Consider the following 230686-nt stretch of genomic DNA (forward strand, 5'->3'; position numbering starts at 1 on the left):
CTCGCGCACGAGGGCCACGCCGTCGAGCGATAGCGCCCATAGGGCGCGCGCGCCGCTGGCTCCGAGCTGTCTTTCGATGATCTCGTCCTTGGCGAAGCCTGCCAGCATCTGCCCGCCGTTGCGCCCCGAAGCACCCCAGCCGGGCCGATGCGCTTCGAGCACGGCCACGCTCAAGCCGCGCGCGCGACACTCGAGCGCGACGGACAGGCCGGCGAATCCGGCACCGATCACGCAGACGTCGGCTTCGTGCGCGCCATCCAGTGTGGGATCGTCCTGGGGGGCACGGCCGACGCTCGCTTCGTAGTAGGACGCGCGGGCGAGCGCGTCGGCTTGGCGATCGAGCGTTCCGCGCTGTTCGGATCTTGCTTTCATGGAAAAAATGGATTTCCGGAGAAAAGTTGAAATCGATCTATTGATAACAGGCTTTATATTTCGAATGCGCTATATGCGAAAGCTGGTGTGAACTGAAAACTGAATCCCGCTTAACGTGGGCGACATTGTGCAGCGTCGGCATCGCACCGACGCTGTCGGCTTGCGTCATGTGCGCAAGCCTGAAACCTGAAGCCTAAAGCCAGTCCTTGAGCCGGTACCACGCCATCGCGAGCACGAGCGCGGGCGTGCGCAACCAGGCACCGCCCGGAAAGTCGCGGTGGGCGATCCGGGCGAACAAATCGAGGCGCTCCGCCTGCGCACCGATCGCCTCGGCAATCAGGCGCCCGGCGAGCGCCGTCGTGTTGACGCCGTGGCCCGAGAATCCCTGAGCGAAGTAGATGGACGGCTCGATCCGCCCGAAGTGCGGCGCGCGGTTCATCGTGATATCGACGAAGCCGCCCCAGGCGTATTCGATCCGTACATCGTCGAGCTGCGGGAACGTTTCGAGCATGTCGCGCCGCATTGCCTGTGCGAGATTGCGCGGCGCGAGCGTCGAGTAGCTGACCTTGCCGCCCCAGAGGAGGCGGCCGTCGGCCGAGGGCCGGAAGTAGTCGAGCACGAAGCGGCTGTCGCAGACGGCCGCGCGCGCAGGCATCAACGCTCGAGCGCGCGCGGTGCCGAGCGGCTCGGTGGCGACCACGTACGTTCCCACCGGCATGATCTTGCGCGAAAGCGCCGGTGCGAGCTTGCCGAGGTAGGCGTTGCAGGCGAGCACGAGATATGACGCGCGCACGCTGCCGCGCGCAGTCGCGGCGAGATGCCAGCCGCCCGCGCGGCCGAGCGAGCTCACGCAGCTGTCCTCGAAGATTCGCACGCCAGCGGCGCAGGCCGCCCGCGCGAGCCCGAGCGTGTAGTTGAGGGGATGCAGGTGGCCGCTGTCGGGGTCGAATAACCCACCGAGATAGCGAAACGATTGCACGAAGCGCGACAGCGAGTCGGCCTCCAGGTACTCGTAGCGCTCGTGGCCGAAGCGGGCGGACGCCTCGTCGCGCCAGCGGCGCAGTGCGTCGGCGTGGCGCGGCTTGTTTGCCACGGTGATGTAACCGGGCGTGTAGTCGCATGCGATGGCGTGCTTGTCGATTCGAGCCTTGACGAGCGAGAGCGTTTCCTGGCCCATTGCCCAGATGCGCTTCACGTCGTCGGGGCTCAGGTAGTCGCCGAACGTATCGATGTCGCAGGCGAAGCCGCCGATCAACTGCCCGCCGTTGCGCCCGCTTGCGGCCCAGCCGACCTTCGACGCCTCGAGCACGACGACGGACAAGCCGCGTTCGGCCAGCTCGAGCGCGGTGGACAAGCCGGTGAGACCGGCACCGATCACGCAGACGTCGGCATCGAGCGCGCCCTCGAGCGGCGGATGGCGCGTGCTGTCGTTGACGGTCGCCGCGTAATACGACGGCGCGTGCGGCTGGTTGGAAAATCGCTGCATGGATGGGAGCGTGGTCGGGCGCGGGCGGGTGCGTGCCGAGGCGACGCGTCCGCCCGCGCGGGTCGAATGGAAGATCAGAACGAGTAGATGAACTGCGTGGCGAGCAGGTCGTTCGACTTGCTATACGACCCGTCGTTGCGCAGGAACACCTTCTGGTTGGCCCAGTCGTGACGATACTCGACCTTCACCGTGATCTGCTGGGTCGGATAGAAGAGCAGGTCGAGCGCGACGTCCTGACGGTTGGCGCCCTTGCATTCGAAGCCGAGCCCGCCGCCGGCCTTCGAGTTGGCGAGGCAGTCGGCGCCGATTCCGAAGCCGTTGTACGGGTCCATGCCATTCGAGTTCAGTGCGATGCCGCCGCCGCCGCCGCCGTTCTTGCTGTTGACGAGCAGGTCGTAGCGCAGCGTCGCGCCCATGCGGCCGAGCAGCGGCAGGTTGAACTTGCGGTGGCCGAGCAGCGAAAGCCCATACCACTGCGCGGTCCCGCCGTTGAATGCGGCGTTTTTCTGCTGGCCGTAGTCGAGTTCGGCGTTGTACTGCACATCGGCCAGCATATAGGTGGCATCGAGTTCGGCGAAGAAGAACGTGCCGTAGCCGCTCGACGCCTGGCCGCCCACGCCATATACCGGCACCGTGTTGCCGCTCGCGTCGGTGGTCGTTCCCGAGGCGAGCGTCTGGCGGCCGATATTGAACGATCCGCCGATATCGAGCGCGCTCGACCACGTGTAATCGGCGCGCGCCGTAAACGTCGGAATCTTGTTGCTGCTCGTGATCGGGTCGCCGTTGGCGTTCGTGCCCGTCTGCGTCACCGCCCCGTAAGTGCGGTACTGCTCGTTGCCGAGGAAGAACTTCCACGCCCAGTTGCCCTTCGTATAGTTCGCCCCGACACCGATGTAGCTGCCCGGGTCCGAGAAGTCGTAAAGGAGGTTGTGCGTGAGCGTGAGCATCTGGTTCGACTGCTGGACCTCGTAGCCGCCGAAGCTCGGAATCAGACCGGCGACGAGTGTCGTCGAAGTCGTTAGCGGCACGTTGACGACGGCCGTATTGAGGATGTTGTTGCCGATCTGGCCATGCTCGTTTTGCAGCAGCGTAATCCCGTTGCCGCGATTCGGCATCAGCGTGATTTCGGCCGAGGGCGCCATCGGCCCCACGCCGAACGTCTTCTTGATGTCGAGGTAGATGTCGCCGAACGTGCTGTTGAAATAGTTGTAACTGCTCTCGTGGTTGGCGAAGAGGAACGACGACGTGCGCTGCGCCCGATTGAAGACGTAGGTCGGATCGATATAGCCCGTGACCGACAGCCCCGCGAGCGGCCCCGTATTGGCTGCATCCGTGAGCGCGTCGACCTTCATCTGCTGATTGGCGATCTGCTGTTTCATCGACGTAACCTCGTCGTTGCTCAGTTGCGCGGGCGCCTTGCCGTATTCGGGCGAGCTCGCGTCGACACTCGCGGTGCTCGAGGCCGAGGCGCCGGTCGCCGCGGCCTGCGTGGCTGCCGAGTGCGCCGTGACGCCAGCCTTCGCATTCGGTCCCGCGGCGGCAGCCGCCCCCGCGGCTGGCTGCGTGGCCGCCACTTGGGCGCGCAAGGCGCGAACTTCTTTTTGCAGAGCGTTCAACTGTGCCTGCAGCGCCTTGATCTGCTCGCTCGTGGCGTCGGCGAGAGCGACGCCGGGCAGCGTGCCGGCCACGAGCAAACTTATGAGCTTCAGTTTCATGCACGTTCTCCTTGTCGTCATATGGCAGAAATCGGTCAGGCGCGGGCGGTGTCGAGCGGTTGGTCCGCGGGGGCTTGCGCCGCGCCATCAGGCACGCTCGCGCGGGCGTGCGGTGGCGCGGCACTGCGAAAGGCGTCCCGCATTTCGCGCCGGCGCTTTCGCTCGCGTGCGTTGATGCCGTAGTTCACGGCCACGACGCCGACGGTAACGGCCGCAATGAAGAGCGTGGCGAGCGCATTCATCTCGGGATTGAGGCCCAGGCGCACGCGCGAGAAGACGACGAGCGGCAATGTGGTGGAGCCCGGCCCCGAGAGGAATGCCGAGAGCACGAGATCGTCGATCGACAGCGTGAACGACAGCAGCCAACCCGAGAGCAACGCCTGCGAGATCAGCGGCAGCGTGATGACGAAAAATACGGTGAGCGGTGTCGCGCCGAGATCGAGCGCGGCTTCCTCGAGCGATTTGTCGAGTTCCTTTACGCGCGATTGCACGATGATGGCGACGTAGGACACGCACAGCATCACGTGGCCGATCCAGATCGTGAGCATCCCGCGGCCTTTCGGCCAGCCGATCGTCTGCTCGAGCGCGACGAAGAGCAGCAGCAGCGAAATGCCTTGAATCACCTCGGGAATCACGAGCGGCGCGTTGATCATGCCGGCAAAGAAGGCGAAACCGCGAAACCGCCCGAATTGCGCAAGCACGAAGCCGGCCCAGGTACCGATCACCACGGAGGCGCAGGCCGTGAGGAAACCGATCTTCAGCGAGAGCCACGCGGCGTGAACGAGCTCGTCATCGGTCAGAAGCGCGCCGTACCACTTCAGCGAAAAGCCGGTCCAGACGGTGACGAGCTTCGATTCGTTGAACGAAAAGACGACGAGGCTCGCGATCGGCAGATAAAGAAACAGGAATCCGAGCGTGAGCACGCATGCGGCGAAGAGCGGGTTGCGTTTCATGATCGCCGGCCCTCCAGTTCCTTCACCTGGTAGTGCTGAAAGACGGCCATCGGCACGAGCAGCACGAGCACCATCGCGACCGTGACCGCGGAGGCCATCGGCCAGTCCATGTCGTTGAAGAACTCGTCCCACATCACACGCCCGATCATCAGCGTATCGGCACCGCCGAGCAGCTCCGGAATGACGTATTCGCCCACGGCCGGGATGAACACGAGCAGGCTGCCCGCGATGATGCCGCTCTTGGATAGCGGCAACGTAATGCGCACGAATGTGGTCCACGGCGTCGCGCCGAGGTCGTACGCCGCCTCGAGCAGCGTCGTGTCCATCTTCACGAGATGTGCATAGAGCGGCATGACCATGAAAGGCAGGTAGGAGTAGACCATGCCGATATAGACGCCGATATCGCTGTGATAGAGCTTCAGCGGCGTATGGACGAGACCCAGGGCTTCGAGTGCGTGATTGAGCAGCCCGTCGTCCTTGAGAATGCCGATCCACGCATAGACGCGAATCAGAAACGACGTCCAGAACGGCAGCATCACGCCCATCATCAGCAGGTTGCGTGTGGCGGGGTTCGATCGTGCGATGTGATACGCGATCGGATAACCGATCGCAAGGCAGGCGAGCGTGGAGACGAAGGCCATCTCGAGCGAGCTCAGGTAGGTCGAGACGTAGAGGTCGTCTTTCAGCAGGTACGCGTAGTGACCGAGCTGTAGCATGAAGTGCAGGGCGCCGTCTTGCAGCGTGACGAGCGGCGTATACGGCGGAATGCTCATGCGCAGGTCGGCGAAGCTGATTTTCAGCACGAGCGCGAATGGCAGCGCGAAAAATACCGCGAGCCATGCGAACGGCACGCCGATGACGACGGTACGCCCGCGCGGCAGCCAGCGCGCGAGCGGCGTGTGGGAAAGGAGGGAGGATGTTTTCATTGCGTGAGCACCACGCCGCTAGAGGGCGCCCAGGAGACGAACACGTCGTCGTTGTAGGCGGGCGCGCCATCGCTGGCGAGCAGCGCGCTCGGTACGTTCGAGATCACCGTCTTGCCGCTCGGCAGCCTCACGTGGTACAGCGAGTAACTGCCCATGTAGGCGACATCGCTGACGACGCCATGCGCCCAGTTGTGCGAAGACGCAGGCTTCTCGCGCGAGACGGCTACGCGCTCGGGCCGTACCGAGATGCCCACGGACATGCCGAGCGGCCCTGTCACGCCATGGCTGACGTAAAGCCGGGTTTGGAGCGAGTCGGATTCGACGTAGATGTGATCGGGCTCGTCTTCCACGACCACGCCTTCGAACAGGTTCGTCGTGCCGATGAATTCGGCCGAAAAGCGCGTGTTCGGGAACTCGTAGACCTCGGAGGGGGTGCCGATCTGCACGATGCGCCCTTCGCTCATCACGGCGAGGCGGCTTGCCATCGTCATCGCTTCCTCTTGATCGTGCGTGACCATGACGCACGTGACATCCACCTTGTCGATGATGTTGACGAGTTCGAGCTGCGTTTTCTGCCGGATTTTCTTGTCGAGCGCCGACATGGGCTCGTCGAGCAGCAGCAGTTTCGGCCGCTTGACGAGCGAGCGCGCGAGCGCCACGCGCTGCTGTTGGCCGCCCGAGAGCTGGTGGGGCTTGCGCTTCGCATAGGGGCTCATCTGCACGAGGGCAAGCGCATCGGTCACGCGTTCTCGAATTTCGTGCTTGGGTGTGCCTTCCTGCTTGAGCCCGAATGCGACGTTGGCTTCCACGGTCATATGCGGGAAGAGCGCATAGGACTGGAACATCATGTTGACGGGGCGGCGATAGGGCGGCAGCGATGCGAGGTCCTCGCCGTCGACGAAAATACGGCCCGAGGTGGCTGTTTCGAGGCCGGCGAGCATCCGCAGCAATGTGGACTTGCCGCATCCCGAGCTGCCGAGCAGCGCGAACAATTCGTTCTTCGCGATATGAAGCGAGACGTGATCGACGGCGGTGCTGTCGCCGAACTGCTTCACGACGTCGTCGATGCGCACGAACGCATCCGCGCTGTGAGCCGAAGGAGCGCTTTGGCGCGCGCCCCCTTCGGTCCCTGCTGTTTTCGTCGATTCCATGATGTAGTCGTTCCCAGGGTGACCGATCGCAGGCGCGAGCGGGCCCACACGCGTCGCAAAGGCGGCTCGCGCAAGATCTGGCTGCGGTCGGAAAATCGGTACTGCGAGGGCGGTGCAGCGCGCATCGGCGATGCGGCGCACCGGGGCGCGCAGGGGTCGAGCGACCCCTGCGTGCGGATCAATCAGACACGGATAAGAAAATCGAAATCGGCAAAATCGATGTCGCGATATCGCGTCGTCAATGGCCGGTCTTCAACTGCGCCCAAAGCCGGTTCTCGAGGCGCAGGATTTCGGTGGGCATCGGCTTCATCAACGTCATCTTTTTGATGACGTCTTCGCTCGGATATACCGTTTGATCCTGCGCCACCGCGGGCGTGACGAACTGGCGCGCCGCCTTGTTGGCCGTGGGATAGAAGACCTCGTTCGTGATCGCGGCGTTGACCTTCGCGTCCTGGATGTAGTTGATCCACTTCATGGCGGCTTCCGGGTGCGGCGCATCCTTTGGGATGACCATCACGTCGAACCAGATGAGCCCGCCTTCCTTCACGTTGGAAAACCTGATCTCGTAGCTGCGCTTGGCCTCCGTCGTGCGGCGGCGCGCGATACCGACGTCGCCCGACCAGCCGAGCACGACGCAGACATCGTTGTTCGCGAGATCGTTGATGTAACCGGAGGAGTTGAATTGCGTGACGTAGGGGCGGATTTTCTTCAGCATCTCGTAGGCGGCCTGGTAATCGGCCGGGTTCGTGCTGTTGGGATCCTTGCCCATGTACTGCAGGGCGGCGGGGAAGACGTCGGCGGCTTGATCGAGGATGGAAACCCCGCAGTGTTTCAGCTTCGATATGTTCGCCGGGTCGAAGACCAGTGCCCAACTGTCCACAGGGGCATTGTCGCCGAGTGCTTTTTTGACGGCCTGCACGTTATAGCCGATGCCATCGGTGCCGTATGCCCAGGGCACGCCATACTGATTGCCGGGGTCCGCATCGGCGATCTGCTTCATCAAGGCCGGATCGAGATTGGCAAGATTCGGCATTTTCGCTTTGTCGAGCTTCTGGTAAATGCCGGCCTGAATCTGCTTGGCCATGTAGTTCGAGGTCGGCACGACGATGTCGTAACCGGAGCTCCCGGCGAGCAGCTTCGCCTGCAGCGTGTCGTCGCTGTCGTAGTTGTCGTACTTGACGTGGATACCATACTGCTTTTCGAAGTTCGCGATGGTGTCCTTGGCGATGTAGTCCGACCAGTTGTAGACGTTGAGCTCGGCGTCGGCCGCCCGGACCGATACCGGGAGCGCCGAAAGACAGGCCGCCGCGGTGAAAAGCGCGGCCCCCGTGGCCGCACGACGAAGTTGACGAACACGCATAGTCGATTCCCTTGAAAAGAGGCCGGCCCGTTCTTCGACCGCAATGGGTGGGGCAGTGCGGGCGAAGAACGGACGCGAGCCGACTGCCGTTACGAAAGCCCCAATTGCTGTGCCGTGGCGTCGATGGCCTTTTTGGCCTTCGACACGAGTTCATCGATTTCCTGCCGCGTAATGACGAGCGGCGGCGAAAGCAGCATCCGGTCGCCTGTTGCGCGCATGACGAGGTTGCCGTTGAAGCAGAAGTCGCGGCACAGTGTGCCGACCTCGTCGCCATTGGCGAAACGGGTGCGCGTGGCGGGATCGCGCGCGAGCTGGATGCCGGCGACGAGCCCCGTGCCCGCGATTTCGCCGACGATCGGATGCCGGCCGAGCGCCTCGCGCAGCAGCGCCTGGAAGTAAGGGCCCGTATCTTCTTTCACGCGCTGGACGATGTGGCCGTCGCGCAGCAGCTTGAGGTTCGCGACGGCCACGGCGGCCGCCACGGGATGGCCCGAATAGGTGAGGCCATGATTGAATTCGCCGTTCTCGACGATCGGCTGTGCCACGCGCTCGTGCAGCGCGACGGCGCCCATCGGCACATAGCCGCTCGTCAGGCCCTTGGCGAGCGTCATCACGTCGGGTTCGATACCGAAGTGCTGATGTGCGAACCATTCGCCCGTGCGCCCGAAGCCGCCGATGACTTCGTCAGCCACGAGCAGGACGTCGTACTGGCGGCAGATGCGCTGGATTTCCGGCCAGTAGGTGGAGGGGGGGAAAATGACGCCGCCCGCGCCCTGGAACGGTTCGCCGATGAATGCGGCCACGTTCTCGGGCCCGAGCTCGAGGATCTTCGCCTCGAGTTGCCGTGCGCGGGCGAGCCCGAATTCCTCCGGCGTGAGGTTGCCTTCCGCTTCGCCGAAGAAATAGGGCTGATCGATATGCACGATGTGCTCGACTTTCGAAGGCATCTGCTCGTGCATGTAATCCATGCCGCCCAAGGTGGCGCCCGCTATCGTGGAGCCGTGGTAGCCGTTCTTGCGCGAGATCACGTATTTCTTGCCCGGGCGGCCCTGCGTGGCCCAATAGCGATAGACGACGCGCAGTACCGTATCGTTGCCTTCCGAGCCGCTGTTGCAGTAAAAGAAGTGCTTGAACGGAGCCGGCGTCAGCTCGGCCAGCAGTGCCGAAAGCTCGATGACGGGCGGGTGCGTCGTCTTGAAGAACGTGTTGTAGTACGGCAGTTCGAGCATCTGGCGATAGGCGACTTCCGCCAGCTCCTTGCGCCCATAGCCCACGTTCACGCACCAGAGCCCCGCCATGCCGTCGATGATCTGGTTGCCTTCGGAATCCCAGAGGTAGACGCCCTGCGCCTTCACGATCACGCGGCTGCCGACGCGGTTGAGCGCTCCCATGTCCGAGAACGGGTGCAGGTGATGCGCCGCGTCGAGTGCCCGGTACTCGGCCGTCGTGCGGGTGCCCGAGCTGTCGTTCGGCTGTTCGAATCGATGGTTCATATTGCCTCCATTTCGTTTTGCCGCTGCGGTTGAGCCTTCAGACGTGCAGCAGAAGATGCCTGCGTTCCCACGAGCTGATCACGCGGAAAAACGCGTCGTATTCGGTTTCCTTCAGCGCCAGGTATGCCTTCACGAAACGCTCGCCGAGAATGCCGCCGAGCGGCTCGCAGGCGCCCATCAACGTGAGGCCCTCTTCGAGGTTGCGCGGCAGTTGGTACGGCATGGCGTAGCCGTCGCTCGAAAGCGGCTCGGTGGCCTTGAGCTTTTGCGTCATGCCCAGATACCCGGCGACGAGCGTGGCCGCGATGGCCAGATATGGGTTGCAGTCCACGCCCGGAATGCGGTTTTCGATGCGCCGGGCCGCCGGCGCGGCATGCGGTATCCGGAACCCCACCGTGCGGTTGTCGTAGCCCCATTGCACGTTGATCGGCGCGGCCATGAAGCGCGAGAGGCGTCGATACGAGTTGATGTACGGCGCGAAAATGGGCATCAGCGCCGGCGTGTATTTCTGCAGCCCCGCGATGTAACTGTAGAAGAGCTCCGTCGGCTCGCCCTCGGCCCCCGTGAACAGATTTCGGCCGGTTTCGAGATCGACGATGCTCTGGTGCACGTGCATGGCCGAACCAGGCTCGCCTTCCATCGGCTTGGCCATGAACGTGGCGTACATGTGATGGCGCAGCGCCGCTTCACGCACCGTGCGTTTGAAGAGGAATACGCGGTCGGCGAGGTTCAGCGGATCGCCATGCAGGAAGTTGATCTCCATCTGCGCCGCGCCTACTTCGTGAATGAGCGTATCGACCTCGAGCTCCTGAATCTCGCAGTACTCGTAGATGTCCTCGAAAAGCGGATCGAACTCGTTGACGGCTTCGATCGAGTAGGCCTGCCTTCCTGTCTCGGCACGTCCCGTGCGCCCGACGGGCGGGCGCAACGGCAGGTCCGGATCCTTGTTCATCTCCACGAGATAGAACTCGAGTTCCGGCGCGACCACGGGCTTCCAGCCCTTCCTGGCATACTGGTCGAGCACACGCCGCAGGACCGAGCGAGGCGAGATCGCCACCGGCGTGCCGTCGAAATGCACGCAATCGTGGATCACCTGCGCGGTCGGGTCGACTGCCCAGGGGATGATGCGGATGGTCGATGCGTCGGGCACGCAGACCATGTCTGGATCGGTGACGCCGGTCAGGCTTCCGTCGTCGGGGTATTCACCCGTGACGGTCTGAATCATGACCGCCTGCGGCAGCCGCATCGATTCGCCGGATTCGAACTTGCTGCGCGGAATGATCTTGCCGCGCGCAATGCCGGCCATGTCCGGAATGATGGCTTCGATTTCGGTGATGTGATGCTTTCGGAGAAACTCGTCGATTTCTTGCATGATTGTTCTCTGTCTGTAATGGCGGTGTGTGTCTGGCAGGGGCGATCGCTCAGACACCGGGGGCCGCACGGCCCCTTTCCTGCATGCGCTTTCGACACGCTTCGCCGAAGGCGCGGAAGATCGCGCTCGATAGCGGATCGGCGGCGTGGCGCCATTCCGGGTGCCATTGCACACCGAGCGCGAATGCGCGCGCATGCTCTGCGCGCACCGCTTCGACGAGGCCGTCGCGCGCGAACGCCTCGGCAACGAGGCCCCTGCCGAGCCGCTCGATCCCTTGCGCGTGCAACGAGTTCACGGTGACCTCGGCGCGCGCGCCGGCGAGCCGCTCGAGCAGCCCGCCCGGCGCGAGGCGTACCGGATGAGATGGGCCGTACTGCGCGTCGAGCGTGTCGTCCTTGTTTTCGCGGTGGTCGTCGAGGCCGGGTACTTCGTGCACGTTCTGATGCAGCGTTCCGCCGAACACCACGTTCATTTCCTGCAGGCCGCGGCAAAGCGCCAGCACGGGTACGCCCGCCTCGATGGCCGCGCGCATCAGCGGCAGCGTCGTCGCGTCGCGCGCGGGATCGTGCAGCGTGCCTGGCGTGCTGGCCGCACCGCCGTAGCGGTGCGGCTCGACGTTCGAGTAGCTGCCCGTGAAGAGCAGGCCGTCGACGGCGTCGAGCACATCGGCGTTGGCCTGCCGTTCGCCGAGCGCGGGCACGACGAGCGCAAGCGCCCGGGCGCCGTCGATAACGGCGCTCAGATACTTTTCCCCGACGACATGCGACGGGTGTGGGCCGAGAGTCCTGGCGTCGGCCGTGACGCCGACAATGGGTTTGGTTCGCATGACTCGATGTTTCGTTGCGGTTCCTGGGCAAATCGTTCGTCGTACGGGTTCGCTGCGCCGGCGCTTGTCTGCACCGGCAAACCGTATGGACGACACGATCCGTTGGCGCCGCGCAAGGCGGCACCGTCACGAAAGCAATAAGGCGTTTTCACCGCATTGCGCCGCGCGTCGCGAAAAGCCGGACACACCGACAGCGCCTGAGCGTGCGCCTGCGCGTGCCGCGAGGCGAGCGCGCGCACTCGTACGGCGCCATGCCGGACGAAATCGGGCGTGCCGATGCAAGACGGCACCAGGCGCGCGAATGCGATCGGGCGTAACGGGTGTAACGGGTGTAATGGGCGGCGAAACGAGAAGAGTCGCTACGGCAGCAGCGAAGCGACGTCGTCGGTATCGACGGCGATGAACGCGCGTGCGGAGGTGGCGTTGTGACGCCGAACTGAACGGCGGGAAATGATCGCGAAGACGGACAGAAACCGGCGAAACGCAAGCCTGCCGGTGCTGCCGTCGGCTGTGGCGCAATCAGCGCGAAGACACCTCGCGGGCTGACTGCGGTCCCATCTAACCAAAGGGCCTCGGACTCTCACGATGACACTCGACTTGGGCGACGTTGATGGTTTGAAGCCACGAATCGTCAAACGCGCAGACGTTTAAAGAAACGGGGCAACGGTCCAGCCGACAACGACGTTTGCGGCGACCGGACATATTTCAACATGCCACGGACTGACCCGCAACGGCTAACAGGGGAGGACCTGTTCCTCAGCATATACGAGCCAAAAATGCCGTCAAATCCTTTTTATGCGACTGCGCTAGAGGGTTAACCCCAGCGATGAAGGCGCGGATTGCCGCATGGCGAGCACGCGGGGCGCACACCGCATTTTCCGGCCAGCAGCATGACAAAGTGATTAGAATATTCAACACCTTTCGCCTCGCGCGGCGTCGGCCGCGCGTTTTGGCGCAAACCGTCCACCATGGGCGGGATGCGCGTCGCAACATCCTTTGTTCCGAAGTTCCGAAAAAGAGCGCACCTCGCATGTCGATAGAAGTCGCGACCCGTCTCAAGCATATTCGCAAGCAGCATGGCCTTTCGCAGCGCGAGCTCGCCAAGCGAGCCGGCGTGACCAACGGCACCATTTCGCTGATCGAGCAAAACCGTGTGAGCCCGTCGGTGGGCTCGCTGAAAAAACTACTCGAATGCATACCGATGAGTCTCGCCGAATTCTTTACGTTCGAACTCGAGCCCGACGAGCGCATCGTGTCGCGGCGTGGCGAGATGCCGAACCTCGGCAACGAGGCGATCGCGTTTTTTCTCGCCGGATCGGGCATCCGCGATCGCAACATGGGCATCATGCGCGAGGTGTATCAGCCGCTTGCGGATACAGGCCCCGACATGCTCACGCACGTGGGGCACGAGGGCGGTTTCGTCGTGCGCGGGCGCATCGAGCTGACCGTCGAGGGCAAGACCTGGCTGCTCGAGCCGGGCGACAGCTATTACTTCGAAAGCCGGTTTCCGCACCGCTTTCGCAACCCAAGCGCGGATGAGATCTGCGAAGTCGTATCGGCCAATTCGCCGCCGACTTTCTGATGCCGCGTCAACACGTTCGAGCCTGGCGAGGCGGGTGGGGCCCCCGCGATGCGCGAACGCACCCGAGAAAGAGAGGAATCCGATGAGCAAGATGACATTGGCAGATTGGCAGCGTCGCGCTGCCGCGCTCGATATCGAAGGCCGCGCGTTCATCGACGGCCGGTATGTCGACGCGCACGGGCGTCGCACATTTGCCTGCGTGAGCCCCATCGACGGCAAGACGCTCGCGCAGATCGCCGCATGCGGCGAGGCTGACGTCGATGCGGCAGTCACCGCCGCGCGGCGTGCATTCGACGAAGGCGTATGGTGCGGGCTCAATCCGCGCGAGCGCAAGGCGATCCTGCTGCGCTTCGCGGCATCGATGCGTGCCCATGCGGACGAACTCGCGCTGCTGGAAACGCTCGACGCCGGCAAGCCGATTGGCGATACGACGACGGTGGACATCCCCGGCGCTGCCTATTGCGTCGAATGGTTCGCCGAGGCCATCGACAAGGTGGGCGGCGAAGTGGTGCCCGCCGATCATCATCTGGTCGGGCTCGTCACGCGCGAGCCCATTGGCGTCGTTGCCGCCGTGGTGCCATGGAATTTCCCGTTGCTCATGGCTTCCTGGAAGTTCGCGCCGGCGCTCGCCGCCGGCAACAGCGTGGTGTTGAAACCCTCGGAGAAGTCGCCGCTCACGGCGCTGCGCGTGGCCGCGCTCGCGCATGAAGCGGGCATTCCGCCGGGCGTATTCAACGTCGTGCCCGGAGGCGGCGAGCCGGGCAAGCTGCTCGCGCTTCATGGCGGCGTGGACTGCATTGCGTTCACGGGCTCGACGAACGTCGGCAAGCTCATCATGCAATATGCGGGGCAATCGAATCTGAAGCGCGTCTGGCTCGAACTCGGCGGCAAGTCGCCGAACATCGTGCTCGCCGATTGCCCCGATCTCGATCGCGCGGCGAAGGCCGCTGCCGGTGCCATCTTCTACAACATGGGCGAAATGTGCACGGCGGGCTCGAGGCTGCTCGTCGAGCGCAAGATCAAGGATGCCTTTCTCGACAAGCTGCTTGCCGCGGCGCGCGAGTATGCGCCGGGTCATCCGCTCGACCCGGGTACGACGATGGGGGCGATCGTCGACGAGACGCAGCTCGAACGCGTGCTGGGCTATATCGAATCGGGACGGCGGGATGCCGCGTTGCTTGCGGGCGGCTCGCGCGTGAACGTGCAAAGCGGCGGGTATTATGTGGAGCCGACCGTATTCGACGTCGCGCGACATGATGTGGCAATCGCGCGCGAGGAGATCTTCGGCCCGGTGCTGTCGGTCATTTCGTTCGATACGATCGACGAAGCCGTGGCCATCGCCAACGACAGCGAATATGGTCTGGCTGCAGCGATATGGACATCGAACCTCACGACGGCGCACGAAGTGTCACGCAGGCTTCGCGCGGGCACCGTCTGGGTCAACTGCTACGACGAGGGCGGCGATATGAATTTTCCGTTCGGCGGCTACCGCCAGTCGGGCAACGGCCGCGACAAGTCGCTGCATGCGTTGGAGAAGTACACCGAGCTCAAGTCGACGCTCGTGCGGCTGCGCTAAAGGATTCGCCGGCCCACGCGGCGGCACGTGCGATGCCCTTGCCGTGCCGCGGCGATTGAACGAATCTGTTGCCGGGGGGCGCGGCGAGCGGGCATTGCCCGCGCCGCCCCGCCGGCTTTTTGCCTGATCCCGACTCATGACCGACAAGCTCTTCGGCGACGGTGCGATTCGCCGCACCTCGCTTTACGGCTCTTCCATCGAAAACACCTATGCGGGCGTGCTTTCGTTCATGCGCAGGCGCTACACGCGCGAACTGGATGGCGCGGACGTCGTCGTCTCGGGCGTGCCGCTCGATCTCGCAACGACGTTTCGCTCGGGCGCCCGGCTCGGGCCTGCGGCCGTGCGGGCCGCGAGCGTGCAGCTCGCCGAACTCAAACCCTATCCCTGGGGCTTCGATCCGTTCGACGATCTGGCCGTGATCGATTACGGCGACTGCTGGTTCGATGCGCACAACCCGCTCACGATCAAGCCTTCGATCGTCGAGCATGCCGGCACCATTTTGCGTTCAGGCGCGAAGATGTTGACGCTGGGCGGCGATCACTACATCACCTATCCGCTGCTGGTCGCGCACGTGCGCAAGTATGGCGCGCCGCTCGCGCTGATTCACTTCGATGCGCATTGCGACACGTGGGCTGACGACAGTCCGGACAGTCTCAATCACGGCACCATGTTCTACAAGGCCGTGAAAGAAGGGCTCATCGATCCCGAGCATTCGGTGCAGATCGGTATTCGCACCTGGAACGACGATTTTCTGGGCATCGAGCGCCTCGATGCCGCGTGGGTGCACGACCATGGGGCGCGGGCGGCGATCGAACGGATCCGGACTATCGTGGGCGACCGGCGATCGTATCTGACCTTCGATATCGATTGCCTCGATCCGGCCTTCGCACCGGGTACCGGCACGCCGGTGCCGGGCGGGCTGTCGTCGGCGCAGGCGCTTTCGATCGTGCGGGGGCTCGAAGGGATCGAGATCGTCGGCGCCGACGTGGTGGAAGTGGCGCCTGCGTACGATCGGAGCGAGATCACGGCGCTGGCGGCCGCGCACGTCGCCTGCGATCTGCTGTGCTTGTGGCGGCAGGAGAAAGTGAGCAGGACGCAAAGCGGCTCGCCCGACGTCCGATCCCGATCGAAGCGGTAGGGAGCGGAGTAGCGCAGGATAGCCAGGATCGAAGCAGGCAAGCCGCGGCCGGTGCGTCAGCCCTTCTTGACCTGGAAAATACGTACGGCGTCGGCGAGCGTTTGCGACTGCTCCTGCAGCGAGCCCGCCGCGGCCGACGCCTGCTCGACGAGTGCGGCGTTTTGCTGCGTCACGTTGTCGATCTGCGCGATCTCGGCGTGGATCTGCTCGATGCCCTGGCGTTGCGCCGCCGTGGCGTTGCTGATTTCGCCCACCACCTGAGCCGCCTGCTTAACGCTCGTGACGATTTGCTGCATCGTGTTGCCGGCCACGTCGACAAGCTTGACCCCTGTTTCGATGCGCTCGACCGACCGGCTGATCAGTTCGTTGATTTCCTTCGCGGCCGTGGCGCTGCGTTGCGCAAGGGCACGCACTTCGGTGGCCACCACGGCGAAGCCGCGACCCTGCTCGCCCGCGCGTGCGGCTTCCACCGCCGCGTTCAGCGCGAGGATGTTGGTCTGGAACGCGATGCTGTCGATCACGCTGATGATGTCGCCGATCTTGGCCGCGCTCGAATTGATTTCGCTCATCGTGGCGACGACCGCGCTCATCGTCTGCCCGCCTTCCGTTGCAACGTGGCTCGCCTGCGCGACAAGCTCGTTCGCCTCTCTCGCATGTTCGGCGTTGTTCTTGACCGCATCGGTGAGTGCGGCAACGGAGTGCGCCGTACGCTGCAGGCTCAGCGCCTGCTGCTCGGTGCGCGAGCTCAGGTCGTTGTTGCCGGCCGCGATTTCGCAGGAAGCTTGCGCGACCGTCTCGGCCGATTGCCGGACCTCGGCGATCGTGGCCTGCAGTTTCTTGCGCATCATGTTGAGTTCGTAGTTGAGCCAGGAAATCTCGTCGCGCCCCGGCGATTCGATCTTCGTCAGGAGATCGCCGCTCGCGATGCGGCCCACGGTCGCGACCACGCGCTCGACCGGCACTCTTATGCTGCGGCGAATGCCGTAGCCGAGCGCCACGCCGGTTACGACGGCGAGCAGCGATGCCACGCAGACGATCGGCAGCAGCGCGCCTGAGCGCGCCGTGCTCGAGGCGGTCGAGGAAATCGCCCAGATCGTCGTGCCACAGGCAATGAGCACGAGCAGGATCATGACGGCAAAGCCTGCTGCAATGCGCGTGGTCAGGCGGTAGTTGGACAGTTTGATCATCGTCACCTCGGTGAGTCGTTTGGCGCATCGTGTCCGAAAAAGGGCGCGACAGCTGCGCCCGGGATCGGGCGAGCGGCAGCGCGGCCCCGTTCGTTGCGGCTCGCCGTTGTGCGTATTTACGGCGGCTCGGGCCGTAGTCCATCACGGGGGTTTACACGGGGGAAGCAACAGACTTGCTGCGCTTTTTGCGGCGATCGATAAGGGATCGTTTAGGGCACTGCATGGCGGGGCCGCTTCGCCCGCGGCGGCACAGACCGTCGGACCTTCGCGTTCGGAAGCCCGCCGATCGCCAATGGCGTCGCGCAAACGTTTGGTGTGGATTACGCAACACTTTCCAGGCAAACCCATGGAAATAAAATCGAAAGGCAAACGTAATTTTCAAATGGTGTTACGAAAGATTGAAGCTTTCAATCATCTGACGCGACGTAGAACAATCGCCTGACAAAAAGCCCCGCGCGTCCGCCGAAAGCCGGGTAAACCTCCGGTTCTTTCTCGTCTTACAGATAGTTACAAATTCGCCCCGAACATGCTCCGGTCGTCCTGATTCTTTCATTTTTGAAAGATTTCGGCCTCTCGTTGCTCCGGAATTTGTTTGATAGCATCCCGTCGTCTGTCCGGCGAAAGAATCACAATGTGAGATAAATGCGATGGATAGGCCGAAATAGGCAGTCTTTCCGATAACAAGCCTGATCGAGAGGCGGCGCGAACGAGCCGCTCGGGGCGCGAGAGAGTAGACCAATGTATTTCCGGGTGAACCGTGCGGGGCTCACGGTAAAAGCGGTCGGCACGCAACGGGGGTTGGTGTGGTGGGCCGCTCGATGTCTGGGCAGGGCGATGTTGTTGTCGATCATGGCAACAGCGGTGGCGCGTTCGGCCGGCGCGGCGGGCGTGGTTCCCGATGGCGGCACGGCCACGACCGTGACGACAGGCCCAAACGGCCGGCAAACCGTCTCGATCGCGCCCGCTGTCTATGGCGTGTCGAACAACTCGTACACGAGCTTCAACGTAGGCGCGGCTGGCGTCACGTTGAACAATTCCGGCATCAATGCGCGCACGATCGTCAATCAGGTGACCGGTACGAATCCGAGCCTGATTCAAGGCGACATTACCGTGAACGGGCCGCGCGCGAACGTCGTGCTCGCCAATCCGAACGGCATTACCGTCAACGGCGGTTCGTTCGTCAATACGGGCCACGTCGCGCTGACGACGGGCCAGGTGGGCTTTTCCGACGTGGCGCTCGCGTCGGGTCAATTCCAGCGGAACGTCGTGCTGAACACGCAGAGCGGCACGATCGTGATCGGCTCCGGCGGCCTGGCGGGCGCGCTGATCGGGCTCGAACTCATCGCCAAGCAGGTGCGGATCGAAGGGCCGGTCGCGAATACGTTCACGTCGGGTACGGCCTACGTGCGCGCGCTGGCCGGAACGACGCAGATCACGCTGAATACGGGCATTTCTCCCGACGACAACAATAACGACTGGGTGACGCTCGCCAATAGCCAGATATCGAATCCCAACGCGATCGCCATCGACGTGGAGGCTGCCGGCAGCATTACCGCGGGCAGCATTCGGTTGATCGCGAACGACCTCGGCGCAGGCGTGCGCAGCGCGGGCGCGCTCGTGGCCAATGCCGGGGACTTCACGTTGAGCTCGGCGGGCGACGTGCAACTGCTTTCGGGCAGCAGCGTGAGTGCGGCCGGCAACGTCACGGCGCAGGCGAGCGGCGCGATCTCGCTTACCGGTACGAGCGTGACGGCGAACGTCGGTGGCGTGGTGTTTTCGAGTAACGGATTTTCGTCGGCGAACGACGGCGCGGCCGAATCCACGATCGCCTCGGCGCAAAGCGGCGTGCTGATTCAGAGCAGCGGCGATATCGCCAACACGAGCAGCCTCATCCAGGGCGCGACGCGTATTTCAGGCAATGCGGCATCGAAGGGGGCCGTCACGCTGGCCGCCTCGGGCAGCGTCACGAACGACTCCGACACCGCGCAGCCCGGCACGCTCGGCGCCGTATTCGGCGCGAACGACGACGTGGCCGTGACGGCGGCCGGTAACGTCGTCAACCGTAATGCGCGAATCGAATCGAACAGCGGCGTGACGATAGTCGCGCAAGGCGATATCGACAACGTCATCGACCATACGCAAGGCGCGAACGGCGGGACGCTCACCAGCTGGTCCGATCACGGCCACCGTTGGTTGTTCTTCGCCGCGAACGACGATGGTTTTTCCGTCGACTACGGGGCGCTGCCGGCGCCGACGCAGATGGCGTATATCTTCGCGGACTCCGGCAACGTCACGCTCACGGGGCGAAACGTCAATAACCAGGGCGGCAGCGTCATCTCCAATGGCGGAAGCATTACGATCGCTGCCACTCAGCAGTTGCTCAACGAGGCGACGTTTACGGGGCAGGCGTCGTTTCGCCAGTCCTGTTTCATCGTTTGCCATCGCAGCGCTTCGAGCACGATTCAGTCGTTCGGAGGCCAGATTCAGGCGAACGGCGACATCGCGATCACAGCCGGCACGCAAGCGGTCAACATCGGCGGCAACGTCTATAGCCAAAACGGCGATCTGACCGTGACCGCGCCGATCGTACGTGCGCAGGGCGTACGCGGCTATACCGCCTATAACCGCACGAGTGGGCTCAAGGCGTGGTTCGGCAGCGATTGGGCCGCGATTTACGCGGCCGACGATGGCGGGCTCTTTTCGGCCGCCTCGGGCGAGGTGCGGCTCGTCGGCCAGGGCGTCGTGCAAGGCGGCGCGTTCTCGGGCGCAAAGGGCGTGACGGCTACGAACGGCATCGTCACGATCGCGCCGCCGTATCGCCAGCCGATGGGTATCGGCAATCACGTTGGGCTCGTGTCGTGGCTCGGCCTCTGAGCACGATGCTCGCGCGCACCGGCGCCGCGTGGGCTCTGGCCTGCGCGGCGCAATATGCGCTCGCGCAAACGCCGCCGCCCGGCTTGCCGCCGATGCAGCCGCCGCCGCTGCCGAGCGTGCAGGACCCGGGGCAGCGCCTGCTCGACGAGCAGCGCGCGCGCCAGCGGCAGCGCGAGCTCGATGCGCCGCCCGCGCAGATCCAGGCCGCGCCCGGCGCCTTGCCGACGATTGCGAACCTGCCGGAAGGCGCGGAAGTCGAGTCGTTGCCCGAGACGGGCCCGACGTTTCGTATCGACGAGATCGTGTTCTCGGGCGAAACCGTGCTGACGCGCAAGCAGCTCGATACGGTAACGCAGCCATTCATCGGCAGGCGCCTCGGGCGCAACCGGATCGACCTGCTGCTGCGGCGGCTGACCGAAGCCTACGTTGCGCACGGCTATGTCACGACGCGCGTTTATCTCGGCACACCGCAAAACCTCGCTTCGGGCACGTTGTCGATCACGGTGGTGCCCGGCCGCATTCAGGCCATGATGCTCAACGGCGCGGCGCTGCGGCCAGCTCCGCCGCTGCCGAAGGCCGGGTTGCCCGATACGAAGGGGGGCGGCTTGCTCACCGATGCCGGCACGGCATGGGCGTTTCCCGAAAGCGTGGGCGATGTGCTGCGTTTGCCCGATCTCGAGCAGGGTGTCGACCAGATCAACCGGCTGCGGCGCAATCAGGCGCAAATTCAGATCCTGCCGGGGCAGGCGAGCGGCGAGTCGATCATCGCGATCGACAACCGGTACGGAAAGCGTTTCGCCTACAACTTCGGCATCGACAACTACGGCTCGTCGCAAACCGGCACCTTGCGCTACCGCGCGTCGGCCGAAGCCGACAACGTGATCGGATTGCAGGAGTCGCTTGCGCTGTCCTACATCGGCACGAGCGACAGCAATGCGCTCGTGTTTTCCGCAGCCGTGCCGTACGGTTTTCATACGTTCAGCTATACCACCTCCGTATCCGAGTACCAGCAGGCAATCGGCGATTACGCGCTGCTGCTCGGGCGCACGTTCAGCCAGATTCTGGGCTGGAACTACGTGTTCTCCCGATCGGCACGATCGCGCTTCGCGGTCGATGCGACGCTGACCAAGCTCAGAGCGGAACGCGACATTAACGATATCGAACTGACGCCGCAGACGCTGACCGTCCTGCGCATCGGCGTGTCGGGGCTCTGGCATTTCACGTCGCACGACGCACCTGCGGCGCTCACGGCCGATGCCGGTGTCTCGCGCGGCGTGCCGTGGCTGGCGGCCACGCACGACATGCCCGGCATCACGCGCTCGGATGCGCATGCGCAGTTTACGAAGTTCGATTGGAGCGCCACGCTGCAATTGCCCCTGGGCCGCATCGGGCCGGCCGACTGGACCTACCGCGGCACTTTCACCGGGCAGTACAGCCACGATGCGCTTTTCGGCAACGAGCAGCTGTTTCTCGGCGGCACGGATACGGTGCGCGGTTTCACGCAAAGCAGCGTGAGTGGAGACAGCGGCTTTTATCTGCGCAACGAATGCGTGCTGACCAATGCGCCGGCGTGGCGCGACGGCCATTGGGAGCCTTATTTGTTTATCGATGGGGGCAAGACGCATCTCGTCGCGCAGGGCGGGTGGCCGACGCTCGCGGGTGCGGGCGTGGGTGTGCGCGCGCAATGGAAGGTGCGCTCGAATCTGCTGTCCGGCGAAATGATGGCGGGGCAGGCGCTGCTGCAGCCGGCAGCGCTGGGCCCGAAGGCGAGCGTGCTGCTTTTTACCCTGAATTGGGCGACGTAGTTCGCGAGATCGAGATCGCGCGCACTGCGCTCGTCAGCTGATCCCGAGAGGGAAGGACGATGCGATGAAGACGGACCTGAGAGTAACGATGACGAAGAAAGCGCAAGTGGCTGCGATGGCGGTCGCATTGACGTTGGCGGGCAGTGCCTATGCCGCGAAGAAGCCGACAGCGGCACCGGCGCAGGCGCAGGCGCCGGCTGCCGCGAGCGCGCCGATGCCGGCCGGCACGGTGGCCCGCGTGAACGGGGTGGCGATCACGCAGGCTGAAGTCGATACGGCGGTGCGTGCGAGCGGACAGCCCGATACGCCGGTGTTGCGTACGAACGTGAAGAACCAGCTGATCGCGCGCGAGCTGTTCCGTCAGGCCGCGCAGAAGCAGCACTACGACGCTCGCCCCGAGGTGCAGGCGATCGTCGAGCAGGCGAAGACGGCCGCGATGATGCAGGCGTATCTGAAGGATGCGGTAAAGCCTGTGCCCGTGACGGATGAGGAAGTGAAAGCGAAGTACGACGCGATCGTGGCGACGCTGGGCGAGAACGAATACAAGCCGAGCGCGATCGCGGTCAAGGACGAGGCCACTGCGAAGACGATTCTCGACCAGTTGAAGAAGGGCGGGGATTTCGCGCAGTTGGCCAAGCAATACAGCCAGGGGCCCAACGCCGCGCAAGGCGGCGCGCTCAACTGGGTGTCGTTCAAGACGCCGATTACGGCGGGCAATACGCAGAATTGGCCGCAGCCGCTCGCAGAAGCGCTCGTCAAGCTGCCGAAGGGGGCCGTTTCGAGTGCGCCCGTGCAGGTGGGGGATGCATTCTGGATTCTGCGTGCGGACGATCTGCGCAAGACGCAGATTCCGGCGTTCGATCAGGCGAAGGCCGGCCTGCGCAAGGAACTCGAGCAGGTGGCCGTGGCCAAGGCGACGACGCAGGTGGTCGGCGAGCTGGTGAAGGGGGCGCGGATCGAGCAGTGATTTGTTTGTCGTAAAGCTGGCAGTAGCAAGTAAAAGCGGTTTTTTAAAACTAGATTTGTCTACACGGGAAGGTCGGGGAAATGAAGATTGGTATCAAGCGGTCTTTGATTGTTTGTGCGCTTGGAGCGGCGACGATGCTGACGGGTTGCGTTACGCCATATCAGCACGTCGGCGTGACGGGTGGGTACATCGATAAACGGGTAGACGATCAGACCTACCACGTTCAGTTCTCCGGAAACGGCTATACGTCTCGGGAGATGGTGCACAAATACTTCATGTATCGGTGTGCCGAAGTGACACAGCAGCAGGGGTTCAAGTACTTCATGATCATTCCCCCATCGTTGACAGGCTCGTTGTCCACGGGCAAGAACCTGGTTGCCGGCACTGGATTTGATCGCCGGTTCATGCAAAAGACTCGCACGAGCGCTCCCGTGATCATTTATAGCGGTGGTGGTGGCGGCATTACCCGATGGATGAACTCGGGCGACATCCGGATGTTCAACGAGGACGCAGTATTCACGACGAAGATCGCCGGCTGGGACGCGTCTGAAGTTCTCGAACAGCTTGGACCGTATGTGCAGAGCGCGGGGAAGACCTCGGCGGAACTGCCGATGGCATGGGTCTTCGAACCAGGCCATCCGAAGGTACGCGCGCAGGATCTGTTGCCGACGGCGCCGAAGAAACCTGCAGGTTCCGGCACCTGAGTGAGAGAGGCGGCACCGGGTGCCGCCAAGCGCTCGCCGGTCGCGCTGCCCATTCGAAGTGACGCTGGGGGCGGCCGGCGGCGCGCTCGCCTTCGAGAGAATCACGAGCGAACGCATAAGAACGATTGACCCGGCGATAGCCGGGCATGGTTAGTACACAAGAACGATTAACCATAACGATTGAGAACAACGATGACCAGGGCAAAACGGGGCGATTGGCAGCGACTGGAACACGCGCAGGCGGCGCGTGACCAACTGCATTTGCGCGCGGTCACGGCGGAAGAAGACGCCGGTACGCGCCGCTATCGTGGCTGGCAACGCGCGCTGAGCGCGTTTGTCGCCGCAGCCCTGTTCGTCGGGCCGATTACCGTCACCGTGGAAAGCGGCCACCAGGCAGCCGGCGTGCTGGCTGCCGGCAGCCATCGAATCGACGACGATGCGTGGCAAGCGATTCAAGACATCGCCTCGCTGCGCTTTCGCTTCGCGATGAACGCGGTGCACGCGGCGCCAATCGTCGACCCGGCCGCGCCGCTCTCGTTTCAGCCGAAGATCACCCAGTCGACGGGCGCGGGCGGCGGCGTACCCGTCGTCAACATCACGGCACCGAATGCGGCCGGCATTTCGCTCAATCAGTATCAGAGCTTCAATATCGATGCGATCGGGCTGATTCTCAACAACAGCCTGCAAAGCGGCACGTCGCTGACGGGCGGCACCGTTGCGGCGAATCCGAACCTGAACGGTCGCACCGCGAGCGTGATTCTCAATCAGGTCACCTCTACCGGCGCCGGCTATGCGAGCGTGCTGGCCGGGCCGTTGGAGGTATTCGGCGCACCGGCCACGGTCATCATCGCCAATCCGAACGGCATCGCGGTTCGCGGGGCGGGCTTTACCAATACGATCGGCGTGACGTTGACCACGGGCACGCCTCAATTCCTGACCGGCAACGGTGGCACTGCCACGGATTTCGCCAACGCCACGGCGGTGGGCTACGACGTCCGGGGCGGCCATATTCAGATCGAGGGCAATGCGGGCGTAAACGGCCCCGGCTCCGGTATCGAAGGCACGGTCGGCACGATCGACATGATCGGCGAGACGGTGGGCATCAACGCACCGCTCTATGCGGGCACGCGTATCAACGTGATTGCGGGCGATCAGTTCGTCATGCCGGCGACGGTCGATTCCACCGGTACGACCTATTCGACGCAGCCAAACGGGAGTGCTAATGCGTCGGCGGCCGTTGGTGGCGGCAATCAAACCTTTGCCATCGACGCGACCGCGTTCGGCGCGATGACGGCCGGCCAGATTTCGATGGTCGGTACGACGGCGGGAATGGGCGTACGCGTCGATGGCGCGTTGGCTGCAACGGCCGGGAATCTGACGCTGTCGTCGAACGGCGATCTGACCGTGACGAGCCATACCGCGCAGCAGGACGTATCGATCACGAGTGCCGGCACGACGACGCTTACCGGTACCGGCGTTGCAGGGGGCAACTATCGCGTGAACGCGGCCGGAGACGTGGTTTCCGAAGGCACGGTTCAAGCGGGCGGCGATCTCTCGTTCGCGGCGGGCAACAATCTGACGGTATCGGGGCAAGCGACCGCGCAAAGCGACGTCACGTTGCAGGTGGGGCGCAACGTTGCATTGACGGGCTCGCTGGCAAGCGGCAAGGCGTTTGGCGCGAACGTATCGGGGGCGTTCGAGGTGGCGGGGTCGCTGTTGATCGGCACCGACGCGACACTCGCCAGCGGCTCGCTGAATGTGCCGGGTGTGGTGATCGTCCAGCAGAACGGGACGTTCAACGTGGCGGCCGATATCACCGGCAGCGGTTCGATCGCCTTCGGGCAAAGCGGCGCGCTGACGAGCGGGCACGATGTCCTTCTCACCGGAAAGCTGTTGTCGAACGACTTGCGAGTCGATGCGGCAAATAGCGCGGCGTTTGCGGATGTGCAAGCGGGCGGCGCGTTCGCGGCGACCGCGCGCGGTGGAGATGTCACGTTCAACGGCAACGCCGCAGCCGTGGGCAACACGGCCGTGCAGGCCGCAAACGACGTGGTCGTGAGCGGTGTGCTGGCCGGAGGCGCGGGCGTGGCGCTGAGTGCGCAACGTAACGTGACGGTGGCGGCGTCGGGCACCGTGCAGTCGGTGGGCGACCTGTCGATGAACGCCGTAAGCGGCGACGTCAGCGCGCTGGGCACGCTGACGAGTGCGGCAGCACTCGGCGCACATGCGGGGCACAACGTCGTACTCAACGGGGCGACGAGCGCGGTCGGCGATACGACGCTCGATGCAGTGAACGATGTGACGGTGGGCAGCACGCTCGCCGTACAAGGCAACGGCACGGTCACGGCCGGCCACGATATCGCGCTCGCAGGGACGAGCGGATTTGCGAAGGACGTGACGGCTACGGCTGGGCACGACCTGTCGGTTGCGGGTTCGCTGCAGGGCAACGGCGTGAAGCTCACTGCCGCCAACGCTGTCACGCTCAACGACGTGCAGGCCAATGGCGCGCTCTCGATCGCGTCTACGGGCAGCAACGGCGGTATCGTCGTCAACGGGACGGTGGCGTCGTTGTCCGACGGCACCGTCCATGCGGCCAATACGGTGGCAGTCAACGGCACGTTGAAGACTGCCGGCGCGCTCGACGTGACGGCAGGCGCCGATACGTCGATTGCGGGCAACGTGACGTCGAACGGTGACATGAATCTGCGCAATACGGTGGGCTCGTTGACGAGCACCGGGCAGATCCAGTCGGGCGGCAACCTCGCGGTGGATGCGGCGCAGACGATCGATTTGGGCACGGGGGCCACCTCCGCGCTCGGCGACATCGGGCTGACGGCGGGCCGTGACGTGATCGTGAACGGCACGCTCGTCGCTCAGGGCAACGGCACGATCAGCGCGGGCAACGCCATTGCCGGCAATGCCGCGCTGGCGTTCGGGCTGGCGGCCAATCTGCATTCGACGGGCGATACGGCGCTGACGGGCTCGTTGCGTGGCGCGACGATCCAGACGAACGCGGGGGGCTCGGGCTCGTTTGCCAACGTGCAGGCTGGCTCGACGATCGCCATGTCGGCCACCGGCGATTTGGCGCTCACCGGCACGCTTGTGGGCGGGGCTACGGCGAGCCTGACGGCTGGGCGCGACGTCAGCGTGGCGGGCACGTCCACCGTCACGCTCGATACGACGATCCAAGGCGGCCGCGATGTGAACGTGACCGGCACCGTGAACGGGCAGGGCAATGGTCTCGTCGTTGCGGGCCGCGATATCACGGGCAACGGCACGTTGGCGTTCGAGCAGGCGGCCGTGCTCAATGCCGGACGGAACGTGGTGCAAGGCGGCCTCGTTCAAGGCAATACAGTTCAGGTGACGGCCGGCAGCGACGTGGCCGTGAACAACGCGCAATCGGCGTCGGGCCTGACGCTGAGCGCAGGGACATCGGGTGCCGGCAATCTCACGGTGAACGGATCGGTATCGGCGGCGCAAGCGATTACGGCCACCGCGTTCGGCAACGTGGCCATCGGCAATGCGGGCAAGCTGGCGGCGGGGTCCACGCTGGGCGTGGGCGCGCTCAATGACATCGTGAATGCGGGTGTGCTGGAATCGACGGGTGACATGACGCTCAACGCTCGGCTCGGCAGCCTCGATGCAACAGGCGGAATCAACAGCGGGGGCTTGCTGACGATTACGACCGGCCTCGATCTGTCGCTGGGTGTCAGTACCACGTCGGTCGGCGCCATGACGCTCGCCGCAAGCCGCAACGTGGTGCTCAACGGCACGTTGGTGGGAGAAAGTTCGGGTTCGATCGGCGCGGGCCAGGACATTCTCGGCGCGGGAACGCAGTCGTTCGCCTCGGCGGCGCTGGTTAGCGCGCAACGTGACATTGCGTTGACGGGTTCGCTGCAGGCCAATGCGATACAGGCCAAGGCAGGTAATAGCGCGACGCTGCACGACGTGGTGTCTTCGACCACGCTCGATGTCACGGCCAACGGAAACGCCGCCGGCGGCGACGTTTCGATTACGGGCAATGCATCGGCTGCGGGCGCGGTTACGGTGAATGCTGCGCGCGATGTGCTCGTGCAAGGTTCGGTCGGCAGTAATTCGACGGTTGGATTGACTGCGACGCGCAACGTCACGGTGACAGGTGGGCTGCAATCGATAGGCGATCTGACGGTTACCGCGAGGCGCGGGAATGCGTTGTTGAACGGCACGGCGACGACTTCGGGTGCACTGAAGGTCGTCTCGGGTGCCGATACGCAACTGGGCGGCACGACGAACGCGGGCGGCAATATCGACGTGGAAGCGACCGGCAACATCGCGCTGACGGGTTCGCTCGCGGGGCAGGGCACGGGCGTGCTGTCGGCCGGAAACGACATCACGGGAGCGGGGGCCGCTGCGTTTGCGCAGGCAGCGACGGTCGTTGCCGCGCACGACACGGCGTTGACGGGATCGCTGCAAGGCGCGGCGGTGAAGGTCGTTGCGGGCAACAACGCCCGGCTGGGTACGGTGCAGGCAATGACCGGCAACATCGACGTCACCGCTTACGGGCTTGCCGGTGAAGGGGATCTGACGGTTGGCGGCACGGCAACCGCGTTCGGCGCGGTGTCGCTTGCTGCGGCGCGCGATGTCAACGTGGCGGGGGCGATCAACAGTCTCACGGCGACCACGATCGGTGCCGGGCGCAATCTGACGACGGGCAATATCACTGCCGGTAGCGACGTCGAACTCGACACGAGCAACGGGACGGTGATTGCCGGGGACGTCAAAACGAACGGCAATCTTTGGGTCGATGCGGGCGGCAGTGCGTCGCTCGGGAATGTGCAGGCGGCCGGCGTCGTGGCGATGGACTCGCTGGGGATCGACGGTGTTGGCGATATCGATGTGCGCGGTGGCTTGATCGCCGGAGGCGCGACGGTTATCGACGCGGCGCGCGATGCGCATGTCGCTGCGAATCTGACGACCGGCGGCGGATTGACGGTATCGGCGGGCCGGAATGTGAGCGCGGGCGGTGCGGTGGCCGCCAATGCCGATATGAATTTGACAGCGTCCAACGGCAATTTGTCCGTGGGCGGCATGGCTTCGACAGTCGGCAATCTGAACGCGAAGGCTGGCGGATCGCTTTCGATGGCGGGCTCGCTCGTCAACGGCAATACGACGCTGAGCTCGGGCGGTGCGATGACGCTGACGAATGGCCTTTTCGGCCTTGGCTCGGCGATGATTACCTCGGGCGGTGCGATTGCGGGTGGAGGCTCGCTGACGTTCGCAGGCGATATCGTGGTGAGTTCGGGCGCCGGAATTGCGCTCGGCGGCGTTCAAGGGGCGGGGCTCTTCAAGGCGAGCGCTGTCGGCGATATGTCGTTCGGTGCGACCACGGCGGTCGGCAATGTGACAGCCAAGTCGACCTCGGGCAGCGTCGCGTTCAATGGGCAGGTTCAGTCAGGCGGTGCCGTCGATATCGAGGCGGCGCGCAATGCTTCGGTGACGGGAGGGATTGCTTCGACGGGCAATGTGACCGTGAGCGGTGGGGCCGGCAATGTGAGTGTTGCCGGTGTTTCGGCAAACGGCGACGTCGCTATGACGGCGGGGCAGACGCTGACGTTGAGCGGCTCTAGCGTTGTTGCTGGTGAGGTGGTGCTCAACGGGGGCAATGTCACGTTGACGGGGTCGACGGCGGGCTCGAAGAATATTGCCGTCACGGCGAGCGGCAATGTCGATACGAGTCAGGCGTCGATCGTATCGACGAAGGATTTGCAGGTCAGCGGTGCCAACGTGACGTTGGGCAATGCCATTGTGGGCGGGGCATTGAATGCGCAGGCCACGAATCAACTGTCGCTGAAGGGGAGTGCGGTAGACGTGGTCGGTAATGCCACGTTCGTTTCGCAGAACGGGTTCTCTAACGCGGGCAGCGTGCTGGCGGGCGGTGCGTTGACCGTCTCGGCGGCTAACGTGACGAATGCGGCGAATGCGTCGCTGGCGTCGACTTCCACGACGACGATTACCGCGACGAATTTTACTAACGCTGGATTAGTCAACGGCAAGACCACGAAGGTGACGGTTGCCGGCGCGCTTTCGAATGTCGGCGGGGCGTTGATGGGCCTGGACGGCGTGACGATCAACACCGGTACGCTCGATAACCGGAACGGGCTGATCTTTGCCGGGGATCCGAATACGACGAATGCGCCTACCACTGGGGATGTCTCGCTGACGATCAATGGCGGGGGGAGTGCGTTCAACAATGCCAGCGGGCAGTTGTTGGCTCAACGGAATATGGGGCTGAGCGCCGTTAATGCGGCGCTCGATCCGTCGCTTGGGACGATTAGTCAGGGTGGGCAGCTTTCGATCACCGCAGGGCAGGTGAACGTGTCCGGTGCGTGGTATTACGGTGGGACGGGTGTTACGGTCAATGCGCTGTCGGGGATGACCAATAGTGGAACGATCGATGGGACCGCGCCGCTGGTTATTTCGACGGGAGGGACGTTTACCAATAGTGGGCAGGTGATTGGGCAGGATGTGACGTTCAATGGGACGCTCATCAACGCCGCCAACGCAGTCGTCCATGCAGGTAATGTACTTGCTCTTAACGGTAATATGACGAACCGTGGAACAGTCGAGGCAGCAACGGCAATCAACGTCTCTGGGGGCTCCTACGACAATCAAGCGGGGTTGACACAGTCGCAAGGAAATATCGGATTCAATCTTGGTGGCACGCTGCAGAACACTGGTGGGAATATTTTTGCGGGGAACGATATTTCGATCGCCGCTGCAGCAGTTGTTAACGACCAAACTGCTCCTACGTCCGTTGTTACTACGGCTGCAGTGCCGGTCGACGATCCATCTCTATTGATGTCGACCGTTGTCGGTCAAGAGACTTACTACGTTGGCTTCAGCTCGGAGAGCGGGCTCAACGTCGATCAATACGTCGTAACTGCCACATTAGGCGACTTGTTAGCGCCAACAGGAAATATTCAGTACTTCGATATAGGATATCCAAAGAGTCAGCCCGTAGCGACATCAGGGAACGTTTCGTTCGTTAAGACGGCGCAGATGTCGACGCTGAGTTCTAACACGCGGAATCCCACCTACGAGACTGTGTGGCTGCTCGATACGGGCGACGTTAACAGTAGCGCTCCGCGTCAGACATTGACTCTTCCGATGGTCTATCGGACGGTGTCCACGCAGCAACTGGGAACTTCCGGCGTAATCTCAGCTGGCGGAAACATATCGCTGTCGGCAGGTGCCTTGTCGAATCAAGGCGGGCAAATCAGCGCTGGAGGTAGTGTATCGCTGAATATTCAGTCGCTCGCGAACGGCGCCGTGGCACCAACACTGACATCGCAGGTGATCGAGCGTGTTGATCAAACGCAGCTCGACGCTTTCGTGTCAGCGTTGCGCGCGATGGAGAAAACCACGTTTCCTAGTGGCCTGATCGTTGCTTCGACGCTGAATTCATATCAGGACTCCATGGTGCCCTCGGCGACATTCAGTATTGCATCGTCCGTTGCTGCACCGATAGCGACCGGGACAACACTGACCTCGAGCCCGACGGGGATTATAGCCGCCTGTGGAAACATGACCATTGCCGGCGGTACCCTGACCAATGCTGGCCAGTTGTACGCGGGTAATAACCTGCTCGTTACAGCGCAGCAGTTGGTAAATCAGGGCGGCAATCAACAGCAATTCTCTTCGTCGGCCGGCTGTGTTGCGGGTGTGAGCAGTATTGCGTGCAACGAAACCACTTCACCTCGCGGAAATAATCCGACCACGACGACGTTTAGCTATACACAGAACAACGCAACGATCTTCGCGGGCAACGATCTCGTAATTGCTGCGGGACAAGTGGATAACACTTACGGCAATCTATTGGCCGGGCACGACATTGTGATCGGGGGCGTGGGCACTACTACGGGTTCGACTACGCCGGCGCAGAGCCTCAACAATACGTCGGGTAACATCGTCGCGGGCAACAACGTCACGCTGAACATTTCTGGCGCTGTCACTAACAAGTTGCCGTCGCCCGTCACCGTCCATCAGAGCTTCGGGTCAGTCGAACAATACTCCGGCTGTATGACCGCAGGCGGCTACAAGGAAAGCTACTGTGAGGGGTACGTCGACCAACAGTCTGGCAGTTCGTCGGTCATCAGCGCGGGGAACAATCTCCAGATTACGGCCGGCAGTCTGACCAATATTGGCAGCCTGATTGCAGCGGGCAACAACGCGACTATCGCCGTTGCGGGGCCCGTGATCAATGAGGCACAAACGCTGAACGCTTACTGGCACTCGCACTGGGTGCAGGAAACGGGCATGTTCAGCAGCGACAAGCGCCACGATATCTGGGCGTGCGGTTCGGCTGCTGAATGTACGGCGCTGTATGGCAGTGCATACACGAGCGTGGGTGGAACGATCGACCCGCCGCAGCCGATCGGGAATATTGCGGCAACGATCCAGGCGCCCAATCTGTCGATCTCGTCCAACGGTCAGATCCAAAACGTGGGCAACGTGCTGGGCACGTCGGTGTCGCTGACGGGCCAGAAGCTCATCAACGGCATTACAACGGCGAATACTTACACGCCGCGTGTGAACGCGCCGTCGCAGGTGATCTCGTTGAGTCCGCTGACGCTGCCGGGCTTGAATTTGTCGACGCCGAGAACGTCGGCGGCGGTGCTCACGAGCGTGGCGGGGCAAGCCTCCTATGTGGACACGCCGATCGGCGGGACGTCGCAGGGGCAATTTTCGCCGCAGGTGCTGCTCGACAATCTGCCGTCGACATTGCAGCCGAGTTCGACGTTGTTCTATTACAACCCGCAGGAAGAAGATCTGATGCTGCAGCAGGCGGCACTGCAGCAGACGGGTAAGGCGAGCTTCGTCGACGGACTGGCGTATGACAGCAAGACGAATCTGTCAGTGACGGAGCAGGAAAAGGCCTACCTGTACGGTAACGCGCTCGATTACGCGAAGCAGAACAACCTGCAGTTGGGACAAGCGCTGACGCAGGCGCAAGTGGGTGCACTCGACAAGCCGATGCTGTGGTATGTCGAGCAGACAGTGCCGGATCCGAGTTGTCAGGCCACCGGTGTTGCAAGCTGTCCGACGATTACGGCGTTGATGCCGCAGGTGTATCTGCCGTCGACGACGAGTGCGCTGTCGGCGGGCGGAAACATCATCGGTCAGGACGTGACGCTGAACTTCGAGGGGAGCGGGCAGGGCAGCATTCTCAACACGGGGAACATCTCGGCGTCGGGCACATTGACGGTGAACACGCCGACGCTGACGAATCAGGCCAACGAGGTGAACGTTGGCCAGATCTGGAGCAAGGTGAAGGGCGGGTACGTCGACACGACGGGCACGGTCGTGCAGCCGGGCGGGTTCATGAGCGCGGCGAACATGGATCTCAACGTACAGACGTTGAGCCAGATCGGCGGGGCGTTGCAGAAGCTGACTGCGGATGGTCAGATCGACGAAGCCGGCACGCAGCAACTGACGGCCGCACTGACGCAGCAATTGGGCGGCAACTTTACGCAGATGACGTTGGCCGATCATCTGCACACGGACTTCGTCAAAGAAGGTGGCTCCTTTGGGATGGAGCAACTGATCGGCATGGTCGCGGCGGTGGCGTTGTCGGTCATGATGGGTCCCGAGACGTTTGCGATGTACAACGGGCTCATCGATCCGATCATGTTTGCGGCGATCAGTCCGACATTGGGGGTATTGGCGAGTGCGGCGGCAACGGGGCTGGCTGCGGCAACTACAGCGCTGGCGGCTGGGGCGGTTTCGCAGGTTATTTCGACTGGGTCTCTTGATCTCAAGCAGGTTCTGGAGGGCGCGGCGATAACCGGGCTGACAGCGGGGTTGACCCAGGGCCTGCTGGGTTCGACGGGCATCATGAACTGGGGCGGCGGCGTTACGCAGGCTTCATCGGCAACGACGCTTAACAATCTGGGCACCACGGCAGAGAACATTGCGGGACAGGCGCTAATCGGTGCATCGGTGCAGACGGCGATTGCTGGCGGTAGCTTCGGAAGTGCGTTCTTGCGCAACGTCGAGCAGGACACCGTGGCGGTGGGTGCGAACGAGATTGGCTCGCTCAGCCAGTCGGTATCATGGATGGCGGAAGGAACGCCGATGTACATCCTCACGCATTCGGCGTTGGGGTGTGCGGGGTCAGCGGTCGCGGGAACGGGGTGTGAAAGTGGGGCCATTGGCGGAGCCGTGAGTGCGGCGTTCTCGCCGGACTTCATCAAGGCAATCGATCCGACGGGGGCACAACTGAGTTCGGGTCAGCAAGCGGCGTTGGCCGGCTTTGCGACGCTGCTGGGAGGAGTAACCGCAGGGCTCGCAGGGCGGAACGCGCAGGCCGGTGCGCTGGCGGCCCAGAACGAGGCGCTGAACAACTCCGGGGACCACCCGGATGACGCTGCGAAAAAAGGCGGATTGCTGAGCGCGTTCGGCAACTGGTTGCAAAACACCTACGGCGATCCGCTCGGCGACCTCGGCCGTTGGGGTAACCAGTTTCTGGGGCTAGTGAAGGCCAACAATGGGCAGACGCCGCCGTCGGATCCGAACCCGCTTGTGCAGGCGAACAATGGTAATCCGCCGGCGACTGGCGGGTCAGTGGTGACGCCGCCGGTGGTAGCTTGCTCTCCCGGCGCAGGGTGCGTGTTTACGCCACCGATAGCTACTCCGGGCGCGACCGGTGCGCCGAGCAACGCGCTGCTGTCGAATGGCAACGGCGGAAATACGGGAAGTGGAGCAAGCGGAGAAGATTCGTCGACGAGCGGCGGACGCATTCAGATTGACGACTCGCGAGCGGGGCATATCTTCCGCGATTCGGATGGACATATCAGTGATACTCCGGCGAATCGCCAGCTTCTTGAAAATGTTGCGAACGATCCATCAGCTGTTTTAGGAACGGATAAGTACGGCACTACGTGGGCTGCGAAAACAAATCCGGACGGCACCCAGACATGGGTAGGTATCCGAGGTGGTAAGGTTAGCTACGGTGGAATTAACCAAACGCCAAAGTCGTTTAATCCTCAAACTGGGTTGGCCTCACCTACGAGGCCGGGTAAGTGAAATGACTGATTCGTTGACGATCACAGAAGCCTTCCGTGCGATGTTGATCTTCTTAGATCGCTATTACGAGAGAGGAGGTTGTCAAAGCGAGGACATCGCGACCCTGTTGAGCGGCCTATCGCAAACAGTCTGGGCTGACGGCAGTACAAACGATCCAGCCCAATGGCAAGATTGGTTGGACGCTGTTCGAGCAGCAAAAGGTGAAGCTGCATAGGGCAAGCACGTGAGCCGACCTGAACCCGGCTTCGGCCGGGCTCGCTGCTTATGGGGGCAGTCAAGCGGGCGTGATCACCAGCCGCTCGTGTTGGACTTCGATCTTGAGGCGCTGTCGGGGTTTGAAGCCGGCGTGCTCGAGCCACCTTCCTGAGAGCTTGAGCCAGGGCACGAGGGGCGGGTTGGTACGCCGGCGAGGTGCGTAGGGTCGCCAGCGTCGGGATTCCTGAATCGTGACGCTTCGCGTGGAAGGGGCGTGGAATGCTTTAAGATCGGCGTCAGCCATGATCGACTCCTGGTGCGAGTTGATGGTGGTCAGCGGGTCGTATGGGTTGCCGCCCGTGCGGCCCGCGCTTCGTTTACGGCGATGTATGAGTTGAAGTTCTCCTTGATCTGAACGGTCTGAGCGACCGTGATCGACTGTATCGTGAGCGAGCGGTGCTCACCATTGGCCGCTTGGCCGAGGGATCTGCAGTAAGGTCCAGCGGCGCTGCGCGCCGAAGAAGCACGAAGGGCCGGGGGTAAATCGTCTGCTGCCCGTCATCCCTGCGGGCTGCCGGTCATCAGCCGATTGAACATAAAGCTTTGAAATTAGCAACGGCCGAAGGGCTGCCCAGCGGTTCACAAGAGCTGCCGCGGGCAGCCCTTCGGCCGTTGCTAATTTGCTTTATGTCTGGCGCCCCCGGCCCGAGTTACGCGCGCGGTGCGCGCATGAATATGCCAGGGCCGCATGCGCGGCCGACGATGAGGAGTACGAAAGAATCCGAGCATGGCGCTGGCGCGCAAAGAGAAAAGCCAGGGGCCGCGTTGCGGCCGGAAAGAGAGATGTGCCCCGCCCGCCCCCAAGGGGCTCCCCACCTGCTGCCTGAGTCAGTGGGACTCACGCTGCTGTCCCGCCAAGTTTAGCGCCGTGCTCGTCGCGTCAAGGGTTCGCTTCGCCGGGCTGCGCCCGCCCTTGACGCGCCTGCGCGCGGCGCTGGCTGGGTTGGGCCAACAGCGCGAGTGTCGCGCCGGGCGAACAGCAAGGAGCGAAGCGATGGAAATGAAGGTCGAGATGCTGCCGGAGTTTGTTGCGTTCTGCGATCAGGAAAAGACCACGGCGGAGGCGGTGCTGAGGTGCTTCATGAGGGATGTGCTGGCCGTGTACGAAGGCAAGCAGGAGCCGAGCGATACGGCGCTCGGCGTGGTTCAGGCGTACGCGTGGAGCTACTTCGTGAGAGTGACCAATCCTGAGCGGTACTTCTGAGCACCGGTTAGGGCCGGCGGTGCCGGCCCGTTGCGCGCGGGTGCGCGCAACGCAAAAGCGCGGTTTGGCATGCGGTGCAAGCCGCCGAGTCGTCTTGCACCGCGGTGCCGAGCGTGGAGAACCGACGGCCGTCAAGGCCAAGCCCTCCGGGCGCGCGATGCGCGGCCTTGACGGGTTCGAACTCGGTGGGGCGTCTGACGGTTATCTGCGTTGGTCTGCAGGCGCCCAAGTTCCGCCCGGTTTGCCGTCGGCCTACGGCCGCCGTCAAACCGGGCGGGAGAGGGAAGGGTTTAAAGAGAAGAAGAAAAGCGTCCCCAACCCCAGCGTTGCGGTGGGGTGCATGGGGGCTAAATCGAGATGCGGTCGATTAGCCCTGAGCGAGCACGGTATCGAGCAGGTCGGAGGCGAGCTTCTGCTTGGAGCGAGGCAAACGACTGATCTGCTCGACTTGCCGTTGCAGTCGAGAAACCGGGCCGGGCTTGTGCGGAAGAGCGGCGGACTCGCCGATGAGTTCGGTGACGCTGACCTTCAGCTCCGTGGCGAGGGCGAGCAACGTGGGAACAGGCAGACGCAGACGACCGCCCTCGTAATGCGCGAGGGTCTGCTGTGCAATGCCCAGTTGCTCGGACAGTTGCACCTGGGTGAGTCCGCGGGCCTTGCGCGCCTGTGCGATGCGCGCACCCAGTTCCTTGAAAAGCTGCTCGTCCTTGGTCTTCACGCCGATGATTAGCGAGGTGATGAGAGCCATGACGATAACCCTGGTTTCGGAAAGTAGGCTTGACAATACTCGTAAACAGAGTACTCTGCAACGCAGTTTTTTTACTCTAACCCTCTTGACAGGTTTTTAGCGGAGGCCGGGAAGACGATGCCGAAGGCGATCGCAAAGGAAGAGCTCGATCGGCTCAAGAGCGAGGTGTCGCTAAAACGCCTAATCGAGGGCCAGGGGCACGACCTGATGCGCCGGGGCAAGGATTGGGTGATGCGTTGCCCGTTCCATGACGATGTGTCGCCGAGCCTGGTGGTGACGGAATCGAAGAACCTGTACCACTGCTTCGGGTGCGGCGCGGCCGGCTCGGTGCTCGATTGGGTGATGAAAACGCAAGGAGTGTCGTTGCCGCACGCGGTGCAGTTGCTCAAGCAGGACGCGCCGCTCGATGGGATGCGGGTGGGTTTGGTGAAGACGCAGGCGCAACCGCTGCCGTCGGCGCTCGAGCCGCAGGTCGATGATCAAGCGCTGCTAGCGCGGGTGGTGGGCTACTACCATGGGACGCTCAAGGAGAGCCCGCAAGGCCAGGCGTATCTGACGGAGCGCGGCTTGATGCATCCGGAGCTGATCGATCGGTTCAAGCTCGGGCATGCGAATTCGACGCTGGCCTACCAGCTCCCGAAAAAATACACCGTGGCGGGCAAGGCGGTGCGCGAGCAGCTGCAGCGGGTGGGGGTGACGCGCTCGACGGGCTTTGAGCACTTGGGCGGGTGCATCGTCGTGCCGATCATCGGCGAGGACGAGGACGACCGCGGCCGAGTGTGGCAACTGTACGGACGGCGCACGGCCGATGCGAAGCTGGGCCGCAACGACGTGAGGCACTTGTACCTTGGCGCGCCGCTGCGCGGGGTGTGGAATGCGTCGGCGCTGGTGGCGCACAAGGAAATCATCGTGTGCGAGGCGTTAATCGACGCGATGACGTTCTGGTGCGCGGGCTATCGCAACGTGATCGCGGCGTATGGGGTCAATGGGTTCACCGAGGACCATTGGGCCGCGCTCAAGCGCCACGGCACGCGCCGGGTATTGATCGCGTATGACCGTGACGAGTCGGGCAATGCCGCGGCTGAGAAACTCGCGACGCAGATGCTGGAATCGAGCATCGAATGCTTCCGGGTGCTGTTTCCGAAGGGGATGGACGCGAACGATTACGCGCGCAAGGTACTGCCGGCGCCCAAGAGCCTGGGCGTGATGCTGCAACAGTCGCAGTGGCTGGGCAAAGGCAAGGGGCCAAGCGTAGCTGTGACGGTGCCTCACACGCCCGAGTTGGCGACTAAAGAAGAAGCGGTGCCGGCAGAGCAGACGTTGCCGACGCCGGCCACGCTCGCCGTTGAGCCGACGCCGGAACCGAGCCCGACCGCTCCTTCTTTAGCCGCTACAACCGAGCCTGATGTATCGCTGGCGCCCGTGCCGGCCACGGCGCCGGCGCTGCCTGTCGAAGAGCCGACGGCAACGGAGGGGGCCGCTGGCGAGCTGCTGCTGAGCTTCGGCGATCGGCATTGGCGGGTGCGTGGTTGGCAAAAGAACCTCGGTCCGGACCAGATGCGCGTGAATGTGCAAGTCAGGAGCGAGGCGGGCTATCACGTCGACACGCTAGACGTGTATAGCGCGAAGCAGCGTGCGGCGTTCATCAAGATGGCCGCTGCCGAGCTCGGCACGCAAGGCGATACGGTCAAGCGAGATCTCGGGCGCGTGCTATTGAAACTCGAGACGTTGCAGGATGAGGCGATCACGGCCGCCCTCGCGCCGAAGGATGCGGCCCCGCCGATCGACGAGGCGCAGCAGCGCGCGGCGTTGGAGTTGCTGAAGGCCCCGAATCTGATCGAGCGCATCGTCGAAGACATGGAGCGCTGTGGGATTGTGGGCGAGTCGACGAATCTGCTGGCGGGCTACCTCGCGGCGGTCTCGCGCAAGCTCGATGCGCCGCTGGCGATCCTGATCCAGTCGACGAGCGCGGCCGGTAAGAGCTCGCTGATGGACGCGGTGTTGAACCTGATGCCCGACGAAGAGCGGATCCAGTACAGCGCGATGACGGGGCAGAGCCTGTTCTATCTGGGCGAGACGGACTTGCAGCACAAGATCCTGGCGATCGCCGAGGAAGAGGGTGTGCGGCAGGCCGCGTATGCTTTGAAACTCTTGCAAAGCGACGGCGAGCTGACGATTGCTTCGACGGGCAAGGACGAGACGACGGGTAACTTGGTGACGAAGCAATACCGCGTGAAAGGCCCGGTGATGCTGATGCTCACGACGACGGCGATCGACGTCGACGAAGAATTGCTCAATCGATGTCTGGTGCTGACGATCAACGAGACGCGCGAGCAGACGCGAGCAATCCACGCGCGTCAGCGTGCGGCGCAGACGCTGGAGGGGCTGCTGGCCGAGGCGGACCGCGAGGCGATTACGACGTTGCACCGCAACGCACAGCGGCTCTTGAAGCCCATACACGTGGTCAATCCGTACGCGCATCGGCTGACGTTCTTGGACGACAAGACGAGAACGCGGCGCGATCACGTGAAATACCTGACGCTGATCCGCTCGATTGCGCTGCTGCACCAGCATCAGCGCGAGGTGAAGCGGGTCGAGCATCGAGGCCAGAGCATCGAATACATCGAGGTGACGCGCGAGGACATTGCGCTGGCGAACCGTATCGCGCATGACGTGCTGGGCCGCACGCTCGATGAGCTGCCGCCGCAGACGCGGCGCTTGGTGACGTTGTTGGTGGATTGGGTGAGGCATGAGTGCGAGGCCCGAGACGAGACGCGTGAAGCGCTTCGCTTTACACGGCGCGAGGTACGCACGGCGACACGCTGGGGCGATACGCAACTGAAAATCCATCTGTCGCGCTTGGTCGAGCTCGAGTATGTGATCGCGCACCGCGGACGCAACGGCGTGTTCGAGTATGAGTTGCTATACGGCGGCGAGGACGATGGCCGGGCGCATCTGTGCGGGCTGATCGACCCGACTGCCCTTGCAGACGGCGGCACGCGGTCGGGACCGAGCGATGATCGGTCGGGCTCTGGTCGGGCCATGGTCGGTGGTCGGTCGGATGCGGTTGAGAGGCCGCAAAGCCATACCGAACAAGGCGAAGCCGTCGATCCGGTCGGGCCTGCGCGAAGTGCGGTTAACTCCGACGGCGGCATCCTCTCTTTATCCGCAGTTGTTGAGCCGTCCTAACGATGCCGAACCTTGGACGGCGCGAGCCGTATCCGCCGATCGGGCCGGCGCACGATCCGCTGAGCTTGTATCGGCAGATGATGGACTTCCTGATGTGGCTGGAGGAGCGCAACACGTCGCGGCATACGCTCAAGCATTGGGAGCTGTATCTGCGGTACTTCGTGAGCTGGTGCGACGAGCGAGGCTTGACGCGGCCGGCGGAGATAACGCGGCCGATCCTGGAGCGCTATCAGCGGCACCTGTTCCTGAAGCGCAAAAAGAACGGTGCGCCGCTGTCGGCGACGACGCAGGCTTCGCGGGTGACGCCGATCAGGAAGTGGTTCCGGTGGCTCACGCGTAACAACCGGGTCTTGTACAACCCGGCGGCCGATCTGGATCTGCCGAAGGTGGAAGAGCGCCTACCGAAGCACGTGCTGACGATCGAGGAGGTCGAGCGGGTGTTGAACCTGCCCGACACGACGACGGCGCTGGGCGTGCGCGATCGGGCGATGCTGGAGACGCTGTACAGCACGGGGATTCGGCGGATGGAGATCATCGGGCTGCAGCAGCGCGACGTCGATTACGAGCGCGGCACGCTGATGGTCCGGCAGGGCAAGGGCAAGAAAGATCGGATGATTCCGATCGGCGATCGAGCGCTGGCGTGGGTGGCCCGGTACCGCGACGAGGTGCGCCCGGAGCTGGCGATCGCGGGCGACGACGGCACGCTGTTCCTAACGGTAACGGGCCAAGCGTTCTCGGATAACCGGATGACGCAGATGGTGCGCAATTGCGTGCGAGCGGCGGGGCTGGGCAACATCGGCAGTTGCCACCTGTTTCGGCACGCGATGGCGACACAGATGTTGGAGAACGGGGCGGACGTGCGGTTCATCCAGGCGATGCTGGGTCACGCGGACATCAAGACGACGCAGGTCTACACGCGGGTGAGCATTCGGGCGCTGAAGGATATCCATTCGGCTACGCACCCGGCGCGATTGGAGCGAAGCGTTTCGCCCGGCCGTGATGGGGTTGAAGAGCGAAAGGTGACGGCAAGTGACCTGTTCGCTGCATTGGATGCGGAGGCGGATGAAGAGCCCGTCCCATAAGGCTGTGGCCGGGGGCTGTGCGTGGCGAAAGGTGACGTTTGGTGGCCCGAACTGGACCGGTTGAAAGAAGTCGGCGGCATAGGCCGAAGTGTGCGATACTTGTATCGCAAGTGTTATGAAAAGAGGGAACGATGGCTATCTCGATTCGTTTGCCCGAAGAGGTGGAAAGCCGGCTGAGCCAGCTGGCGAGCCTGACTGGGCGCAGCAAGACGTTTTACATCCGCGAGGCAATCGTGGAGCATTTGGACGACATGGAGGATCTGTACCTGGCTGAGCGCGAGCTGGAAGAGATTCGTGCCGGCCGTGCGCGCACGGTACCGCTGGAAGAGGTGATGAAGCGTTATGGCATGGCGGATTGAGCTATCGCCAGAGGCGCAAAAGAAACTTGATGGATTTGATCGGCAGGATACCCGGCGCATCCTGAAATTCCTTTACGAAAGGGTGGCGCCGCTAGAGGACCCGCGCAGCATTGGAGAAGCGCTGAAGGGTTCGCGGCTGGGTGAGTTCTGGAAATACCGTGTGGGCGATTACCGGGTGATCAGCCATATCGAGGACGGAGCTCTGCTGATCATGGTGGTTCGCGTGGGCAATCGACGCGACGTGTATCGCTGACGAGCTTGTTGCAGACCGACGTGCTTCCTTCTTAGCCGCGCTTGTGCGGCACTCTCCATCCCTTCCAGCTAACCCCGACGGGCCGATACAATCGGCCCGTCGGCGCTTACGCGCCATCGTTCTTTAACTTCCTTCGCGGACGCCTCGGAAGGCCGCAAAACCGCGTCTAGGCAAAAAATCTCTCCGACCGAACCGCGTCTAGGCGATGACCGGCCGCAAAGCCGTGTCGTGTCTAGGTTTGCGGGCCATTGCAGGCAAAGGTTGCCTCGGGTGCTGGATATGGGGCCATTGGGGCAGCAGCTAGTGCGGTTGCGACTGCGTACATGGTTCAGCAGGCCGGCGGTGCGGCCAACCTGACGAACGAGCAGCGTGCGGTGATTGTTGGCGCGGCAACGTTGCTGGGCGGATTGACTGCGGGGCTCGCCGGGCAGGACGCGCAAGCTGGGGCGTTGGCTGCTCAGAACGAGGCGCTTAACAACGGCACGCAGAACCACGATCTGCACAAGGATCAGGAGGAACTCAAGAAGGAACTCTCGCAGGAGCGTGCCAAGCTGTACGGCGAAGGGGAGGAAATCATCGGGTATGACGCGGAAGGCGATCCGATCACGGTATTGAAGGGAGGCGGTACAGTTGGTCTCGGCTCGGGGATGGGGAGCCGACAAGGCACGACTGGAAACGCACCTCGGTTAGGGGGTGGGAGCACAGTTGGCGTTGATGCAGGAAATGGCGCGAATGATTGGAACGATGCGTCCAAGGGGAACGGCACCTCAAGTGAGCCTGTCTATAATTCGCAGGGAGCGGCAAGAGCCGCTACGAACAGCGGCAATTGGTCAAGTGGGTCGTTAAGTGCCACCGTGCAGAACATCGTGGGCTCAAATCCCGATGTGACGTACACGACATCGGGAAAGACAATCTATACCAATCCGGCCACCGGCATGTCAGTGGTGTACGACAACGCCGGGAACTACTACCGGGTACAGAATGGAGCTGGTCAGTATCTGGATCAGAGTGGCAACGCGGTCCCGAACAACGTTCCGCTGATCGGTCCGAATAGGACGACACAGACCGGTGTCCCGTCGGGCGTAAGAAATGGCTTAACACACTTCAACAACACCGATCCGGTCAAGTGAGAGCGATGGTTATGCAGATGCAGCAGTCACTGGTTTCGATGAACAAAGGGCTTGGACAGCTACGCCTGTCGGGGCCACTATCCGAATGGCTATTCGCATCGAAATTCTGGTCTGACCTCAACGCCAAACAAGGCACGATGTTCGATCAGTTTGAGGAAGACGAAGCGGACGTGCCGATAATCAGAGTCGTTGTTGAGGAACTGGAGCGCCGAGTGCGCGCTTTGCGGGAACTGGGCGAACACGACGTAGAGTTCGTATATCGTTGGACAGCCGAGCACAAGCCCCTGACAACAAGCGTACCGAGGGAGTCGTTATTATCAGAGGTCGTGATGCTTCGCGATTTTCTTGCCGATGCGGTCGCTCAAAACTGCCCCGTGACGTTCGCACTCTAAGCTTGGGCGAGTGCCGTGCCGAAAAGCCTCGCCGTGTCTATGTTTTCTGACCGTTGCGGACCAAGGCTGCGTCAGGGCTGGATATGGGGCCATTGGCGGAGCCGTGAGTGCGGCGTTCTCGCCGGACTTCATCAAGGCAATCGATCCGACGGGGGCACAACTGAGTTCGGGTCAGCAAGCGGCGTTGGCCGGCTTTGCGACGCTGCTGGGAGGAGTAACCGCAGGGCTCGCAGGGCGGAACGCGCAGGCCGGTGCGCTGGCGGCCCAGAACGAGGCGCTGAACAACTCCGGGGACCACCCGGATGACGCTGCGAAAAAAGGCGGATTGCTGAGCGCGTTCGGCAACTGGTTGCAAAACACCTACGGCGATCCGCTCGGCGACCTCGGCCGTTGGGGTAACCAGTTTCTGGGGCTAGTGAAGGCCAACAATGGGCAGACGCCGCCGTCGGATCCGAACCCGCTTGTGCAGGCGAACAATGGTAATCCGCCGGCGACTGGCGGGTCAGTGGTGACGCCGCCGGTGGTAGCTTGCTCTCCCGGCGCAGGGTGCGTGTTTACGCCACCGATAGCTACTCCGGGCGCGACCGGTGCGCCGAGCAACGCGCTGCTGTCGAATGGCAACGGCGGAAATACGGGAAGTGGAGCAAGCGGAGAAGATTCGTCGACGAGCGGCGGACGCATTCAGATTGACGACTCGCGAGCGGGGCATATCTTCCGCGATTCGGATGGACATATCAGTGATACTCCGGCGAATCGCCAGCTTCTTGAAAATGTTGCGAACGATCCATCAGCTGTTTTAGGAACGGATAAGTACGGCACTACGTGGGCTGCGAAAACAAATCCGGACGGCACCCAGACATGGGTAGGTATCCGAGGTGGTAAGGTTAGCTACGGTGGAATTAACCAAACGCCAAAGTCGTTTAATCCTCAAACTGGGTTGGCCTCACCTACGAGGCCGGGTAAGTGAAATGACTGATTCGTTGACGATCACAGAAGCCTTCCGTGCGATGTTGATCTTCTTAGATCGCTATTACGAGAGAGGAGGTTGTCAAAGCGAGGACATCGCGACCCTGTTGAGCGGCCTATCGCAAACAGTCTGGGCTGACGGCAGTACAAACGATCCAGCCCAATGGCAAGATTGGTTGGACGCTGTTCGAGCAGCAAAAGGTGAAGCTGCATAGGGCAAGCACGTGAGCCGACCTGAACCCGGCTTCGGCCGGGCTCGCTGCTTATGGGGGCAGTCAAGCGGGCGTGATCACCAGCCGCTCGTGTTGGACTTCGATCTTGAGGCGCTGTCGGGGTTTGAAGCCGGCGTGCTCGAGCCACCTTCCTGAGAGCTTGAGCCAGGGCACGAGGGGCGGGTTGGTACGCCGGCGAGGTGCGTAGGGTCGCCAGCGTCGGGATTCCTGAATCGTGACGCTTCGCGTGGAAGGGGCGTGGAATGCTTTAAGATCGGCGTCAGCCATGATCGACTCCTGGTGCGAGTTGATGGTGGTCAGCGGGTCGTATGGGTTGCCGCCCGTGCGGCCCGCGCTTCGTTTACGGCGATGTATGAGTTGAAGTTCTCCTTGATCTGAACGGTCTGAGCGACCGTGATCGACTGTATCGTGAGCGAGCGGTGCTCACCATTGGCCGCTTGGCCGAGGGATCTGCAGTAAGGTCCAGCGGCGCTGCGCGCCGAAGAAGCACGAAGGGCCGGGGGTAAATCGTCTGCTGCCCGTCATCCCTGCGGGCTGCCGGTCATCAGCCGATTGAACATAAAGCTTTGAAATTAGCAACGGCCGAAGGGCTGCCCAGCGGTTCACAAGAGCTGCCGCGGGCAGCCCTTCGGCCGTTGCTAATTTGCTTTATGTCTGGCGCCCCCGGCCCGAGTTACGCGCGCGGTGCGCGCATGAATATGCCAGGGCCGCATGCGCGGCCGACGATGAGGAGTACGAAAGAATCCGAGCATGGCGCTGGCGCGCAAAGAGAAAAGCCAGGGGCCGCGTTGCGGCCGGAAAGAGAGATGTGCCCCGCCCGCCCCCAAGGGGCTCCCCACCTGCTGCCTGAGTCAGTGGGACTCACGCTGCTGTCCCGCCAAGTTTAGCGCCGTGCTCGTCGCGTCAAGGGTTCGCTTCGCCGGGCTGCGCCCGCCCTTGACGCGCCTGCGCGCGGCGCTGGCTGGGTTGGGCCAACAGCGCGAGTGTCGCGCCGGGCGAACAGCAAGGAGCGAAGCGATGGAAATGAAGGTCGAGATGCTGCCGGAGTTTGTTGCGTTCTGCGATCAGGAAAAGACCACGGCGGAGGCGGTGCTGAGGTGCTTCATGAGGGATGTGCTGGCCGTGTACGAAGGCAAGCAGGAGCCGAGCGATACGGCGCTCGGCGTGGTTCAGGCGTACGCGTGGAGCTACTTCGTGAGAGTGACCAATCCTGAGCGGTACTTCTGAGCACCGGTTAGGGCCGGCGGTGCCGGCCCGTTGCGCGCGGGTGCGCGCAACGCAAAAGCGCGGTTTGGCATGCGGTGCAAGCCGCCGAGTCGTCTTGCACCGCGGTGCCGAGCGTGGAGAACCGACGGCCGTCAAGGCCAAGCCCTCCGGGCGCGCGATGCGCGGCCTTGACGGGTTCGAACTCGGTGGGGCGTCTGACGGTTATCTGCGTTGGTCTGCAGGCGCCCAAGTTCCGCCCGGTTTGCCGTCGGCCTACGGCCGCCGTCAAACCGGGCGGGAGAGGGAAGGGTTTAAAGAGAAGAAGAAAAGCGTCCCCAACCCCAGCGTTGCGGTGGGGTGCATGGGGGCTAAATCGAGATGCGGTCGATTAGCCCTGAGCGAGCACGGTATCGAGCAGGTCGGAGGCGAGCTTCTGCTTGGAGCGAGGCAAACGACTGATCTGCTCGACTTGCCGTTGCAGTCGAGAAACCGGGCCGGGCTTGTGCGGAAGAGCGGCGGACTCGCCGATGAGTTCGGTGACGCTGACCTTCAGCTCCGTGGCGAGGGCGAGCAACGTGGGAACAGGCAGACGCAGACGACCGCCCTCGTAATGCGCGAGGGTCTGCTGTGCAATGCCCAGTTGCTCGGACAGTTGCACCTGGGTGAGTCCGCGGGCCTTGCGCGCCTGTGCGATGCGCGCACCCAGTTCCTTGAAAAGCTGCTCGTCCTTGGTCTTCACGCCGATGATTAGCGAGGTGATGAGAGCCATGACGATAACCCTGGTTTCGGAAAGTAGGCTTGACAATACTCGTAAACAGAGTACTCTGCAACGCAGTTTTTTTACTCTAACCCTCTTGACAGGTTTTTAGCGGAGGCCGGGAAGACGATGCCGAAGGCGATCGCAAAGGAAGAGCTCGATCGGCTCAAGAGCGAGGTGTCGCTAAAACGCCTAATCGAGGGCCAGGGGCACGACCTGATGCGCCGGGGCAAGGATTGGGTGATGCGTTGCCCGTTCCATGACGATGTGTCGCCGAGCCTGGTGGTGACGGAATCGAAGAACCTGTACCACTGCTTCGGGTGCGGCGCGGCCGGCTCGGTGCTCGATTGGGTGATGAAAACGCAAGGAGTGTCGTTGCCGCACGCGGTGCAGTTGCTCAAGCAGGACGCGCCGCTCGATGGGATGCGGGTGGGTTTGGTGAAGACGCAGGCGCAACCGCTGCCGTCGGCGCTCGAGCCGCAGGTCGATGATCAAGCGCTGCTAGCGCGGGTGGTGGGCTACTACCATGGGACGCTCAAGGAGAGCCCGCAAGGCCAGGCGTATCTGACGGAGCGCGGCTTGATGCATCCGGAGCTGATCGATCGGTTCAAGCTCGGGCATGCGAATTCGACGCTGGCCTACCAGCTCCCGAAAAAATACACCGTGGCGGGCAAGGCGGTGCGCGAGCAGCTGCAGCGGGTGGGGGTGACGCGCTCGACGGGCTTTGAGCACTTGGGCGGGTGCATCGTCGTGCCGATCATCGGCGAGGACGAGGACGACCGCGGCCGAGTGTGGCAACTGTACGGACGGCGCACGGCCGATGCGAAGCTGGGCCGCAACGACGTGAGGCACTTGTACCTTGGCGCGCCGCTGCGCGGGGTGTGGAATGCGTCGGCGCTGGTGGCGCACAAGGAAATCATCGTGTGCGAGGCGTTAATCGACGCGATGACGTTCTGGTGCGCGGGCTATCGCAACGTGATCGCGGCGTATGGGGTCAATGGGTTCACCGAGGACCATTGGGCCGCGCTCAAGCGCCACGGCACGCGCCGGGTATTGATCGCGTATGACCGTGACGAGTCGGGCAATGCCGCGGCTGAGAAACTCGCGACGCAGATGCTGGAATCGAGCATCGAATGCTTCCGGGTGCTGTTTCCGAAGGGGATGGACGCGAACGATTACGCGCGCAAGGTACTGCCGGCGCCCAAGAGCCTGGGCGTGATGCTGCAACAGTCGCAGTGGCTGGGCAAAGGCAAGGGGCCAAGCGTAGCTGTGACGGTGCCTCACACGCCCGAGTTGGCGACTAAAGAAGAAGCGGTGCCGGCAGAGCAGACGTTGCCGACGCCGGCCACGCTCGCCGTTGAGCCGACGCCGGAACCGAGCCCGACCGCTCCTTCTTTAGCCGCTACAACCGAGCCTGATGTATCGCTGGCGCCCGTGCCGGCCACGGCGCCGGCGCTGCCTGTCGAAGAGCCGACGGCAACGGAGGGGGCCGCTGGCGAGCTGCTGCTGAGCTTCGGCGATCGGCATTGGCGGGTGCGTGGTTGGCAAAAGAACCTCGGTCCGGACCAGATGCGCGTGAATGTGCAAGTCAGGAGCGAGGCGGGCTATCACGTCGACACGCTAGACGTGTATAGCGCGAAGCAGCGTGCGGCGTTCATCAAGATGGCCGCTGCCGAGCTCGGCACGCAAGGCGATACGGTCAAGCGAGATCTCGGGCGCGTGCTATTGAAACTCGAGACGTTGCAGGATGAGGCGATCACGGCCGCCCTCGCGCCGAAGGATGCGGCCCCGCCGATCGACGAGGCGCAGCAGCGCGCGGCGTTGGAGTTGCTGAAGGCCCCGAATCTGATCGAGCGCATCGTCGAAGACATGGAGCGCTGTGGGATTGTGGGCGAGTCGACGAATCTGCTGGCGGGCTACCTCGCGGCGGTCTCGCGCAAGCTCGATGCGCCGCTGGCGATCCTGATCCAGTCGACGAGCGCGGCCGGTAAGAGCTCGCTGATGGACGCGGTGTTGAACCTGATGCCCGACGAAGAGCGGATCCAGTACAGCGCGATGACGGGGCAGAGCCTGTTCTATCTGGGCGAGACGGACTTGCAGCACAAGATCCTGGCGATCGCCGAGGAAGAGGGTGTGCGGCAGGCCGCGTATGCTTTGAAACTCTTGCAAAGCGACGGCGAGCTGACGATTGCTTCGACGGGCAAGGACGAGACGACGGGTAACTTGGTGACGAAGCAATACCGCGTGAAAGGCCCGGTGATGCTGATGCTCACGACGACGGCGATCGACGTCGACGAAGAATTGCTCAATCGATGTCTGGTGCTGACGATCAACGAGACGCGCGAGCAGACGCGAGCAATCCACGCGCGTCAGCGTGCGGCGCAGACGCTGGAGGGGCTGCTGGCCGAGGCGGACCGCGAGGCGATTACGACGTTGCACCGCAACGCACAGCGGCTCTTGAAGCCCATACACGTGGTCAATCCGTACGCGCATCGGCTGACGTTCTTGGACGACAAGACGAGAACGCGGCGCGATCACGTGAAATACCTGACGCTGATCCGCTCGATTGCGCTGCTGCACCAGCATCAGCGCGAGGTGAAGCGGGTCGAGCATCGAGGCCAGAGCATCGAATACATCGAGGTGACGCGCGAGGACATTGCGCTGGCGAACCGTATCGCGCATGACGTGCTGGGCCGCACGCTCGATGAGCTGCCGCCGCAGACGCGGCGCTTGGTGACGTTGTTGGTGGATTGGGTGAGGCATGAGTGCGAGGCCCGAGACGAGACGCGTGAAGCGCTTCGCTTTACACGGCGCGAGGTACGCACGGCGACACGCTGGGGCGATACGCAACTGAAAATCCATCTGTCGCGCTTGGTCGAGCTCGAGTATGTGATCGCGCACCGCGGACGCAACGGCGTGTTCGAGTATGAGTTGCTATACGGCGGCGAGGACGATGGCCGGGCGCATCTGTGCGGGCTGATCGACCCGACTGCCCTTGCAGACGGCGGCACGCGGTCGGGACCGAGCGATGATCGGTCGGGCTCTGGTCGGGCCATGGTCGGTGGTCGGTCGGATGCGGTTGAGAGGCCGCAAAGCCATACCGAACAAGGCGAAGCCGTCGATCCGGTCGGGCCTGCGCGAAGTGCGGTTAACTCCGACGGCGGCATCCTCTCTTTATCCGCAGTTGTTGAGCCGTCCTAACGATGCCGAACCTTGGACGGCGCGAGCCGTATCCGCCGATCGGGCCGGCGCACGATCCGCTGAGCTTGTATCGGCAGATGATGGACTTCCTGATGTGGCTGGAGGAGCGCAACACGTCGCGGCATACGCTCAAGCATTGGGAGCTGTATCTGCGGTACTTCGTGAGCTGGTGCGACGAGCGAGGCTTGACGCGGCCGGCGGAGATAACGCGGCCGATCCTGGAGCGCTATCAGCGGCACCTGTTCCTGAAGCGCAAAAAGAACGGTGCGCCGCTGTCGGCGACGACGCAGGCTTCGCGGGTGACGCCGATCAGGAAGTGGTTCCGGTGGCTCACGCGTAACAACCGGGTCTTGTACAACCCGGCGGCCGATCTGGATCTGCCGAAGGTGGAAGAGCGCCTACCGAAGCACGTGCTGACGATCGAGGAGGTCGAGCGGGTGTTGAACCTGCCCGACACGACGACGGCGCTGGGCGTGCGCGATCGGGCGATGCTGGAGACGCTGTACAGCACGGGGATTCGGCGGATGGAGATCATCGGGCTGCAGCAGCGCGACGTCGATTACGAGCGCGGCACGCTGATGGTCCGGCAGGGCAAGGGCAAGAAAGATCGGATGATTCCGATCGGCGATCGAGCGCTGGCGTGGGTGGCCCGGTACCGCGACGAGGTGCGCCCGGAGCTGGCGATCGCGGGCGACGACGGCACGCTGTTCCTAACGGTAACGGGCCAAGCGTTCTCGGATAACCGGATGACGCAGATGGTGCGCAATTGCGTGCGAGCGGCGGGGCTGGGCAACATCGGCAGTTGCCACCTGTTTCGGCACGCGATGGCGACACAGATGTTGGAGAACGGGGCGGACGTGCGGTTCATCCAGGCGATGCTGGGTCACGCGGACATCAAGACGACGCAGGTCTACACGCGGGTGAGCATTCGGGCGCTGAAGGATATCCATTCGGCTACGCACCCGGCGCGATTGGAGCGAAGCGTTTCGCCCGGCCGTGATGGGGTTGAAGAGCGAAAGGTGACGGCAAGTGACCTGTTCGCTGCATTGGATGCGGAGGCGGATGAAGAGCCCGTCCCATAAGGCTGTGGCCGGGGGCTGTGCGTGGCGAAAGGTGACGTTTGGTGGCCCGAACTGGACCGGTTGAAAGAAGTCGGCGGCATAGGCCGAAGTGTGCGATACTTGTATCGCAAGTGTTATGAAAAGAGGGAACGATGGCTATCTCGATTCGTTTGCCCGAAGAGGTGGAAAGCCGGCTGAGCCAGCTGGCGAGCCTGACTGGGCGCAGCAAGACGTTTTACATCCGCGAGGCAATCGTGGAGCATTTGGACGACATGGAGGATCTGTACCTGGCTGAGCGCGAGCTGGAAGAGATTCGTGCCGGCCGTGCGCGCACGGTACCGCTGGAAGAGGTGATGAAGCGTTATGGCATGGCGGATTGAGCTATCGCCAGAGGCGCAAAAGAAACTTGATGGATTTGATCGGCAGGATACCCGGCGCATCCTGAAATTCCTTTACGAAAGGGTGGCGCCGCTAGAGGACCCGCGCAGCATTGGAGAAGCGCTGAAGGGTTCGCGGCTGGGTGAGTTCTGGAAATACCGTGTGGGCGATTACCGGGTGATCAGCCATATCGAGGACGGAGCTCTGCTGATCATGGTGGTTCGCGTGGGCAATCGACGCGACGTGTATCGCTGACGAGCTTGTTGCAGACCGACGTGCTTCCTTCTTAGCCGCGCTTGTGCGGCACTCTCCATCCCTTCCAGCTAACCCCGACGGGCCGATACAATCGGCCCGTCGGCGCTTACGCGCCATCGTTCTTTAACTTCCTTCGCGGACGCCTCGGAAGGCCGCAAAACCGCGTCTAGGCAAAAAATCTCTCCGACCGAACCGCGTCTAGGCGATGACCGGCCGCAAAGCCGTGTCGTGTCTAGGTTTGCGGGCCATTGCAGGCAAAGGTTGCCTCGGGTGCTGGATATGGGACCATCGGCGGAGCGGCTGGTGCGGCGTTCTCGCCGGACTTCATCAAGGCGATCGATCCGACGCGGGCACAACTGAGTTCGAGGCAGCAAGCGGCGTTGGCCGGCTTTGCGACGCTGCTGGGAGGAGTAACGGCAGGGCTCGCAGGGCAGGACGCGCAGGCTGGGGCGCTGGCCGCGCAAAATGAAGCGCTGAACAACTCGGGAGATCATCCGGCGGATGCTGCGAAAAAAGGCGGATTGCTGAGTCAAATCGGGGATGCTGCCAGCGCCTTCATCGACAGGGTGAAATCGACCTTCAGCGATCCGATTGGCGACACGGCGAGGGGGATCAACTACTTCGTTCTCGGTGGGCAATCGCACTGGCCAGGATGCGCAATCAGACCCGAATCGACAGTTGGATCCGACCAGCGGCCCGACGCACGGCGGCCCAACCGCGCCCGCTCCTGTCACCCCACTGGGGGCACTCGTCTGCTTGATGACCGGGGGATCGGCTTGCGCCTTGGCGCCGCTGTTCGGTGCAGCACCGGTATCGCCACCGCCCAGCAATGTGTCGCTGTCGAGCGGTAGCGGCGATAGTGGCTCGGCAAGCGGAACGGAAGGACAAAGTGGCGCAGACAGCAGCGTACCCGGTCGAGTACAGTCGCGCATCAATGTGACCAACGATGGGTTGGACCATATTGGAGACCGCCATCTTGATTCGACGGTAAATGCAAGTCAGTTTACGATCAGCGAGAGCGACCTTACGAACCTGCTACAGAATCCGAACACCGTGTCGACTCCTGTGACTCGAACGATCCAGAGCGGCAATAGCATCAACTATGTACGGGAAGTTGATGCCGGTCATGTCGTCGGCACAGATAAATTCAACAACTACCAGCCGACGTCAGCGATGACGGTGATTACCGACAAGTACGGTAACCTTGTGACGGCGTTTCCTGGGAAATTGAAATGACAGCGAGGAACTCTGAGAAAAGAGCGTTGATTGAGCGCGAACTTCTGGTCGCCTCCGAGCAGCTATGCTCGAAGAATGACCAGAGCGGACTAGGACTCGCGCTACGCAGTTACGGGCCGACGCTGGAATGCGCGTTCATTCTGGAGTGGGTGCCGGAGCAGGCGGAAGACATCTATTGGGTGCTTACTGGTTTCAACGAGATAGCGAAAGTCGAGGTTCCACGGGGGCGATCAGATGACGACGAACCTGCCTTGCTACAGAAGATGGATGTTGCGGCGTATCGCGAGAGGCGTCACTCAAGAGAAGCGAGGGAAAAGCTGGAAATCGCGCTTGAATTGCTGCGTCGTTGAGCATGGTGGTTTGTGTTGAACCGCCCCCGCAAAACGAATCCCTTGCTGAGCGTTTAGACTCAAGCAAGGAGAGACAAGAAGATGAGCAAGACGACGCGGGCGCGCTACACGCTCGATTCAAGCAGGGCAAGGGCAAGAAAGATCGGATGATTCCGATCGACGGTCGGGCGCTGGCGTGGGTGGCCCGATATCGCGACGAGGTGCGGCCGGAGTTGGCAATCGCCGGCGACGACGGCACGCTGTTCCTGACGGTAACGGGGCAAGCGTTCTCGGATAACCGGATGACGCAGATGGTGCGCAATTGCGTGCGAGCAGCGGGGTTGGGCAACATCGGGAGCTCTGCCACTTGTTCCGGCACGCGATGGCCACGCAGATGTTGGAGAACGGGGCGACGTGCGGTTCATCCAGGCGATGCTGGGGCACGCGGACGTCAAGACGACGCAGGTCTACACGCGGGTGAGCATCCGGGCGCCGAAGGATATCCATTCGGCTACACATCCGGCGCGGCTTGGCCGTACGGTGTTGAGGATCGATGAGGATCGATGAGGAGCGCGACGAATCGCCGACGGCGGCTGACCTGCTAGCCGCGCTCGACGTCGAAGAGACGGACGAGCAGGGTAGTAGCTAAGTCGAAGCCATCGACGAGCGCCAATGGCATGAGCGTCAGTTAGAGTGCTTCGGCACAGAATGCTGCGGGTGTAACGATGCGAGTGCGGCCAAGGTTGCCTCGCTGCAAGAGTCCGGCGCGATGATCACCGGTCACGAGGTAGTCCACTTCGCCGGTCTGGGCCATCGCAAGCAAAAAGGCATCGTTGGGATCATCGGTCTCGATGTTCTCCAGCAGGTGATTCAGGACGATGGCGCGCTGTAGGTTGTTGAGCATCGTGCCGACAAGATGCGGCTGCAAAATGGCCTTCAACTTCGGGTAACGGCTGGCGCGGCGCAATTCGTCGAGCTGTGTGGTTGAGGTGACGAGTTCGACGCGGCCGGCTCGCCAAGCACGATAGATGATGTCGGGCGAGCCGTGTGGAGAGATAAGGGCGCTCAGCAGGATATTGGTGTCTAGAACGACCCGCATCAATGTTCACGCGCCCATTGCACCGCTTCGGAGACGATGGCCATTAGGTCAGCTTCGCTGACGTTGACATTGGCCATCTTGGCCTGTTCGGCCGATAGCTCGAGCAGATGGGCACGCACGGCTTCTTCGATGAAGCGCGACAGATCGCCCTTGCGGCCTCCACCTTGAGAGGCAAGGAACATGCGAACCGACTGATCGGTGTCGGCCGACACGGCGACGTTCCAACGTACTGAATTCATGGCGATTTCCATAAGATCGGTGTATATGTGTTTATACACCCGTCTTGAATTGATGGCAACTGGCCGGTTGGCCTTCACCTCCCAGCCGCCTAGGGCGGCTCTCTCCCTTCTGCGCGCTTCATTGGCCGCTACAATCGGCCCGTCGGTGCTTCCGCGCCTCGCTCTTTAACTTCCGTCGCCGACGCCTCGTCGGGCCGCAAAACTGCGTATTTCGGCGAACGTGACCGCCGATTTCGGGAACGTGACCGATTTGGCGGGTTCGATGTTGCGCGGGGTTGATTCTAGGTTTCTGGATCAGCTTTCGTCGAGTACGACCTCCTTTGTTTGAGGGTTCGGAGCGACTTTTCGAAGCGACTCGCCCTTGAGCGTGATGCGGTGATGTCGCTGCATGAGTCGGTCGAGCATCGCATCGGCAATCGTTTCGTCGCCGATCCAGCCGTGCCAGTGCTCGATGGGCAATTGACTGGTCACGATTGTGGCTTTGCCGGCGGCGCGGTCGTCGATCATCTCCAGCAAGTCGTTGCGCACCATCGCGTCCAGTGGAGCCATTCCCCAATCGTCGAGTAGCAAGACGTCGACGCGCGCCACTTGCATGAGCCACTTCGTGAAGCCGCCGTTGCCGTGCAGGATCCGAAGCTCCTCAGTCAGTCGCGGTACACGCAGGTACAGTGCCGAGTGCCCGCGTCGGCAGGCGTACTGCGCCAGCGCACAGGCGAGCCACGATTTGCCCGCACCGGTGGGGCCACTGATGAGCAGGCTGTAGCCCGACTGAACCCAGTCGCCCAGCGCCAGGCTCATGAGCGCGCGAGCATCGATGCCACGGCCCGAGCGCGTATCGAGATCCTCGATCGCGGCCTGCGGATACTTCAAGTGCGCATGTTTGAGCAGCCGTGTGCGACGCCGGTCGTCGCGCCAGTTCGTCTCGCGGTCCACCAGTAACGACAGGCGCTCCTCGAAGCCCAGCTTGGCGCTGCCCGGCTGCGCGAGTTGTTCTTCGAGCCCGTCGGCGAAGCCGTCGAGCTTGAGCGTGCGCAACTGTGTCAGTGTTTGTTGCATCATCATCGCCGTGTGCCTTCTTATTGGTAATAGCCGGGGCCGCGCACGTGCGCATGACTCGGGCTCGTCCAGTCCGCCGGCGCCATCGCGACGGCGCGGTCTCGGTTGTTGAGCAGGATCTCGCGCACATGTCGGTAACGATGCACACCGAGCTCGAGTGCCAACGCACACGCGGCTTCGAGTCGGTCCCGGCCGTAGCGCCGCGACAGCGAGAGCAGCCCCAGGCATGCCCGATAGCCGTGTTCGGGGTGGCGCTGTTCTTCCAACAATCGCGTCACAAGCACCGCCGTTGCCGAGCCGATCTGCTGCGCCCAGTGGATCAGACGCTGCGGCGTCCACTCCAGGTGTGCGCGGTGTGCCGCGGGCATATGTTCGACGACGGTCGTGTAGCCGCCCACGTGCTCGTTGCGTGCATGGCTCGCCACACGACGCCCGCGATGCAGGAGCTCAACGGCGCCGCCGGTGATGCGGGCTTCGAGCTTCAAGCCGACGAGCGCATGCGGCACGCTGTACCGATGCTTACCCACCTCGACGTGGTAATCGATGTGCACCGTCACCGTCTTGAAGCGTGCGAGTTCGTACGGCTGGGCCGGCAACGACAACAAGGCGGGCGCGTCGAGCTGGGCAAACGCACTGGCTCGGCATCCGGGCAGCTTCTGGAAGGGACGCTCGTTCAGATACGTCAGCAATGGGCTGATTGCGTCATCGACGGATTGCACCGAGCCGAACTCGTGATGACGCAAGCGCGCCATGATCCAGCGCTCGACCACTTGCACGGCTGACTCGACCTTAGCCTTGTCCTGCGGTCGATAGGTTCTCGCTGGCAGGAAGGACGTGCCGTAATGCCGCGCGAAATCGAGCACGGTGTCGCCAGCGCGAGGCTCGTAACGATCGGGGTCAGCGATCATGGCGCGTGGGTTGTCGGGCACGATCAGTTGCGGCACGCCGCCGTAGAACGTCAGTGCTCGCGCAATGCCGCCAAGCCAGTCCTCCATCGTCTCGGCAGGCGTGGCGCACGCGAACGTATAGCTCGAGGCGCCCATCGCAGCGACGAACACGTGCGCGCGTCGCCCCGTCGTCAACGGCAGCGTGGGTCCGGCGAAGTCGACGAACAGCTTCTCGCCGGCGCGGTGGATCTGGCGCATCGAGCGCTTCAGGCGCTTGGCGAAGCTCTTGTAGTGCTCGCAGAACTGCGTGTAACGATAGGTCTGCCGGTCGGCGAACTCGGCTTGGTACTCCTCCCAGAGCAGCGTGAGCGTCATGCCCTTGCGGCGCAGTTCCTGGTGGATGCGCCCGTAGTCGGGCTGGGCGTAGGCCGCAGGCCCCGTGGGCTTGCCCATCAAACGCCGCTCGAGCTCGCCCTCATCCATATCGCAGGCGCTCGCCCAGTCGAGCTCGGCTGCCTTGGCAAGGCCAACGTACTTCGTGACGACGCCCTTGGAAATGCCCAACGACGCGGCGATTCGATCATGCGAGAAACCGCCGTCGAACTTCAGTCGTAAAACGTCCTTGATCATGCGCGTGTTCATCCGGTGCGCGGGCATCGTCTCTCCGGCCAAAGCCGTCGAGCATAGCCCGCGTGGTTGGGGTCACGCGCAACGCCAAACCTGCATGTCGGTCCGACCGGTCACGTTGCCGAAATCCTCGGTCACGTTCCCGAAATCGCCGGTCACGATGCCGAAACGCTCGGTCACGTTGGACCGAAATACGCACAAAACCGCGTCTAGCCGAAAAACCCTGCTGCCCGAACCGCGTCTACGCGGTGACGGGCTGCAAAGCCAAGCCGCGTCTAGGTTTGCGGGCCGTTACGGTCAGAGGTTGCCTCGGGTGTTGGATATGGGGCGATTGGCGCAGCGGCCTCGGCCGCACTGTCGCCGGACTTCATCAAGGCAATCGATCCGACGGGGGCACAACTGAGTTCGGGGCAGCAAGCGGCGTTGGCCGGCTTTGCGACGCTGCTGGGAGGAGTAACCGCAGGGCTCGCAGGGCAGAACGCGCAGGCCGGTGCTCTGGCGGCCCAGAATGAGGCGCTGAACAACTCGGGGGATCATCCGGCGGATGCGGCGAAAAAAGGTGGGGTACTGAGCGCGTTTGGCAATTTGCTGAGCGCGATCGGCGACCAGTTAGCAAGCGCGGGGCGCGGCGCGGTGAACATGGGTACCGAGTTCATCGGGTTGATGCAGTCTGGTGCGCAGCAGAAGATGTCCGAGTCACCTTCTTCTTTGGTTGCTCAAGGCATCGCGAACGGGGTGAACGCTGTTGCGGGTACAGGAGGCGGCCGGCCTCCTACTGCTGGTCCAGATGCTGTGACGGTGGTTTCTGGCACCGGACAGGCAACGTCTGCGACAACTCTCGGTACGCCACCGAATGCGTTATTGTCGAGCAGCAACAACGATAGTGGTTCCGGCAAGTCAGACAGTCAGGGCGTTGAGGGCAACGCTACAGCCCCCTCATCTACGTACGACACGTCGATTACTTCGGCCGGGAGCCTGTATCCCAATGTACGGACGGACGTGACTGCGAGTCAGTTTCAAGCGAACCTGATCGCTAATGGCTACAGCGTGACTAACCAAGGCACGAGCACGAACGGTGGATTTACAGTGTTAAGTAATGGGACATCAACCTACACGATATATACTCGGAGTAGCACGGGTGCGGCAGGCGTTCAATACTTTGGGCCGGGTGGACCTGTAAAGTTCTCCCTCGGAGGACACTGATAAATGAACACGAAGTTGATAGCTGGAGAGGAAGGTGCTCGGCGAAAAGCGTTAGACGTTGCTATCGGGGCATTGAACTGTGACCGGCGATTGCCGGAAAACGTATTCGCTGGCGCATGGAGGACGTTCCTTTTTTGCGAATCGGACCGCATCTTCGATCTAGGATTCGTGAGTGTCGTGATCCGATTGTTGGAGCGCGAGAATTCGCACGTCGCCTGTCTTATTAACCTCGACGAGACGGATGTCACGAGGCTTGAGGAGGGCGCTGCAACTATCTTTGTAGACAGCAGCGTTACTGGCATACGGTACATGGGCGCCCTGGAAGACAGGGGGGCTGCCGGCGGTTGGCTTTACACAGTCAACCGATATATCTGTTCGTCTGATATCGGGGAATGGTGCATCTATTGCGAGAAGGATAATGACATCGCTGTTGTGGGTTTGCGCGATGTTGGTGGTGTTCGAGGATTTGAACAACCTTTAAAGAAGTTAGGGGCCAAACCGATCGAAGAATTGATCGACGGCGGGGCGTCTCCGTTGTTTCCATTCGACCACTTGATTCCTTCTTGGCGCGAGGGGCTACTCAAGAACTATGGTGATCGCTAGCAGGAACCCAGTGCGGGCCGGGTTCGCTGCCTATGGGAGTAGTCAAACGGGCGTAATGACCAGCCGCTCGTGTTGGACTTCGACCTTGAGGCGTTGGCGCGGTTTGAATCCGGCGTGCTCGAGCCAACGGCCGGAGAGCTTGAGCCAGGGCACGAGGGGCGGGTTGGTACGCCGGCGAGGTGAGTAGGGTTGCCAGCGGCGGGATTCCTGAATCGTGACGGTGCGCGTGGAACGCGTGTCAAATGCTTTAAGATCGGCGTCAGCCATGATCGACTCCTGGTGCGAGTTGATGGTGGTCAGCGGGTCGTATGGGTTGGCGCCCATGCGGCCCGCGCTGCGTTTACGGCGATGGAAGGGGTAGCCGTTCTCCTGTTAGTGGTGATGTTAAGTCTTTGATTGTATTAAGAATCAGTAGTCCTGAACATTGGCCGATCGGCCTAGGACGCTGAGTAAAGCAGTGCGGGCCCTGCGGCCCGATACCGTGACGAATGAAGAAATGCCGGTCCGGAGCGGCCCGGAAATCCTGGCCGTGGGCCAGGATTGGTCACGAAGGGTTTGTGCGGGCCAGTAGGCCCGATGAGGTGACGAAGAGAGTTCGTGCGGCCCGCTGGGCCGAGGGTCACGAAGGGCCGGGGGTAAATCGCCTGCCGGCTGCCGCCGTCCCTGTCGGGCCGTCGTCATCCGTCAGCCGATTGAACATAACGCGGGCCATTATCAACGGCCGGTGCCCGGCCGTTGATAACGCAGCGTTATGTCTTGCGCCCCCGGCCCTGATGTATGGCGCGCTGGCGCGCAAAGAAGAAGTCAGAGGCCGCGTCGCGGCCGAATAACGAGATGCGCCCCGCCCACCCCACCGTCCGCCCCCAAAAGGGGCTCGCGGCATACGCTCAAGCATTGGGAGCTGTATCTGCGGTGCTTCGTGAGCTGGTGCGACGAGCGAGGCTTGACGCGGCCGGAGGATATAGCGCGGCCGACCCTTGAGCGCTATCAGCGGCACCTGTTTCTGAAGCGCGAGAAGAACGGCGCGCCGCTGTCGGCGACGACACAGGCTTCGCGCGTGACGCCGATCAGAAAGCGGTTTCGGCGGCTCACACGTAATAACCGGGTCTTGTACAACCCGGCGGCCGACCTGGACCTGCCGAAGGTGGAAGAGCGTTTGCCGAAGCACGTGCTGACGATCGAGGAGGTCGAGCGGGTGCTGAACCTGCCCGACACGACGACGGCGCTAGGGGTGCGCGATCGAGCGATGCTGGAGACGCTGTACAGCACGGGGATCCGGCGGATGGAGATCATCGGGTTGCTGCAGCGCGACGTCGACTGCGATCGCGGCACGCTGATGATCCGGCAGGGCAAGGGCAAGAAAAATCGGATGATTCCGATCGACGATCGGGCGCTGGCGCGGGTGGCCCGATATCGCGACGAGGTGCGGCCGGAGTTGGCAATCGCCGGCGACGACAGCACGCTGTTCCTGACGGTAACGGGGCAAGCGTTCTCGGATAACCGGATGACGCAGATGGTGCGCAATTGCGTGCGAGCGGCGGGGCAGGGCAACATCGGGAGCTGCCACCTGTTTCGGCACGCGATGGCGACACAGATGTTGGAGAATCGGGCGGACGTGCGGTTCATCCAGGCGATGCTGGGGCACGCGGACATCAAGACGACGCAGGTCTACACGCGGGTGAGCATTCGGGCGCTGAAGGATACCCATTCGGCTACGCATCCGGCGCGGCTTACGCGTGCGACACTGAGGCCGGAGGATGAGCCGCCGCCGACGGTGGCCGACTTACTGGAAGCACTGGACGCCGAGGCGCAAGTCGAGGGCGAAACGGAGGAATGGGGTGAATTTACGGGAGTGGTTAAAATGGCGCCATGCGTGACTGAGTTTAGGGGCCGAAAAATGGGAACGAGCTACGAGAAAGACGTGGTGGCATGGGCTAACGAACAGGCTGCGTTGTTGCGTGCCGGCAAGTTCTCGGCGCTGGACATCGAGCACATCGCAGAGGAAATCGAGGACGTGGGTAAGAGCGAACGACGTGAACTGGCAAGTCGTATGGCCGTGCTGCTGGCTCACTTGCTCAAATGGCAGTACCAGGCCGACCGTAAGGGGGCGAGTTGGCGTGCAACCATCCGCGAACAGCGCCGCGCCCTGGCGGAACACCTGCTCGAGACGCCGAGCTTGAAACGGTCGCTGACCGATGAGCACTGGATTCGCAAGACTTGGGCGGATGCCAAGTCCCAGGCCATCGCAGAAACCGATCTGGACGTGTTCCCCGATGCTTGCCCCTGGTCGATGGAGCAGGCGCTTGATGAAGGGTTCCTGCCCGACTGAGTGGGACCGTAGGCGGCCGAGGGGCCGCCGTCGTAGTTTGATGCAGCCAGCCTTCGAGCTGGCTTTTTTACGGCCGTTGCGTGATGCGGCGAGCCGGCTTCAAGACGACGCAGGTCTACACGCGGGTGAGCATCCGGGCGCTGAAGGATATCCATTCTGCTACGCATCCGGCGCGGTTTACGCGTGCAACACTAAGGCCGGAGGATCAGCCGCCGGCGACAGTAGCTGACTTGTTTGCCATGCTTGACGATGAGGCGGACTCGGAATAATGAAAGCGGGTGTAATGCACTATACGTGTATAGCAAACTTGCCGGAGGCTGCCATGCTAGCCATTCGTTTACCCGAAGAACTTGAATCCCGCTTGGAGGCGCTGGCCAAGCGCACGGGGCGCACCAAGACGTTCTATGCGCGCGAGGCCATCGAGCAGCACCTGGCGGACTTGGAAGATCTGTACCTGGCCGAGCGTGTGGCGAAGCGCATCCGATCGGGTAAGGAGCAGACCTCGTCGCTAGAGGAGGTGGAGGCGCGGCTTGGCTTGGCGGATTGAGATCTCGAAGACCGCGGAAAAGCAGCTTGAGAAGATGGACCGCGAGGTTGCCCGGCGCATCGCGACATTCCTTCGGCGCCTGAAGGTGCAAGACGATCCGGGTGCAACTGGGGCAGCCCTCAAAGGCAGTGAACTAGGTGAATTCTGGAAGTACCGGGTTGGCGACTGGCGACTGGCGACTGGCGACTGGCGACTGGCGACTGGCGGCTGATCTGGGAGATTCACGACAAGCGCATCACAATCGAGGTGGTGCGCTTGGGCAATCGGCGCGAAGTGTATCGCTGACGAGGGGAGCAGCATGCCCTTCCCAACATAATCGACATCGCGCGGCTTCTCAGCTGCCCGTCAAAACAAGCCGCGACGCCGGCGAGGCGCCATCTCGTCGATCGCGTCCCGCGCTCGCTGCCGATCGGCCGTCATGATCATGGGAACGATGTTGCCCTTCATAAAACGAGCGAGTTCACGTCGTTGTCCTTCGGGCAGGTGAGCGACGACCGAAAGCACCTGTATCAGCGGCTCTGCGCGATTGCGCGTGTTCCAGTCTTCGCCGGTATCGTAAGCCTGCGCCAACGCATGGTTGACCAGTTCGGAAGCGAGATCGGGGAATCGGGGGTGATGGCGCATTTCCGCAATCTCCTCGCATAGCGACGCAAAACCGGCGCGAGAACCTTCGACTGCACGTCCGTCACCATCGTCGTCCCGAAGGTGATAACCGCTGACTGCGGTGGAGAGCAGATCGACGCGCTGCTCATCCGACAACGAACGGACGCGGCGAAACGATCGCAATGCGCCGCTGGGCTGGCTTCCGGGTGCCAGTACTTCCCTCTGGACGTCTGCCGTAATTTCCGCTCGCGCGCGCTGCCGTGCCTCGGGCAGATATTGGCGCATTTCGGGGTTTGCCACGGAAAGGTGGGCAAGCGAGACGGCATCCAGATAGCCGGTCAGCGGCGCTGCTGCCTCAAACGGGAAGCGGGCCTCTTCCCGCGATGCGCAGCGCGGCGAAAGTGGCTGCAACACCGCCGATCGCGCGCGTGACGTTGCGTTGCCGCCTTGCCGGTTCGCCGTATCTATACCCTGTTCATGCCCGTGCTGAGAAACCTCGTCGCCTGAAACGCTGTGGCGGTTCGTCGATATGCAGATGCCCATTTTCTGCCCCTGTCGTCGGTCGGCGCAAACGAAAGGTATCAGTGTGGCAAATGTAAGCCTTCGCTTTGCGCCCACAGACGAACTTCGTTTCTCTCGAGCGAAATGGGCGATCGCGTTGGCGATCAGGTATGCCGCGAACCCGGCACGGCAATGCACAAGTTTTGCCGATCGAGCCCGCCGCAGAATGCCGGGCTTCGCTTTCATCGAAGCCCGACTTGACGATCGGCCGACGTCAGATCTTGTACCGTACCCCCAAGAGCGCCGTCACCGGCGCGCCAGGCATGTTGTAGTTCTCCGCGCCGCCGTGTGCGGACACGTAGTACTTGCGGTCCAGCACATTGAGCACGTTCAGCGTCACGTCCAGATGCTTGCTGCGATAACCGGCTCCCAGATCGACGGTCATATACCCCGGCAAGGTCGTAAGGTTGTACTGCGACGCATACCGTGCACCTTCGGCACGAATCCCGCCCGCCACATAGAACCCTTGCGGCAACTCGCGCTTGAGCCAGATGGAGCCGCTATGCCGCGGCGTGAGCGCCGGCTGATTGCCGGTGACCGCTACGCCGTTGCTTTTGTCGTAGGGGTTTTCGAGCCGTCCGTTCAGGTAGGCATAGCTTGCCATCAACTGCCAATGCGGCGCGATTGCTCCGGTCAGGCCCAGTTCCAAGCCGCGCGTGCGCTGTGTGCCGATCGGTACCGCCAGCAGTGTGGCCGGATCGACACTGGTCAGGTTCGTCTGCTTCATGTCGAACAGCGCTGCGGTAACGGTCCCGCCAGCGGCAAAGTCGTACTTGGCGCCGATTTCATAGTTCGTGGTGGCCTGAGGGGCCAGCGCACTGCTGTTCGCGTAGTAGGTGAAGCTGTCGGCAACCGGCTGGAACGACCGGCTGTACGATGCATAGAGCGACAGCGGCTCGACCGGGTGGTAGATCACGCCAAAACGCGGGCTGAACGGCTTGTCGGTGCGCGCGATGTCCTGGTTCTTTGCCGTGAGGTCGTCGCGGCTTTGCTTCAGCGCTTCGTAGCGGAAGCCGGCCAGTACCGTCCATTGCGGCGAAAACCGGATCAAATCCTGCGCGTAGGCGGCGTAGGTCTCGTTATGCGTCAGGCCGTAATTCGATGGCGTGGCGGTGCCCGGCACCGTCGGCAGCACGATCAGCGTCGGATTGAACAGGTTATAGGTGAAGCCCTTCGAAAGTGCGGCCACCCGGTCGCTCTTGTCCTGGTATCCGAACTCGACGCCGTACAGCAGCGTGTGCTCGATGCCGAACGTCACCGCCTTTTGCGTCAGTTCGTTTTGCCAGAGCGTGCCGCGATCCTCGCGATTGCGCTGATTGACGTTCAGCGTCACCGTCGGCACCGGGCCGTCGTTCACGCTCTTCACCGTCACGTAATTGTTGCGCCCGAGGGTGTACTCGTAGGTACGCACGGCGCTGTGGAATGACCACTTGTCGTTGAAACGATGATCGAACATGCCCGTCGCGCCAGAGACGGTGGATTCGACGTTACCGTCGGCCGCATTGGCGGAGCCGTAGCGGGTTTCGATCGGCACATTGGCGGGCCGGCCATGATACGAGGGCACGCCCTGATCGGCGATGCGTCTGTCGTGAAGGTAATCGAATTCGAGCGTGAGTTTCGTATCGGCCGAGAAGTTGAAGCGCAGCGAAGGGGCAACCGCCTGGCGCCGCAGGAAGTAGTCGTTGCGAAATCCACCCGAATCCTCCACCGCCCCGGTCACACGTGCACGCACGGCGTCGGTGCCCATCGAGGTATTCAGGTCGAACTCGCCGCGCCGTTGGCCCTCGGTTCCGAACAGCGTTCCGACTTCGGCGAAATCGCCCGCCTGCGGCTTCTTGGTCACACGGTTGATGATGCCGCCCGCCGAGCCTCGCCCGTAAAGCACCGATGCCGGGCCTTTGAGCACTTCGATGTGATCGATGTTCGACAGGTCGCGATAGTAAAGCGAGTCGTCGCGCAGGCCGTCGACATATTGATCGTTGATGGACGAAAAACCACGGATGGTGACCTGATCGCGCTGCCCGTCGCCCAGCGAGGCCGAAATGCCCGGTACGAGGCGCAGCGCATCGTTCAGCGACAGCGTGCTTTGGTCTTCCAGTACCGCATGCGGCACCACATTGACCGACTGCGGAATGTCGCGCAGAGGAACAGGAATCTTCGTAGCGGTGCTGACGATCGGCGCGTCGTAGCTCGTATCTTCATCCTTCACGCGCGAGGATTTGATCACGGTGGCAGGCAGCTTGCCCGCGTCTCGCGCGCTCGCCGGTTCATCCGCGATCGCCAGCTGCGATACCGGCGACATACATAGGACTACTAATGAAACCGGCAGGCGTTTCGAACGAGACCGCTTTACTGACATGACAACTCCGCGTGGAAATAGCTCGGAATGGATGTTTTGCGGGTGCCGTCGAGCCGGCACCTTCTTTGTGGAAACGGAATCATAATGAGAATTGTTATCGTTGGCAATAATTTGTAATAGATCGGAGGAATTCCCGCAACACCGGATCCACGCAGGCCGGGGCGCGGCAGCGCGTCCGCCTGGAGCGTCCGGTTCGGTCGCCGATGCTGCCGAGGGGGAGAGCCGACGTGCGGCGTGTGGCCGCAACACGGGTACGGCTTACGCAGGGCTCGGACGCGAGTCGATGTATCGCGCGCTCGGCACGGAATTTTTTTCGGCGCACAATGGGCCGGCACTGCATCCGATGACCAAACGCTGTTCCGCTGGCGAGCAGCGCCGGCGCGACCGGCCAACCCGGAAGGAGCGCCATGTCCAGTCCCTCGCTGATCCCGCCCGCCGCGCCGCAAGGCGCCGAAACGCCGCTCGCGCACGACGATAGCCGCCTTTACAACGACGATCTCGCGCCCGTGCCGCATACGCGGCGGACCTGGACCGGCTACAGCATCTTCGCGATGTGGATGTCCGACGTGCACAGCGTCGGCGGCTACACGTTCGCCGCGAGCCTCTTTTTGCTCGGCATCTCGGGCTGGCAGGTCCTGCTCGCGCTTGCTGTCGGAATTCTGGTCGTCTATGTCCTCATGAACTGGGTCGGCAAGCCGAGCTATGTTCACGGCATTCCGTTTCCGGTCATGGCCCGCGTCAGCATGGGCGTCATGGGCGCGAACCTCGCGGCGGTGATTCGCGGCGTGGTCGGCATCGTCTGGTACGGTGTGCAGACCTACTTTGCCTCGAAGGCCGTCGCCACGCTGCTCGTGCTTTTCATTCCGTCCGCGCTGTCGTTGCGCGCGACGAGCTTTCTTCACCTGGATGGCCTCGGCTGGATCAGCTTTCTCTTCATGTGGCTTTTCCAGCTCATCATCTTTCAGCGGGGGATGGAAGCGATTCGCAAGTTCATCGACTTTTGCGGCCCGGCCGTCTATGTCGTCATGTTTGCGCTGATGGCCTGGATTCTTTCGAAAGCGGGTCTTTCGAGCCTCAGCCTGACGCTCGGCGGCAAAACGCTTTCCGGGGGCGAGCAACTGATCGGCATGGGCAACGCGGTGCTGCTCGTCGTCAGCTATTTCGCCGCGTTGCTGCTCAACTTCGGCGACTTCTCGCGCTTCGCCCGCAGCGAGCGGCAAATGAAGGTCGGCAATTTTCTCGGATTGCCCGTCAATTTCATCGTATTCGCCATCGTGACGGTGATCGTGACGTCAGGCAGCGCGCAGGTTTTCGGGCAGATGATCATGGACCCGGTGGCGATCGTCGGCCGCCTCGACAATAAATTCGCGGTGGTGGTGGGCAGTCTTACGTTCATCGTTGCGACGATGGGCATCAATATCGTCGCGAACTTCGTCTCGCCCGCCTATGACATTTCGAATCTCTTTCCCCGGCACGTCGATTTCAAGCGCGGCGGGTTGATCGCTTCGGTACTTGCGGTATTGGTATGCCCGTGGATCTTTGTCGACAGCCCCAAGGCGATTACGATTTTTGTCAGTGTGTTCGGCGCGGTGCTCGCGCCGCTCTACGGGGTCATGATGGCCGACTTCTACCTCGTCAAAAAACAGAAGGTCGAAGCCGCCGCCCTCTACTCGATGGCCCCGCAGGGGCGCTTTTACTACGACGGCGGCTGGAACCGGATCGGCGTGGCTGCGCTCGCGCTCTCGGGTGCGATCTCGATCGGCTGGGAAATCTCGACACAGTTGCTGCATCTGCTGCCCGAGAACAATCTCGGCTGGGTGATCGGTGCGCTTGCCGGCGCGGTGCTCTATCCCGCGATGATGCGCGCCGCACGCCGGAGCTGATCGTTCTTGCGCGGCGCGAGCGGCGGCGCATGGTTCAGGGTAGGGAGCGCGACAAAAACGCCAGTACGGCATCGAGAAATTCACGTGGCCGCTCGATGTTTGGCAGGTGCACGGTCGGCAGCACGACGAGCCGCGCGTCGGGTATCGTCGCCGCGATCAGTTCGCTGTGGGTGGCCGCCGTCACGGTGTCGTCCCGGCCTGCGATAACGAGCGTCGGCCGCTCGACGAGCGCGATCGTGCGGCGCAGGTCCGTGTCGCGCACGGCGGCGTAAGATCCAGCCAATCCCTGCGGGTTCATCGCGAGCAACATGGCGCGGAATGTTTCGACGACTGGTTCGGCGTCTCTCAGCATGGAAGCCGGAAACCAGTTGTGCAAAAACATGTTCGCGGTTTCGGTGAGATCCGTTGCGGCAAGTACCGCTTCGATGCGGCGATCCCACTGTTCGGCGGGGCCCAGATAAGCCGACGTGTTGCTGAGCACGAGGCGGTCGATTCGCTCCGGCACATGAATGCCCAGCCATTGACCGACGAAGCCTCCCAGCGAAAGCCCCAGGAAATGGACCCGTTCCAGCGCGAGTGCATCGAGCAGTTCGACCACGTCTCGCCCGAGGCGTGCGAGCGAGTACGCCCCGGCCGGCACGCCCGACGCCCCATGCCCGCGCATGTCGTACCGCAGCACGCGAAAATGCGCCGTCAGCGCGGCCATCTCGCGATCCCACATCCGGTGCGTCGTACTGATCGAATTCGACAGCATGAGGGTCGGCTTGTCAGGCGGCCCGTCGAAACGATAGGCGAGACGCGTTCCGTCTCCGAGCGTGATGAACGATTGAGCTTCCATGGTCTTGCCTCCTGTCAGGGAATGAAGTGCGGGCAGCCGGCCTTTGCGGCACGCCAACCTCGCTCCATGGAACGATCGTAGTTGCGGCTAATCGCGAAAGATATTACAAAGTCTGGAACATCTTTGTAATGTGGCTTGGACGCGGACGCCGCCGCCGCCGTTTGACCGACGCACCGCCCGCTGTGCCGCAAGCCCCGCTGGTCTTTCCTTCAGACGCTTTCTCATGAACGACTTCACGCTGCACGATCTGCAATGTTTCGACGCCGTCATTCGCGCCGGCGGGTTCCAGGCGGCTGCGGCCGAATTGCATCGCTCCCATCCTGCCGTTTTTGCCGCCGTGGCGCGTCTCGAGCGGCAACTCGGTACGATCCTGCTCGACCGCGCCGGCTACCGCGTAAGGCTCACGGCGCAAGGCCGTGCTTTTCATCGGCGCGCGCAGTCGCTGCTGCGCGAGTTCGACGTGCTGCGCACGTTCGCGGCACAACTGGCGATGGGCGAGGAGAGCGCGCTCGACGTCGTCGTGGGTGACGTCTGTCCGCGCGAGCCGGTGCTGGCGTTGCTGAGCCGGTTTTTCGCGGATCATCCGGGCACGCGCTTGAATCTGCATTTCGAGACCGTGGGCGGGCCGCTCGAACGGCTGCTCGCGGGCGAAGCCGATCTGATCGTGCATCGTGTCGACAAGAGCGATACGCGCCTGGAATGGGTCGATTTGTGCAAGACGCGGTTCGTTCCGGTGATTGCCCCCTGGCTTTTGCCGGAACCGCTGCCGCGCGCGGTTCGCCCGGCACACCTGCGCGATCTCACGCAATGCGTGATGCGCGACACGGCGCGCCACGGCCCGTCGCGCGATTACTTCACGATCGATGGCGCGCACCAATGTACGGTTGCCGATCAGGCCATGAAAAAAGAGGTCATCCTGCAAGGGCTGGGATGGGGACATCTGCCCGAGTTTCTGATCGCCCGTGAACTGAGCGACGGCCGCCTGCGTGCCCTGACGGGCCGCTACCTGCCCGGGCACGTGGAGGAGGTGGTCGCCGCGCGGCGCAGCGATCGTCCGCATGGCCCCGTCGCGCAGCGGCTATGGCGCTACCTGCGCCAGGAGGCCGGCAACTGGCGCAAATCGCTCGAGGCCGACGGCAGCGGCCGTACCGGCAAGCGCCCGCGCGGCTGACCCGGCCGGAATTGGGCGCGATCAGGTTGCCGCGTGTTTCGGCCGCATGAGCACCTTGATCGAATCGAGCGAGTTCGCCACTTTGATGGCTTCGTCCCACTCCTCGAGCGAGAAGCCGTGCGTCACGATGCCTTTCGACGTCACGAGCCCGCGCGCAAGCAGATCGATTGCGATCGGGTAGCAGTAGGGGCCCAGATGTGCGCCGCGCACGTCGAGTTCCTTGCGATCGCCGATGATCGACCAGTCCACCGTCGTTTCGGCACCGAACACCGAGAATTCAACGAAGCGGCCGAGCTTGCGAATCAGCTCGAGCCCTTGCGTCACGCCGCCCGGTGCGCCTGTCGTCTCGATGTAGACGTCGCAGCCGTACTGGTCGGTGAGCGAGCGCACGATCGCAAGCGCATCGTCGTTTTTCGGATTGATCGTTACGTCGGCGCCGTATTCGCGCGCGAGCGCAAGACGCTCGTCGACGAGGTCGATGACCACGAGCTTTTTCGGCGTCTTCAGGTGGGCCACCTGCGTCATCATGAGCCCGAGCGGGCCGGCGCCCGCGATCACGACCACGTCGTCGAGCTGAATGTCACCGCGGTTGACTGTATGAATCGCACACGAGAGCGGCTCGATGATGGCGGCATCCTCGATCGAAATGCCGTCGGGGATCTTGTGCACGATTGCCGTGGGCGGGATGCGCATGTACTCGGCCATGCCGCCGTCAGCCACTTCGCGCTGAAAGCCGAAGATGTTGTGCACCTCGCACATCCAATACTGGCCCGACTTGCAGTAGCGACATTTGCCGCACGGCACGATCTGCTCGGCGATGACCCGTTCGCCCACGCGCACGCCAAAATGCTCGGCAGCCCCCTCGCCAAGCTCCTCCACATAGCCGAAAAATTCGTGCCCCGGAATCACGGGTGCCTTGACCCAGGGGTTCGGACCGCCCCAGAACATCCTGGCGCCGGACCAGCACTTGCAGTCGCTTGCGCAGACGCCGCAAGCGCCGATCCGAATGACCAGTTCGTTGCGTCCGGCCTTCGGACGCGATACGCGCTCGACGCGGTAATCCTTGGGCGCATGGCAGACGACGGCCGTCATCAGTGCGTTTGATTCGTTCGTGGCGCTCATGGTGTGTGCTCGCTAATTGGCTATGAGGTTCTCGGGTTATTGATCGGAAATACCGGTGATCGAAGGCGATAGAAAGTGATTAGTTATCCTGACTAATGAGGCGAATAGGAGCGTGCAGCGACGCGTGCATCGTGAGACCCTATCCGGCGAGAAACCCACCGTCCACGGCGAGGCTCGTGCCGTTCACCATGGCGGCTTCGTCGCCAAGCAGGTAGGCGATCGTGCGCGCGACCTCGTCGGGCTGCACGAACCGCTCGAGCGGGATGCGCGCGAGCATCGGTGCCGCTTTCGCCGGGTCGCTCCAGGCCTTCTCCGCCATCGGCGTCAGCGTGACGGCCGGGTTGACCGCATTGGCACGAATACCGTAGTGCCCCAGCTCGACGGCCATGACGCGCGTGAGCCCGTCGAGCGCGGCCTTCGATGCGCAATATGCCGCGTGCAGCGGCAGCCCGATCTGCGCTGAAATGCTCGATACGTTGACGATGGCACCGCCCACGCCGCGCGCGATCATGCCACGCGCGCAAACCTGCGCGACAATCATTGCTGCACGAACGTTCACGGCGATCGTCGTATCGAATGCGTCCGGCGTCGTCTCCAAAAAAGGCTGCAGCTCGACCATCCCGGCATTGTTGACGAGGAAGTCGACGGGCGGGGCCGCTTCGGCCGCGGCTCGCGTGGCCTGGGCATCGGCCAGGTCGACGCAAATCGTCTCGCAGCCGATGGCGTGCTTCAATGCATCGAGGTCGCTTTGCGTGCGGCTCATTGCGACTACGCGGGCACCACGCCCGGCCATCAGACGCGCCGTCGCGTGCCCGATTCCTTTGCCGGCCCCGGTGATCAGCACGGTTCTGCCCGCGAATTCGGCGCTTCGGTCGAAGGTCGTCATCGTCGCTTGTCCTCAAGGCTCGCTGACCAGCCGGCGTGCGCAGTCTTCGTCGGTGACGAGCACCGAGACGTACTGGCCGCGCAAAGCGGCGCGCGTCACGGGGAACTTCTTCGCGCCGCCGCTCACGAGCACCACGCGCTTGATCTGCCGCAGATCGTCGAGCGCGATGGCGACGGTGCGCCGGTTCAGCGGATGGTTGATGAGCTTGCCGTCCTCGTCGATGAAATGCCCGAGCATGTCGCCGACGGCGCCCGCCTTGCGCAGCATGCGCAGGTCGTCCGGATTGTCGATGCCGTAGGTGATGACGAGCGATTCGGTCAGATCGCCGACCGTGAGCAAGGCGAGATCGGCGCTTTTCGCGAGTTCGTACGTTTCCCGGACGGTCCCCTCCTGCAGGATCACGTCGCGCGCCTTCTGGCTGCTGACGTAGATCGGCGCGGCGAACAGATAGCCGTCGGCATGGCAGAGATTCGCGAAGTCCGAAACGATGTCGAACGTGTTGATGCTGGGGCAGTGCGAGAGGCCGCCTTGCAGCGACACGGCCGAGATCGGTCCGTAGGCGCGTTGCGGCAGCGCGCGCAGTACGGCGCGAATCGTCCGGCCCCAGCCGAGGCCGATCGTGAAGCCCGCTTCGATCTGCTTCGAAAAGTACGTGGCCGCGCCGATGCCGAGCGCCGCCACGTTCGCTTCGGGCGTGATGCCACTCGGCACGACCACGGCGCCCGCGAGCCCGAAGCGCTCGACGAGTGCCTCTTCGAGCGCGACGCATGGCGCAATGCGGCTGTTGATCGTGATCTGCACGAGCCCGGACTCGCGGCTGGCCGCGAGCAGGCGGTTCACGCGCACGCGATTGCTGCCGATGCGCTGCGCGATCTCCTGTTGCGTGAGATTGCCGACGTAGTAGTGCCAGGCAACGCGCGCCTGCAGTTCCTGCTCCGCGTCGATCGACTCGTCCGGCTCGGTGCTGGCCGCCGGCGTATCCGTTTTGTTCATGAGCGTGTGGTGGTCGATGGAGAAAGCGGTCTTATACCAGAGCGGCAACCCGGATCGATGAGGCGGCCCGTTATTTCACCGCGCCCATCGTGAGTCCCTGCACGAGCCGGCCCGAGACGAGCAGGGCAAAAACGACCATCGGCAGGACGATCAGCGTGCCCGTTGCCATGATCTCCCCCCAGGGCAGCTCGTAGCCGCTCATGTAGCTCGTGGCCGCGACGGGCGAGGTGATGGCGTCGGAGCGGGTCATGACGAGTGCGTAGAGCAGGTCGTTCCACGAGAAGATGAAGGCAAAGATCGCGGACACGACGATGCCGGGCATGGCGAGCGGCAGGTTGATGCGCCAGAACACGCGCCAGGGCGAGGCGCCGTCGAGCCGTGCCGCTTCGTCGAGTTCGACCGGGATGTTGCGGAATTGATCGGTGCAGATCCAGACGACGACCGGCAGCGAGAACGTCAGATAAAGCAGGATCAGCACGATGTGCGTATCGACGAGATCGAGCTTCGTCGCGATGAGGAAGAACGGCACGGCGAGCACGACGGGGCTTACCATCCGGTTCGAGATGAACCAGAACCAGAGATCCTGCTTGCCGCGAAACTCGTAGCGCGCGAGCGCATAGGCGGCCGGCGTGCCGAGCATGATCGCGAGCGCGGTTGTGCTGCTCGCGACGATGAGCGAATTGACGAGGCTGCCGAGTACGTCGTGCTGAAAGAGCGCATCGGCGTAATGCGACAGCGTGGGCTCGAAGATCCAGCGCGGCGGATAGGCGAGCGCGTCGGCCTGATGCTTGAGGCTCGTCGTCACCATCCAATAGAACGGAAACACCGAGGATAGAAAAATCGCGGCGAGCGCCACGAAGTGGCGTGCGCTCGCGCGCTGCCGCGCCGCGCGGGCGCGGCGCGAGCGGCGGCTGGCATCGCCGTGGGGCTGGCTGGCAAAGGAGGCGTTCATGTGGCTTCCCGGTAGACGAATCGGATGTACAGGCGCGAGAGCACGATCGTGAGGATCAGGAGCAGCACGGCCTGGGCCGATGCCATGCCCTGATCGAAGAGCCGGAAACCGACGCGCTGGATGTAGACGCTGATGAACTCGGTGGACGAGCCGGGGCCGCCGCGCGTCATCGTGAAGACGGCATCGAACATCTTGAGCATATCGGCCGAGCGCAGGATCAGGATGGCGGTGAGCCCGGGCAGCAGATAGGGGCGCTGCAGATGCCAGAGGATCATCGTCCAACGCGGCGTTTCGAGCCGCGCGGCTTCCTCGGCTTCCTTGGGCACCATCGCGAGCCCGGCGAGGAAGATGAGCGCGCAAAACGGCGTCCATTGCCACACGTCCATGATCATGACCGACACGAACGCGAGCGTGGGGTCGCCGAGCCAGTCGAGCGGCGCCACACCGAAGAACCCGAGCAGATAGTTCGCGACGCCGAATTGCCGGTTGAACACGAGCCGCCCGATCAGGCCGACCACGGCGTAGGTCGTCGCCATCGGAATGACGAGGCTCACGCGCGCCGCGGCGCGCATCCAGGCGAGCCCCGAGCGATGCAGCATCAGTGCCGCGAAGAGCCCGAGACCGATCTCGACCGGCAGCGCGAGGCACAGGAAAAGCCCCGTGCGGCCCAGTGCTTCCCAGAACGTCGGATCGGTCAACGTCGCAACATAGTTGTCCAATCCGACGAACGGCGTGCCCGCCTCGACGTCGGCGAGCTTGTATTGATGAAACGAGTTGTAGACGGCGACAAGCAGCGGATAGACGCCGATCACGGCGAGCGCGAAGATCGCCGGAAACAGGAACCAGAATGCGGGCGAGCGGGGCAGCAGCCTCGTACGCCGTGCCGCGCGCGCCGTTGTCGCATCTGTCGTGGGCGGCAGGGTGCCGTTCGGCATCGCGCTCCTCCGTGATTGCATAGTCGCCTCGCCGCTTACTTCAGCAACGGTTTTTTGCCGTCGTAATAGCCGTCCTTGGAGAGAATCGCCTCCGTTTTGTCGCCGATCGTCTTGGCGCCGTCCTTCACCGACACCTGACCGAGCATCATCTTCGTGCCCCATTCGGCGATGATCTCGGAGATCGCGGGCCATTCGGGGAAGCGCGGACGATAGTCGGGCACGCCGCCTTGCCACGATTCGACCATCGGCTTCACGAACGGATACCTGTCCTGCACCACCTTATCCTGATAGACGGCCATGCGTGCCGGCACGCCGCCCGCCTCGAGGTAGGGCTTGGCCATCTGCTCGGACGTGATCCACTGAATGAAGAGCCACGCGGCCGCCTGCTTCTTCGCGTTCGACTTCGCGTTGACGGCCAGCGAGAATCCGCCGAGCGCGGGCTTGAGGCCCGCCGAGCCGCGCGGCTCCGTGGCGATGGCCAGGCAATTGCCGATCTTCGATTTCGACGGATCGGTCAGCGTGGGGTAGAACGCGGACCATTCGGTAATCATCGCGACCTGCCCCTGCGCGAGCGCATTGACGGCTTCGGCGTGATCGAAGTCGACGATGCCGGGCGGCATGTACTTCATGAGCTTTTGCCGGTATTCGAGGCCCGCCTGCGACTGCGGCGACATCAGGTTCGATTTGAATTTCGCATCGAGCAGCGAGCCGCCGTTCGGCCAGAGCACGCGCATGAAGCTGTCGGCGGACTGCGTTTCGCCGCGGCGCGACTGCAACGCAAAAGCATATTGATTCTTGTCGGCATGCGTGAGCTTCGGTGCATAGACGTTGAGCAACTCGTCCCACGTCTTCGGCGGCTCCGTGAAGCCCGCGTCCTTCAGCATGCACTTGTTGTAGAACATGAGCCCCGAGTAGTTGTCGAACGGCAGACCGTAAGTGACGTTGTTCCAGCTACCGAAAGAATCGAGCAGGATCGGGAAAAAGCCCTTCAGGTTCAGGTTCGGGTCGGCGAGTTTCGGGTCGTCGGTGAACTTCTTGATCGGCACGAGCCACTTGTTGCTCGCGAATTCGCCGATCCAGACCACGTCGACGAGCACGACGTCCTGCGAGCCTCCGCTCGCGAAGTTGAGCACTTCGCGCTCGCGCGTGTTTTCGTAGGGAATGGTGTCCCATTTCACCTTGATGCCCGTTTCCTTCTCGAACTGCGGAATCAGCTTGGCCGCCGCCTTGTAGCCGGGGCGGTCGAGGAAGATCGCGTTGATCGTGGTGCCCGAGTAGGGTGCCGCCGCTTCCTTGAGGGTCCATGCCATCGCGTTCGCGGCCGCCAGACATGATGCCGCGACGATGGACCACCTCAGAACCTTCGCCTGAAAGGCGCGTTTGTTCATTGCCTGTCTCCTGGTTTGTTTTGATCGACGGACAGCCCGGACTGCGACCGGGCACCATCGTTTCGACGTACCGCCGGCCTACGAGGCACCTGACGGCGTTCCGCTCGGGCACTGCTGAACCGCTACCGTTTCACTTGTAATTTGTATTTTACAAATGTATATTGGCACCCACACTGGTTGTCAAGAAGAAATTGAAATTGAGGAGTCCTACCGAGTGGGTGCGTGCCCCGCTCAGACAGGAGACATTGCATGAGCGCAGTGCATCTGCAGCAAATTCGCAAGGCATTCGGCGGTTCGGACGTATTGAAGGGGGTCGATATCGAAGTGAGGGACCACGAATTCCTCGTGTTCGTGGGCCCCTCGGGCTGCGGGAAATCCACGTTGCTGCGTACCATCGCGGGCCTCGAGCGGATCGATTCGGGGCGCGTGCTGATCGGCGACGAAGACGTGACCGAGCTCGAGCCTTCCCAGCGCGGCGTGGCGATGGTGTTTCAGTCGTACGCGCTCTATCCGCATATGTCGGTGTACGAGAATATTGCGTTCGGGCTGCGCATGCTCAAGCTGCCGGCTGACGAAATCGAGCGCCGCGTGCGGCGCGCGGCGGATATTCTGCAGATCGGGCAATTGCTGGATCGGCGTCCTCGTGCGTTATCGGGCGGGCAGCGTCAGCGCGTCGCGATCGGGCGCGCGATCGTGCGCGAGCCGCGCGTGTTTCTGTTCGACGAGCCGCTTTCGAATCTCGACGCCGCCTTGCGCGTGCAGATGCGTCTGGAATTGATCAAGCTGCACAAGCAGCTCAACGCGACGATGATCTATGTGACGCACGACCAGACCGAAGCGATGACGATGGCCGATCGCATCGTCGTGCTGAACCACGGAAATGTCGAGCAGATCGGCACGCCGCTGGAACTCTATCGGCGCCCGTGCAACCGCTTCGTGGCCGGCTTCATCGGCTCGCCGAAGATGAATTTCCTGGAGGTGCGTGTGCAGGCGGCACAAGGCGCAAGCGTGACGATCGAGCTTCCGGGCGGGACGCCGCTGGCGCTGCCGTTCAGCGCGGCGGGCATCGCGGCTGGCCAGACGTTGACGTTGGGGCTGCGACCCGAACACCTCGTGGAGAACGGCCATGACGGCGCCGACGCGGCGATGGCCGGGGAGGTCATGGTCATCGAGCATCTGGGTGGAGAAACGCTCCTGCACTTGCGGCTTGCCGACGATCGCACGCTGCAGCTAAAGGGCTCGGGCGAGTCGAACGCGGCGGAGGGGCAGCGCGTGCTGGCGGGGTTCAATATCCGGCATGCGCATCTGTTTCGCGAGGATGGCCGCGCGCTGCAAAGCACTCGGCCTGTCGAGGAAGCCGCGGCGGCCTGAAGCGCCACCGGGCGGGTTGGGCGCGATCGCGAGCGGCCGGGCACCGTGGCCTCGAGTTCCGCCGCCCGGCATGGCCTTATAGTTCGGTGTCCTTGTAATAGGCATCGGCCTTGATCACTTCCACGCCGCGCCAGCCCCAATAGACGCGATGGCGCTTGATCAGGCCGTTCTCGATTTCCATCGTCTCGATGAAGTCCATTTGCTCGCCGTCGGGCGTAGCGCGCGGATATTCCCAGACCAGCGTCGAGCCGTCCGTGAAGTAGCCCCTGCGATAGAACGTGCGCTTGCGGGGCTTGCGCGGCGCGGCTTTTTCGAGCACTTCGCGGATCGCGTCGCGCCCTTGCACGACCCCCTTCGCCGTGCCGAGGATATAGGGGACGAGCGGGCTTTCGAGTATGGCGTCGGGCGCATAGAGTTCGATCATCGCATCGAGATCGTCGTTGGACCACGTGCGGTCCCATTCGCGATAGATGCGTTCCACCGCCTGAGCCTTGTCGGGCGGCACTGTTTGCGAGCCGAGGTTCTCGGTCATTGGGTCCTCCTTCGGGATCTTTCATTTCCCATTCATCAGGCTGCATGCGCTTTGTGCGCGGCCGTACCTGACCAGCAAGGGTTGTTCCCTCCGAAAGCCGGCCCAGGTTGCGAAAACGCCGGTTTGTGATCGGTAACGCGCGTAGTTTCCGCCACCGGCGGACCAGGCTCGCGAGGTGCGGCCGCCGAGTCGTCACGCAAGGCCCGCGCCAGGGGGGAAACATGACCAACGCGTTCGATCTTTGGTTCATCGCGGCGATGAGCCGCCTTTCGGCGCATGCGCCGTGGATGACCCATGCAGTCGAATCGCTCGCCGAGATATACCTCTTCAAGGGGCCGGTGCTCGTGGCGTTGCTCGTTCGCATTCATGCTGAGCTTCGCACTCGCGACGCAGTTCGACGAGTTCCGCGTGCTGGCCCACGTGCTCGGTGCACGCGTGGGTTGGAATTGAGTGCATCGACGGAGCGCGTCGCAGTGCATCGCGCGGCGCAGCCGATCAAAGCCATCCGGTTTTCTTGAGCTTGCGATAGAGCCACACGCAGCCGCCCACGGTGATCGCGAGGGTGACAGGGTAGCCCCATGCCAACTTGAGCTCGGGCATGTTCTGGAAGTTCATCCCATAGAGGCTGAAGACCACCGTGGGCACGGCAAGCACGGCGCCCCAGCCGGCCAATTGCTTGACGATGTCGTTTTGCCGGACCGAAACGAGCGCGAGGTTCACGTGCATGGCGTTCGTCAACATCTCGCGCAGGTCGTCGGACGAGGTGATGACGCGATGCGCGTGGTCTTGCACGTCGCGCAGATAGGCGCGCAGCTCCTTCGGAATGATCTCTTCGTGGAAGCGGACCAGCTGATTGCAGATCTCCTCCACGGGCATGGCCGCGCTGCGCAGCTCCATGAGGCTGCGGCGCAACTCGTAGCTCTCCTGCATCGCCGCGAGATCGAAGTCGGCCTTGAACATCTCGCTTTCGAGGCGGTCGAATTGCGCCTCGTAGCTGCTCATGATCGGCTGGTAGTTGTCGACCACGAAGTCGAGCACCGAATAGAGTGCGAACCCCGGGCCCTTCGCGAGCAAAGCGGGATTTTGTTCGACGCGCGCGCGCACCTCCTTGTAGCTCGACGAGGCGCCGTGCCGCACCGTCACGAGAAAGTTGCGCCCGACGAAAAGGTGTGTTTCGCCATATTGAACTTCGCCGTCGACGAGCTGTACGGTCTTGACGACGATGAAGAGCGATTCGCCATAGACCTCGAGCTTCGGCCGCTGATGCGCCTTGAGCGCGTCCTCGATCGCAAGGTCGTGCAGGTGAAACTCCTCCTGCACTTTGCGCAACAGCGTTTCGTCGGGATGCCGCAGGCCCACCCATACGAACGTATTCGGCTCGTTCACGACATCGCTGATCTCGTCGATGTCGATGTCGCGCAGACGCTTGCCCGCCTGATAGATCACGCTGTTGACGACCATATCCATTTTTTATTTCCTCGCTAACGGTGTTTCGCCGGCGCGGCGCATACCGCCGTGCGCGAAGGCGTATTTTTACGCGATTTTTACGGCAGCCGCACGACTCTTGTCGCGGCCTTTATCCGCGCGGCCATACGCTTCACGCTGTCCTGATCTGCTAGGAGAGCAAAGCAATGGATTTCGTTTATCTCGCCGGTATCGCCGTGTTTTGCGGCGCCTGCCTGGCGCTTGCCGCGGGCTGCGAGAAACTGAGCGGCCGCCAGCCGGGAGGCCGCCCATGACGCCCTGGATGGTCTGGCTCGCCGGGGGGGCCACGGCGCTCGTGCTCGTCTATCTCGTGTACGCGCTGCTGCGGGCGGAGGACCTCGAATGAATACCGGCAACGTCTTTCAACTCGTGCTTTTCATCGTCGTGCTGATTGCCGTGGCGATTCCGCTTGGCCGATATATGGCGGGCGTACTGGACGGTTCGTCGCTCGCCGTGCGCAAGCTCGGCAGGCCGCTCGAGGCCGCGCTCTACAAGCTGGCCGGCGTGGACCCGCGCGAACAGATGTCGTGGCGCCGCTATGCGGTGGCCGTGCTGTTGTTCAACGGCCTGGGCGCGCTGGCCGTCTATGCGCTGCTGCGGCTGCAGCAATGGCTGCCGGCCAATCCGCAGGCATTGGGCCCCATGACGCCCGATGGCGCGTTCAACACGGCCGTCAGCTTCGCTACGAACACGAACTGGCAGGACTACTCGCCGGAGGCGACCGTCAGCTATCTGACGCAGATGGCGGGGCTCGGCGTGCAGAACTTCATGTCGGCGGCCACGGGGATTGCCGTGGCGGTGGCGCTGATTCGCGGGTTCGCGCGGCATAACGCTGAGACGATCGGCAATTTCTGGGTCGATCTCACACGCATTACGCTTTATATCCTCGCGCCGCTTTCGTTCGTGATCGCTATCGTGCTCGTTGGGCAGGGCGCGATTCAGAACTTCGAGCCGTATCAGCAGGTGTCGACGCTGCAGACGACGACATACCAGGCGCCGAAGACCGACGCGCAGGGCAATCCCGTGAAGGACGCGAAGGGCAACCCGGTCATGCAGGACCTGAAGGCCGACAGCCAGACGATCGCGATGGGGCCGCTCGCCTCGCAGGAAGCGATCAAGATGCTCGGCACGAACGGGGGCGGATTCTTCAATGCGAATTCCGCCCACCCTTACGAAAACCCGACGCCGCTTTCGAATTTCATTCAGATGGTGGCGATGCTCGCCATCGGCGCGGCGCTGTGTGTCGTGTTCGGCACGATGGTGGGCGACAAACGCCAGGGCTATGCGCTGCTGGCTGCCATGACGATCGCATTTGCGGCGGCGTGCGCGAGCGAGATCTCCGCCGAGCAGGCCGGCAACCCGCTTTTCGCCGCGCGCCACGTCGATCAGGCCGCCTCGGCGCTGCAGGCGGGCGGCAACCAGGAAGGCAAGGAAGTGCGCTTCGGCGTGGCCGGTTCGGCGATCTTCACGGTGGCGACGACGTCGGCTTCGTGCGGCGCCGTCAACAACATGCACGATTCGCTCACGCCGATGGGCGGCTTCGTTCCGCTCATCATGATGCAACTGGGCGAAGTGATCTTCGGCGGCGTTGGATCCGGGCTATACGGCATGCTCGTCTTCGCGCTGCTCGGCGTGTTCATTGCGGGTCTCATGATCGGCCGCACGCCCGAATACGTGGGCAAGAAAATCGAGTCGTACGAGATGAAGATGGTGGCGGTTGCCATTCTCGTGATGCCGCTGCTGGTGCTGGTCGGCACGTCCATCGGCGTGCTCTCGCCGCTCGGCAAGGCCGGCATCCTGAATCCTGGCGCGCACGGTTTCTCCGAGATCCTTTACGCGTTCACCTCCGCCGCGAACAACAATGGCAGCGCGTTTGCCGGCCTCACGGTCAACACGCCGTTCTACAACGTGCTGCTCGCGGTGGCGATGTGGCTTGGCCGGTTCGTGCCGATCGTCGCCGTGCTTGCCATCGCTGGCTCGCTTGCCGCCAAGAAGCGGATTGCCGTGACCGAAGGCACGCTGCCGACGCACGGGCCGCTTTTCGTCGTGCTGCTGCTCGGCGCGGTCGTGCTGATCGGCGCGCTGACGTTCGTGCCGGCATTGGCGCTCGGCCCCGTGGCCGAGCAACTGGCGATGCTGGCCGGTCATTGAATCAATAGAGGAAAGCATGACAACGTCCCACACCACGCCGGCGCATTGCCACGATAACGCGGGGCAGGCGCGTACCGCGGCGCGCGCGATGTTCGATCCGGCGCTCTTGAAGCCGGCTGTCGTCGACGCGTTCCGCAAGCTCTCGCCGCGCACGCAGTTGCGCAACCCGGTGATGTTTTGCGTCTACGTCGGCAGCATGCTCGCGACGATCCTCTGGATCGCGGCGCTCGTCGGCCAGGCCGAGGCACCGGCAGGATTCATCCTGGCCATTGCGCTGTGGCTCTGGTTCACGGTGCTCTTCGCCAACTTTGCCGAGGCGCTCGCGGAAGGGCGCTCGAAGGCGCAGGCTGCTTCCTTGCGCAACGCCAAGCACAACGTCATGGCGAAAAAGCTCGGCGAGCCGCATCCGAAATCGCCGGTGCGAATGACAACGTCCACCGAGCTGCGCCGTGGCGACATCGTGCTCGTGGAGGCGGGCGACACGATTCCCGCGGACGGCGAGGTCGTCGAGGGCATCGCCTCGGTCGACGAATCGGCGATCACGGGCGAATCGGCACCTGTGATCCGCGAGTCGGGCGGCGATTTTTCGTCGGTGACGGGCGGCACGCGCGTGCTGTCGGACTGGATCGTCGTGCGCGTGAGTGTGAACCCCGGGGAAGCCTTTCTCGACCGCATGATCGCCATGGTCGAGGGCGCTAAGCGGCAAAAGACGCCGAACGAAATCGCGTTGACGATCCTGCTCGTGGCGCTGACGCTCGTGCTGCTGTTTGCCACGGCCACGCTGCTGCCGTTCTCGATCTTCTCGGTCGAAGCGGCGAAAGCGGGCCACGTCGTGACGATCACCGCCCTCGTGGCACTGCTCGTGTGCCTCATTCCGACGACGATCGGCGGGTTGCTGTCGGCCATCGGCGTGGCCGGCATGAGCCGCATGATGCAGGCGAACGTGATCGCCACCTCGGGCCGCGCGGTGGAGGCCGCGGGCGATGTGGACGTGCTGCTGCTCGACAAGACGGGCACGATCACGCTCGGCAATCGGCAGGCGTCGCTGTTCGTGCCGGCACCCGGCGTGACCGAGCAGGCGCTCGCGGACGCGGCGCAGCTTGCATCGCTCGCCGACGAAACGCCGGAAGGCCGCAGCATCGTCGTGCTGGCCAAGCAGCGCTTCAATATTCGCGAGCGCGACATGGCGAACCTGCATGCGACGTTCATCGGCTTTACGGCCCAGACGCGGATGAGCGGCGTCGATTTACCGAACCGGGAGATCCGCAAGGGCGCCGCCGATGCCGTGAAAAAGTATGTCGAAGCCCATCAGGGGCATTTCCCGCCGGACGCGCAAAAGGCCGTGGACGATGTGGCCCGACGTGGCAGCACGCCGCTCGTCGTGGCCGAGCGCATGCTCGCGCAGGGAGGCGAAAGCGGCGCGGCGCGTGTGCTCGGCGTGATCGAGCTGAAGGATATCGTCAAGGGCGGGATCAAGGAGCGTTTTGCCGAACTGCGCAAGATGGGCATCAAGACCGTCATGGTGACTGGGGACAACCGGCTAACCGCCGCGGCCATCGCGGCGGAGGCAGGCGTTGACGACTTCCTGGCGGAGGCCACGCCCGAGACGAAGCTCGCGACCATCCGTGCGCACCAGGGAGAAGGCCGGCTCGTGGCGATGACGGGTGACGGCACCAACGATGCGCCCGCGCTCGCGCAGGCCGACGTGGCCGTGGCGATGAATACGGGCACCCAGGCCGCGAAGGAAGCGGGCAACATGGTGGATCTCGATTCGAATCCGACGAAACTGATCGAGATCGTCGAGATCGGCAAGCAGATGCTGATGACGCGCGGCGCATTGACGACGTTTTCGATCGCCAATGACATCGCCAAGTATTTCGCCATCATTCCGGCCGCATTCGCGACGACTTATCCGCAACTGCGCGTGCTCGACATCATGCATTTGAGTTCGCCGGCCTCCGCCATTCTCTCCGCAGTGGTCTTCAACGCGCTCATCATCGTTTTCCTGATTCCGCTTGCATTGAGGGGCGTTAAATATCGCGCGTTGGGTGCGGCGTCGCTATTGCGGCGCAACCTGCTGATCTACGGCCTTGGGGGCATCGTGCTTCCGTTTCCGTTCATCAAGCTGATCGATATGGTCATCGCTGCGATGGGATGGGCGTGAGGACGCGCATTGCATTTCGACGATTCCGGACAACTCGCATACCTGAAAGATCATGAAAAACCTTTTACGCCCGGCATTGGTTCTCTTTGCTGTATTGACGGCCATCACGGGCATCGTCTACCCGGTGGCGGTGACCGCGGTCGGTCAAGCCGTATTTCCGAACGAAGCGAACGGAAGTCTTCTGATGAAAGACGGCAAGCCGGTGGGCTCGGCGCTGCTCGGGCAGCAGTTCGATGCGGCCTATTATTTCTGGGGACGGCTCTCGGCCACGTCGCCGAATCCGTATAACGCGCAAAGCTCGGGCGGCTCGAATCTCGGCCCGACGAATCCGGCGCTCGCCGACGCGGTTCAGGCGCGTATCGCTGCACTGCGCGCCGCCGACCCCGGCAACACCGCGCCGGTGCCGGTGGACCTCGTGACGAGTTCGGCGAGCGGGCTCGATCCCGATATTTCGCCGGCTGCGGCAGCGTATCAGGCGGGGCGCGTCGCCCAAGCGAGGGGGCTGTCGCGCGACCAGGTGACGACGCTGATCGCGCAACAGACCACAGGGCGGCAGTGGGGCGTTTTCGGCGAGCCGCGCGTGAATGTGCTGAAGCTGAACCTCGCGCTGGACGCGATCAAGCCCGTGCATTGAGAAAGAGGCCGAAGCTTTCCATCCCCATGAGCGAGATCCGCCATGAAGGTATTGATCCCGATGCTGGCTGAGAACCTCCAAATGCGTGTTCGGGCCACCCGAGCGGACCGTCGCCGACTACGCGGCGAACGGCGAGTCGATTGACCCGGTGCGCGTGAAAGCGCCTGGGCGCAAGCAGCGGTCACTTACTGCTTGTGCAGCTTCGTGACAGTCAACGCGCCGTTCACTTCCTCGGCGACGAAATCGATCGTGTCTCCCGGCTTCACTTGCGAAAGCATGGCGGGGTCCTTGACCTTGAACACCATCGTCATGGCGCCCATGCCAAGGTTTTCGAGCGGACCGTGCTTGATCGTTATCTTGCCGGAGGACGCGTCGACCTTCTTGACTTCACCATGGGACATGGCGTCTTTCGCCATATCCGCGTGCTGCATGCCGGCCATGTCTGCCGCGTCGCCGGCTGCAAAAGCGGGTGCCGAAAGGGCGAATGCGCACCCGAGCGCTATCGAAACGAGTCCTTGTCGAATCATCATCTTCTCCATCGTCAACGGTTGAAACGAAACAGTCGAAATCGTGCGGACGACCGCTGCGCTCGACCGGGCGGCAACGGCATCGAGGTGGCCCCACCGGCATACGTGGCGGCATACCGGTCGGCGGCGATCATCCTTGCGGCAGATCGCCTGTGTATTCGTAGGCGACAGTCCCTTTCGGATGGCGGTACCAGCCGGGGTCGCGATAGTCGCGGCGGCCGAGCCCCTCGCGCACCTTGACGACCGTGAACATCCCGCCCATCTCGAGTGCGCCGAAAGGCCCTGTGCCCGTCATCATCGGCAGCGTATTGTCGGGCAACGGCATTTCCATCGCGCCCATCGATCCGCCCGTACTGCCCATGGCCATATAGTCGGGAATGAGTTTGTTGATGCGCTGCGCCAGATCCTTTTGCGGCACGCCGATCATGTTCGGAACCTGATGACCCATCGCGTTCATCGTATGGTGCGACTTGTGACAGTGGAAGGCCCAGTCGCCGGGCCGGTCCGCCACGAATTCGATGGCGCGCATCTGCCCCACGGCCACGTCGACGGTCACCTCCGGCCAGCGCGCGGCGGGCGCGATCCAGCCCCCATCCGTTCCGGCCACCTCGAAGCTGTAGCCATGCAGATGAATCGGGTGGTTTGTCATCGTGAGATTGCCGAAGCGGATGCGCACGCGGTCGCCGGCCCGCACCGGCAACGAGTCGATGCCCGGAAACACGCGCGAATTCCACGTCCACATGTTGAAATCGGTCATCTCGTTCACGCGCGGGGTATAGCTGCCCGGGTCGATGTCGTAGGCCGCCATCAGGAATACGAAATCGCGATCGGCCAGCATGTCGCTCGCGTCCTTCGGGTGGACGATGAACGTGCCCATCATGCCCATCGCCATTTGGACCATTTCATCGGCGTGCGGGTGATACATGAACGTGCCGGGCCGCTCGAGCGCGAACTCGTAGACGAAGGTCTTGCCCGGCGGAATGTGCGGCTGCGTCAGTCCGCCCACGCCGTCCATGCCGCTCGGCAGGCGCATGCCATGCCAGTGCACCGTGGTGTGCTCGGGCAGCTTGTTGGTGACGAAGATGCGCACCTTGTCGCCCTCGACCGCCTCGATCGTGGGCCCGGGTGATTGCCCGTTGTAGCCCCACAGATTCGCCTTCATGCCTGGCGCCATTTCGCGCACGACGGGCTCGGCGATCAGATGAAATTCCTTCCAGCCGTTTTTCATTCGCCACGGCAGGCTCCAGCCGTTGAGCGTGACCACGGGGGTGTAGGGGCGCCCGTTCGGTGGCGCGAGCGGCGGCTGCGTGGCGGCCTCGCGCATGAGCGGAGCTTCGGGCAGCGATGCGGCGCCCGCTTTGCTGACGAGCGCGGCCCCGAGCAGGGCGGCGCCCGATCCGCCTAGAAAGGTTCGACGTGTCACCATTTCAATGATCCTGTTCGTGTGGCGCGGCGGCAGCCGGCTTGTGCGCGGCGTGGGCGCTCTCGTCGTGCCCGGAGCCGGCGGCCGGTGCTGCGGGGGCGGGCGGTCCGGAAGGCGAAGCGTCGGCGGCTGGCGTCCCGACCGGCGCGGATGCCGGTGCGGGGACCGAAGCCGGTGGCGGAACGTTTCCCCCGAGCGCCTGCCGCAGATCCGTATCGGCGAGCCAGTAGTCCTTCAACGCGCCGATGTAGCCGTTCACTGCCGACACCTGCTCGCGCGCATCGGCCAACAGCTCGAACGTGCTGGCGAGCATGCCGTTGTATCGCAGCAGCACCTCGTCGGAGATCGTCTTGCGCAACGGAACGATCTCATCGCGGAAATGCTTCGCGACGTCGTAGCTCGCCAGGCTGGCTGCATAGGATTCGCGTACCTGCGAGCGTGCGTCGACGGCCGTCTGCGCGAGCCGGTCGACCGATTGCAGGTAGATCGCTTGGGCGCGGGCCACCTTGGCGCTGCCCCAGTCGAAGATCGGTATCTCGATGCCGATCTCGTAGCCGCGTTCGTGACCTTTGTCGGTTTCGAAATTGTTCAGATAGCCGGCGTCGAGCGCGTTGACGAAGCGCACGGCCTTCGTCAGGCCGAGCGACGACGCGACGCTTTGCGTGCGCAGTTTCGCGGCCTGTATGTCGAGCCGGTTCTCGATGGCGAATCGTTCGAGATCGTCGAATCGGGGCCGATCTTTCGGCAGATCGGGGAGCTTGTCGGGCAGCGCGTACCGCGTTTGCCCGCCCCAAAGGCCCATCGCGCGCGTCAGCTTCTCCCGCGCGGCAACAGCTTGCTGCCTGGCCTTCGCAACGTCGGCAACCGACTGCGCGTAAAACGCCTGCTCGCGCGCGTAGTCGAGCTTGCTGGCGTTGCCGGCATCGCGCATGCGCCGCGCGAGCTCGGCACCCGCTTCGGCCGAATCGCCGATCTGCTTCGCGTAGACGGCGGCCTGCTCCGCCGCGATGGCCTCGACATAAGCGCGGCGTGCATCGGCTGCGACCGTCAGCATCGCGTTTGCCGTTTCGAGCTTCGTCTGCTCGAAGCGCCCGCGCTCGATGCGCGTCGCCATCGGCAGTGTCAGCACGCTCAGTACGCTCATCGAGAAGCTGCGGCTGATGCCGATGCTGTCGCTCCAGTGCGTGCGGCTGAACGTGAAGCCGGGGTTGGGCAGGCGGCCCGCTTGCACGAGATCGGCCTCGGATAGCCCGAGTTCCGAATAGGCGGCCTGCAAGCCGCGATTGTTGAGCAATGCGAGCTGCACTGCGTCGTCGATCGAGAGCGGCTTGGCCAGTAGCTCGGCGGTCTGCCTGGCCACGGCATCGCGCTCAGTCTCGCTGCGCACGGCTACCGCTTTTTTGCCGAGGCGTGCTTCGGCCGCATTGGAAACGGTGTCGAAGCCGCCGTCCTTTGAGAACGTCGTGCAGGCGCTGGCCAGGAATACGGCGATGCATGCAGCGCCCACGCGTGTCATCGAAACGGATAGGCGTAGGCTCAAGGTCGACCTCCGGAGCGATTCCCCTTGTGCGCGTGCTCGGGCGAGGCCGATGACGGAGAAGATGCCGTTGCGGATGTGCCGGCGCTCATCGCACTCATGCGGTTCATGTTGCCCGCGCCGCCCACCGCACTTTCCCGGGCCACGTCTGCATTCAGTTGCTGCCAGGCGGGCATGTCCCCATCCTGATAGGGGCGATAGCCATCCAGCGTATCGGGTACGTCCGGCCCCGGAACGGATGCGGCCGGGTCAGCCGCATTGGCCGGCACGGTTGGCGCGGCTGACGCCGCGAGCGCGCAGGCGAGCGCGAAGGGCGCGTGCGCAGCGGCGCGCGCGGCCGTCGCGAAAACTCGTTTCATGATTGTCTCGTCGTGATCGGTCCGGCGGCTCCAATGAGCGCGTCGGAACAGAGAAGCAGAGCGCGCGGCACGGGGCCGCGGCAGCGATCAGGCGAGTGGGAATCGGGGCGGGCGTTCGACGCCGCCGGTCAGGAATGACGCGGCGACAACCGGCTCGCGAACAAGGGCGACGATGCGTACGAGCGTGGCGGGCGAGGGGGCAACAGCGGTGCCAGGCACGGAGGGATCGGCACAGCAGGAGCCGTAGTTCCCGCAGGCGTGTGCGCGCATGTCATGCACGCGTTGCTTGGCCGGCCGACAGGCCGCCGCCATCGTGGCGTCGGCATGGGCGTGCATGGGAAGCGCGTGCATGCCGGAGCCGCACAGCGGCGCGTGATTTCCCATCGGCTGTGCGTGGACCGTGTTGCCCGGCCAGTCTTTCATCTGGACGGCCGCAAGCAACTGAGCCGGCTGACTCAGCACCAGAAGCACGACGACGAGGAATCTACGCCAAAAAGACATGGGGCAAAGTGTAGCACGCACCGTGCGGGCTTTTCACGTCGGGCGGGGGCCTTTCGCGGGCGCGGCTGCCGGCTCCATCCCGCTGCCATCCGCTCCGTGGCCTGCCGCGCCATTCAGTGGAGCGACCCGCCTCCCGATCGAGCCTGCCCGCCCTTCAGCGTTTCGGATGGGCGCACGCCGAAGAGGCGCCGATAGTCGCTCGCGAACTGGCTCAGGTGCCAGAAGCCCCAGGCGGCGGCCACGTCCTGGACCGAGCGTGCCGAGGGCGGATGGTCGGCCTCTTGCGCGGCTTGCATGAGCGCGCGCCGGGCGCCGTTGAGCCGAACCATCCGCAAATAGGCGGCCGGTGCCATGCCGAAGACGTCCTGAAAGCAGTACTGCAGCGTGCGCCGGCTCACGTGCAACTGCTCGCACAGCTCGGGTACCGAAACAGGCCGTTCGCGGTGGGCGATCGTATAGTCGCGCGCCTGCGCAACGAGCGCCTGCCTTCGCTGCGGGCTGCCCATCGCGAGCGGTTGCGCCTGGGCGGGGGCGCACAGATCGAAAAGCGCCGAGAGTATCGATGATTGCAGATAGTCGCGCGCGACGGTGGAAAGCACGAGCGCATCCTGCGCGTTCTCGCGCAGCACGGGCGCGAGCAGTGCGACGAGCCGTGCCTTGCGCGCGGCGCCGGTGCCGATTACCTCGGTGGCGGGTGCCTGAGCAGTGAGACCCAGGTGCTCGACCTCGGCAGCATAGCGCCGCAGCACTTCGCCTTTCACGACGAGACCGTAAAACTCGTAGCCAGCCGGCGTCAACAACTCGAACTCGGTGCCGCCCGGCCTGAACGCGAGTGCGTCGGGCGCGATGACGTGCCCGTCCACGCGTCCGAGTCCGTCGTCGCAACGGGCGATGCCGAACCAGTAGGCATCGGAGGTCACTTCGCAGGTCTGGCGCAGCGTGTGGCTCGTCACCTCTCGAAACACCGTCATGCGATCGAGGAAAAGCTCGTCGATGGACCCGGTGAAGCGGCCCGCGCTGAGCTGATCGTAGACCTGGCGCCAGCCGTGGAGGTTGCGCGCCTGTTCGTCCGCATCGTGCGCAATCGAACGCTGCACGCGCACTTCGTCCGTGCGCGCGGCAAACGCAATGGTGTCGGCGGGCTCGCCGCTTGCCGTCTCGGCAACAGCGGACAAAGCGAAGTTCGTCATCGTCGGCTCGGGGAAAAAGAGCCCATCGGGCGGCGCTTCGGACGCGCAGGCAGTGCCGGCAAGTCGAGCTGCAGGAACATGCAATTGTCGTGCCCGCCCGAAAAACACGCGCAGGCGAAGGGCCGGCATCGCATGCCATCGGCAGATGATGGCCGCGTCGCCGGCCGCGCGCAACGGAGCGGTTGCTTCACTCGGGCGCCGGCACCGGCCTGCGCGTGCCCGCGCAAGCGCCCGCACGGTGCGGTGCGCACCGCCATGGGGCCGTCGGCACTGCGCTTCAGGTGCTCTTGCCGATGCTGCCCGGCGCGGCGTGCTCGAGGGGCGGCGCGTCGCTGCGGTCCTTCAGGCCGACGCCCGTAAGTCCGAGGCGCCGGCCCTCGTCGAGCAGATAGTGCAGCTTGTGGGCCGCTGCCGCGTATGAAAGCCCCTCGGGCCGCACGTTGGAGATGCAATTGCGCTCGGCATCGCTGCGTCCGACGCGTGGGCCATAAGTCAGATAAATGCCGAGGCTGTCCGGCGAACTGAGGCCGGGACGCTCGCCGATCAGCATTGCCACGAACCTTGCCTGCAGCAACTCGCCGATTTCGTCGCCGAGCGCGACGCGTGCCTGCCGCGCGACGACCACAGGGGCGACGTTCCATCCGTCGAGCCTGGGCCGCAGCGCGAGCAGCAGCGGTACGGCCTGCTTCGATGCGGCGAATGCGGAAAGGCCGTCGGCGACGACGAACACGACGTCCGGCTTGCCTGCCTGCTGCGCGGCGCGTGCGGCGAGCGTGGCGCGGCTGTCGTCGCCGAGTCGGCGGCCCAGATCGGGCCGGCGCAGATAGTGCGCGCGATCGGGCGCGGCGCTGTGCGCATCGATCGAATCGAAGCCTTCGGCTTTCAGCGCGGCATGCAGCGCGCCGGCGTCGAGCGGGTGATGGACCGCATCGCGCGCCTGGGCATGCGAAAGCGTGAAGGCAAGGAGTGGCTCGGTCGGCAGGCTGCTGCCGGCACGTCCGAGCGCGATGCGCGCGCAGGTGAACCGCCGCAGCGCCTGCCAGGGATTCTTTTCGAGTAGATCGCTCATCGGCGGCTCACCCCTCCATCCAGCCGCGCACGCCGTCGAGCAGCGGCTGGCGCGCCGGTACCGAAAGCAGTGCGCCGCGCGCATCGGCGATCTGCATGCGTTGCAGCCACGCCTCGAATTCGGGCGCGCGCCTGAGCCCGAGTACGTCGCGCACGTAGAGGGCGTCGTGAAACGAGGTGCTCTGGTAGTTGAGCATGACGTCGTCGGCGCCCGGAATGCCCATGATGAAGTTCACGCCGGCCACGCCGAGCAGCGTGAGCAGGTTGTCCATGTCGTCCTGGTCGGCTTCGGCGTGATTCGTGTAGCAGATGTCGCAACCCATCGGCACGCCGAGCAGCTTGCCGCAAAAATGGTCCTCGAGCCCGGCGCGGATGATCTGCTTGCCGTCGTAAAGGTATTCGGGGCCGATGAAGCCGACCACCGTATTCGTCAGCAACGGCTCGAAGCGTCGCGCGACGGCGTAGGCGCGCGCCTCGCAGGTCTGCTGATCGACGCCGTGGTGCGCGCCCGCGGAGAGCGCGCTGCCTTGGCCCGTCTCGAAGTACATGACGTTGTTGCCCACCGTGCCGCGCCCGAGCGACAGGGCGGCATCGCGTGCCTCGGCGAGCAGCGAGAGCGAGATGCCGAAGCTGGTGTTGGCCTGCTCGGTGCCGGCGATCGATTGGAAGACGAGGTCGACGGGCGCGCCTTTTTCGATTGCCGCGATCGTGTTCGTGACGTGCGTGAGCACGCACGACTGCGTGGGGACCTCGTAGCGCGCGCGGAATTCGTCGATCATGACGAGTAGCGTCGTGATCGCCTGCAGGCTGTCGGTGGCGGGATTGATCCCGATGACGGCGTCGCCGCAGCCGTACAGCAGACCGTCGAGCATGGAGGCCGCGATGCCTTTCACGTCGTCGGTCGGGTGGTTCGGCTGCAGCCGTACCGACATGCGCCCGGGCAGGCCGATCGTATTGCGAAAGCACGTGACGACGGGGCGCTTGCGGGCGGCGACGATCAGGTCCTGATTACGCATCAGCTTCGAGACGGCCGCCACCATCTCGGGCGTGAGCCCGGCGCCCACTCGAACCAGTGCGTCGCTGTCGGTTGCGTCGGACAGCAGCCAGTTGCGGAAATCGCCGACCGTCAGGTGCGCGATTTCGGCGAATGCCCCGGGCTCGTGGCTGTCGACGATGAGTCGCGTGACCTCGTCGCTTTCGTAGGGGACGAGCGCTTCGTCGAGAAATGCGCGCAGCGGTACCCGCGCGAGCGCCATCCTGGCGGCCACGCGTTCCTCCTCGCTCGCCGCCGCGATGCCGGCGAGCTGATCGCCCGAGCGCAACGGGCTGGCTTTGGCGAGCAGCGTCTTCAGATCGGCGAAGCGGTAGGTGCGCGCGCCGATCGTCTCCGTATGGTTCATCGGTCCTCCGTGGCACGGCGCGGGCCGTGCGCCGTGGTCGGTCGCCTTCGCTTACTCCTCGAGCAGCGCATCGGCCGGCGCCTCCTCGCGCTGGTGGCGCGTAGCGAGGAAGTAAACGTAGCCGACGCCCACGAACGCCGCGAACACGAGCGCGACTTCCCGGTTGTAATACACCATGGCGCCGAGCGAAATGACGGCGGCTACGAGCGCGAACCCGGGGAAGAGCGGATAGAGCGGGGCACGGAATGGCCGCTCCATGCCCGGTTCGCTGCGGCGCAGCTTGAAGAGCGCGAGCATGCTGACGATGTACATGACGATAGCGCCAAACACGGACATCGTCACGATGTTGGCCGTCAGCGTCTGGCCCGCGAACTGAACCAGTTCGTCGCTGTAGATGGCGGCGATGCCGATGACGCCGCCGGCCAGAATCGCGCGATGCGGGGTCTTGAAGCGCGGATGGACCCTGGCGAGCCATTCGGGCAGATAGCCGGCGCGCGCGAGCGCGAAGATCTGGCGCGAATAGCCGAGGATGATGCCGTGGAACGATGCGACGAGGCCGAAGAGGCCGAGCCAGACGAGCATGTGCATCCAGCCGCTGTTGGCGCCGACGATATATTTCATCGCTTGCGGCAGCGGGTCGTTGATGTTCGAGAGCTTGGTCCAGTCGCCCGCACCGCCGGCGAACACCATCACGCCGATGGCGAGCGCGACGAGCGTCAGAATGCCCGTGATGTAGGCGATCGGGATCGAGCGCTTCGGGTTGCGCGCCTCCTCCGCGGCCATTGCCACGCCCTCGATCGCGAGGAAGAACCAGATCGCGAACGGAATCGCCGCAAAAATGCCGCGAATCGAACCGGACGAGAAGTGGTCGGCGCCGGACCATCCGCCCTTGGCGAAGTTCGACCATTGGAAGCCCGGCGAGACCACGCCCATGAACACGAGCAGTTCGAAGATGGCCAGCAGCGTCACGAAAAGCTCGAATGTGGCCGCGATCTGCACGCCGGCGATGTTCAGCGCCATGAAGATCAGGTAGGCCCCCATTGCCGCGTGCTTGGGCTCGAGGCCCGGGAACTGCACGTGCAGGTAAGCTCCGATCGCCAGTGCGATCGCGGGCGGGGCGAAGACGAATTCGACGAGCGTGGCGACGCCGGCGATGTATCCGCCCACGGGGCCGAAGGCGTGCCGCGCGTAGGCGAAGGGGCCCCCGGCATGCGGGATCGACGTGGTGAGTTCGGTGAAGCTGAAAATGAACGTCGTGTACATCGCGGCGATGAAAACGGCCGTCACGACGAAGCCCAGCGTGCCCGCGCTGGCCCAGCCGTAACTCCAGCCGAAATATTCGCCCGAGATCACGAGTCCCACGGCGATGCCCCACAACTGCCAGGTGCCGAGCGTTTGCCTCAATTCGTGGTGCGTGACCTTGCCCACGTGCCGGTTGTTCGATGTCGCATCCATCGGAATTCCCCCTGGTGTGGCCGCTTGCCGCAGCCGAACGAAAACGTCGCCCGATGGTAGGGGGCCATAAATCGGGGGCGTTATCGAAATTCGGCAAACCCGCGCGTCGGGGCTGCACCGAGGGCGACAAAACACGGCGGGCGCGATGTGCCGGGCGGTTGACTTGTATCAATCGGGCCATTGCCGCATCGTCTACGCTCGACGGCAGCAGGGGCGGCTTCGTATCGCGATCCGCATCGCGATCCACATCGCGCCGCCCGCTGGTCGAACAAGAGCAAGGAACGAAGGAAATGAATATGCACGCGCGCGACATCATGACGAGCCAGGTCGTCTGGCTGCGGCCGGATATGACGGTTCAGGAGGCGGCGGCAGTGCTCGTCGAGCACCGCATCAGCGGTGCGCCGGTCATCGAGGAGCCCGGCATTTTGCTGGGCATGGTGAGCGAGAGCGACTTGCTGCACCGGGTCGAACTCGGTACGCAACAGCGCCATGCCGCCGCGGCGCCGTGCGCGCCGTGGCAAAACCGCGATGCCGAAGACTACGTGAAATCGCACGGGCGGCTGGTGATGGACGTGATGACCGAGGAGGTCGTCTCGGTCGACGAGATGGCGCCGCTCGCGGAAGTGGCCGATTTGTTCGATCGGCACCGGCTGCGGCGCGTACCGGTCCTGAGGGCCGGACGGGTGGTGGGAATCGTAAGCCGCGCCGATCTGCTGCAGGCATTGGCGAATGCTCCGGCGCCCCCGCCGGCGCCCGACACCGTTGCGGACGGCGATCTGCTCGCGCGCCTGACGGCGGTGCTGCGAGGGCAGCAGTGGGCGTTCTCGGAGCACGATTTCACGGTACGCGACGGCATCGTCCATCTCTGGAACCGGCATCCGCGCCCGCACAGCGAGCTGCACGCGATGATCGTCGCGGCGGAGACGCTGCCGGGCGTGAAGGAAGTCGAAGTCCACGACGAGACGATGCCGCGCCCCGTCTGGCGCTGAAAAGGGGCAGTTCGAAGCGGATGCGAGGCGCCGCGCCGGCAACCGCCGCGCAGCGGCCCAGGCGTCGATCGCGCGCCAAGTCGGGCGCCATGCCTCATGCCATGGCGCGGCACTCCTTCGCGCAGGCGCGGCAGGCGTCGGCGCAACGCTTGCAGTGATCGTACTCGTGGCGGCCGCACTCGTCCGCGCAGGCGTCGCAGATCCGCGCGCACAGGGCGCAGATCGCTTGCACGTGAGCGCTGCCGCGCGCCATCGCGCCCGAGGCGAGCCGGCAGAGCGCCGCGCAGTCGATATCCATGCGGATGCAGTCTTTCATGTCGGCCACGCGGCTTTCGGCGAGGCATGCCGTCGAACAGTGGTCGCAGGCCGCGGCACACGCGTCGCATGCTTCAATGCAGGCCCGATGTTCGGTGTGAGCCATGATTTCCTCCTCGATTCAGGTGAACGGTTTCGGCGCAACGCGTGTGCCCGGCGGCGCATGCTTCGTTGAGCGCACCGCTGTCACGGTGTATAAACGGCCCCTGATCGTCCACGTCGAGCCCACATCGCAGAATGGCCGCCATTGATCTGAACAGAATTCATCATGTTGCCGTGATCTGCTCGAACTACGAGCGTTCACGGCGCTTCTACACCGAAACGCTGGGCCTGCGCGTGATTCGCGAAACGTGGCGGGCCGAGCGCCGCTCCTGGAAGCTCGATCTCGCGGTCGGCCCGCAGGCCCAGATCGAACTCTTTTCGTTTCCCGACGCGCCGCCCCGGCCTTCGTATCCGGAGGCGCGGGGTTTGCGCCATCTCGCGTTCGCCACGCGCGATCTCGATGCCGCCGTCGCATTGCTGCGCGAGGCCGGCGTCGCGCTCGAGCCGGTACGCCTCGACGAGCTGACGGGCCGGCGCTTCGTGTTCTTTCCGGATCCCGACGATCTGCCGATCGAGCTTTACGAGGAAGATCCGGCGGCTTGAGGCCGACCGCCGCCGGACCCGAGGGGGGAGCCCCTTCCGCATGGGGCCGTGCACCCGCGGCATCCGTATCTGGCGGCTCGCGAAGCTCGGGCGGCGGCATTCGCCCGACGACTCGGCTACGGGCGACTATTGCGGCGGCGATGGGGGCGGTGCGCCCGGATTGTCCGGTTCCGGCTCCGGCGTGCCGATGTCGGGCACGTCCTCGGGACGGCCAGGGCTCGGTGCATCGGGGATAACGGGCTGATCGGGAATCGGGGGGTGAGAGGATACGGAAGACATGGCGGGCCTCCTTGCCGGGTCGCGGCTGCCGTATCGGCGAAGCGAGCATCGTGCATTCCCGCTTGCCCGCTTGCGACACGAAGCTGACGGCCGCTGCGAGGCATGAGCCATGCTCGGTGTCATGAATCGGCCGCTCGACATGGAGCGGGGGACGATTCGCCGGACTTACCGGAACGACACGGAGACGGACATGAACATGAAGCAGACACAGCTGACAGGGATCCTGGGCGTCGCGGCAATGGCCGTTGGTGCCGCCGCGATGTACCTCCTCGATCCGCAGATGGGGCGCCGCCGCCGTGCGCTGTTGCGCGACAAGCTCGAGGCGAGCCGCCATGGCGCGACGGATTTCGCGCGAGGGCAGGCCAGGCGCGCGGCGGGGCACCTGCGCGGGGTCGTGGCCGACGCGCAGTCCGGCATGGGCTTCGCCTCGGAAGCGGCGACGGACCGGCAATTGACCGAGCGCGTGCGCGCACAGCTTGGCCGCATCGTCAGCCGGCCGGGCGCCATTGACGTGTCCGCTCGCGACGGCTGCGTGTGCCTGACGGGGCACATCGTGGCCGCCGAGCATGAGTCGCTGGTATCGGCCGTGTCAGCGATCGAGGGCGTGCATGACGTCGAAGACCGTCTCGCGGAGTATGAGCACCCGGGCACGATCCCCGAACTGCAAGGCCAGAGCCGGGCCGAACAGCGGCCCTTGTAGCAGGGCAGGCGTTAAGGCGTGAGCGAAAAAGCGAGCGGCGCCCGCAAAGGGCGCCGCTCGCTGCAGCCGGCGCGTGCGGGAACCCGCACGGCCGCGCAGTATGTACCCACCCGTGCATCAGGCGGGCGGGCAACTGTCAATGGCTGTCGGCGGATTGCTCGTGCTCCTGCGTATCGAGCAGCACGCCGCCCGCGGCCGCGAACAGCACGATCATGACCGTGCCGACGACCCACGAGAAATACCACGCGCCGTAATCGCCGACGATCACGCCGATCACGATGGCCAGCACCACCGCGGCCATCATCACCACAAAATGTACGAAGGTTTTCATCCGTTACTCCATCAATAAGCGTGCGGGTCGGCTTCCACGCGCTCGGCCTTGACCTTGCCGCGCATGACGTAGAACGCCCAGCTCGTGTAGGCGAGGATCGCGGGCACGAAGACCACGGTCCAGCCCGTCATCCAGATCAGCGTGGTGCGGCTCGACACCGAATTCCAGACCGTCAGGCTCTGCGAGGGATTGCTCGAGGAGGGCATGAGGAACGGGAACATGCTCACGCCCACGGTGCCGATCACGCCGATCCACGCGAGCGCGCCACACCACCACGCGGGCGTCGTACGGCGTGCGCGCAGGAAGACGAGGCCGAGCACCATGCCGACGTAGCCGAGCGCGGGCACGAACCAGAGCGCCGGCATCGCACGATAGTTGTCGAACCAGGCGCCTTCGCCGAGCACGACGCTTTGTTGCAGCGGCGTTTGCGCGAGCCCCGGGGCCGGGGCGTGCGCGAGCTGGTAGCCGGGCAGATGTCCGGCCCACAGGCCGCCGATCGTGAAGAGCACGAGGGCGACGGCGATACCGGCCGTGGCGGCGTGCCGCGCGCGCTCCTGCAGCGGGCCGGCCTCGGAGCGGCCCGTGAGCATGACGCCGCCCATGTAGACCGCGAGCGACAGCGAAAGCACGCCGCACATCACGGCGAACGGGTTCAGCAGCGCGAGGAAGCTGCCAGTGTAGAACGAAGTCAGATCCCAGTTGAAGTGGAACGGCACGCCTTGCAGCATGTTGCCGATGCCGGCACCGTAGACGATCATCGGCACGACGCCGCTCGCGACGAGCGCCCAGTCCCACACGTTGCGCCAGCGGGCCGAGGGCAGCTTGCTGCGATACTCGAAGCCGAGCGGGCGCATGATCATCGTCCACAGAAGCAGCAGCATGACGATGTAAAGCCCGGAGAAGGCCGTGGCGTAGATGAGCGGAAACGCCGCGAAGATCGCGCCGCCGCCGAGGATGAACCACACCTGATTGCCGTCCCAGTGCGGCGCGATGATGTTGAGCGCGACACGCCGCTCGGTGTCGGTGCGGCCGACATAGCGCAGCAGCGCGCCGACGCCCATATCCATGCCGACCATGATGCCGAGGCCCATCAGCAGAACCCCGAGCAGCCCCCACCAGAGTACCTTGAAGAAAAGATAGAGTTCCATCTTAGTGTCCCTTCTGCATAGTCAGCGTTGCGGACGCGAGTTGTCCCGCGTGTGCCGGCATCGTCTTTTCGGCGGCCGGTTGCTCGTCGCCGTGGCCCTCGTCGGGGCCCTTGCGGATCGCGCGGATCATCAGGTACATCTCGACCGCGATGAAGATCGAGTAGAGCAGCACGAAGCCGACGAGCGAGAACACCATGTATTCGACGCTGTGCGTGGAAGCGGACATCCAGGTCGGCAGCATGCCGTAGACCGACCAGGGCTGGCGCCCGACTTCGGCGGTGATCCACCCCGTTTCGCAGGCGATGAACGGCACCGGAATCATCCAGGGGGCGAGCTTCAGGAAGCGGCGCCGGCGGTGCACGTCGCCGCGCAGCGAGAGAATCACGGCGATGACGAAATAGGCGAGCATGAGCAGGCCGCACGCCACCATGATGCGAAACACCCAGAACATCAGGAAGACGTTCGGCACCGTGTCCTTCGACGCTTTCACGATGTCGGCATCGGTTGCCTTCTCGACGTCCTGACCCGCCGCGTAGCGCTTGACGAGGAAACCGTAGCCGAGGTCGGCCTTGTGCGCCTCGAACTGGGCGAGCGCGGCGGCATTCGTCGGGTCCGAGCTCAGTACCTTGAGCGCGGCCACGGCCGGAATGCCGTTCTTGATCCGCTTCACTGCATCGGCCTGGATCTTGTCGACGCCCGGCACCACCGTCGTGAGGGTATGCGTGAGCAGCGGCGTCAGCACGTAGGGGATCTGGATGCTCCAGGCATTGCGACCTTCGCCGTCGACGGGCCACGCCGCGATGTTGAACGGCGCCGGCGCCTTCTCGGTCTGCCACATCGCTTCCATGGCCGCGAGTTTCGACGGCTGAGCGTGACCGCCGACGAAGCCGAGTGCGTCGCCCAGCGTGATTACGCCGGCCACCGACAGCACGCCGAACAGGCTCGCCATGCGAAACGAGCGCTTGGCAAGCTCGAGGTGCCGGCCGCGCAGCATGTAATAGGCGCTGATGCCCGTCACGAAGATCGCGGCCGTCACATAGCCTGCGATGCTCGTGTGAACGAACTTCGTCTGCGCGTCTTCGCTGAAGATGAGCGAGGCGAAACTCGTGAGCTCCATGCGCATCGTGACCGGATTGAAGGACGCGCCCTGCGGGTTCTGCATGAAGCCGTTGGCCACGAGAATCCAGAGTGCCGACAGGTTCGAGCCGAGCGCGACGAGGTAGGTTACGGCCAGATGCCTGCCTTTCGAAAGACGGTCCCAGCCGAACGCCATGAGGCCGACGAAGGTCGACTCCATGAAGAACGCCATCAGCCCTTCGATCGCAAGCGGCGCGCCGAAGATATCGCCGACGAAGCCCGAGTAGAACGACCAGTTGGTGCCGAACTCGAACTCCATCGTGAGGCCCGTCGCGACCCCGAGTGCGAAGTTGATGAGAAAGAGCTTGCTCCAGAACTGCGTGATGTCCCGATAGATCTTCTTGCCGGTGATGACGTAGACGGTCTCCATGACCGCGAGCAGGAACGACAGTCCCAAAGTGAGCGGGACGAAAAGAAAGTGATAAAGCGCGGTGGCGGCAAACTGCAGCCGCGACAGCTCGACCACGGTATCGCTAATCATGGGGTGCTCCGTTGAAAGCCATTTTCGAATCGTGTGCAGTGTGGGGAGCAGGGCCGGCCGGGTCATGTCCGATCGTGTCGGTCGAACATCATTGGGCCGTCGATGCGTGTGGTTTTGCGAAGTTTCTCCGATCGGGCTCGGGTCGTCGTAAAACGGACGTTTTCCCGATACTTGATTTTAGTTAAGCGCCGCGCGATTTCTTGCGGCATACCGTCGCAATTGCATTGGCAAATGCGCGCATCTCGTGTTGGACGCGCAACTCGCGCGCGGCGCGGCGCACGATTCTGTTAAGGTGCGGCCTGACGGCGCATTCCGATCCTCGCCACGTATTCGTTTCCTCGCGCATGAATCCCGATTCGAAACTCAAGAAAATTCTCGACGCCTGGCTTGCCGAGCGCGCGCGCAAGGTGCGTTCGCCGCTGCGCATGGCGGTGGCGATGGGACTCCTCGGCGGCGTGCTCGTGATCGTGCAGGCCGCGCTGCTCGCCTGGAGCGTCGATGCAGTCGTCATCCGCCACGCCTCGCTCGGGGCCGTCTGGCCCGCGCTGGCCGCCATGCTGCCGGTATTTGCGCTGCGTTTTCTTTTCGTGCGTGCGGCGGAACGTCACGCCTTCGTCGCGGCGTCGTCCGTACGCACGCAACTGCGCGCCGAACTCATGCGCCGCATCCAGGCGCTGGGCCCGCTCGGGCTGCAGCACGAATCGAGCGGGGCGCTGGCGAGTCATCTTGTCGCAGGCATCGAAGCACTCGAGGGCTATTACGCGCGCTGGCTGCCTAATCGTGCGTTGACGGCGCTGCTGCCGCTCGCGATTCTCGCCGTCGTGTTTCCCGTCGATTGGGTTTCGGGGCTCGTGCTGATGCTGACGGCGCCGCTCATTCCCGTATTCATGATCCTGCTCGGCAAGGACGCCGTGGAGGCGAATCAGCGCCAATGGCGCACGCTCGCTCGCCTGAGTGCGCGCTTTCTCGATACGCTCGCCGGCCTGACGACTCTCAAGCTTTTCAATGCCAGCCGCCGCGAGGCGCGCATGGTCGCGCGCGTGTCGGAGTCGTACCGGCAAAGCACGATGCAGGTGCTGCGCATCGCATTTCTCTCGTCGGTGGCGCTCGAATTTCTCTCGACTGTCAGCATCGCCGTCGTGGCCGTGTTGATCGGTTTCAACCTGCTCTACGCAAAGGTGCATTTTCAGCCGGCGTTCTTCGTACTGTTGCTGGCGCCGGAGTTCTACTTGCCGCTTCGCACACTCGGCACGCATTACCACGCGCGCATGGAGGCGATCGGCGCCGCGGAGCGCATCGCCGAAATTCTCGAGACGCCATTGCCGGGACTGCCGGAAAATGCCGGCCCGCTGGCCGAGGCCGCGGCGTACGGTATTCGTTTCGACAGCGTTGCATTCGAGTATGCGCCGGGACGCAAGGCGCTCGACGGGCTCACGTTCGCAGCGGAGCCGGGCCGCGTCACGGCGCTCGTAGGCCCGAGCGGAGCGGGCAAGAGTACGGTGCTGCATCTGCTGCTGCGCTTCGCGCGCGAGCAGAGCGGGGCGATCTGGATCGGCGATCAGCGGTTGGACGAAGTGGACGAGGCGAGCTGGCTCGCGAAGGTGGCTTGGGTGCCGCAACGGGCGCACGTATTTGCCGGCTCCGTGCTGGATAACCTGAGGCTCGCCCGGCCCGACGCGACGCTCGAGCAAGTGTGCGATGCCGCGCGGCTTGCCGGCGCGCACGCGTTCGTCACGGCCTTGCCGCGCGGCTACGATACACCGCTCGGCGAGCGCGGGATGGGCCTCTCGGGTGGGCAGGTGCAGCGGCTTGCACTCGCGCGTGCCTTCCTGAAAGACGCCCCGGTCGTCGTGCTCGACGAACCGACCGCGCACCTCGATGCGCACACCCAGGCCCATATTCACGAGGCGTTGCGCCGGCTTGCCGTGGGCCGGACGGTGTTGCTCGTCGCGCATCGGCCCGCCACTGCGCGGCTTGCCGACACCATCGTCGTGCTCGATGGAGGGCGTGCGGTGCAAAGCGGCAGCCACGACGCGCTCGTCGCGCATGACGGGCTCTATCGACGTCTGATCCGCGCGCATGCGGGCGAGGCGGCTACTTCGACTCTCACGCGTTCATGAACGATATGCAAACCACGGACGATCGCGGCGCGGACCAGGGCAGCGCCTTTTCGGCCCCGCAGGCGCGAGCCGACTTCCGGCGCCTCGTCTCGCTCTTTCGGCCTTATTGGCGATGGATGGCCGCCGGCGCTGCCGTGTCGCTCGCAACGCTGCTCGCGAACGTCGCGTTGATGGCGATCTCGGGATGGTTCATCGCATCGATGGCGCTGGCCGGCATCGCGCAGGCCGCTTTCGATTACTTCACGCCGGCCGCGGCGATTCGGGCCTGCGCCATCGTGCGCACGGCGGGGCGCTACGTCGAGCGGCTCGTCACCCACGAAGCCACGTTCTGGCTGCTCGCGCAGTTGCGCGTGTGGTTCTACGAGCGCGTCGAGCCGCTCGCGCCGGCGCGCCTCGCGGGCTTGCGCAGCGCCGAGTTGCTGAGCCGGATTCAGGCCGATATCGACAGCCTCAACCATGTCTATCTGCGCGTGATCGTACCCGTGGCCGTCGGCGCCGTCGCCTCGCTCCTCATCGTCGCCGCGACGGCGGCGTTCAGCCTCTGCGCGGCGGCCGTCACGCTGTTCTTCTTGCTTGCGGCAGGCGCGGCTTTGCCGGTCTGGCTGCTCCAACGAGCGAAGGGGCCCGCGTACGCCGGCGTGCAATGCCGGGCGCAGATGCGCGAGACGATCGTCGACACCGTGCAGGGCCTGGGGGAACTGCGCGTCTATGGAGGCGAGCAGGCTTACGCGGCTCGCCTCGATCGGCTTTCCGAACGGCTCGTGGCGACGCAGGCCGAGATCAGCCGCCTCAACGGTTTTGCTCAGGCCGCGATGGGGGCGGCGGCTTCGCTCGCGATGTGGGGCACGCTGGTTGTCGCGATTCCGTCCGTGGGCGACGGCACGCTGGCCCCAGCCCGGCTCGCGATGCTGGCATTGCTCGCGCTTGCGAGCTTCGAAGCCGTGATGCCGCTGCCGCTTGCGATGCAGGTGCTGGGCGAAAGCCTGGCCGCCGCGCGCCGCATTTTCGCGCTTGCCGATGCGGCCCCGGCCGTCGTCGACCCGCCCGAAGGGCTCACCCCCCAAGGCAGCGATCTTTCGCTGCGCAACGTATGCCTGCGTTATCGCGAGGATGGGCCGTGGGCGCTCGACGATCTCTCGTTCGATCTGCCCGCGCGGCAGCGCATGGCGGTGGTAGGCGCAAGCGGCGCCGGCAAGAGCACGCTCGTCAATCTGCTGCTTCGGTTCTGGGAGTACGAGGCCGGCAGCGTCCGGCTCGGCGGCGCGGAGCTGAGGCAATGCGCCGGCGAGGCCGTGCGTGCGCGCATTGCCGTGGTATCGCAGGACACGTACCTCTTCAACGCGACGATTCGCGAGAACCTGCTGCTCGCCCGGCCCGATGCCGACGATGCCATGCTCGAAGGCGCCTGCCGCACCGCGCAATTGCACGAGTTCATCGTGAGTTTGCCGCGCGGCTACGACACCGAACTCGGCGAAGCGGGCGCGGGACTTTCGGGCGGCCAGGCCCGCCGGCTCGCCATTGCGCGCGCACTGCTCGCGGATGCACCGATTCTCGTGCTCGACGAGCCCACCGAAGGGCTCGACACCGTGACGGAGCAGGCGCTCATCGGTGCAATCATGGCGCTGATGCAGGGGCGCAGCGTTTTGCTGATCACGCACCGGCTCAGTGCGTTGACCGATCTCGTCGATGAAGTGCTCGTCATGGATGCAGGGCGCATCGTCCAGCGCGGATCGCCGCAGGCACTGGCGGCAGCCGAGGGCCCGTTTCGCGAACTCGGGCGCGCGGGGGACGGCCTGCCGGTGCAATAGACGTCGCAGTCTCGGCGGGCCGGTGAGCGATCCGTTTCGGGTTGTCGCGGGGTAAGCCCTCATTGGGCCGCTGGCCCGCGCCTCGCTACAATCGGCGGGCCGGTGGGGCAAGTGACGCAATGCCGCAGCTCCCCGCCGGTACGGAGTCACGCGCAAGGCCTGCCGGCAGGCATCCCGATCCCCGGGGCGCCGCCGCTCTGCGCTTCGATGGAGTACACGAATGAAAACGGTACTGCATTTCGTCCTGCTGTCCCTCATCGCGATCGTCGCCATCGTCATCGGCGTGATCGTCGGCGATTACGGCGCGTGGTACTTCGCCTGGTTCATCGGTACCGTCATGATCGTGCTTGCCGCGGCGGCGGGCGGTGTGTTGTTCGATACGCAGCAGGCGGAGCGCGACGCGGCGCCGCAATGACGCCGCGCCTGCCGCGCAGTCGAATCCGCGGCAGTCGCTTGCACGCTGCCCGGAGGCGCCGTGGGCGGCGGGCGTCAGCCGGCGACGCCCGCGGTATTCGGCGCGAGCGGTTGCGTCATCACGCGATTGCGGCCCGCCAGTTTCGCTTCGTACAGTAATTGATCCGCCTGTTTGAAGAGCCGCGCGAGATCGGGGCGCTCCGCGCTCGAATGCGCGACGCCGAAGCTTGCACTCATGCGGCAGGGGGTACCTGAATCGGTTGCAAGCATGGCGTCGGCGATTTCCTGGCGCATGCGCTCCGCCATCGCCTGCGCTTCGTCCACGTTCTGCACGCGTGTCATGACGGCGAACTCTTCACCGCCGATGCGCGCCACGATATCCGTGCGGCGAAACTGCTGCCGGCAAAGGCGCGCGACGAGGCGCAGCGCGTCATCGCCGACGGCATGGCCGTGCGTGTCATTGATCCGCTTGAAGTAATCGAGATCGAACATGATCAGCGCGACGGGAGAGCCCGCGTCGTGCCCCTGCTCGCACATCGCGCGCGCCCGGCTTTCGAACGCCCGGCGGTTCAGCAATCGTGTCAGCGAATCCGTCTCGGCCATCGTCGCCAGCTCTTCGATGAGGCGGGCGCGTTCCGTCTCGAGGCGAGCCCGCGCGATGCTGTTTTCCTTCAGCGTGCGAATGGCTTCGAACATCGTGCGGACCTCGAGCCGCGAAAAGGTGGCAGGCACCTCGCGCGCATAATCGCCGGAGGCGATGGCGCGGATGCATTCGGTGGCCTGCACGAATGGCCGCACGATATCGCGCCGAAAGCCGATCGCCACCCACGCGAACGCCATCAGCAGTACCGCATCGCTTGCCGTCACCGCCAGCGCCGTGACGCGCGTGGAGTCGCGGCGACGCTGTAGCTCCGTCTGGGCCCTGGCCATCACGGCATCGCGAAAACCGATGATCGGCAGCATCGTCGGTACGTAGCGCTCGGCGAACTGCCCGGTCGACACACCGGCCCCGCCCGTGTGCTGTGCGCGCGCCTCCACCTCGCTCACGTACGTCAAGCCTTCGCCGAAGTAGCGCGTATTGATGGGGGCGAACGCTTCGACGCTCAGCGCCGGAAGATCGACCATGCGCACGTTAATGGCGGTTCGCAACTGCTCGATGCGTCCCCGCGTGTAGGCGATCGCAAGGCGCTCGTCGATCGTAAGCGGCCGCCCGAGCGCGAGCGCGGCCGTGAGCTGCGAACCGAGGCGCCCCGCGTGCTCGCGCAGATCGGCGGCGATGCGCGCGATCATGAGGCAATTGAAGACGCTCGGGGCGCCGCGCGCGACGAATGTCGTGCGGGAGACGGCGATCGGCCCGAAACCGTCGACGACGCGAAACATCCGCGCGATCACTTCCTCCACGGCGCGATCCCCGCGTGCGGCGCGGGGCAGCGCCGCCAGCCGGTCGGCCTCGGCCCGGGTTGCCGCGAGGTCGGCCTTGAGCTGCTTCACGGCGGCGTAGTCGCCCTCGCAGGACGGGCACTTCTCGGGCCGCAGCAAATCGAAGAGCTGCGCGAGCTGGTCGTCGCTGTCGATGCGGGCACGCCGCAGCAAGATCGTGCGCGTTGCCGGAACAGGCTGGTCTTCTCCGAGCACGCCATTCATCGGGCCGCGCTCGGCGGAGATTTTTTCCATCGCGCTCAGCGTTGCCCGGAACGCCCGAAAATGCCGCATCGATTCGTTGACGCGCGCGAGCGCCGTCCACTCGTAGGCCAGCAGCACGTACGAGAGTACGAGCATCGGCACGAGCGCGATCGCGACGCCGATGGCGAAGCGCCTTCCCATCGGCATTCGGGACAGCAGATTGTGAGTCATGACGCGTCCGGTCGCGCGCCTCGCGGCGCGGCGAAATCGTATAAGCCGCCAACGCGGCCGGCGGCTCGCGTCGTAGGCGTCCGGCAAACGTGGGCGGAATTGTTGGCAAGTGAATTAACGGCAGGGCGCGCCGATATCTTTATGTCCGTCGATGGGCACCGGGGCCCTGCGCCCCCGGCTCGCGGTAAGGATTTCCCTACCTGCGAATCCGGCCTTCCCTATCGTTGCCAAGCGTGATTGGCAGGCATAGTTATGCCCCGCCGTCACTGTTGATTGATCGGGTGCAACGCCCGCGCCGCGCCGAGCGCAGCGTGTCCGCCGTACATCGGCGCGATGCACCGTTCCCCCTTGGATTCCGGCGCACCTCGGGAGCGTCCATGCCGGAATCTTTTTAGAGCCGTCTCGCGACGGCTCTCTTTTTTTCGCCCGGCTTTCTCGCGCATGCGCCCGATCGCCCGGCTGGAATCCGCCGTTGGCGGCCTAAGGGTTTCCGAGGTCAGGATGTCCTGATAGCAAAATCAGACGGCGACTGGTGTATTTGCGTGGTTTTCCGATGATTTCGCGCCGCGATCGAGTGGCGAACGAGTGCACAATACGTCGAATGAAAACGGCCGCTTTAGCGAAGAGGTTATGTACGTCAGAGGATCCGTCGCGATAGCTCGCTTGCTCGGCACCCGGCACCAGCAACTGACGGTATGTGTTGTCGCTGTCGCTGTCGTTTTTGTAGGCGCTGCTGCCCGTTCGCCCGCGCCTGTGGCCGGCGGGCCGCGATCGCCAGGCGAATTCGAGCGGGGCGCCCCGGCTCTCGCGCCGCCCGACGGCGCGCTCGGCCATGCCGATCGGGTGTTCCCGTGAGCGGCGGCCACGATTGCGGGGTACCGGGCACCGCCTCGATCCTCATTGTGGACGATGCGCCCGACGATCTGGCCATCGTTGCCGCTCATCTCGCCCGATCCGGCTTTCGTGCACTCGTGGCCGCGAGTGGGGAACAGGCGCTCGAGCACGCTCGCGCATCGCGTCCGGCCTTGATTCTGCTCGACGTACGCATGCCGGGCATGGACGGCTTCGAGACCTGCCGGCGGCTCAAGGTCGATGCGCACACGCGCGATATTCCCGTCGTTTTCATGACGGCGTCGGACCATGTCGACGACATGGTCGAAGGATTTGCCGCGGGCGGCGTGGACTGTCTGACAAAGCCGGTGAGGATCGGCGAAATGACGGCACGTATCAACGTTCATCTGACGATGCGCGCGATGCATGAAACGCTTGCCGAGAGTAATCGCCGGCTGCGCGACGAGGTGGCGGTGCGCGAACAGGCCGAGCGGGAGCTCTCTCGCGCGCGCGACGAACTCGAAGAGCGCGTGGTCCTGCGCACGCGGGAGCTCGCGCGCGCAAACGCCGATTTACGGGCGCAGATGGCCGAGCGCGAGCGCACCGAGGCGAAACTCAAGCGCAGCGAGACGCGCCAGCGCATGATCGTCGAGGCGAGCCCGGTGCCGCTCGGGATCACGGCGCTGCGGGCGCGACGCATCCTTTATACGAACGAGTCGCTGCGCGAGCTCTTCGGGATGAGCGAGCACGAGCAGTCGCTGCTCGACCCCACGATCCTGTATGTCGACCACGATGCGCGCGAGCGGATGATCGCCGCGATCGTGCACGAAGGCGTCGTCGCCGACGGCGAAGTGCACTTCCGCCGCCTCGACGGCTCGACGTTCTGGGCGATCGTCACCGCGAGGCTCGGCACCTACGATGACGAACCCGCGATCTACTGGGGCTTCAACGACGTCAGCGCCCGCAAGCAGGCCGAGGAGCGGCTGCGTGCCAGCGAGGCGAGCCTCGCCAACGCGCAGAGGCTCGCCCGCATCGGCGATTGGAAGTGGGATTCGGAAAACGGCGTGACCCACGTATCGGACGAAACGCGGATCATCCTCGGGCTGAATGCGAACGACATCGGGTGGGCCGGCTTTCGCGCCTACATGGCCGCCGTGCACACCGAAGACCGCGCCGAAGTACGACGTGCCATGCGCCGGGCGCTGTTGCGCGGCGCGGCGCAGGCCGTCGATCACCGGGTGAGTGCGGCCGACGGCGGCATGCGCATCGTGCAAGTGCGTGCGCAAGTGGTGAGGCGGGCGCGCGGCGGACCGATCGAGGTTGTCGGCACGATCCAGGATGTCACCGAGCGCAAGCGCATCGAGCAGGCGCTCGTGGAGTCGCGCGAGCAGTTGCGCGAATTCGGCGCCTATATGGAAGCGGTGCGCGAGGAGGAGCGCAAGCGTATCGCGTTGGAGATCCACGACGAGCTGGGGCAGTTGCTGACGGCGCTGAAGATGGATGTCGCGCTCGTCAAGATGCGGCTCGCCGAGTCTCCCGAGCTGCTGACGAAGGTCACGGAGATGCGCGAGCTCGTCGAGCGCACGATCCTGATGGTGCGCAACGTCACGAACCATCTGCGGCCGGCGGCGCTGAACTTCGGGTTGGCCTCGGCCCTGGAGTGGCTCGCCGAGGATTTCAGCAAGCGCACGGGCATCTCATGCCAATTTCTGATGAACGCCGGCGAGCCCATCTTGTGCGATACGCACGCGACGGCCGTCTTCCGCGTCGTCCAGGAGTCGCTTACCAACGTCGCGCGCCACGCGGGGGCGACGCGGGTGCACGTATCGGTCACGCGTGGCGATCACGGTTTCGAGTTGCACGTGAGCGACAACGGTTGCGGTTTCGATCCGGCCGCGCCACGCAAACGCGACGCCTATGGCCTGTTGAGCATGAGCGAGCGGGCACGCTTGATCGGCGCCTCACTTCAGGTCGATAGTGCCCCTGGCGCCGGTACCGTCGTGTCGATTAGCATTCCTATACATCACGGGGAGCAAGGATGATTCGAATTTTGATTGCCGACGACCACGCGGTGGTGCGCAGCGGTCTGAAGCAGATTGTGGCGACGGCGACGGACATCGTCGTGATCGGCGAGGCGGTGAGCGGAGCCGATGTGCTGGCGAAGCTGCGTGCGAGCGAAGTCGATCTGCTGATGCTCGACATGACGATGCCGGGTATCAGCGGGGTGGACCTGATTCGGCGTGTGCACGGCGAATATCCGGACATGCCGATCCTGATTCTGAGCATTCACAACGAGGCACAGGTGGTCTCGCGGGCGTTGCGCGCCGGAGCCACCGGCTATGTGACGAAAGACAGCGATCCCGAAGTGTTGCTTGCGGCAATCCACAAGCTGGCGACGGGCGGGCGTTTCATCGATCCGAAGCTCGTCGACGCCATCGTCTTCGAGCGTCATTCGAGCGATGTGCCGCCGCATGAGATCCTGTCGGATCGGGAATTCGAGGTGCTGCGGCTTCTGGCCGCGGGCCGCAGCATCAACGATATCGCTGACGCCTTCGCGCTGAGCGCCAAGACGATCAGCACGCACAAGCGGCGGCTGATGCAGAAATTAGGGCTCAGCAACAACGCTGAGCTGATCCGCTATTCGATCCGCCACGGCCTCGTGGCGGAGTAAGTAGGTACTCAATGCAAAAGGCCGAATATGACACCCGCGCCCTCGACCGGGGTGAGGCCGAATTCGAAGTAGCCTTCGAGACGCGCGGCGGTGGCATTGTCGAGCTCGTATTCGGGCTCGATGTAGCCGATGCGCACCGCTGACTGGTACCAGGCGGTGATCCATTGCCGGAGCTCGGCTTCCCCGGGCGGCAATTCGTTCTCGTCATAGCTGACGGCGTGGGACGTGTTCATCATGTCGCGGCTCCCTCATGCTTGATTGATCGGTCTCTTATCGCGCCAGCCTCGCTTCGGGGCCGGCTCGCGGCAGCCGTGCCGGCCTGCTGCTCAAAAACGATGCTACGCGCATGTGCTCGGTTGATCGATAGGATCGCGCGGATTGTGGGGTAGGGAACAGCTCGTGCCGTTGTAGGGATTTCCTGGCAAGGCCTTGCCGTCACGCCGACGCCGCGCCGGGCGGTCGGCCTTGTGTGGCGCCGCCCAAGGGGTTGTGGCCGGCGTCGTTCAAGGGATCAGCCAGAGCGCGGCGGCGTATATCACGAGGGAAACGGCGAACGTGACCGCCGTGTAGCCCATCACGCGCTGAATCTTGATGCCCGCAATGGCGACGACGGGCACGGCCCAGAACGGCTGAAGCATGTTCGACACGTTCTCCGCCATGGCCACGCCCATGGCCGTGTGCGGCAGCGAGGCATGGAGGCTGAGCGCCGCCGGCAGCACGAACGGGCCTTGCACCGCCCAGTGGCCGCCCGCGCTGGGAATGAGCAGCGTGATGATGAGCGAGCTCAGATAGCTCCAGAGCGGCAGCGACGAGGCAGTGGCGACCTTGACGAACGTTTCGGAGATCGACGAAGCGAGCCCTGTGCCGATCATGATGCCCATGATGCCACCATAGATCGGATACTGCAGCAACATGGAGCCCGTTTGCCGCGCCGCGCGGCGGATCGAATCGGCGTAGGCGATCGGCGAGCGTTGCAACGCGACGCCCGCGAGCAGGAAGACGAGGATCGTCGTGTTGATATCGAGCTCGAACCCCTTTTCGTACCAGGTCGTGCCCAGATATCCGCAGCCGAGAGCGAGCAACACGAGCGAGCCGAGCAACGAGCGCTCGGCGCGTGCCGCGAACGACGTGGCCGGCGCTGCCTTTCCGTGGCCGTCCGGCGTGGCATCCCGGGTTCGTTCGGCTCCCTCGATTTCGTCGGGCACGAACGCCACGACGTCCTCGGGTTTGGGATGCATGTGGACGAAAATGAATGCCATGACTACGACGACCGCAACGGTCGGCACGATGACGAAAGGCGCGAAGACGGTCTGGCCGAGGCCAATCACGTGGCCGGTCGCTTTTTCGACGAGATTGAGTGCGTTGCCGTGCGAAGCCTGCGAGAGCGCGATCGAGCTCGACAGCCCGCTGTTGCATACGGACCAGGCCGAGTAGCTGCCGGCCACGAGCCAGGCGAAATCGACGTTGACGCGACGTGCGATTTCACGCGCGAGCAATGCGCCGACGACGAGGCCGAGCCCCCAATTGAGCCATGCGGACAAACCCACGACGGGAAAGATGAGCAGCGCGGCGCGTGCGGGCGTGCCGACCTTGGCCGCAAGTGCGCGCAAGCCGCGCTGAACGGGCGGTGCATCGGCGATCGCATAGCCCGTGGCGAGAATCAGGATCATCTGCAGCGCGAAGCCGAGAATTTTGAACGTGCCCTCGTACCAGGCACTGAGGATTGTCGGCACGCTGTGTCGGGGAGCGATGCCCAGCGCGAGCGCGATGACCACGAGCGTGAGCCCGAGGGAAAGCACGAACGGGTCGGGCATCAGCCGTTCGAATGCGTAGACGAGGCCCGCAACGAGACCACGTGCGGGGGCGCGCGTGGCCGGCTGGGCGGAGGCCGCTTTAAGAGAGGGGTTTTTCATGGCGTCCTTCCATTGGCGCTTTATTGCCCTCGTAGACGTGGGCAGGCGCGTTCTCTATGAGGTGTCTTTTGTGAATCCCGGTAGCCGTTGGGAGTTGCCCCGCAGGGCTACCGCTCCTGATCGCGGAAAAACGCGCGGTGCGCGCACCTGCGCCTGGGTACGGGCGTAGCTGCGCGGTGTTCGGTCACCGAACAAATAGCCGTTTTTCGGCCGTTCAATGTAGGAGCCGAGGTAGGGACGCGTCAATGGGACATCGGAAATAGCGTGCGGTGATCGGACGTGCGAACCGCACTCGTAAGCAGTGAGTCGGAACTTTGTAATGGTGGCCGGTTATACGTGCGGTTGGGCGGATGCGCGAAACGGCGTGCCGAATTCCGCTGAATCGGGGATGCAAGCATGGAATAATGGTATACCATTCGCCATGCGCGGTATGTGCGTGGCACAGGCAGGCATATCGGACGCAGAGCGAGTCTTGGTCGATCAGGAGGACGGGCAATGAGTAAAGGCGAACATCACTATTTCGTATCGGTGCAATGGATGGGAAACCGCGGCAGCGGGACTTCGGCATACCGCGCGTATGGTCGCGAACATGTCATTCGGGCGGCAGGCAAGCCCGATATCGCCGGCTCGTCGGACGCGGCGTTTCTGGGCGACGCCAGCCGCTGGAATCCCGAAGATCTGCTGGTGGCTAGCGCGTCGGCATGCCACAAGCTTTGGTATTTGCATTTGTGCGCCGAGGCGGGCGTGATCGTCGTCGAATATCGGGACGAAGCGGAAGGAACGATGGTCGAAGACCGCAACGGCGGGCGTTTCACGCGAGTCGTCCTGCGCCCGCGCGTGCTCATCGCGCAAGGCGGCGATATCGAACTCGCCGGCCGCCTTCATCATGCCGCTCACGAGAAATGCTTCATCGCGAATTCACTGAACTTCCCCATCGATTGCGAGCCGACGATCGAGCATGCGTCTGCGTGAATCGTGCGTGCGTTGGCTGCGTCGATCGCGGGCATGGCATGCCGATTGCGCCGCCTGTCGTCAAGCCCATTCGATTGAGGGAGACGAGCCATGCCGGAAAAGAAGACATTGTCACGCGCCCGGGCCGACAAGCATGCGGGCAAGGCGCCGACCACGCAGGCCGGCGAATTCGTGAAGGAGGAAATCGATCACGTCCGTGCGGGCAAGCACGGCGTGAAATCGACGAAGCAGGCGATCGCCATCGGCCTGTCGAAGGCGCGCCGCGCCGGCGTAGACCTGAAGCCGCCGAAGAAGGGCGCGACGAGCGAGTCCACGCGCAAGAAAGCGGAGCGAGATGCGGAGGCAGGCCAGCACAAGGCGGCCTCGCGCAAATCCGCCAGCACGGAAACGAAGGCGAAGCGTTCGCGTACGACCACGTCCGTGTTGAAACGCGAGGATTCGAGCAGCGTGTCACGCAGTTCGCTGTCGAAGCAGTCGAAGGCGGCAGCCGCCAAGCGGCCGGCGGCGAGCCGTTCGGCGGCCGCCAAGAAGGCCGCGCAGACGAAGGCCGCGCAGACGAAGGGCACGCAGACGAAGGGCACGCAGACGAAGGGCACGCAGACGAAGGGCACGCAGACGAAGGGCACGCAGACGCGCTCGAACGCCGCGAAAAAAGCGGCGCATACCAAAGGCGCTGCGGGGCGCTCGGCTGCAGCCAGGAAGGCGGCGCATACGCGCGAGGCACGCACGCACCACTGAGCGGGACGCGTCGACGAGTAACGGTGCAGACGCGCGTGTGCGCGCGCGCCGGTGCGCGATTCGGGCACAATGGGGATGCGGCGCGCGATGCGCCGCTCACGAGCAATGCAATGGAGCTGGCATGCAACAGGACACACGTTATTCGCAAACGGCACCCGCGCGTGCCGACGTGGACGCGCTGCCCGGCACAACAGTCATCGAGTTCGGCACCGACTGGTGTGGATACTGCCGAGGCGCGCAGCCCGCCATCGTCGAGGCGCTTGGCCGCGCCAAGACGCCGCTGCGGCACCTGAAAATCGAGGACGGCCCGGGCCGCCCCCTGGGCCGTTCGTTCAAGGTCAAGCTCTGGCCGACGCTCGTCTTTCTGCGCGATGGTGCGGAAGTCGCGCGTGTCGTGCGCCCGACCGAGGCGGCGGCCATCGACGAGGCGCTCGCGGCACTCGGTTGAGCGGCCGGCCTCGCGGTGCCCCGCGCTAGAGCGGCCGTGGCCGAGTTCCCGACGGGTCGGGCAGGTCATGCTCGGGCGGGTAGGGCGCGCTCGCCGGGTCCTTCGACTTCGTTTCGTTGGGGTCGCGCGGGACCACCCGATCGGCCTCGCGCTCGGGAATCGTGTCCATCGGCGTACCGCTGCCGGGGGCGTGGGGTTTGGATGCGGGTGTGCGCTCGCGGCTCGGCGAGGCAGCTCGGCGGTTGTCTGTCATCGTGGTGATCCTTCTTGCTGCTGGTAATACCCGATGCGCCGCAACATCCGTGCCGCAGCCGCTCTGCCGTCATCGCCGCGTGCCGATGCCGGGCGTCGGGGCGGCCCTTCGCGTCGCTTCACTCGCGCGCGCGAATTTCGATGGCCGTCCGGGCTCCCTTGCGCAGTAAAGCCAGCGCGTCGACCAATGCGCGGCGCAAGCGCGGCTCGCACGCGAGCGCCTCCGGGAACACCTCCCGTACATTCAACAGGGCCTGCACGAGCGCTTCCGGCGAGTCGCCGCAGGGCACGGCCGCGGCCGATAACCGGGCGGCGAGCGGGTCGCTGATCTCGTACCGCGTGCCGTCGTCGGCGCGTCCTTGCACGAAGCGCATCCATGCGGCCAGTGCGAGCGCAAGGCGCGCGAACGGCTGGCCCGAGGCCAGCCGCTCCGCGATCGGCGCGAGGAGCCGCGGCGGAATTTTCTGACTGCCGTCCATCGCGATCTGCGCACATCGATGCTTGAGCGCAGGGTTGGCGAAGCGTTCGAGCAACGCGTCACGATAGGCATTCGTATCGAACGAGGCCGGTACGCGCAGCGTTGGCGCGATCTCGTCGGTCATCGTCGCGTGAATGAGCCGGCGCATCGCCGGTGCGGCGATCGCGGCATCGACGGTTTCGATCCCGGTCAGCATCGAGAGATACGCGATGGCCGAGTGCGTGCCGTTGAGCATCCGCAGCTTGGCGAGTTCGTAAGGCGTGACATCGTCGACGAGTTGAGCGCCGGCCGCCTCCCATGCGGGCCGGCCCGCGGGGAAGCGATCTTCGATGACCCACTGGCAAAACGGCTCGCAAGGCACCGGCAACGCATCTTCGCAGCCGAGCGCGGCGGCAGCCGTGGCGCGATCGGCTGCCGTCGTGGCCGGCACGATGCGATCGACCATCGTCGACGGGAAAGCGACGCGCTCGGCGATGTGCTTGGCGAGGGCCGCATCGAGCGCCTGTGCAAACGAGCAGACGACCTGGCGCACCGCGGCGCCGTTATGCGCAAGGTTGTCGCAAGAGAGCACCGCAAACGGTGCGTCGATCCGGGCACGCAGGGCAGCCACGAGGATGCCCGGCACCGTAACCGGCGCGTGCGGATGCGCGAGATCGTGCACGACGCCCGGATGAGTCCAGTCGACGTCCCCGGTTTTCGTATCGCGGCAATAGCCTTTTTCGGTCACGGTGAGCGAGACGATGCGCACGGCCGGGTCGGCCAGACGCGCGAAGAGCGCCGGCCGGTCGTACGGCATCGCGAGCACTTCCTCGACGATGCGCGCAATCCGCACACGTTCGCCTTGCGCGCCGCGCTCGATGACGGAGTAAAGGCCGCCTTGCGCCATCAGGGCGTCGCGCTTGCTCGTGTCGCCCTGGAGCGTGACGCCGCAGATACCCCAGTTGCCACCGGCCGCCGCTACGGCACGCTCGGTCAGGAGCGCCTGATGTGCGCGATGGAAATTGCCGAGGCCCAGATGGACGATGCCGATGCGCGGTGCAGACCAGTCGCGCGAAAGCAGAAATGGGCTTAGCGAGGGCAACGCGTCGCGGCTCAGGCGGGCGGGCGAATGGTCGGTCATCGGAGCGGTCCTGGTTGAAAGACTTGGCGGGCGAGTCGGGAAAGCGGCGGGTATCACACCGAATGTCGCCCGAACGTCGCCCGAATCGAGTCGGCCCGATTCGGCAGCGGTGCGCCGGTTAGCGGCAGCCTCCGCGGATAACAAGCGCGCGATCCATGCCTGAATCGGTAGGCGTAATCCCCTGGGTTCGATAGCGGATACTTGTATGGTAGCATGCTGGCTCATCGGATTGATACAAGGATCCCCGCATGAAAATCGTTCGAGCGGACGTGATCGTGACCTGCCCCGGGCGCAACTTCGTCACCCTGAAGATCGTGACGGATGAAGGCATTCACGGCATCGGCGACGCCACGTTGAACGGCCGCGAGCTCGCAGTGGCCTCGTATCTCGAGGATCATGTCTGCCCGACGCTGATCGGGCGCGATCCGGGCCGGATCGAGGACACCTGGCAGTACCTTTACCGAGGTGCCTACTGGCGCCGCGGCCCCGTGACGATGACGGCGATCGCCGCCGTGGACATGGCGCTATGGGATATTCTCGGCAAAGCGGCGGGCATGCCGCTCTACAAACTGCTTGGCGGCGCTTCCCGCGAAGCGGTGATGGTGTACGGGCATGCGACGGGGCGCGACATTCCCGAGGCGCTCGAGCGCTACGCGGCGCACGTCGAGGCTGGCTACAAGGCCGTGCGTGTTCAATGCGGAGTGCCGCGCATGGGCTCGGTCTACGGTGTGAGCGAATCGGCCGGCGCTTATGAGCCCGCGAAGAAGGGCGCGGTCGACGAGCAGGTCTGGTCTTCCGAGAAATACCTCGATTTCGCGCCGCGGCTCTTCGAGGCCGTGCGCGCCAAATTCGGCTTCGATACGCATCTGCTGCACGACGTCCATCATCGGCTCACGCCGATCGAGGCGGCGCGTTTCGGCAAGGCGGTCGAGCCTTACCGGCTCTTCTGGATGGAAGACCCGACACCGGCCGACAATCAAGCGGGTTTTCGCCTCATTCGCGAGCACACGGTCACTCCCATTGCGGTCGGCGAAGTATTCAACAGCATCTGGGACTGCAAGCAATTGATCGAAGAGCAGTTGATCGATTACATCCGCGCAACGCTCACGCACGCGGGCGGCATCACGCACCTGCGGCGCATTGCCGATTTCGCGTCGCTCTATCAGGTGCGCACGGGGTGTCACGGGCCGTCGGATTTGTCGCCCGTATGCATGGGCGCGGCATTGCATTTCGATCTGTGGGCGCCGAACTTCGGCGTTCAGGAATACATGGGTTTTCCCGAGGCTGCGCTCGAGGTCTTTCCGCACGCGTGGCGTTTCGAGCACGGGATGATGCATCCCGGCGAAGCGCCGGGGCATGGCGTCGATATCGACGAGGCGCTTGCGGCGCGCTACCCCTACGAGCGTGCCTATCTTCCCGTGGCGAGGCTCGAAGACGGAACGATGTGGAACTGGTAAGACTGGTAAGGAGTCCTCTATGTTTGCAGCTGTGCTTCACGAACCGAAACTGATCCGCATCGACGAACTCGAACGACCCGAACCGCGCCCCGGCGAAGTGCGTGTGCGTATCCGGGCGGGGGGCATCTGCGGCTCGGATCTGTCTTATTACAGCAAGGGCAAGAGCGGCGATTTCGCAGTGCGCGAGCCGTTCGTGCTCGGGCACGAGGCCGCGGGCGAGATCGACGCGCTGGGCGAAGGTGTGACGGGCCTCCACATCGGCGAGCGCGTTGCCGTCAATCCGGGGCTCGCCTGCGGCGTTTGCCGCTATTGCGCGGCCGGCATGCCGAACCATTGCCTCGACATGCGCTTCATGGGCAGCGCCTCCACTTTTCCGCACAGCCAGGGCATGTTCCGTCAATACATCGTCGCGGCCGCGCGGCAGTGCGTGCCGATGCCCGAGCGCGTGGATTTTGCCGCCGCTTCGATGGCGGAGCCGCTCGCCGTCGCGCTGCATGCGATCAAGCGGGCAGGCTCGCTCGTGGGCGCGCAGGTGCTCGTCGTCGGCTGCGGTCCGATCGGATGCCTGCTGCTCGCCGTGGCGCGGCGGGCCGGGGCGCATCGGCTCGTGGCGCTCGACTTGTCCGAGCCTGCGCTCGAGATGGCCCGACGTCTCGGCGCCGACGACGCGTTCGATGCGGCCGACGACGCACGCATCGCGCAGTGGTCCGAACGGCGCGGCACGTTTGACGTCGTGATCGAGGCATCGGGCAGCCCCGCCGGCCTCGGCACGGCCTTGCGCGCCGTCCGCGCGGGCGGCACGGTGCTGCAGGTGGGCAACCTGCCGGCAGGGCAATCGCCCGTTGCGGCCAACCTCGTGATGGCGAAGGAAATTCAGTACGTGGGTTCGTTTCGCTTCGCCGATGAATATACCGTGGCAGCCGAAGAGATTGCCGCGGGCAAAATCGACGTGCGCGCGGTGATGACGCATACGTTCCCGCTGGAGCAGGCGAATCGGGCATTCGAAGTCGCGCAGGACCGGTCCCGTGCGATGAAAGTGCATTTGACGTTCGATTGAGCAGACGCGGGCCACGCGTTCATCGGCGTGGGCCGAGCACATCGCATGCGCGTGTTCCGATTCATCCGCTATTCATTCGACCTCGGTCGACAGGCCCGCCAAGAGGCTTTTTTTACAGGAGACGATCGTATGTTCAAGAGCCAACGGTGGTTTGTCGTGGGGTTGTTTTTTCTCGCCGGCGTCGTCAATTACCTCGATCGCGCCGCGCTTTCGATCGCCGCGCCGCTGATCCAGAAAGATCTGCAACTGACCCATGCCGAACTCGGCATTGTCTTCAGCAGTTTCTTCATCGGCTACGCCATTTTCAATTTCGTCGGCGGTGTGCTCTCCGACAAGTACGGTGCGAAGCGCGTATTCGGCGCCGCAATGGCGATATGGTCGATCTTCTGCGGCGCGACGGCGCTCGCCACGGGCATCGTTTCGCTGATCGCGTTGCGCGTGCTCTTCGGCATGGGCGAAGGGCCTTTCAGCTCCTCCAACAGCAAGATGGTCAACAACTGGTTTCCGCGGCAGGAAGTTGCGAGCGCGATTGGCGTCATCAGCTCCGGCACGCCGCTCGGCGGCGCCGTGGCGGGCCCCGTCGTCGGCTATCTCGCCGTGCAGTTCGGCTGGCGCTGGGCGTTCGTCGGCATCATGCTGCTCGGCCTTGTCTGGCTCATTGCCTGGGTGACGACGACGACCGAGCATCCTGCCGATCATCCGCGCATCCGTCGCACCGAACTCGAATGGATCGCGGCCGGGCAGCGTGCCGAAGGGGCCGCCGCGCAGGGCGAAAGCGGCGAGTCCGTGCCGCTTTCGCAGCTTCTGCGCCGGCCGCTCGTGCTCGCTACGGCGGGTGCCTTTTTCGCGTACAACTACGTGCTCTTCTTCTTCCTTTCGTGGTTTCCGACCTACCTGATGGAAGCTCATCATCTGAGCCTGCGGGACATGAGCATCGCCACCGTCATTCCCTGGGTGCTCGGCAGCGTGGGGCTGGCCGCGGGCGGCTTCGTCTCCGACGCGATCATGAAGATGACCGGCCGGGCGCTGCTCTCGCGTCGAATCGTGCTCGGCACCTGCCTGAGCGCATCGGCGATCTGCGTCGCGCTGGCCGGTGGGGTGGCGAGCACGCAAGGCGCGGTCGCGCTGATGTCGGTCGCAATCTTCTTCCTTTATATGACCGGCTCCATCTACTGGGCCGTGATCCAGGACACGGTGCCGCGCAAGAACGTCGGTGGCGTGGGCGGTTTCGTGCATTTCCTCGCGAACATCGCGGGCGTCGTGGGCCCGGCCGTGACGGGCTTTATCGTGCAGGCCGCGCACGGCGCCTACGCGAGCGCGTTCGTGTTGGCAGGGGCAGTGGCCGTGGCCGGCTCTTTTTGCGCGATCGTCGGCATCCGCGAGCCGCGCCTGCCATCGGTTGGCGTAGAGCGCGCATGGTAGTATGGCAGGATCGCCTCGATACGACGTGCCTCGACACGGCCCCCACTTTCGTTCACATGAAACTCTCGCCGCGCACCGCTCCGACAACGAACTCAGATATCGCCGTGCCGCGCGTGGCGCGGCGGCGCGTGGAAGCGGCGCCCGAGGCGCGCGCGGCCATGTCGGAATTGGCGGCACGGTTGTCGCCGGACTCGCATGAGCCGATTGGCGGTCAGATCTTCCGCGTGTTGCGGCAGGCGATTTTCGCGGGCAGGCTGACGCCGGGCACGCCGCTCTCCGAGAAGGAGGTGTCCGAGGTGTTTCACGTCTCGCGCCAGCCGGTACGAGAGGCGTTCATCAAGCTGGCCGAGTCGGGCGTACTGCAGGTGCTGCCGCAGCGCGGCACGTTCGTGCGCAGGATCTCGCCGCGCCGGGTACGCGAGGGGCGCTTCATCCGCGAGGCGATCGAGACGGCGGTCGTGCGCAAGGCGGCCGATTCGATCACCGACGGCCAACTGCGCGAGTTGGCCGAGAACCTGCGGGAGCAGAAGCTGGCAGCCAGGGTCAACGACACGGCTGCATTTCTCGCGCTCGACGAGGCATTTCACTACTCGATCGCACGCTCGATCGACTGCATCGCGGCGTGGGAGACGATCCAGGACATCAAGGCGCAGATGGACCGTGTGCGGTACCTGAGCCTGCCTGACGTTTCGCCGCTCGATCTTCTGATCCGGCAGCATGCGAAGATTCTGGCGGGGCTGCGTGCGCACGATGCGGCCGCGGCCGAGGAAGCGATGCGTGCGCACCTGCGCGAGATTCTCGTCTCGCTCGGGCCGATCGCCAGACGCAATCCCGAGTGGTTCGAGGCGGACGAGCCCGAGCGCGTGACGCTTTCGACCTGAACCGAACGCGTTGCGGATGTCACGCCCGGCGCGCCTGCGCGCGTCCGGCCGGGCGCCTGTGCCCGTCTCGCCGGGCGCCCGTGCCCGTCCCGCCGGGTGCTCGTGCCCGTCCCCGTCAGCGCGCCTCGGCGAGCTTGAACGCAGCCACTGCGGCGTCGAGGCTTGCAGCCTGCTCCTCGAGCGAGCGCGCGACGGAGGCGGCATCTTCGACGAGCGCGGCGTTTTGTTGCGTCACGTCGCCAATTTGGGTGACGGCCGTATTGACCTGCTCGATGCCGGCCGATTGCTCGCGCGAAGCAACGGAAATCTCGGCGATGATCGTCCGGACTTCCTCCACGCGCGAAACGATGCCGTTCATCGAGGTGCGCGCCTCTTCGACGATGCGATAGCCGTCTTGCACGGCCGAGGTCGATTCGGCGATCACGGCCGCGATTTCCTTGGCCGCGGCCGCACTGCGCTGCGCGAGCGCGCGTACTTCCGAAGCCACGACTGCGAAGCCACGACCGTGCTCGCCCGCGCGCGCGGCTTCGACCGCTGCGTTGAGCGCGAGAATGTTCGTCTGGAACGCGATGCTTTCGATCACGTTCGTGATGTCGGCGATCTTCTGCGAGGAAGTGCTGATGTCGCTCATGGTCGAGACGACACGCTCGACCGCCTGGCCGCCGTCGAGCGCGGCGCTGGCTGCGCTGCCGACGACGTTGCTCGCGCGTGCCGTATGGTCGGCGTTTTGCTGGACGGTGGAAGTGATCTGCTCCATGCTGGCCGCCGTTTCCTCGACACTTGCCGCCTGCGTGACGATGCGCGCCGAGAGGTCGCCGCTGCTTGTCGCGATGCGCGAGGTGCCGTCGATGACGCCGGCGCAGGCGTCGCGCACCTGCGCGACGATGCGGGCCAGCCCCACGCCGACACCGTCGATCGCACGCACGAGCCTGCCGATCTCGTCGTCGCTTTCACGGGCATACCCACCGGCCGACGTCCCCGGCGCGGCGGCGCGGCCGAGCCGCACCGTCAGATCGCCGCCGGCGAGGCGGGCTGCCGCTTGCGCCACTTCGTCGAGCGGGCGGCTGACGAGCCGGCGCACCGCAATGACGAAGATCACGCCGAACGCGATCAGCAGCACACAGCCGATCGCGGCGAAGCGGTCGCGCGTGGCGTTGATGCCGGCCATCACTTCGTCGCGCATGGCCACACCGCCGATAAGCCACTGCCATTGCGGCACGGTGATGAACGATACGGTCTTGTCGCGCTCGCTCGTTTCGCCGAGCGTCGTATCGGCCGACGTATAAGTGAATTCGCCCTCTTTGGCCTCGAGCATGCGCGAGTAGGGGGCGTTCTTGTCGTCGGCAAGCTGCCCGACGGCGGAGGGGTGCACCACGAACTTTCCTCGATTGGCACCTTTCGAGGCATCGATGACGAAGTAATAGCCGCTTTCGCCGATCTTGAGCTTGGCGATCTGAGCCTTGAGCGCCTGGATCTGCGGGTCGATGTCCACGCCGACGAAGAGTGCGCCGATCACGCGTCCCGACCCATCGCGAATGGCCTTGTACTGCGTGATGTACTGCTTGCCGAACAGTCCGGCAATGCCGGTATAGACGCCCCCGGCGGCGACGGGACCGTACGCCGGGCCCTTGCGGTCGAGCAGCGTGCCGATGGCGCGCGAGCCGTCCTGCTTCTTGAGCGAGGTGGTCACACGCACGAAGTCGTCGCCGTTGCGCACGAATACGGTGGCGATGGCACCGCTGCGCTGCAGGAACTGATCTGGCACCGAGAAATCGAGATTCAGCGTTTTGTCGCCGGCCTTGAACGTAGGGGTGGCGACGCCGTTGATGTCCACCTTCTGCGATTCGTCGATCGCGAACCCGCCCGGCAGGAAGCTTTCGAAGAGCGACATCGACCGTTCGACCTCGGCCGTCAGCGCCTGATCGAACACGCCGATCATTTCTGCAATGGAGCGGTCTTTCTCCGCGATGCGCATGGCCACGTGCTGGCGGATCTGAGTACCGGCGGCCTGGGTCAAGGCCCATGAGAAGGCGATGAAGATCACGGCGACGAGGGTGCAGGACAGGGCGGCAAGCCGGGCGCCGATACTGAGGCGGCGCAGGCGGGTGACATTCATCGAAAAGCTCCGTTCGTGCGGGAAGACGATGGCAAGCGGTTGGTCATAGCGCGCTGCCGCATGGCGGCAGACCGCGCGTCCGCTTGCGCGAGGATGGCCCCGCCGTCCTCGCAGCGAAGCGACGAGCGTGTGCGTTGACGGGGGGGCCGTCACGCGTAAACGGCATCGCGCCGGAAATCTGAAGGGTAGAATCCCCATGTCTTGTAGGGTTTTAGTAAGGGCGGGGCGCTTGGAGCAGGCCCGCCGGCGTCTTTGTGCGGGGAGCCGGATACCTCATGGGAATCCTGGGCACACCTGCGCTGTTGGCCAGCATATGAACCCGATGCCGGTTTTTTGAATCGCTCTTTGTCGCCAGGACAGGCCGATACATTGGGTTACATGACCGCGCGTGCCTTTCGCTATAAAGATGAACAACGAAGCGGCGGCCCTGTCCGGGGGCGCGCAGCGAATCTGCAGCTGCGGCGCGTTTCGGCTATAACTGCGCACATATTTGTTTCGAACGGAGAGCATCATGAGTGGATGGATGAGCGGCTCGTGTCACTGCGGGGCCGTGAAGTTCGAGGTGCAAACGGCGGCGTCGCCGGCCGGCCGCTGCAACTGCAGCCTGTGTCGCCGCAAGGGCGCGCTGATGTCTCCGCCTTTTCCCGCGGATCATTTGCGGATCGTCAGCGGCCAGGACGATCTCACGCTGTATCAGTTCAATACGCGCGTGGCCAGGCATTACTTCTGCCGCCATTGCGGCATCTATCCGTTCCATCAGATGCGCACGGATCCTTCCAAGTGGCGAGTCAACCTGGGATGCATCGACGACGTGGACGTCTATGCCCTCGAGGCGTCCGTTGCTGATGGAGCGAGGCTGTCGGTGGAGGAGCAGACATGAAACGCATGCTTGCCGCCGTGCTTTTTCTCGCAGGCGGATTTGCCGCCGAGCTGCGCCATCCGCTGCAGTGCACGCTGGTCGCGTCGGGCTGGACGCAGCCTCGGCGCGGGCGCCGGCGCGCCTGAGGGAGCGGATATGGACAAACCCGATCATGTGCTCGTCGTCGACGACGATCGCGGCATCCGCGAGCTGATCGCCGAGTATCTGGAGAAGAACGGCATGCGCGTGTCGGTGGCCGCCAATGGCCGCGAAATGCGGGCGGTGCTGCACGAAGGCGCGCCCGATCTGATCGTCCTCGACCTGATGTTGCCGGGCGAGGACGGCCTCGTGCTGTGTCGCGAACTGCGCGCGAGCCGCCATCGCACCGTGCCGGTTCTGATGCTCACGGCGCGCAACGAGGAGACCGACCGCATCGTCGGCCTCGAGATGGGCGCGGACGACTATCTACCGAAGCCGTTTGCGGTGCGCGAGCTGCTCGCGCGCATCCGCGCAGTGCTGCGTCGCGCGCGCATGTTGCCGCCCGGGATGCAGGTAACCGAATCGGCGCACCTGCTCGCGTTCGGCGACTGGCAGCTCGATACCGTTGCGCGCCATCTGGTCGATGCGGAGGGCACGGTGGTCGCGCTGAGCGGTGCCGAATATCGCCTGCTGCGCGTCTTTCTCGATCATCCGCAGCGCGTGCTCACGCGCGACCAGTTGCTGAATCTCACGCAAGGGCGGCAGGCCGATGCGTTCGACCGGTCGATCGACCTGCTCGTGAGCCGCGTGAGGCAGCGCCTTCAGGACGTTGCCCGCGAGCCGCGCTACATCAAGACGCTGCGCAACGAGGGCTACGTGTTCTCGGCCTCGGTGACCGTGCTCGAGGCACGGCCATGACGAGCTGGCCGCGCCCGCGCATCGGTCTTCCGCGTACGCTCTTCGCGCGGATTGCCCTGATCCTGTGCGTCGGCCTCGCGCTGGCACAGGCTGCCTCTTTCTGGCTGACGGCCACTGAGCGCGACAGCGCCACTATCGACGTGATGATGGGATACGTCGAGCGCGAAGTCGCGAGCTCGGTGGCGCTGCTCGACCATCTGCCGCCGAACGAGCGCGAGGCCTGGCTGCCGCGGCTCGCGCGGCGCTCATACCACTTCATCCTGGGCCCCGGCGAGCCAGGCACACCGCTCGACGCGCGGCTTTCCGAGCGCATGGCGCATTCGATCGAAGCGGGGATCGGACGGGCGTATCCCGTTACCGTGAACGCGATTTCCGATTCGCGCGAGCACCTGCAGGTGCATTTGAAGCTCACGGACGGCACGCCGCTCACGATCGACGTCTTCCCGATGTCGTCGATTCCGATATCGCCTTGGCTGCCATTGCTGCTCGTGGTGCAATTGGCGGCGCTCGCTGCGTGTTCATGGTTGGCGGTGCGCCTTGCGACGCGCCCGCTGCATCAACTGGCGCAGGCAGCCGATGCCCTGGGGCCGGACCTGAAAGGCGAGCGCCTGCCCGAAGACGGGCCGTCGGAAGTGGCGCGCGCGGCACGCGCGTTCAACTCGATGCAGCAACGCATCGCCCGCTATATGACCGAGCGCATGCAAATCCTCGCGGCCGTTTCTCACGATCTGCAAACGCCGATCACGCGTATGCGGCTGCGCCTGGAGACGATGGACGACGGCCCGCAGTCGGAGCGCCTGCTGAGCGATCTCGCCGAGATGGAGACGCTCGTGAAAGAAGGCGTCGCTTACGCCCGGACGATGCATGGCATAACGGAGGACGCATGCCGCACGGATCTGCATGCGCTGCTGGAAAGCCTCGCCTATGACTACGTCGATGCTGGCTCGGCGGTTTCGCTGGAGCGACATGACCCGACGACGATCACCACGCGGCCCAAGGCGCTACGGCGGCTGATCGGCAATCTTGTCGACAATGCGCTCAAGTTCGCCGGCCAGGCGACGATCGAGATGAAGCGCCGCGAGGCGGGCTCGCTCACGATCTCCGTGCTCGACCGTGGCCCCGGTATTCCGCCCGAGGCGCTCGAGACCGTATTCGAACCGTTTTATCGCGTGGAGAGCTCGCGCAATCGGGCAACGGGCGGAACGGGCCTGGGCCTTGCCATCGCGCGTCAGCTCGCGCAGACGCTCAATGCCACGCTCACGCTTGTCAATCGCGAAGGCGGCGGGCTCGAGGCGCGCATCGTCCTGATGAACGTCTAAACCCGGCCGCATCCGGTTTGTATCGCCAGGTATCCGTTGTCGCGGCCGATACATGGCGATGCACTGCACACCTGCCACGGAAACTCGCCCGATACATGAGCACGATGGAATAGGCGATATGGCGAAGCCTGCCATATCGCCCGGCGTACGCCGCCGGTTCGCGCAACCGATTTCCTGAGGACCGACTCATGTTAGTTGTTGGCATTGCGTTTCTCGGAGGGCTCTTCACGATTCTGAGCCCTTGCATCCTGCCCGTCGTGCCGTTCGTATTCGCGCGCGCCGACGAGCCGTTCGCCACCGGGCGTCTGCCGTTTTTCGCCGGTCTGGCGCTGACCTTCGCCCTGGCGACGGGGCTTGGCGTGCTCGGCCTCGCAGGCGCCGTGCAGGTGAGCCAGTATGGGCGATGGATAGCGCTGGCGATCTTTGCCTCGTTCGGTGCGGCGTTGTTGTTTCCGTCGATCGCATCGCGGTTTGCGTTGCCGCTCTCGTCACTCGCAGACCGCTTGATCGCGCGCAGCGCGTCGCAAGGGGCTCAACGCCGCGTGGGATCGGCACTGCTGCATGGCGCGGCCGCCGGTTTGCTTTGCGCGCCATGCGCTGGACCCGTGCTCGGTGCGATTCTGACGGGAGTGGCGTTGGGCGGCCCGAGCTGGCACACGCTCCTCGCATTGCTGGCCTACGCGGTGGGCGCGGCGAGCGCGTTGGCGGTTGTCTCGCGGCTCGGCAAAGAGGCGATGACCGCGCTCAAGCGGTCGCTCGGAATCGGCGAGTGGTTGCGCCGGGCCGTCGGCGCGCTGATGCTGGCGTCCGTGGCGGCCATCGCGCTGGGACTCGATACGCGTGTACTCGCGCTGATACCGGGCGTGCCCACGGACGGCATCGAGAACCGGCTCGTCGCGTTGCTCGAAGCGGGGCGCGCAACGGGTGCGCAGACGTCGGCGGCGCGTCCGAACGCGGGTTGGCTGCGCGTATCGCTGCATGCCTCGCTGCCCGATGAGGGGTTGGCACCGCCGCTCAACGGCGCCACTGCCTGGCTCAATAGCGCGCCGCTGTCGGGCGATGCATTGCGCGGCAAAGTGACGGTCGTCAATTTCTGGACATATTCGTGCATCAACTGTCTGCGAACGCTGCCGTATCTGAAAGCGTGGGCGGATCGGTATGGCAAGGACGGCCTCGTCGTCGTCGGTGTGCATACGCCCGAATTTGGTTTCGAGCATGACGTCGGCAACGTGAAGCGGGCATTGAGCAACCTGGGAATCCGCTACCCGGTGGCCGTCGACAACGACTATCGCATCTGGCAGGCCTTCGACAATCAGTACTGGCCGGCGTTCTACATCGTCGATGCCCATGGGCGCGTGCGTTATCACCACTTCGGCGAAGGCGGGTATCGCGAAGCCGAGGATGCGATTCGGCAACTGCTGGCCGACAGCGGCCGGCCGATGGATCCGCAGGCGCAGCAGCCGCAGGCGGTGCAGGGCAGCGGCGCACAGGCGGCGGCTGATCCGTCCGATATCCGTTCGGGGGAAACCTACGTGGGTTACCGGCAGGCGCAGGGTTTTTCGTCGATCGAGCGGGTCGTGCCGGACAAAGTGGCCGGCTACACGCTGCCCAAACGGCTCAGCTTGAACGAGTGGGCACTCGGAGGCCAATGGAACGTGGGAGGCGAGGCGGCGGTACCTGCGGCGCCGAATGCGCGGATCGCCTATAGATTCCACGCGCGCGATCTGCACCTCGTGCTGGGGCCCGCGGCTGACGGAAAGCCGGTGCGGTTTCGCGTGACGGTGGATGGTGCGGCGCCGGGGGCGTCGCACGGTGCCGATGTCGCGGCCGACGGCAGCGGCGCGATTTCGGCCCCGCGCCTCTATCAGCTTGTGCGCCAGTCAGGCAATATCGGCAACCGCACGTTCGAGATCGAGTTTCTCGATGCGGGCGCGCAGGTGTATAGCTTCACGTTTGGTTGACGCTTCTGGTGGAGCGTACACGCGAGCGCGCGTAGAGGTCGAGATGCAATCGAAAGGGAATGCAGCGGGGGCGGGACGACATCGGTGAGCGTTCAGCCGTCGCCCAGCGACGAGCTGAGCCTCACTGACGCAATTGCTCCTCGATCGACCTCGTCAACGGCGACTCCACATCGCCGGTGTGCCTGGTCTGGACGGGCTCGATCAGCACGATCCAGCACTCCTCGTCGGCGACAGGGTTGTGCAGGGTGCCGCGCGGCACCACATGCATGGAACCTGCGGGCAGATCGACCACGCGCCCGCCTTCGTATTGGATCTTCAGATGCCCGCGCACGACGAAGAACAGTTCATCTTCGTGCGCATGGTCGTGCCACACGAGTTGGCCATGCACTTTCGCGACCTTCACGAATTGATCGTTGACCTGAGCGACCACTTTAGGCGACCAATATTCCGACACATCGCCGAACGCTGCTTCGAGCTGGAACGATTCGGCAAACGAATGGACTGACACGAACACCTCCGTGAAGGAATGATGAATGCGAGTTCCGGCGCAGCCATTGCTGAATGGGAGGCGACGCAGGGGCAGCATTGAAATGGACGATAGTTGTCCGAGCGACCATGCCGTGTACTGTACGGATGGTCGATGCATTAGAAAAGGCAATAATATTGATGCGATGCATCATGTTGCATAATGCATCGATGACCCGCAATCTCGATGTCGATCTGATCCGGACCTTCGTGGCGGTTGCCGATAGCGGCAGCATGACCGCGGCCGCGAATCTGCTGCACAGGACGCAGGGCGCCGTGAGCCAGCAGATCAAACGACTTGAAGACGGGCTGGCATGCCCGCTCTTCGTCCGCAAGGCGCGCAAGCTGGAACTGTCGCGTCAAGGCGAGCAGTTTCTCGCGAAGGCGCGACAGATGCTGCGGCTGAACGACGAAATTTGGGCCGAGATGAGCGCTCAGTCGCTGCAGGGCATGTTGCGCATCGGCGTGCCCTATGACCTCGTGACACCGCTCGCGCCCGCAATGAGAGCCTTCGCCGAAGCCCATCCGCACGTGGAGCTTTCGCTCGTGTGCGCGGCATCGCCCGACCTCGACGACGCGGTGACCGGGGGGCGTGTGGACTTGTCGCTGATCGAATGCGTCGCGAGCGAAGCGGAGGGCGAAGTGATTCGCGTCGACCCGCTGGTATGGGTGGCGTGCCGTGGCGGCGATGCGTGGCGGAAGCGGCCATTGCCGCTTTCGATGGTGGACGAGCGTTGCGCGTTCCGTCCGGTTGTACTCGGCGCGCTTGCGGGCGAGGGTATTGCCTGGCGCACGGTGTTCGAGAGCGGGAACCTCGAGGCGACCGCCGCAACCGTGCGTGCCGGCCTTGCGATCACGGCCTGGCTCGTATCGACGGTGCCGTCCGATCTGGAGACGATCCAGGCACACGCTGTCGGGTTGCCTGCGCTGCCGCCATTCGCGATCTGTCTACGATTGCCCACGACGGCGCAACCGGCCGCGTTGGAATTTGCGCGCTACGTGCGCGAATCGATGGCGAGCAATGCAGGTAGTTCGCACGCGCGGCTCGAGAATATCGGGTGATGCAGAGCGCGTAGAAGATTGCGCTTCTCGCGGAATACGCTCGGGAAAACCGTGGTCGCTGTAGTAGACCTGGCACTTCGTATGCGTCGGCGGCACGTGCGCATACGTTTGTCCGGCGCTTCCTCAGCATACCCTTTGGCTTGAGAATCTCGTACAGCCGCCTACAGGCTTGGGTTATCTCATCGGGCGGCAAATGCATGACGACGGTTCCGCACGGCACGTTGTCGAAGGAGTCGTTCGGGATGGCGTCCAGCGCGGGAAGCTCGGCGCGCCTGAAAACCAGCGACGGAAAATCGGCCGCGGCTTGGGCGAGCAGCCCCTCGGCGGCATCGGTCCACGGCAAATACCCACGGTCGCGGGGGGGGGATGACGGCCGGCCTTCGTTTCAGCACATGCCGCGTGGCGCGCAAGGTAATTAATCATCCTGGTATCGCTTGTGACAGGTTTTGCCGCGCTTGGCTACCAGGGTAATTTCAACTCTGCTTTTTATGGAAAGGTGCGTATATTTCGCTGTCCTACAGTCATGGATACGCGATCGGGCCGCGACTTGCAATGCCTTTACCATACGCACGCGTACGCTGAATCGATGGCGCTTGCCTAGCAGATAAAACCGAAAGGGCGACTTCGTGGTGTGACAGAATACAAGATCACCTCTCATCGAGGAATGCCAGGACCTATGAGCGCAAACGCAAAGCCGCCGCCGGCCGGAATGGCCGTCGAACCTGCTAATGACAGCTTGCCTGATGCAGCGGCCGAGCCGTTATCGCCGGCTGAAGTTCGGCGACAACCGAGCGCCGCATCGGGCACGTGGGCAGTGGTCGGCTGGGCGGCGTTGATAATCGGCCTGCTTTGGATCTGGAGCGAGCCGGTATTCGGACCGATAACGGATGCTGAGGAATCCGTTATCTACGCCTCATTGGGCTTCGGGCTGACGATGGTGGCGGCAGGTATCGGCGCCGGCTACGGCAAGCGGCCATTCCATGCCGCGTTTCTGATATTTGGCGGAGCCGTCATGGTTCTCCGTCCCATCGCTCAGATATTTCTTTTGGCTGCCGCGTTTTCGATAATGGGCCACAATTGACGATCTGAGCTCCTGGCGAATCAGCCCCAAAGCGGTTTTCTACGGAGCGTCGATCATGGAGGAAAGAAAACCCCGCAAGACCCAGGTCCAACGGGGTTCCTCGAAACACACCGGCATCAGCCGAAACATCCTATGGTGCCCGGGACCGGACTCGAACCGGCAAGCCGTTAGGCGGCGGATTTTCGTCACACTGCATCTTTCGATGCCGACGCTGCAAGTGGATGCTTCGCCGTTTCGTGCGCTGGACTATGCCTTCGCCGTTGCGTGTGCACACGTACTGCGTATCACGTGTCACATCGCATTAGGCGCCCCCCGTCTAGTCTCTACACCTTCCACCGCGCGCTGCGCGGGGCTTGGCTCGGCGTTGCCTCGTCGCCCGCTTCGCGGGGCAGGGGATTCACCGAATTTGAAGGGTTCTGCACCGGCCGTTTCCGGCCGGGCACTCAATTGCTCAAGTCCGCTATGTTTACCAATTTCATCACCCGGGCAGGGCGGACGCGATTCTACCATCGGTCGGGCTCGCAGCACGCATCGAGACGCTCCGCTAAAATGGCCCGCCCGAGGCATCAATCCATCGATGAAAACGACCAGAACCCTTTCGCTCGTCGGCGCGCTGCTCGCGTCCACTTCGTTCGCAGGCTGTGCGCTTTACGAAAACCCGAGTGCCTGCGAGGCGCAGATGCGCACCCAGCTGACGCAGCATGAACCGCAGCGCACGCTATCGGTGTCGCATGTTGCCGTCGGGATCGGCGGCGCGCGCATCGTCGTCGAGGGCGCGCTCGCGGCCAGGGCCTCCGCCGCCGGAGCCGCATCCGCACCGGCGACGTCGCTTGCCAAGGCGAAGCCGGCGCCGAAGCAGCCGACCGCCTTCGAATGCACGTTCGATGGCCGCACGCTCGCCACGACGCACTGGCTCGCTCCGGCCGACATGGCTGCGACAGCCGGCGACGACGACGCGCGGGATATCGTTGGTGACTGAGCGCAGCAGCCTGCAAGCCGCGCCAGTGGTAGGCTAGGTTTTGCTGGCCCAATATCGGGTGAACGGAGGAGGCGGCGATGGACGGATACATAACGCATCGCATCGAAGGTATATCCGTCGACATCGAGATCGTGTATGCGCGGCCCCGGGGATTCACCGCGCGCTTCCGTGTCTTCGGCGACGAGCACGCCGGCCGCGGCGCCAAAGACGAACCCGATTGGCACGTCGTGCATGTGGCGCCCGGCGCGTTCGCGACCGAGGCCGAAGCAGAGGAGGCGGCGAAATCGGCGGCTCTCGCGCACATCCTGGCGCATGGGGCGCCTCGTGCCTGAACGCATGCTTTGGACTACGGTTGGAAAGGTCCCCGGACGAGGGCGGCCGTCCGTTTTTACACATGGGTGCCGGGGACCGGTAAAATGCGCGGCTGATCCACGGAAATACCGCCGTGGCGAAAGCGCAAGGATTCCCCGAACATGATTGATTTCCGCTTTACCTCGCGGTTCGCAATGCTCGTTGTGGCCGGCGGCCTCGTTGCCGCCTGCAGTTCGCCCTCGCCGACGCAAGTCGACTACAAGAGCGACTCGAAGTCGAAGCAGGCGTCGCTCGCCGTCCCGCCGAATCTGCTCGAGGAAACATCCGATCAGCGCTCGCTGCCCCCGCAGGGCGGCCAGACCTCGCTCTCGAGCCTGCAGCAGGTCCAAAAGGCGGCGCCGCCGCAGAACGCCGTCGTGCCGACGGTCGCCGGCATGCACCTGCAGCGCGACGGCACGGAGAGCTGGCTTGTCGTCGACAACCGTACTCCGGATCAGGTCTGGGCGCAGGTGCGCCGCTTCTGGCAGGAGCAGGGCTTTCTGCTCGTTGTCGATCAGCGCAACAAGCATGTAATGGAAACCGACTGGAACGAAACGCGTCCGCAGGTGAACCAGGGCTTGATCCGCAATACGCTGTCGAAGGCGATGGGCAACTCGTACGTGGCGGCGGAGCGCAACAAGTTCCGCACGCGGCTCGAAAGCGCGCCGAACGGCGGCACGTATGTGTTCGTGAGCCAGAAGGGCATGCGCGAGGCCCTGAGCGGCGTGCACAACGACACGTCGACGTGGGAGCCGAAGCCGAACGATCCCGCGCTCGAGACCGAGTACCTGAAGCGGCTGATGTCGGCGCTCGCGCTCGCGGAGTCGCGCGGCGGCATGGCGCCGCCGATCGACGAGCCGGCCGAGGACACGGCCGCCGAGGAAAAGACACCGGGTAAGGGCACGCCTTCGGACGCGGCTGCGGTAGCGGCCCGCAACGCAGCGGTGTCGAACTCGGGCAAGGGCGCGACGATGGAGGCTGCCGACGCACCGTCGGAACTGATGCTTGCCGACTCCTACGACAACGCCTGGATTCGCGTGGGCATCGCGCTCGATCGTTCGAACTTCACCGTCGACAACAAAGATCGCGAGCATGGGCTCTACTTCATCCGCTACGTCGATCCCAAGGACCTGAGCGCCGACGAGCAAGGCTTCTGGAGCCAGGTCTTCCACGGCAAGAAAGAGAAGATCGCCAAGCAGTACCGCGTCAACGTTCGCGCAGTCACGGCGTCGGAAACGCGTGTGGCCATCGTCGATGCACAGGGCAATGTCGAAGCCACGCGGCCTGCCAAGCAGATCATAGGTCTTATCGGCGATCAGCTCCATTGACGCCACGACCGCACGGCTGGCAATAGCTGTAATAACGGAAGCAGACAATGACCCGCCGCCAGGCGGGTCATTTTTTTGGGGGGCGATGAGGCCGGATCACGCGCGATGCGCGGCCGGCGTCACGTGACGTTACCCCGTAACATTCGGCCATTTTCGATGCGCGCGCCCCGCGTGCGGACTATTTTTTCTCGTGAATCAACGGCTTGCGCCGCACTTGGGCGCTGGCATGCAAGCTGCTCATGCTTCGCCCCGAACTCGGGTGGAAAGGGAGCGTCGAGGGCAGGGCCGGACGTTTCGCGCGTCGGCGGTTCTTTGCACAAAAAAGCCGGTGATTCGATAGCACGCCGAGTCTGCGGCAGTCCCCGGTTTGCGTTCATGGCTCGCACGCCCAACGGCATGCGATGCCCCGCTGGCCCCGTCGCCTATCCTCGTAAGGCGACGGTTTCGCCCGCGCTCTCCGGAGTGCGGGCTTTTTTCGTTGGCGTCCCGGTCTTGCCGACTCGCGGCGTCAATGCGTCAATGGGTCGTGTTGGGCACGTCGAGGATCAGGATGATGGTCCAGTCCGCTTCGCCGTCGTGATGGTATTGGCGTTCCGCGACGATGAACGGCTGCTGCTTGCCGGCCGGCCCGAGAAAAAGCACGTCGCCTTCCATCGGCAGGCACTCGATGGGAGGCAGGGCAAGAAACGCTTCCTGCGAGCCGCGCGGTACGAGCTTTTCGATTTTGCGAGAGGCCGCTTCTGTCCATTCGATATCGAGCTGAATGTTGCTCATGCTTTCCTCCGCACCAGAGGTGCGCGCAAGTGGCGAAGAGTGATGGGAGCGCGACTTTAGCACATCGTCGAAGCCGCACGCCGACGAAAAAAAGCCGACACCGGCGAGGCCGGAGTCGGCTCATGCATCGACGCGCGGCATGAGCCGCGCGGCCGCGCTTTACTCGCTCGCAGCGGCGGGCGCTTGCGCGCCGGACGCCGCCTTCTTGTGCTTCATCGCCTTCTTGTGAGCGCGCATCGGCTTATGTTGCTTCATTGGCATCTGTTGCGGCTGCATTTCCTGCTGGGCTTGCAGCGATTGCGCGCGCTGCTCCACCTCGGCAGCCCTTGCCGGGTCGGTGCTCATCGTCACGCCGCCCTCGCTTTGCGCATAGGCTGCGCCGGCCAGCATCGAAAGGGAAACCAAGACAGTCAGGGACGCTTTCTTCATTATTTGCCTCCGTGCGAAAAAGTGGATCGGTGGTTGGCCCAGCTGCTGCCCGTCCTGCCGGACACTGCTTTGCATTCTAGCGAGCATAGGCCCTCATAAGACACTTCATGTGCAGCAAAAGCGACGGTTCGTTACGTCTGGTTACATGTCGCGGCGCTCACCGGCTATTCCATGCATTCTTTCAAAACCATCCCAATGCCCGATACGCATGGAATTGCGCGAGGCCGATCAACTCGTGCAATGCGATATTGGCATTCACGAGATTCGACAGACGCGGCAGTAGGCCGCGCCGGACGTGGCGTGCATTTGCGATGACCGGCTGCGGCGTCAATCCGAATCGATCGAAATCGAGCATAGCGCGTGGCATGTGATAAGCCGATGTAACGAGAATCAACGAATCGTAATGTCGCTGGCGCAGCATACGTGCCACGTATTGGGCATTTTCATAAGTATTGCCGCTCCTGTTTTCGAGCAGCAGATCGCTGCGGGCAACGCCCAGGCGCAGCAGGTAGGGCGCGTAAGTATCCGCTTCGCTCGCCTCGTGCCGCTGTGGGTTGCCGCCGCTCACGAGCACGGTGCAGCGGGCGTGCGGTAGTTGCCGTTTGCATTGGGCATAGAGGCCCGCCGACTTGGTGATGCGCAACAGGGCGTCGTGCTTCGGCACGAGAGTATCGTCGTCGTATTCGGTCCCGCTGCCGAGCATCACGATGACGGTGTCGGACGCGAACCGCGGCTGTGGAGTATCGGGTGCGCCGCGCTGCGCCCAGTCGAGCAGCGGCGCGCAGAGCCAGCCTGCGGCGAGGAGCCACAGCACGATGGCGGCCAGTGCCGCGATGAGCGGGCGTGCACGGCGCCCCAGCAGAAAAACTGCGGAAAAAAGCGCGAAGAAGATGAATAAGATCAATTCGAATGCGGTATGGTATGGGTTTGGGATCCAGGAACGGGCCGGCCTTGGCCGGTCGCGGCGCACCGGGCGATTGTGCCCGGTGAAACGGGGCGCCGCATCCTCGAGACGCTCCGTATCCCCGGAGTATCGATGAAACGGCTGCGGCGCTCACGCGCGGAGCCGTCCTTTCGCGGTGGCGGCGGGCTCTGTGGGCTAGACCCAAGGGGCGTGGCGCCTTTGCTGAGGGAGACAGCGGCACTTGAAGAATGAGTCGAGATGACCACGTATTCGAATGAAGCGGTACTCGAAGCCCTCCGGCGGGTCCAATATCGGCAGGTTCCTTGGGCGCGCCGTCCCGGCGTGTTCGAGCACTTGCGCGGCCTCGGCTTGATGGAGACGGCGCGCCAGCGCACCGTCGCACCGAGCGCGGGCTTTCATGCGCCTGTCGACATCGCAGTGCTGACCGACAAGGGGCGCGCCGAATTCGCCCGTCTGGCGCAGGAAGAGCGTTCGTTGGGCTGGGCGCGCCTGCGCACCGATACCTATTTGCCGAAGACGGCTGGCGCCGCCGCGGACGCCGACGCCGCACGCTGACAAGCGATGCCGCTTCGGCAAAAAAAAGCCCGTATCGCGAGGATACGGGCTACCGGATGTATTTCTGCTGCCACAGTGCTCATGGCACTGATTCCGACTCGCGGGCGCGCCGGCAGTTCCCCGGATCCGCATCGTCTCGCGTAAACATTCGCACTCGTTCAGCGGCGCTCGACGAGGCCGTGCGCGCGCGGCGCCGAAGAAGGCTGCGCCGCGCCCGTCTCGGGCCGCATTTGGGCATTGCGGGCGATATCGCTGCGCAAATCGCCACGCGGGGCGTCGACGGGAGGTGAGGCCTGCGTGCGCGGGGGGCGCGCTCGAGGCGCCCGAGCCTGCGCCACAGGCTCGTCGGGGTCACCGCCTTGTGCCGGATGGACCAGCACGGCGATTGCCGCCATGACGAGCACACCGCCCACGATCAGCGGGGCTCGTTTTGCGATAGCGCTTGGCCGCAAGCCACGGAAATGACTCGTGTGCATACCAATCACGGTATGCGCGGCCACGAAAGCGCGCTGTAAATATTAGTAAATGGATGTTTCGTTCGGCTCGAGCGCGAGGCTGCTCAGGCCATTTTGACGGGTGCCCGCCACGATTCGGGGTTGGTCCAGAACGCGCCGCGCAGGCGGTCCCGGCTCGGCGGCGCGGGCGGCTTGGCGGCGCAGGAGCCGACGCGTCCGCGCAGCGAGATCTGGCGGCCGCAGGTGGACAGGCGCTTGACGATTTCGGCGAGCGTGCCGTCGGCTTGCCATTCGTCGAAACGGCGCCGGCAGGTCGGGGGGGAGGGATAGCGGCCCGGCAGCTTCGACCAGCCTTCGCCGGTCGACAGCACCCAGAGCACGGCGTTGACGACTGCGCGGGCTTCCACCCTGGGCCGCCCGCGACGCTCGGTTCGTGCGGGCTCCGCACAGAACAACGCTTCGACCAGCGCCCACTCGTTATCTCTCAAATCGTCGAACAGCATCATGTCCTCACCTCAGCGAAACTGACCCCGGTGCGCTGCCCCGCGCCGCGCACTTCCGAGACACTCGGTAAATCGAGTGCCGAGCGAGCCGGGTGTTGCCGCGAGCGATATCTGGATTATCGAGCGCGGAGTCGGCCGGTCTCGGCGCGCCCAGTCACGCACGAAGCGTGCCACCGCAGTCGAAAATGCCGCAAAGCCGCATTGCGGCGGGCTTGCCGGGATGTCAGCCAGGGGCGTATAAGACGCCAAAACGAGGGGTGCGAAAATCGGGACAATCACCAATCTTGTGCAGTCGGGCTCCCCTGGGGTGCGATCGCGCTCGTTTATTGCGACGCGGCAAATGGCCTCGGCCTGCCGCGCCGGTCTCCGGCCCATCTCAATGGGCACCACCCTGGGAGTGTGTCGTTGCGTCTTTGCGAGTGCAGCATAAAAAGCTGCCGGACAGTCGCATCGACCGCGCGCGGCGCGAAGACGGCCGTCGGTTGGGTGTTGCGCGCGAACGGCGCATCGCCGGTGCCGAGGTGCTGCTTTGCGTCAATCTCGCGCGCGATGCGCGGGCGTCTCGGCGTGCACCAGTGGGCTGCGCGACGCGTATGAGGTTTGCGCATCGCCCCGGCGTCACCCTCGGCGTACCCCCCGGCGTACCCCCCGTTTACGCACCCCATGTTTTTGCGTAAGATGACGTTCAGTCACGCGGCGTCTTCTCCGGAGTACCGCCGCATCGTCCGGTTGGGCTTGGCTCGATGGTTGTCCGATTCGCCGCCCCCCGGTCCGTGCTCCCATCAATATGACCGATCAAAATCGGGCGAGCGCGTCTTCAGTTCCATATTCGTCTGTTTGATCCGGTTCGTTTGACCACACAGGGTCTGGCCTAGCTGCATGAATACCCAAGAGGCGAAGATCGTCCTCGAGACTGCTTTGATCTGCGCGCAGGAACCGCTGAAAGTCGGTGACTTGCGCAAGCTTTTCGCCGACGGCGTGTCGGCGGACACAGTCCGTGCGTTACTTGAGGATTTGCGGAGCGAGTGGTCCGGTCGCGGCGTCGAGCTCGTTGCGCTCGCATCGGGATGGCGGTTCCAAAGCAAGCCCGCGATGCGGACTTATCTCGATCGCCTGCATCCCGAAAAGCCGCCCAAGTACTCGCGTGCGGTACTGGAGACGCTCGCCATCATCGCGTATCGGCAGCCGGTCACGCGCGGCGACATCGAGGAAATACGCGGTGTGACCGTCAATACGCAAGTGATCAAGCAGCTCGAGGATCGTAACTGGATCGAGGTGATCGGTCATCGCGACGTGCCCGGGCGACCGGCGCTTTATGCGACGACCAAGCAGTTTCTCGACGACCTGGGGCTGAAGGCGCTCGACGAGCTGCCGCCGCTCGAAGATCCGGCTGCTCAGCTGGAAGGAAGCCCGCTCGCGCAGCACGCGATCGAATTCCCGGAAGAGGTGCAGGCCGATGCGTCGGTCGATCCGAACCATGCCGGGAGTGACGGCCAAGCCGGCGACGGGGGCGAACCTGCGCCGCAGGAGGCGGGCACGCAGCCCGAGCGAGATGGCCATGTTGCAGCGTCCGGCGCCGAGCACGATTTATGCGGAAGCGAGGTGCAGGCACCCGTGGACGGCGTGCGGGCTGGAGCTGGCGGCGGCTTGGCCGGGCCCGGGGAGGTGGCGGCTGCCACCGCGCCCGACGGAGCCGGCTCGCAATCCGAGGCAAACGTTGCCGAACCGCTGCAAGGCACCGGTGCGGATGCCGGTGCCGACAACGAGGTGCCGCAGGCGCCTGGTGCGACCCAATCCGAACACGACGCCGGCACCGTGCCTTTTGCGCACGACCTGCACGCCGTCGAGCCACGGAATCCGCTCGAGAGCGGTGCTCCCGATGATGTGGCCGAGGACGAATTTCCGGGCGATCTGCCCGCGTCCCGGCGTGCCTGAGATAACCGAATTTTTGCCGCGCCCGAGCCGGGCGCGAGCTTCCTGACATTTCGAGGTTGTTTTGACGAATACCCATGACACCGATTTGTCCGCGGCCGGCCATGCAGTCGAGGCGGCGGGCCCCGAGCGGGCGCAGCGCGCGGACGATGTGCGGCCCGGCGGCGATGGCGACGCATCGCCCGCGGCGGCGGATGGCGGCGACGAGCGTCCGCGGCGCGGTCTGCGCCGCGGCCCGCGAAGCCTGATCGCCCGGCGTCGGGCGGCTGCCAAGACGAAGGGCGAACCGGGAGCTGTACCGGCCTCCCAGCCCGACGGGGAAGAGCCGCCGTCGAGCGAGGGTGAGGGCGAGGCCGCTGCCGCTGCCGCGCCGCGCCCACCGAAAAAGGGGCCCCGCAAAGCCGAGGGCGCGCGCAAGCAGGGCGGACGCGGGCGCGAGCGTGCACCGGGCAGCGAAAAGCGCGAGCAGCCGGCGGCGGAGGAAGATCTGTTCGCTTACGTGACCTCGCCGGCATTCGATGCCGACAACGGCTCCACGGGCGGTGTGCGTGCGCCGATGCTGCGCCGCGGCCGGCAAGCGCCGCAAAAGCGCGTGCTGTCGCCGGACGACGATGCGCCGAAGCTGCATAAAGTGCTGGCCGAAGCCGGCATGGGCTCGCGCCGCGAGATGGAAGAGCTCATCGTGGCCGGCCGCGTGTCGGTGAACGGCGAGCCCGCGCACATCGGGCAGCGCATCATGCCGACCGATCAGGTGCGCATCAACGGCAAGCCGGTGAAGCGCCGCGTGCAGTCCAAGCCGCCGCGCGTGCTGCTCTACCACAAGCCGGCTGGCGAGATCGTCAGCCACGCCGATCCCGAAGGGCGTCCCTCGGTCTTCGACAAACTCCCGCCGATGAAAACCGCGAAATGGCTCGCGGTCGGCCGCCTCGACTTCAATACCGAGGGCCTGCTTCTGCTGACCACGTCGGGCGATTTGGCGAACCGCTTCATGCATCCGCGCTACAGCGTCGAGCGCGAGTACGCCGTGCGCGTCGTCGGCGAACTCAGCGAGAGTTCGCGCCAGAAGCTTTTGCAGGGCGTCGAGCTCGATGACGGCCCCGCCGCCTTCCTGCGTATTCGCGACGGCGGCGGCGAAGGAACGAACCACTGGTATCACGTCGCGCTTGCCGAGGGGCGCAATCGAGAGGTGCGCCGCATGTTCGAGGCAGTCGGCCTGATGGTGAGCCGGCTCATCCGTACGCGCCACGGCTCGATTTCGCTGCCGCGTGGGCTGCGCCGCGGCCGCTGGGAGGAACTCGAGGACAACCAGGTGCGCAGCCTCATGGCGGCCGTGGGCCTCAAGCTTCCGACCGAGGACAAGGGTGGGCGCCGTTCCACGCCCGAGCGGCGCCAGCCGGACCCGATGCAGACTTCGATGGGCTTCATCAATCGTGAGCCCGTGCTGACGGCGCACGGCCGGTTCGAGCAATCGGGGCGGGGAGGTGGCCGTCGTGGCGCCGCGGGCGGCTTCGGCGGCGCGATGGGCGGTTTCGGCGACGGCGCAGGCGGCTACGGTAACCGTGGCAATGCCGGCAATGCCGGGAACGTCGGCGGCGGCAACGCTGGCCGCGGCAAGAAGGGCGGTGGGCGTCCGCGCGACGTCGACGGCAACCGCGCCGCGCCGCCGGCGGGCGGTGGCAAGCGCGCCTTTGGCGAGGGCAAGCGGGCTGGCGGCGGCAACGCACAGCGTCCGCCCTCGCGCAACCGGCCGCGCGGCCGGTAACGGCCAAAGGCGGCGGGCGGCCCTGACCGCCCGGGCGTCGTTTTCAGGCGCGGTAGCCGTGGTTGTGCCTTCCGAGGCCGGCTGCGCGCGCCGTTGCGCTTTGCAAGACGCGCTCGAAAATGCTAAACTCTCGGAGTCGCTGGGCGTGCGGTTTTTTATCTGTGCGGCTCAGGTGCGACCACCGGCAAGAAGATGGGCGTGAGCCCATTTTTTTTTGGCGGTAACGGTTCGTCATCTCGGGTAGCACGCATCTTTTCCGTGCGCCGGCAAGGCGCGCGGCCTCGTGGGTGTTGGGCGGGGTGTTGGCGCGCGCGAACACCTTAGAGGGCACAGTGCAACTGACGGAACTGATAGAAACCACGGTCTCGGGCATGGGCTACGAACTGGTCGATCTCGAGCGCACCGGGCGCGGCATGCTCTGCGTCTATATCGATCAGCCGGCCGGCATCGCGATCGAGGATTGCGAAAAGGTCACGCGTCAGCTCCAGCACGTACTGACGGTTGAAAATATCGACTACGAACGGCTCGAGGTATCGTCGCCGGGGCTCGACCGTCCGCTGAAGAAATTGGCTGATTTCGCGCGCTTTGCGGGCAGCGAGGCGGTCGTGACATTGAAAAAGCCGTTGGACGGGCGCAAGACGTACCGGGGCATTCTCCACGCGCCGAACGGCGAAACGATCGGTTTGGAATTTGAAGGGAAGGAAGGCGCGGCGATGCTCGATTTCACGCTTGCGGACATGGACCGCGCACGCCTCGTCCCGCACGTTGACTTTAGGAGCCGCAAATAATGAGTCGCGAAGTACTGATGCTGGTGGATGCGCTGGCGCGCGAAAAGAACGTCAACAAGGATGTCGTGTTCGCTGCGCTCGAGGCCGCTCTTGCTTCAGCCACCAAGAAGCTCTTCGAAGAAGACGTGGATATTCGCGTACACATCGACCGCGAGTCGGGCGAGCATGAAACCTATCGCCGCTGGCGCGTGGTGCCGGACGAGGCGGGGCTGCAGGAGCCGGATCAGGAAATTCTGCTTTTCGAGGCACGCGAGCAGCAGCCCGAAATCGAATTGGGCGAATACATCGAAGAGCCGATTCCGTCGATCGAGTTCGGACGCATCGGTGCGCAGGCTGCCAAGCAGGTCATCCTGCAGAAGGTGCGCGACGCCGAGCGCGAACAGATCCTGAACGACTTCCTCGAGCGTGGCGAGAAGATCATGACCGGTACGGTGAAGCGGCTCGACAAGGGCAACTTCATCGTCGAATCGGGGCGCGTGGAAGCGCTCCTGCGCCGCGATCAGCTGATTCCGAAGGAAAACCTGCGGGTGGGCGATCGGGTGCGCGCGTATATCGCGAAGGTCGATCGCACGGCCCGCGGGCCGCAGATCGAGCTCTCGCGCACGGCGCCCGAGTTCCTGATGAAGCTCTTCGAGATGGAAGTGCCGGAAATCGAGCAGGGCCTGCTCGAAATCAAGGCTGCCGCTCGCGATCCGGGCGTGCGCGCGAAGATCGGCGTGGTCGCCTACGACAAGCGCATCGATCCGATCGGCACCTGCGTGGGCATTCGCGGCTCGCGTGTGCAGGCGGTGCGCAACGAGCTCGGTGGCGAGAACGTCGACATCGTGCTATGGTCGGAAGATCCCGCCCAGTTCGTGATCGGCGCGCTCGCGCCGGCTGCCGTCCAGTCGATCGTCGTCGATGAGGAAAAGCACTCGATGGACGTCGTCGTCGACGAGAACGAGCTTGCGGTCGCGATCGGCCGCAACGGCCAGAACGTGCGCCTTGCCAGCGAGCTGACGGGCTGGCAAATCAACATCATGACGCCGGACGAGTCCGCCCAGAAGCAGAACCAGGAGCGCGGTGTATTGCGCGACCTCTTCATGGCGCGTCTCGATGTTGACGAGGAAGTTGCCGACATCCTGATCGATGAAGGCTTCACGAGCCTCGAAGAGATCGCCTATGTGCCGCTCAACGAGATGCTCGAAATCGAGGCGTTCGACGAAGACACCGTGCACGAGCTGCGCAATCGCTCCCGCGACGCGCTCTTGACGATGGCGATCGCGAACGAGGAGAAAGTCGAAAGCGCCGCGCTCGATCTGAAGAGCCTCGAGGGCGTGGATACCGACCTGCTCGCCAAACTGGCCGCGCATCAGATTCAGACGCGCGACGATCTTGCCGAGTTGGCCGTCGATGAATTGGTCGAAATGACCGCGATGGAAGAGGAAGCCGCGAAAGCGTTGATCATGAAAGCACGTGAACACTGGTTCCAGTGAGTGAACGACCATGGCGCACTGAAATGACCGCAGCCCCATCGGCGATTCCGCTTCCCGCGGATCGTTTGCCGCCCCCCGAGGGGGGCGCCGCCCTCTCGGGGGCGCACCGGCTGGATGGCGGCCGCATGACCCGATGCTAACCGCAAGGAATCGGTCCTTGCACTAAGAGGAATGAATGGCGAGTAACAACGTAGCCCAATTTGCCGCGGAACTGAAAATGCCAGCTGGGGTGCTGCTCGAGCAGCTTCAGGCAGCAGGTGTACAGAAAGCGAGTGAGGACGACGCCCTGTCCGAAACGGACAAGGCGCGTCTGCTCGACCACTTGCGCAAGTCGCACGGCTCGGCCGACGCGGACAAGCGCAAGATCACGCTGACCCGCCGGCACACGTCGGAGATCAAGCAATCCGACGCCACGGGCAAGGCTCGCACCATTCAGGTCGAAGTGCGCAAGAAGCGTGTGTTCGTGAAACGCGACGAACCGGGCGAGGCGGGAGCATCCGATGCGGCTGCGCAGGCCGCCGCCGAGGCCACGGTCGACGTGACCGCGGAAAGTGCCGAACTGCAGCGTCGCGAGGAAGAGGCCCGCCGCGAGGCCGAACTGCTCGCGAAGCAGGCGCAGGAGCTCAAGGAGCGTCAGGAGCGCCTCGAGCGCGAGGAAGCCGAGCGCCAGGCGCGCGAGCAGGCGGCCGAGGCCGAGCGCCGCCGCGCCGAGGAAGAGGCGGCGAAGAAGCATGCCGAGGCCGCGGCCCGTGAGCAGGCCGAGCGCGACGCGAGCGACGACGAGCGTGCAGCCGCCGAGCGTGCGGCGCAGCGCGAAGCCGCGAAGAAGGCCGAGGACGCGGCACGCGCCGCGGCCGAGAAGGCGCGCGCCGAGCAGGAAGACATCCGCAAGCGCCGTGAGGCGGCGGAGGCGGAAGCGCGCGCGATTCGCGAGATGATGAACACGCCGCGCCGGGCACAGGTGAAGGCGCCCGAACCGGCGCCCGCGCCGAAACCCGCCGAGCCGGCGAAGACGGCCGAAGCGAAGGGTACGCTGCACAAGCCCGCTCGTCCGGCTGGCGAGGCCGCGCGCCCCGCTGCGCGCAAGACGACCGCGGCGCCGGCCACGACGCAGGCTCCATCGCAGGCACCCGCAGGCGACAAGAAGAAGCCGGGCGGCAAGGGCGGCTGGCAGGACGACGCAGCCAAGCGCCGCGGCATCAAGACCCGCGGCGATTCGAGCGGCGGCGTGGACCGCGGCTGGCGCGGCGGCCCGAAGGGGCGCGGCAAGCACCAGGACAGCTCGACGTCGTTCCAGGCGCCGACCGAGCCGATCGTGCGCGAAGTGCACGTGCCCGAGACGATCACGGTGGCCGATCTGGCTCACAAGATGTCGGTGAAGGCGTCCGAGGTCATCAAGGTCATGATGAAGCTCGGCCAGATGGTCACGATCAACCAGATGCTCGACCAGGAAACGGCGATGATCATCGTCGAGGAACTGGGGCATCGCGCGGTCGCGGCCAAGCTCGACGATCCGGAAGCGCTGCTCGTAGAGGGCGAGGCAACCGATGCGGAGCTGCTGCCGCGTCCGCCCGTCGTCACGGTCATGGGCCACGTCGACCACGGCAAGACCTCGCTGCTCGACTACATCCGCCGCGCGAAAGTGGCGGCCGGCGAAGCGGGCGGCATTACGCAGCACATCGGCGCCTATCACGTCGAAACGCCGCGCGGCGTCATCACGTTCCTCGACACGCCGGGTCACGAGGCCTTTACTGCGATGCGTGCCCGTGGTGCGAAGGCCACTGACATCGTCATTCTGGTCGTGGCGGCCGACGACGGCGTGATGCCGCAAACGAAGGAAGCCATCGCGCACGCGAAAGCGGGCGGCGTGCCGATCGTCGTTGCGATCAACAAGATCGACAAGCCGGAGGCGAACCCCGAGCGCGTCAAGCAGGAGCTCGTCGCGGAAGGCGTCGTGCCGGAAGAATACGGCGGCGATTCGCCGTTCGTGCCGGTTTCGGCGAAGACGGGTGCGGGCATCGACGACCTGCTCGAGAACGTGTTGCTCCAGGCGGAAGTGCTCGAATTGACAGCGCCGGTGGAAGCGCCGGCGAAGGGTCTCGTGATCGAAGCGAAGCTCGACAAGGGCAAGGGTCCGGTCGCAACGGTGCTCGTGCAGTCGGGTACGCTCTCGCGCGGCGACGTCGTGCTCGCGGGCAGCGCGTATGGCCGTGTGCGCGCCATGCTGGACGAGACGGGCAAGGCCACGAAGTCGGCCGGTCCGTCGATTCCGGTCGAGATTCAGGGCTTGTCGGAAGTGCCGGCGGCAGGCGAGGAAGTGATGGTCCTGCAAGACGAGCGCAAGGCGCGCGAAATCGCGCTGTTCCGTCAGGGCAAGTTCCGCGACGTCAAGCTTGCGAAGCAGCAGGCCGCGAAGCTCGAAAGCATGCTCGAGCAGATGGGCGAGGGCGAGGTCAAGAACCTGCCGCTCATCGTCAAGGCCGACGTGCAGGGCTCGCAGGAAGCACTCGTGCAGGCGCTGCAAAAGCTGTCGACCGACGAAGTGCGCGTGCAGATCGTGCACGGCGCGGTGGGTGGCATCAGCGAGTCCGACGTCAATCTGGCGACGGCATCGAAGGCGGTCATCATCGGCTTCAACACGCGTGCCGACGCGCAGGCCCGCAAGCTTGCGGAAACGAACGATGTCGACATCCGCTACTACAACATCATTTACGATGCTGTGGATGAAGTGAAGGCGGCGATGTCGGGCATGCTCGCACCGGAGAAGCGCGAGGTCATCACGGGCATGGTCGAGGTGCGTCAGGTCTTCCGCGTGCCGAAGATCGGCGCGGTGGCGGGGTGTATGGTCACGGACGGTGTCGTCAAGCGCTCCTCGTCGGTGCGCGTGCTGCGCAACAACGTGGTCATTCACACCGGCGAGCTCGATTCGCTCAAGCGCTTCAAGGACGACGTCAAGGAAGTGAAGCAGGGCTTCGAGTGCGGTATGTCGATCAAGAACTTCAACGATATCGTCGAAGGCGATCAGTTCGAAGTGTTCGAAGTCACGGAAGTCGCGCGCACGCTCTAAGCGTCGCCGCGGCAAACCGGGCGGGGCGGGCGCGATGCCTTGTCCCGCCCGTTGCTTTTATGGCGGCCGTTTCGTGCGTGCCCGAGCGGTAACGGGCGCCAGCGGCGCAACCATTGCATCAGGAATTCGCCATGTCGAAGAAACGTAGTTCCCCCAATCGCAACGTGCAGATCGCCGATCAGATCCAGCGCGATCTGTCCGAACTGATCATGCGCGAGGTCAAAGACCCGCGCATCGGGCTCGTCACGATTCAGAGCGTCGAGCTCACGCCCGATTATGCGCACGCGAAGGTCTACTTCACGACGCTCACGGGCGATGCCGGTGCGACGCAAGCCGCACTCAATCATGCGGCAGGCCATCTGCACAATCTGCTTTTCAAGCGGCTGCACATCCATACGGTGCCCACGCTGCATTTCCACTACGACAAGACGATCGAGCGGGCTGTGGAAATGTCGCGTCTCATCGACGAGGCGAACGCGAGCCGTGCGAAGGACGATTGATTCGATGCGTTTCCGTTTCAACGTTCGCATGGATGCCGCAGTCCGGGCAGCTGGACCAGCGGGGCCGGAGCAAGTATCCGGAGCCTTGCGATGAGCGCGCCGCAGCGCCCGCGCGTGCCGCGTCGCGACCTCGATGGCGTGCTGCTGCTGGATAAGCCCGTGGGGCTTTCCAGCAATGACGCCCTTATGTGCGCGAAGCGCCTCTATCTGGCGAAGAAAGCCGGGCATACGGGCACGCTCGATCCGCTGGCATCGGGCCTTTTGCCGCTGTGCTTCGGCGAGGCGACGAAGTTTTCCCAGGACCTGCTCGAGGCCGACAAGACCTACGAGGCGACGATGCGGCTCGGCGTGCGCACGACGACAGGCGATGCCGAGGGCGAGGTGCTCGAGACGCGTGAGGTGCGCGTCGATCCCGCCGCGCTCGACAGCGCGATGGCGGGACTGCGTGGTCAGATCGTGCAGGTGCCGCCGATGTATTCGGCGCTCAAGCGCGACGGCAAGCCGCTTTACGAGTACGCGCGCGCCGGTCAGACGGTCGAACGCGAGGGGCGCGTGGTCACGATCCATTCGCTCGAGTTGCTCGCCTGCGCGCTGCCCGACGTCACGTTTCGCGTGAAATGCAGCAAGGGCACCTACGTGCGTACGCTCGCCGAGGACATCGGCGCGGCGCTCGGGTGCGGGGCGCACCTCGTTGCACTGCGCCGCACCGGCGTGGGCGCGCTGACACTCGAGCATGCCGTGACGCTCGACGCTTTGTCGGGGATGGAAGCACCGGCGCGCGATGCCATGTTGCAGCCCGTCGATGCACTGCTGAGTACGTTCGCGCCCGTGCGTCTTGCCGAGGAGGCCGCGCGCCGCTTCCAGCAGGGCCAGCGCCTGCGCGTGGCCGAGCTCGCATCGACCGCCGCGGGCAACGAGGAAGGCGTGCGCGGTGCGGGCGAGGGTGCGCGCGTGCGCGTCTATCGCGACGCGGACGGTGCGCTGCTCGGCGTGGCACGTGTGGTGGGCGGCGTACTCGCGCCGGAGCGGCTCGTCGTCATGCGGCCCTGAGCTGGCAGCGTTGCCCGTGCAAAGACAAAAGCCCGGCATTGGCATTGCCGGGCTTTTGTTTGGCCGCCGCGTGGCACGGCTCGTGCGCGGTTCGCATCGGGGTCAATGCGCGGCGGATGCCGCCGCGCTCGAATCGCCGCCGCCCGCGCGCTCGGGCCGGGTGATCCAGATCAGCGCAATGAGCACGACGAACACCAACGACGACAAGTAGAACAGGTCGTTGACGCCGAGCTGCGCGGCTTGCTGGCTGACGAGCCTGTCGAAGAGGCCGTAACGCTGCGACATGTCGAGCCCCGTCGTCGCGCCCATTTGGGCAAGCGACTGGTTGAAGGTCGGATCGAACGCACTGGCGCGCTCGGTCAACTGGGCATGGTGAAAGATCGTCCTGTGGTCCCAGGCCGTCGTGAAGATCGAGGTGCCGATCCCGCCGCACATGATCCGCACGAAGTTTGAGAGGCCCGACGCGGCCGCGATCCGGTTGCCCGGCAGCCCCGACAGCGTGATCGACACGAGCGGAATGAAAAAGCCGGCCATGCCGATGCCCTGCACGAGCGTGGGTAGCGCGAGCGACCACGTATCCACGCCCGTCGTATAGCGCGAGCGCATCCAGAAGCACAGCGCGAACACGAGGAACGCGGCCGTCGCGATCTTGCGCGGATCGGTGCGCGGCAGGAATTTGCCCGTCACGGGCGACAGCAGAATCGCGAAAACGCCGACAGGCGCCATCACGAGCCCCGCGTCCGTGGCCGTATAGCCGAGATCCGTTTGCAGCCAGAGCGGCAGCAGCACGAGGTTGCCGAAATAGAGTCCGTAGCCGATCGAGAGCGCGACGGTGCCGCCCGTGAAGTTGCGCTTTCTGAAAAGCGAGAGGTCGACCACCGGGTGCTCGGCCGTCAGCTCCCAGATCACGAAGAACGCGAAGCCGATCGCGGCGACGAGCGCCAGTGCGACGATCGTCGTCGACGAGAACCAGTCGAGGTCCTTGCCCTTGTCGAGCATCACCTGCAACGAGCCCACCCAGATCACGAGCAGCGAGAGGCCCACGGTGTCGATGGGCGCCTTCTTGATGACGGAGTCGCGCTCGCGGAAGATCGCGTACGTGGCGAGGGCGGCGGCCACACCCACCGGGATGTTGACGTAGAAGATCCACGGCCACGAGATGTTGTCGGAGATCCACCCGCCGAGAATCGGCCCGGCAACCGGCGCGATCAGAGTCGTCATCGACCACATCGCGAGTGCGGCGGGCGCCCTCGCACGCGGATAGCTCGCCAGCAGCAGCGTTTGCGAGAGCGGAATCATCGGGCCTGCGACGGCACCCTGGATGACGCGCGAGAGGAGCAGGAACGGCAGCGTCGGCGAAAGGCCGCACATCCACGACGAGATCACGAACAGAATGATCGAGGCGAGAAAGAGACGGACCTGCCCGATGCGGTCGGTGAGCCAGCCGGTGAGCGGCACCGAGATGGCGTTGGCGACTGCGAACGACGTGATGACCCAGGTGCCTTGATCGGACGAGACGCCGAGATCGCCCGAAATGGTCGGGATCGACACGTTGGCGATCGACGTGTCGAGCACGTTCATGAACACGGCGAGCGACACGGCAATGGTGCCGATCACGAGCCGGGCGCCCGTGAGCGGCGGATGAGGCGGCGCTGCTTGGGGGGAAGCCATGATGGAGATGCCCTCGGAGAGTGATTGAGCCGCGCGCTTACATCAGGCGCGCCGCGCCGCTCGCCATCTTGGCTCCGCGTGCGTTGCGCTGAGCGGCCGGTTTTTGCGCCACGGGCGTCGTGGCACCGGAGCCGGCATTGGCCGCGATGATGCGCGCGATCTCGGCATCGGCCTCGTCGCCGTACTTGTCGAAGACGTTCGTCTGATAGACCGTGTTGCGCGCGTTGCCGAGCTGGCTGCCGCTGTCGTCCTTGATGTCGACATCGACTTGCATCGAGAGGCCGATGCGCAGCGGATGAGCGCGCAACTGGTCGGCATCGAGTTCGATGCGCACCGGCAGCCGCTGCACGACCTTGATCCAATTGCCGGTGGCGTTCTGGGCCGGCAGCAGCGAGAAGGCGGAACCGGTGCCAGCCGAAAAGCCCACGACCTTGCCGCGATAGACGACGGAAGAGCCATAAACGTCCGCCGTCAACGTCACTGGCTGGCCGATGCGCATATGCTTGAGCTGGACTTCCTTGAAGTTGGCATCGACCCAGACCGCGTTCAGCGGGACGATGGCCATCAGCGGCGCCCCGGGCGACACGCGCTGGCCGACCTGGACCGCGCGTTTGGCGACGTAGCCGGTCACGGGCGCGGGCAGCGTGTTGCGCGCATTGTTCAAGTACGCGTCGCGCACGCGCGCGGCGGCCGCGAGCACGTTCGGATGATCGGCAATCGTCGTGTTCGTGGTCAGTGCGCGGTTCGAGGCGAGCTGTTGCTGGGCGGCGTCGAGCGCGGCCTGGGCGGCCTTGACGGCGTCACGCGCATGCGAGATCTCTTCCTGCGAGACGGCACCCGTTTGCGCGACGGCAAGGCGGCGCTTCAAATCGTCCTGCGCGCGAGAGAGGTCGGCCTCGCGCTGGGCGATCTGGGCCTGATACTGATCGTTGTTGACGAAGATCCCGCGCACCTGGCGCACCGTCTGCGCGAGATTCGCTTCGGCCTGCTGCAGCGCCACGCGCGCATCGGCGCCATCGAGGACGACGAGCGGATCGCCGGCCTTGACGGTTTGCGTATCGTCGGCATTGACGGCGATGACCGTGCCCGTGACCTGCGGCGTGATCTGCACAACGTTGCCGTTGACGTAGGCGTCGTCGGTTTCCTCGTGGAAGCGGGCGACGAGGAAATAGTAGAGCCCGTACGCGATCGCTGCCACGAGGATCACGAGAGCGAGCAGCGTCATCAGCCGCTTGCGTTTGCCGTTCGCCGGCGACTGCGACGTCGCGGCGGGTTTCTGGGTGTCGCTCATTGAAATACTCCTGGGGTTTCTAATCCCTATTGTTCGAATGTCGGCCGTCCAGTGCTCGGGTTGGACGGTGTTTTGCGGCTTGGCCGCGGTACTCAGCCCGACGTGCCTGCCGCTGCCGGCCGTGCCTGCGCCGCATCGGACGGCAGGCCCACGCCGCTTGCCTCGGCCTGGAAGCCGCCGCCGAGTGCCTTGATCAGCGCGAACTGCATATCGCGCCGGCGCATCCTCAGGTTCGTCACCGTCTGCTCGGCCGTAAGCCGGTTGATGTCGGCCGTCAGCACCTGCAACTGCGGCGAGAGTCCGGCCTTGTAGCGGATCACGGCGAGCCGGTAAGCCTCGGTCGAGGCATCGAGCGCGCGCTGCGCATCGCCCATTTGCCGATCGACGGCGCGGATCGAGGCGACTTGCGTGGCGACGTCCGACAGCGCGTCGATCAACGTCTGGTTGTAGCTCGCGACGTCGAGTTCGAAGTCGGCGTAGCGGCCCTTCAATTGCGCTCGCAGCGCACCCGCATCGAAAATCGGCAGATGAATGGCCGGCGAAACCTGCAATTGTCTGCTGCTTGCTTTCAGGAAGCGGCTGAAGCCGAAGGCGTCGAGTCCGGCCGCCGCGGCCAGGTTGATGTCCGGGAAGAACTCAGCCTTCGCTTCCTTTACGTCGTGCAGCGCGGCTTCGATCTGCCAGCGCGCGGCGACGAGATCGGGGCGGCGCGCGAGAAGGTCCGCCGGCAGATTGTCGGGCAGCGCGAGCGCGCCGCCGGCCGAGAGCGCGGGCTGCGCGATTTGCAGGCCCGCATCGGGCCCCTTGCCGAGCAGGGCGGCGAGCTGGTAACGCACGGTCGTGATCTGACCATCGAGATCGGAGAGCGTGGTTTGGCTCGACGCGATGTTGCCAAGCGCCGTCTGTTTCTCGACGCTCGTATCGAGACCGGCCTTCACCCGCCCGTTCGTGATCGAACCCACCTCCTGACGATTGGCGATTTCGCGCGCGGCGATGTCGCGCTGTGCGTAGAGCTGCGCGAGCTGGTTGTAAGTCCGCGCGACCGATGCGGCAAGCGTGATGCGTGCCTGCTGGATGTCGGCTTGCGCAGCCTTTTCCTGTGAGACGGCTGCGGCGAGGCGGGACCGGTTCTTGCCCCACAGATCGAGATCCCACGACGCGCTGGCGAGCGCCGTATGTTCGGTGAACCAGCTGCCGCCGTACGGAGCCGGATAGATCGTGTTTTCCGTGAAGCGTTCGCGCGTGACCGAGTAGCTGCCATTGACCTTCGGCATGAGTTCCGAGCGCGAGCTTTCGATGTAGGACTGTGCTTTGGCGAGGCGCGCCTGGGCCTGCGCGATCGTCGGATTGCCTGCAAGCGCTTCGTCGATGAGCTTTGGCAACTGCGGGTCGCCGAACCGCCCGGCCCAGTCGAGCGACGGCCATTGTCCGCCTTGGGCGGGCAGGCTTTGCGCGGTGTCGAAGCTCGTCGCGCTCGCGGGCGTCTTCTCGCTCTTGATGCCGGCGTAATTGACGCAGCCCGCGAGCACGAGGGCGGCGATCGCGGCGGCGGCGGCCCGCGGGGCGCGCAGGCGGGACGGAACGGAACGTGATGTCATTGCGCGGCCTTTCGACTCGAATGTGATGATGGACATTGCAACTTTTTTTTCGGTGTTCGATACCCAAAACGACTTACCGGCACCGCAGCGGCGGGGCGCGCGGCTCGAATACGGGGAGGACGCTTTGGGCGGTGGCGCGGAATCAGCTTCCGCCGGCGGCAGCCTCGCAGGTATTGGCCAGCATGCGCCTCAACATGCTTTTCAGAAAGCCGATTTCCTCGGGTGTGAAGCCGGCCAGCGCCTTCTCGGTCACGCCGCCGAAGATCTCCGGCATGCGCGCGGCAAGCGCGTAGCCATCGGCCGTCAGCTCGAGGCGCACGGCCCGGCGATCCTCGCTGCTGCGCACGCGCGAGAGCAGCTTGCGTTTCTCGAGCCGATCGACGAGGCGCGTGACCGCGCTCGCGTCGATGCCGTAGTGCCGCGCCAGGTCGGCGGCGAGCGGGCATCGGCCCGAACCGATCATGAACAGCATGCTGCCCTGCGTGCTTGTAATGCCGAGCTCGCTCATGGTGCGCTGGCTCACGAGATTGGACAGGCCCGATTTGGCGCGGGCGAGCAGGTAGCCCACGGCTTCGTCGAGCGGAAAGTCGCGCACCTCGGGTGGAAGCCCGTCAGTCGGTTCAGCCATGGTCTTTCCTGAAACTGCAATAATTGACTAGGCAGCATTCTAGTGTCGGAAACATGACTATGCAAGTATTTACTTGCGGCCTCCCTCGGGGCGCGCTCCCTGAGCGCTTGCGAGCCGCGTGCCCGGTGGCGCGATCGGCATTGCTGCATTGCGCCGGCGTGTCGTATGCCGAGGTTTCACGCCGGCGTGCTACAATTTCGAGTTCTCCAAAGTGCGTTCTTCGCCTGCCGCCAGCGGCTTCGCGCGCGTGCGCACGCAACCGTTCAGACCTCTTATGACACGCGCCCTTCGCAACATCGCCATCATTGCCCACGTCGACCATGGCAAGACCACGCTCGTCGATCAGCTGCTTCGTCAGTCGGGCACGTTCCGGGACAACCAGCAGATCGCGGAGCGCGTGATGGATTCGAACGACATCGAGCGAGAGCGCGGTATCACGATCCTTGCGAAGAACTGCGCCGTCGAATACGAGGGCACGCACATCAATATCGTCGATACGCCGGGGCACGCGGACTTCGGCGGCGAGGTGGAGCGCGTGCTGTCGATGGTGGATTCGGTGCTGCTGCTCGTCGACGCAGTCGAGGGCCCGATGCCGCAAACGCGCTTCGTGACGAAAAAGGCGCTCGCGCTCGGCCTGAAGCCGATCGTCGTCGTCAACAAGATCGACCGGCCGGGCGCGCGCATCGACTGGGTCATCAATCAAACGTTCGACCTTTTCGACAAGCTCGGGGCGTCCGAAGACCAACTCGATTTCCCGATCGTCTATGCTTCGGGCCTGAACGGCTACGCGTCGCTCGATCCGAGCGCGCGCGAGGGCGACATGCGCCCGCTGTTCGAGGCCATTCTCGAGCACGTCCCCGTGCGGCCGGCCGATCCGGACGCGCCGCTGCAATTGCAGATCACGTCGCTCGACTACTCGACCTACGTCGGCCGTATCGGTGTGGGCCGCATCACGCGCGGCCGCATCCGCCCCGGCCAGCAGGTCGCTTTGCGCTTCGGCCCCGAGGGCGAGGTGCAGAACCGCAAGATCAACCAGGTGCTCTCGTTCGAGGGGCTCGACCGCGTGCAGGTGGACGAGGCCCAGGCGGGCGACATCGTGCTCATCAACGGCATCGAGGACATCGGCATCGGCGCGACGATCTGCGCGCCCGAGGCCCCGGAGGCGCTGCCGATGATCACCGTCGACGAACCCACCCTCACGATGAACTTCCTCGTGAACTCGTCGCCGCTCGCGGGTAAGGAGGGCAAATTCGTCACGAGCCGGCAAATCCGCGATCGCCTGATGCGCGAACTCAACCACAACGTGGCGTTGCGCGTGCGCGACACGGGCGACGAAACCGTGTTCGAAGTCTCGGGCCGCGGCGAGCTGCACCTCACGATCCTGATCGAAAACATGCGCCGGGAAGGGTACGAACTCGCGGTGTCGCGCCCGCGCGTGGTGCTGCACGAGGTCGACGGCGTCAAGCAGGAGCCGTACGAGCTTCTGACCGTGGATGTGGAAGACGGCCACCAGGGCGGCGTGATGGAGGAGCTGGGGCGTCGCAAGGGCGAACTGCTCGACATGGCGTCCGACGGGCGCGGCCGTACACGGCTCGAGTACCGTATTCCGGCGCGCGGCCTGATCGGTTTCCAGGGCGAATTCATGACGCTTACGCGCGGCACGGGGCTCATGAGCCACGTTTTCGACGAGTACGCCCCGATCAAGGAAGGCACGCTTGGCGAGCGCCGCAACGGTGTGCTGATTTCGCAGGACGACGGTGCGGCGGTGGCCTACGCGCTGTGGAAGCTCCAGGATCGCGGCCGCATGTTCGTGAAGCCGGGCGACGCGCTCTACGAGGGCATGATCATCGGCATTCACAGCCGCGACAACGATCTCGTCGTCAATCCGATCAAGGGCAAGCAGCTCACGAACGTCCGCGCGTCGGGTACCGACGAAGCGGTGCGGCTCGTGCCGCCGATCCAGCTTTCGCTCGAGTACGCGGTGGAATTCATCGACGACGACGAACTGGTCGAAGTGACCCCGCAATCGATCCGTCTGCGCAAGCGCCATCTGAAGGAGCATGAGCGCCGCCGCGCGAGCCGCGAAGCCGCGCTCGACTGAGCGGGCGCGTGCACCGCTGCGTGCACCGTTTTGGCGCGCAGGCCCTCGGCCATTCGCAGGCTTTCGCAAAGCCGCCCGAAAGGGCGGCTTTGCTTTTGGCTTTGCTTTTTTGTAGCCGGAATGCCTCGTTTACCCGCGTCCCCGCGCGCCCCGACCAATCTCGAATATCGGTTATGTGCTATGCTGCGCGTTGCTAGTTTTAGGTCCTTCCAAGCAAGACTTGATTCGCGCAATCCGCTAAACGGTCAGGCCGTGTCGCGGAAGGTTGAGTAACCCGCTATTTCTCGAGAAACTCGAAGAAAGGTGAGCGTAAACATGATGAAGCAATTCCAGCTGAACTCGTACCTGTTCGGCGGCAATGCTCCGTACGTTGAAGAGCTGTACGAGCAATATCTGGACAATCCGGCGTCTGTCCCCGAGAACTGGCGCGAGTATTTCGACGCGCTGCAAAACGTTCCGGCCTCGGATGGCACGACCGCCAACGACGTGGCCCATGGCCCGATCGTCGAGTCGTTCGCTCAGCGCGCGAAAGCCAACGCTTTCATCCCGCGCGAAGCCGGGGAGAACCTCTCGACTGCGCGCAAGCAAGTCCACGTCCAGTCGCTTATCAGCGCCTATCGCTTCATGGGCTCGCAATGGGCCAATCTCGATCCGCTGAAGCGTCGCGAGCGTCCCGCCATTCCCGAACTCGAACCCGCGTTCTACGATTTCACGGAAGCGGACCTCGACCAGACCTTCAGCGCCGGCAACCTCTATTTCGGCTTCGAGCAAGCGTCGCTGCGCGAGATCGTCAAGGCGCTGCGCGACACGTACTGCGGCACGATCGGCGCCGAGTTCATGTACATCAGCGATCCCGAGCAAAAGCGCTGGTGGCAGGAGCGCCTGGAGTCGATTCGCGCGACCCCGAATTTCTCGGCTGAGAAAAAGAAGCACATTCTCAACCGGCTGACGGCCGGCGAAGGCCTCGAGCGCTATCTGCATACGCGCTATGTGGGCCAGAAGCGCTTTTCGCTCGAGGGCGGCGAAAGCTTCATCGCCTCGATGGACGAAGTAGTGCGCCACGCCGGCGCGAACGGCGTGCAGGAAATCGTGATCGGCATGGCCCACCGTGGCCGTCTGAACGTGCTCGTGAACACGCTCGGCAAGATGCCGTCGGATCTGTTCGCGGAGTTCGAAGGCAAGCACGTCGACGATCTGCCCGCAGGTGACGTCAAGTACCACAAGGGCTTCTCGTCCGATGTCGCGACCGAAGGCGGCCCCGTGCACCTGTCGCTGGCGTTCAACCCGTCGCACCTCGAAATCGTCAATCCCGTTGTCGAAGGTTCGGCGAAGGCGCGCATGGACCGCCGCGGCGACGCCGCCGGCGCACAGGTGCTGCCGGTGCAGATCCATGGCGACGCGGCCTTCGCGGGCCAGGGCGTCGTGATGGAAACGCTGAACCTCGCGCAAACGCGCGGCTACGGCACGCACGGCACGCTGCACATCGTCATCAACAACCAGATCGGCTTCACGACGTCCGACCCGCGCGACGCGCGTTCGACGCTTTACTGCTCGGACGTCGTCAAGATGATCGAGGCGCCCGTGCTGCACGTGAACGGCGACGATCCCGAAGCGGTCGTGCTCGCCACGCAGCTCGCGATCGACTTCCGGATGCAATTCCACAAGGATGTCGTGATCGACATCGTCTGCTTCCGGAAGCTCGGCCACAACGAGCAGGACACGCCGGCGGTCACGCAGCCGCTGATGTACAAGAAGATCGCCCAGCATCCGGGCACGCGCGCGCTCTACGCCGAAAAGCTCGTCCAGCAGGGCGTGATCGGGGCCGATGACGCCGACGGCTTCGTCAAGGCCTACCGCCAGGCGATGGACGCAGGCCATCACACCGTCGATCCCGTTCTCTCGAACTACAAGAGCAAGTACGCGGTGGACTGGGTGCCGTTCCTGAACCGCAAGTGGACCGATGCGGCCGACACGGCCGTGCCGCTCGCGGAACTGAAGCGCCTTGGCGAGCGCATCACGACGATCCCCGAAAACTTCAAGCTGCACCCGCTCGTCGAGCGCGTCGTCAACGACCGCCGCGCGATGGCGCGCGGCGATGCCCCGCTCGATTGGGGCATGGGCGAGCATCTCGGTTACGCCTCGCTCGTCGCATCGGGCTATGCCGTGCGTTTGACTGGCCAGGATTCGGGCCGCGGCACGTTCACCCATCGTCACGCGGTGCTGCACGACCAGAACCGCGAGCGCTGGAACGACGGCACCTACATTCCGCTGCAAAACGTGGCGGACGGTCAGGCGAAGTTCACGGTGATCGACTCGGTGCTGTCCGAAGAAGCTGTACTCGGCTTCGAATACGGCTACTCCACGGCCGAGCCGAACACGCTCGTGGCATGGGAAGCGCAGTTCGGCGACTTCGCCAACGGCGCGCAAGTCGTGATCGATCAGTTCATCTCGTCGGGCGAAGTGAAGTGGGGCCGTGTCTCTGGCCTGACGATGCTCCTGCCGCATGGCTACGAAGGCCAGGGTCCCGAGCACTCGTCGGCGCGTATGGAGCGCTATCTGCAACTGTGCGCCGAGCACAACATGCAGGTCGCGCAGCCCACCACGCCCGCGCAGATCTTCCATCTGTTGCGTCGCCAGATGATCCGCCTGTTCCGCAAGCCGCTCATCATCTTCACGCCGAAGTCGCTGCTGCGCCACAAGGAAGCCGTGTCGGATCTGTCCGAACTCGCGAGCGGCGCGTTCCAGCCCGTGATCGGCGAAGTCGATTCGAGCATCGAGGCGAAGAAGGTGAAGCGTGTAGTGGTCTGCTCGGGCCGCGTCTACTACGACCTCGTCGCCCATCGCCGCGAAGCGAAGGCGAACGACGTCGCGATCGTGCGTATCGAGCAGCTTTATCCGTTTGCGCACAAGCAGTTCGAAGCGGAAATCAAGAAGTACGATCACGCGACGGAAGTGGTGTGGGTGCAGGACGAGCCGCAAAACCAAGGCCCGTGGTTCTACATCGAGCACCATCTGAAGGAAGGCATGAAGGAAGGGCAGAAGCTCGCGTACAGCGGCCGCCCGGCTTCGGCCTCGCCTGCGGTGGGCTACTACGCGAAGCACTACGAGCAGCAAAAGGCGCTCGTGGAAGGCGCGTTTGGCCGTCTCAAGAGCGCATCGATCGCGAAATAACGACATGACAGCGAACCGGGAAAGCGCAGCAGCGCTTTCCCGCGTCGTTTGCCGGGCACGCGGAGCAAGAAGCGTCAGGCAATACGGACCTCGGTTCGCGCTCCACACCAGATAGAGTTCAGGAAAATCAAATGGCTATTGTTGAAGTCAAGGTTCCCCAGTTTTCCGAGTCGGTCTCGGAAGGCACGATGCTGCAATGGAAGAAGAAGGCCGGCGAAGCCGTCGCGCGTGACGAAGTGCTCGTCGAGATCGAAACCGACAAGGTCGTGCTCGAAGTGCCGGCGCCCGCGGCGGGCGTGCTGGCGGAAGTGATCGTCGGCGACGGCGAGACCGTCGAATCGGAGCAACTGCTCGCGAAGATCGATACGGAAGCGAAGGCTGGCGCCGCGCCGGCTGCGGCCGCTGCCGCCGCGCCTGCCGCTACCGCTGCCGCACCGGCTGCTGCCGCGCCGGCTGCTGCGACGGCCACCGCGGGTGCCGCTGCGTCCCCCGCGGCAGGCAAGCTCATGGCCGAGAAGAACCTGAGCGCCGAGCAGGTGCCGGGCACGGGCCGGGACGGCCGCATCACGAAGGGCGATGTTCTGGCTGCCGGCACACCGGCGCCCGCCGCGAAGGCACCGGCTGCCGCACCCGCCGCACGCCCGGCGAAGCCCTCGCTGCCCGACGTGAAGGCGCCGGCCTCGGCCGACACGTGGCTCAACAACCGCCCCGAGCAGCGCGTGCCGATGTCGCGCCTGCGCGCGCGGATCGCCGAGCGTCTGCTCGAGTCGCAGCAGACGAACGCCATTCTCACGACGTTCAACGAAGTGAACATGGCGCCCGTCATGGAGCTGCGCAACAAGTACAAGGACAAGTTCGAGAAGGAGCACGGCGTGAAGCTCGGCTTCATGTCGTTCTTCGTCAAGGCTGCCGTGCACGCGCTCAAGAAGTTCCCCCTCGTGAACGCGTCGATCGACGGTAACGACATCGTCTATCACGGCTACTTCGACATCGGTATCGCTGTCGGATCGCCGCGCGGCCTCGTGGTGCCGATCCTGCGCAATGCCGATCAGATGAGCCTTGCCGACATCGAGAAGAAGATCGCGGAGTTCGGCCAGAAGGCGAAGGACGGCAAGCTCTCGATCGAGGAAATGACGGGCGGCACGTTCTCGATTTCGAACGGTGGTGTGTTCGGCTCGATGCTCTCCACGCCGATCATCAACCCGCCGCAGTCGGCCATTCTCGGCGTGCACGCCACGAAGGAGCGTGCCGTCGTCGAAAACGGCCAGATCGTCATCCGCCCGATGAACTACCTCGCGCTGTCGTACGACCACCGGATCATCGACGGGCGCGAAGCCGTCCTTTCGCTCGTGGCGATGAAGGATGCGCTCGAGGATCCCGCGCGCCTGCTGCTCGATCTGTAACGCCTGTGAGCGCACGCAACACGTGCGCTACCGCCTGGTTTGAATGGCGGCGATGCATGGCGAAGCGCCGCGCATCGTCGCGTCATCGAAAGGATTGTCATGTCTCAAGAATTTGACGTCGTCGTGATCGGCGCGGGCCCTGGCGGCTATATCGCCGCGATCCGTGCCGCGCAGCTCGGCAAGAGCGTCGCCTGTATCGAAAAGTGGAAGAACCCGGCCGGCGCGCTGAAGCTCGGCGGCACCTGCCTGAATGTCGGCTGCATTCCGTCGAAGGCGCTGCTTGCCTCGTCGGAAGAGTTCGAGAATGCTTCGCATCACCTCGCCGAGCATGGTATCGACGTGGCCGGCGTGAAGATCGACATCGGCAAGATGCTCGCGCGCAAGGACGGCATCGTCGAAAAGATGACGAGCGGCATCGAGTTCCTCTTCAAGAAGAACAAGATCACCTGGCTCAAGGGGCACGGTAAATTTGTCGGCAGGAACGACGGCGGCGTGCAGATCGAAGTGAGCGGCGAGGGCGATACCGAAGTCGTCACGGCCAGGAACGTCATCATCGCCACGGGCTCGAAGGCACGCCATCTGCCGAACGTGCCGGTCGACAACAAGATCGTCGCCGATAACGAAGGCGCGCTTTCGTTCGACGCCGTGCCGAAGAAGCTGGCCGTGATCGGTGCCGGCGTGATCGGCCTCGAACTCGGCTCGGTATGGCGCCGCCTTGGCGCGCAAGTGACCGTGCTCGAAGCGCTGCCGCAGTTCCTCGGCGCCGCCGACGAAGCGCTCGCCAAGGAAGCGGCCAAGCTCTTCAAGAAGCAAGGGCTCGACATTCACCTCGGCGTGAAGATCGGCGACGTGAAAGCGACCGGCAAGGGCGTCACGATCGCCTATACCGATAAGGACGGCAACGCGCAGACGCTCGAAGCGGATCGCCTGATCGTCTCGGTCGGCCGCGTGCCGAACACCGACAATCTCGGCCTCGAAGCCGTCGGCCTGAAGGCGAACGAGCGCGGTTTCATCGACGTGGACGACCACTGCCGCACGGCTGTGCCGAATATCTACGCGATCGGCGACGTCGTGCGCGGGCCGATGCTTGCGCACAAGGCCGAAGACGAAGGCGTGCTAGTGGCCGAGATCATCGACGGCCAGAAGCCGCATATCGACTACAACTGCATCCCCTGGGTCATTTACACGGAACCCGAGATCGCCTGGGTGGGCAAGACCGAGCAGCAGTTGAAGGCCGAGGGCCGCGAGATCAAGACGGGCCAGTTCCCGTTCTCGATCAACGGCCGCGCACTCGGCGTGGCCAAGCCGGAAGGCTTCGTGAAAATGATTGCCGATGCGAAGACCGATGAGCTTCTCGGCGTGCACATCATCTCCGCGAATGCTTCGGATCTGATCGCCGAAGCCGTGGTCGCGATGGAGTTCAAAGCTGCCTCCGAGGATATCGGTCGCATCAGCCATCCGCATCCGTCGCTCTCGGAAGTGATGCGCGAGGCGGCGCTCGCCGTCGACAAGCGGTCGCTCAACAAGTAACGGCGCCGCGGCGGCCGAGCCGCCCAGATCGTGCGCCCTGAAGCTGGCGCACCGCGACGAAGGCGGGCGGGCGAAACCCGTTCGCCTTCGTTTTTTGTGTCTCACGATGAACGTCATCGAATATTACGAACACGAGCTGCGTACGCGAGGCTATCAGGCCGACGATGCGCAGCTTCAGGCGGTGGACCGTCTCCAGCGCTGCTATGGCGAATGGGTCGCCTACAAGGCACGCCGCTCGAACACGTGGCGCAAGCTGCTCGTGCATCCCGACTTGCCGCGCGGCGTCTACATGTGGGGCGGCGTGGGCCGTGGCAAGAGCTTCCTCATGGATAGCTTTTATGCCGTCGTGCCGGTGCAGCGCAAAACGCGCCTGCACTTTCACGAGTTCATGCGCGAGGTTCATCGGCAGCTCGAGGAGCTGAAGGGGCAGGCGGATCCGCTCGACGAACTCGCGCGCCGCGTGGCCAAGCGCTACCGGCTGATATGCTTCGACGAGTTTCACGTTTCCGACATTGCCGACGCGATGATTCTGCATCGGTTGCTCTCGAAGCTTTTCGAGAACGGCGTGCAGTTCGTGATGACGTCCAATTACGAGCCCGGCACGCTTTATCCCGATGGGCTGCACCGCGACCGCGTGCTACCCGCGATCGAATTGATCCAGGCTCAGCTCGATATCGTCAACGTGGACGCCGGCGTCGACTATCGGCGCCGTACGCTGGCCCAGGTCGCCGTCTACCATACGCCGCTCGGCGCCGAGGCCGACCGGGCGCTGCGCAGTGCGTTCTCGCAGTTGGCCGCGGTGCCCGACGAGAGCCCGCTGCTGCATATCGAAAAGCGCGAGCTCAAGGCGTTGCGGCGCGCCGATGGCGTCGTCTGGTTCGATTTCGCCACGCTGTGCGGCGGGCCGCGCTCGCAGAACGACTACCTCGAGCTCGCCACGCGCTTTCATACCGTGATCCTCTCGGACGTGCCGCAGATGACGCCGCGCATGGCGTCCGAGGCGCGCCGCTTCACCTGGCTCATCGACGTCTTCTATGATCACAAGGTAAAGCTGCTGATGTCCGCGGCAGTCCCGCCCGAGGCGCTTTACGTCGAAGGGCCTATGGCCAACGAATTCAGTCGGACGGTGTCGCGCATCGTCGAGATGCAGTCGAAGGAATATCTGGAGGCGCCGCGACGCCTCGTCGATACGTCGTTGACCTGATACGATTGCTCACGGATCGGCCGCGCGCGAAGCGCGGTCGCTGCCGTGGCCCGTGCCGCGCGGAAGATTCGGATTATTCTGATGTTCGCCGGCTCGGGTGGGGCATATCGTGCACTCTGTACTCACGAAGGAGGCGCACATGACCCCTTATCGCGAAATAACGGACGAACAATGGCACCGCGTGGTCACGCTGTTTCCTGAATTGCAACCGCGACTTCCCTCGCGGGGCCGGCCGCTTACCGACACACGCGCCGTACTCAACGGCGTGCTTTGGGTCATATACAGCGGCGCGGCCTGGTCGTCGATGCCTCGTCGCTATCCCTCGTACCAAACATGCCACCGGCGCTTCAAGATCTGGTACGACTCGGGTGTCTTCAGGCACGTGCTCGCGCAGCTGTACGGCGATGCAGCCGAGACGCTCTGTGATTCGATCAAGCTGCGCATGCGCTCGACACTGGGCTCGCGTACGCTCAGCGTGCCCGCGTTCTCGAGTGTCGAGGCACCGGCGCTCAGCTATCTGGCTTCGCTTCGGCGCGCGGCATGAGATGAGGAGCCAACCACACCGGCTCCCCGATCGCTAACGAAAATGGCCGACGGCGCATGGTCGTTCGTCGGCAACAAGGTCTGGCGGCACGCGCCTCAGTTTTGCGCTTGCGCTGACGAAGCATTGGATTGACGAAGCCACGTCTGCGAGCGGCCGAGCAGCGATACGCCGATATAACCGCGCACCACGAGTTTTTGGCCGCCGTCCTCGAGCGTCATCTTGCACTTGTAGACCTTGCCGTTTTCTGGGTCGAGAATGTTGCCTCCGTCCCAGTGATCGCCGCTTGGCTTCATCTCGCGGATGATCGTCATACCGAGAATTTTCTGATCCTTGCGCTCGTCCGAGCATTCGGTGCAGCGGCGATCGGGCGAGTCCGCAGGGTTGAGCCCCTTGATGACCTTGCCGCTCAACGTGCCGTCGGCGCCTTGCGTAATTTGGACGAGGGCCTTCGGCTGATGGGTGTGGTCGTCGATCGTTTGCCACACGCCCACCGGCGTTTCGTTGCCCTGTGCGGCCGCGAGCGTGGCGCTTGCGGTGAGCAGGCCCGCTACCACGAGCCGGGTTGCCGTTGTCCGGGCGATGGCCCATGCGCGGTGCGAGATGTGCGTCATGCGTTCCTCCTTTGATTGACTGTCTGTCGTTCGATTTGCGCGGTGACGCCATGCCGGCGCTCCACGTCTCGTCTTGATCTGCGCAGCATACGCGTGAAAAAAGCCGGTGCGATCGCGAGTGGAACCTCTAATCAGGCACGAGGGCCCGGATAGAGCCTTCAAAAAAGCTGATATGAAAACGTGGCGTTCAATCGTGGGCTGCGCGATGGGCTCTCGATCGGCGCGTCGGCTACCGCCTTCGCAAGCGAGAGGTCGACACTGTAGTGTTTCGCGTCGGTTATCCGCAGCCCGATTGCAACCGATGCGAGCTTCGCCGGCGCCGGTGCGCCCGTATGCAGGTACACGCGTGCCAGATCGAACGATACGTAGGGCGTGAGCGTTTGCAGGTAGGGCAGGTGAATCGCTAGCGGGCGATTGATCTCGAAGGCGGCGGCCCAGCCTGAATCGCCCGACGCTTCACCCGGCTGGTAGCCGAGTGCAAAACGCTGCGCACCGAACGCGACCTGCTCGGACGTGGGCAGTGTCGAGGGACTGTACTGCCCCGCCAGCGAGACCGTCGTTCCGATCTTCCAAGGCCACTCGTTGCTTTGCGATGCGCTCGCCGTGGTGCGCACGAAGTTCAGCGAAACCGGATTCGTTTGCGTGACGCCAGGCACGTTCGTATCCCCGGCCTTCGAGGCACCGAGCACATCGAATGCCTTGGCGACGGTCAGGTTCGCGCGACGGGTCTGGCGCGGGAGTGCCTCCGTGTAGTCGAGCTGTGCCTGCAGCACGCGCACTTGCGAGCGCAGGCCGAGGCGCGCGCCGTTGATCGTGTTGCGATAACTGTTCTCGTCGTGCGAGGCATAGCCGCCCACGGTGGCGGTCAGCTTGTGCGCGTCGCGCAGATAGAGCGGAAAGCTGGCCGACAGGCCCAGTTTTTCGTTGACGACTGTGCGTTCGACGTAAGAGGGCAGCCCCGGATTGTCGACCGGATGGCCGCGATAGTGTGCGGCATCGAGGTGAGTGACCACACCGTTCGTGCCGACCGGCAATGCCGCATTGGCCGCTACGTACGTTTGCCTGTCGCGTCCGGGCGGCGCAAGCGCGGAGAGGCTCAACTGTTCGCCGAAACCGGCGAGCCCGTTTTCGGTCATCGATAGAAGGCCCTGCACGCCCGGGTGGTGCAAATCGATGCCGGCACCGGCATTGATCGCCTTGCGCACGACGTTGAGCTCGAGCGCCGTCGCGCCGTCGGTCGAGCGCGGCGGCGGTACCGTTGCCGCGATCGTCAGCCCCGGCAGCAGGCCGAGCGTGTTCACGTAGCGCTCGAAAGTGTCGCGCCGCAACGGCCGCTCTCGCCGGATCGGCTCGGCGATCTCCCGGACCTTTCGTTCGCTCGGCCCCGCATTGCCTGTGACCGTCACTTCGCTGACGTAGCCCTCGACGACCGTGATGCGTACGTTGCCGTTCTCGAACGTTTGTGCCGGCACGAAGGCAAACGAGAGCGCGTAGCCGCGTTGCTGGTAGAGCCGCGTCACGCTATCGGCCGTTTCTATCAATTCGGCGATTGTGATGTCCTTGCCGACGAGCGTGGAGAAACGTGCGGCGACGTCCGCGAATGGCAGAGCCCTGACGCCCTCGATCTGAATCTTCGATGGCGTCAGGCGGCTCGCGAGCAACTGTTCGAGCGCGGGCGTGCGATGTTCGACCTGCACCGAGACGTTCGGCGCTTTGCTCGGGGCTTCGATTTGCGGCAGCGCCTGCAGTGGATTGCCGCTCGCGGCGGGCCGCGCCTGCGCGGCGACTGCGGCCGGCATGCCCGCCAAGGCGAGCGCCATCAGCCAAGGTCGTGTCCTCGTCATCGTGTGTCCTCGTATGGCCAGAGGTGGGCGAACTCGGAACCGCTTCCGATCGAAAGCGGCGGCTCGCCTCGTGGCAGGTCTTCTTGGCGTTCTGTTGCGGGACCATGCCCGCGTTCGCGGGTGGCCGGTACGCCCGGCCGCCCACTCGTCGACGCTCGGCCTGCCGCAACGTCGCGTTTCTTTGCGCGGGGCGCGCTATTGCGTCTTGCCGAGCGGCAAGACGGTGCCGAGCAAACTGCCAAGACCCGCGCCGCCGGCCGCCCCCGTCGCGCCGGCGGCGCCCGTGGCTCCCGCACCCGGCAGCGATGTGACCGCGCCTGTCAGCGCCGACAAGGGATTCGCGCCCGTAGTCATCGCACCGCCCGCTGCCGGCGCCGCTGCTCCGAGCAGCGAGCCGAGGCCGCCGAGCGGGCTCGTGCTCGCGCCGCCGTTTCCACCGCCACTTGCAACGGCCGTATTGGAACTGCCGACGAGGCTTGTGATGAGCCCCGGAATCGGCGCCGCCCCGTTGGGACCGTTCCGGTTCACCAGACCGCCTGCGTTCGTCACCGTTGCGCCGAGACTCGAGATCAACTGGCCGCCGTCGGCGACGAGAGGATGGCTTGCACTGCCGCCCACGGTTGTGCCCGCTCCCTGCAGCGCACCGCCGATCTGCGCGAGCGCTCCCGAAAGCGGTTGACCGAGGCCGCTGGTCGCGCCGACCGTCTGCGTCGTCTGCCCAAGCGTGACGACGAGCGGCGTAATGGCATTGCTGAGCGGCTGAGTGACCTGCTGTACGGCCGATGACGATATGGTGTTGGCGAGGATCATCCCACCCGCGTTGATACCGTTGGCCGCCGTGTACAACGCGCCGGCAAGCGGCGCGGTGACGGGCGAGAGCGCCGAGAGGTTGCCGGTGCCGAGCGCATCGACCGTCTTCGCCGCGCCGGCCACCACGCCACTCGTCGAACTGATGGTCGAACCGAGACCCGTCAGGGTAGCCCCCACCGGGTTCGCGCTCGTGCCGATCTGACCGAGGCCGCCGCTCAGCGCGTCGGCCGCGCGATCGATCACGCCGCCGAGTGCCGACACGGTGCTGCCCGCGCCTTGTGTTACACCCGGACTCACGCCGGGCAGCGTCTGCGCGGCGATCGTATCGCCCAGGTCGGAAACCGTCTTGCCCACCGTGTTGACGGTGCCTGCCGTGGAGGCCGTGGTCTGTGTGACGGGGGTATCGGGCGGGGGCGTAACGCCGGTGGTGGTCGCCGTCGTCGGGACCGACGTGCCGTCGCTACCGCAACCGGCAAGCACGCAGGCAACGGCGAGCGTGACGGCGCTCGCGCGCCAGGGCGCCGTGTGGCGCGCAAAGAGACGGTGTGAATGAGACATGATGTGCTCCTCGTTGTGTGTAGCCGCGGGCGACGGCGGGGCGCGTCGTGCGCGAGCGAATGGCAGGCAACGTGGCGCCCGCCTGTGGCCAGGTGCTGCCGCGCATCGACGAAACCGCGACTGCGCAGCGGCACCGATCTATTACTTCTTCGGCACCGCGCCGGTGAGCGATCCGGTGAGCGCACCCGTGAGCGCGCCGAGCCCTGACAGCAGGCCGGACGTCGTGCTGCCCGATGAGCTTGTGCCGCTCGAAAGCGCACCTGTCGCCGTCGAAAGCAGGCCCGTGATAGCGGCGAGCGGGTTGTTCGTGGTTGCGGTGGTCGTGCCGTGTGGTGTGCTCGTCGCGACTGGGCTCACGGCGCTCAACGCGCCTGTGGCGGAGGACAAGGCGCCCGCGAGCGAGCCCAGCGGATTCGCGGTGCCTGCCGCGCCGGTGCCGCTCACGAGCCCAGCGGCGGCGCCTACCGCGTTGCCGGTTGCTGCGAGCGTCGCGCCGACACCGCTCGTCACTGCGCCGCCGCCGGCAGATGCTACGACCGAGCCGGCTCTGCCGAGTGCGCCCGCCGCGGTACCGAGCAATGCGGCGAGCGGCGCACCCACACCGCTCGTATTGCCGACGTCGCGCGTCGTAGCCGCGAGTGCCGATGTAATCGGCGTGATCAGCGCACTGACCGGCTGCGTGACCTGTTCGATGGCCCCACTCGACAAGACGCCGCCCAGCGCCGTTCCGGCCTGCGTGACGGCCGTCCCGGCGCTGGCGAGAGCGCCGCCGAGGGGCGTCGTCAATGGCGCGAGAGCCGACAGGGGGCCGTGCGCCGCGAGGCTCGACACGAGGTTGCCCGTTGCGGTCACGGCCCCGCCGAGCTGAGCGACGGTGGGGCTCGCGCTTGCCAATGTCGTACCGAGCGGATCGCTCGTAGCGCCCAACTGCCCGAGGCCTTGCGAGATTCCGGCACCGAGCGCCGACACCGCGCCGCCGAGGCCTTGCACCACCGCACCGGCAGCCTGCGTTGTTTGCGGATTGACGCCGGGTAGCGTTTGCGAGCCCACAGTCGTGCCCACGCCCGAAATCGTCGAGCCGATCGTGCTGACCAGACCGCCCGTACTGTCGGCGATTTTTCCGACCGTGTTGGACGTTGCGGTGGAACCGGAACCCGATCCCGAGCCTGATCCACCGGAGCCGACCGTCGTGCCGCTGCTGCTGCCGCTGCCTCCGGCGCTCGCGCTCGTCGTGCTGCTTGCGCTGCCGCTGTCCGTGCCGCCTGCGCCGCTTGTCGAGCCAAGCCCTTGACTGAGCGTGCCGGAACCGCCACATGCCGCAAGCGAAAGCACGGCTGCCAGTGCGGTCAGGCCCGCGGTGATTCGGAATACCCCGTTTGATGTTGGATGGCACATGGTCCGCTCGCTTGTTGTCGATTGAGAAAGTCGCGGGCGGTGGTTCTGCAATCGGCATGCCAATGACCGTTGCGGGCGCAACGATATGGCGAGAGAAGGGCGGCGTCGTGCCCGCGAGCCATGCGCTGCGCGGATGTGGGCAAAAGCGGGGGGCTCGGGCGCATCGTGGGCGAGCGCTGTGTGCGGCCTCGCGCCGCGGCGGCGTAACGTAACGCGTGAGGCGCGGCGTTACGCCGTCGCTCGTAACGCGCGATAAAAACCGGTTAAGAAACTAGTGGAATCTATCTAAACTATCGTTAGCCCTAACTTAGCGAATGGCCTAAACAGGTGTAAAAGTCGCGTTGCGCCGATTGCACCTGGAAACCGAATCGGTTCCGAGGATGGAGGCGGCGCGCTGAACGAGGGGTTGGCGGCTTTTCGATCGGGTGTACTGAACAATACCAAGCAGCAAACGCCGCGCGCGGAAAATCGGAGCGAAATACGGTTATTGCAGTCCTGCCCGGACCGGGCCGGCTGCCGTATGTCGTGCCTCCGGAGACGCGGCGCGCCAGGCCGTCGTAGCCGTGCGACGGCGGTCTCCACATGCGAGGACACCATGAACAAGCTTATCGGACGCTTCCTGAACGACGACCGCGGCGTAACCGCGATCGAGTACGCGTTGATCGCGGGGCTTATCGCGGTCGCCATCGTCGGCTCCCTGAATTCGGTCACGACTGCTTTGGAGACCGCATTCCAAAATATTGTGACCAGTCTGAACGGATCGTAATTCGACCGTAAAGCGGCGATAAAGCGGCTGCGCTTTTCAGTTAAAAGGTGTCGGCGCTTCGATTGCTTTTTCGAGCAATCGGAGCGGATCGACTCGTCTATTCACGAGCTGGGTTTTCTTTTACGCCAATGTCGCTCGGAAGCGTATTGTTCGCGTCGTGGGCGGTGGCCGTGGCGGTTTCGGATTGCCGCTGCAGGCGTGTGCCGAATGCTCTCGTCGCGGCCGGGTTCCTCGCTGCGATGGCTTGCGCGTTGGCGCGGGCCGGCCCGTTTGGTGTCGCGCCGTTGCCAGCGATGTTCGGTGCGGCGGCGGGGCTCGTCGCGCTCATGCCTTTCTTCGCAATACGAGTGATGGGTGCGGGCGACGTCAAGGTATTCGCGGTGCTGGGCGGCTGGTGCGGTGCCTCGGCTTTGGTCGGATTGTGGCTCGCCGCAAGCATCGCCGCGGCCGTGCATGCGCTCGTCGTGCTCGTTATCGCGCGTAGGTCGGGACATGTGTTGCGGCGCGCTGGCGAACCGACGTTCGCCCTCGGGCGCCATCGCGCGGCTCCGTACGCGGCGCTGCTCGTGGCGGCGGCCATGTTTTCGCTGCTCGCCCAACTGTTTATCGGGCGGGCGTCATGAGCGCGGCCAAGCGCGCGAGGTGCAGGCCGAGAGGCGAGCGCGGCAGCACGGCCGTCGAGTTTGCGCTCGTGTTCCCTCTGCTCTTTGCGGTGTTCTACGGAGTCGCCACGTTCAGTTTGATCTTCGTGGCCAAGCAGAGCCTGACACTGGCAGCGGAAGAAGGGGCGCGAGCCGCGCTCAATTACCAGAGCGCTTCGAATACGCAGGCCGCGCTTGCGGCACGAGGGCAAAGCGCCTGCACGGTGGCGAGCAATGCGGCGGCGTGGCTCGGCGGCGGCTCGCGTTGCGCGGCCGAGGCGCAGCCTTGCAGCTACGACGCCTCGATGGACTGCATCTCGGTCACGCTCACGTATGACTATGCCGCGCGGCCGCTCGTGCCGGCGCTGCCGCTCTTGGACATCGCGCTGCCAGGCACGCTGACGAGCGCGGCGGTCGTGCAGATCAACCCGGAGAACGTGCTATGACGGATGTGAGCGGCCCTGGAGGGAGCAGCGGTGCGCGGTCGGCGGCCACGCCCGCCCGCTCGGACGTGCCTCCCTTACGCCCGGAGCGGCCATGCCCAATCTGACAAGAGTGGCGGCAGGCCTGCTCATCGCCGCCGCATTGTTGCTGGCTGCCTATGCGTGGACGCTGAGCCGCCGGCCCGCACCGCGGCCGCCGCACGTCGCGCCTGCCGCGCAGGCCAGCTTTCCTGTCGTGGTCGCGGCGCGCAGGCTGTCGGCGGGGCAACCGATCGAGGACAGCGCACTGCGCGTCGAGCGCCTCGCCCATCGCCCTCAAGGCACGTACGTGGAGCCGGCGGCACTCGCGCGGCGCGTGCCGCTTACCGACATCGAGTCCGGCGCGCCTGTGTTCGAAGCGCAACTGTCGTCGGGCTTTGCTGAGCAGGTCGAGCCAGGGCAGCGTGCGGTCGCTGTACACGTCGACGAGGCGAGCGCGGTAGGCGATCGTCTCCGGCCTGGAAACTTCGTGGATGTCTACGTGATGCTCAAGCGCGAGAATGCCGCGCTTGCCGCGCGCGCGGAGGTCACGCGCACGCAGGCCAAGCTGCTGCTTTCGCGTCTGCGCGTGCTTGCGTTCGGCGATACCGCCGCGGGCGGCGGCAAGGCTTCGGAGCGCACGGTACACCCGCGCACGGCCGTACTGGCGGTGCCGGCCGCCGACGTCGAGCGCCTCGCGCTCGCAGACAGTGCGGGCCGAGTGCTGCTTGCGCTGCGCAGCCCGCGGGACACGGAGGGTGCAGATCGGTTGCCGGGCGCGTCGATGGCGGCGGCGACGGCGTTGGCGTCGCCCGGCGCCGGGACCACGGCGAAGGACGAGGGCGTCTCGCTGGCGGTCTTATCGGGCGCGCAAGCATCGCGCGGCCGCGAGGTGCCGCCGCGGCGGACACAGGTGAGCTCGAGCGTGGAGGTGATACGGGCAGGGCACCCGCAAACGATCGAGTACTGAACGGTGCGGCGCGCCCGGCGTGCGACGCGCAAACGCCTGGGTCCGGCAGCCGGACAGCCCGCTACCCGGACCACGGGGAGGCGGGCGGACACGATACGAGGCCCAGCAGGCGGGCTCAATGACATGACCAAGACAATCGACACGGGGAAACGGGTTCGCGGGAGGTGCCTCATCGCTTGCACGGTTGCGCTCTCGCAGGCGCTGGGGGGCGCCTGGGCGGCCGATGTGACAGCCGGGAGCCCTGGCGCTGCGGCGGTCGTTGCCGGTAAGCCGCGCACGATATCGCTCACCGTCGGCGAGCAGCGGCAGCTTGCGTCCGGGGAGACGATCGTGCGCGTGGCCGTGGGCGATCCCGCCGTTGCCGATGTGCTGCTGCTCAAGGAGGGCGCGGGCAGGCATGCGGTGTTCCTCGTCGCCAAAGGCGCCGGTACGACGAGCCTCATGATGTGGAGCGCGGGACACGTCGCGCCGCAAAGCTATACGCTCGACGTGAGGCCCGCGTCATCCGCCGCATTGCTTGGCGACGACACGGCGCGCGTGAGTGCGCTGGGCGGAGATGCCATCATCTCCGGCTCGTCGCCGACCATGGAAGCGCATCGGCGCGCATCGGCCGCCGCTGCTTCGGCGAAGTCCAAGGACGGCCGGATCGTCGATGTCTCGGCGATCGCCACGCCGGCAGTCGTGCAGGTGGATGTGCGCGTGGTCGAGTTCAGCCGCGCGGTGCTGAAGGAAGCCGGCCTGAATCTGTTCAAGCAGAGCAACGGCTTCGCGTTCGGCACGTTTGCTCCATCCGCGCTTCAGTCGTTGAGCGGCGGCGCGACGGGGGGCTTTCACGCCGATGTGAGCGCACCCATTGCCTCAGCGTTCAACCTCGTGCTGAACTCGGCCGCGCACGGCCTTTTTGCCGATTTGAGCCTGATGGAAAGCAACAATCTCGCGCGCGTCCTGGCCGAGCCGACGCTCGTCGCACTCTCGGGGCAAAGCGCGAGCTTTTTGGCGGGCGGAGAGATTCCGGTGCCGGTGCCCGAGGCGCTCGGCACGACGTCGATCCAGTACAAGCCGTACGGCGTGGGGCTCACGTTGACGCCAACCGTGCTCAGCGCGAAGCGGATTGCGCTGAAGGTCGCGCCCGAAGCGAGCCAGCTCGATTTCCAGAACGCCGTGACGATCAACGGCATATCGGTGCCGGCGATCACGACGCGTCGAGCCGATACCACGGTCGAGCTGGGCGACGGCGAGAGCTTCGTCATCGGCGGCCTCGTCGATCGCGAGACTCGTTCGAACGTGAGCAAGGTGCCGCTGCTCGGCGACCTGCCGATCATTGGCACCTTTTTCAAGTCGCTCAACTATCAGCAAAGCGACAAGGAACTCGTCATCGTCGTCACGCCGCATCTCGTCGCACCGCTCGCCAGGAACGCGCGCGTGCCCGCTACGCCGGGCGAGCAAAGCGAGCAGCGGGATGCGCCGGTTTGGCGCAGCTATCTCGGCGGCGCGATGTCGCGCGACGCCGGACCGGGGTTTTCGCAGTGAACGCGGTGTCCCGCCCCAGGCCGCGATCGAAAACGAGGTGCCCATGAACGCCAGGGTGGAACCATTGGCCAGTCGAGCCGCAGTCGATCATTACCATTTCCTGTTCGCGTCGACGAACGAGGCGAACGCCTGCTGGCTCGCGGACTCGCTCGTGGCCGCTGGCACGCTCGAGCAGGCGGTGCCCGAGCCGGCGCTGCTGGCCCAACGCATTGCCGCTCATCCGCCGGCGCTCGTTTTCGTCGACTTTTCGGGCCCGCATGCGCGGCTAGCCGCCTCGGCGGTGCAGAGCCTGCGCATAGAGGCTCCTCAACTACCGGTGGTTGCGGTGGGCACGCTCGCCGAGCCCGAGACGGCGCTCGCGGCGCTGCGTGCGGGCGTGCGCGATTTCGTCGACATGGGCGCCGGCACCGACGAGGCGATGCGCGTCACGCGCCATGTGCTCGAGCATATGGCGGAACCGGACGCGCGGCATGGCAGGCTGACGGTGCTGCTCGGTGCACGCGTGGGCGTTGGCGTCTCCACGCTCGCCGCGAATCTCGCTGTGACGATGCAGCGGCGCGGCGCGGGGCGCCACACGGCGCTCATCGATCTCGGCCTGCCGGCGGGCGACGGCGCGCTTTATCTGAACACGCGCGCGGAATTCGATTTCGTCGAAGCGGTCCGCAATCTCCGAAGGTTCGATCAGACGTTCGTGCACACGGCGCTTTCGCGACACGCGAGCGGACTCGCGCTGACCACGCTGCCGCCTGCGCTCTCGACCCTGCGCACGGTGTCGCACGCGTCGGCCGTCGCGCTGCTGAGCCGGCTGCGGGCGTTCTTCGATCATCAGATCGTCGATCTCGGCGGTTTTTCGAACGGCGAGTTCGTGGCGGAGGTGGCGCGTACGGCCGACGACGTCTGGCTCGTTTGCGATCCATCGCTCGGCGCTGTCGTCTCGGCGACCGATCTCGCGGCGCAGTTGGCGGCCGCCCGCATCGAGCGCGAAATGCTCGGCCTCGTCGTGACGAAGTTCGACCGCGACGTTGGGCTCTCGGCACAACAGATCGCCGACAAGCTCGAACTGCCGCTCGTCGCGACGCTGCCCGCGCGCCGGGTACCGCTCGCTCGCGCGGCGAACCAGGGCAGGCTGATCGTGGAGGCCGCACCGCGCGACCCGTATGCCCGCGCGCTCGAGCTGCTCGCGCAGCGTCTTGCGGACCGCGGCGGCGGCGGCGGGGGCGGAGGCGCGGCCGGCGAGGCGGCACACGGGGCAAAGCAAGGCACGAGGCAAGCCAAGAAGCAAGGCACGAAGCGCGGGCTCCACGCTTTTCTCCGCAACCTTTTTTCGAGGCGCGCATAGACGATGTCGGACCCGATCGAATTTGCTGGCGATGCGTCTTCGTTCGCACACACGCAGCAGTTTCAGGACGTCAAGCATGCGGCGCACGAGCATCTGCTCACGCGCATCGAAGAACTCGGAGCGGAGTTCGGCCGATGGTCGCGCGGCGCAATCAAACAGTTCGTCGATCTCGAGATGGACGGGTTCGTGCGCCTGCGCCACATCCCGATCAACGAGGGCGAGGTTCGCCTCATCGCCGAGGCGCTGACGAAAGAGCTGGCGGGCTTCGGCCCGATCGAGGATCTGCTCAACGATCCCGCCGTCGAAGACATTCTCGTCAACGGGTATCGCGACGTCTATGTTTCGCGTCACGGTGTGTTGACGAAGATGCCCGTGCGCTTTGCCGACAACGCGCACTTGCTGCGCATCGTGCGGCGCATTCTCGCGCCGATCGGCAGGCGGCTCGACGAGTCGAACCCGATGGTGGACGCCCGGCTGCCCGATGGCGGGCGGGTGAACGTGGTGATCGAGCCGCTTTCGATCGACGGGCCGGTCATGTCGATCCGCAAGTTCCGCAAGGATCCGCTGCGGCCGTCGGATTTGCTCGAGAACGGTACCTATGACGAGCAGATCGCGGCCCTGCTCGAGGCGGCCGTCGCGGCGCGCTGCAACATTCTCGTTTCGGGCGGCACCAGTTCCGGCAAAACCTCGCTCCTGAATGCCCTGGCGTTCCACGTTCCGGAGCCCGAGCGCGTGGTGACGATCGAGGACACGGCCGAGCTCTCGCTCAACCATCCGCACGTCGTGAGGCTCGAGAGCCGGCCCGGCGGCTTCGACGGAGCGGGACTCGTCACGATTCGCGATCTGCTGCGCAATACGCTGCGCATGCGTCCCGATCGGATCATCGTCGGCGAAGTGCGCGGCGGCGAGGTGCTCGAGATGTTGCAGGCAATGAACACGGGACACGATGGCTCGATGGGCACCGTTCATGCAAGTTCGCCACGCGAATGCCTCTACCGGCTCGAAATGCTGGCAGGGTTCGCGGGCTTTCAGGGCACGGAATCGAGCCTGCGGCGGCAGATTGCGAATGCCATCGATTTCATCGTGCAGATCGGGCGGCTTTCCAACGGGCGGCGACGCATTCTCTCGGTCACGGAAGTCACAGGGCTTGCCGACACGATCATCGCAACGCAGGAACTCTATCGCTATGAGCCGATGATCGGCGCCGACGGCGAGGAAATCGATAACTGGGTATCGCTCGGCATTCATCCGCATTCGCCGAAGCTCGCGCGCTTCCGGCGCGCCTTTGCGGGGACGTTCGGCGACGATTCGGGGTTCGGCACGACGATGAACGCAGGAGGCTTGCGTGGCTAGCGCCGCCGCATGGTTCTGCGCGTTCGCGTTGTTTTGCGCGGGTTTGGCCCTGGTGCTCGTCCAGCGCGGCACGCGCGCCCGCCGGCAGGCCGGCGCCGCGCGCGTCATCGAGCGTTTCGCGCCGTCGGGCGCCGTGCGTTCGACCGGCCCGGTTCAGTTCCCGGCTGCCGGCACCTTGCGTGCGTCCGCGCAAGCGCAAACTGAAACGTCGCGGCGGACAAACGCGCGGCCGGCGTTTCGCGTACCCGCGCTCGACAATCTGGCCGCGCGTGCCGGGCTCGAAGCCGCGCGCCTGCCGCTTTCGCTTGCCGCCGCTGTGGTGGCGGGGCTGGCAGCGGCGGCCGCCATCGACGCTGGGCTCCTGGCGGGCACGGCTGCAGGCGCGGCCGGCATCTGCCTGATCTGCCTTTTCGTGACGGCGCGCGCGCAACGGCGCCGGCTCGCGATCGTCCAGCAGTTGCCCGGATTTCTCGACGGTATCGTGCGGCTCGTTACGCTCGGCAACAGCGTCCCCGCCGCGTTTCAGGCGGCGATGCAAACGAGCGAGGGGCCATTGCGGGAGTGCCTCGAGCGCGTCGCGCGCAGCATGCGCGCCGGCATGGAGATCGATCGTGCGCTGTCGCACATCGGCGCCGTCTACCGTGTCCGGGAGTTCGAATTCGTGGGCGCGGTGCTGCGCCTCTCGGTGAAATACGGCGGCCGCGCCGACGTCATGCTCGAGCGCATGGCGGCGTTCATGCGCGACGTCGAGCAGGCCGAACGCGAGCTTGCCGCGCTGTCGGCCGAAACGCGCCTGTCCGCGTGGGTGCTCGCGGCCATGCCGATCGTCATCGGCGGACTCATCGTGACCGCGAAGCCGACGTATTTCAGCGCCATGTGGGCGGACCCGGAGGGCCGGCGGCTCGTCGATCTCGCTTTCGGTCTGCAGATCGCGGGCGCCTATCTGCTGTACCGCCTTGCGCGGCTGAGGGCCTGAGATGCAGTCGAATCGAATCTTCGTTTTGGCTCTTGCCTTGGCCGCCCTCGGGTTGCTGTTGCTCGCGGCGGGCCTGCTGGCACGGCTTGCCGCCGATCGCCGCAGTGACCGCGTGCTGCGCGGCGCGCTCGAACGGCGCGCACGGGCCACCGTCGCGCCCGTGCCCGCATCGGCGCACGGCCAGGTAGCCGTTGCACCCGAACGGATGGCCTCGAGGGCCGGCGGGCAGCATGCGGTGCGCGCGGCTGGTGCGGCGGCTCCGGCCAGCGGCTCGGCAACGCGCGGCATGGCGCAGGGCGAGCCGACCTCGTCGCTTCTCGGGCGCCTGGGTGCGGCCGGCGCGCGCTGGCTGGAGACGAAGCCGGGCAGGCAGATCGTTGCGGCGGAGGACCGGCTGCTGCTCGACCAATGCGGTTTCATCGACGTGCGGGCGAGGGGCATCTTCCTCCTCTCGCGCATTGCCGGCGCCGCGTTCGCGCCGCTCGTCGCGGATTGGGCATGGGGCGCTCAGCACTCCGGCTTGCCACGACTCGTCTGCGCGGCAGCGGCGCTCACGGCGGGATTTCTCGCGCCGAAGCTCGCGTTGCAGCGTCGCGCCGCGATGCGGCGCCGGAGCGTGGCCGACGAGATGCCGGTGCTCGTCGATCTTCTGCGGCTGTTGCAGGGTGTGGGACTGTCGCTCGATCAGAGCCTGCAGGTCATGGTTAACGATTTTCGCTCGATGCTGCCCGTGCTATCGGGCGAGCTGGAAGTCGCGCAACGTCAGTTCGCCGCTGGCCGCACGCGCGAGCAATCGATGCAGCGGCTCGCGAACACGTTCGGCAACGAGGATTTGCGAGCTGTCGTGCGGCTGATGATTCAGGTCGACCGCCATGGCGGGGCCGTTCAGGAACCGCTGCGCCAGTTCGGCGAGCGGCTGCGCGAAACGAGGCGGGCGATGCTGCGCGAGCGCATCGGCCGGCTGACCGTGAAGATGACCGGGGTCATGATCGTCACGTTGCTACCGGCGCTCCTGATCGTGACGGCCGGGCCGGGGCTCCTCGCCGTCACGCAGATGCTGGGCGCGGCTCACCGATGATGTGCCGCGCGATCGTTTTTTCCGGGCAGCGATGCCCGGGTTTATCGGAGCCACGTCTGATGAAGTACCGTTTGCCGATTCGACTCTCGACATGGACCTTGTGTGTGGCCGTCACGCTGAGCGCGGGTGCCTGCGCCTTCAAGGAATCGGGCTACGGCGTGGGACCGCAGGCGGAGCGTGCGGCGGCGATGCTGCGCGCCGCCAGGGACGACAGGCCCGACAGACCCGACAGACCCGACAGACCCGACAGACCCGACACGCCCGGGATGTACCTCGCGCTCATCGACAAGATGCAGGCACGAGGCCTCTATTACGCGTCGCTCGCGCATATCGACGCCTTTCAGAAGCAGTACGGCGCCAATCCCGAGTCTGCACTGCTGCGTGCCGACGCACTGCGCATGACTGGACAGCCCGAGGCGAGCGCGGCCGCGTATGGCGCGCTGTTGGCGACGCCGCTTGCGGCGCGCGGCTATCGCGGGCTGGGGCTGCTCGCGGCGGCCGCGGGCCATTTCGACGAGGCGGCGCGGCACCTCGCCCAAGCGGCGGCGCTGGCGCCCACTGACGCGGCGACGCTCTCGGATCTCGGCTATGCGCGGCTGCGAGCGGGCGATGTGGCCGGCTCGCGCGTGCCGCTCATGCAGTCGGCCGAACTCGACTCGAAAAACGCTCGCGTCCTCTCGAACCTGGCGCTGCTGCTCCTCGCCGAGGGGCGCGATGGGCAGGCGCGTGCTCTGATGGAAGAGGAGCGTTTCCCGGCACTGGTGCGCGACGCGATCCGGCAAGACGCGCAGAAGGTGGCGGCGGCGGAACGCGCGCGTCGCGCGGCGCAGTCGGCCGCGCCATTGCAGGCCCGGCCGGCGCAAGAAGGTGCGGCGCTTGTGTCGCTGAGGCCGCCGGCTGCGGCGGGCGGCGCCGATGTGCCGCCATCGCTGCTGCAACGATTTGCGCGATGACGATCTTCAATCCGACGGGGACGAACATGAGAACGACGATCGTGGCGGTGTCGAAGCTTACTGTGCTGACGGCCTGTGCGGCATTGCTCGCATGCGGTACCGCGGCGGCACGTGCTCAAGCGCCGGAGAGCGGCGGGCGGCATGCCGGACAGATCGGCGCGGCGACGCGCGCCTGGCTCGAACTTCAGCGCGGCGGGCGTGCTGCCGCCACGCCCGAGCCGATGCTCGGCGAAGAAGCTGGTCTCGCTTATGAGCGCTATATGAAGTCGTTCAGGACGAAAATCCCGAGCCGGTTCGGCTCGACGCTCGATGGCGGCAACGCGTTGCGCGTCGATTATCCGAACGTGGGCGGCGGGCCGTCGGCGGCCGACGGGCAGTGAGGGGCGCCGGCCGTGCTTCGTTCACGATGGATCGTCAGACCATTGCACTCTGGCCCGCAACGGCAACGCGGGGTGTCGAGCGTCATCGTCGCGCTCTTTGCCGGACTCGTCATGGTGGCACTCGGGGCGATAGACATCGGCAACCTGTTTTACGCGCGCCGCTCGCTGCAGCGGGTTGCCGACCTCGCGGCGCTGGCGGCGGTGCAAACGCTCGACGATACCTGCACGCAGCCGCCGCTCACCGCACGGGCGAACGCCGACGCGAATGGGTTCTCGGCCACGGCGCAGGGGCAGTCGCTGGACCTCGCATGCGGCAGATGGGATACGAGCGAAAACAATGGACCGAGCTACTTCTCGAGTGCGAGCGGTCAGGCGCCGTTGAATGCCGTCCAGGTAACGGCGACGCGCCCGGTGCCGTATATCTTTTTTGGGCCGGCGCGCACGATCAGCGCGAGCGCGACTGCCCAGGCGACCAATCTCGGTGCGTTCACCGTGGGGACGGCGCTCGCGCAATTGCAGGGCGGCCTCGTCAATGCGTTGCTCAATGCTTTGCTGGGGGGCAGCGTGAATCTGTCGCTGGCATCGTACGAATCGCTCGCCAACGCCCGTGTGAAGCTCGGCGATCTCGCGGCGGCGCTCGGCGTGAGCACGGTGGATCAGCTGCTGGCGGCCCGGGTCAGCGCGGCCGGGCTCGCGCAGCTGATGCTGACGGCGTTGTCGAATACATCGGTCGCCGATGCGAATCTGCAAACCGATCTTGCCACGCTGCAGGCCATCGTCGCGGGCGGCATGTCGAACGCCATATCGTTTCCGATTGGAGACAGCAGCGATGCGCATGGGCTGTTGAGCCTCGGGCTCGCCGATTCGCAAAGCGCGCTCGACGCCACGATCAGCCCCTTCGACGCGTTGATGGTTGCCGCGCAGATTGCCAAGGCCGGGCAGCCGCCGATCGACGTTTCGGCGGGCGTGCAGTTGCCCGGCGCCGATCTGTCGCTGCTGCTGCAGATCATCGAGCCGCCGGTGCTTGCCGTCGGCGAGGCCGGTATCGACCCGGCGACACGGAATTGGAGAACGATGGCGCACACGGCGCAACTGCGGCTTTATATGAACATCGGCCTGAGCCTGCCGCCGCTGCCGCTTATTGGCCAGGTCGCGCTCGAGTTGCCGATATCGCTCGAGGCCGTACCCGGGAATGCATGGCTCGAATCGATCTCCTGTGCGAGCTCGAAGCCGGCAAGCCGCTCGACGATCGGTGCGACGCCCGGCCTCGCCAACATTTGCATTGCGAAGCGGCCCGCAAACCTTGCGGCATCGCAGCCATTCAGCTGTTCGCAGCCCGCGACGCTCGTCGACGTGCCGAATCTGATCGAGGTGACGGCCGCACTGCCGCTCACGGCCACGGTGGGGCCCGCGGATTCTCCGTCGCTTTCGTTCGACGGCGTGAGCGGCAACGACGACGATTATCAGAGCGCCGATTCGAACGCGGTGGGCGGCATTCTTGCCAATGCGCTCACGGGTCTCGCCACCTCGCTTGCGCAGCCCGGTGCGTTGTCGATCCGACTCTTCGGCTTGCCGTCGAGCCTCCTCGATTCGCTGACGGGTGCGCTCGTCTCGCTGCTCTCGACGCTGCTGAGCCCGGTGCTCATCGCGCTCGACGCCGTGGTCGAGCCGCTGCTGCAGCTGCTCGGCGTTCAGATCGGCGTGGCCGAGATTCACGACCTGTCGCTCACCTGCGGCGTGTCGAAGCTCGTGTATTGAATCGAATACCAACAAGACGCCAAAGCGGATAGCTCAGCGCCAAAGGACCATAGGGCGAACAATGAGAGCGGCCAATCGAATCGAGGAACTGGACGTCTACGTCTGGGAGGGCAACGCCGATATCGTCGAGCGCGCCGCGCGCTGTCTGGCCAGCTTCGACGTGGAGGTCGTGCGCGCGGACGCCATGACGATGCCACCCGTTCGCGGCGCGGCGCGCGCATCGATCGCCATCGTCAGCGCAAGCGTCATCGAGGGCAGCGCGCGTTCCTCGCACGACTGGCACATGCTCGGGGGGATGCCTGTGATCTGGGTCGGCACGGTGCCGCGCGAGCGCGACGGAGCGAGCTTTCCGCCCGAGTATTCGCACGTACTGCCGCTCGATTTCACCTGTGCCGAACTGCGCGGCATGGTGGCGAAACTCGCCGCTCAGTTGCGCGCGCATACCGCCGAGGCCGCGGCACCGACCGTGCTCGTCGCTCATTCGGAATGCATGCAGGCGCTGCTGTACGAGGTCGAGACGTTCGCCGATTGCGATACGAGCGTGCTGCTGCGCGGCGAGACGGGCGTCGGCAAGGAGCGCATCGCCCAACTGCTGCACGAGAAGCATTCGCGCTACCGCGACGGGCCTTTCGTGCCCGTGAACTGCGGCGCGATTCCCGACGGCCTTTTCGAGTCGCTCTTCTTCGGCCATGCGAAAGGCGCGTTCACCGGGGCGGTGGGCGCGCACAAGGGCTACTTCGAGCAGGCCGACGGCGGCACGCTCTTTCTCGACGAGATCGGCGATCTGCCGCTCTACCAGCAGGTGAAGCTGCTGCGCGTGCTCGAGGACGGGGCGGTTACGCGCATTGGCTCGGCGACACCGGTCAAGGTGGACTTTCGCCTCGTCGCGGCCACGAACAAGAATCTGCCGCAACTGGTGAAGGACAGCGCTTTTCGTGCGGACCTCTATTACCGCCTTGCCGTGATCGAGCTGCGCATCCCGTCCCTCGAGGAGCGCGGGCCCGTGGACAAGATCGCGATCTTCAATGCGTTCATTGCCTCGGTGGTCGGGCCGGAACGGCTTGCCGCACTGCCCGGGATCCCGTATTGGTTAGCCGATGCGATTGCCGACACGGAATTCCCGGGCAACGTGCGCGAGTTGCGCAACCTGGCCGAGCGGATCGGCGTGACCGTGCGTCAGATCGGCGCATGGGATACCCCGCGGTTGAGGCGGCTGCTCGCGCACGCGCGCCACACGCCGATGACGGCGGCCGTGCCGGCTGCGGATCTCATCGTCGACAGGAGCAAGTGGGATATGGCCGAGCGCAGCCGTGTGCTTGCGGCGCTCGCGTCCAACGCCTGGCGGCGGCAGGATACCGCGCAGCATCTCGGCATCAGCCGGAAGGTATTGTGGGAAAAGATGCGTAAGTACCAAATATTCGACGAGGAGCCCGAAACACGCGATACTGACTGATAATGTCAGGCTTGAGTCATGAGCTTGAGTCAGTCTGGCAGGCCACTCAAAATAAAACTATTCGCGCAGGAATTGACAATGAGGCATTTTTCGCGTATGCGGGAAACAGCGTTTGCAGCGCTCATGGTGGTCGGGGGTTTGGGAATGTTCGGTTGCGCGGGTGCGCAATCGAACGCCAGTGTCGGTGCGCCAGTAGCGGCTTCCACGCCTGCGGCGGCTGTGCCCGCTTCAGAGCCCTCTTCAAAGCCCGCTTCGGAGCCCGCCGCGGCGCCGGTTGCGTCCGAGCCCGATGCGGCATCGGCGCCGACCGCCACCGAGCAGAAGGAAGCGCAGGGCAATGTCGCAGAACTGCAACGCTTGATGCACGGTAACGAGCTGACGGAGCTGCGCACGAGCTACAACGGCAGCTATGGCGCCAGCCTCTTGCTTTATGGCAATGAGCTCACCTACTACGTGGTGCTTTTCCAACAAAAGAACTTCTGGCGCGTGATCAAGACCTCGGACGAGGGCCGCGCCGAAGCGATTTATGCGGATTTCGCGCACAAGAGCGCCCAGCTGGCCGATGTCGAGTTGCGCCGCGCCAAGCTCGCCGCGCAAAAAGCCTATACCGAACGGTTGATTGCCCTCTCGCAGGCACGCGCCGATCGGCTCCAGGCCGACCTCGACGTCGCGCGACAGCAACAGAAGGTCGTCGCGAACCGCCAGAAGCAGGCGCGTGACGAGGCCGCCGCGCTCGCGGCGCAAAAGCGTGCGGCGCAGGAGCAACTGCGCGAGCTGCGTCGCCAGGTTCAGCTTCTCCAGCGGCAGAACGAGCAGGGTTTGCCGCGTCGCGCACATTGAGCGGGGCGGCCGGGCATCGGGTTGTGGCGAAGCGGCACAGGCCCTACGTCAGCAACTCGATGACGGCGTTGCGCGCCGAATTCAGATGGGCAACGGTGGCGGCACGTGCCGCCCTCGCGTTGCCCTCGCGGCATGCGTTCAGAATGTCGGCGTGCTCGCGCTGGAACGCCGGCGTGGCGGCCAGCAGTGAGGTCTGCAGGCGTTCGTAGCGCTCCACTTGAGCGCGCAGTTCGCGGATCGTGCGCAACTGGCGCGCGTTGCCGCAGGGCGCGTAGATGAGTTCGTGAAACTCGCGGTTCAGTTCGCCTTGCTTGTCGCGCGTCTTCGCTGTGCCGAGCAGCCGATGCACGACCGTTGCCCGCACGAGCGTTTCCTCGTCCATCCGCTTGACGGCGCGATAGATCGCATCGCCTTCGATCAGCACGCGCAGGTCATAGATCTCTTCGATATCCCCACGGCCCAGCGTGCGCACCACGGCACCGCGATTGCGCTGGATGTCGGCCAGGCCCCACGCCTCGAGCTTTCTCAATGCCTCTCGAAGCGGTATCCGGCTGACGGAAAAGCGCTCCGCCAGATCGCGTTCGACGAGACGCGCGCCGTCGGCCAGTTCGCCGTTGACGATCAGATCGCGCAGCGCGGCGGCGATCGTGTCGGCTGTCGAATCCATTGACACCCCTCGGCAGGTAAGTTGGTATCGCGGTATGCGATGTCAATTGGTATACCACAATCGCTGCCGGAAAACGCCTGGACCTTCGCTGGCGCAAGGGTGCCCCGGGTTGCCGGCCGTGCCGCTCAACTGGACATCGGATTCACGATCGATCGCTGTTCTTTGGGTGCTCGGCCTGGCCGTCGGGTTCGGCCGGATCGACGGCGATCGGATCGCTCGCGGGGAATGTTTCGCCGAGCGCCTCGTCGAGCCGATCATCGGATGATTCGACGGGATGCGAGGCCGGCGCAGGTTGGGTGGCGGTCATGGTGGTGTCCTGTTGCCGTGGGTGTGTTGAAACAGCATAGCCCAGCGGCGGGCGTTCTTCAGTAGGTACGACGTGTGGGCCGGAGCGGCCTCGCCGCACGATATGACACGCGCATGTAACGCTTGCCGAACGGCTTCGGCCGTTTGGCTCCGCCAGGCTGCTGGGTGGACACATGGGGCGGCGGGCGACGAGGCTTTCCAGCGTGGGCTCCAGGCATCCTCAGATGAAAAGCGGGCATCGGGCTTGCGCGCCCTGAGCCGGTCGGAACCTGGGGCAAGGACCTGTAGCCATGTCCATTCAACAGACGGAGCCCGGGCGCAAGATGCACGGGTTCGATCTGGTCGATGCGGATCTGGATCATCTCGAACGTGCGATCGGCGAACCGGAGAACCGCACGCTCACGCGCGAATATTGGCGCCGCCGCGTACTCGACATATGCCGCCGATTCGAGCTGACGCACGAACAGCGCCTGCGTGTGGATATCTTGCTTGCGCGCCTCGCTCACCGCCAGGGGAGCCCGGAACCAGGCGAGCGGTAGCCTGCGGGCACGGGCTCGAACGGTAGCGCTGCGCCGATGCCGCAGGGACGGGAGCGGTGCCTCGCTGCCGGCGGCAACTGTTCGCGGTACCACCGCCACGGCGCCGACGCAGGGTGCCGGTTATTCGTCGTTGTTGTTGTTGTTGTTGTAGCCGCCCGACGAGTGGGAGCCCGTATCGTTGTGAGGCACGGTGCTGAACGGCCGGCGGCGGCGCGTCACCACCACGGGGGCATCGTTCGAGCGCTCGCTCGAGGACGACGGCCCGTGCGAGCCATAGGCATCGCGCGGTTCGCGGGGCTCCCGGGGTTCGCGCCCCGGGCCTCCGCCTTCGCGCGGGCCATGCCGGTCGCCGTGGCCGCCCGGGCGGGGGCCGCGCGGGCCGGGACGCGTACCCGTATCGAGCTGGATCGTGGAAATGGCGCGTTTGTAAATGCCTTGCAGCCCGACGGGCGTGCGCAACATCACCAGATACTGGTCGAACGACTCGATGCAGCCCGTCAGACGAATGCCGTTGACGAGATAGATTTCAACGCGCTTGCGCTCTTTGCGCGCGGCGTTCATGAAGTCGTTCTGCGGATGGGATTCTGCGGGATTCGGCATTGCAAGGGTGGCAGCTCGCGCTGCTCCGGTTGGTTAGTGGCACGCGACGCGCGCGATGCTCGATTGGCCGGGATTTTACCGCGTGTAGCACGAGGCGGGTTCGTTCCGGCCGATGTTGCGCCATCGGCGCACGTAACGAAATGTTTGATAGAGCGCAAAACGCCCGCCCGGTTCCGGTCACGGGCGGCGTCACCGCGTTGGCCTGCGGCGGCTCGGGAGGCCCCGGATGGCGGCGCTGGCGGGGCTTTGCGACGATTTCCGCGGTCGGCCGCGCGCCCTCGTGCCGCGTCGAGCGCGGTCACGGACACCTTACGCCGCATTGCATCGGGCCGCCAATGAAATAAAAAAAGATGAAAAGATGGGCTGAGGGCCGCTGGGCAACGAGGCCACGGCCGCCAGGATGCCCGCGGCGTTTTTTCAGCAAGCGCTCAATGCATTGACGTTTGTGCCGGCGGCGCCGATGCCTTCGCGCCCGACCGGCAGCTAACAGACGGTTCCGGCTCGTTTGCGCCCGGGCCGCAGGGCGGCGCTTCGTGGCACCTGCGGCCGTACAGGCGGCATCCGCCGCCGCCATTATTTCCGCGAGAGTTCGTCCTCACGCAGTGCACGCCGTAAGATTTTGCCGACGTTCGTCTGCGGCAAGGCTTCGCGGAACTCGATCAGCTTCGGCACCTTGTAGCCGGTCAGATTGCGCCGGCAGTGTCGAATCACCTCCTCCTCGGTGAGGCCAGGCTCGCGCGGCACGATGAATACCTTGACGCGCTCGCCCTGGGTTTCGTCGGGCACGCCGATGGCCGCAACTTCCCGCACGCCCGGGTGCATCGCAATGACGTCCTCGATTTCGCTCGGATAGACGTTGAATCCCGACACGAGAATCATGTCCTTCTTGCGGTCGATGAGCTTGATGAACCCTTGCGCGTCCATCACGCCGATATCGCCGGTCGCAAGCCAGCCGTCGGCGTCGATCACCTTTGCCGTTTCCTCGGGGCGCCCCCAGTATCCTTTCATGACCTGCGGCCCCTTCACGCAAAGCTCGCCCGGCTCGCCGACATTCGCCCACGTTCCGTCGTCCTTGCGAAAACGCACCCGTGTCGAAGGTGCGGGCAGGCCGACCGATCCGTCGAATTCGCGCAGATGCGCGAGGTCGACAGGATTCATCGCGACGATCGGCGAGCATTCGGTCAGCCCGTAGCCTTCGACGATCGGTTTGCCCGTCACGGCCTTGAAGCGTTCGGCGACCGCGCGCTGCGTGCCCATGCCGCCGGCCATCGCGAGCTTCAGCTTCGAGAAGTCGCGCCGGCAGAACGTCTCGTTCTCGAGAAAGGACTTGTAGAGGGTATTGATGGCGAGAATGCCGGTGAACGTCTCCTTGCGCAGAATCTGCATGACGCGCTTCACGTCACGCGGGTTGGCGATCAGAATGTTGCGCCCGCCGAGACCGAGAAAAATCAGACCGTTCAAAGTCAGCGAGAGGATGTGGTAAAGCGGCAATGGCGTGAGCACCGTTTCGATCTCGTCGCTGAGCTGGCTTTCCGCCCACGCCGTCGCCTGCAGCAGGTTCGCGACGATGTTGCCGTGGGTCAGCATCGCACCCTTGGCGACACCCGTCGTCCCGCCCGTGTATTGAAGGAAGGCGAGGTCGTCGTGCGTGAGCACCGTCGGCGCGAAAGGCGCCGCTGCGCCGAGCGCAAGCGCGCGGCGCATGTCGATCGCGTGCGCCAGGCGGTAGGGCGGCACCATTTTTTTCACGTGCTTGAGCACGAAATTGAGCAAGCGTCCTTTGAGGTTGAGGCCGTCGGCAAGGAGGTCGCCCAGCGCAGTCACGACAATGTGCTCGACGGCCGTTCCGGGCAGTGCGGCGGCGAGCGTGGCCGCGAAGTTCTCGAATACGACGATGGCCTTGGCACCGCTGTCCTGCAGCTGATGCGCGAGCTCGCGCGGCGTGTAGAGCGGGTTGACGTTGACCACCACGGCCCCCGCCTTCAGCGCCCCGAAGAGGGCGATCGGGTATTGAAACGTGTTGGGCAGCATGATCGCGACGCGGTCGCCCCGCTCGATGCCGATGCTTTGCAAGTAGGCTGCGAATGCCTTCGCTTTTGCGGCTGCGGTGCCATATGTCATCGACGAGCCCACACTGACGAAGGCGGTGCGTTCGCGAAAGCGCGTGGTGCATTCGTCGAAGAAATGCGCGACGGACGCATAGCGGCCGACATCGATCTCGCGCGGCACGTCGGGCGGATACGACGCGTACCAGATGCCGTCGGTGTCGGGGGCGGCCCGCGGCGGTGCCGGTGGTGCCTCGGCCGCCACGCCTGGCGGGCGTTGTGCGGCGATGGATTCATTCATGCTTCGTCTCCCTGTTTATCCGTTCGTCTTTCGTTTCGATGCGGTGCCGGCCGGCCGTCGCCGGACGTGGCCGAGCGAGGCTCGGCGTTCGAGCCTGTGCTCGCATTCGTTGCGTCGCGTGCTGCCGATGTCGGGTTCAGATCGGGAGCGAAATCGTCGACGTGCACGAGGCGTGCGCCTGACACGGCATAGGTGGCGAGCGTGGCTGCTTCGGCAGCATCGAGATGGCCGTTCGAGCGGGCGGCTTCGGCCCACGACGGCAATTCGGCGAGGCTTTGCGGCATCGGCGGCAACTGGCCGTCGCGCACCGCTGCACTCAGCTTCGATTCGATCGCCGAAATAGCCGGCATGAGCTCCAGCAGCGCCTCGGCGCAGGCAATCGGTTCGTGCTCGTCGCGGCCGACGTAGGCGTCGGCGAAAAGTCGCGCCCGCGCCGCGCACGGCGTTTGCAGCAGCGTGGCGATCTCGCTCGCGAGCGCATCGGCAGGCGCGCGTTGCCGCAGCCCGAGCGGGAACGCGACGATGCGCACGGCGATGGCGGCGGCACGGCTCGGATAGTTGGCGAAGAGTTCGCGCAGCGCTTCGGCCGCCGTGTGCAATGCATCCTCGCATCCCCATTTCACGAGCGGCAGATCGTCGACAGGCCGCCCGTCGTCCTCGAATCGCTTCAGCGCGGCCGAAACGAGCACGAGCTGAGACAGCACGTCGCCGAGCCGGGCCGAGAGTCGCTCGCGGCGCTTGAGCGCGCCGCCGAGCAGCAGCATCGATAAATCGGCGACGAATGCAAAGGCGATCGAAAGCCGGGTGGCCGCGCGGTAGTAGCGGGCGAGCTGGGGCGCGGCGCGAGGGGCTCGGGCGATGAATATGCCCCCCGTCAGGCCGTGCAGGAGGCTGCGTACCGCATTCGAAGCGAGGCATGCCATATGCCCGAAGAGCGCGGCATCGAATTGCGCGAGGCCCCTTTCGCGATCGTCTTCATGTAGTGCCGCCATCTCCCGCAGCAGATAAGGATGACAGCGCATCGCGCCCTGGCCGAAGATGATGAGCGAACGCGTGAGGATGTTGGCGCCCTCGACCGTGATCGAGATGGGCAGTTGCTGATAGATGCGTCCTAGAAAGTTCGACGGGCCGAGACAGATCCCTTTGCCGCCCAGCACGTCCATTGCGTCGTTGACGACACGGCGCCCGCGCTCGGTCACGTGATACTTTGCGATCGCGGAGAGAACGGCTGGCCGCTCGCCCAGATCGACGGCCTGGGCACACAGGCGACGCATCGCATCCATGACGTAGAGGTTCGCCCCCATGCGTCCGAGGGGCTCGTGGATACCTTCGAGCTTGCCGATCGGGACCTTGAACTGCCGCCGCATTGCCGCATAGGCGCTCGTGCCGCGCACCGCGGTCTTGGCAAACCCGACGCTCGATGACGGCAGCGAGATCGAGCGGCCCGCGGCAAGGCATTCCATCAACATGCGCCAGCCGTTGCCGACCTGCTCGCGTCCGCCGATGACCCAGTCGATCGGGATGAAAACGTCGTGGCCCGCGTTCGGTCCGTTCTGAAACGCCGCGTCGAGCGGCCAGTGACGCCGCCCGATCCGCACGCCCGGGTGCGCCGTCGGGATCAGCGCGCACGTGATGCCCGGCTCGCCGTCGTCGCCTAGAAGCCGGTCCGGGTCCCGTGCGCGAAAGGCGAGGCCGAGCACCGTCGCGATCGGCCCAAGGGTGATGTAGCGCTTGTCCCAACTAATGCGAAATCCGAGCGTTTCGCGGCCTTCGAACAGCGCTTTGCAGGCGGTACCGACATCGGGTATCGCCGCGGCGTCGGAGCCGGCGTAAGGGCTCGTCAACGCGAAGCAGGGAATGTCCTCGCCGCACGCGAGGCGCGGCAGGTAATGCGCCTTTTGCGCTTCGGTGCCATAGCGCTGCAAGAGCTCGGCCGGGCCGAGCGAGTTCGGCACCATGACCGACACCGCCGCCGTGGACGAGCGCGAGGATAGCTTCATGACGACCTGCGAATGCGCGTAGGCGCTGAACGCCTTGCCGCCATACCGCTGCTCGATGATCAGCGAAAGGAAGCCTTCGGTTTTGATCGCTTGCCACACATCGGCCGGCAAATCGCGCTCGACGGACGTTACCGCCCAGTCGTCGACGCGAGCCGCGAGCCGGTCGCATGTCTCGTCGACGAAATGGCGTTCCTCGGCCGTGAGCTTCGGCGCACCGAGCGCCAGTAGCTTGTCCCAACGCGGACGGCCCATGAAGAGTTCCGCTTCCCACCACACGGTACCGGCCTCGATGGCGTCCCGCTCGGTGGCCGACATGGCCGGCGCCGCCCGGCGGTAGACCGCGAAGAGCGGGGCGCTCAGCAAGCGTCGCCGCCACGGCCTGACCGCAAGCAGGGCGGCCAGCGCGAGCAGCGCGATGCCGATTGCGAGGAGCGCGCCCGCGGCGGGCGCGTAGAGAACGACCGCCGCGACCGTCCACAGGGCCAGCACCGCCAGCCATAGCCGCGCGGACGCTTCGCGCGCGACGAGCGTCGCCGCCGCGGCGATGAGCACGAGAATGGGCCATCCCATGACCGCTCTTTCCTGCGAGCCGACTGCCGAACCCTGCCGCGCTTGCGCGTCAGAAGGCGTGGCGCGGCGCTTCCTGGGCGGGCGGCCCTGGCAGCGCGACCGGCGGTTGATTCGCGTCGTCCATCGGCGCGCTTGCCGAGGCGTCATGGGCGCCGTTGCCGGCGGCGAGCGACTCGAGCGAGCCGCAGGCGCCGAGTGCATCGGCGTCGGCACCGTCGGCAGCGTCGCCAAGTACGGCCGCGAAGGCGGCGAGCTGCGCCGCGTCAGGCAACGGGGCCTTCAGCGCCGCCACCATCAACGACGCAAGCCGCGAGATCAACTGGAGGTCGCTCATGGTATGGCCTTGCGAGAACTCTGCGATCAGGTTGTCGGTGTCGCCGCCCGCGAGTACGCCCGAAAGCGCGCCGATGGCGAAGTGCAGCCGCCAGCCGAGTTCCTCGCGCGGCAGATGCGGCAATGCGCGCTGAAAGGCATCGAAGAACCGTTCGGCCACCGATGCGTAGTGGCCGTTCAGAAAGTTATGGATGAAAGCCGAAGGGTCCGTGTACGCGCGTCCCAGCAGTTTCAGGAAGGCACGCCCCCCCGCATGCGGATCGCGCGAGAGCCTCAAAGCCGGAATGAACATCGCGCCGAGCACATGCTCGCACGTGAGCCGCGGCCCGAGATGCGCGTCGAAGCGCTCCAGCAGTTTCACGCGCTCCTCGTTGAGCCGGTCCAGCCTGCGCGACAGCATGGCGTGAATCAGTGCTTCCTTGCTGCCGAAATGGTAGTTGACGGCGGCCAGATTGACGTCCGCGCGCGAGGTGATCTGGCGCAACGACATCGCCTCGAAGCCGTACTCGATGAAAATGTCTTCGGCGGCATCGAGGATGCGCGCCTTGGTATCGCCGGTTGCCCGGTGCGATGAACGAACTGCCATGTTGCGCCTCCCATGCCGGTTGCCCAGCCGCGAACAAGCGATTCAAGTTTGTGATTGAAACTTGTTATTTTTGAGAACGATAAAAACTGAGCTGGCCCGCGGCAAGCGTTGTTTGTCGACGGACTCCTCTAGTCGGAGCCCGTCATGCCGCGCGAAGGTACGCGGGCCGGGGCCGCGCGGGTGGGGCGCAACGGCGCCCCGCGCCTGGGTGCTTGCCGCCGTTTGCGGCAAGCATCGGGTTCGAAAAAAGGGGGCGCCACGCGGCCTCAGGCCGCTTTGCCCACGTGCTCGGCGGAACTCAGCATGTCGATGCCGCGACGCTCGCGGCCGAACAGGATCAGCACTGCGATGACGATCGAAGCGGTGGCGGCGACGACGGCCAGCGCGAAGGAGTAGTTGTCGCCGCGGCTCGCGGCGACCGATGCCTGCATCGTCGCATTAACCGACGCAATGAGATTGCCGAGTTGATAGACGAACCCGGGGAAGGTCGCGCGAATCTCGTCGGGGGAGATCTCGTTCAAATACGCGGGTACGACGCCCCAAGCTCCTTGTACCGAGATCTGCATGAGAAAGGCGCCGATCGCGAGCGCGACGGCGCCGCTCGAGAAAGCCCAGAGCGGCAGGACCGGCAACGCGATCAGCGCCGCAATGCAAATTGCGCGCCGACGGCCGATTTTTTCGGACATGGAGCCGAAAAAGAGGCCGCCGACGATCGCGCCGACGTTGAGCACGATGAGGATGCGCGAGACGGTATGCGGGTCGAAGGCGTGCTGCACCCGCAGGAACGTCGGATAAAGATCCTGCGTGCCGTGCGAGAAGAAATTGAATGCGGTCATGAGGACGATCGCATAGACCGAGAGCACCCAGTTCTTTTTGAGCGTATCCACGAGGCTCGGGCGGGCGCGCTTTTCCATCGTCTGCCAGGCCGGCGATTCGGGGACGCTCGTGCGGATGTAGAGCACGAGCAGCGCCGGCACGATGCCGACGAAGAACATGCCGCGCCAACCCACGTGCTCGTAGAGCAGTCCGAACACGAGCGATGCCAGCAGATAGCCGCTCGGATACCCCGCTTGCAGCAGCCCCGAGACGGCGCCGCGCGCTTTGGGAGGAATCGTCTCCATCGTGAGCGCGGAGCCCACGCCCCATTCGCCGCCCATGGCGATGCCGAAGAGCGATCGCATGATGAGGAGCGTCGCGAGGTTCGGCGAAAAGCCCGAGAGCAGTTCCAGCACCGAGTAACAGGCGATGTTGACCATCAGCGTGGGGCGGCGGCCGAACTTGTCCGCGAGGCGCCCGAATATGAGCGCGCCGAGCGGGCGCATGGCAAGCGTCAGCGTGATGGCGAACGCCACCTCCGGAATTTTCGTATTGAATTCGGCGGCGATGTCCTTCAGCACGAAAACCATCAGGAAAAAATCGAACGCATCGAGCGTCCATCCCAAATAGGCGGCAATCGTCACGTTGCGTTGTTCGCGTGTCCAGGCCATTGTGCGTCTCTCCTTCTTTATGGTCGTTCCGCACGGCGGATCGCGCCGCACGGGCACCCCGCGGGTAGGCACGCCGAGTGTACGCGCACTTTTCGCGGCTGCAGGGGCGGCAGCGCATTCGTCCGTATTAATCCCTATACGATGGCCACATCGATAGATTCTTCAATTTCAATTGTTTGCTAAATGAAAGAATATTTTAATGCGAATTTAAAACTCGTCGCCAAAATGTAATAGGGTGCTATGCTGCGCCAGTCGGAAAAGGAATGGAGTGGCAAAATGGAGTGGCAACCGGATCTCCCCGACCATCGACCGCCATGTTGGATCCCGCTCAATCGTTGCCTGCGCTCGACACGCCCCGGTTATTGATCCGCCAGCGAACGCTGGCCGATCTCGATGCCTGCCTCGAGATGGATCGCGACCCGGACGTCACGCGCCACGTCGCGGGGCCATGGCGCGACCCGGTCGCCCATCGGCGGTTCGTCGTGCATCGCATCACGCGTCCTTACCCACCTGGGCTGGGTTACTGGTCGATTCGCGAACGTACCGCGCCCGAGCGATTCGTGGGTTGGGTTCTGCTGATTCCCGATCACGGCACGGGCCCCGACGTCGAGATCGGATGGCGGCTCGTGCGGGAGGCATGGGGGCGCGGCATTGCGACAGAGGCGGCCACCGCACTCGTCGCGCATGCGTTCGAGACCCTGCGGTTGCCGCGCGTGATCGCCGATATTGCCGCGGCAAACGCCGCTTCGCTGCACGTGGCGCAAAAACTCGGCATGCACCGGGTCGGCTACGACGATACAGACGGCATGCGATACGAGCGCTACCGCCTCGAACGCGCGGATCTGCGGGCCCGCCGCTGAGCGGCTTCGGGCTTCAGCGGGAAGACGAAGCCGCTGCAAGCCATGCGGCCGCGGCGTACGCCACACACGACAGCCCGCCGACAACGGCCAGCGAAACGGACAGACGCGGGGCGAGCGCAGTGGCGGCGCCAGCCAGCGCGACACCGATCAGGCCACCGGTCTGCCGCAACGCGTTGAGCAGCCCCGAGGCGACGCCCGCTTGCTCGCTCGGCACCTGCTCGAGCACGGCTGCGATCATAGGAGGCACCGACACGGCCGTGCCGGCGCCGTACATGACCATCGCCCCATAGACGAGCAGATGCGGCGCATGCATTTCGAACAAGGCGACCATCAGCGGCACGCCAATGGCCGCGACGGCGAGACCGGCCGTCATCATCTGTGCGGCCTTGAAGCGGCCGTGCAGTTTGCCGGAAATGATGTTGCCGAGCGAAAGACTCGCCGCCATGGGAAGCAGCGCAAGACCGGTCTCGCGCGCGCTGAAGCCGAGTTCGCCTTGCAAATAAAGGCTCAATACGAAGAGCAGCCCAAAGTAGCCGACATAGGCGAGGCTGCCGGCCGCGTTCATGGCGACGAGCACACTGTTGCGGAACCACGCCGTCGGCACCATCGGTTCGGGGGAGCGGCGCTCGACGAAGACGAGCAGCGCGGCCGCAGCCGCGGCGAGGGCGAACGCGGCGAGCACCTCGGGCGAGCGTGCGCCGCGCGCCGGCAATTCGATGGCCGCGAAGCACAGTGCCGCGAGGCTGACGGCGCTGGTCAGTTGCCCCGGCCAGTCGAAGCGACGCGCGCGCAGCGGGGTGTGGGCGCGCACGAGGTACCAGGTGCCAACGACGGCGAGCCCGCCCGTCGGCACATTCATGAGAAAAGCGCTGCGCCAGCCGAGGCCGTCGACGAGAAAGCCGCCGACGAGCGGACCGACCGAGGCCGCAACCGAGGCGATGGTCGCCCAGATCGCGATGGCCCGCGCGCGTGCGCCCGGATCGTCGAACGTCGCGCGCACGACGGCCAGCGATGCCGGCAGAAACAGCGCTGCGCCCGCGCCCTGAACGAAGCGTGCGGCGACGAGCACCGCCACATCGGGCGCGGCACCGCAGGCGGCTGACGCGGCGACGAAGAGCGCAAGGCCCGCGAGGTAGACGGTCTTGGCGCCCAGCCGGTCCGATGCGACCCCGCCCGCGAGGATCAAGGCGGCGAAGGTCAGCGTGTAGGCGTCGACGATCCACGCGAGCTCGGCGACGGAAGCGCCGAGGTGCGTGCGCAACGCCGGCAGCGCGACATTGACGATCGTCGTGTCGAGCACGGCCATGAACATGCCGCTTGCGACGAGGGCGAGCGTCAGGCGGCGACGCAGCGATTCGCGACGCGTGGTGCTGTCGGCCCGGTAGGGTGTTTTGATTGCACAGTCGGTCATTTCTCACTCCCGTTGTGCGTACAGTGTAGGGAGCGGCGATGATGCAATAAAGCAGTAATATCGCATCGTGGTGATGCATATTTGCATCGCCCATCTTCCATCCCGCCCGGTATGACGATGAATTGGGACAACGCACGTTTCTTTCTGGCTGTGGCAAGAGCGGGCACGCTTCGAGGTGCGGCCGCTCGCCTGTCGGTCGATCAGGCGACGGTAGGCCGCCGCGTGGCGGTACTCGAGGAGACACTGTCCGCACGGCTCTTTCTGCGCACGCCGACGATGTACGTGCTGACGCCCGCGGGCGAAGCACTGCTCGAAGCGGCGGAAGCGATGGAGCAGGCGGCGCTGCGCATCGAGCGCCGCGTGGCGGGCGCGGACGATCAACTGTGCGGCATGATCCGCGTGGCGACGACCGATTCGCTCGGCAAACGCTTCGTCGTGCCGGCCATCGCGAAGGTACAGAAAGAACATCGCGGCATCGACATTACCTGCGTGACCTCCGCGCAGGTCGCCAACCTTACGCGGCGCGAAGCGGACCTCGCGGTTCGTACAGTACGCCCCGATTCGCCCGAACTCATCGTCCGTCGGCTCGCGCGCCTCGACTCGGCGATCTACGCATCGCGCGATTATCTCGCCCGACGCGGTGAGCCGCAGGAGGGCAGCGCGTTCGCCGGACACGACCTGGTGATGTATCAGCAGCCGGTAGTGCCTTCGATGTGGGACGTCTTGTGCGGCGAGCCGACTTCGCGCGGGCGCGTCGCCTTCCAGACGTCCTCCACGCCGATGTTGTTCGAGGCGGCGATTGCCGGTATCGGGGTGGCCGAGTTGCCGTGCTTTCGCGCCGATCAGGAGTCGGAACTCGTGCGCGTCATGTCGCGTCGAACCGACCATTTCGACGTCTGGCTCGTGGCGCATGCGGATCTCTACAAGACCGCCAGGATTCAAGCGCTGATCGCGGCCATTGCCGAAGAGTTCGCGGCCTTCCGGTAGCCGTTGCGGACGTTACCTCCAAGAAGTGACGGGTGGCCGTCTTCATGTTTGCGATTACGATGGTTGCGGAAAGGTGCGTGCCGCATCGGCCCCGTCGCAGGGCGGGCGTCGCGTTCGCTTCGCGCACGAGGGGCGCGCCAAGCTTCCAAGTCGCAAAGACCGAGGCTCGGGAATGTCGAACCGGAAGCCTCTCCCTCCCCCAAGCGCCGAAGCAGCAGGGTGCTTCCTCCTCCAGCAAACGCGACGAGCCGCCTCTGATCGATGACGACGACCTGTTCTTTTCATAGCCGAATCGCGGTTACCGGCCGTTACAGAAGCGACAAGGCCGTTTCACCTCTCGATCGCAGCTCGAACTAGCATCCGCACTGCAATAAAAAATCGCCTCCATCGAGACGGCGGGCAACAACAGGGAGGGACGTCCTGCCATCAAGCGCGCCATCATCGCGCTCGCAGCGGCTTTTGCGCTAGCCCCCTCGGCACGCGATGCGCCGGCTCGTGCGGATATCGGCGCGCTTGTTGGTGGGTCGGCAAAGACAGCGAAATGTTCGAAGGGCATCCTCGATGCCGAAGGCAGCCTGGTCGCGGCCTCTTTCACCGGTACGGCGCTGACGCCAGGACTGACCGGTACTACTGACACGCAGCATCGAAACTCAAGCGAAATGTTCCGCGCGGCAGCGCCTTGCCCGCGCTCAAACTACCCCTTCATAGCGCGCTGCACGCGTCTCTCTGCTGGCGAGCGGTGTCGATGGCGCGCCGACTCGAACATCGCCGGAGAACTGGCACAGCCCAAAGATCAAGTCCCCGGGCGGCGTGGCCGCAGATATTCGTCACAAAGACACCATTTGACGGAGCGAGGCCAGGATTGGCCCTGGAATGCATTTGTGCCACGGAATATCACTATCTGAATTTTGTGGCATAGGTTGAATTAAATGGTAAGCATTTAATTGCAGTGCCTGTCAAGCATTGTCGAGTTCGATGCTGCAAGGGCGTGTAGTTGAAAATGCAGGGCGTTAATCAATAATGTCACTTGCTGGCACTCAGTGCGGCGACGCCTCCGGCGGTACATCGTTCTCGATGTGCGCAAGCGCTCGGTATATCGTGCATGGAACATTGACGAGGAATATATGGCAACCGTATCCGACTACAATAGCTATGCGACTGTAATGCTTCAGTTCGACTTTTCTGGACAGAACGGCGATGGAAGCACGATCAGTACAGCGAGGATCGATATAACCGACTCCGACAGTTCGGTTGTTTGGGGTATGTATCCTGTTGACTTTTCGTCGACGGGTCGGGGAAACACCCCATTCGCACTCACGACATCGGCGAATCCTAACAACGAGCCTTCGCTGTCAGTGCCTGTTGCTCAGCTGAATATGGTTAACAGGTCGCTGAGGATGGATTATGTCCCGGGGCAGTCCGGGCAGAATCAGGCGACGGAATTTTATATCTTTCTTTATTTTTGGGGGATGAAAAAGGGTAATTCTAATGGCTATGTCACCATCACCCCGACAATCGATACAAATCTCAAGTTAACGGTCAATGGAGATACGGCTGGCAATGGCGATTCTCTTGGTGTTTCGGCGGATTGGGTGACGGTGACTGAATAGATGGCTGTGGCATATAAAAACTAGAAACGCTGTTAATTGGTTGGTGCCGTGGAGGAAGCTATGTCACAATCAGTCAGCACATCGCAACCGTGCCGCATCAGGCTTTCGCATTTCGTATCGAGCGAAATACTGACCTTGACGGTCGGCGGCCGGGATGCCCAAGCGCATGAGTCGTTTGCCGCTTGGGCATCCTCCGATCTCGACCTCGAGGGAGCGCTGATCTCTGTCAGCTCTCCTCCCGGGCTCATTCCTTTCGTGCTTGCGAGCCTGACGATAACGAGTACGGCCTTGACCTTCACTGCGCCCCGTTTTCAGGGCGAGAAGGAAAAAGAGGCTGGGTACGTCGTTCCGTCATTGGGTGCCTCTCTATATCTCTGGGCTGAAGAGCGGACCGCGTTCGCCGATTTGACATTTACCTCTAATGTCAGCAAATCCGGCGCGGTTGTGGAGTTTGCGCTCGGAGCCTCGGGCGGTTTTCAGGTACTGCAGCAGTCGCAGGTCAAGGAATTCAAGTGGCCCACCAGGTAAAAGAGCAGCGCCGGGTCTCGCCGATATCCAATAGAGGAGTAGGCAATGTTCGGGTTCAACGTCGGTGAGGCAACCAGCGGTAGCGGCAGTGATGAAACAGACTCACCGAATGTTGTCAGCGAGCGAGGCCCCGAACCGCGGAGCACCGCCACTGCTGTCCCCGCAGGCGATCTGGTCTTGACTGTCCACCAGCCGATATACGGCAACCTGTTGCGCTCGGCCGAGCCCCCTGGTTGCCCGATCCGGCTTCTTTTGACGGGCATGGACGCCGGCTACCAGGCTCGCGTTGCCATATATGACACCGGCACGCAGAGCTGGGGTATTGGCGCTCAGTGCGATCTGCTTGTTGGTGCGTCAGTGAAGTCCCTGGTACCCGGAACGCCGCTAGTCCTGGGAAGGTTCGTTATGAATGCCTCCGAGCTGCTTATCTCGGTCGCCCAGGCTTGTCCGCAAATCGAGGTTTCGCTTTATGTCGACGCAACAGTCCCGATGTTGCGTGGAGTGGTCGAACTGTCCCAGGGGGGCGTCGTTACGGTGGAGTCCCCTGTGGATCGGACGAGCGTCACGGGGCACAGCTCCTTCAGTATTGCGCTGCGATGACAAGGCGGAGGAGAAATGAATTTCATACCTGTGACGCTCGATTTTGTACAGCTCGCACCGAATTTCGACGCGAAAATAGTGATCGATACGCCGGGCGTCACGTGGTCGGCGGGTGAGCGCCAGCGCAGGGACGATCTGGGATTTTCCTGCAATGCATGGACGCCAGACGAGGCTGAATCGTTTAGCGTCCAAAGTCTGGAATTGACAAAATCAACGTTATCTCTTCTCTCCGGAGCGGGGGCAATTTCAGGGGGCGCTGTGACGTTGACCGCAATGCTGTGCGTGCCGGACGGCGTCAGTTCGATTGAAGGGCATTGCACGCTTAATAGTGCGGCACGTATTTATGTGCGATTAGGCTGCGGTGTGCCAATGGAGTGGAGGCACGGATGTATTGGCGGGTATATTCCGAAGGTGCCGCCTGGTTTCTGGTTTGTTACTTTAGGGATTGCGGGTCTGACGGGCGGCCAGTCGATCGCCATCGAACTTGCCGCGGGGAGTTCGGCACCCGTGCGATGGGCCATGGGGCATGGTACGCAGGCAACTTCGCCATTATCCATCGCATCGTACGATGGGCGGTCAATGGCTTTGGGGCGGCTATCCATTACTTCCAATAGGATCGAGCTTGTTACGCCGACGGGGCAGAGTTTCGGATCGAGTGGGAATGCCGGGTTGGATCTTGCGCTTTACATCGAAATGATGGGTGCGGCGAATTCTTCCAGCGGGAGCGCGTCCGCGCAAGTGCACCTGAGTGCGACATGTGGAGATGGCATTACCGTTGTAGCAAAGCTGCCAGGAAAATTTCCTCGGTATATCGACGGCGTGCCGAAGACGCTGAACCTCGAGTAGGCAATCGGTGCGGGAACACTGAAAAACGCGCTGCCGAAAAATATAGAGCGCCTGGGCATGGGTGTCCCTTCTCATACGTTATCAGGTTGAAACTCATGGCCGTGTCAACGATCGATGCAGAACAAGTGATAGCGGGTGTGAGTAACGCGCTACGGAGCTTCATTTGCGCCAGCGTTCCACGTATCGCGTCCGAGGCGGCGGTCACATTCGATTCGCCGGCCAAACTCGACAGCGAGAACGAAAACAAGCTTGCGCTCTACTTGTACCAGATGGAACTGAATCCGGAGCTGCGCAACACCTCGCCTGCACTATCCGCGGTGCAGAGCAATCCATCGTCGTTGGCTTCGCTCACGCTTACGCCGGCGCCGTTGGCGGTCGACCTGCTCTATATGCTCGTCGTCTATGGTCAGTCGGCCGAGTACGAGCAGATGATCGCGGGCAGCATCGTCAATCTGCTGGACCGAAGCGGCCGGATACCATCCGACTTTATCGGTCCGGCGCTGAGGGCCAGCGGAAACAGCGGCCTTGCAATCGTCCCTCAGCCGGCATCGATTCACGTACTGCGCGACTTATGGGCCGCGTTTCCAAACAAGGCGTATCACCTGACCAAGTTGTACTCCATCTCTCCGGTTCGGTTGCCCGCACCCACGAGCGTGTCGGCCGACATGACCGTGAATGTGAATCCGGTCGGCGCGACTGTTACCGATCCTCCACCAAAGGCGGTGGGATGAAACGAAAAGCGGTCGTGCAGACTGGGCTGGCTGCCGTCGTGCAACTGAACGACGGGTTTTCCGGCGAACCGATAGCGGATGCAAGCGTGCTGTTCAAGCTCGACCAGACCCCATGCACGCCGCTTCGCAAAGCGGACGGATTCTTTGTGTTCACGCATTTGCAGAACGGCGCGCCTCACTGCCTGGACATTGCCTGTGCCGGGTTCTTCGATGCACAGGTGACGTTGTCGGTCATTCCGTTTCCGCTCACGCGGCCGCTCGCGGAATCGATCGTCGTGTGCCAATTGGAGCCGAGCCCGGTCTATCCGTACCCGGCCGGCACCACGATCGTTTGTGGGCAGGTGACAAGCACGGGTAAGCCGCTGGCGGGCGTAGATGTGTTCGCGCTGTTTTCCGACCGCTTGGGTGCGTGGCATTACGGCAAAGCGCGATCGTACGGATCGCCGGACGACGAAGATCCCTGCAACGGACGCTATTCGCTCGTGCTTTCGTCTGCCACGGGCGCGCCGGACGTGAGTCTGCGTTTCACGAAGGACGGCTATACACCGTGGTTCGGCCAGGTAGCGGTGGCCCGGTCGATGCAAACCATTGCAAACGCCGATCTGCAGCCGGCGAAGGCCTAGCCTAAGGAGGATTCGAGCATGGCAGACGGTATCAGTTATCAGCATCCTGGCGTCTATATTCAGGAGCTGCCAGGCGTTCCGACGATCCAGGGCGTATCGACCTCGATCCCCGTATTCATCGGCTTGACCGAAAAGCTGGCCGACGAGGACGCGTACGTCGCCCGGCAGGTGACCAGTTGGGGCGATTATCAGACGCGATACGGCGCAAATGTCTGGGGGGCTTACGCTTCCTTCGCCGTCTACGAGTTTTTCATGGAGGGAGGGGCGCTTTGTTATGTGATTGGGCTGCCTCCGACGGATCTACCGCAGACGTCGAAGTCGACGGCGAAAGTTACGGTGGTCGATTGTACTGGCAGCTACACGTTCAGCGCGGCAAGCGCCGGCAGTTGGGCGAATACTCTCCAGATTGCGATTCTGGATGCCGGCCCCGTGCCGTCAGCAGGTAAAGCTTCCAATTATTTCTCGATCAATGTGATGGTGGCGGCATCGGCTCTGGCCGCGACTGCCGCCACGGTATGGGATAAACTGCTCTCGGTTTATGTAAAGAACAACTCTATCAAGAATGTAAACGGATTTTATACGCTTGAATCGTTTGGCGTATTTACGGCTTCGAGCCTGAAGACTCCCAGCGGCGGCGGCTTATGCCCGCTGCAATTGCAGATCAACAGCGCATCGATGTTTATTCGGGTGACCGGAGTGAAACCAACAACCGGTCAGCAAGGTGCTCGCTCTGTTACGCCCCACCAAATGAGCAGCGGAAGTACCATTCCGCTCAGCTCGTTGTACGCGAAGGCCATTCCCGTACTGGCGTCGGTGCCGGACGCAAGTCTTGTCGCAACTCCGGACGCGGCCGTGGTCGAATTGACAACGCAGATGACGTCGATTACACAGATCACCGACGTCATTACATCGGTGATGGCTCAGTGCCAGAAGCTACCGAATCTCTTCTACGTGATAGATGCCCCGTACGTAAGCGATCCGACAAACACGACCAATATCGTTACGTTCGTCGCTGGCGGCACCAATACGTCGCCGCTGATCTATGAGAATGCCGCGATCTATTACCCTTGGCCGCTTGTCTTGAACCAGAGCTCGGGCACCAATGTCCCCATCCCGCCGAGCGGTCCGGTGCTGGGCCGCTATGCCACGACCGACCTGGTCGCAGGCGTCCACGTTTCTCCGGCAGGTGTGCGTACGGGGCGGATTGCGACCGCAATGGCGTTGACGGGGTGGCTGACCGATAGCGATCAGGACTTGCTGAACCCCCACGGAATCAACGCGATCCGCAACATTCCCGGTTACGGCATTACGATTTACGGCGCCCGCACGCTAGCCGCGGGTCAATGGCAGTACGTTGCCGTGCGCCGTTTCGTGACGTTCGTCGAGCAGAGCCTGCGTGCGAGCCTCGAATGGGTGGTTTTCGAACCCAACAGCGAGCTGTTATGGGCAACCGTCGTGCGGGAGATCACCGCGTTCCTGACACTGCTGTGGCACCAGGGAGCGCTGTTCGGCAGTACGGCCGATGACGCGTTCTTTGTCACGTGCGACGTTACGAACAACCCCCCCTCGCTGCGCACGCAGGGCGTTCTCAATATCGATGTGGGGCTGGCCGTCCTTTATCCCGCGGAATTCGTCGTGATCCGCGTGGCGCAGATGACATCGACGTCGAGCTCGGGATCCTAACGGAGCGATTTTATGGCTACTCAGACGCCTACCCAACGGGACCCGTTTCGCGGCTTCCGGTTTCGCGTGGAGATCACCGGCATCATCGTCGCCGCGTTTTCGGAAGTCAACGTGCCGGACGTCACCGTCGATACGGTCGACTATCGGGAAGGAACCGATCCTTCTTTCCGACGAACCCTTTCGGGGCTGACCTCTTACGGCCGGGTCACGCTGAAAAAAGGGATGACTTACTCGATGGACCTTTACAACTGGCATTACCAGGTCGTGCAGCGAGGCACGTCTGCGCCGAACGCGCGCCGTAGCGCTTCGATCACGTTGCTCGATACCGACGGCTCGACGGCGGCGCAATGGTCCCTGTTCAATGCGTGGCCGACCGTCTATCAGACGACGGGGCTCAACGCGAGCAGCGCGGAAGTCATGATCGAGACGCTCGAACTTGCGATCGAATACATGAAGCGGATGAAGTGATCAACCGGAGAGGGAACAGCGATGGATCCGATCAGTACCGAGTACCCGTTCGTATTGCCGATTGGCTATCGGGGGCCAGACGGCTATCTCTATCGCGAAGGCGTTATGCGTCTGGCTACGGCGGGCGACGAAATCTATGCCATGAGAGATCACCGCGTGCAAGCCAATGCCGCTTACCTTACGGCGGTACTGCTCGCGCGCGTGGTGACGCTCGACAAGCTCGAAGTGATGTCGACCTCGGTTATCGAAGACTTGTTTCTGCGGGACTTCAACTACCTGCAGAAGCTTTATGACGAAATCAACGGCGTGGACCAGGACAGTACGGCAGCCGAGTTGCCGTCGGACATGCGAGCGAGCCTGCCGGGAAACGTCGAAGCGCTGCCGGTTCAAGCCAGCTTTACGAAGAGATAGCGTTCATCGCCTATCACTTTCACTGGTCGCATGCGGACATTCTCGCGCTGGCCCATGCAGACCGGCGGCGCTGGTGCGAGGAAATCAGCAAAATCAACGACAAGATCAATTCGGCCGATCAACAGCCGGAGCGGTCGCTCGGGATCGACCTGCGTGAGTTGGGATAAGCACAGGACGCAGTGAGTCGACCTCCGTTTCTCTGATGGTGACGCATGAGCTTTTCTCTCGGCGGCGCGGCGCGCGCATTGGAATCGTTGGGCGCAGTACAGGCACTCAAAGGATTGGCGCTTGATCCATTCAAGGCGTACAGCTTCCGGGTCGTGCTCGGAATGAACCCTTTGGGCGGCTTCAATTCAATCTCGGGCGTTGGGTGGCGCACGGAAGTTCGAACGGTGAGAGAAGGAGGGGTCAATGACTACGAGCACAAGCTGCCCGGCCAGTCCACGTGCAACGAACTCGTGTTCAGAAAGGGCCTGACGCTGTCGGATCCGATGTGGCGATGGTACAGCCAGACCATTTCGGGACGCGTATGGCGGATGAACGGGACGATCATTTTAATGTCCGATCTTCACAGGCCATCGCCCATCGACATCATGGGCACGAAAATCAGCGGGTTGCCGGCAATCGGCATGCCTGTAGCAGCATGGAGTTTCTACGGCGCGTGGCCGATCGCGCTCGAAGGTGCACAGCTCGATGCTTCGCAGAGCATGATTGCCGTTCAGCAAATGACTCTTGCAATCGATCGAATCGAAAAAACAATTGACGCAAGGTCGCTGTTCAACGCTGCCAAGTCAGTCGCGTCTCACTTGTTCTAGCCATGCCGCGCGATTCGAGTCCATCGTCGACGAAACGCCTGCCTGCGGCCGTCCGGTTTGGGCGGCGGGTCAGCGGTCGGCTTTATCGGACGGTGGGCGTGTTATCGCGCTACCCGTGGCGGATGCAATTCCCGCCGCGATTTGCGTTTGCGTTGCCCAGGCGATGGCGAGCGGAGCGTGTGTTGCAGCGAGTCGAGCGGCGCGTCTGCTCTATACAGCGAAGCAATTCTTCGAGGTCGCAAGGAACGGGTGTAGCGATGGCCAGGCGCCTTTCGTCTCGGGCGGACGCCGGACAATTGCGGCCCGCGCGAGTTGCCATCGCACGACGTGCGTTGCCGGCGTCAGCGGTGCCGCGAATCGCTGTTACCCGAACGCTCATCGCAAGGACCGCGACCGATACGACAGCGACCGATACGACGACGATCCGTGCGGTACGCACGCACGCGGATTTCAGCGGCGGGGCAGGCCGGGGCAGGAGCAAGCGCATCGTCGTACACGCCACGCGCGCCGCGGGATTCGTACACGCCGCGACGCCCGGCGTATCGACCATGCACCGCGCGCCGCGTTTCATGCGTGATGGACGCGAGCGGGGCCGCACGCCAGCGCGATCGCGGCAACCCATGCCAACCGAGCACCACGTGCGGAGCAAACGCGGGCGCGCAAGCCAGCCGTCGATATCGCCAACCGCCGTTGCGGCTGCTCGGCTCTCCGTTCCGGCGCGGCGCCTCGGCGTACCGGAGTCGCGCTCGAGCGCTCCCGCGGGTACTCATCGGCATCGGCGCAGCCAGCCGTGGTCGCCCCCGCTGCGGACGGCCGATGCGTTCGGGGCGGGGCGACATATCAGGGGCCATGCCGCGCCAGGGCGACTCAAGATCAAAGCGCCCAGGCGGGGCCGACGACCGCCCCCGGAGTCGATCATCGAGTTTGACCGGCGATCGAGGAACGCACTGGATGGCATTTCGCCGGGCATCAAGCCCCATCGTGCGCCCGGCGTTGCCCGTGCGGCCGCGGTCCGGTCCCGCGTGACGGCATCGGGGCGCTCGATTGTCCTGCGCCAGGTATCGGAGCGTGGGCATGCACCGGCGACAGAACGCCTGCGGCCCAGGCTCGATCGGCCGCGTATCGTGGCGCTCGCGGCTCTCGCCGCATACGGCGTTGCCGCGGAGCCTGTGCAACGGATACTGCGCAGACGTGCCGCGCACGAAGAGCGGGCGGGGCAGGCGAACGCGGCGGCAAGGCCGATGCGGGCCATTCACGAACCTCGCCCGGCTTCGATCGCCGATCGCGACGAGCCGATACGAGAGACGATCCGAATGGCCGCCGACGCAGCCGAGATGCACCGTATCCTCATGCCGCTGCTACAAGAGACGATTTTTTCGGAACAGACGATGGGGCGGCTGGCGAATGGCGTAATGACGCAGATTGACCGGCGCGAGAGCGCGGAACGTTATCGAAAATCGGGAGGGCGCTGATGCTGGCGAGAAACACGATGGCATTGGGCGGCCTTTCGTGGCCCGGTGGCTTGGCGCGTGCGCATATCGTGGTGGAGGGCACTGGAGGCGAGCTCGGCAAGCAAAGGATCAACGTGATGTACAACCCCACGGATCTGTCGCTGGGGCAGCGGGCGGTGGTGGATGGGTGGGGCAAGAACGTCATGTTTCATCGAACGGAGCCGGAAGATCTCGTCGTGTCGCTCTTTTTCGACACCTTCGAAGACAAGACGGACGTTCGAGTGTGGACGAACAAGATCCTCGCGCTGACCGAGCCGCGGCCTTCGAGCCGGAAAGGTCCGAAGGTGCCGCCGACCGTGCGGTTCGCCTGGGCGGACAATCTTTTCACCGGCATCGTTATCCATGTCGCGCAAAAGTTCACGATGTTTCTTGCCACGGGAATGCCGGTCCGGGCCGAGCTGACGGTTACGTTCAAGGAGGTGCTGACCGATGCGCAGGAGCTTGCGGCAAGAGGGCTCGACAATTGCCGCAAGCTATGGACCGTCGCGGCAACCGATCGTTTGGATTCGATCGCTTATGCCGCGCTGGGGGATGCCGCGCAATGGCGCCTGATCGCCGATGCGAACGGCATTTACGATCCGGCAGGCTTTCCCGGGCCGCAGTGGACAGGCGCCATCATCGCAATACCGGATACGCACGGAGAAACCTTCGAGCCGCCAGGAGCATCGGACTATGTCTGATCCGAACGATAGCGGCAATTCGCTCCCAACCGTGCGCAATGCTGCCGAAGGTGGCGATACCGCTGGAGCCTTGACAGGCGGCGGGAGCAGTCTTCCGTTCGGGGTCGCGCGCAACGCTGCGGAGTTCGGTGCCATTACGTGCAATGACGTGAGGTTGGCGGCCGTCGCCGAAGCTGCATTGGCGTCCGTCGTCGTCGTCCAGGAAATCAATCTGCCTGCGATGTGCCAGCTCGTCTTCGATATAGAAGACGGCGGAGACCCTTGGCTCGATAAGAGTCTCGATACATTCCAGCCTGGCGCGAAGTTGAAGATCCCCGGGACGCCCGCCGCCCAGGTCGTCTTTGCCCCGATGTATATCAGCGCCGTTACCATCGACGCGATCGCCGAGCCGGGCAGCCGTTCGACCATCACCGTGACGGCTTTCGACAAACTGCACGCCCTGCGCAACGGGGCGTATACGAAGGCGTTTGTCGAACAGAGCGACGGGGACATGTTCAGCTCCGTGGCGTCTTTGGCAAGCATGAACGTGTCGCCCTCCGGGTTGGATACGAGAACGCATCCCTATGTGCTTCAAGATAGCGAAAGCGGCTACGAATTTCTCATGCGGCGATGCCGGCAAGCCAATTACGAGTGCATGGTCGGATGGGAAAACGGAAAGGAGACGCTCTTCGTGCGAGGCAACGTGATGCCTCCCCCGCCGAAGCCGGCTGAGCCGGCGGATTCGACAGCGAGGCCGGTTCCGTCGGCGCCGCCGCAGCCGCCGGAACCTCGGCCGCAGGGGCCGACGCTCGCTTATAAGCAACAAATCAAAACGATCAAGTTGGATATGCGCGCGCCGGAGTCGACTGCGTCCGTGGCGGCGTATGGCTACAGCGTTTCAAGTGGCCAATGGCCCGAGGGCGAGGCGGGGGCAAATTCGGAAGGCGCGGCGGCCAGTTCGCCCGAGGGTGGAGCGGGCGGCGACGGTGCGGCCGCGAGTGCGAACGGAGCCACGCCCGCGCCGGCCACGGTGACGCTCAGGCGCCCAGACCTGGACGATACGGCGGCCCTGAATTTCGCGGCCGCGGCGGGGCTTGCCTATCTGCAAGACGCGCTTATCGAGGGGACCGTGGCGCTGGAAACGGTGAACGTTCATGCGGTGGCGGGCGTGAGCATCAAACTGGAAGGGACAAACAGCCTGTTCGATGGCCCGTATCTCGTGGTGAAGAGCGAGCACCGCTTCGAGCGCCACGGCAACGGCACGATTCTCACGCTGAGAAGGAGTGCGGCATGAGCGCGCAACTGAGGCTCGAGCTGGCGCCGGTCACGAGCCTCGACGATCCACTGCGGCTGGGCCGCGTTCAGGTCACATTTGCGGACGGATTGGTATCGGACTGGCTCCAGCTTGCGAGTCCATTCGCCGGCCCGGGATACGGCATGTTCGCACTGCCGCAAACGGACGCGCACGCATTGGTGGCGTTTGCCACTGACGATCGCAGCATCGGCTATGTCATGGGCTTTACCTGGGACGGGAAGGCCAAGCCGCTCGTGGACGATCCCGAGAAACAGCAGCAGGTATGGATTGTCCGAACCAAGAACAAGTCGATTACGTTCGACGATTCGGAGAGCTCGTCGATCGAAATCACGGACGAAAAGCAGAACCTCGTGCGCATCGATACCAAGAAGAGCGAAATCTCCATCGTGAGCCAGGGAGATATGTCGATCAGCGCCAAGGGAACGATAACGCTGCAGGGGGACAAGATCGTAGTGAAAGGCACCCAGAACGTGACGATCGAAGGAAACGAAATCGATCTGAATGCGCAGGAAGGATGATTGGCCGACCAGGAAAGCGAGCGGAACATGAAACAGCTTATCGCCAAGGCGGGTGACGGAATAGGGCCTGTGATGGATACCCACACAGTCGCCAATGCCGAGACAGGGGAGACGCAGCCCATGTCGTTTGTCTTTGATGGGACATTCGATCCCTCCACGCTCGTCGCGAAAGTCCGGGTCAACGGAATGGCGGTGGCGACGATCCAGTCCAAGGTCCGTAATCAGCAACTCCATATTCCTCCTCCATCGGACACCTTCACGCTACCGCCCTCGAACATGGGGGAGATCACGAGGTGCGGCATCAAGGTGCGAGCGAACGGCAACAATGTGGCGAGGGCGACCGACCAGTGCAGAACGTGCACCGAGGTCCCGCAAACGCCGCCACCCGGCGTGCAGGTCAGACAGCCGGCGGGGGTTTATATCGGAACACCGACGCCGGGAGACGACTGATGCTGGTCGACAATGATTTTTTGGGCAGGGGATGGTCTTTTCCGATTGGACTTTCGACGTCCGGCCGATTGCGATGGAGCACGGGGGAGGAAAAGATTCGCCAGTCGATCCTGATCATCTTGCGCACGGTGCCGGGGGAGCGGGTGTTGATGCCGACGTTCGGCTGCCGCCTCGGCGAACTCGTGTTCGCGCCGGACAGCAATGCGACGCGCGCGCTTGCGCAGGCATACGTGAACGAGGCGCTTCGGCTCTGGGAGCCGCGCATAGAGCCGCCAGCCGTTACCGTCGATGTCGATCCCAAAGCGCCCAACGTTTTGCAGATCGCGATCGATTACGTCGTGCGAACGACGAACAGGGCGGGCAATCTCGTCTATCCGTTCTACTTGAAGTGAGACGGGGATGAGCACGCCGATCTTCGATCAACGCACGGCGTCCGCCTACTTTGCCGATGCGCTCGCTCTGGCCCGGATGTATTGCCCGGAATGGGGGTTGCCGGACGACGACGGGATAAACGTGGACGCCGTTGCGCAGGACCCGGGCCTCGTCTTGCTGAAGCTTTTTTCCCTGCTGGGGCAAGGCTTGGCTAACGTGCAAAACGCCATTCCGATGCAGCGTCAGCTCGCGCTGTATCGCTTCCTCGACATGACGTTGAGGCCGGCCGCATGTGCGTCGGTGCCGCTTTGGTTTTCGCTCGCGTCGAACAAGCCCTCGATGCTGTTGCCGAAGGGCACCGCTGTCCTCGATTCGTCGACACGGCGTGTTCGTTTCGAAACCGATGCCGACCTCCAGGTTTTGCCGACTGCGCTCTGTGCGGCCTTGCGTGTGACGCCACGGCTCGATCGCTACCAGGATATGCAGGCGCTATGGGCGGGCGGCGAGCCCGCCGCGATCTTCCCCGGTGGCGGGCTTCGCGATGACGGAGCCGATTTCGGTCACGCTCTGCTCCTGGGGGACGGCGTGCTTTTCAAGCCCGGTTCCGCGGCGAGCCGAATGACCTTGACGTTGCGGGGACAACGGCTCGCACCCGCGTATTTCCAGCGATGGTACGACGGTGCCCTGAGCCCACTGCCCGTCACGGTATGGGGATCCGCCGATGCGACGTTGTGCACCATCGAGTTTGCGTCCATGCCGAACGCCGCGGCACAGACGGTTGCAGCGCTGCACGCGGCGCTATCGTTGCGTGCGGGGCGCTCATTGGATCTGGCGGATCCGTCCTTTGCGGACGACATGTCGACGCCGATCTACTGGCTTGTCTGCGAGCCTGCCGCCGACGCAGGTGTGGTTCCGGCATTGGACGGTTATCTGCCTCGGATCGAAACGGCCTGGTGTGATTTCGGAATGCTCTCGGCTCTGCCGCAGCAAGCGGCGGTCAACGGGATCGGCATCGATCTGAAGAACGGTGCCTACGCGTTCGGCAGGACCCCGGCAGTCAACGACTGCTTCAGCATCCGCTGCGATTGCGCATTCGCGCAGCCGGGCGTGCCGATCACGATGACGCTGACCGTTTCGCCGCCGACGACCCAACATCAGGCAACCGTCGAATGGCAATACTGGAACGGTGCCTGGTGCCCCTTTGCGCAGACGGGCGATTCATACAGGTTCGTCGACGAAACGCAGGATCTGACGGCAAGTGGAACGATTTCGTTTGTTTGCCCTCGCATGTCGCAAACCACGGTTGTCGGCAGTCAGGGCCTATGGATTCGGGCGATGCTGACCTCCGGCGATTACGGCGATTCGACCACAGGATTCGATCCGCCGTTCGTGCAGTCGATGGTGATCGAATATGCGAGTGGCGGTACGCCTGCCTCGGTATGGGCGCACAACGCGTTTCAACTCGATGCGCAGATCGTCGCGCCTTATGAGCCGTATAGGCCGCTGGCGGATGAGGGAGCAGCCCTATACCTCGGATTCGACGCACCGGGCCTGCTTGCTTATGGTTTGGGCCAGCAGCTGACGTTGTATTTCGATGTCGAGCCGGCGGACGAACATCTTGGTACGAGCGACGCTGGACAATGGCAATGGTTCGACGTGTCGAACGGAGCGTGGCAGCCGCTCGCGATCGACGTTGCCGACGTGGGACTGGCGCGCAGCGGAGCGCTCACCTTCAGCGTGCCTGCCGGGCTGCGGGCGGCCGCGTTTTTCTCTCAAACGGCATGCTGGCTGCGCGTGCTGTGTCCGCGTCGCAGGCATCCGCTCCGGCTCCGCGGTCTTTACCCGAATGCCGTGGGCGGATCCAATCGCAGCATCTGTCGCAACGAGGTGCTCGGCTCGAGCAACGGGCAGCCAGGGCAGCAATTCGCGCTGAGCCAGGTCGCAACGACGGCCGCTGGTGCCAGCCAGGTGCTTCTGGAGATGGGCAGCGATGCGCAATACGCGGTCGAGGTGCAGGTCGTGGAACCGGCGAGCCCCGACTCGACCGTCATCGGCTCGGCCTCGCCTCAACAGCGCATCGCATACGCGTGGTCGCGCGCGGACAGTTTCGTCGGACACGGGCCGGACGAGCGGATTTTCGTTGTCGACGTCATCTCCGGTGCGATCGTCTTCGGAGACGGCCATCATGGCAAGATCCCGCCGCCCGGTGCCAACAATGTCATTGCGACATGTTACGCGACGACGCTCGGCGCGGGCGGGAACGTCGCGGCCGGCGAACTTGCGGTCTTGTATAACGCGACGACGGGGATCCTCCATGTCACGAATCCGGTGTCCGCCCATGGCGGCGCCGATGCCGATCGTGTGGTCGATCTGGTGGGGAGCGGCCCCGGGCTCGTGCGCGCAAACGACCGCGCGGTGACGGCGGCGGACGCTGAGGCGCTCGCCCGCGTCGCGAGTGCGGCCGTAGCGCGCGTGCGCGCGATCGAGCATGCGGTAGCGCCCATGCTCGCGCAGGAGGCTGCCGCGTCGCCCATATCGCTTCAGCCGAACAACGGGCCGGCACAACCGGCGCAGCGCGTCATCGGCCACTGGCCGCGGCTCGAATTGGTGGTGCTGGCCGCATCGAACGACCCGGAGCCCCTCACGCCCATGTCGACGCTGGACGACGTGCTGACTTACGTCCGCGCGCGCAGCACCCCGGCACTTGCCGCACGCACCACTGCCCGGCGGCCGTCGTTCCGGCGCATCGACGTAGCGGTGGTGTTGGAGACGAACGCGCCAAAATCCGCATGGGCCCCGTTGAAAGCGGAGATTGGCGCGCAATTGACGCGGTTTCTTCATCCCGTGCGTGGGGGCCCGGCGGCAAAGGGCTGGCCTATCGGCGAGCCGATGCGGTACCCGGCCGTTCGCGCGTTCCTGCTCGCATCGAATACGACGGTAACGGGCGTCATGGCCTTGGCGCTGTGCGGACTGACGACCGACGTACCGCTTGCGCCGTACGAGGCGCCCGCGGCCGGTGCGATCGACGTTCGTTTCCTCGAGGCGGCGCAATCATGAGTTTCGATCTGCCGAATCTCGATGTCATGCGAGCGGAGCAGGTTGTCGACCAACTGGTGCGCAGCATTCAAGGGATTGCTCCCGGGTGGACCGACTACAACCCGTCGGATCCCGGTATCACGCTGCTGCAAATGCTGGCGTGGCTATGCGACGGCACGGCTTATACGGCCAATGCGGTGCCGCTCGAGACCTATCGCAACATGTTGCGCTGGGTCTTGGGTCTGTCGAGCGCCATCTCGCTGCCGTCGGAAGCGCACTACGCCACGGATTTCCCCTATTCGAAGTACGCGGATACGCAGTCGCAGGATGGCGCGTACGAGACGCTCAAGAACACGCTGGAGCAGGTCGAAATGGGGGCACCGGTCGGCTTCGCCGCGTTGCAAGAGGCGGTCGTCGCGTTCCGGCGTACGCCGTTCCTCGCGATCACGCCTGCGGATCTTGCCGCGCTCGTCCAGGCGTCGAATGCATTTATCGACGCACAGGCGCAAAAGGGCGCGGCGACATCGCACGTCGCTCGGTTGTGTCAACAACGGCGCGGCGATGCGACCGATCTGTTTCTCGTAAGCGACGCCGCGTGCACGTACTCGGCGCCCACGGGCGACGCGAGCGGTACGTTCTCGATATCGCTGACGTCCCCGATCGGCGACGCACAATCGATTGCGCAGGAGTCGGCGTTACTCAAAAGCGTCAGGCGATACCTGGCCGCTCGCGCGCTTTTGGGCAATGCGATGTCGGTCAGCAGCGCGCAATTGGTTTATCTGGATGTCGAATGCGTGGTCTCGTGCTTCGCGCGCGAACGTGCCGATGAGGTGGCGGCAGCCGTATTGTCCGCGTTGCAACGGGCGGTACAGCCCGTACGCCTGGACGGGGGGCGCGACTGGGCCTATGGCGTCTCGCTGGATTCGGAATCGCTGTTGCCGTTGATCGAGTCCGTGGCGGGCGTCGATCGGATTCGGGGCGTAGCGGTCGAGGTGTTTCGCCCGCAAGCGGCATCGGCGCGCAATCCGGTTGTGCCGGAGCAACTGGCGCGAGGATTGCCGCGCTTGCATGGCGCATGGGTGACGGTGCAGGAGCTGGGCGATGACTAACAGCAATGCGAGCACACTGACCACCGTTCCCTCGAGCTACCTCGGTTATCTGCCGGCCTGTTACGCCGATAACGCCGATACGGACGCCGCTACCGGCGTGCCGCTCGGAGCCTTCTACCTCAAGATATTCGAGAAACTGCTTTCGGGGCTTGCCGATGCAGGCGAGCTCGAGGAGGCGAACCGCAAACTCGACCCGACGGTTGCTTCTCGAGCGGGCGTACGCGAGTTGCTGGCCGCGAACGTCATCGGCAACCTGTTCTATCCCCGTTGGAGCTTTCTGTTTACGGGCGACACCACGTTCATGCCGAAGTTGTCGGGGGAAACGAGCAGCCAGAAAAAGCAGGCGGAGTTCGATACGCTCGCGAGCTACGTGGGCATGCCTCGGTACACAGGCGGGCGCACGGCCGCTTCTCCGATCGAGGTCTGGGCGAGGGCGTTCCTCGAGTGGCTCGGCGCGACGGTGGGCTTTCCGGTCGACAAGAACTGGTCGATCGACGATTCCCGAAAGCTGATCGCGCAGGCGTTCGCGTTCGGGCGGGCCCGCGGTACGCCGATGGGCATGGAGTGGCTGCTCAACGCCTGCCTCGCCGCGAATACGCCCGCGTTCAAGGACGTGACGGCTGAGCCGATCACGGTTGCCGATTGCGTGCGGCCCACGCTGATCGTTCGCGACGAGGATGCGCAGGCGAAGCCGGCGTTTCATCTGCGCGACAGTTACCCGGACCCTCGGGAGGCTGTCGTGATTTCGGACGAGGTCGGGCCCAAGATCGTGCGTACAGGTATCGATATCGAGGTGGACGACACTCAACTCGTGGCGTATGTCCCGTGGCGGTTCGAGGTCGACGTGACGTTTTCGCTCGGACCGTCGGCAACGGCCCCGGAGGAAAAGGCGGCGGTGCAGGCCTATTACCGCGCCTTGTGTGTCGTCCTCGACACGGCTAAACCCGCGCTGACGACCTACGTCGTGAACTTCGCGGTAACCGGTGGTGGCGGTAAGCACAATTACTCGCTGCGGGGACGTTCGCCCACGCACGCACAGAATTGACGAGGACCGAGAACTTATGGACACGAATGCGATCTCCCGCGTGGCGTACTTCTCCGGGGAAGCACTGCTGACCGATGATTTCCGCGACGAGCAGCGCTACCACAAACAAATGCGCGAGCAGTTGAGCCAGGGGGTGTTCACGGCGGGCGTCATGGAGGGACTCGATGTCGAATGGACTTTTGGCCAGGCGCAACTGACCGTGCGTGCGGGCAAGGCGCTCGATTCCGCGGGGCGACTGATCGTGCTGACGCAGGACGCGTCTTACCCGGGTGCCAGCCCGGTCGGAGCGTTCATCGACGGCAGCCAGAATTACTTGATCATCAGTTATGCGCAGGCGCTCGACCAGTACGTGAGCAACACGTATGGGGATGGCTATAAGCGCTGGGTGGAGCAACCCCAGATTGCCTGCGTGCAGGACTACGATCCTGACGACGCGGACGTTTTGCTCGCGGTGATCTCCGTTTCCGGCGGTGCGATACAGAGCGTCTACTACAACTACGGTCAGTACATGCGGCGCCACGTTGGCGCAGTGTTGCAATCGGTTGCGTTCGTCGACGGGAGCGATATGAGTCCCGATCCCGCGCCGATGGCCGTGGCAGCCACTGCGCCCGGCCGGCTCAGCATCAAAGCGCCGCAGATCGACCTGGACGGCGCGGTGACGGCGCAAATGCTGACGGCCAACGGCACCTTCACGGGCAATTTCAACGGATCGTTCGTGGGAGATGGTTCGGGGTTGACGCTGCCATCGTCGAACTACTGGACGCGGGACGGCAACGGTCTCTACTACGAGGAGGGGAATGTCTGTATAGGGGATGCCGATACCTCCGGGGCACATCTGACGATCCGGCAGGGCAACGTCGGTCCCAAGGTCGCAACGGGGCTCATATCGTTGCAGGACGATGGCACGGTCGTCGGCTATCAAACGCAATTTCTGAGCGAGGTGAAAGTCGGACAGGTTCTCACATACGATTACGTACCCGCGCAGACTGCCACGATTGCCAACGTCATTTCGACGACCGAAGTGGAGATCGATGCGAGGTTTGCTATCGACCTCGGGCCGGCGCCATACGCCATTCGGCACGCAAACGACGCTGCGGTAGCGGGCCCGGGTTTGGTCTACGCGAGCGGCACGACCGTGACGTGCGAGGGCGGTACTTTTCCGCAAGGCTTGCTGCCCGGGGACAAACTCGTCATCGACGCGTCCACCGAAAACAGCCAGAAGACGTTGCGCGTCCAACAAGTGATCAGCGATACGCAATTGAAGGTCGTCGGTATGTCGCCCGGCACCGCGACGGGTAATGGCCCGAAGTTGTCGGCATTTTCGGTGACGCCATCGGTGTTGCTGGCCGCCGGGGGCGTACATCCCGCCGATGCGAACCTTCCGGAGGCGCTGTCCGTCGCCCAGAATGGAGGCGGCGCACGCGTGCCGAACAGCGTCGGGGTCAACGTCGAGGGTGGTGCGCTGAGCGGCAACAACGCGCTCGAGGTAAGGGGGGCGTGCAGCATCTCGCGTTGGCCTGTCGACCCGACGAACGCTGCCCCATTGCTGACGGTCGGTGCAACGGCGGCGGAGCCGCTCCGAGGGCTCAGCGTGACCGATAACGGCAGTGCTGCCAGCGTGCCGAGAACAGTCTCGATCAACGTCGATACGATCGACGCCCAATATGCACTCGATGTGAGCGGCCCGTGCAGGGTCTCCAGCCTGGAGGTCACCTCGGCTGGCTCGCTCAAGGCCGCCTCCGAGATCGATGCAGACAAGATCGGCCCGTATACGCCCGATGGAAGCATCGAGGTGACGAGCGATCTGGTGATCGACAAGACCATCAAGGGAAGTGGTGCGAACGCGCTCAAGGTGGCCGGTGACCTGGAAGTGACAGGTAACGAGACCGTCGATGGAACGCTGAATGTGACCGGCCCGTTGAACGTGACCGGGGGCATCAGCGGCAAACTTCAGAATCCGATCCCGGGGCCGCTCACGATCAATGGCGCATTTCAAGTGACGGGCGGCAGCACCACTGCGGACGGCGATCTTTTTGTACACGGAAACCTGCATGTAAACGGGGCGCTCAGCACCGATGCCATGTCGGTCAAGAAGATCGGCGCGCTGGCGGACCAGGTCTTTGAAGTGACGGACGACGGCGATCTCAATATGGCTGGGACGCTGGCTATCGGGTCGGCTGGTAATAGAAATTTTCTAGTTTCACCGGGCGGTGAGGTAACAATTAATTCCAGTGGAAAGCTATCTGTTGGAGGCGGTTTTATGGTTGCTCCGGACGGACCACTGCGTTGTTTCGGGAGGGCGGTAACGCGAAAAAAGAGAATTCAGCTCGACGCCTCCGACTTTTTGCAGGGCACGGCGGTGACCGATGGTTACATCGTGGTGGATGTCAATGCGGACGATACGCAATTCGGTGCCGCGGAAATCATCGCCACGGTCAGTCCGGCCGAGGGTGACTCTTATGCACTGCGCGCTGCGGCGATCGTAGGTACGACGCTCGGCCGCGGCGGAGCCGGTACGACTGTACCTATCGCGACGGGGAGCACGTGTACCTTTGATGCACGCACGACGTCAGGCAAGCCCGTCTATGCAGATGTGTCAATTACATGGATTCCATTGGGTAGTGGTGGCTTTACAAACCTTGAGAGTTGGGGGAGCTGAATTCAGATTAATGTTTTTCGATTAATGGGGTGAAAAATGTCAGCCAATCATCTGATAACATTTTACAATCAATCAAATCATTGCATTGAAATAGATTATAATGATCAAGGGTGTATGAAAAAGCCATATGGGCCCGATACCATTGTTCTTGCGCCGGGCGAGGTGCGCCAAATTACGCTGGTCGATGACGATGGTGGTGACTGTTCCGGTGCCAATAAGTGGATCTGGTGGACTGTGATAGACAAGAGTACTAATGTCGCAAGGTTTATATCCAGTTGTAATCCTCCCAATTGCCTGCAATATAAACATTGGGAACATAACGATACTGACGGAAGCTGGAGATGCGCCGTGACGGGGCCGGCTGTGTATGCCGAATGTAAGGGGCTCAATTGCTGGGGAGCCTCCGGTAACGATATAGGCGTTTGGGTTTCTGCCGATGACCAGATGTATATGGTCGATATTTATCTCTGACTGGGGTGTCCTGTCCGCCAAGTGTTGCCGCCCTTCCCACTGTGTTGTGCCCGAGCACTGCCATGTACAGACGCCCCCAATTTATCCAGCGTCCGGCTTCGAAGCGCTCACCGAGTCCGGTCCCGGGTCAGCACGATCAAGCGGCCCAGGGCCCGGCTGATGCGGCAGCTGCTGACACGCCACCGCTGTCGAGGCGGCGCTTGCCGACGTCTCTCGGGGCAACATCGCCACCGCGCCTTCCCGTGTTCAGGACGGAAAGCGACTCTCCCCCACGGCTGCCGGTCCCGTCGCGAGGTGTGTCTCCGCCACGGCTTCCCGTCTTCGGTGCCGTGGGTGGGCAGCGATCAGGTGAGGCGTCCCCACGATCGGATGTCGCTGACAGTGCGAAGGCGTCCAGTTCATCGACGACGGCAGGTCCAGACCTACGCAGCAAGCGAAGCGGGAGTCCGCTGGATGAGTCGGAGCGAAAGCGGGTGACGCCGGGCACCGCGCATCACGCCGACGTATCACCTTCTACCACCTCTGGTGCCGTATCGTTACCGCAAGGCGGCAGTCAAATACGCTCGTCGTTGATCACGGAGTTCGACGCTCTCGCACGTGAACTCGGGCAGATGAGCCAGAGCGAGTTGAAGCCAAGCCGCGACCCTATTACCTATGGCGCCATGAATAGTGGCGGATATATGAAGCTGCATGCCGGCTTCGCGCTTTTCAAGCGGCCCTCGGACGTATTCATCAACGCGTTGCGGCGGCAATCCAGTCCAAGTAGCGGAGACAAACTGCACGTGAGCGTCGACGAATCGCGCGTGGAGGATGCATTCGATACGATAGCAGGGTTGCTATTTTCGGACGATAGCCCGATCGATCAATGGAAAATCGTGGATACCAGGCGGGTGGCAAAGCTGAAAGATACCCGCGTGTCGCATGGCGCGAACATAACGCTGTATGTCGAGCCGAGTAACGGAACCGCGTACTCGTCAAGAGACCTAAGCCGGGTGCGCGCCTTGATCGATCAAATCGAAGCTATGCTGTCGCAGGCCGGGATCGCGCCCGGTATCCCCCCGGCGTCGGACGCGGTGGCTCCGCAGTGGCGATACGTGTCGTATCGCAACGAGCATATGAGTTCGCGCGAGGACGGAGGGCCCATGCAACGCAGCCGTCTGGCCGGGGAGCCGTTCTTCAGGCTGGTGTCCGGGCATGTGAGATGAGACTGCACGAGAGATCCCGCGCTGACGGGTCGAGATCCGCAAAACGGCCTATCCGCAAATGCCACCGAAGGTCATGTACGCGCCCGCGTTATAACAATCTCTCGATCGCGGTTCAGGCTCGTCAACCTCATCTGCCGTTTCTCACTGGCAACCCAGATGATTTCCGCGCATTGGACGTGATCGAAATCATCGAAGCCCCGGACACGAATGCCCAATGCTTCGAGACATCGGGCGTACTGACCTTGCCCCTGTTTCACGAATCCCATAGCTGCATCTATCAGGCCGCTTGCCCTCGCTGAGCGGCGGCCCAATTCTTTTCGAACGTCATGGGGCTGACGTAGTTCAATGTCGAATGCAACCGGCGCGGCCAGACAGCAAGCCGATGTCTTGAACGTGGAATTGATCGAAGGCGACGAACTGGCGGACATGCTTGCTCGCCATCCGATGAAGCGCGGCGAGCTCCAACGATTTTTGCTCGCCGGATGGAGCGCCGCGTGACCGCGATTGCCACGCATACGTTTATGTGAGCCGCATTGTGAAACAGCAGTCGTTAAATACACATCACGGCCGTTGAGGCCGTCGACCGCGAATGCCGGACTACCACGGCAACCGAGCTCGATGTAGCGTTGCGGCATCGTTCGGCGGGTCAAGCAGCCGTTGTGGGAAATGTGCGCTCGGCTCCTTGAGCTTGTCCAGCAAGGTCACGATATGAGACCAAGGCAATTGTGCAACGGCCTGTTGCACAATTGCCGGCGTCGGCCATGCTTGGGCCAATGCCCGCATGTACTTCAGATTGCGCGGTGAAAATCCTTGCATGTCGGGAAAAGCCGCCTTTAGATCCCGTGCAAGCCGGTCGATGACCTTTGCGCCCCAGCCCTGGCGTTGTTGACGGTCCAAAATATCATGCCCGATCTGCCAGTACAGAGTGACCAGCTCGCGATTCACACTTGCCGCTGCACGTTGGCGTGCGAACTCGACCCGCTGCTTGAGCTCAGTCAACCAGTGTCGGTAATCGCAGCTGTACAAAAATTCCGCCGGTACACGGAACGTGTACACCGCGCTTCAACTGATCGGGCAGATATCAGGTCGTAGGGATCCAGGGATTAATAACCTGCAGTCCGCCTGCTTCGTAGGGCGAGGTATCGCGGGACGCGACGATGAACCCTCGCGAGGCGGCAATGGCGGCGATATAGCCGTCCGGTGTCGGGAAGCCGCGCCCGCTCTTTCTTGCCGTCGCTGCCAGTTCGGCATAGTGCTGTGCAGCGTTGACGTCAAACGGCAGCACACGTCCCTCGAACAGGCCGAATAAGCCATCCACTGAATGAGTTAGGGCGCTTTTACGCTTACCGGTCGGCAGCACCGCAATACCAAACCGCAGCTCGGCTAACGTCACGCTCGACAAGTACAGGGTTTCGGCGGTCTGCTCGTTGAGCCATGCTCGAACGGTTGCGTCCGGCTCAGGTTTCATCGCTTCGGAAACCACGTTGGTATCCAGAACGATCATTCAAACCTCATCGGCTCAGCCGGTGTCTTGTCCCGTGTTTGGTCAAAGATCGCCAAGTCTTCATTTGTTAGGCCAACCTTGCGACCTAAGGCCGCCAAAGCATCGCCCAAGCGCACACGCTTTTCCGGCTTTACCGCGCTTGAAAGAATTTCTCGAACCTCGGCCTCGGTGCTATGCCCGTGCTGCGCAGCACGAAGCCTTAGGGCACGATGCACCTCGTCCGGCACGTTGCGTACAGTCAGAACAGCCATTGTCACATCTCCATCCGTGCTTTCAATGACGTCAATTATAGCACTTTGATGTCATCTGTCGTTTATGCCGTCGGTCATGCGCTTAGACGAGGTCATGTCGGTTCCCGGCTGCACGCTCGGCCCGGGCGAGGTTGCGCCTGGCACGTGCCGCTTTTTCTTGGCTCACTTATCACGATTCAATCATGCGCGAGGGTGGCCTGGCGCTCGCGCGCCTGCTCGAGTCACGTCTCGTCGATATCGAATAGCGGGCCTGTTGAGCGTTACCGTGAGGTGGACCGCCACAGGTGATATCCGTTGTTGCGCGGATGAATGACCCAGTGCAACAGGATGTGGGACGAGACGTCGCGCGTGCAATTGAAGACCCCGCGCGTCGGCTTATCGCGGAACGCGAGCATCTTTAAGGCGCCCCAAAAACAAAAAGTCCGCAAGAGAGCGGACTTTTTCGTGACCATCATCCAGCAATTGTCTGGATCTATTTTTCTGGTGCCCAGGAGAGGACTCGAACCTCCACGATGTTGCCACCGCTAGGACCTGAACCTAGTGCGTCTACCAATTCCGCCACCTGGGCAGGTGTGCGTTCAGCGAAGACCGCTATTGTAGCGGTCCGCCTCGGCGTGTCAATCGAATAATTGCGAATAATTGCGTTTCGGTCGGTCAACCGGCTGCCGCCTCCGCCGGGTACGCCAAAGTCTCGTCGGGCTGTGCTCGCGCGCCGGGCGTCATCGTCGCCTCCGTGACGTGGCCCGCGCCGAGAATATGCCAAACCTTCTCCCCACGGGCGAGCAGGTAGTCAGCGATGATGCGGCGATGGCAGCGCCACCAGACCGCCTCCGAACACATGATCGCGCAGCGTTGCCGATGGCCGAGTTCCCGCAGCACGCTCAATCCGTGGAGAAACGGTTGGGTCGTCGCGTAATCAGCGTAGTTATGGAACGCTTGATGGGTCCAATAACCGTTTTGCGACGGGGCGACGTCGCGCATGCGCGACCGTCGCCCGCCCAACTCGATCAAGTGCCGATAGTCGATGCCGGCCGCAACGAGCGCCTCGGGCAGGGTATCTTCGTTGAACTGCGGATTTGTGCGCGAGCGCGGGATGCTGCGCACGTCCACGAGCAGCCGGACATCCGACGCCTTCAGCAACTCGATGAACTCGGGCAGCGTGCGCGTGGAATGTCCAATGGTGAAGAAGGGCGGCGACATGGCGGGCAGAGCGGAGGCCGGGTGGCTGTCAGGATGTCACATGCGTTTGTCCGGGTGCGCCGGGCATGAATTTCCCGTCGGGCGGCTTTGCCGCGACGGGGTGGTCTCCCGGACCAAGCCCATAGCGTCTTACTCTTACTCAGGCGGGCGCGGGCGTAACGCCGCAAGCGTCACCGCGGCGCGCTCGCGCTCTGCGTCGGCCCGCCGCGATATCGATAGATCGCAGCCAGCCCCGTATGCGAGGGCATGCGCTCGGCGGGCAGTACGATGACTTCGCCCCCGGTGCGCAGCACTTCCTGTGCGACGTCATCGAGCAGCGTATCGACTTCGCGATGCCCACGGCTCGTCGGGGCGGCAAGCTGTGCCTCGCTTTCGGTCTGGCCGTTAGCCTGCTGGTCGCTTTCCACGAGCAGTGCGCCCACGCGTCCTTCGTGCGCGGCTTCGATGGCCTCCGCAGCCACGTCGGTTGCCAGCGCCTTCGGGTACGCCTCCCGGTATTCGTTCAGGCGCGCCTCCACGGGCTTGCGGAAGTGCTCCGACAGCGCGCGTGCCGCGGCGGCGGCCAGTTCGTCGGGCTTCGCGTCGCCGAGATAGGCGTCGATCCGTTCCTCGAGCAGATACGGATTCGACGATATGCGCCTGAACAGCGCCTGATGCTCGGGTGTCGCGGCCAAAAGAAGCGGCATCTTCGTGGGCTGCGAGTGATGCTCGCAAACGCCGCGCGCCACCATCCGGAAAAATCGCTCTTCGTCCTCGTTCACGACGTCGTGCTTCGATCCACCGCCATGGTGCGAGGTAGAGCGATCGCCGCGATTTTCGCCGCCCTTGACCGCTTGCGCGCGATCTTCGCTTTCGGGGGCGGTGGCCGCCGTATCGACAGCGCTGCGAGGAATCGTGGGGTGCAGGTCGACGGGTGCAAGGCCGCGGACGTCACCCTGGTAGAGCGCGGCGTTGTGACGCGAAAGCAGCAGCAGTTGGAACGGATCGGCGAATTGGAACTGCTCGATCAGCGGCTTCAGATAGAACCTGTCGGCCGCCACGATGCGCTCGGCCACCGGCGCGTCGAGGCGCACGACATGGAAGACGTCGGGCCCGCCGTATACGGCCAACCCCTTGAAGGTGTGATCCCAGAACCCGCGGTCGTCGATCAGCGCTTCGAAACGTGCGATGACGGGCTCGGCCACGTTTTTTCCGTACTGTTCGCAGGCGCGTTCGCCGAGCCGCGCGAGCAGGCGCCGGTAGCGCAGTACGTCTTGCTTGCTCTCGGGAAACGAGCCGTGCACCGGTTGGCACAGCGTCAGGCAGGGGCCGGTTGGAGGGGAGAGCAGCGTGGCGATGTCTTGTTGGCGGCGCACGTCCATTCGATGCTCCTGATGTGGTTGAACACGACGGAAAGGCGCGCAACGCCCGTGCCAGAAGGGCTTGTGCCAACGGGCTTGTGCCGGGCGGGCTCGGCCTCGCGCGCCCGCCCGGCGGCACTCACTCGCCGGCGCCGCCGCCGCCGCCGCGTTTCCCGTACTGTGCAGCCAGCCGCTCCTGCTGGTTCGGCGGTACCGGATCGTAGTGGCTGAATTCGATGCTGTAGTTGCCGTCGCCGCCCGCGATCGCGTTCAGACGCGACTGGTAATCGGCGATCTCGGCCAGCGGCACCTTGCCTGCCACGGCGATGGCATGGCCTGCGAGCGCACGCGTGCCGTGCACTTGCGCGCGGCGCGACGAGAGATCGCCGATGATGTCGCCCATCGCCGCCTCGGGCGTCATCACCTCGATGTCGACGATGGGTTCGAGCAACACCGGTTGAGCATTGAGCACGGCATCGATGAATGCCTTGCGCGCCGCCGCGATGAAGGCCACTTCCTTCGAATCGACCGGATGGCTTTTGCCGTCGAATACCGTGACGCGCACGTCCTGCATCGGAAAACCGGCGAGCGGGCCGCTCTCCATGGCTTGCTGGATGCCTTTTTCCACCGCCGGCATGAACTGGCCCGGTATGGCGCCGCCTTTGACCGCATCGACGAATTCATACCCCGCGCCGCGTGGCAGCGGCTCCACGCGCAGCATGACTTCGCCGAATTGACCGGCTCCGCCCGTCTGTTTCTTGTGCCGATGATGCCCCTCGGCGCGTGCGCCGATGGTTTCCCGGTACGAAATGCGAGGCGGGCGGGCGAGCACGGCCAGCTTGTATTGCTCGGTGAGCCGCTCGAGCATGTGCCGCAGGTGCAATTCCCCGAGCCCTCGAACAACCGTTTCATTGGTGCCGACGGGATGTTCGATCTTCAGGCACGGGTCCTCCGCGGCGAGCCGTTGCAGAATTTCCCATAAACGCTGCTCGTTGCCGCGCCGCTCGGGCTCGATCGCGAGGCCATAGATCGGGGTCGGGAACGCGAGCGGCAGCAGATGGATGTTGCCGTCCTCGGGCGCATCGTGCAGCACCGCGTCGTAGCCGATTTCGTCCACTTTCGCCGTGCCGCAGATTTCGCCCGGGCCCGCCTCGGCAATCTCCACGTGATCCTTGCCTTGCAGCAGCATCAGGTGCGCCATGCGAAACGGCTGGCGCGCGTTGCCGATGTAAAGCTGGCTGTCGCGCCTCACGGTGCCCTGATGAACGCGAAAGACCGCCATCTTGCCGACGTACGGGTCCATCACGATCTTGAAGACGTGCGCGAGCACGTGCCTGTCCGGGTCGGGCTGCGTCTGCACGGTTTCACGGCGGCCGTCGACGTCGCGGTAAAAAAGCGGGGGATTGCCCTCGAGCGGATTCGGCAGCAGCTTTACGAGTACGTCGAGCAGTTCGCGAATGCCTGCGCCGGTTTGTGCCGAAGTGAAGCAGATCGGCACGAGGTGTCCCTCGCGCAGCGCCCGCTCGAACGGTGCGTGCAACTGTTCGGGCCCGATCGTCTCGCCCTGCTCGAGGTAGAGCTCCATCAGTCGCGGGTCGAGTTCGATCACCTGATCGACGAGCGCATCGTGTGCCGACGCCACCGTCAGGAAGTCGGATTCGCCGGCAGGATTGAAGAAGCAATCGACAACGCTTTGCGCGCCTCGCGCAGGCAGATTGATCGGCAGACACGTTCTGCCGAATGCATCCTGGATTTGCGCAAGCAGCTCGGGAAGATCGACCTTTTCCGCATCGATGCCGTTCACGACGATGATGCGGCAGAGCTTGCGCGTCTCGGCCCAGGCCATCATCCGGCGGGTCGTCATTTCGATGCCGGTGCGCGCGTTGATGACGATCGCCGCCGTTTCCACGGCGGGTAGCGCGCTGATGGAGAGTCCGCAGAAATCGGGGTAGCCGGGCGTGTCGACGAAATGGATGCGGGTGCCGTCGTGGTCGAGGTGGGCGATCGCGGAATTGAGCGAATGATGGTATTTGCGCTCGAGCGGGTCGGAATCGCATAGCGTCGTGCCGCGCTCGACGCTGCCCGCGGCGTGGATCGCGCCGCCCCGGTGCAGCAGCGCCTCGATCAGCGAAGTCTTGCCGCAACCGGCATGGCCGACGAGCGCGACGGTCCGGATGGCTTCGGGTGGATAATCCATGGCCGGCCTCATCCTGAAGTCGATATGCGGGGATTATTGGTGAAAGTCCCGCAGTGCGCCACCCGACTCAGGGTAAATCATGTCCGCGCGGGTCCGATTTCCCGTCGAGCGGCAGGCAGGCGAGGGCATGGCTGCCTGAGAGCCACCTGAGCGCCACCTGAGCGCCACCTGAGCGCCACCTGAGCGCCACCTGAGCGCTACCTGAGCTCCAGCGGTACGAAGCTGCGCACGTTCTCGCGTTCGATCAGCAGCGCCACGCCCTTGCCGCCAGTCGCGAGCAGCGTTGCCAGGCCTTCGCGCGACGAGACCGGCGTGCCGTTGACCGACAGCACGAGGTCGCCCGGCTGAATGCCCGCGTTGGCCGCCAGTCCGGTGCTGGCATCGACGACGAGACCGCTTTCGGGGCCGCCCGCGCGCTTTTCCGCCTCGGCGAGCGGATGAACGCTCAGACCGACGCGTTCGAGTTCCTCGGCGGCGGTAGCGACCGCGCCGCCGCCGACAGGGGCCGCGATCGCCGCCGCGCTCGCGACGACGGTCACCGTCATAGGCTTCTTGCCGCGAATGATGCGCAGTGTGGCTTTGGTGCCGGGCGCGAGTGCGTCGAGCGCGTCGCGCAGGTCCGCGGCCTGTGCGACGGGCTTGCCGTTGACCTGGGTGACGACGTCGCCGACTTTCAGGCCGTTTTTTGCGGCACCGGGTGCGGCGCCCGGCACGGCGGTCACGAGCGCGCCTTGCGCGCGCGGCACGCCGAAGGCTGCCGCAAGGCCGGGGTCGAGGTCTTGTGCGGCAATGCCGGGTTCGGCCGACGTCGCGCCGGTTCCCCGCAACCGCGCACGCAGCTTGACGGCAGCCTCGATCGGTACAGCGAACGTCATCGTTCTGAATCGCTCGGAATCGGCATAGATCTGGATGTCCACCCCGATCGCCTCGCCACTGCGGTTCAGGAGCGGGCCGCCCGAATTGTCGGGGTTGACGGCAATATCGGTCTGGAGGAACGGAAAGCGGGTGCCATCCGGCCGCACATGCGGCGTGGCACTGACGAGCCCCGAGGTGACGGTATTCTGGGGACCGTCCGGCGCGCCGATCGCCAGTACTTCGTCGCCGGCGCGCACGCGGGAAGCATCGCCGAGCCGAACCGTCGGGAGCCTCGATGCGCCCTGCATTTGAATCAGTGCGATGTCGCTTTGCGGGTCGACGCCAAGTACGCGCGCTTTGAACCGGCGCCGGTCCGTGAGCGTCACGATGACGTCGTCGGCGCCGTTGACCACATGAGCGGTCGTCACCACGAGGCCATCGGCGCTGACGATGAAGCCGGACCCGCCGTTCCGGGCGACACGGGGCTCCCTGGCCCGGTTCTGCCGGGATGCCTGCCCCGCAGCGGGAGCAGGGAGGAGCGCGGCGATCGGGTCATCGGGTGCGAGGTTGTCGAGTTCGGGCGCCATCGCCTGTTCCTCGCCTTCGCGCAAGACGCCGATATTGACGACGGCCGGGCCGTAACGCTCGACGATGGTGGCGAAATCGGGTGCGGAGCGCGCAGCGCTGCCGCCCGATAGCGGGGAAGCGGTTCGCGCGGAAGAGGCGGTGGAAGAACCGGTGGAGGAAGAGGCGGAAGAGGCGGCGGGCGGGGCGGCGCGTGCGGCGAGCGGCATCGACGCACCGGCAAGGAAGCAGACAACCGCCGCGGCGGCACAGCGCTTGGTCAGGGCCGAGGCCCTTGGTTTCAGGCAACACACGGTTTGCCCCCGTTCGATCGTCATATGCGGGTGGGACGCCGCACGCCGCGCGTGAAAACAGCGACGTCGCGGCGTGACGGCATACACCCGTCCATGCGTCCATTGTCGATGCCCTTTCGCGTACTGCCTGTGAGAGACCGCACGAAGCGGCGCAAGACGCCAAAAGACAAAAGGCAGGCGGCACGCAGCATTGCTGCGCGGCGCCTGCCTGCGTGAGTCGATGCCGTGCGGGGCAGTCGGCTGGTCGGGTCAGTCGAGCTTGAAGAAACCCACCGTGGTATGCAGCTCGCGACCCTGCGAGCTGAGGGACTCCGATGCGGCCGCAATCTCTTCGACGAGCGCTGCGTTTTGCTGCGTCGAGCGGTCCATCAGCGATACGGCTTGGTTGATCTCGTCGATCGAGCGGCTTTGCTCGAGCGCGGAGGCCGAGATGTCGGTCGTGATGCTGGCGACGTTCGCGATGGCGTCGGTGAGTTCGGCGATCGTCCGGCCGGCGAGGCTGACCTGCTCGGCACCGGTCCTCACGTTGTCCACCGACGACTCCAACAAATCCTTGATCTCCTTGGCCGCCGTGGTCGAGCGCTGTGCGAGGTTGCGAACCTCGGAGGCGACGACGGCGAACCCACGGCCGCTTTCGCCGGCACGGGCCGACTCCACGGCTGCATTCAGCGCGAGGATGTTGGTCTGGAATGCAATGCCTTCGATCATCGCAACGATGCCGACGATGCGCGCTGACTGTTCGACGGCCGCATCCATCGTGCGCGATGCCGTGGAGACGGCCTCGTTGCCGCGGCGGGCGACGTCCACGGCCGTGGTGGCCACCTCGTTGACGTCCTTCGCCTGCCGGGCCGTATCGCGCACGGTGCTGGCGAGCTGCTCCATCGTCGCGGCCGTTTGCTGGATCGAGGCGGCCTGCTGCTCGGTGCGTGCCGAGAGATCGCCGTTGCCTGCGGATACCTCGCCGGCGGCGAGTTCGAAGTGGCGGCTGCTGGCCATGACCTTGACGAGCACGCCATGCAGCTTCTCGACGAACGCATTGAACTGCGTGGCCAAATGCCCGACTTCGTCGCTGCTTTGCGCGGGCAGGCGGCGCGTCATGTCGCCGTCGCCGGAGGCGATCTCGTACATCGAGCCGGCCAGCTTGCGCAATGGCGTGGTCATCTTGCGGCCGAGCGCGACGGTGATGGCGAGCGCCACCGCGAGCACGAGCAGGCCCACGCCGATCAACGTCGCGGTCAGGCGATTGGCCGCCGCCATCATTTCCGCGTTGGGAATGAGCGCGTAGTACTTCCAGCCGTTTCGCGGCGAGGTATAGGTGAAGGCCTGGTACGACGCACCGTTCATGTCCACGGTCGCAAGGCCGTCCGCGGCCGCTGCGAGTTGTTGGTAGCCGTCGCCGAGACCTTTCATCTCCTTGAATTCATGCGATTTGTCGCGCGGATCGACGAGGATCTTGCCGTTGTTGTCGACGACGATGAGATAGCCGGTCTGTCCGAAGCGGATACCGTTCGTGAGCTTGGCGAAACCGTCCAGCGTGATGTCGCCTTCGAGGACGCCGATGACCTCGCCCTGCGGATTCTTTACGGCGCTGGCGAATGAAATGATGGCGCCGCCCGCCGACGACGCATTCAAATAGGGCGCGGGCCTGACGACCTTGTCGGGGGCGGTCATCGCAAGCTGGTACCAGGGTCTCACGCGCGGGTCGTAGTGGGCGCCATTGAAGCTCTCGATCGGCCACTGCACGTAGCCGCCCCATTTGGTTCCCATGTCGAGGTACCGCATATTCGGGTGACTGTCGCCGAACGCCTTGAGCAGCGCAAAGATCGCGCGCTCGACCGGCCCGTTGGACTCGGGCGTCATGGTGTCGCTGTGCGTCATGTAATCGACGAGCGTGTTGTCGGCCGATTGCAGTTGCGCGGTCCTCGCGAGGTACGTGAGGTTCTGTTCGACTTCCTTGAAGAGCCCGTCGAGCGATTCGTCCGCTTGCTGGATTCTTGCACGGCTCGACTGCTCGAACGCATCGACCGCTTGCCGGCGAACGTTCAGCGCGCCCACCATCGTCAACAATGCCACTGTGATAGCCAGCGCGGCGCCGGACGCCACGCTGATTCTGAAGGCGATCGAATTGCGAAATTTCACCACGTCATTCCCCTACGTTTTGACGGTCCCGTCTCCCGCCCCATAAAAAACCCGAGAGCATGGCGAGGATCGGCCCGCAAGACAGGTTGTCGGCAGGTTTTGCGAATAGTTGACATGGGGTAGACGCGCATTGCCACGTGGGCGAAGCGCGTCGAAGCCCGAGACGATGCGGGTTTGCGCGTGTCCGCCCCCGTTCGTTCGGAAGGCGCGATCGAGCCCGATGTCGGCGTCGTTCAAACGCCTGTCGGTTCCTGCATGGTCGGGGGGCCGCACGAACGGCTACGCTCGGAGAGCCGTGCCTCAGCCGGTGCGCGGCAACGCCACAGCAAAAGTAAGGAGACAGTGCGATGAGTAGTAATCGAGGTGTCGTATATCTCGGCCCGGGCAAGGTGGAGGTGCAAAAGATCGATTACCCGAAGATGGTCGACCCGAGCGGGCGCGATATCGGCCACGGCGTCATCCTGAGGGTGGTCAGCACGAACATCTGCGGCTCGGATCAACACATGGTGCGCGGTCGCACGACCGCCCCGGCCGGCCTCGTGCTCGGTCACGAGATCACGGGCGAAGTGATCGAGGTGGGCCGCGACGTGGAGACGCTGAAGGCCGGCGATCTCGTGTCGGTCCCGTTCAACGTTGCCTGCGGGCGCTGTGCCATGTGCAAGGAGCAGCACACGGGCGTGTGCCTGAACGTGAATCCGTCGCGGGCGGGCGGCGCATACGGTTACGTGGACATGGGCGGCTGGATAGGCGGGCAGGCCGAGTACGTCATGGTGCCGTACGCGGACTTCAATCTGCTGAAGTTTCCCGACCGCGATCGCGCGATGGCCAGGATCCGCGATCTCACGTGCCTTTCGGACATTCTGCCGACGGGCTATCACGGTGCGGTGAGCGCGGGCGTGAAGCCGGGTTCCACGGTTTATATCGCGGGGGCGGGGCCGGTCGGCATGGCCGCTGCCGCATCGGCGCGCCTGCTCGGCGCCGCATGCACGATCGTCGGCGATATGAACGAGCAGCGTCTCGCGCACGCGAAGGCAATGGGCTTCGAAGTCGTCGATCTCTCGAAGGACGCGACGCTCGGCGATCAGATCGCGCAGATTCTCGGCAAGCCGGAAATCGACTGCGCCGTCGACTGCGTAGGCTTCGAGGCACACGGTCACGGTGCGTCGGGCCACGCGGAGGAGGCGCCCGCGACCGTGCTCAATTCGCTGATGGAGATCACGCGGCCCGCCGGTGCGATCGGCATTCCGGGCTTGTACGTGACCGACGACCCGGGTGCGAAGGATGTCGCCGCGCAGCATGGCAGCCTCAGCATTCGCTTCGGGCTCGGCTGGGCGAAGTCGCACTCGTTCCATACGGGGCAGACGCCCGTGCTGAAATACAGCCGGAATCTCATGCAGGCCATTCTGTTCGATCGCCTGCCGATTGCCGAGATCGTCAACGTCACGGTGATTTCGCTCGACGAGGCGCCGGAGGGCTACAAGCAATTCGATGGAGGGGCCGCGCGCAAATTCGTCATCGATCCGCACGGATTGCTGAAGGCGGCGTGACGCCGAAGCAATGACCCGGCAGCCGCCCGCCGGCGGCTGCTTCCCTCGCGTTCGTGTTCGAAAGCCGGCGGCGGGGGCATGCTTACGTGCCAGCAAAGGCCAACGAGACGGCCGTTCAAAAAACTATGCAAAAAGCGCCTTGACAGCATCGACCCTCCTATCCTAAATTCGTAATGAGAATGAATTGCATTTTCATTACGAACGATGGAGAGGGCCATGAGCTGGGGCGACGAGAGCACGCGGTTTGTCGTTGTGGTCAACGACGAAGAGCAGTATTCGATCTGGCCGGAGTACAAGGCCATACCGGCCGGCTGGCGCGCCGCCGGCAAGTCGGGGCTCAAGGACGAATGCTTGCGGTGGGTCGACGAAGTATGGACCGACATGCGTCCGTTGAGCCTGCGCAAGGCGATGGCGGAAGCCGAAGCGCAGGCGCGCGGCGGCGAGCAGACGGCAGTCTGATCGATGCCCGCCGCGACGCAAAGCTGCGCGGCCGGGCCGGTGGTGAAGCTCGTGTGCCTCGCGCACGCGGGTGGCAGCGCGGCGCTCTATCGAGACTGGCCACGCCGGCTACCCTCGTTCGTCGAGGTGCATGCACTTGATCTTCCGGGGCACGGTGCAAAGCATGCTCGGCCGCTTCTCGCCGATTGGCCCGCGCTCGTCGGTGCCGTGGCCGACGAGGTGGCCGGTATCGTGGGCGCACGCCGGCCGTTCGCAATATTCGGGCATAGCATGGGCGCCCTCGTGGGGCTGGAGCTGGCCCATGCGCTGCGGTTGCGCGGATGCGCCGATCCGGTCTGGTTCGGCGCATCCGGCACGGTCTCGCCCGCGCGCCGCGCGGTCGAGACGGGCTGGCTCGCATGCGCTCGCGACGTCCTCGTCGAACGCTTGCGCCAGCGCGGCGGCACGCCCGCCGTGCTGCTCGACGATCACGAATTCATCGATTTCATGCTGCCCGTGCTGCGGGCCGATTTCCATCTGTGCGGTGTGCATCCGATGCATCTCGCGATGCGTGTGGCGTCCGGCTTTCGGCCGCTCGATTGTCCGATCGACGTCTTCATCGGGCATGACGATCCCGCAACCGGTCATGCGGCCGACGTCGAAGCATGGTCCGCCGAGACGCTCGCCGATTGTGCGATTCGTCGTTTCGAAGGCGGGCATTTCTTCGTTGCCGATGCGCCGGAGGCCGTACTGGCCGCCGTGTCGGCCTCCCTTCAGGCCATGTTGGTGCCGCGCGGCCATGGCGCAGGCGATGCTTGCCAATCTTTCGCCGGAGAGCGTTCATGATGTCATTGACCCGCGCCGTCCCGTTCAGGGAGCAGGCGCTGGAACACAACGGCAGCCGGGTGGCCGTGATCGAAGCCCTGGACGGCAGCCCGCTCGACGAAAGCCTTGCCGCCTTGCGCGCGTGCATCGAGGCGGCACTGCCCCGCTACGGCGGCGCATTGCTGCGCGGCTTCGAGCCGGCAGGCGTGGGCGGCTTCGACCGCTTCGTCTCGCATTTCGGTCGTCCCCTGGATTACGAATTCGGCTCCACGCCGCGAAGCCGCATCGAGAACCGTGTTTACTCGTCGACGGAATACCCCGCCGACCAGTGGATCGACCAGCATAACGAGCAGTCCTACACGCGCCGTTGGCCCGCCCGGATCTGGTTTTACAGCGATATCGCGGCGGAGCGCGGCGGCGCGACGCCGGTGGCGGACAGCCGGCTCGTCTACGAGCGGCTTTCGCCGTCGCTGCGCCGGCGGTTCGCGCAACGCGGCGTGATGTACGTGCGCAACTACGGCAATGGTCTCGATGTGCCGTGGCAACAGGTATTCGGTACGAACGAGCGCGCCGATGTGGACCGCTACTGCCGCGCGCACGGCATCGACCATGAATGGCTCGACGATGGCGAAGCGCTGCGCACGCGCGAGATCTGCCAGTCCGAGCTGGATCACCCCGCGACCGGCGAGCGCGTCTGGTTCAACCAGGCGCATCTCTTTCACTCCTCGAATCTGCCAGGCCCGCTGTGCGAGGCGCTGTTGGAAGTCGTGGACGAAGACCGTCTGCCGCGCAATACCTGCTTCGGCGATGGCACGCCGATCGAGGCTTCGATGCTCGACGAGATTCGCGGCGTTTATCGCGAAACGATGCTCTCGTTTCCGTGGCGCTCCGGCGATCTGATGGTGCTCGACAACGTGCTCATGTCGCACGGCCGCGCGCCGTACGAGGGCAAGCGCCGCGTGCTCGTCGCGATGACGGGCGAGTCGGGCACCGCCGCCGGGCCTGCGTTGGCCGCATCGGCGGCGACGAACCGATAGACGCGTGCACCGGCGCTCGCGATTCGCCGGCTCGCGAACGATTGAGGATGGCAACCTGGAGAAGGACCCGATGATCACGCATTCAGCTTCGCTTCCGCTTTTCGACTTCTCGCCGTACGACGGCAAAAGCGAGCATTACGTCTCGCTCGTCAAGGAATTTGCCGCAGCCGCGCCGTTTCGCAGCGCGACGGTCGACGAACTCGTGCTCGACGACGATTTTCACCGCCGGCCGCTGCGTCCGGAG

General features: G+C 64.3%; 199 protein-coding genes, 1 tRNA gene and 7 pseudogenes (2 of these 207 cut by a window edge). 123 read left to right on the top strand and 84 right to left on the bottom strand.

What is annotated here, in order from left to right; all coding sequences use genetic code 11:
- The 11 genes and pseudogenes from U0034_RS17590 to U0034_RS17640 all read right to left on the bottom strand — a co-directional run.
- A protein-coding gene (locus U0034_RS17590; protein WP_085227194.1) for an NAD(P)/FAD-dependent oxidoreductase crosses the window boundary here: on the bottom strand, positions 1-372 show its 5' end (the start). Its footprint begins 951 nt before the window's first position; only the first 372 of its 1323 coding nucleotides appear in the window; it begins with the start codon at positions 370-372; the stop codon falls past the left edge of the window.
- 193 nt (positions 373-565) lie between these two features.
- Positions 566-1858, bottom strand: a complete 1293-nt coding sequence (locus U0034_RS17595) for an NAD(P)/FAD-dependent oxidoreductase (protein ID WP_085227195.1) — start codon at positions 1856-1858, stop codon at positions 566-568.
- 74 nt (positions 1859-1932) lie between these two features.
- Complete coding sequence (locus U0034_RS17600) at positions 1933-3573, bottom strand: DUF3138 family protein (protein WP_085227196.1); 1641 nt, start codon at positions 3571-3573, stop codon at positions 1933-1935.
- A 35-nt stretch (positions 3574-3608) separates the two neighbouring features.
- A complete protein-coding gene (locus U0034_RS17605; RefSeq protein WP_102622830.1) occupies positions 3609-4526 on the bottom strand; it encodes an ABC transporter permease subunit in 918 nt (305 codons plus the stop codon).
- A complete protein-coding gene (locus U0034_RS17610; RefSeq protein WP_085227197.1) occupies positions 4523-5452 on the bottom strand; it encodes an ABC transporter permease subunit in 930 nt (309 codons plus the stop codon). Before U0034_RS17610 ends, U0034_RS17605 begins: the two co-directional genes overlap by 4 nt.
- Positions 5449-6534: pseudogene (locus U0034_RS17615) on the bottom strand (ABC transporter ATP-binding protein); the annotation flags it as partial. The pseudogene U0034_RS17615 and the gene U0034_RS17610, both read right to left, overlap by 4 nt.
- A 307-nt stretch (positions 6535-6841) precedes the next feature.
- Entirely contained in the window at positions 6842-7963 is a 1122-nt protein-coding gene (locus U0034_RS17620; RefSeq protein WP_085227198.1) for a polyamine ABC transporter substrate-binding protein, read from the bottom strand.
- An 89-nt stretch (positions 7964-8052) separates the two neighbouring features.
- Positions 8053-9456 (bottom strand): aspartate aminotransferase family protein, encoded by a 1404-nt coding sequence (locus U0034_RS17625; RefSeq protein WP_085227199.1) that lies wholly within the window; start codon positions 9454-9456, stop codon positions 8053-8055.
- 37 nt (positions 9457-9493) lie between these two features.
- Positions 9494-10828 carry a glutamine synthetase family protein gene (locus U0034_RS17630; protein ID WP_085227200.1) on the bottom strand — a complete coding sequence of 445 codons (1335 nt, stop codon included), beginning with the start codon at positions 10826-10828 and terminating at the stop codon, positions 9494-9496.
- Positions 10829-10877: 49 nt separating this feature from the next.
- Positions 10878-11654 (bottom strand): gamma-glutamyl-gamma-aminobutyrate hydrolase family protein, encoded by a 777-nt coding sequence (locus tag U0034_RS17635; RefSeq protein WP_085227201.1) that lies wholly within the window; start codon positions 11652-11654, stop codon positions 10878-10880.
- Positions 11655-12013: 359 nt separating this feature from the next.
- A complete protein-coding gene (locus U0034_RS17640; RefSeq protein ID WP_233211797.1) occupies positions 12014-12238 on the bottom strand; it encodes a hypothetical protein in 225 nt (74 codons plus the stop codon).
- A gap of 446 nt (positions 12239-12684) precedes the next feature.
- Here U0034_RS17640 and U0034_RS17645 point away from each other — a divergent pair, with 446 nt between their 5' ends.
- The 3 genes from U0034_RS17645 to speB all read left to right on the top strand — a co-directional run bounded on the left by U0034_RS17645 (position 12685) and on the right by speB (position 15950).
- Positions 12685-13236: a cupin domain-containing protein gene (locus tag U0034_RS17645; RefSeq protein WP_085227278.1), complete on the top strand. Its 552-nt coding sequence runs from the start codon at positions 12685-12687 to the stop codon at positions 13234-13236.
- Between the two features lie 82 nt (positions 13237-13318).
- The gene (locus U0034_RS17650; protein ID WP_085227204.1) at positions 13319-14812 is read left to right on the top strand and encodes an aldehyde dehydrogenase; all 1494 of its coding nucleotides are present in this window, start codon (positions 13319-13321) and stop codon (positions 14810-14812) included.
- A 136-nt stretch (positions 14813-14948) separates the two neighbouring features.
- Complete coding sequence (gene speB, locus U0034_RS17655; protein WP_085227205.1) at positions 14949-15950, top strand: agmatinase; 1002 nt, start codon at positions 14949-14951, stop codon at positions 15948-15950.
- Positions 15951-16006: 56 nt separating this feature from the next.
- Here the strand turns inward: speB and U0034_RS17660 are convergent, their stop codons facing one another.
- Entirely contained in the window at positions 16007-17137 is a 1131-nt protein-coding gene (locus tag U0034_RS17660) for a methyl-accepting chemotaxis protein (protein WP_085227206.1), read from the bottom strand.
- Between the two features lie 834 nt (positions 17138-17971).
- Here U0034_RS17660 and U0034_RS17665 point away from each other — a divergent pair.
- The 5 genes from U0034_RS17665 (at position 17972) to U0034_RS17685 (ending at position 34551) form a co-directional block, all read left to right on the top strand.
- Positions 17972-20011 carry a two-partner secretion domain-containing protein gene (locus U0034_RS17665; RefSeq protein ID WP_085227207.1) on the top strand — a complete coding sequence of 680 codons (2040 nt, stop codon included), beginning with the start codon at positions 17972-17974 and terminating at the stop codon, positions 20009-20011.
- Positions 20012-20016: 5 nt separating this feature from the next.
- Positions 20017-21816, top strand: coding sequence for a ShlB/FhaC/HecB family hemolysin secretion/activation protein (locus tag U0034_RS17670; RefSeq protein ID WP_085227279.1), 1800 nt, complete (start codon positions 20017-20019; stop codon positions 21814-21816).
- Between the two features lie 88 nt (positions 21817-21904).
- Positions 21905-22783, top strand: a complete 879-nt coding sequence (locus U0034_RS17675; protein ID WP_386092246.1) for a peptidyl-prolyl cis-trans isomerase — start codon at positions 21905-21907, stop codon at positions 22781-22783.
- Positions 22784-22863: 80 nt separating this feature from the next.
- Complete coding sequence (locus U0034_RS17680) at positions 22864-23487, top strand: CC0125/CC1285 family lipoprotein (protein ID WP_085227209.1); 624 nt, start codon at positions 22864-22866, stop codon at positions 23485-23487.
- A 192-nt stretch (positions 23488-23679) separates the two neighbouring features.
- Positions 23680-34551, top strand: coding sequence for a two-partner secretion domain-containing protein (locus U0034_RS17685; protein WP_085227210.1), 10872 nt, complete (start codon positions 23680-23682; stop codon positions 34549-34551).
- Between the two features lie 274 nt (positions 34552-34825).
- On the opposite strand, the gene U0034_RS17690 is transcribed toward U0034_RS17685, so the two are convergent.
- A complete protein-coding gene (locus tag U0034_RS17690) occupies positions 34826-35050 on the bottom strand; it encodes a SymE family type I addiction module toxin (protein WP_085227212.1) in 225 nt (74 codons plus the stop codon).
- A 750-nt stretch (positions 35051-35800) separates the two neighbouring features.
- Here U0034_RS17690 and U0034_RS17695 point away from each other — a divergent pair.
- A complete protein-coding gene (locus tag U0034_RS17695; RefSeq protein WP_139831143.1) occupies positions 35801-36010 on the top strand; it encodes a hypothetical protein in 210 nt (69 codons plus the stop codon).
- Positions 36011-36377: 367 nt separating this feature from the next.
- On the opposite strand, the gene U0034_RS17700 is transcribed toward U0034_RS17695, so the two are convergent.
- The gene (locus tag U0034_RS17700; RefSeq protein ID WP_085227214.1) at positions 36378-36758 is read right to left on the bottom strand and encodes a helix-turn-helix domain-containing protein; all 381 of its coding nucleotides are present in this window, start codon (positions 36756-36758) and stop codon (positions 36378-36380) included.
- Positions 36759-36875: 117 nt separating this feature from the next.
- Between U0034_RS17700 and U0034_RS17705 the strand changes: the two genes are divergently transcribed.
- The 7 genes from U0034_RS17705 to U0034_RS17735 all read left to right on the top strand — a co-directional run bounded on the left by U0034_RS17705 (position 36876) and on the right by U0034_RS17735 (position 44130).
- The gene (locus U0034_RS17705) at positions 36876-39947 is read left to right on the top strand and encodes a CHC2 zinc finger domain-containing protein (RefSeq protein WP_085227215.1); all 3072 of its coding nucleotides are present in this window, start codon (positions 36876-36878) and stop codon (positions 39945-39947) included.
- A 77-nt stretch (positions 39948-40024) separates the two neighbouring features.
- Positions 40025-41029 carry a site-specific tyrosine recombinase XerC gene (gene xerC, locus U0034_RS17710; protein ID WP_233211785.1) on the top strand — a complete coding sequence of 335 codons (1005 nt, stop codon included), beginning with the start codon at positions 40025-40027 and terminating at the stop codon, positions 41027-41029.
- Positions 41030-41160: 131 nt separating this feature from the next.
- A complete protein-coding gene (gene relB, locus U0034_RS17715; RefSeq protein ID WP_085227217.1) occupies positions 41161-41388 on the top strand; it encodes a type II toxin-antitoxin system RelB family antitoxin in 228 nt (75 codons plus the stop codon).
- Positions 41372-41641, top strand: coding sequence for a type II toxin-antitoxin system RelE family toxin (locus U0034_RS17720; protein ID WP_085227218.1), 270 nt, complete (start codon positions 41372-41374; stop codon positions 41639-41641). The genes relB (U0034_RS17715) and U0034_RS17720 overlap by 17 nt, the downstream gene beginning before the upstream one ends.
- 323 nt (positions 41642-41964) lie before the next feature.
- A complete protein-coding gene (locus U0034_RS17725; RefSeq protein ID WP_085227219.1) occupies positions 41965-42771 on the top strand; it encodes a VENN motif pre-toxin domain-containing protein in 807 nt (268 codons plus the stop codon).
- A 17-nt stretch (positions 42772-42788) separates the two neighbouring features.
- A complete protein-coding gene (locus U0034_RS17730; RefSeq protein ID WP_139831144.1) occupies positions 42789-43163 on the top strand; it encodes a hypothetical protein in 375 nt (124 codons plus the stop codon).
- 103 nt (positions 43164-43266) lie between these two features.
- Entirely contained in the window at positions 43267-44130 is an 864-nt protein-coding gene (locus U0034_RS17735; RefSeq protein WP_233211786.1) for a filamentous hemagglutinin, read from the top strand.
- Positions 44131-44404: 274 nt separating this feature from the next.
- On the opposite strand, the gene U0034_RS17740 is transcribed toward U0034_RS17735, so the two are convergent.
- Complete coding sequence (locus tag U0034_RS17740; RefSeq protein WP_085227212.1) at positions 44405-44629, bottom strand: SymE family type I addiction module toxin; 225 nt, start codon at positions 44627-44629, stop codon at positions 44405-44407.
- Positions 44630-45379: 750 nt separating this feature from the next.
- On the opposite strand from U0034_RS17740, the gene U0034_RS17745 reads away from it, so the two are divergent.
- Positions 45380-45589 (top strand): hypothetical protein, encoded by a 210-nt coding sequence (locus U0034_RS17745; protein WP_139831143.1) that lies wholly within the window; start codon positions 45380-45382, stop codon positions 45587-45589.
- 367 nt (positions 45590-45956) lie between these two features.
- On the opposite strand, the gene U0034_RS17750 is transcribed toward U0034_RS17745, so the two are convergent.
- On the bottom strand, positions 45957-46337 hold the full coding sequence (locus U0034_RS17750; protein ID WP_085227214.1) for a helix-turn-helix domain-containing protein: 381 nt from the start codon (positions 46335-46337) through the stop codon (positions 45957-45959).
- 117 nt (positions 46338-46454) lie between these two features.
- On the opposite strand from U0034_RS17750, the gene U0034_RS17755 reads away from it, so the two are divergent.
- The 7 genes and pseudogenes from U0034_RS17755 (at position 46455) to U0034_RS17785 (ending at position 52806) form a co-directional block, all read left to right on the top strand.
- A complete protein-coding gene (locus tag U0034_RS17755; RefSeq protein ID WP_085227215.1) occupies positions 46455-49526 on the top strand; it encodes a CHC2 zinc finger domain-containing protein in 3072 nt (1023 codons plus the stop codon).
- Between the two features lie 77 nt (positions 49527-49603).
- A complete protein-coding gene (gene xerC / locus U0034_RS17760) occupies positions 49604-50608 on the top strand; it encodes a site-specific tyrosine recombinase XerC (protein WP_233211785.1) in 1005 nt (334 codons plus the stop codon).
- Positions 50609-50739: 131 nt separating this feature from the next.
- On the top strand, positions 50740-50967 hold the full coding sequence (relB, locus tag U0034_RS17765; RefSeq protein ID WP_085227217.1) for a type II toxin-antitoxin system RelB family antitoxin: 228 nt from the start codon (positions 50740-50742) through the stop codon (positions 50965-50967).
- A complete protein-coding gene (locus U0034_RS17770; protein WP_085227218.1) occupies positions 50951-51220 on the top strand; it encodes a type II toxin-antitoxin system RelE family toxin in 270 nt (89 codons plus the stop codon). Before relB (U0034_RS17765) ends, U0034_RS17770 begins: the two co-directional genes overlap by 17 nt.
- 380 nt (positions 51221-51600) lie before the next feature.
- A pseudogene (locus U0034_RS17775) lies at positions 51601-51645 on the top strand (hypothetical protein); the annotation flags it as partial.
- A 253-nt stretch (positions 51646-51898) separates the two neighbouring features.
- Positions 51899-52456 carry a hypothetical protein gene (locus U0034_RS17780; RefSeq protein ID WP_233211784.1) on the top strand — a complete coding sequence of 186 codons (558 nt, stop codon included), beginning with the start codon at positions 51899-51901 and terminating at the stop codon, positions 52454-52456.
- A complete protein-coding gene (locus U0034_RS17785; RefSeq protein ID WP_085227222.1) occupies positions 52453-52806 on the top strand; it encodes a hypothetical protein in 354 nt (117 codons plus the stop codon). Before U0034_RS17780 ends, U0034_RS17785 begins: the two co-directional genes overlap by 4 nt.
- 667 nt (positions 52807-53473) lie before the next feature.
- On the opposite strand, the gene U0034_RS17790 is transcribed toward U0034_RS17785, so the two are convergent.
- The 4 genes from U0034_RS17790 to istA all read right to left on the bottom strand — a co-directional run bounded on the left by U0034_RS17790 (position 53474) and on the right by istA (position 56723).
- Positions 53474-53884 (bottom strand): putative toxin-antitoxin system toxin component, PIN family, encoded by a 411-nt coding sequence (locus tag U0034_RS17790; protein WP_085227223.1) that lies wholly within the window; start codon positions 53882-53884, stop codon positions 53474-53476.
- Positions 53884-54123, bottom strand: coding sequence for a ribbon-helix-helix domain-containing protein (locus U0034_RS17795; protein ID WP_085227281.1), 240 nt, complete (start codon positions 54121-54123; stop codon positions 53884-53886). Before U0034_RS17795 ends, U0034_RS17790 begins: the two co-directional genes overlap by 1 nt.
- 294 nt (positions 54124-54417) lie before the next feature.
- Complete coding sequence (istB, locus tag U0034_RS17800) at positions 54418-55185, bottom strand: IS21-like element helper ATPase IstB (RefSeq protein ID WP_085227224.1); 768 nt, start codon at positions 55183-55185, stop codon at positions 54418-54420.
- 14 nt (positions 55186-55199) lie between these two features.
- Positions 55200-56723, bottom strand: coding sequence for an IS21 family transposase (gene istA / locus U0034_RS17805; RefSeq protein WP_143795496.1), 1524 nt, complete (start codon positions 56721-56723; stop codon positions 55200-55202).
- Positions 56724-57116: 393 nt separating this feature from the next.
- On the opposite strand from istA, the gene U0034_RS17810 reads away from it, so the two are divergent.
- Complete coding sequence (locus U0034_RS17810; protein WP_233211981.1) at positions 57117-57896, top strand: hypothetical protein; 780 nt, start codon at positions 57117-57119, stop codon at positions 57894-57896.
- A gap of 3 nt (positions 57897-57899) precedes the next feature.
- The gene (locus U0034_RS17815) at positions 57900-58499 is read left to right on the top strand and encodes a hypothetical protein (RefSeq protein WP_139831199.1); all 600 of its coding nucleotides are present in this window, start codon (positions 57900-57902) and stop codon (positions 58497-58499) included.
- A gap of 42 nt (positions 58500-58541) precedes the next feature.
- On the opposite strand, the gene U0034_RS17820 is transcribed toward U0034_RS17815, so the two are convergent.
- Positions 58542-58823 carry a SymE family type I addiction module toxin gene (locus U0034_RS17820; protein WP_085229456.1) on the bottom strand — a complete coding sequence of 94 codons (282 nt, stop codon included), beginning with the start codon at positions 58821-58823 and terminating at the stop codon, positions 58542-58544.
- A 427-nt stretch (positions 58824-59250) separates the two neighbouring features.
- Here U0034_RS17820 and xerC (U0034_RS17825) point away from each other — a divergent pair.
- The 4 genes and pseudogenes from xerC (U0034_RS17825) to U0034_RS17840 form a co-directional block, all read left to right on the top strand.
- Positions 59251-60258 (top strand): annotated as a pseudogene (gene xerC, locus U0034_RS17825) (site-specific tyrosine recombinase XerC); the annotation flags it as partial.
- A 138-nt stretch (positions 60259-60396) separates the two neighbouring features.
- Positions 60397-60828, top strand: a complete 432-nt coding sequence (locus tag U0034_RS17830) for a DUF29 domain-containing protein (protein WP_085229586.1) — start codon at positions 60397-60399, stop codon at positions 60826-60828.
- 322 nt (positions 60829-61150) lie between these two features.
- Positions 61151-61375 (top strand): type II toxin-antitoxin system RelB family antitoxin, encoded by a 225-nt coding sequence (gene relB / locus U0034_RS17835; protein ID WP_085229587.1) that lies wholly within the window; start codon positions 61151-61153, stop codon positions 61373-61375.
- A complete protein-coding gene (locus U0034_RS17840; RefSeq protein WP_102623020.1) occupies positions 61359-61586 on the top strand; it encodes a type II toxin-antitoxin system RelE family toxin in 228 nt (75 codons plus the stop codon). The genes relB (U0034_RS17835) and U0034_RS17840 overlap by 17 nt, the downstream gene beginning before the upstream one ends.
- Positions 61587-61720: 134 nt before the next feature.
- Here the strand turns inward: U0034_RS17840 and U0034_RS17845 are convergent, their stop codons facing one another.
- Together U0034_RS17845 and U0034_RS17850 are read right to left on the bottom strand one after the other, a co-directional pair.
- A complete protein-coding gene (locus U0034_RS17845) occupies positions 61721-62725 on the bottom strand; it encodes a hypothetical protein (protein WP_139831200.1) in 1005 nt (334 codons plus the stop codon).
- Positions 62726-62753: 28 nt separating this feature from the next.
- The gene (locus tag U0034_RS17850; RefSeq protein WP_085229459.1) at positions 62754-64841 is read right to left on the bottom strand and encodes a TonB-dependent receptor; all 2088 of its coding nucleotides are present in this window, start codon (positions 64839-64841) and stop codon (positions 62754-62756) included.
- Between the two features lie 464 nt (positions 64842-65305).
- On the opposite strand from U0034_RS17850, the gene U0034_RS17855 reads away from it, so the two are divergent.
- Positions 65306-66781 (top strand): NCS1 family nucleobase:cation symporter-1, encoded by a 1476-nt coding sequence (locus tag U0034_RS17855; protein WP_085229460.1) that lies wholly within the window; start codon positions 65306-65308, stop codon positions 66779-66781.
- A gap of 34 nt (positions 66782-66815) precedes the next feature.
- Here U0034_RS17855 and U0034_RS17860 read toward each other — a convergent pair whose 3' ends face one another.
- Positions 66816-67619 (bottom strand): alpha/beta fold hydrolase, encoded by an 804-nt coding sequence (locus tag U0034_RS17860; RefSeq protein WP_085229461.1) that lies wholly within the window; start codon positions 67617-67619, stop codon positions 66816-66818.
- A gap of 223 nt (positions 67620-67842) precedes the next feature.
- On the opposite strand from U0034_RS17860, the gene U0034_RS17865 reads away from it, so the two are divergent.
- Positions 67843-68790 carry a LysR family transcriptional regulator gene (locus U0034_RS17865; RefSeq protein ID WP_085229462.1) on the top strand — a complete coding sequence of 316 codons (948 nt, stop codon included), beginning with the start codon at positions 67843-67845 and terminating at the stop codon, positions 68788-68790.
- Between the two features lie 21 nt (positions 68791-68811).
- Here U0034_RS17865 and U0034_RS17870 read toward each other — a convergent pair whose 3' ends face one another.
- The 6 genes from U0034_RS17870 to U0034_RS17895 all read right to left on the bottom strand — a co-directional run bounded on the left by U0034_RS17870 (position 68812) and on the right by U0034_RS17895 (position 75066).
- Positions 68812-69912, bottom strand: a complete 1101-nt coding sequence (locus tag U0034_RS17870; RefSeq protein WP_085229463.1) for an alcohol dehydrogenase catalytic domain-containing protein — start codon at positions 69910-69912, stop codon at positions 68812-68814.
- A 139-nt stretch (positions 69913-70051) separates the two neighbouring features.
- The gene (locus tag U0034_RS17875) at positions 70052-70798 is read right to left on the bottom strand and encodes an SDR family oxidoreductase (protein WP_085229464.1); all 747 of its coding nucleotides are present in this window, start codon (positions 70796-70798) and stop codon (positions 70052-70054) included.
- Between the two features lie 12 nt (positions 70799-70810).
- Positions 70811-71791, bottom strand: coding sequence for a sugar-binding transcriptional regulator (locus U0034_RS17880; RefSeq protein WP_085229588.1), 981 nt, complete (start codon positions 71789-71791; stop codon positions 70811-70813).
- A gap of 70 nt (positions 71792-71861) precedes the next feature.
- Positions 71862-72743: a carbohydrate ABC transporter permease gene (locus tag U0034_RS17885; protein ID WP_085229465.1), complete on the bottom strand. Its 882-nt coding sequence runs from the start codon at positions 72741-72743 to the stop codon at positions 71862-71864.
- A complete protein-coding gene (locus U0034_RS17890; RefSeq protein ID WP_085229466.1) occupies positions 72740-73678 on the bottom strand; it encodes a carbohydrate ABC transporter permease in 939 nt (312 codons plus the stop codon). The genes U0034_RS17885 and U0034_RS17890 overlap by 4 nt, the downstream gene beginning before the upstream one ends.
- 35 nt (positions 73679-73713) lie before the next feature.
- Positions 73714-75066, bottom strand: a complete 1353-nt coding sequence (locus U0034_RS17895; RefSeq protein ID WP_085229467.1) for an ABC transporter substrate-binding protein — start codon at positions 75064-75066, stop codon at positions 73714-73716.
- A 249-nt stretch (positions 75067-75315) separates the two neighbouring features.
- Between U0034_RS17895 and U0034_RS17900 the strand changes: the two genes are divergently transcribed.
- Positions 75316-76437, top strand: coding sequence for an ABC transporter ATP-binding protein (locus tag U0034_RS17900; RefSeq protein ID WP_085229468.1), 1122 nt, complete (start codon positions 75316-75318; stop codon positions 76435-76437).
- A gap of 76 nt (positions 76438-76513) precedes the next feature.
- Here the strand turns inward: U0034_RS17900 and U0034_RS17905 are convergent, their stop codons facing one another.
- Entirely contained in the window at positions 76514-76969 is a 456-nt protein-coding gene (locus U0034_RS17905; protein ID WP_085229469.1) for a nuclear transport factor 2 family protein, read from the bottom strand.
- Positions 76970-77464: 495 nt separating this feature from the next.
- Positions 77465-78436, bottom strand: coding sequence for a magnesium/cobalt transporter CorA (gene corA, locus U0034_RS17910; RefSeq protein ID WP_085229470.1), 972 nt, complete (start codon positions 78434-78436; stop codon positions 77465-77467).
- Positions 78437-78600: 164 nt separating this feature from the next.
- Here corA and U0034_RS17915 point away from each other — a divergent pair, with 164 nt between their 5' ends.
- Genes U0034_RS17915 through kdpC form a run of 5 tightly spaced genes read left to right on the top strand, consistent with a single transcriptional unit; the run spans position 78601 to position 83403 of the window.
- Complete coding sequence (locus U0034_RS17915; protein WP_199187077.1) at positions 78601-78708, top strand: potassium ABC transporter ATPase; 108 nt, start codon at positions 78601-78603, stop codon at positions 78706-78708.
- Complete coding sequence (locus U0034_RS17920; RefSeq protein WP_085229471.1) at positions 78705-78800, top strand: potassium-transporting ATPase subunit F; 96 nt, start codon at positions 78705-78707, stop codon at positions 78798-78800. Before U0034_RS17915 ends, U0034_RS17920 begins: the two co-directional genes overlap by 4 nt.
- Positions 78797-80605: a potassium-transporting ATPase subunit KdpA gene (kdpA, locus tag U0034_RS17925; RefSeq protein WP_085229472.1), complete on the top strand. Its 1809-nt coding sequence runs from the start codon at positions 78797-78799 to the stop codon at positions 80603-80605. The genes U0034_RS17920 and kdpA overlap by 4 nt, the downstream gene beginning before the upstream one ends.
- Positions 80606-80621: 16 nt before the next feature.
- The gene (kdpB, locus tag U0034_RS17930) at positions 80622-82769 is read left to right on the top strand and encodes a potassium-transporting ATPase subunit KdpB (RefSeq protein ID WP_085229473.1); all 2148 of its coding nucleotides are present in this window, start codon (positions 80622-80624) and stop codon (positions 82767-82769) included.
- Positions 82770-82821: 52 nt separating this feature from the next.
- Positions 82822-83403, top strand: a complete 582-nt coding sequence (gene kdpC / locus U0034_RS17935) for a potassium-transporting ATPase subunit KdpC (protein ID WP_085229474.1) — start codon at positions 82822-82824, stop codon at positions 83401-83403.
- A 185-nt stretch (positions 83404-83588) separates the two neighbouring features.
- On the opposite strand, the gene U0034_RS17940 is transcribed toward kdpC, so the two are convergent.
- The 9 genes from U0034_RS17940 to eat form a co-directional block, all read right to left on the bottom strand.
- The gene (locus U0034_RS17940; protein ID WP_085229589.1) at positions 83589-83927 is read right to left on the bottom strand and encodes a copper-binding protein; all 339 of its coding nucleotides are present in this window, start codon (positions 83925-83927) and stop codon (positions 83589-83591) included.
- 133 nt (positions 83928-84060) lie between these two features.
- A complete protein-coding gene (locus U0034_RS17945) occupies positions 84061-85362 on the bottom strand; it encodes a multicopper oxidase family protein (protein ID WP_176072632.1) in 1302 nt (433 codons plus the stop codon).
- Positions 85358-86869, bottom strand: a complete 1512-nt coding sequence (locus U0034_RS17950; RefSeq protein WP_085229476.1) for a TolC family protein — start codon at positions 86867-86869, stop codon at positions 85358-85360. The genes U0034_RS17945 and U0034_RS17950 overlap by 5 nt, the downstream gene beginning before the upstream one ends.
- Before the next feature lie 20 nt (positions 86870-86889).
- On the bottom strand, positions 86890-87249 hold the full coding sequence (locus U0034_RS17955; protein WP_085229477.1) for a hypothetical protein: 360 nt from the start codon (positions 87247-87249) through the stop codon (positions 86890-86892).
- A gap of 87 nt (positions 87250-87336) precedes the next feature.
- Positions 87337-87750: a hypothetical protein gene (locus tag U0034_RS17960; protein WP_085229478.1), complete on the bottom strand. Its 414-nt coding sequence runs from the start codon at positions 87748-87750 to the stop codon at positions 87337-87339.
- Positions 87751-87863: 113 nt separating this feature from the next.
- Entirely contained in the window at positions 87864-88940 is a 1077-nt protein-coding gene (locus U0034_RS17965) for a helix-turn-helix domain-containing protein (RefSeq protein ID WP_085229590.1), read from the bottom strand.
- 277 nt (positions 88941-89217) lie between these two features.
- Complete coding sequence (gene eutC, locus U0034_RS17970; protein ID WP_085229591.1) at positions 89218-90009, bottom strand: ethanolamine ammonia-lyase subunit EutC; 792 nt, start codon at positions 90007-90009, stop codon at positions 89218-89220.
- A gap of 7 nt (positions 90010-90016) precedes the next feature.
- Positions 90017-91408 carry an ethanolamine ammonia-lyase subunit EutB gene (locus tag U0034_RS17975; protein ID WP_085229479.1) on the bottom strand — a complete coding sequence of 464 codons (1392 nt, stop codon included), beginning with the start codon at positions 91406-91408 and terminating at the stop codon, positions 90017-90019.
- A gap of 51 nt (positions 91409-91459) precedes the next feature.
- Positions 91460-92863: an ethanolamine permease gene (gene eat, locus U0034_RS17980; protein WP_085229480.1), complete on the bottom strand. Its 1404-nt coding sequence runs from the start codon at positions 92861-92863 to the stop codon at positions 91460-91462.
- A 290-nt stretch (positions 92864-93153) separates the two neighbouring features.
- Here eat and U0034_RS17985 point away from each other — a divergent pair, with 290 nt between their 5' ends.
- Entirely contained in the window at positions 93154-93852 is a 699-nt protein-coding gene (locus U0034_RS17985; protein WP_158243543.1) for a CBS domain-containing protein, read from the top strand.
- A gap of 94 nt (positions 93853-93946) precedes the next feature.
- Here U0034_RS17985 and U0034_RS17990 read toward each other — a convergent pair whose 3' ends face one another.
- A complete protein-coding gene (locus tag U0034_RS17990) occupies positions 93947-94273 on the bottom strand; it encodes a four-helix bundle copper-binding protein (RefSeq protein ID WP_085229482.1) in 327 nt (108 codons plus the stop codon).
- A gap of 131 nt (positions 94274-94404) precedes the next feature.
- Here U0034_RS17990 and gloA2 point away from each other — a divergent pair, with 131 nt between their 5' ends.
- Positions 94405-94812, top strand: coding sequence for an SMU1112c/YaeR family gloxylase I-like metalloprotein (gene gloA2 / locus U0034_RS17995; protein WP_085229483.1), 408 nt, complete (start codon positions 94405-94407; stop codon positions 94810-94812).
- Positions 94813-94938: 126 nt separating this feature from the next.
- Here gloA2 and U0034_RS18000 read toward each other — a convergent pair whose 3' ends face one another.
- A complete protein-coding gene (locus tag U0034_RS18000) occupies positions 94939-95091 on the bottom strand; it encodes a hypothetical protein (protein WP_158243542.1) in 153 nt (50 codons plus the stop codon).
- A 190-nt stretch (positions 95092-95281) separates the two neighbouring features.
- On the opposite strand from U0034_RS18000, the gene U0034_RS18005 reads away from it, so the two are divergent.
- Positions 95282-95791, top strand: coding sequence for a BON domain-containing protein (locus tag U0034_RS18005; protein ID WP_233211980.1), 510 nt, complete (start codon positions 95282-95284; stop codon positions 95789-95791).
- Between the two features lie 136 nt (positions 95792-95927).
- On the opposite strand, the gene U0034_RS18010 is transcribed toward U0034_RS18005, so the two are convergent.
- From U0034_RS18010 to U0034_RS18020, 3 genes are read right to left on the bottom strand one after another with little or no spacing between them, the layout of a single operon-like run.
- On the bottom strand, positions 95928-96122 hold the full coding sequence (locus U0034_RS18010) for a hypothetical protein (RefSeq protein WP_085229484.1): 195 nt from the start codon (positions 96120-96122) through the stop codon (positions 95928-95930).
- A gap of 11 nt (positions 96123-96133) precedes the next feature.
- Positions 96134-97270 carry a cytochrome d ubiquinol oxidase subunit II gene (cydB, locus tag U0034_RS18015; RefSeq protein WP_085229485.1) on the bottom strand — a complete coding sequence of 379 codons (1137 nt, stop codon included), beginning with the start codon at positions 97268-97270 and terminating at the stop codon, positions 96134-96136.
- 1 nt (position 97271) lies between these two features.
- On the bottom strand, positions 97272-98888 hold the full coding sequence (locus U0034_RS18020) for a cytochrome ubiquinol oxidase subunit I (protein ID WP_085229486.1): 1617 nt from the start codon (positions 98886-98888) through the stop codon (positions 97272-97274).
- A 344-nt stretch (positions 98889-99232) separates the two neighbouring features.
- Here U0034_RS18020 and cydD point away from each other — a divergent pair, with 344 nt between their 5' ends.
- The 3 genes from cydD to U0034_RS18035 all read left to right on the top strand — a co-directional run bounded on the left by cydD (position 99233) and on the right by U0034_RS18035 (position 103231).
- The gene (gene cydD / locus U0034_RS18025) at positions 99233-101008 is read left to right on the top strand and encodes a thiol reductant ABC exporter subunit CydD (protein ID WP_085229487.1); all 1776 of its coding nucleotides are present in this window, start codon (positions 99233-99235) and stop codon (positions 101006-101008) included.
- Positions 101005-102816, top strand: coding sequence for a thiol reductant ABC exporter subunit CydC (cydC, locus tag U0034_RS18030; RefSeq protein WP_233211979.1), 1812 nt, complete (start codon positions 101005-101007; stop codon positions 102814-102816). The genes cydD and cydC overlap by 4 nt, the downstream gene beginning before the upstream one ends.
- Before the next feature lie 220 nt (positions 102817-103036).
- On the top strand, positions 103037-103231 hold the full coding sequence (locus U0034_RS18035; protein WP_085229488.1) for a hypothetical protein: 195 nt from the start codon (positions 103037-103039) through the stop codon (positions 103229-103231).
- A 74-nt stretch (positions 103232-103305) separates the two neighbouring features.
- Here the strand turns inward: U0034_RS18035 and U0034_RS18040 are convergent, their stop codons facing one another.
- Complete coding sequence (locus tag U0034_RS18040; protein ID WP_233211978.1) at positions 103306-105084, bottom strand: GGDEF domain-containing protein; 1779 nt, start codon at positions 105082-105084, stop codon at positions 103306-103308.
- 851 nt (positions 105085-105935) lie between these two features.
- Between U0034_RS18040 and U0034_RS18045 the strand changes: the two genes are divergently transcribed.
- Together U0034_RS18045 and U0034_RS18050 are read left to right on the top strand one after the other, a co-directional pair.
- Positions 105936-107957: a response regulator gene (locus U0034_RS18045; protein ID WP_233211977.1), complete on the top strand. Its 2022-nt coding sequence runs from the start codon at positions 105936-105938 to the stop codon at positions 107955-107957.
- On the top strand, positions 107954-108586 hold the full coding sequence (locus tag U0034_RS18050; protein WP_085229490.1) for a response regulator: 633 nt from the start codon (positions 107954-107956) through the stop codon (positions 108584-108586). Before U0034_RS18045 ends, U0034_RS18050 begins: the two co-directional genes overlap by 4 nt.
- A gap of 8 nt (positions 108587-108594) precedes the next feature.
- Here U0034_RS18050 and U0034_RS18055 read toward each other — a convergent pair whose 3' ends face one another.
- Both U0034_RS18055 and U0034_RS18060 read right to left on the bottom strand, forming a co-directional pair.
- Positions 108595-108822, bottom strand: coding sequence for a hypothetical protein (locus U0034_RS18055; protein WP_386092073.1), 228 nt, complete (start codon positions 108820-108822; stop codon positions 108595-108597).
- A 267-nt stretch (positions 108823-109089) separates the two neighbouring features.
- Positions 109090-110499: a TIGR00366 family protein gene (locus U0034_RS18060; protein WP_085229491.1), complete on the bottom strand. Its 1410-nt coding sequence runs from the start codon at positions 110497-110499 to the stop codon at positions 109090-109092.
- Positions 110500-110994: 495 nt separating this feature from the next.
- Between U0034_RS18060 and U0034_RS18065 the strand changes: the two genes are divergently transcribed.
- The 3 genes and pseudogenes from U0034_RS18065 (at position 110995) to U0034_RS18075 (ending at position 112657) form a co-directional block, all read left to right on the top strand.
- The gene (locus U0034_RS18065; RefSeq protein ID WP_085229492.1) at positions 110995-111471 is read left to right on the top strand and encodes an OsmC family protein; all 477 of its coding nucleotides are present in this window, start codon (positions 110995-110997) and stop codon (positions 111469-111471) included.
- Positions 111472-111561: 90 nt separating this feature from the next.
- A pseudogene (locus tag U0034_RS18070) lies at positions 111562-112011 on the top strand (DUF6496 domain-containing protein); the annotation flags it as partial.
- A gap of 319 nt (positions 112012-112330) precedes the next feature.
- Positions 112331-112657, top strand: coding sequence for a thioredoxin family protein (locus tag U0034_RS18075; RefSeq protein WP_085229494.1), 327 nt, complete (start codon positions 112331-112333; stop codon positions 112655-112657).
- A gap of 25 nt (positions 112658-112682) precedes the next feature.
- On the opposite strand, the gene U0034_RS18080 is transcribed toward U0034_RS18075, so the two are convergent.
- Complete coding sequence (locus tag U0034_RS18080; protein ID WP_085229495.1) at positions 112683-112910, bottom strand: hypothetical protein; 228 nt, start codon at positions 112908-112910, stop codon at positions 112683-112685.
- A gap of 118 nt (positions 112911-113028) precedes the next feature.
- Positions 113029-114507, bottom strand: a complete 1479-nt coding sequence (locus U0034_RS18085; protein ID WP_085229496.1) for a mannitol dehydrogenase family protein — start codon at positions 114505-114507, stop codon at positions 113029-113031.
- A 248-nt stretch (positions 114508-114755) separates the two neighbouring features.
- On the opposite strand from U0034_RS18085, the gene manD reads away from it, so the two are divergent.
- The 4 genes from manD (at position 114756) to U0034_RS18105 (ending at position 119324) form a co-directional block, all read left to right on the top strand.
- A complete protein-coding gene (gene manD, locus U0034_RS18090) occupies positions 114756-115964 on the top strand; it encodes a D-mannonate dehydratase ManD (RefSeq protein WP_085229497.1) in 1209 nt (402 codons plus the stop codon).
- 19 nt (positions 115965-115983) lie between these two features.
- Positions 115984-117021 (top strand): L-idonate 5-dehydrogenase, encoded by a 1038-nt coding sequence (locus U0034_RS18095; RefSeq protein ID WP_085229498.1) that lies wholly within the window; start codon positions 115984-115986, stop codon positions 117019-117021.
- A gap of 129 nt (positions 117022-117150) precedes the next feature.
- Positions 117151-118443: an MFS transporter gene (locus U0034_RS18100; RefSeq protein ID WP_085229596.1), complete on the top strand. Its 1293-nt coding sequence runs from the start codon at positions 117151-117153 to the stop codon at positions 118441-118443.
- A 56-nt stretch (positions 118444-118499) separates the two neighbouring features.
- The gene (locus U0034_RS18105; protein WP_085229597.1) at positions 118500-119324 is read left to right on the top strand and encodes a GntR family transcriptional regulator; all 825 of its coding nucleotides are present in this window, start codon (positions 118500-118502) and stop codon (positions 119322-119324) included.
- A 115-nt stretch (positions 119325-119439) separates the two neighbouring features.
- Here U0034_RS18105 and U0034_RS18110 read toward each other — a convergent pair whose 3' ends face one another.
- Positions 119440-121440, bottom strand: a complete 2001-nt coding sequence (locus U0034_RS18110) for a methyl-accepting chemotaxis protein (protein WP_085229499.1) — start codon at positions 121438-121440, stop codon at positions 119440-119442.
- Between the two features lie 511 nt (positions 121441-121951).
- On the opposite strand from U0034_RS18110, the gene U0034_RS18115 reads away from it, so the two are divergent.
- From U0034_RS18115 to U0034_RS18135, 5 genes are all read left to right on the top strand, one after another.
- Positions 121952-122320 (top strand): GFA family protein, encoded by a 369-nt coding sequence (locus tag U0034_RS18115; RefSeq protein ID WP_102623019.1) that lies wholly within the window; start codon positions 121952-121954, stop codon positions 122318-122320.
- Positions 122317-122445 (top strand): hypothetical protein, encoded by a 129-nt coding sequence (locus U0034_RS18120; protein ID WP_254902578.1) that lies wholly within the window; start codon positions 122317-122319, stop codon positions 122443-122445. Before U0034_RS18115 ends, U0034_RS18120 begins: the two co-directional genes overlap by 4 nt.
- A gap of 10 nt (positions 122446-122455) precedes the next feature.
- A complete protein-coding gene (locus U0034_RS18125) occupies positions 122456-123196 on the top strand; it encodes a response regulator (protein ID WP_085229500.1) in 741 nt (246 codons plus the stop codon).
- Positions 123193-124515, top strand: a complete 1323-nt coding sequence (locus U0034_RS18130; RefSeq protein WP_085229501.1) for an ATP-binding protein — start codon at positions 123193-123195, stop codon at positions 124513-124515. The genes U0034_RS18125 and U0034_RS18130 overlap by 4 nt, the downstream gene beginning before the upstream one ends.
- Positions 124516-124703: 188 nt before the next feature.
- Complete coding sequence (locus tag U0034_RS18135; RefSeq protein ID WP_085229502.1) at positions 124704-126476, top strand: cytochrome c biogenesis protein DipZ; 1773 nt, start codon at positions 124704-124706, stop codon at positions 126474-126476.
- A 121-nt stretch (positions 126477-126597) separates the two neighbouring features.
- On the opposite strand, the gene U0034_RS18140 is transcribed toward U0034_RS18135, so the two are convergent.
- Positions 126598-126984: a cupin domain-containing protein gene (locus tag U0034_RS18140; RefSeq protein WP_102623021.1), complete on the bottom strand. Its 387-nt coding sequence runs from the start codon at positions 126982-126984 to the stop codon at positions 126598-126600.
- 188 nt (positions 126985-127172) lie between these two features.
- Between U0034_RS18140 and U0034_RS18145 the strand changes: the two genes are divergently transcribed.
- The gene (locus U0034_RS18145) at positions 127173-128063 is read left to right on the top strand and encodes a LysR substrate-binding domain-containing protein (protein WP_085229599.1); all 891 of its coding nucleotides are present in this window, start codon (positions 127173-127175) and stop codon (positions 128061-128063) included.
- Positions 128064-128247: 184 nt separating this feature from the next.
- On the opposite strand, the pseudogene U0034_RS29255 reads toward U0034_RS18145, so the two are convergent.
- Positions 128248-128406 (bottom strand): annotated as a pseudogene (locus U0034_RS29255) (SAM-dependent methyltransferase); the annotation flags it as partial.
- A gap of 333 nt (positions 128407-128739) precedes the next feature.
- Between U0034_RS29255 and U0034_RS18150 the strand changes: the two are divergent.
- The 4 genes from U0034_RS18150 to bamC all read left to right on the top strand — a co-directional run bounded on the left by U0034_RS18150 (position 128740) and on the right by bamC (position 131802).
- Positions 128740-129144, top strand: coding sequence for a hypothetical protein (locus tag U0034_RS18150; RefSeq protein ID WP_139831201.1), 405 nt, complete (start codon positions 128740-128742; stop codon positions 129142-129144).
- A gap of 577 nt (positions 129145-129721) precedes the next feature.
- Positions 129722-130123, top strand: a complete 402-nt coding sequence (locus U0034_RS18155; protein ID WP_085229505.1) for a hypothetical protein — start codon at positions 129722-129724, stop codon at positions 130121-130123.
- Positions 130124-130200: 77 nt separating this feature from the next.
- Positions 130201-130455 carry a hypothetical protein gene (locus U0034_RS18160; RefSeq protein WP_085229506.1) on the top strand — a complete coding sequence of 85 codons (255 nt, stop codon included), beginning with the start codon at positions 130201-130203 and terminating at the stop codon, positions 130453-130455.
- A gap of 141 nt (positions 130456-130596) precedes the next feature.
- Positions 130597-131802: an outer membrane protein assembly factor BamC gene (bamC, locus tag U0034_RS18165; RefSeq protein WP_085229507.1), complete on the top strand. Its 1206-nt coding sequence runs from the start codon at positions 130597-130599 to the stop codon at positions 131800-131802.
- A 516-nt stretch (positions 131803-132318) separates the two neighbouring features.
- On the opposite strand, the gene U0034_RS18170 is transcribed toward bamC, so the two are convergent.
- The 3 genes from U0034_RS18170 to U0034_RS18180 all read right to left on the bottom strand — a co-directional run bounded on the left by U0034_RS18170 (position 132319) and on the right by U0034_RS18180 (position 133909).
- Positions 132319-132576: a DNA-binding protein gene (locus tag U0034_RS18170; protein WP_085229508.1), complete on the bottom strand. Its 258-nt coding sequence runs from the start codon at positions 132574-132576 to the stop codon at positions 132319-132321.
- Between the two features lie 159 nt (positions 132577-132735).
- Positions 132736-133005, bottom strand: a complete 270-nt coding sequence (locus U0034_RS18175) for a hypothetical protein (RefSeq protein ID WP_085229509.1) — start codon at positions 133003-133005, stop codon at positions 132736-132738.
- Positions 133006-133186: 181 nt separating this feature from the next.
- On the bottom strand, positions 133187-133909 hold the full coding sequence (locus tag U0034_RS18180; protein WP_102623018.1) for a YdcF family protein: 723 nt from the start codon (positions 133907-133909) through the stop codon (positions 133187-133189).
- A 258-nt stretch (positions 133910-134167) separates the two neighbouring features.
- Between U0034_RS18180 and U0034_RS18185 the strand changes: the two genes are divergently transcribed.
- Positions 134168-134485: a hypothetical protein gene (locus tag U0034_RS18185; RefSeq protein WP_085229510.1), complete on the top strand. Its 318-nt coding sequence runs from the start codon at positions 134168-134170 to the stop codon at positions 134483-134485.
- Positions 134486-134643: 158 nt separating this feature from the next.
- Here U0034_RS18185 and U0034_RS18190 read toward each other — a convergent pair whose 3' ends face one another.
- Both U0034_RS18190 and U0034_RS18195 read right to left on the bottom strand, forming a co-directional pair.
- Positions 134644-134961, bottom strand: a complete 318-nt coding sequence (locus tag U0034_RS18190) for a hypothetical protein (protein WP_102623017.1) — start codon at positions 134959-134961, stop codon at positions 134644-134646.
- 86 nt (positions 134962-135047) lie between these two features.
- Positions 135048-135443: pseudogene (locus tag U0034_RS18195) on the bottom strand (transposase); the annotation flags it as partial.
- An 879-nt stretch (positions 135444-136322) separates the two neighbouring features.
- On the opposite strand from U0034_RS18195, the gene scpB reads away from it, so the two are divergent.
- The 7 genes from scpB to truB all read left to right on the top strand — a co-directional run bounded on the left by scpB (position 136323) and on the right by truB (position 146017).
- Positions 136323-137378, top strand: a complete 1056-nt coding sequence (scpB, locus tag U0034_RS18200; RefSeq protein WP_085229514.1) for an SMC-Scp complex subunit ScpB — start codon at positions 136323-136325, stop codon at positions 137376-137378.
- A 61-nt stretch (positions 137379-137439) separates the two neighbouring features.
- Positions 137440-139137, top strand: coding sequence for a 23S rRNA pseudouridine(2605) synthase RluB (gene rluB / locus U0034_RS18205; RefSeq protein ID WP_085229515.1), 1698 nt, complete (start codon positions 137440-137442; stop codon positions 139135-139137).
- A gap of 332 nt (positions 139138-139469) precedes the next feature.
- Positions 139470-139925 carry a ribosome maturation factor RimP gene (gene rimP, locus U0034_RS18210; protein ID WP_085229601.1) on the top strand — a complete coding sequence of 152 codons (456 nt, stop codon included), beginning with the start codon at positions 139470-139472 and terminating at the stop codon, positions 139923-139925.
- Entirely contained in the window at positions 139925-141400 is a 1476-nt protein-coding gene (gene nusA / locus U0034_RS18215) for a transcription termination factor NusA (protein ID WP_085229516.1), read from the top strand. Before rimP ends, nusA begins: the two co-directional genes overlap by 1 nt.
- A gap of 175 nt (positions 141401-141575) precedes the next feature.
- Entirely contained in the window at positions 141576-144467 is a 2892-nt protein-coding gene (infB, locus tag U0034_RS18220) for a translation initiation factor IF-2 (RefSeq protein WP_085229517.1), read from the top strand.
- Positions 144468-144598: 131 nt separating this feature from the next.
- Positions 144599-144967, top strand: a complete 369-nt coding sequence (gene rbfA / locus U0034_RS18225; protein WP_085229518.1) for a 30S ribosome-binding factor RbfA — start codon at positions 144599-144601, stop codon at positions 144965-144967.
- Positions 144968-145057: 90 nt separating this feature from the next.
- Positions 145058-146017 (top strand): tRNA pseudouridine(55) synthase TruB, encoded by a 960-nt coding sequence (truB, locus tag U0034_RS18230; RefSeq protein WP_085229519.1) that lies wholly within the window; start codon positions 145058-145060, stop codon positions 146015-146017.
- Positions 146018-146119: 102 nt separating this feature from the next.
- On the opposite strand, the gene U0034_RS18235 is transcribed toward truB, so the two are convergent.
- The 4 genes from U0034_RS18235 to U0034_RS18250 all read right to left on the bottom strand — a co-directional run bounded on the left by U0034_RS18235 (position 146120) and on the right by U0034_RS18250 (position 151205).
- Complete coding sequence (locus tag U0034_RS18235) at positions 146120-147688, bottom strand: DHA2 family efflux MFS transporter permease subunit (RefSeq protein ID WP_085229520.1); 1569 nt, start codon at positions 147686-147688, stop codon at positions 146120-146122.
- Positions 147689-147725: 37 nt separating this feature from the next.
- The gene (locus U0034_RS18240) at positions 147726-148979 is read right to left on the bottom strand and encodes an EmrA/EmrK family multidrug efflux transporter periplasmic adaptor subunit (RefSeq protein ID WP_085229521.1); all 1254 of its coding nucleotides are present in this window, start codon (positions 148977-148979) and stop codon (positions 147726-147728) included.
- Between the two features lie 92 nt (positions 148980-149071).
- Positions 149072-150577, bottom strand: a complete 1506-nt coding sequence (locus U0034_RS18245) for an efflux transporter outer membrane subunit (RefSeq protein ID WP_233211976.1) — start codon at positions 150575-150577, stop codon at positions 149072-149074.
- Between the two features lie 142 nt (positions 150578-150719).
- Entirely contained in the window at positions 150720-151205 is a 486-nt protein-coding gene (locus tag U0034_RS18250; protein ID WP_085229523.1) for a MarR family winged helix-turn-helix transcriptional regulator, read from the bottom strand.
- Between the two features lie 274 nt (positions 151206-151479).
- On the opposite strand from U0034_RS18250, the gene typA reads away from it, so the two are divergent.
- The 6 genes from typA to U0034_RS18280 all read left to right on the top strand — a co-directional run bounded on the left by typA (position 151480) and on the right by U0034_RS18280 (position 161158).
- Complete coding sequence (gene typA / locus U0034_RS18255) at positions 151480-153306, top strand: translational GTPase TypA (protein ID WP_085229602.1); 1827 nt, start codon at positions 151480-151482, stop codon at positions 153304-153306.
- A gap of 315 nt (positions 153307-153621) precedes the next feature.
- Entirely contained in the window at positions 153622-156477 is a 2856-nt protein-coding gene (locus U0034_RS18260) for a 2-oxoglutarate dehydrogenase E1 component (RefSeq protein ID WP_085229524.1), read from the top strand.
- A 131-nt stretch (positions 156478-156608) separates the two neighbouring features.
- Complete coding sequence (gene odhB / locus U0034_RS18265) at positions 156609-157880, top strand: 2-oxoglutarate dehydrogenase complex dihydrolipoyllysine-residue succinyltransferase (protein ID WP_085229525.1); 1272 nt, start codon at positions 156609-156611, stop codon at positions 157878-157880.
- Between the two features lie 99 nt (positions 157881-157979).
- Positions 157980-159410: a dihydrolipoyl dehydrogenase gene (gene lpdA / locus U0034_RS18270; RefSeq protein WP_085229526.1), complete on the top strand. Its 1431-nt coding sequence runs from the start codon at positions 157980-157982 to the stop codon at positions 159408-159410.
- A 106-nt stretch (positions 159411-159516) separates the two neighbouring features.
- The gene (zapE, locus tag U0034_RS18275; protein ID WP_085229527.1) at positions 159517-160614 is read left to right on the top strand and encodes a cell division protein ZapE; all 1098 of its coding nucleotides are present in this window, start codon (positions 159517-159519) and stop codon (positions 160612-160614) included.
- A gap of 139 nt (positions 160615-160753) precedes the next feature.
- On the top strand, positions 160754-161158 hold the full coding sequence (locus U0034_RS18280) for a transposase (RefSeq protein WP_085229528.1): 405 nt from the start codon (positions 160754-160756) through the stop codon (positions 161156-161158).
- A 95-nt stretch (positions 161159-161253) separates the two neighbouring features.
- On the opposite strand, the gene U0034_RS18285 is transcribed toward U0034_RS18280, so the two are convergent.
- The 4 genes from U0034_RS18285 to U0034_RS18300 form a co-directional block, all read right to left on the bottom strand.
- Complete coding sequence (locus U0034_RS18285) at positions 161254-161769, bottom strand: DUF2147 domain-containing protein (RefSeq protein ID WP_085229529.1); 516 nt, start codon at positions 161767-161769, stop codon at positions 161254-161256.
- A 158-nt stretch (positions 161770-161927) separates the two neighbouring features.
- A complete protein-coding gene (locus U0034_RS18290) occupies positions 161928-163613 on the bottom strand; it encodes a ShlB/FhaC/HecB family hemolysin secretion/activation protein (RefSeq protein WP_085229530.1) in 1686 nt (561 codons plus the stop codon).
- A 195-nt stretch (positions 163614-163808) separates the two neighbouring features.
- Positions 163809-164981, bottom strand: coding sequence for a collagen-like triple helix repeat-containing protein (locus U0034_RS18295; protein ID WP_085229531.1), 1173 nt, complete (start codon positions 164979-164981; stop codon positions 163809-163811).
- Between the two features lie 141 nt (positions 164982-165122).
- A complete protein-coding gene (locus tag U0034_RS18300; RefSeq protein WP_085229532.1) occupies positions 165123-166376 on the bottom strand; it encodes a collagen-like triple helix repeat-containing protein in 1254 nt (417 codons plus the stop codon).
- A 595-nt stretch (positions 166377-166971) separates the two neighbouring features.
- On the opposite strand from U0034_RS18300, the gene U0034_RS18310 reads away from it, so the two are divergent.
- From U0034_RS18310 to U0034_RS18375, 14 genes are all read left to right on the top strand, one after another.
- On the top strand, positions 166972-167142 hold the full coding sequence (locus tag U0034_RS18310) for a Flp family type IVb pilin (RefSeq protein WP_085229533.1): 171 nt from the start codon (positions 166972-166974) through the stop codon (positions 167140-167142).
- A gap of 128 nt (positions 167143-167270) precedes the next feature.
- On the top strand, positions 167271-167765 hold the full coding sequence (locus U0034_RS18315; protein ID WP_085229534.1) for an A24 family peptidase: 495 nt from the start codon (positions 167271-167273) through the stop codon (positions 167763-167765).
- The gene (locus U0034_RS18320) at positions 167762-168229 is read left to right on the top strand and encodes a TadE/TadG family type IV pilus assembly protein (RefSeq protein ID WP_085229535.1); all 468 of its coding nucleotides are present in this window, start codon (positions 167762-167764) and stop codon (positions 168227-168229) included. Before U0034_RS18315 ends, U0034_RS18320 begins: the two co-directional genes overlap by 4 nt.
- Before the next feature lie 91 nt (positions 168230-168320).
- On the top strand, positions 168321-169214 hold the full coding sequence (gene cpaB, locus U0034_RS18325) for a Flp pilus assembly protein CpaB (RefSeq protein ID WP_085229536.1): 894 nt from the start codon (positions 168321-168323) through the stop codon (positions 169212-169214).
- A gap of 123 nt (positions 169215-169337) precedes the next feature.
- Positions 169338-170744, top strand: coding sequence for a type II and III secretion system protein family protein (locus U0034_RS18330; RefSeq protein WP_085229537.1), 1407 nt, complete (start codon positions 169338-169340; stop codon positions 170742-170744).
- 43 nt (positions 170745-170787) lie between these two features.
- Complete coding sequence (locus U0034_RS18335; RefSeq protein WP_102623014.1) at positions 170788-172083, top strand: fimbrial protein; 1296 nt, start codon at positions 170788-170790, stop codon at positions 172081-172083.
- A gap of 3 nt (positions 172084-172086) precedes the next feature.
- Positions 172087-173436, top strand: coding sequence for a CpaF family protein (locus U0034_RS18340; protein ID WP_085229538.1), 1350 nt, complete (start codon positions 172087-172089; stop codon positions 173434-173436).
- The gene (locus U0034_RS18345; protein ID WP_085229539.1) at positions 173429-174412 is read left to right on the top strand and encodes a type II secretion system F family protein; all 984 of its coding nucleotides are present in this window, start codon (positions 173429-173431) and stop codon (positions 174410-174412) included. The genes U0034_RS18340 and U0034_RS18345 overlap by 8 nt, the downstream gene beginning before the upstream one ends.
- 1 nt (position 174413) lies before the next feature.
- On the top strand, positions 174414-175490 hold the full coding sequence (locus U0034_RS18350; protein WP_085229540.1) for a type II secretion system F family protein: 1077 nt from the start codon (positions 174414-174416) through the stop codon (positions 175488-175490).
- A gap of 59 nt (positions 175491-175549) precedes the next feature.
- Positions 175550-176443, top strand: coding sequence for a pilus assembly protein (locus tag U0034_RS18355; RefSeq protein WP_162800997.1), 894 nt, complete (start codon positions 175550-175552; stop codon positions 176441-176443).
- Entirely contained in the window at positions 176440-176823 is a 384-nt protein-coding gene (locus U0034_RS18360; protein WP_085229542.1) for a DUF3613 domain-containing protein, read from the top strand. Before U0034_RS18355 ends, U0034_RS18360 begins: the two co-directional genes overlap by 4 nt.
- Positions 176824-176895: 72 nt before the next feature.
- Positions 176896-178581 (top strand): TadG family pilus assembly protein, encoded by a 1686-nt coding sequence (locus U0034_RS18365; protein WP_233211975.1) that lies wholly within the window; start codon positions 176896-176898, stop codon positions 178579-178581.
- Positions 178582-178642: 61 nt separating this feature from the next.
- Positions 178643-180034, top strand: a complete 1392-nt coding sequence (locus U0034_RS18370) for a sigma 54-interacting transcriptional regulator (RefSeq protein ID WP_085229543.1) — start codon at positions 178643-178645, stop codon at positions 180032-180034.
- Between the two features lie 78 nt (positions 180035-180112).
- The gene (locus tag U0034_RS18375) at positions 180113-180874 is read left to right on the top strand and encodes a DUF2968 domain-containing protein (RefSeq protein ID WP_085229544.1); all 762 of its coding nucleotides are present in this window, start codon (positions 180113-180115) and stop codon (positions 180872-180874) included.
- Between the two features lie 43 nt (positions 180875-180917).
- Here the strand turns inward: U0034_RS18375 and U0034_RS18380 are convergent, their stop codons facing one another.
- Positions 180918-181541 (bottom strand): GntR family transcriptional regulator, encoded by a 624-nt coding sequence (locus U0034_RS18380; RefSeq protein WP_085229545.1) that lies wholly within the window; start codon positions 181539-181541, stop codon positions 180918-180920.
- Between the two features lie 142 nt (positions 181542-181683).
- Positions 181684-181848, bottom strand: coding sequence for a hypothetical protein (locus tag U0034_RS18385; protein WP_170151701.1), 165 nt, complete (start codon positions 181846-181848; stop codon positions 181684-181686).
- Between the two features lie 289 nt (positions 181849-182137).
- On the opposite strand from U0034_RS18385, the gene U0034_RS18390 reads away from it, so the two are divergent.
- Positions 182138-182386 carry a hypothetical protein gene (locus U0034_RS18390; protein WP_085229546.1) on the top strand — a complete coding sequence of 83 codons (249 nt, stop codon included), beginning with the start codon at positions 182138-182140 and terminating at the stop codon, positions 182384-182386.
- Between the two features lie 120 nt (positions 182387-182506).
- Here the strand turns inward: U0034_RS18390 and hfq are convergent, their stop codons facing one another.
- From hfq to U0034_RS18415, 5 genes are all read right to left on the bottom strand, one after another.
- On the bottom strand, positions 182507-182986 hold the full coding sequence (gene hfq, locus U0034_RS18395) for an RNA chaperone Hfq (RefSeq protein ID WP_085229547.1): 480 nt from the start codon (positions 182984-182986) through the stop codon (positions 182507-182509).
- Between the two features lie 573 nt (positions 182987-183559).
- Positions 183560-185332, bottom strand: coding sequence for an AMP-binding protein (locus tag U0034_RS18400; RefSeq protein WP_085229548.1), 1773 nt, complete (start codon positions 185330-185332; stop codon positions 183560-183562).
- Positions 185329-187902 carry an acyl-CoA dehydrogenase gene (locus U0034_RS18405; RefSeq protein WP_085229549.1) on the bottom strand — a complete coding sequence of 858 codons (2574 nt, stop codon included), beginning with the start codon at positions 187900-187902 and terminating at the stop codon, positions 185329-185331. The genes U0034_RS18400 and U0034_RS18405 overlap by 4 nt, the downstream gene beginning before the upstream one ends.
- Positions 187903-187951: 49 nt before the next feature.
- On the bottom strand, positions 187952-188821 hold the full coding sequence (locus U0034_RS18410; RefSeq protein ID WP_085229550.1) for a TetR/AcrR family transcriptional regulator: 870 nt from the start codon (positions 188819-188821) through the stop codon (positions 187952-187954).
- Positions 188822-189087: 266 nt separating this feature from the next.
- Positions 189088-190308, bottom strand: coding sequence for an MFS transporter (locus U0034_RS18415; protein ID WP_085229551.1), 1221 nt, complete (start codon positions 190306-190308; stop codon positions 189088-189090).
- 314 nt (positions 190309-190622) lie between these two features.
- Here U0034_RS18415 and U0034_RS18420 point away from each other — a divergent pair, with 314 nt between their 5' ends.
- Positions 190623-191168: a GNAT family N-acetyltransferase gene (locus U0034_RS18420; protein ID WP_085229552.1), complete on the top strand. Its 546-nt coding sequence runs from the start codon at positions 190623-190625 to the stop codon at positions 191166-191168.
- Between the two features lie 13 nt (positions 191169-191181).
- On the opposite strand, the gene U0034_RS18425 is transcribed toward U0034_RS18420, so the two are convergent.
- Positions 191182-192579, bottom strand: coding sequence for an MFS transporter (locus tag U0034_RS18425; RefSeq protein ID WP_085229553.1), 1398 nt, complete (start codon positions 192577-192579; stop codon positions 191182-191184).
- A gap of 117 nt (positions 192580-192696) precedes the next feature.
- Here U0034_RS18425 and U0034_RS18430 point away from each other — a divergent pair, with 117 nt between their 5' ends.
- The 25 genes from U0034_RS18430 (at position 192697) to U0034_RS18550 (ending at position 216729) form a co-directional block, all read left to right on the top strand.
- A complete protein-coding gene (locus tag U0034_RS18430) occupies positions 192697-193566 on the top strand; it encodes a LysR family transcriptional regulator (RefSeq protein ID WP_085229604.1) in 870 nt (289 codons plus the stop codon).
- A 1124-nt stretch (positions 193567-194690) separates the two neighbouring features.
- Entirely contained in the window at positions 194691-195176 is a 486-nt protein-coding gene (locus U0034_RS18435; RefSeq protein WP_114717921.1) for a hypothetical protein, read from the top strand.
- A gap of 60 nt (positions 195177-195236) precedes the next feature.
- Complete coding sequence (locus U0034_RS18440) at positions 195237-195704, top strand: hypothetical protein (protein ID WP_139831202.1); 468 nt, start codon at positions 195237-195239, stop codon at positions 195702-195704.
- A gap of 45 nt (positions 195705-195749) precedes the next feature.
- A complete protein-coding gene (locus U0034_RS18445) occupies positions 195750-196304 on the top strand; it encodes a hypothetical protein (protein WP_085229556.1) in 555 nt (184 codons plus the stop codon).
- Positions 196305-196319: 15 nt separating this feature from the next.
- A complete protein-coding gene (locus tag U0034_RS18450; RefSeq protein WP_139831203.1) occupies positions 196320-197150 on the top strand; it encodes a hypothetical protein in 831 nt (276 codons plus the stop codon).
- Positions 197151-197245: 95 nt separating this feature from the next.
- Positions 197246-197881, top strand: coding sequence for a DUF4255 domain-containing protein (locus U0034_RS18455; protein WP_158243539.1), 636 nt, complete (start codon positions 197246-197248; stop codon positions 197879-197881).
- The gene (locus U0034_RS18460) at positions 197878-198504 is read left to right on the top strand and encodes a hypothetical protein (RefSeq protein WP_085229558.1); all 627 of its coding nucleotides are present in this window, start codon (positions 197878-197880) and stop codon (positions 198502-198504) included. The genes U0034_RS18455 and U0034_RS18460 overlap by 4 nt, the downstream gene beginning before the upstream one ends.
- Positions 198505-198522: 18 nt before the next feature.
- The gene (locus U0034_RS18465; protein ID WP_085229559.1) at positions 198523-200187 is read left to right on the top strand and encodes a phage tail sheath family protein; all 1665 of its coding nucleotides are present in this window, start codon (positions 198523-198525) and stop codon (positions 200185-200187) included.
- A gap of 12 nt (positions 200188-200199) precedes the next feature.
- Complete coding sequence (locus U0034_RS18470; RefSeq protein WP_085229560.1) at positions 200200-200655, top strand: phage tail protein; 456 nt, start codon at positions 200200-200202, stop codon at positions 200653-200655.
- Positions 200656-200676: 21 nt separating this feature from the next.
- A complete protein-coding gene (locus tag U0034_RS18475) occupies positions 200677-201066 on the top strand; it encodes a hypothetical protein (RefSeq protein ID WP_176072630.1) in 390 nt (129 codons plus the stop codon).
- Positions 201067-201104: 38 nt separating this feature from the next.
- On the top strand, positions 201105-201233 hold the full coding sequence (locus tag U0034_RS18480; protein WP_327197056.1) for a DUF6760 family protein: 129 nt from the start codon (positions 201105-201107) through the stop codon (positions 201231-201233).
- Positions 201234-201278: 45 nt separating this feature from the next.
- Complete coding sequence (locus U0034_RS18485; protein ID WP_085229561.1) at positions 201279-201881, top strand: phage tail protein; 603 nt, start codon at positions 201279-201281, stop codon at positions 201879-201881.
- Between the two features lie 1313 nt (positions 201882-203194).
- A complete protein-coding gene (locus U0034_RS18490) occupies positions 203195-203353 on the top strand; it encodes a hypothetical protein (protein ID WP_158243538.1) in 159 nt (52 codons plus the stop codon).
- Complete coding sequence (locus U0034_RS18495) at positions 203353-204072, top strand: CIS tube protein (RefSeq protein ID WP_233211974.1); 720 nt, start codon at positions 203353-203355, stop codon at positions 204070-204072. Before U0034_RS18490 ends, U0034_RS18495 begins: the two co-directional genes overlap by 1 nt.
- A complete protein-coding gene (locus U0034_RS18500) occupies positions 204065-205345 on the top strand; it encodes a hypothetical protein (protein WP_085229563.1) in 1281 nt (426 codons plus the stop codon). The genes U0034_RS18495 and U0034_RS18500 overlap by 8 nt, the downstream gene beginning before the upstream one ends.
- Positions 205342-205884 carry a phage baseplate assembly protein V gene (locus U0034_RS18505; RefSeq protein ID WP_085229564.1) on the top strand — a complete coding sequence of 181 codons (543 nt, stop codon included), beginning with the start codon at positions 205342-205344 and terminating at the stop codon, positions 205882-205884. The genes U0034_RS18500 and U0034_RS18505 overlap by 4 nt, the downstream gene beginning before the upstream one ends.
- Complete coding sequence (locus U0034_RS18510; protein ID WP_085229565.1) at positions 205885-206334, top strand: PAAR domain-containing protein; 450 nt, start codon at positions 205885-205887, stop codon at positions 206332-206334.
- Entirely contained in the window at positions 206334-206726 is a 393-nt protein-coding gene (locus U0034_RS18515) for a GPW/gp25 family protein (RefSeq protein WP_085229566.1), read from the top strand. The genes U0034_RS18510 and U0034_RS18515 overlap by 1 nt, the downstream gene beginning before the upstream one ends.
- Positions 206727-206733: 7 nt before the next feature.
- A complete protein-coding gene (locus U0034_RS18520; protein WP_085229567.1) occupies positions 206734-209763 on the top strand; it encodes a baseplate J/gp47 family protein in 3030 nt (1009 codons plus the stop codon).
- Complete coding sequence (locus U0034_RS18525; RefSeq protein ID WP_085229568.1) at positions 209760-210851, top strand: hypothetical protein; 1092 nt, start codon at positions 209760-209762, stop codon at positions 210849-210851. The genes U0034_RS18520 and U0034_RS18525 overlap by 4 nt, the downstream gene beginning before the upstream one ends.
- On the top strand, positions 210844-211896 hold the full coding sequence (locus tag U0034_RS18530; protein ID WP_085229569.1) for a phage tail protein: 1053 nt from the start codon (positions 210844-210846) through the stop codon (positions 211894-211896). The genes U0034_RS18525 and U0034_RS18530 overlap by 8 nt, the downstream gene beginning before the upstream one ends.
- Positions 211897-211912: 16 nt before the next feature.
- Positions 211913-214555: a translocation/assembly module TamB domain-containing protein gene (locus tag U0034_RS18535; protein ID WP_085229570.1), complete on the top strand. Its 2643-nt coding sequence runs from the start codon at positions 211913-211915 to the stop codon at positions 214553-214555.
- Between the two features lie 36 nt (positions 214556-214591).
- On the top strand, positions 214592-215026 hold the full coding sequence (locus U0034_RS18540) for a hypothetical protein (protein WP_139831204.1): 435 nt from the start codon (positions 214592-214594) through the stop codon (positions 215024-215026).
- Between the two features lie 473 nt (positions 215027-215499).
- On the top strand, positions 215500-216231 hold the full coding sequence (gene ospF, locus U0034_RS18545) for a type III secretion system effector phosphothreonine lyase (RefSeq protein ID WP_158243537.1): 732 nt from the start codon (positions 215500-215502) through the stop codon (positions 216229-216231).
- Positions 216232-216576: 345 nt separating this feature from the next.
- Positions 216577-216729, top strand: coding sequence for a hypothetical protein (locus U0034_RS18550; protein ID WP_162800996.1), 153 nt, complete (start codon positions 216577-216579; stop codon positions 216727-216729).
- Positions 216730-216906: 177 nt separating this feature from the next.
- On the opposite strand, the pseudogene U0034_RS18555 reads toward U0034_RS18550, so the two are convergent.
- From U0034_RS18555 to U0034_RS18595, 9 genes and pseudogenes are all read right to left on the bottom strand, one after another.
- Positions 216907-217230, bottom strand: a pseudogene (locus U0034_RS18555) (DUF1016 N-terminal domain-containing protein); the annotation flags it as partial.
- An 82-nt stretch (positions 217231-217312) separates the two neighbouring features.
- On the bottom strand, positions 217313-217735 hold the full coding sequence (locus U0034_RS18560) for a type II toxin-antitoxin system VapC family toxin (protein WP_085229573.1): 423 nt from the start codon (positions 217733-217735) through the stop codon (positions 217313-217315).
- Positions 217732-217986 (bottom strand): FitA-like ribbon-helix-helix domain-containing protein, encoded by a 255-nt coding sequence (locus tag U0034_RS18565; RefSeq protein WP_085229574.1) that lies wholly within the window; start codon positions 217984-217986, stop codon positions 217732-217734. Before U0034_RS18565 ends, U0034_RS18560 begins: the two co-directional genes overlap by 4 nt.
- Before the next feature lie 481 nt (positions 217987-218467).
- Positions 218468-218554 (bottom strand) — tRNA-Leu (locus U0034_RS18570).
- Between the two features lie 86 nt (positions 218555-218640).
- Positions 218641-219186, bottom strand: coding sequence for a DUF488 domain-containing protein (locus U0034_RS18575; RefSeq protein WP_085229576.1), 546 nt, complete (start codon positions 219184-219186; stop codon positions 218641-218643).
- Positions 219187-219356: 170 nt separating this feature from the next.
- Positions 219357-220547 (bottom strand): baeRF3 domain-containing protein, encoded by a 1191-nt coding sequence (locus tag U0034_RS18580; protein ID WP_085229577.1) that lies wholly within the window; start codon positions 220545-220547, stop codon positions 219357-219359.
- Positions 220548-220665: 118 nt separating this feature from the next.
- Positions 220666-222723, bottom strand: coding sequence for an elongation factor G (gene fusA, locus U0034_RS18585; protein WP_085229578.1), 2058 nt, complete (start codon positions 222721-222723; stop codon positions 220666-220668).
- Positions 222724-222920: 197 nt separating this feature from the next.
- Positions 222921-224480: a trypsin-like peptidase domain-containing protein gene (locus tag U0034_RS18590; protein WP_233211973.1), complete on the bottom strand. Its 1560-nt coding sequence runs from the start codon at positions 224478-224480 to the stop codon at positions 222921-222923.
- A gap of 225 nt (positions 224481-224705) precedes the next feature.
- Complete coding sequence (locus tag U0034_RS18595) at positions 224706-226595, bottom strand: methyl-accepting chemotaxis protein (RefSeq protein WP_085229608.1); 1890 nt, start codon at positions 226593-226595, stop codon at positions 224706-224708.
- Between the two features lie 347 nt (positions 226596-226942).
- On the opposite strand from U0034_RS18595, the gene fdhA reads away from it, so the two are divergent.
- From fdhA to U0034_RS18620, 5 genes are all read left to right on the top strand, one after another.
- The gene (gene fdhA, locus U0034_RS18600; protein WP_085229579.1) at positions 226943-228142 is read left to right on the top strand and encodes a formaldehyde dehydrogenase, glutathione-independent; all 1200 of its coding nucleotides are present in this window, start codon (positions 226943-226945) and stop codon (positions 228140-228142) included.
- A 216-nt stretch (positions 228143-228358) separates the two neighbouring features.
- Entirely contained in the window at positions 228359-228601 is a 243-nt protein-coding gene (locus U0034_RS18605; RefSeq protein ID WP_085229580.1) for an MbtH family protein, read from the top strand.
- Between the two features lie 3 nt (positions 228602-228604).
- Complete coding sequence (locus tag U0034_RS18610; protein WP_085229581.1) at positions 228605-229426, top strand: thioesterase II family protein; 822 nt, start codon at positions 228605-228607, stop codon at positions 229424-229426.
- Positions 229426-230442 (top strand): TauD/TfdA family dioxygenase, encoded by a 1017-nt coding sequence (locus U0034_RS18615; RefSeq protein WP_170151702.1) that lies wholly within the window; start codon positions 229426-229428, stop codon positions 230440-230442. The genes U0034_RS18610 and U0034_RS18615 overlap by 1 nt, the downstream gene beginning before the upstream one ends.
- Positions 230443-230512: 70 nt before the next feature.
- Positions 230513-230686, top strand: the beginning of a protein-coding gene (locus U0034_RS18620) for a cupin domain-containing protein (protein ID WP_085229609.1). Its footprint extends 1263 nt past the window's final position; 174 of the gene's 1437 nt are visible here — the first part of the coding sequence; the start codon lies at positions 230513-230515; the stop codon falls past the right edge of the window.

The sequence above is a fragment of the Trinickia caryophylli genome, assembly GCF_034424545.1.
GTDB classification, from domain to species: domain Bacteria; phylum Pseudomonadota; class Gammaproteobacteria; order Burkholderiales; family Burkholderiaceae; genus Trinickia; species Trinickia caryophylli.

Bases quoted from the DNA above. Each gene is read 5' to 3' on its own strand.
- U0034_RS17675 (WP_386092246.1), top strand. From the start codon at position 21,905: ATGACGAAGAAAGCGCAAGTGGCTGCGATGGCGGTCGCATTGACGTTG.
- U0034_RS18050 (WP_085229490.1), top strand. From the start codon at position 107,954: ATGATTCGAATTTTGATTGCCGACGACCACGCGGTGGTGCGCAGCGGT.
- U0034_RS18355 (WP_162800997.1), top strand. From the start codon at position 175,550: ATGAAGTACCGTTTGCCGATTCGACTCTCGACATGGACCTTGTGTGTG.
- U0034_RS17895 (WP_085229467.1), bottom strand. From the start codon at position 75,066: ATGAACAAACGCGCCTTTCAGGCGAAGGTTCTGAGGTGGTCCATCGTC.
- U0034_RS18330 (WP_085229537.1), top strand. From the start codon at position 169,338: ATGACCAAGACAATCGACACGGGGAAACGGGTTCGCGGGAGGTGCCTC.
- cydB (WP_085229485.1), bottom strand. From the start codon at position 97,270: ATGGAACTCTATCTTTTCTTCAAGGTACTCTGGTGGGGGCTGCTCGGG.
- infB (WP_085229517.1), top strand. From the start codon at position 141,576: ATGGCGAGTAACAACGTAGCCCAATTTGCCGCGGAACTGAAAATGCCA.
- U0034_RS18495 (WP_233211974.1), top strand. From the start codon at position 203,353: ATGCTGGCGAGAAACACGATGGCATTGGGCGGCCTTTCGTGGCCCGGT.
- U0034_RS18475 (WP_176072630.1), top strand. From the start codon at position 200,677: ATGGATCCGATCAGTACCGAGTACCCGTTCGTATTGCCGATTGGCTAT.
- U0034_RS18530 (WP_085229569.1), top strand. From the start codon at position 210,844: ATGACTAACAGCAATGCGAGCACACTGACCACCGTTCCCTCGAGCTAC.
- U0034_RS18435 (WP_114717921.1), top strand. From the start codon at position 194,691: ATGGCAACCGTATCCGACTACAATAGCTATGCGACTGTAATGCTTCAG.
- U0034_RS18590 (WP_233211973.1), bottom strand. From the start codon at position 224,480: ATGACGATCGAACGGGGGCAAACCGTGTGTTGCCTGAAACCAAGGGCC.
- U0034_RS18490 (WP_158243538.1), top strand. From the start codon at position 203,195: ATGGCCGCCGACGCAGCCGAGATGCACCGTATCCTCATGCCGCTGCTA.
- rbfA (WP_085229518.1), top strand. From the start codon at position 144,599: ATGTCGAAGAAACGTAGTTCCCCCAATCGCAACGTGCAGATCGCCGAT.
- U0034_RS18350 (WP_085229540.1), top strand. From the start codon at position 174,414: ATGCAGTCGAATCGAATCTTCGTTTTGGCTCTTGCCTTGGCCGCCCTC.
- U0034_RS17790 (WP_085227223.1), bottom strand. From the start codon at position 53,884: ATGCGGGTCGTTCTAGACACCAATATCCTGCTGAGCGCCCTTATCTCT.
- U0034_RS17750 (WP_085227214.1), bottom strand. From the start codon at position 46,337: ATGGCTCTCATCACCTCGCTAATCATCGGCGTGAAGACCAAGGACGAG.
- U0034_RS17985 (WP_158243543.1), top strand. From the start codon at position 93,154: ATGAATATGCACGCGCGCGACATCATGACGAGCCAGGTCGTCTGGCTG.
- xerC (WP_233211785.1), top strand. From the start codon at position 40,025: ATGATGGACTTCCTGATGTGGCTGGAGGAGCGCAACACGTCGCGGCAT.
- U0034_RS18465 (WP_085229559.1), top strand. From the start codon at position 198,523: ATGGCAGACGGTATCAGTTATCAGCATCCTGGCGTCTATATTCAGGAG.
- U0034_RS17885 (WP_085229465.1), bottom strand. From the start codon at position 72,743: ATGAACGCCTCCTTTGCCAGCCAGCCCCACGGCGATGCCAGCCGCCGC.
- U0034_RS18100 (WP_085229596.1), top strand. From the start codon at position 117,151: ATGTTCAAGAGCCAACGGTGGTTTGTCGTGGGGTTGTTTTTTCTCGCC.
- relB (WP_085227217.1), top strand. From the start codon at position 50,740: ATGGCTATCTCGATTCGTTTGCCCGAAGAGGTGGAAAGCCGGCTGAGC.
- U0034_RS18425 (WP_085229553.1), bottom strand. From the start codon at position 192,579: ATGACCGACTGTGCAATCAAAACACCCTACCGGGCCGACAGCACCACG.
- U0034_RS18500 (WP_085229563.1), top strand. From the start codon at position 204,065: ATGTCTGATCCGAACGATAGCGGCAATTCGCTCCCAACCGTGCGCAAT.
- U0034_RS18170 (WP_085229508.1), bottom strand. From the start codon at position 132,576: ATGAGCAACATTCAGCTCGATATCGAATGGACAGAAGCGGCCTCTCGC.
- U0034_RS18290 (WP_085229530.1), bottom strand. From the start codon at position 163,613: ATGACGAGGACACGACCTTGGCTGATGGCGCTCGCCTTGGCGGGCATG.
- U0034_RS18610 (WP_085229581.1), top strand. From the start codon at position 228,605: ATGCCCGCCGCGACGCAAAGCTGCGCGGCCGGGCCGGTGGTGAAGCTC.
- U0034_RS18175 (WP_085229509.1), bottom strand. From the start codon at position 133,005: ATGAAGAAAGCGTCCCTGACTGTCTTGGTTTCCCTTTCGATGCTGGCC.
- U0034_RS18405 (WP_085229549.1), bottom strand. From the start codon at position 187,902: ATGGGATGGCCCATTCTCGTGCTCATCGCCGCGGCGGCGACGCTCGTC.
- U0034_RS18380 (WP_085229545.1), bottom strand. From the start codon at position 181,541: ATGGATTCGACAGCCGACACGATCGCCGCCGCGCTGCGCGATCTGATC.
- U0034_RS18040 (WP_233211978.1), bottom strand. From the start codon at position 105,084: ATGACTCACAATCTGCTGTCCCGAATGCCGATGGGAAGGCGCTTCGCC.
- U0034_RS17620 (WP_085227198.1), bottom strand. From the start codon at position 7,963: ATGCGTGTTCGTCAACTTCGTCGTGCGGCCACGGGGGCCGCGCTTTTC.
- U0034_RS17685 (WP_085227210.1), top strand. From the start codon at position 23,680: ATGACCAGGGCAAAACGGGGCGATTGGCAGCGACTGGAACACGCGCAG.
- U0034_RS18105 (WP_085229597.1), top strand. From the start codon at position 118,500: ATGAAACTCTCGCCGCGCACCGCTCCGACAACGAACTCAGATATCGCC.
- U0034_RS17915 (WP_199187077.1), top strand. From the start codon at position 78,601: ATGGATTTCGTTTATCTCGCCGGTATCGCCGTGTTTTGCGGCGCCTGC.
- U0034_RS17960 (WP_085229478.1), bottom strand. From the start codon at position 87,750: ATGTCTTTTTGGCGTAGATTCCTCGTCGTCGTGCTTCTGGTGCTGAGT.
- U0034_RS17785 (WP_085227222.1), top strand. From the start codon at position 52,453: ATGACAGCGAGGAACTCTGAGAAAAGAGCGTTGATTGAGCGCGAACTT.
- truB (WP_085229519.1), top strand. From the start codon at position 145,058: ATGAGCGCGCCGCAGCGCCCGCGCGTGCCGCGTCGCGACCTCGATGGC.
- U0034_RS18470 (WP_085229560.1), top strand. From the start codon at position 200,200: ATGGCTACTCAGACGCCTACCCAACGGGACCCGTTTCGCGGCTTCCGG.
- U0034_RS18115 (WP_102623019.1), top strand. From the start codon at position 121,952: ATGAGTGGATGGATGAGCGGCTCGTGTCACTGCGGGGCCGTGAAGTTC.
- lpdA (WP_085229526.1), top strand. From the start codon at position 157,980: ATGTCTCAAGAATTTGACGTCGTCGTGATCGGCGCGGGCCCTGGCGGC.
- U0034_RS17725 (WP_085227219.1), top strand. From the start codon at position 41,965: ATGGTTCAGCAGGCCGGCGGTGCGGCCAACCTGACGAACGAGCAGCGT.
- U0034_RS18035 (WP_085229488.1), top strand. From the start codon at position 103,037: ATGAAAACGGTACTGCATTTCGTCCTGCTGTCCCTCATCGCGATCGTC.
- U0034_RS17900 (WP_085229468.1), top strand. From the start codon at position 75,316: ATGAGCGCAGTGCATCTGCAGCAAATTCGCAAGGCATTCGGCGGTTCG.
- U0034_RS17875 (WP_085229464.1), bottom strand. From the start codon at position 70,798: ATGACGACCTTCGACCGAAGCGCCGAATTCGCGGGCAGAACCGTGCTG.
- odhB (WP_085229525.1), top strand. From the start codon at position 156,609: ATGGCTATTGTTGAAGTCAAGGTTCCCCAGTTTTCCGAGTCGGTCTCG.
- U0034_RS17660 (WP_085227206.1), bottom strand. From the start codon at position 17,137: ATGATCAAACTGTCCAACTACCGCCTGACCACGCGCATTGCAGCAGGC.
- eat (WP_085229480.1), bottom strand. From the start codon at position 92,863: ATGGATGCGACATCGAACAACCGGCACGTGGGCAAGGTCACGCACCAC.
- U0034_RS18580 (WP_085229577.1), bottom strand. From the start codon at position 220,547: ATGGACGTGCGCCGCCAACAAGACATCGCCACGCTGCTCTCCCCTCCA.
- U0034_RS18525 (WP_085229568.1), top strand. From the start codon at position 209,760: ATGAGTTTCGATCTGCCGAATCTCGATGTCATGCGAGCGGAGCAGGTT.
- U0034_RS18375 (WP_085229544.1), top strand. From the start codon at position 180,113: ATGAGGCATTTTTCGCGTATGCGGGAAACAGCGTTTGCAGCGCTCATG.
- U0034_RS17850 (WP_085229459.1), bottom strand. From the start codon at position 64,841: ATGTCGCCGGTATCGCAGCTGGCGATCGCGGATGAACCGGCGAGCGCG.
- U0034_RS18245 (WP_233211976.1), bottom strand. From the start codon at position 150,577: ATGACATCACGTTCCGTTCCGTCCCGCCTGCGCGCCCCGCGGGCCGCC.
- U0034_RS18565 (WP_085229574.1), bottom strand. From the start codon at position 217,986: ATGGCTGTTCTGACTGTACGCAACGTGCCGGACGAGGTGCATCGTGCC.
- U0034_RS18445 (WP_085229556.1), top strand. From the start codon at position 195,750: ATGTTCGGGTTCAACGTCGGTGAGGCAACCAGCGGTAGCGGCAGTGAT.
- U0034_RS17845 (WP_139831200.1), bottom strand. From the start codon at position 62,725: ATGAAAGCGAAGCCCGGCATTCTGCGGCGGGCTCGATCGGCAAAACTT.
- cpaB (WP_085229536.1), top strand. From the start codon at position 168,321: ATGCCCAATCTGACAAGAGTGGCGGCAGGCCTGCTCATCGCCGCCGCA.
- U0034_RS18080 (WP_085229495.1), bottom strand. From the start codon at position 112,910: ATGACAGACAACCGCCGAGCTGCCTCGCCGAGCCGCGAGCGCACACCC.
- U0034_RS17860 (WP_085229461.1), bottom strand. From the start codon at position 67,619: ATGGAAGCTCAATCGTTCATCACGCTCGGAGACGGAACGCGTCTCGCC.
- U0034_RS18000 (WP_158243542.1), bottom strand. From the start codon at position 95,091: ATGTCTTCCGTATCCTCTCACCCCCCGATTCCCGATCAGCCCGTTATC.
- U0034_RS18110 (WP_085229499.1), bottom strand. From the start codon at position 121,440: ATGAATGTCACCCGCCTGCGCCGCCTCAGTATCGGCGCCCGGCTTGCC.
- U0034_RS18135 (WP_085229502.1), top strand. From the start codon at position 124,704: ATGTTAGTTGTTGGCATTGCGTTTCTCGGAGGGCTCTTCACGATTCTG.
- U0034_RS17830 (WP_085229586.1), top strand. From the start codon at position 60,397: ATGGGAACGAGCTACGAGAAAGACGTGGTGGCATGGGCTAACGAACAG.
- U0034_RS18310 (WP_085229533.1), top strand. From the start codon at position 166,972: ATGAACAAGCTTATCGGACGCTTCCTGAACGACGACCGCGGCGTAACC.
- U0034_RS17950 (WP_085229476.1), bottom strand. From the start codon at position 86,869: ATGACACGCGTGGGCGCTGCATGCATCGCCGTATTCCTGGCCAGCGCC.
- nusA (WP_085229516.1), top strand. From the start codon at position 139,925: ATGAGTCGCGAAGTACTGATGCTGGTGGATGCGCTGGCGCGCGAAAAG.
- fdhA (WP_085229579.1), top strand. From the start codon at position 226,943: ATGAGTAGTAATCGAGGTGTCGTATATCTCGGCCCGGGCAAGGTGGAG.
- U0034_RS17865 (WP_085229462.1), top strand. From the start codon at position 67,843: ATGAACGACTTCACGCTGCACGATCTGCAATGTTTCGACGCCGTCATT.
- manD (WP_085229497.1), top strand. From the start codon at position 114,756: ATGAAAATCGTTCGAGCGGACGTGATCGTGACCTGCCCCGGGCGCAAC.
- U0034_RS17690 (WP_085227212.1), bottom strand. From the start codon at position 35,050: ATGGCTGACGCCGATCTTAAAGCATTCCACGCCCCTTCCACGCGAAGC.
- U0034_RS17855 (WP_085229460.1), top strand. From the start codon at position 65,306: ATGTCCAGTCCCTCGCTGATCCCGCCCGCCGCGCCGCAAGGCGCCGAA.
- U0034_RS18020 (WP_085229486.1), bottom strand. From the start codon at position 98,888: ATGATTAGCGATACCGTGGTCGAGCTGTCGCGGCTGCAGTTTGCCGCC.
- U0034_RS18410 (WP_085229550.1), bottom strand. From the start codon at position 188,821: ATGGCAGTTCGTTCATCGCACCGGGCAACCGGCGATACCAAGGCGCGC.
- U0034_RS17870 (WP_085229463.1), bottom strand. From the start codon at position 69,912: ATGAGCGCCACGAACGAATCAAACGCACTGATGACGGCCGTCGTCTGC.
- U0034_RS17755 (WP_085227215.1), top strand. From the start codon at position 46,455: ATGCCGAAGGCGATCGCAAAGGAAGAGCTCGATCGGCTCAAGAGCGAG.
- U0034_RS18250 (WP_085229523.1), bottom strand. From the start codon at position 151,205: ATGGCTGAACCGACTGACGGGCTTCCACCCGAGGTGCGCGACTTTCCG.
- U0034_RS18370 (WP_085229543.1), top strand. From the start codon at position 178,643: ATGAGAGCGGCCAATCGAATCGAGGAACTGGACGTCTACGTCTGGGAG.
- U0034_RS17600 (WP_085227196.1), bottom strand. From the start codon at position 3,573: ATGAAACTGAAGCTCATAAGTTTGCTCGTGGCCGGCACGCTGCCCGGC.
- U0034_RS17730 (WP_139831144.1), top strand. From the start codon at position 42,789: ATGCAGCAGTCACTGGTTTCGATGAACAAAGGGCTTGGACAGCTACGC.
- gloA2 (WP_085229483.1), top strand. From the start codon at position 94,405: ATGGCCGCCATTGATCTGAACAGAATTCATCATGTTGCCGTGATCTGC.
- U0034_RS18085 (WP_085229496.1), bottom strand. From the start codon at position 114,507: ATGACCGACCATTCGCCCGCCCGCCTGAGCCGCGACGCGTTGCCCTCG.
- istA (WP_143795496.1), bottom strand. From the start codon at position 56,723: ATGCCCGCGCACCGGATGAACACGCGCATGATCAAGGACGTTTTACGA.
- U0034_RS18440 (WP_139831202.1), top strand. From the start codon at position 195,237: ATGTCACAATCAGTCAGCACATCGCAACCGTGCCGCATCAGGCTTTCG.
- U0034_RS18285 (WP_085229529.1), bottom strand. From the start codon at position 161,769: ATGACGCACATCTCGCACCGCGCATGGGCCATCGCCCGGACAACGGCA.
- U0034_RS17965 (WP_085229590.1), bottom strand. From the start codon at position 88,940: ATGACGAACTTCGCTTTGTCCGCTGTTGCCGAGACGGCAAGCGGCGAG.
- speB (WP_085227205.1), top strand. From the start codon at position 14,949: ATGACCGACAAGCTCTTCGGCGACGGTGCGATTCGCCGCACCTCGCTT.
- U0034_RS18300 (WP_085229532.1), bottom strand. From the start codon at position 166,376: ATGTGCCATCCAACATCAAACGGGGTATTCCGAATCACCGCGGGCCTG.
- U0034_RS18485 (WP_085229561.1), top strand. From the start codon at position 201,279: ATGAGCTTTTCTCTCGGCGGCGCGGCGCGCGCATTGGAATCGTTGGGC.
- kdpA (WP_085229472.1), top strand. From the start codon at position 78,797: ATGAATACCGGCAACGTCTTTCAACTCGTGCTTTTCATCGTCGTGCTG.
- U0034_RS18420 (WP_085229552.1), top strand. From the start codon at position 190,623: ATGTTGGATCCCGCTCAATCGTTGCCTGCGCTCGACACGCCCCGGTTA.
- U0034_RS17820 (WP_085229456.1), bottom strand. From the start codon at position 58,823: ATGGGCGCCAACCCATACGACCCGCTGACCACCATCAACTCGCACCAG.
- U0034_RS17645 (WP_085227278.1), top strand. From the start codon at position 12,685: ATGTCGATAGAAGTCGCGACCCGTCTCAAGCATATTCGCAAGCAGCAT.
- U0034_RS18060 (WP_085229491.1), bottom strand. From the start codon at position 110,499: ATGAAAAACCCCTCTCTTAAAGCGGCCTCCGCCCAGCCGGCCACGCGC.
- U0034_RS18385 (WP_170151701.1), bottom strand. From the start codon at position 181,848: ATGACCGCCACCCAACCTGCGCCGGCCTCGCATCCCGTCGAATCATCC.
- U0034_RS18360 (WP_085229542.1), top strand. From the start codon at position 176,440: ATGACGATCTTCAATCCGACGGGGACGAACATGAGAACGACGATCGTG.
- U0034_RS17905 (WP_085229469.1), bottom strand. From the start codon at position 76,969: ATGACCGAGAACCTCGGCTCGCAAACAGTGCCGCCCGACAAGGCTCAG.
- U0034_RS18145 (WP_085229599.1), top strand. From the start codon at position 127,173: ATGACCCGCAATCTCGATGTCGATCTGATCCGGACCTTCGTGGCGGTT.
- U0034_RS18400 (WP_085229548.1), bottom strand. From the start codon at position 185,332: ATGAATGAATCCATCGCCGCACAACGCCCGCCAGGCGTGGCGGCCGAG.
- U0034_RS18615 (WP_170151702.1), top strand. From the start codon at position 229,426: ATGTCATTGACCCGCGCCGTCCCGTTCAGGGAGCAGGCGCTGGAACAC.
- U0034_RS17680 (WP_085227209.1), top strand. From the start codon at position 22,864: ATGAAGATTGGTATCAAGCGGTCTTTGATTGTTTGTGCGCTTGGAGCG.
- U0034_RS17815 (WP_139831199.1), top strand. From the start codon at position 57,900: ATGAACACGAAGTTGATAGCTGGAGAGGAAGGTGCTCGGCGAAAAGCG.
- istB (WP_085227224.1), bottom strand. From the start codon at position 55,185: ATGATGATGCAACAAACACTGACACAGTTGCGCACGCTCAAGCTCGAC.
- U0034_RS18280 (WP_085229528.1), top strand. From the start codon at position 160,754: ATGACCCCTTATCGCGAAATAACGGACGAACAATGGCACCGCGTGGTC.
- zapE (WP_085229527.1), top strand. From the start codon at position 159,517: ATGAACGTCATCGAATATTACGAACACGAGCTGCGTACGCGAGGCTAT.
- U0034_RS18095 (WP_085229498.1), top strand. From the start codon at position 115,984: ATGTTTGCAGCTGTGCTTCACGAACCGAAACTGATCCGCATCGACGAA.
- U0034_RS18450 (WP_139831203.1), top strand. From the start codon at position 196,320: ATGAATTTCATACCTGTGACGCTCGATTTTGTACAGCTCGCACCGAAT.
- U0034_RS18155 (WP_085229505.1), top strand. From the start codon at position 129,722: ATGAAAACGACCAGAACCCTTTCGCTCGTCGGCGCGCTGCTCGCGTCC.
- hfq (WP_085229547.1), bottom strand. From the start codon at position 182,986: ATGCCGAATCCCGCAGAATCCCATCCGCAGAACGACTTCATGAACGCC.
- U0034_RS18320 (WP_085229535.1), top strand. From the start codon at position 167,762: ATGAGCGCGGCCAAGCGCGCGAGGTGCAGGCCGAGAGGCGAGCGCGGC.
- U0034_RS17720 (WP_085227218.1), top strand. From the start codon at position 41,372: ATGGCATGGCGGATTGAGCTATCGCCAGAGGCGCAAAAGAAACTTGAT.
- U0034_RS17975 (WP_085229479.1), bottom strand. From the start codon at position 91,408: ATGAACCATACGGAGACGATCGGCGCGCGCACCTACCGCTTCGCCGAT.
- U0034_RS17700 (WP_085227214.1), bottom strand. From the start codon at position 36,758: ATGGCTCTCATCACCTCGCTAATCATCGGCGTGAAGACCAAGGACGAG.
- U0034_RS17665 (WP_085227207.1), top strand. From the start codon at position 17,972: ATGTTGTTGTCGATCATGGCAACAGCGGTGGCGCGTTCGGCCGGCGCG.
- U0034_RS18540 (WP_139831204.1), top strand. From the start codon at position 214,592: ATGTCAGCCAATCATCTGATAACATTTTACAATCAATCAAATCATTGC.
- corA (WP_085229470.1), bottom strand. From the start codon at position 78,436: ATGGATATGGTCGTCAACAGCGTGATCTATCAGGCGGGCAAGCGTCTG.
- relB (WP_085227217.1), top strand. From the start codon at position 41,161: ATGGCTATCTCGATTCGTTTGCCCGAAGAGGTGGAAAGCCGGCTGAGC.
- U0034_RS18605 (WP_085229580.1), top strand. From the start codon at position 228,359: ATGAGCTGGGGCGACGAGAGCACGCGGTTTGTCGTTGTGGTCAACGAC.
- relB (WP_085229587.1), top strand. From the start codon at position 61,151: ATGCTAGCCATTCGTTTACCCGAAGAACTTGAATCCCGCTTGGAGGCG.
- kdpC (WP_085229474.1), top strand. From the start codon at position 82,822: ATGAAAAACCTTTTACGCCCGGCATTGGTTCTCTTTGCTGTATTGACG.
- U0034_RS18240 (WP_085229521.1), bottom strand. From the start codon at position 148,979: ATGAGCGACACCCAGAAACCCGCCGCGACGTCGCAGTCGCCGGCGAAC.
- eutC (WP_085229591.1), bottom strand. From the start codon at position 90,009: ATGAGCGATCTACTCGAAAAGAATCCCTGGCAGGCGCTGCGGCGGTTC.
- U0034_RS18005 (WP_233211980.1), top strand. From the start codon at position 95,282: ATGAACATGAAGCAGACACAGCTGACAGGGATCCTGGGCGTCGCGGCA.
- U0034_RS17990 (WP_085229482.1), bottom strand. From the start codon at position 94,273: ATGGCTCACACCGAACATCGGGCCTGCATTGAAGCATGCGACGCGTGT.
- U0034_RS18125 (WP_085229500.1), top strand. From the start codon at position 122,456: ATGGACAAACCCGATCATGTGCTCGTCGTCGACGACGATCGCGGCATC.
- U0034_RS18415 (WP_085229551.1), bottom strand. From the start codon at position 190,308: ATGGCCTGGACACGCGAACAACGCAACGTGACGATTGCCGCCTATTTG.
- U0034_RS18185 (WP_085229510.1), top strand. From the start codon at position 134,168: ATGACCACGTATTCGAATGAAGCGGTACTCGAAGCCCTCCGGCGGGTC.
- U0034_RS18065 (WP_085229492.1), top strand. From the start codon at position 110,995: ATGAGTAAAGGCGAACATCACTATTTCGTATCGGTGCAATGGATGGGA.
- typA (WP_085229602.1), top strand. From the start codon at position 151,480: ATGACACGCGCCCTTCGCAACATCGCCATCATTGCCCACGTCGACCAT.
- U0034_RS17650 (WP_085227204.1), top strand. From the start codon at position 13,319: ATGAGCAAGATGACATTGGCAGATTGGCAGCGTCGCGCTGCCGCGCTC.
- U0034_RS17695 (WP_139831143.1), top strand. From the start codon at position 35,801: ATGGAAATGAAGGTCGAGATGCTGCCGGAGTTTGTTGCGTTCTGCGAT.
- U0034_RS18295 (WP_085229531.1), bottom strand. From the start codon at position 164,981: ATGTCTCATTCACACCGTCTCTTTGCGCGCCACACGGCGCCCTGGCGC.
- kdpB (WP_085229473.1), top strand. From the start codon at position 80,622: ATGACAACGTCCCACACCACGCCGGCGCATTGCCACGATAACGCGGGG.
- U0034_RS18055 (WP_386092073.1), bottom strand. From the start codon at position 108,822: ATGATGAACACGTCCCACGCCGTCAGCTATGACGAGAACGAATTGCCG.
- U0034_RS18150 (WP_139831201.1), top strand. From the start codon at position 128,740: ATGAGCGCAAACGCAAAGCCGCCGCCGGCCGGAATGGCCGTCGAACCT.
- U0034_RS17625 (WP_085227199.1), bottom strand. From the start codon at position 9,456: ATGAACCATCGATTCGAACAGCCGAACGACAGCTCGGGCACCCGCACG.
- U0034_RS17670 (WP_085227279.1), top strand. From the start codon at position 20,017: ATGCTCGCGCGCACCGGCGCCGCGTGGGCTCTGGCCTGCGCGGCGCAA.
- bamC (WP_085229507.1), top strand. From the start codon at position 130,597: ATGATTGATTTCCGCTTTACCTCGCGGTTCGCAATGCTCGTTGTGGCC.
- U0034_RS17795 (WP_085227281.1), bottom strand. From the start codon at position 54,123: ATGAATTCAGTACGTTGGAACGTCGCCGTGTCGGCCGACACCGATCAG.
- U0034_RS18505 (WP_085229564.1), top strand. From the start codon at position 205,342: ATGAGCGCGCAACTGAGGCTCGAGCTGGCGCCGGTCACGAGCCTCGAC.
- U0034_RS18520 (WP_085229567.1), top strand. From the start codon at position 206,734: ATGAGCACGCCGATCTTCGATCAACGCACGGCGTCCGCCTACTTTGCC.
- U0034_RS18160 (WP_085229506.1), top strand. From the start codon at position 130,201: ATGGACGGATACATAACGCATCGCATCGAAGGTATATCCGTCGACATC.
- U0034_RS18515 (WP_085229566.1), top strand. From the start codon at position 206,334: ATGCTGGTCGACAATGATTTTTTGGGCAGGGGATGGTCTTTTCCGATT.
- U0034_RS18390 (WP_085229546.1), top strand. From the start codon at position 182,138: ATGTCCATTCAACAGACGGAGCCCGGGCGCAAGATGCACGGGTTCGAT.
- U0034_RS18430 (WP_085229604.1), top strand. From the start codon at position 192,697: ATGAATTGGGACAACGCACGTTTCTTTCTGGCTGTGGCAAGAGCGGGC.
- U0034_RS18190 (WP_102623017.1), bottom strand. From the start codon at position 134,961: ATGCACACGAGTCATTTCCGTGGCTTGCGGCCAAGCGCTATCGCAAAA.
- U0034_RS17890 (WP_085229466.1), bottom strand. From the start codon at position 73,678: ATGCCGAACGGCACCCTGCCGCCCACGACAGATGCGACAACGGCGCGC.
- U0034_RS18340 (WP_085229538.1), top strand. From the start codon at position 172,087: ATGTCGGACCCGATCGAATTTGCTGGCGATGCGTCTTCGTTCGCACAC.
- U0034_RS17880 (WP_085229588.1), bottom strand. From the start codon at position 71,791: ATGAACAAAACGGATACGCCGGCGGCCAGCACCGAGCCGGACGAGTCG.
- U0034_RS18455 (WP_158243539.1), top strand. From the start codon at position 197,246: ATGGCCGTGTCAACGATCGATGCAGAACAAGTGATAGCGGGTGTGAGT.
- U0034_RS18575 (WP_085229576.1), bottom strand. From the start codon at position 219,186: ATGTCGCCGCCCTTCTTCACCATTGGACATTCCACGCGCACGCTGCCC.
- U0034_RS18460 (WP_085229558.1), top strand. From the start codon at position 197,878: ATGAAACGAAAAGCGGTCGTGCAGACTGGGCTGGCTGCCGTCGTGCAA.
- U0034_RS18550 (WP_162800996.1), top strand. From the start codon at position 216,577: ATGTCGAATGCAACCGGCGCGGCCAGACAGCAAGCCGATGTCTTGAAC.
- U0034_RS17610 (WP_085227197.1), bottom strand. From the start codon at position 5,452: ATGAAAACATCCTCCCTCCTTTCCCACACGCCGCTCGCGCGCTGGCTG.
- U0034_RS17635 (WP_085227201.1), bottom strand. From the start codon at position 11,654: ATGCGAACCAAACCCATTGTCGGCGTCACGGCCGACGCCAGGACTCTC.
- U0034_RS17595 (WP_085227195.1), bottom strand. From the start codon at position 1,858: ATGCAGCGATTTTCCAACCAGCCGCACGCGCCGTCGTATTACGCGGCG.
- fusA (WP_085229578.1), bottom strand. From the start codon at position 222,723: ATGGATTATCCACCCGAAGCCATCCGGACCGTCGCGCTCGTCGGCCAT.
- cydD (WP_085229487.1), top strand. From the start codon at position 99,233: ATGAATCCCGATTCGAAACTCAAGAAAATTCTCGACGCCTGGCTTGCC.
- cydC (WP_233211979.1), top strand. From the start codon at position 101,005: ATGAACGATATGCAAACCACGGACGATCGCGGCGCGGACCAGGGCAGC.
- U0034_RS18235 (WP_085229520.1), bottom strand. From the start codon at position 147,688: ATGGCTTCCCCCCAAGCAGCGCCGCCTCATCCGCCGCTCACGGGCGCC.
- U0034_RS18260 (WP_085229524.1), top strand. From the start codon at position 153,622: ATGATGAAGCAATTCCAGCTGAACTCGTACCTGTTCGGCGGCAATGCT.
- U0034_RS18010 (WP_085229484.1), bottom strand. From the start codon at position 96,122: ATGAAAACCTTCGTACATTTTGTGGTGATGATGGCCGCGGTGGTGCTG.
- U0034_RS17705 (WP_085227215.1), top strand. From the start codon at position 36,876: ATGCCGAAGGCGATCGCAAAGGAAGAGCTCGATCGGCTCAAGAGCGAG.
- U0034_RS18560 (WP_085229573.1), bottom strand. From the start codon at position 217,735: ATGATCGTTCTGGATACCAACGTGGTTTCCGAAGCGATGAAACCTGAG.
- U0034_RS18315 (WP_085229534.1), top strand. From the start codon at position 167,271: ATGTCGCTCGGAAGCGTATTGTTCGCGTCGTGGGCGGTGGCCGTGGCG.
- U0034_RS18075 (WP_085229494.1), top strand. From the start codon at position 112,331: ATGCAACAGGACACACGTTATTCGCAAACGGCACCCGCGCGTGCCGAC.
- xerC (WP_233211785.1), top strand. From the start codon at position 49,604: ATGATGGACTTCCTGATGTGGCTGGAGGAGCGCAACACGTCGCGGCAT.
- scpB (WP_085229514.1), top strand. From the start codon at position 136,323: ATGAATACCCAAGAGGCGAAGATCGTCCTCGAGACTGCTTTGATCTGC.
- U0034_RS17630 (WP_085227200.1), bottom strand. From the start codon at position 10,828: ATGCAAGAAATCGACGAGTTTCTCCGAAAGCATCACATCACCGAAATC.
- U0034_RS17605 (WP_102622830.1), bottom strand. From the start codon at position 4,526: ATGAAACGCAACCCGCTCTTCGCCGCATGCGTGCTCACGCTCGGATTC.
- U0034_RS17745 (WP_139831143.1), top strand. From the start codon at position 45,380: ATGGAAATGAAGGTCGAGATGCTGCCGGAGTTTGTTGCGTTCTGCGAT.
- U0034_RS17920 (WP_085229471.1), top strand. From the start codon at position 78,705: ATGACGCCCTGGATGGTCTGGCTCGCCGGGGGGGCCACGGCGCTCGTG.
- U0034_RS17955 (WP_085229477.1), bottom strand. From the start codon at position 87,249: ATGAAACGAGTTTTCGCGACGGCCGCGCGCGCCGCTGCGCACGCGCCC.
- U0034_RS18335 (WP_102623014.1), top strand. From the start codon at position 170,788: ATGAACGCCAGGGTGGAACCATTGGCCAGTCGAGCCGCAGTCGATCAT.
- U0034_RS17770 (WP_085227218.1), top strand. From the start codon at position 50,951: ATGGCATGGCGGATTGAGCTATCGCCAGAGGCGCAAAAGAAACTTGAT.
- U0034_RS18535 (WP_085229570.1), top strand. From the start codon at position 211,913: ATGGACACGAATGCGATCTCCCGCGTGGCGTACTTCTCCGGGGAAGCA.
- U0034_RS18120 (WP_254902578.1), top strand. From the start codon at position 122,317: ATGAAACGCATGCTTGCCGCCGTGCTTTTTCTCGCAGGCGGATTTGCC.
- U0034_RS18130 (WP_085229501.1), top strand. From the start codon at position 123,193: ATGACGAGCTGGCCGCGCCCGCGCATCGGTCTTCCGCGTACGCTCTTC.
- U0034_RS17740 (WP_085227212.1), bottom strand. From the start codon at position 44,629: ATGGCTGACGCCGATCTTAAAGCATTCCACGCCCCTTCCACGCGAAGC.